This is a genomic window from Gilliamella sp. ESL0232 (assembly GCF_013346885.1).
Lineage (GTDB): Bacteria > Pseudomonadota > Gammaproteobacteria > Enterobacterales > Orbaceae > Gilliamella > Gilliamella bombi.
Map to the genome: position 1 here is coordinate 1 of NZ_JAAEDW010000004.1, position 222,038 is coordinate 222,038.

The following is a 222,038-nucleotide window of genomic DNA, read 5'->3' on the forward strand; positions in this document are numbered from 1 at the left end:
ATTTCAATTTTTTATAATTATTCACTTATTTTTCTAAAGCTGTGAAAGTATAGCCGTAAAAAAAATAGTTGGCTAGTTTTTTGGCGGACTTTTTTGTAAAGAAATGTAAATAAATTTAAAGAAACATTTAGCACGATCAATTGTCAATTTTTCAACAACATCAACATATTCACAACCACTGTAATAACGTTTACCAGAATAACCTTCAGCATATTTATTGGTGAGTTACATGTTAACTCCTAGTTATTAATTACAACAAGCCTTAAACTTACCGCACATCACAGTGTAAAAAACAACACTAGTTACCCTTACTTAATCAGCGATCAATTTCAATCTTTTTTTGAGTTATAAAAAATATTTATATATTGTTGAAAAGTAGTATTATGGATAAGATATGGAATACAAGACATATTGCTAAAATAATTAAAAATTTTATTTGGTTTATAATGCAACTTCATTTAGTCGTTAATACATTCGGTTCCGATTTACAACGTCGTTATGGCGAAAAAATCTATAAACTTACTTTACATGGTGGCTTTAGCTGTCCCAATCGAGATGGTACTATTGGTCAAGGTGGTTGTACTTTTTGTAATGTTGCCTCAATCATTGATGAATCTATTCAGGTTAAATCAATTTCTGAACAATTAACCTCGCAAGCCCAACAGATGAAAAAGTCTAAACGATACCTTGCTTATTTTCAAGCTTATACCAGCACCTACGCCGAGGTTGAAATTCTAAAAAGTATGTATGAAGAAGCCCTGAATAGTGCGGATATTGTTGGGCTTTGTGTTGGTACTCGCCCTGATTGTGTTCCTGATGAAGTACTTGATTTGCTTGCGAATTATCAATCCAATGGCTATGAAGTTTGGTTAGAACTTGGTTTACAAACTGCTCATAACAAAACCTTACACGATATTAATCGAGGGCATACTTTTGATGATTATTATCAAACCGTACAAAAGGCACGCAAGCTTGGCATTAAGGTCTGTACTCACTTAATTATTGGTTTACCGAAAGAAACCAAACAAGATAACTTTATAACCCTTAATCGTGTGCTCGACTGTGGTGTGGACGGTTTAAAATTACACCCTTTACATATTGTTGAAGGTAGTATTATGGCAAAAGCGTGGCGGGCTGGGCGGCTTCCAGTATTATCATTAGATGAATATGTCGATATTGCTGGCGATATCATTCGCCAAACTCCAGCCAATATTTTGTATCATCGCATATCAGCTAATGCCAGAAAACCAACTTTACTCGCCCCTGATTGGTGTGAAAACCATTGGCAATCGATGAATGCTGTTGATCACAATTTACGCCAGTTTGGTGCTCAAGGTAGTGCTATTGGTGATAGTTACTTTTTTAAATCATAAGTGGATTTAATGATTATGAAAAAGGACATCCTTTCATTTATCCACTTCGCCTTTTTATTAATAATTATTAATTTATTTTCAACCAATAAATATGAATGGATGATTTTTACAGGTGATCCAGACAACCTTTGCACGTTACCATTAGGTGGAAGAAATAGTGAAGACATTTTTCTTATCCTTACCATTCCCTTAATTTTGAGTTTATTTTTTATAAAAAATAGAAAAATAAGATATATCTATTTGTCCCTTGCTATTCTCTATTGTTTTTGGTCATTCTTTTTACGTTTTCAATGGTGCTAACAATTTCATTTAAAATTATTATAGTTTGAGAGATTATCAATAGCGTAACGCACCCACACTAAGAATAAAACCAAACTATAATGGTATAGACTCTTGAATTATTTTTACAAATGACAGTATGCTTATTCAACTGCCACTATGACCCAAATTTTACAGCAAATTTGGGTCTATAAAAATCAAACTTTGCACCCAAATAAATACTAAGTATATAATACGCCTTTCAAACTTGAGACAATCTGCATGCAACTGGCTTTTTGTATTTATAAATATTTTCCTTTTGGTGGTTTGCAACGTGATTTTTTGCAAATAGCCAAAGCTTGTCAAAATCGAGGACATAATGTTCGTGTTTATGTCATGGATTGGCAAGGCGATGTACCTTGTGGGTTTGACATTATTTGGGTACCTAAAAAGGGCTTATCCAACCATAGTCGTAATCAATCTTATTACTATTGGGTGAAGGATCATTTACAAGCAAATCCTGTTGATTGTGTAGTTGGCTTTAATAAAATGCCTGATTTGGATGTTTATTTTGCAGGTGATACTTGTTATGCCGAAAAGGTTTCACACAAGGGCTTTTTGTATAAATTGTCAAAACGCTGTAAGCACTATTTAGCTTTCGAAGATGCGGTATTTAATCAACATAGCCAAACCAAAGTTATGGTACTAACAAAACAGCAAATTAGTGATTTTGAGCACTATTATCATACTGATCCGTCTCGATTTTACCTTTTGCCACCCGGTATTGCGCAAGATCGCCAATACAATTATGAGTCGCTAGCTAAAGGTAAGCAATTTAGGCAAGCAAATCAAATTGATGAACATAATTTTGTGATTGTGCAAATTGGATCAGATTTTAAGCGTAAGGGAGTAGATCGTTCTTTAACCGCCATTGCCGCACTACCTTGCGATTTAAAACAAAAAGTGACTTTTTTAGTAGTGGGGCAGGATAATCCCGAAGCTTATCAAAAACTGGCTAAGCAACTCGGCATTGAGTATCAAGTACGTTTTTTTGCAGGCCGTAATGATATCCCTGACTTTTTATTTGCGGCAGATTTGCTATTGCACCCTGCAAGACAAGAAGCTGCTGGTATGGTGCTTATTGAAGGGTTAGCCGCTGGAGTGCCAGTGATTGTGTCAAGCACTTCGGGCTATGCTTATCATATTGATGATGCCAATGCTGGGGTGATCCTTGCCGAACCTTTTGTACAAGCAGATCTCAATCAAGCGTTGCAAAATGCCATAACAAACCACGATCAGTTATTAACATGGCACAACAATGCAATACATTATGGTAAAACGGCTGATTTATATCATTTAGCCCAGCGTGCCGCAGATATTATTTTAGGTTGTGATCATTATGAATGAGTTGAAGTTAAAATGCCCTTTTGATGCTTTGTGGAAAAATAAAGATCCGTTTGCGGAAGTTGAGTTAATATCAGGCAAAGTCTATCGAGCGGTTAAGCAACGTAAGACGTTGAATTTTGAGCTTGGTGATGAATCGTATTTTATTAAAATTCATCGTGGTACAACCATTAAAGAGATTGTGAAGAATCTTATTTCGTTACGTTTACCTGTTTTAGATGCTAAGCAAGAGTGGGATGCGATTGAGCGTTTGGAGCAAGTTGGCGTTAATACGATGGATGGGCGAGCATTTGGTCGTAAGGGGCTAAATCCGCTGACTCGTCATTCGTTTATTGTGACAAGAGATCTTAACCCGACTGTGAGTTTAGAAGATTTTACTAAGCCATGGTTAACTAATCCACCTAGCTATCATATAAAGCGTTGTTTAGTGATTTATTTGGCAAAAATGGTTGCCCAAATGCATGCGGCTGGGGTTAATCATCGTGATTGTTATTTGTGTCACTTTTTGCTTGATATTCCGCTTTTTGAAAATCATCAGCAAATAAAATTATCGGTGATTGATTTACACCGTGCTCAACTCCGTAAAACAGTTCCTGTTCGTTGGCGTGATAAAGATTTAATTGGGCTTTATTTTTCAGCCATGAATATTGGGCTAACTGATCGTGATATTTGGCGTTTTTTGAAAGTGTATTTTAATCAACCTTTAAAAACGATTTTGCGTAATGAAGCTAAGTTAATTGCTAGTACGCATCAAAAAGTTGAACGAATTCGTAAAAGGACAGAAAAGTATCATCTTTAACAATAAGGATACGCTATGTTTATTGAACAAATTGATATTTCCGGATTTAAAGGTATTAGTCAACTATCTTTAAAATTAAATGCAAGTTCTAGCGTACTAATGGGTGAAAATCGTTGGGGGCGGTCAAGTTTAATCAGCGCTTTGCAATTGTTATCACTAGATAACAAGTTTTATCAATTTGTCGATTCCGATTTTTATCATGATCAATACCAATGTTATGGCGATAATATTATTATTAAAATCACTTATTGCCAATCACACTTACATGAATTAAATAATCAAGATTATCAACCATTACGCTCAGTTTCGTATCAATCACACCAAGATAATCTGCATCGTATCACTTATCAAATTTCTGCCAATAAACAAAATAACCAAATTATAACACAACATAAATTGCTCAATGCACAAGGCAATCCCTTTAATATAGAAAACGAAAAATCATTAATTGCAACATTAATCAAACTAAATCCAGTAATGACACTTAAAAATGCAATTAATCCTGAGCAATTAACTGTTACTAACGAACCATTATCCGAACACTACATTAGCCAACTTTCAAACCAACTAAAAGCCCATTCAGCCGAATTAACCCAAGATGAATTAGCTCGAGGCCTACAAGCCGCACGCTCATTATTAGAGTATTATTTTGTCGATCAAGCACACCGCAATCATTACAAACAAAAAAATGCCAAAAGTACACCAAGATCAGAAGATTGGAATGTTTTGGAACAAATTAATGATGTATTGGATAATCTTGATAATGATTATTTACGAACGGTATTTTTAGGAATTTTCGGCTCTATTATTGATGCTAAAGGGAATTATTCACTTTCACAAAGTTCAATGCCTATTTTAATTTTAGAAGAGCCTGAAAGTTTGTTACATCCAATCATTTTATCAGTTGCATTTCGCTTACTAAAAAACTTCCCTACACAAAAAATTATCACGTCTAACTCAAGTGATCTGGTATCGTTATTTTCATTAGAAAACCTTTATCGTTTAATTCGTCTGCCAGATAAAATTATTGCCAAATACATTGAACCTAATTCATTAAGCGTTAGTGATAGTCGTCGTATTGCGTTTCATATTCTTTATCGCCGATCAAATGCCTTATTTGCACGATGTTGGTTGTTAGTCGAGGGCGAAACCGAAGTGTGGTTGTTACGTGAACTAGCAGAACAAAGTGGTTATCATCTGAGTTCAGAGGGCGTTCAGCTTATTGAGTTTGCTCAGTGTGGTTTAAAACCGCTTATAAAATATGCCAATAAAATGGGAATTCATTGGTATGTAATTACTGATGGGGATATGGCGGGTAAAAAATATGCCGATACAGTAAAATCGTTATGTGGTGAAGATAAAAACCCTAATGATTACTTAACGGTTTTACCTGCGCGAGACATTGAAAACTTTTTATTCAAACATGGTTTTAGTCATGTCTATAAACTTGCCGCTTATAATACAACACAGCATATTGATCTGCCTGTACATCAAATTATTCAAAAAGCAATTCATAAAAGTTCAAAACCTGATCTTGCGATTGCCATTTGTGATGATGCAAAATCACGTGGTATAAACGCTATACCGCGTTTGCTAATGGATACTTTTTCGAGAATTATTAGTTCATCTAAAGGGTTAGTTTAGATAATTACATTTTGAAAAATATTTAAAATCGCTATCAAGAAGATAAAACTATTCCGCCAATATAAATCGGCGGAATAAAATAAAAATTAATGCTATTTGGAGATTCGTTTATATTTAGCACGTTTAGGCTCTAATGCTTCAGCACCTAATGTGCGCTTTTTCCATTCTTCGTATTCGGTAAAGTTACCTTCAAAGAATTCAACATGTCCTTCGTCTTGATAATCCAAAATATGGGTCGCAATACGATCTAAAAACCAACGGTCATGCGAAATCACTAAAGCACAACCCGGAAACTCTAATAATGCGTTTTCAAGCGCACGTAGCGTTTCAACATCTAAATCATTGGTTGGTTCATCGAGTAGTAATACATTACCACCCACTTGCAATAATTTAGCTAAATGTACACGCCCACGTTCACCACCTGAAAGTTCACCTACACGCTTTTGCTGATCAACACCTTTAAAGTTAAAACGACCAACATAAGCACGACTTGGTATTTCAAAATTGCCAATACGCATAATATCTTGACCGTTTGAAATTTCGTCCCAAACTGTTTTTTTGTCGTCCATACTGTCACGGAACTGATCAACTGATGCAAGTTGCACTGTTTCACCCAAAGTAATCGTGCCTGAATCAGGTTGTTCTTTGCCTGATAGCATTCTAAATAGGGTTGATTTCCCTGCTCCATTTGGACCAATAATGCCAACAATTGCCCCTTTAGGAATACTAAAAGATAAGTTATCAATCAGCACACGATCGCCATACGATTTAGTTAGATTGCTTACTTCAATCACTTTATCGCCTAAACGTTGTCCAGCTGGAATAAAGAGCTCGTTAGTTTCGTTACGTTTTTGGTAATCGTTACTGTTGAGTTCTTCAAAGCGAGCTAGACGGGCTTTGCTTTTTGCTTGGCGACCTTTTGGATTTTGTCGTACCCACTCGAGTTCTTTTTCGATCGATTTACGACGTGCCGATTCGGTCGAGGCTTCTTGTGCTAAACGCTGATCTTTTTGTTCAAGCCAAGATGAATAGTTGCCTTCCCATGGAATACCTTCACCACGGTCAAGCTCTAAAATCCAACCAGCTACGTTGTCTAGAAAGTAGCGATCGTGAGTTACTGCAACAACCGTACCTTCGTAGTCATGTAAGAATCGTTCTAACCATGCTACCGATTCGGCATCTAAGTGGTTGGTCGGTTCATCCATTAATAACATATCAGGCTTTTCAAGTAATAATTGACAAATTGCTACTCGACGGCGTTCACCACCTGATAAATTTTCAATTTTCGCATCCCAATCAGGTAAACGTAGTGCGTCAGCGGCTCGCTCTAACTGGTTATCAAGATTATGAGCATCTTGCGATTGAATAATGGCTTCAAGCTCTGCTTGTTCTTTGGCTAATTTGTCAAAATCGGCATCAGGATCAGCATAAGCGGCATAGACTTCGTCTAATCGAGCTAGCGCTTTTTTCGCATCACCAACTGCTTGCTCTACAGCTTCGCGTACAGTTTGTTTAGGATCTAATTTCGGTTCTTGGGGTAAATAACCAATTTTAATATCAGGTTGTGGGCGTGCTTCGCCTTCAATTTCGGTATCAACACCCGCCATAATTCGTAGTAAAGTGGATTTACCCGCTCCATTTAAACCGAGTACACCAATTTTTGCACCTGGAAAAAAACTTAAAGAAATATCTTTTAAAATATAGCGTTTAGGGGGAACAATCTTCCCTACGCGATTCATGGTATAAACATATTGCGCCATAAAACATCATCCGTTAATTTTGTTTAAAAATAGCAAACCATATCAGTTGCTATATAATTGATGGCATATATTGTAATGATTCTGAGCATCGGGTCTAGGGTTATTTTTGAGAATATAGGTAAATCAATATTCGCTATACACAAAACTTAATGTAGGACTTGTATATGCATATTCATGCTTCGCCACAATGACCATAATGGTAACGGTGAAAAAATAGGAATAATTTCTAATCTAACGCCTACGCTTTTAAGAGGGTACACATACCGACACCATCTCTGGAAATCAAAAGATAGACATAACACCCTTATAGATAACCTTTAGCATGTAATAGAGATACCCAGAAATTTTTGTATCCCTCAACTCAATAATGTCATAGTCCAGTTGATCATTAAAAACCGTTTTCCCATTTATTAGTTAGCTATCAATTTAAAAATGACTTTTAAATTTGATAGCATTTATTTAACCTATAACGACTGATAAATATCCAAGACTAATATGATCAAAATAAAATGCGACGTTAAAGTAAAAAATAACTTTTATGTTAAGCTTTGTAAGACTTGCGCTAATTAATCTGGTTGTGGAAAAAATAAAGAAATAGATTTAATATCTATAAGAAAAAGGCTTTATAAAAAGCATAATCATTTTCAAATACTCGTAATAGACAACAACATTAGTTGCCCATTACGGTTTTAGTGATTATTTTATAGCACTATACTACTCACTATCCTTTAAGGTACTACACAGACTACCCTGTGGGTTGTGAACAATGAAATATTATTAATACGTCTGAACATCCTCAAATCTTGGAGTGACACACATAAACCAATAAGATAATCATCAATTAATGACTGGCTACAAAACAAACAGAGCAATAATCCTATTTTAAACATCGATTTGATTTATAAAGTTTTTATGGTAAATTTTCACCTCGACAAAATGTTTGAGAGGACTGACCACGATCGAGGCTATAGTGATCACCATTAATCCAACTGTTTAGAGGCGTTCCATCAACAGCAAAAGGCTTATCGGCTCGGTACATTTCAGATGTCCAAATATAACTCCCACCGTTATGATATCGGTAGACGCTTCCCCATTCTCCTAGAAATGTACCTAAATCACGGGAAGGTCTATATGTCCTTGGTGTAGGAAGTGTAGCAGTACCTTCTGGTAAATCAGCATCAAGTGAATTAATTAATTCATTCCTTCTATACATATATTTTTGTCGCCAAGATTTTCCTGTGTCAGAAAAATCATTAACTTGTTCTCGTGTTGTTGCTGGTATTGCATGACCATCAATAATTTTACGACATTCATCAAACGCCACGTACTCACGATCAAAGTTAATAAAACCGCTACTTTTATAATCCTTCCTATGATCAACAAGAATTGCCCATTTTTTAGGTATCGGAAGAGTCACTTTACCAATATTTTTCCAACTGTTACCGTTATCTTCTGTGTACTCCATATTAATGGTTAATGGAGTCTTCGGTTTAAGACGACTATTATAAACAACCTGACAACCTTTCCCCAATTCTTTATTTCCGTTTCCTGATAAAGTTACCCAATTATTGATATTGCTAGCATCAAGTCTACAACGGTATTTTGACTGTTCATTCCCTGAACCTATTAAGTCAAACTTAATCCCTTTGAAACCAGTGATAGGTCGAAATGACTCGGCTATAAATCCTACACGAAATCGATTAACCTCCTTATAACCAGCACCACTCCATAATGCCGAGTTATAGCCTTTAGGATATTTAGTTATATCACTAGCCTTTGAATAAACATCAAGACCATCTGGCCGAGCGTAGCACAATTTTGGACCACCTGAAAGCATAAATTGGTAAGTTATTTTGGGTTTGCTACCATAATAATTTTTATTGGGAATGCCATACTTAGTCGTTGCGGCGATATCTTGTGCACTCAACTCTAAAGTATAAGGCCCCCCACATAGTGTCAACTCCTGATGTAAATCACTCACAACTTGAGAACCATCTTTCCAAGTTGCAGTTAACGTACCACCGACGGTAAAATTATCAGTAATTGAAGCATCACCATCATCATCCGCCACTTGCAAGTTAGAAATTGTATGTGCTTGTCCATCAGCAGTAACCAAAGCAATAACATCTGAAAACTTTGTACCAAAAGGGACAGTTAACGGTTTTCCTCCATTCGAGATTGAACCATTAACTCCAATTTGTATTAGCTCGCCAGTGTTTTCTTGACTTGGCATCATAAAACCTAGCAACTCATCTAAATTTTTTAGTTTATTACCGACTTGATCATTCTGAGACGTTTTAAATTGTAGATAAGGCGCACTCCCTTCAATCACCTTTGTTGTGGTTGCGGATAAGGCAATAACATTACCCGATATCATTATACCCAACGTAGCAATTATAGTTCCATAAGCATAATGTTTGACATGTAAACTTGACGATATAATTCGTAAAATTTGGCCAAAAAACTTAGCTATTTTTAAAATAAACATTCGAGGTTGTTCAAAAGCTAACTTATTGCTTTTGTATATTTTATTATTCATAACTTCCATTTTTAATTACTTTTTCCTATAAAAAATCATTTGCATCCAAATCATAACTACTGATAAAACACAAATTTGATCATATTTATTATATTATGTTAATTTTATGTAAAAAATAACTTTTTTGTTAAGATTTGTAAACATGTGATTAAATGAGTCTGATTATTAAAAATAATATATAACTATATGAAAATTATATTAAATAATAAGAAATAGACTGATTTTATAGTTTTAAATATTAGGTACCAATTTTGTAAAAAATAATCATCAAATTATTCATCATTGCATGTTGATGGGAATCGTTAACCTTATATTTTTGATACTAAAAAGTGGGAACATACCATTACTGTAAACAATGCGAGTAAGTTCTATAATTAACTTACTCGTAATAACCCCTGTAACTTTAAAAGTTACAGAGTCAAACTATTTGCTGAACAAATAAAACAAATTTAACTACGGCTTGACACAAGCAGCTCTAAGTTTATTATTAGTTGATTTAGAATCATATAAATCTCCATCCCCCAAATCGACTCGAATTGGTTCTCCTTTGTATGTATCAATTGCCCAATACCAATCTTGAGGATGATTAGTTTCCCAGTCATCAAGACCTAAATAGTGATCAGGATTGTTAAATAAGGTTCCCCATTCATTAAATAACCCACCAATCCACTTGCCATTACTGCTACGATAACTCAATTGACGGCGATAATTATTGATATTTCTTCCAGGAATACCTCCTGTCCAAATATCATCATTATTTGCATTAGTATAATCTGCAACACTTGGCACTCGGTATCCAATTCGGTTACAGTAATTTTTTGCATCTTGCACAGATGCATTAATATTAGCCCCTTGGGCTATATACCATCTTTCAATTTTAAAGCTATACAAGACGTTACTTTTGGCTCTATCTGAATAAAGCTTAAACGTAGAAGGGCTAAAGTTTTTATTAGCACTACTGTTTACTGGTCCTTTTAGTACTATCTTTAAAGCTACATCTCGTGAGCCTTTTCCCCAACCTGGTGTTATTGCAGATGATAAAGCTAAACTAACTCCACTCCCTGATTCCGGGAATACTCTAGCGCCATTAGCTGAGATAATCTCTTCGGGCGTTACGTTTGCTAATAATAAATAAAAATAAACATTATTTGTTCCTGTCGATGGGAAATTACGTTGTGGATTGTTTATATCTTGTGGTACAAATCCTTTTCCTTTTACCCAATCAGGACCATCTAAATCTTTATATTCAGTATTATTACTGGAATCGTTTGATAAATTAGGTTGAGCATAACAAACCGATGGTGCACTTGGTTTAAAATAATATGAATGGGAACTCTGTTTATAAACAGTTTTATTCGGAATACCATAACGTGTCAACAACGTTAAAGATTCTCCTGTAGTAATAAATAATCGATATGGTGCTTTACAAGCATCCAACTTGTACGATGGATTTTTTTTTACTTCTGCTGTTATATTTTTGTTTGCATCGTACCATTCTAGAGATAACTTTCCATTTGCCAAAATATCACCATCACCATCATCATCTCCCCAATAATGATATGGGGCATCCATCAATTTTTGAATATCTATTTGTGGGTAAGTACTATTTCCATCTATTGGGACAAAAGTTTGAATATCACGAATAGATTCTGAATTTCCCGATAGTATGATTGGTTTTTGGCTACTTGATGTATCTTCTTGAGAGGTAATCAATCGACCATCAGATAATTTTATACTGAGTAAAGGTTCGGATGAATTTATATGGGTTCTACCTCCATCAAGAGTAATATAAGGACCACTTCCATGGATCTCTTTTGATGTAATCGCAGATAATGCAGTAGATTTAAAGGACACTATCAAACCTAATAATGCCAATATAATTCCAAACAAATAACGTCTGACAGTCAAGATAGGCATTACTAATGTCTTTTGGATATGCATCTTTGCCATTTTTATTAAAAAAATCGTTTTTGACCATAACGACAAACATGAAGAATTAATTGTAAGATGGGAATAACTAAAATTTAGTGATAAATGTTCAAAATGTGACAGTTTTGTAAAGCTGTGCTTTGTCCAGTTCATTATATTAATACCTTTTCCATATTTCAAGTTTTACTGCACTGTTTTTTATAAAAATTAATTACTTTTATTTTAAATATTTTCGTTGTTCATGCGAAAAAAGAGTTATCATTTTTACATAACTATAATGAACAACACCATTAAGAAAAGCTCGAAGGAATTACTCTTCATAGCTAAAAAAATCCTTAAAAACTCACAAGGCGGTTAATTTCGCTTTTTTATGTCTATTTATTACAGTTTTTCGCAAATTACTGTAAACAATGCGAGTAAGTTCTATAATTAACTTACTCGTAATAACCCCTGTAACTTTAAAAGTTACAGAGTCAAACTATTTGCTGAACAAATAAAACAAATTTAACTATGGCTTGACACAAGCAGCTCTAAGTTTATTATTAGTTGATTTAGAATCATATAAATCTCCATCCCCCAAATCGATTCGAATTGGTTCTCCTTTGTATGTATCAATTGCCCAATACCAATCTTGAGGATGACTAGTTTCCCAGTCATCAAGACCTAAATAGTGATTAGGATTGTTAAATAAGGTTCCCCATTCATTAAATAGCCCACCAATCCACTTGCCATTACCGCCGCGATAGCTTAATTGACGGCGATAACCATTGATATTTCTTCCAGGAATACCTCCTGTCCAAATATCATCATTATTTGCATTAGTATAATCTGCAACACTTGGCATTCGGTATCCAATTCGGTTACAGTAATTTTTTGCATCTTGCACAGATGCATTAATATTAGCCCCTTGGGCTATATACCATCTTTCAATTTTAAAGCTATACAAGACGTTACTTTTGGCTCTATCTGAATAAAGCTTAAATGTAGAGGGACTAAAGTTTTTATTAGCACTACTGTTTACTGGTCCTTTTAGTACTATCTTTAAAGCTACATCTCGTGAACCTCTTCCCCAACCTGGTGTTATTGCAGATGATAAAGCTAAACTAACTCCACTCCCTGATTCCGGAAATACTCTAGCGCCATTAGCTGAGATAATCTCTTCGGGCGTTACGTTTGCTAATAATAAATAAAAATAAACATTATTTGTTCCTGTCGATGGGAAATTACGTTGTGGATTGTTTATATCTTGTGGTACAAATCCTTTTCCTTTTACCCAATCAGGACCATCTAAATCTTTGTATTCAGTATTATTACTGGAATCGTTTGATAAATTAGGTTGAGCATAACAAACCAATGGCGCACTTGGTTCAAAATAATCAGGATTCGATATCCATATCCATAAATCAACTGAACCTGCATCTCCGTCTGTACCATATTTTAGACACGGGTTTTCGAACGACGGTAATATTATGGCATCACTACGATGATTTTTTACGCGACCATTTTTACTAGTTAATGCTTCTAAACTCCATGAATATGGCAATAATAACACGCCCAACACCAACAAGAGTTTTCGGGGTAATTTGAGAGATAATTTGGAAAATATAAATGAGTTTCGTGCAAAAACTCGGCGAAGAGGATTATTTAATAAATTTAAATCGTAGGTTTGCCAGTGCTTGTGCCTTGTGCCTTGTGCCAGAAATGATAATGCATTATTGTCTACCTGTCAAGTAATATTTTGTTTTATTTAGATTTTTTATAATTGTCTGCTTATTTAATAAGCTTGTTTTCCTATAACGGTAAAAGTATAGCCGTTTAAAAAATAGTTGGCTAGTTTTTTCGTGTTTTTTTGTAAAAAAATACAAATGAAATAGTCCTGTTTGGCGGCGACCCTAGTTCTGTCATTAGCGTATTTTGACACTGCAAAAAAACAAGCATATTGACCTTATAGTGGTGTGTTTTTTTGCTCTAAAATCGCTCAGGTAGACCATTGATTTTATTGGATTTTTTATTTTGTTTTTGGTTAAATCAATTGTCTATAGCGAGCTAAGATATTATGGTATCGTGATTTCAGACGTACTGTTTTTTGTAAATAAATTAATAATAGTGATCACGTCCGAAATCTGACCAACTAAAATAGACCATTACTTTCAACCACGATAGCGCAACCTATTAAAATAGCCAATCACAGTTATTTTGTTTTGTTTTTAGGTAAAGGTAAATATTTGGTGCCGACATGTAACATTTCGTCAGGATTTGTTTTGTTATATAATTTAGTTGCCGCCTTAATTTATCTTCAATGGATTTTTCAATTTTAACTAGGTGTTTAATACCATAACTAATCGTTTTATAACGTTTGTTCTTACTGGTTAAAGGCACAAACAAATTTAATCGGGCTTTTTTTAGCACGCTATAAATGGTCGGGCGACTGACCATAAAACGTTTAGCCAAATCAGTGATGGTTTTTTTTCTTTATGATATAAACGCCATATCTCTTGTCTGTGATAAGGCGTTAATTTTGTTTTACGTATATTCATTACCATATTTTCTCAGATTTACTGTAAATAATGCGAATAAATCCTACACATGAAGTATAAACAACTTAATGTTTTCCTACAATTAAACTTATCATAGTTCAAAAAATATCCTCTATATTTATCTTAATTCATACAGAGAATATTGCTCGTTATTTTATAAAAACGTAAAAAGTTGCTCTTTAGGTAAGCGTGATTTTGGTCGATGCGCATTGCCGTCATTTTCGGCTCGATAGCCTAATGTAGCAACAACAATACTTTTAAGTCCTTTGCTTTTGAGATCTAAAATCTCGTCCATTTTTTGGGTATCATATCCTTCAATTGCCGTTGAATCAATACCAATTGCTGCTGCTGCAAAAAGCAGTTGCCCCAATGCTAGATAAGCTTGTTTACTTTCCCAACATTGTTGCGATTCAATGGTTGCACTATTGAGCTTTACAAAGTGCCTACGACCTTGATCTTGTGCTTGTTTAAGATCGGCTGAAGGGTATCTACCGTCTTTATCTTCTTGATTGAGTAGATTAACTAAATGGGCGTCGTCTAATGGTGTTTTAATACAAAAGACAATCGTATGCGAAGCGCCAGTCACCCTTGGTTGATTAAATTCAAGTATAGCTGGTAAAATTTTATTCTTTACCTCGTTGTTCTCGATAACATAAAAATGCCATGGTTGTGAGTTAACTGATGATGGGCTGTTTCTTAAAACAGTTAATAATTGTTCAATCTTATCGGCAGGAATTTTTTTTGTTGGATCATAATGTTTGGTAGTGTAGCGTTTTTGAGAAATATCAACTATGTTCATTATTATGCCCTCGTGAGTTATTCTTTTCACCATTATAATTCGGTTCTATTATGTCTCAACTTATTATTTTAATAGATTTGTCAAATAGTAAAGCAATCTTTAATTAGTATTGAGTACTTTATTTTAATAAAAATAGAACATATTTAGATTGACTACAAATAATCATTGACACCACTGATATCATTTGGTAAAAATAACATCAGTTTTTGTCTGTATTAATTACAATTCAAATAGAGATTTTTTTATGTTTGTTAACTATTTATCACTCGACCTCAGCCTCCTCCTCGCATTAACTTGCGCGGATAGCTTGTGTGTGGAGTAAAAAGAAGTAGTTAAATAAACAACTCAACAAATTAACAAGAACCCGCGCTAAAGTGCGGGTTTTTTGTTTTTTTAACTTGAAATACCGAGATAGCGCTAAAATATATAAAAGGAAAAACAATGAGCGATCAAGTCATTATTTTTGATACAACGTTACGCGATGGTGAACAAGCATTACAAGCAAGTTTGAGCGTTAAAGAAAAGTTACAAATAGCGCTTGCTTTGGAGCGAATGCGGGTCGATGTGATGGAAGTTGGCTTTCCTGTTTCATCTCCCGGTGATTTTGAATCAGTTCAAACGATTGCTAAGACCATTAAAGATAGCTGTGTTTGTGCATTGTCTCGTTGTGTTGATAAAGATATTGATGTTGCTGCCGAGGCATTAAAAGTTGCAGATCAGTTTCGAATTCATACTTTTATGGCAACATCAACCTTACATGTTAAGGATAAATTAAAAATGACATTTGATGATGTCATTGAAAGAGCTGTGCACTGTATTAAACGTGCACGTAATTATACTAATGATGTGGAGTTTTCTTGTGAAGATGCAGGCCGTACCCCAATTGATAACTTATGTCGTATCGTTGAAGCAGCAATTAAAGCAGGGGCAAGAACGATCAATATTCCAGATACTGTCGGTTATACTGTCCCTTATCAATTTGGTGGCATTATTCGTACCCTATTTGAACGTGTCCCGAACATTGATCAAGCGATTATCTCTGTTCATTGTCATGATGACTTGGGCATGTCGGTGGCTAACTCGATTAGCGCGGTTCAAGAAGGTGCTCGGCAAATTGAAGGTGCGATGAATGGTTTAGGCGAACGTGCGGGTAATACCGCACTTGAAGAAGTTATTATGGCGATTAAAGTTCGTCAAAATATCTTAAATGTTCACACAAATATCAATCACCAAGAGATTTATCGTACCAGCCAAATTGTTAGCCAAATTACTAATATGCCAATTCCGGGTAATAAAGCAATTATTGGTAGTAACGCTTTTGCCCACTCCTCAGGAATTCATCAAGATGGGGTTTTAAAAAATCGTGAAACTTACGAAATTATGACCCCTGAATCAATCGGATTAAATCAAATCCAATTAAATTTAACCTCTCGTTCAGGACGAGCCGCCGTTAAACATCGTTTAGAAGAACTTGGTTATCACGATAAAGATTATAACGTAGATCAAGTCTATGAGGCATTTTTAGAATTAGCTGATAAAAAAGGCCAAGTATTCGATTATGATTTAGAGGCATTAATATTTATCAATCAATTAAAAGATGAAAAAGAACATTATGTTTTGGATTATTTTAATGTTCAATCAGGTTCGACGGTTGTTTCAACCGCTTCGGTTAGCTTGTTAATTGGTGATAAAAAGTATTCTGATGCAGCAACAGGTAATGGCCCCGTTGATGCTGTTTATCAAGCTATCAACCGTATTACTGGCGAGCCTATTTCGATTGTAAAATATCAGTTAGCTTCTAAAGGACAAGGTGAAAATGCTTTAGGACAAGTTGATATTGTTGCCGAATATAAAGGTCGTAAGTTCCATGGTGTTGGGCTTGCAACCGACATTGTTCACTCATCGGCTTTGGCTTTAATTAATGTATTGAACAATGTGTATAGAGCAAATCAAGTTGCACAAGAAAAACAAAAATTACATCATGACTAAAAAATAATTTGTTTTGCCGTTTAACAGCAAAACATGAAAATTAATTTAGATTGTAAAGGAATAAAAAATGTCACAAAACTACCATATTGCAGTACTTCCCGGCGACGGTATTGGCCCAGAAGTAATGAGACAAGCCTATAAAGTATTAGATGTTATCCGCCAAAAGTATCAACTTTCTATTACTACTAGTGAATATGATGTGGGCGGCGCAGCAATTGATATTCATGGTTGCCCATTACCTAATGAAACACTTGAAGGCTGTGAAAAAGCTGACGCTATTTTATTTGGTTCAGTGGGTGGTCCTAAATGGTCTAATTTGCCACCTGAAAAGCAACCTGAACGTGGTGCGTTATTGCCACTACGTAAACACTTCAAATTATTTGCTAATATGCGCCCTGCTCGTTTGTATCAAGGCTTAGAAGATCTTTGTCCATTACGCACCGATATTGCAGAGCGTGGATTTGATATTTTATGTATGCGAGAATTAACTGGCGGTATTTATTTTGGATTACCTAAAGGACGTGAAGGTAGTGGTGCTCAAGAAAAAGCATTTGATACTGAAGTTTATCATCGTTTTGAGATAGAGCGTATTGCAAAAATGGGGTTTGAAGCCGCACGTTTACGTCGCAAAAAAGTAACTTCAATTGATAAAGCCAACGTATTACAAACTTCAATTTTGTGGCGTGAGGTGGTTAATGAAGTAGCTAAAAACTATCCTGATATCGAACTTGAGCATATGTATATCGATAATGCCACAATGCAACTTGTTAAAGATCCGTCTCAATTCGATGTTATTTTATGCTCAAATTTATTTGGAGATATATTATCCGATGAATGTGCCATGATAACTGGTTCAATGGGGATGTTGCCTTCTGCTAGTCTTAATGAACAAGGCTTTGGCTTATATGAACCTGCTGGTGGTAGCGCACCTGACATTGCTGGTAAAAATATTGCTAATCCTGCAGCACAAATTTTGTCATTAGCTTTGTTAGTCCGTTATAGCTTTAAACGTGATGATATTGCCTCAGCTATCGAAACAGCAGTAAATAAAGCATTAGAGCAAGGCTATCGTACTATCGATCTTGCACAAAAAGAACAACCCGTTTCAACTGATGAAATGGGAGACATTATTTGTAAGCTTATTTAGTTGAATTAGCTATGTAAAATGTGTAGTAAAAAGATACTCAAGTATGCAAAATAAACTGCTACTTGTATCCTTTTTAATCCAATTAATTATAGGATTAGTAAATAATGTCAAAGTTTAAAACTAATACCAGTTGTAAAAAATAATAAGGAATCTGCAATGTCAAAAACACTGTATCAGAAATTATATGATGCACATGTCGTTTACGAAGCGCCAAACGAGACGCCTATTTTATATATCGATCGCCATTTAGTTCATGAAGTCACCTCTCCACAGGCCTTTGATGGCTTACGTGCAATGAATCGTAAAGTTCGCCAGCCCAATAAGACTTTTGCAACTATGGATCATAACACTTCAACCAAAAGTAATGATTTAAGTGCCTGTAGCGAAATGGCTCGCATTCAGTTAACCGAACTGGCAAAAAATGCCAAAGAGTTTGGTGTTTCGTTATATGATTTACAAAGCCCATTACGTGGTATTGTCCATGTAGTCGGCCCTGAGCAAGGTATGACTTTACCGGGTATGACTATTGTGTGTGGTGATTCGCACACTGCTACACATGGCGCATTTGGTGCATTAGCTTTTGGTATTGGTACTTCCGAAGTTGAGCATGTGTTAGCAACTCAAACCTTAAAACAAGGTCGTGCTAAAACCATGAAAATTGAAGTTAAAGGGCAAGTTGTTGACGGCATTACCGCTAAAGATATTATTTTAGCTATCATTGGCAAAACAACCAGTGCCGGCGGTACAGGTCATGTAGTTGAATTTTGTGGTGATGCGATTAAATCATTATCAATGGAAGGACGTATGACGTTGTGTAATATGGCAATTGAAATGGGAGCTAAAGCTGGCATAATTGCACCAGATGAAGTGACTTTTGAGTACTTAAAAGGTCGTCAATTTTCACCAAAAGGTGAAGACTTCGACAAAGCGGTTGCTTATTGGAAAACGCTAAAAACCGACGAAGGTGCACATTTTGATACAGTTGTGACGTTAGAAGGAAAAGATATCGCCCCACAGGTCACTTGGGGTACTAATCCTGGTCAAGTTACATCAATTGATGCAACAGTACCTAATCCTAATGATTTTGCTGATCCTATTGAAAAACACTCTGCTGAGCGTGCATTAGCTTATATGGGATTAACCGCTGGTACCAAAATGACTGATATTAAGATCAATAAAGTATTTATTGGTTCTTGTACAAACTCACGTATAGAAGATTTACGAGCTGCTGCCCAAATTGCTAAAGGCCGTAAAGTGGCTGAAGGTGTACAAGCATTAGTTGTACCCGGTTCAGGACCAGTGAAAGAACAAGCTGAAGCCGAAGGATTAGATAAGATTTTTATTGATGCAGGATTTGAATGGCGCTTACCGGGTTGCTCTATGTGTCTTGCAATGAACGATGATAAATTAGCACCGGGAGATCGCTGTGCATCAACTAGCAACCGTAATTTTGAAGGTCGCCAAGGACGTGATGCTAGAACACATTTAGTTAGTCCTGCTATGGCAGCAGCCGCAGCTATTACTGGTCATTTTACAGATATTCGCAAACCATTTTAAGGAGAGACTTGTCATGGCAAAATTTACAAAACATACTGGGCTAGTCGTTCCTTTGGATGCGGCTAATGTTGATACAGATGCAATCATTCCAAAACAGTTTTTACAGAAAGTAACACGCACTGGATTTGGTAAACATGCCTTTCATGAATGGCGCTTTTTAGATGATGCTGGCGAGCAGCCTAACCCTGAATTTGTCTTGAATAAACCCCGCTATAAAGGTGCTAGCATTTTATTAACACGTGAAAATTTTGGTTGCGGTTCTTCTCGTGAACATGCTCCATGGGCACTTGCTGATTATGGATTTAAAACCATTATTGGTTCAAGTTTTGCCGATATTTTTTATAATAACTCATTTAACAATCAGTTATTACTGGTTAATTTATCCGAAGAGGATATTGATGAGCTATTTAAAATTGTCGAAGCCAATGAAGGCATTGAATTTACCATCGATTTAGTTAATGAAGTGGTCATTGCCGGCGATAAGCAATATTCATTTAAAATTGATGCTTTTAAACGTCATTGCTTGTTAAATGGGTTAGATAATATTGGCTTAACCTTACAACATGAAGAAGCAATTAGCGACTTTGAACATAAAATCCCTTCATTTTTAGCTTAACTTTAACTTTTGGGCGCTTATTTGCGCCCAATAATGAGAATCGACAATGGCAACACATCATGACAATGTAAAACAGCAGTTTGGCGAGCAAGCCAATGCCTATTTAACTAGCAAAGTACATGCTCAAGGGCCTGATCTTGAATATTTATCTAATCTACTTATATCGCATTCCGAGGCAAATCTACTTGATATGGGATGTGGTGCAGGCCATGTCAGTTTTATTGCGGCAAAATATGTTAAACATGTTACAGCCTATGATCTTTCAAATGAAATGTTATCGGTTGTAGCGCAAACAGCAAAAGAGCGCAATTTACAAAATATAACCGTTAAGCAAGGTTATGCTGAATATCCCCCTTTTGCTGATAATCAATTTGATATTGTTGTCAGTCGTTATTCTGCTCATCATTGGCATGATGTAGGCAAAAGTATTCGGCAGCTCCATCGAATAACTAAAGCTGGCGGTAAATTAATTATTATGGATGTTGTATCACCAGGTCATCCTGTATTAGATATTTGGCTACAAACCGTTGAAGCCATGCGTGATACCTCACATGTTCGTGACTATACCCCCGGTGAGTGGTTAACCTTTTTAACTGAAGCGGGTTTCGTCATTAATAATATAACTCGTCATCGTTTAACACTCTCTTTTGATACATGGGTTAAACGAATGCGTACTCCTGAACAGTTGATTGAAGCGATACGAATTTACCAAGAAACAGCAGCCGACGATACAAAAAAATATTTTGAACTTCAAGTAGATGGTTCTTTTACTACGGATATGATGATTATTGAAACTGAAAAAGTTATCTAAAACGATCCGTTGTCATAAACAGCTTTACATTTAAAGCTGTTTTCGTTGACTTGATGGTGGAATTGATAAGGCTTCACGGTATTTTGCTACGGTGCGACGTGCAATAATAATACCTTGTTCTTCAAGCATCGAAACTAATTTACTATCACTTAATGGCTTTTTACTATTTTCTGCCGATATATATTTTTTAATTAATGCTTGGATAGCAGTAGATGAAACCTCACCGCCTGAATCATTATTGACATGACTTGAGAAAAAGAATTTAAGTTCATAAATTCCGCTTGGACAATGCAGATATTTTTGAGTTGTTACACGAGAAATGGTCGATTCATGCATATCAATTGCCGTTGCAACATCAGACAAAATCATTGGCTTCATGTATTCAGCACCGTGTTCAAAAAAGGCTTGTTGATGCTCAACAATAAATTGGCTGACTTTTAATAAGGTTTCGTTACGGTTTTCGATGCTTTTAATAAACCAATTAGCTTCTTGCAGATGAGATCTAATATATTGCCCATCACTTTCATTAGCTAATTTTACCATATCGGCGTATTGCTGGTTAATACGTAAAGATGGAACTGTATCGCTATTTAAATACACAACCCATTTTCCTTGTACCTTTTTTACCATGACATCAGGGATGACATAGTCTGGAGAAGCAGTATTAACCAAATCGCCGGGATAAGGTTGTAAACGTTGTATAAAATCAACAGCCTCTTTTAATTGTTCATCTGTTGTATTTAACACTTTTTTTAAGTTTCTATAATCACGTATGGCTAATAAGTCTAAATAATTATCAATAATTTGTTTAACTAATGGTGGAGTGTCTAAATGTTGAATTTGAATAGACAAGCACTCTTGCAACGATCTGGCACCGACACCGATAGGATCAAAATTCCATATTCGTTTCAATACTGCTTCAACTTCGGCAATTTCAATTTCATCATTACCTTGTTCTTCAAGTATTTCTTCTGTTGAAACTGTTAAATAGCCTCTCTCATCTATAGCTTCAATAATAGATACTGCTATCGCCCTATCTGTATCGCTAAAGGGTGTTAGTTCAAGTTGCCATTCCAGATAAGCATGTAATGTTTCGTGAGTTTCACCTTGATAGATAGGCAATTCATCATTACGATAATCTGAGTTAGTTCCAGATGGAGTTCCTGCACTATAAATATCATCTAAAGATGCATCCAATGGAATATCATCGGGAATCTCTTTGCTATCTAAAGCCTCACGCGTATCAATATTTTCTGTTTCATCGTTTTGTTTAACGTTCACTTCGTCATATTGATCATCAACTTCAAGTAATGGATTGTTTTCAAGCGCAGTTTGTATTTCTTGTTGGAGTTCTAAAGTTGACAACTGTAGTAATTTAATCGCCAATTGTAATTGTGGCGTCATGGATAATTGTTGAGAGACTTTCAGTTGTAAACTGGTTTTCATCATAATCTGAACTCGTTTCCTAAGTAAACGCGTTTTACATATTCGTTACTTAAGATGTCATTTGGTGAACCTTCAGCAATTAAATGTCCTTTATTAACAATATAAGCACGTTCGCAAACATCTAAAGTTTCACGTACATTGTGATCGGTTATTAATACTCCCAACCCTCGATCGCGTAGATGCTTAATAATATTTTTGATATCTATCACCGAAATTGGATCAACCCCAGCAAAGGGTTCATCAAGTAAAATAAATTTAGGATTAGCTGCTAACGCCCTTGCTATTTCTACTCGACGTCTTTCTCCACCTGATAGAGATTGTCCTATGCTGTCACGAATATGAGAAATATGGAACTCTTCAAGTAATTCTTCGGCACGATCGATTTTCTCATTTTTATCAATATCTTTGCGCGTTTCTAAAATTGCCATAATGTTATCTATAACAGACAATTTTCTAAAAATAGACGCTTCTTGTGGTAAATAGCCAATACCTTTTTGAGCTCGCTCATGTAAAGGTAAAATGCTGATATCATGATCATCAAGGTAAATTTTACCTGCATTTAATGTCACTATACCAACAACCATATAAAAAGTAGTGGTTTTACCCGCACCATTAGGGCCCAATAATCCAACAATTTCGCCAGAGTTGACGGTTAAACTCACATCTTCAACAACTCGTCTTTTTTTGTATACTTTGGCCAGATTTTCCGCTTTTAAAATTGACATTTATTTATTCATCCCTTTAACTTGGTTTGGGATAATAGTGCTTTTTACTCGCATATTCTTACCAGGATTGGCTAAAATTTGCTGTTTTTTAACATCGTATGTAATCAGATCACTAACAATATGATTGTCTTGTTGAAATAATTCAGCATGCCCTTGTAAAATAACATTATTTTGCTTCACATTGTAAATAACTTGAGAAGAATGACCCGTCACAACTTTATTGTTTTCTGGTAAAATTTGCTTATAATTCACAGGATTACCATAAGCTGTGATTTTTTGCTTATTTTTGTCTTGCGTGTCAGTGATAACGACTTTATCAGCTTTTATAGTTAATCCTTCTTGGACAATAACAACATTGCCAATAAATGTGATTGTATTATTTTCAATATCAATTTTTTGATTATCTGCATCTATCGTTATGGGTTTATTATCAGCGAACATTTTATGTTCTTCTTTAGAGTTTATAGATTGCGAAGTAAGTTCATTGGCGAAACTACTTAAAGAGATTGGTAGCAATAAAATTAATGAAAAAACAACCTGTTTTAGCGAACTCATGTTTTATTTTGCCTCTGTATTATAATATGTTTTTACATTTTCAAGTATATTAGCCGTTTTGGCATGTAAATCACCCGCTAAACCAATACCAGTTGAATAAAATCCCACCCCATTGATGATGACAGGATCTTTTGATTTGACTAGTTGTGAAGTTAAATCTATCACGGCATTATCAGTTTTTACTTGTTTCAATTGAGCTTCTTGTGTCAAATTATCTAATTGAACATCATCATAAAGGTAAAGAAGTTTATCTTTTGTCAACGTTGCTTTCTTTGCTTTAATATGCCATGTAGCTGAATGATTCTGTTCATAAAACGTAAAATTGGGCAAATCAAATTCAGTATTATTTGAGTCATCAAAATGCCTTACATTACTGGACTCAATTTTATAAATAAGATCCCCAGATAAGTCATAAATATCTGTTAACATTTTATCACTTTGATAAATCGGCTTATCTGATATATTTAGAGTGGATTGATTTACAACCTCATCTCCTTTTTGATAATTATAATAAACACCGATAACAACAATGAGAAGTAAAAAACAGATTAGATTTTTTTTATTCATAACATACGTTTTTCACATTAATTAGAAATTATTATTTCGAATGCCAAAATTTTAATTATTCTACTTTATTTTTTATTAAATTAATATCGAACATTAAAAGAAGTTAAATCGTTTTGTGGTAATAATTCAAAAATATTAAAATGTGAAATGCGTGAAGATGCAGGACCGCCATTTTCAATCCATTTTATTAATTTGCTTATTTGTAAACTATCACCTTGAGCTATAATCTCAACATCGCCATTATCTAAATTTTGAACATAACCAACTAAACCCAGTTTTTGGGCTTGCTGATAAGTAAAAAAACGAAATCCTACACCTTGCACGCGACCGCTAACATTTATCTTAACTTTCTTAATCATCTTGCGACCTCATTTTATTATAACCTGGATTCAAACATATTAATTTTAATGATGAAATACTAATTTAGGTTGAAAATACAGAACATAATTTTTTATCATGGTTAAATGTTAGATTCATTAATAATCTTGCAACTAGTAAGTTTTTTACTTATCGACTAAATTTTATTTTTCAATAAAATAAACAATAATAAATAATTAAAACAATGGAAATAAATATGTTATTAAAATATAAAAAAAAGCTTTTTTTACTTTGGCTATTATCAGTATTAAGCTACTATACACTTAATTCATGTGCTTTTGCTAATGTTGAAATTGATAAACAGAAAATTGGCAAAGTCGTTGATGAATTTAATGGTGTGAAAGTCTATTATAATGGTAGCATCAATAATGTAAGTGGAAGAAATATTGCTAAAGACGGCTATAACTTAGGTCTGAAATATCAATGTGTTGAATTCATCAAACGCTATTATTATCAACGCTTCAATCACAAAATGCCCAATAGCTATGGGCATGCAAAAGATTTCTTTGACCCTTCAATCATTGATGGAAAAATTAATCGTCAACGTAATTTATTACAGTTTCATAATGGTTCACCAACTAAACCAAAAGTTGAAGATATTATTATCCTTAATTGGTCAAATTATGGGCATGTTGCCATTATAAGTAAAGTAACCGACAACGAAATTGAAATTGTGCAACAAAACCCCGGACCAAATGCAAGCAGTAGAGCAACTTTTCCTTTAATCTTTAAAGATGGAAAATGGATAATAGAAGGTTTTGGCGTTTTAGGTTATTTACGTAAAAATAAATAATTGCCTGCACCAGAGTAAACTACAACAAAAAAACAAATGGCATAATTACAGAAAATATTCAAAATAATAATTCAGATCTTTAATTAAGATTAATCAACAAACCATTCATTCTTCTGTTTTGATACTATTTTTATAGTCTCCAAAATAGCCGATAGGTTTTCATGTTGAGCTATTGCAGAAAAATTTTGACAATCCCAACTTCGGCTAACGTAATAAGTAACACAAATGCTACCATACAAGTAGAGTTGTATGGCTTTGCGGGATTTATCACAGGAAAAAAGGAATTTTGTTAAAAAGTTTCAGGTAACACTATGTTTCAGTATAAAAAAGGAAATAAAAAGATAGCAAACTGGCAATCATATCTGTTTTTAACTGTATTAACGGTATAATAACTCTGGATATAACTGGAATTTGGCTGTTATAAATGCCAATGTTTTAAAAACAATATGCTATGTAATTAATGGACTCTATTTTGATATTATTAATAGATAATTATGATTCTTTTACCTTCAATATTCACAATTATTTGTGTCAAGTTGGCGCAGAAGTTAAAGTGATTAAAAATGACGAAATGACAATTGAACAAATAAAAGAGCTTAGCTTTTCTAAGATTATCATTTCGCCTGGTCCGGGATCCCCTGCCGATTCTGGAATATCACTTGCAACTATTGCCGAATTTAGTCATATTTGCCCAATATTGGGAGTTTGTTTAGGGCATCAAGCGATTGCTCAATATTATGGTTATAAGATCATCAAAGCACCAACACCTATGCATGGAAAAGTCGATGAAATAACGCACGATGGTCAAGGCGTGTTTAAAGGGATCAAAAGCCCTCTTTCGGTTGTTCGTTATCATTCATTAATTGCTTGTGATAAGCTTTTACCAAAAGACTCTCAATTAATCGTAACAGCAAGAAACAATCAAGGATTGATTATGGGACTACGTCACAAAAAGTTACCCATCGAGTCAGTCCAATTTCACCCTGAAGCAATTAAAACCGAATTTGGTTTACAAATGATTCATAATTTTGTCCATGAGCAATACTAAAATGAAAATTCATATCGACTTTGAAGGTCAACATAAATATTTTTGCAACCCTATCGCCATTTTAAAGTCTGATGATTATTCAACAATCAAACAACAATTTGATTCAATCGAAAAATTCACACAACAAGGCTATTATGCGGTTGGATATCTCGCTTATGAAAGCGCAATGGGGTTCAATAGTGAAAATAAAACAAAACAGAATTATGATTTGCCGCTATTGATATTTGGTATTTTTGATAAATTTTCTATCATTGAGCAAAAACATATAGAAATAAGTGATTACACTCCACCAACTTTTGATTTGATAAGCGATACATCAAGAGAGGAATATAATCAAAAAATTAACTTTATTCGATCTCAAATTGAATCAGGCAATACTTATCAAACCAACTATACAATTCAATTTACTACTCCATTTAATGAAAGTGCTATTAATTATTACCACTTTCTACAAAAGAACAATCAAGCCGACTATTGCGCTTATATTGAGTTTGACGATTATTGTATTTTATCAATTTCGCCAGAATTATTTTTTAAGTTAGAAAATAAAATTATTACAACAAAACCAATGAAAGGAACAACTGCGCGCGGTTTAAATAATCACCAAGATAAACAACAATTAGAATTATTATTCTCTGAAAAAAACCAAGCTGAAAATATGATGATTGTTGATTTATTACGTAATGATTTAAGTCGGGTTGCAAAGGCAGGATCAGTTACAGTTCCTAAATTATTTTCAGCCGAAAAATATCCAACCGTTTGGCAATTGACTTCTATGATTCAAGGTGAATTGAAAGAAAATGTTAATTTATATCATATTTTTCAAGCACTATTTCCTTGTGGATCAATAACTGGAGCGCCTAAAACCAGTACAATGCAAATTATTGCAGATATTGAAAACTCACCACGTGGAGTTTACTGCGGGACAATTGGTTATATTGAACCATATATGAACAAAGCTATATTCAATATCCCAATTCGGACTTTAACCATACACAATCAACAAATGCATTATGGTGTTGGCGGAGGGATCACTTGGGATTCAACCTCACAAGATGAATATAATGAGATTTTAGCTAAAACAGCAATTTTAACTCGCACCACATCTTCTCCCAAATATGTCATTGAATCATTATTGCTTGAAAAAGGGCAATTTTTCTTATTGGAAGAACATTTAAGCAGACTTTCTCAATCAGCTGATTATTTTGATTTTAACTATGATATCAATGCAATTAAGTTGCAACTTATTAAGTTAGCAAATGCAACTAATAAAAATATTGAAAATATTTATAAAATCAGAATTTTACTGCAAAAAAATGGGCTATATACCATTAGCGAGAATATAATTAACTCGCCAATGCAGATCAATGAAATCGAATTTGCAAAGCAGTACGTTCATAACCAAAACGTATATTTGTATCATAAAACGTCTAATCGGGAGCATTTTCCTAATTTAATTACAGGAAAAGAATATATTAATTTTAACCAACACAATGAAATAACTGAATTTGTTAATGGTAACCTCGCATTGCGGATTAATGATCAATGGATTACCCCTAAAAAAGAATCGGGGTTACTAGCTGGCACCATGAGGCAATTTTATTTAGATCACAATCAATTGTTAGAAAAAACGATTTTAAAAGATGACCTTTTAAAAGCCGATAAAATCGCATTTATCAATAGTGTTCGTAAATGGGTAGAAATTGATGACAAGATTTTTAGTCAGTTCAAACGATCATTAAGATCAATTACCGTTTAAATTCAAATATTCCGCCAACATTATGGCGGAATATTATTATGACATTAAAGTTTTATTGAGTTTACAAAGTCTAGTTCTTCATCCTGCCAACCTTTAGATAGCGCGTTAACTAAAGCATCATATCCATTACTTGCTAAAGGAACATGGCGTTCAAATGGTTTGCTTTCAATATTATTTTTACTATCAGTAACAACCCATCGTCCTTTAATCACCGCATCACCAGTATAGCTTCCATGAAACCCATCAATAAATAACTTTACCGTCAATGTTGGCGTTGTAATTGATCTGCTAGAGACTAAATAATTTGGTAACATGACCGTTAAATCTTGCGTCAATCGTTCTTGCAATTGCTGAGATAGTGTTGAAGCCCATAAATGATGCATTGCTGTTTCATATTTGATATTATCAGTTTGTAATACAATACCTGGTTTATTTAAAAAACTCACCACATCTACCGACTCAATCCAAATAAAATATTTGGTAGTTTTTATTTTTTGCAATACTGGACTTGGTAAATTACTAGTTAGTTGAAAATAGCTTTTACTTGGGTCGTTAGCTGAACAACCGACTAATATTGCAAGTAATGGCATAAATATGATTGTAAGTAGCTTTTTATATATTTTGTTCATCATTTTTTACCTTTTGCTTTAGGCTCTTGATCTTTCTTCGCTGGAGCAGAAAAAATCAGTGCATTGCTCTTATCATTGAGAGTATTAAGTAATGGCGTTAATTCATCCATCATCTGTTGCACTTTTTGTAAACTCTCTTTCATTTGGTTATTTAATTCAGAACCTGGTTGTAATTCTTTCATTGTTTCATTTAATGAACGTAATGTTTTTTGTAAATCCTTTGGTATATTTTGCATCTCTTTACTTGCCATAATACGATTTAACGATTTCATTAATCGTTCACTCGAAGCTAATGATTGATTGAACTGCGATAGAGTATTGTTAAGTGGCAAATTATTAAAATTATCAAGTAACTGCATAATTTTTGCCTGAATTTGCGCAATCCCTGTCGAAGTCGCCTCAATTGTATCGTAACCAAACTGCTTCGCTAGTTGTGGATCATACTTATTTTTTAATTCAGGATAAAAATCAAGATCTATATATAGCGCACCAGTAAACATATTTGAAGTTTTTAATGACGCTCTTAACCCATTTTTTTGTTCTTTCATTATCAAAGCGGCAATATCGATTTTCTCATCAACTAATTCAGATAAACGATCAGGCTCTATCCTAATTAATATCGGCACCCTTTTATTTAAAATTGATGATTTTTCTAACATTTCAGCGGTATAAAATGGTACTTTAGATACTGTTCCTAATCTAATACCATGATATTCAACTGGTACTCCCTCTGTTAACCCCGATATAGAATCAGAAAGCATAATAAGGAATTCTTTATATTCAGTATATTGCGAATCTTGGATAGATTTTTTATCTTCATATAATGTATAAACTGCATTTTGCTCAGCGGGTGCACCTAATTTGGATCCTTCGGGTAAATCAAAACTAATTCCTCCAGACATTAATACATCCAGAGAAGGGACATCTAGGCTTGCACCTCGAGATGAAAGAGTTAAATTGATACCTCCTTCTTTCCAAAATCGTACGTTTTGTGTTACTAACACATCATAAGGTTTAGTAATAAAAATTTGATATTTCATCTTACGCGATTCAACATCAAATTCCGAGGTCTCCACATTCCCTACACGATAACCATGAAACATGATAGCTGCCCCTCGAGGAATCACACCATTTTGCTCACTTTCTAATTTTAGACGAATACCTTTGATACTAGGATCAGACAACGGAGGCGCATCAGAAAGCACAAAAGGTTTATTTTGAAAACTATGATTATCGTTCCCTGCGGCTAATTCTATATAGACACCCGATAAAATAGTACCTAATCCCGTTACCCCATCACGACCAATTTCTGGCTTGACGACCCAAAAAATCGAATCATTTTTCAGCAATGGAGCCATATCGCTATAAACACGGCCTTTTATAACCACTTGCTGGTAGTCATCAGATAAAGTCACTTCATCGACTATACCCACATCAACACTGCGATTTTTAATTACCGTTTTGCCAGCAACAATGCCACTTGCGTCTTTTGCAAGTAATGTGAACGAGGTACCTCTATCAGCATAATGAGAGTAGATTATCCATAGACCAACAATTGCAGTGACAATGGGAATAATCCATATTGCTGAAATAGCTCTAATTTTAATTATTTTTGCCAATTTACTTGATGTTGCCATATTGTTCCTATTAATCTATTTTCTATTTTGCGGACGATCCCAAATTAAACGAGGATCAAATTTTTGTGATGCAATCATTGTGATAATAACGACAGTTGCAAAGAATGTAACGCCAATATCAGGATAAACACCCATCATTTGCTGATTTCTCACTAAAGAACAAACGACAGAAACAACAAATATATCTATCATTGACCATTTACCAATAAACTCAACTGCACTATATAATTTTTTCATTTTTAAACAATTATTCTTATTTTTTCGTTTTACTGCTAATGCAAAATAACAAAGCCAACTTAGTGAAATAATTTTTAAAATTGGTATAACAACACTAGCGAGAAAAATAACAAGAGCAACAGGTACATCACCTGCTTGCCACATATAAATAACTCCATCCATGATATTTGAAGTTGATGCAGCCCCCAAAACAACAGTTATCATAATTCCAAATAAATTAGCAGGAATGTAAAGAATTAATGAAGTAATTAATAAAGCTATAGTCCATTGTATTTTATCACGCTCCCTAATTTTACTTTTTTGTTTACATCGAGGGCATTTTTTATAATGTATGGGTAATATAGCCTGACAACAATTACATAATTTTAGATTTTGACTAATTCCTGTTTTTCCAACTTTCAATGAATTAACAGCAAAGTTATTACGATGAATTTCGTTCCAAATTACTTCAGGCGAGAAAATAACTAAAGATTTTATATAAAAAAAGACAAATAGACAAAACGCCCAAAACGTACCAGTGACCCCAATACTGCCATAACTCATTAATTTAACAAAACTGACCAAAACACCAGTAAGAAAGATTTCCGGCATACACCAATGTTGAAATTTTTCATAAACAATAAGTAGATCGCGTTTGCGATATTTTGTTAATTGAATTCTGGAGCAAAGCAGGACGATGATTAATAAATTGAATATAGGGAAAAGTAAAACAAATAAAATAAAAAGCGCTGAAACATAGCTATATTTATCAAAATAAAGGGTCTTAGGAATATCTAATACGCTAACGCCAATGTAATTTCCTACAATTCGGATATCAATAAAGACAAAGCCGCAGGCGACAATAATCATAATTAATGAACAAGCTGCATACATAGCAGCTCTAAATTTCATATTGCTACTATTTTTAGCTAATGTAGTATTACAGCGTGGACAAACAGCTTTGTGCCCTACTGTTATATCAGTTAATTCTATGACCAAATCACAGTGTGAGCATAAAACATAATGTTGTTTATCAATGGTCATTGTTTTCCTTTATTTCGAAATATATTTTAACCTAAATAAATATTTCAGAGTAATATAACATTTGAGTATGAAATTAATGAGTTATTATTAAATAGTTTCTTGAAGAACAAATATTTTAATGAATAAAAGTTGGTTATATTAGCTCCAAAGCTAATCATATCAAATGACATTTTTTTATGAAAGTATTACTAAATTAAATTAGTGGGTTTTGATTATTATCAAATATAATCTTTATAAAATGCGTTATTCTTTTCATTATACTAAAATAATCAATATTAATTTAGGTTTGATAAAAATTCACAGCTATAAAATTAACAAAATAATTCAATAAATTTAATCTTGAATATCAATATTTCATCACCATTTGTTAGTTTCAATTATTACATAAAACAAATCATCCATAAAATTTGTGTCTTAATTTCCATAGTTAACTAAATAATTGTTGAGAAAAAAACTTGATACTGTATAACAATACAGTATAATATTACCAATCCTAACTCATTGGAATTTTATAATATGAACGAAAACAAACAACGCGCACTTTCTGCTGCATTAAGTCAAATCGAAAAACAATTTGGTAAAGGTTCAATTATGCGTTTAGGGGACACCCAAACGTTAGATGTAGATGCTGTATCTACAGGTTCTTTAGGTCTTGATATTGCTCTAGGTATTGGCGGTTTACCAATGGGTCGAATTGTTGAAATTTTTGGGCCAGAATCATCTGGTAAAACAACACTTACCTTATCAGTCATAGCACAAGCTCAAAAAGAAGGTAAGACTTGTGCATTTATTGATGCTGAACATGCACTCGATCCAATTTATGCAGCTAAATTAGGCGTTCAAGTTGATGACTTATTAGTTTCTCAACCTGATACAGGAGAGCAAGCCCTTGAAATTTGCGACGCTTTGGTTCGTTCTGGTGCTGTTGATGTTATTATTGTTGACTCAGTCGCAGCATTAACTCCAAAAGCTGAAATTGAGGGTGAAATGGGCGATTCTCATATGGGATTACAAGCTCGCTTAATGTCACAAGCATTACGTAAACTAACTGCGAATATCAAAAATGCAAATTGTTTAGTTGTATTTATTAACCAAATTCGTATGAAAATTGGTGTTATGTTTGGTAGCCCAGAAACAACAACAGGCGGTAATGCACTAAAATTCTATGCTTCTGTTCGCCTTGATATTCGTCGCACAGGTTCTGTGAAAGAAGGCGAAGATATTATTGGTAGTGATACTCGAGTTAAAGTGGTTAAAAATAAAGTTGCAGCACCTTTTAGACAAGCAGAATTCCAGATTCTTTATGGTTGTGGTATTTCTAAAGAAGGCGAATTGATTGACTTAGGGGTTAAACATAAGTTAGTCGATAAAGCTGGTGCATGGTATAGCTACAACGGCGAAAAAGTTGGACAAGGTAAAGCTAACTCAATTAAGTTTTTGCAAGAACATCCTGAAATCGCAAAAGAGCTCGAAACAAAACTACGTGATTTATTACTAAATAGTCCAGCAGATTTTACAGCCCCTGAAGACGATATTTCATTAGAGAATGACAGCATTGAATAATGAAAAAAAACTCAATAAATCAATCCTAAATAAAGCTGTGCAATTACTTGCACAGCGCGATCACTCTTCGTATGAACTAAGCCAAAAAATGATATTCTTTTTTGCAAAGAAGCAACAAAATACAGAAGAAGAATATCATGACCAATTGACTAAACTAAAAATTGAAATACAAGATGTGATTGAACATTGTATTAATCAAAATTGGATAAATGACGCCCATTATATTGAAAATTATATTGTTATGCGTGCCAATAAAGGCTACGGAAAGTATAAAATTGCAATAGAACTTAAACAACGGGGTTTATCTGTTGACTTAAGCCGTCAGTTATTACAAGCCTCTAATATAAACTGGGGAAACCTTGCATATAAACAATTATTAAAAAAGTCAAAACAAATCAAACCCGAAAATAACAATAAAAAACAAAAAGTTACTCAGTTTTTAGTTGCTAGAGGTTATACACAAGATGATATTAAAGCTGCTTACGATTTATTGACTTAAATAATTATAATATCTAGAATACAAAACATATAATTTAAAGCCTATTACAAATAAAGCTCATTAATTCTTTTTTTATTTTATCCCTATTTACTTGTAATAAATATTAGTTAGCTCCACTCCAATTTAGGAAGATTTACTTTTCAACTTTAGTTGTAACGGGTATATTACTATGTTTAAAAATCTATCGTTTTATATGGAAGCATAAATGAAAAGTACTGCAGAAATTCGTCAAAATTTTCTTGACTTTTTCCGTGGCAAAGGACATGAAGTTGTCGCAAGTAGTTCCCTTGTTCCACACAATGATCCAACATTATTATTTACTAATGCTGGAATGAATCAATTTAAAGATGTATTCCTTGGTGTTGATAAGCGTTCTTACACTAGAGCAACAACATCGCAACGTTGCGTCCGTGCTGGTGGAAAACATAATGATTTAGATAATGTTGGTTATACTGCTCGACACCATACATTTTTTGAGATGTTAGGAAACTTTAGTTTTGGTGACTACTTTAAACATGATGCAATACATTTTGCATGGGAATTATTGACCAGCAAAGAGTGGTTTAACCTACCTAAAGAGAAGTTAACCGTTACCGTTTATGAGACAGATGACGAAGCATATGCAATATGGGAAAAAGAAATCGGCATCCCTAAAGAACGCATAATTCGTATTGGTGATAATAAAGGTGCTCCGTATGCCTCAGATAACTTTTGGCAGATGGGTGATACCGGTCCTTGTGGTCCTTGTACCGAAATTTTCTATGATCATGGTGATCACATTTGGGGAGGACCTCCTGGTAGCGCAGAAGAAGATGGTGACAGATTTATAGAAATTTGGAATATTGTCTTTATGCAATTTAATCGCCATCCCGATGGAACAATGGAACCATTACCTAAGCCATCTGTGGATACTGGTATGGGACTAGAACGTATTGCTGCAGTGCTACAACACGTCAACTCTAATTATGAAATAGATCTGTTTAAGAAATTAATTAATGATGCTGCTAACGTTATTCAGACTAAAGATTTAGAAAATAAATCGCTACGCGTTATTGCCGACCATATCCGCTCTTGTGCATTCCTAATTTCAGATGGAGTTTTACCTTCAAACGAAGGACGAGGCTATGTACTACGCCGCATTATTCGACGCGCAGTGCGTCATGGGCACATGCTAGGAGCAAAAGATATTTTCTTTTATAAATTAGTTAAACCATTAATTGATGTGATGGGAAGCGCAGCGGTTGAATTAGAAAATAATCGAAAACTAGTCGAAGATGCACTTAAAATTGAAGAAGAGCAATTTTTAAAGACTCTTGAACGAGGGTTATCTTTATTAGATCAGGAATTAGCCAAAATAACGGGGAAAGTTTTACCTGGAGATATCGCATTTAAACTTTATGATACTTATGGTTTTCCATTAGATCTAACGGCAGATGTGTGTCGTGAAAAAAACATTACTATCGATGAAGATGGCTTTAACCAATGCATGGAAGAGCAACGAAAGCGAGCTCGCGAATCAAGCTCATTTAATGTTGATTATAGTAATGTTATCAAGCTTGATGATAAAACTGAATTTTTAGGTTATCAAGCAACAGAATCATCAGGAAAAGTTATTGCTATATTTAAAAACGGCCAAAAAGTCGAAAATATTAACGCAGGTGATGAAGCTATTGTCGTTTTAGACAAAACACCATTTTATGGAGAGTCTGGTGGCCAAATTGGTGATAAAGGCTTACTAACTGCGGCTAATCTTGAATTTAGTGTTTTTGATAGCCAAAAATATGGTAAAAGTATTGGTCATTTTGGTCAAATTATAAAAGGCTCTTTAAAAGTTGGTGATAATGTCATTGCTGCTATTGATGTTGAGTTGCGTGAACGTATTCGACGTAATCACTCAGCTACGCATCTATTACAAGCGGCTTTACAACGTATTTTAGGCAACCATGTCCACCAAAAAGGGTCTCTAGTTAATGATAGCTATTTACGTTTTGACTTTTCACATAATCAAGCCATTACGCCAGAACAAATTATTGAAATAGAGAACTTAGTAAATCAACAGATTCGTCGTAATTTACCAGTTGATATTGAGCTAATGCCAATTGATAAAGCTAAAGATAAAGGCGCTATGGCTTTATTTGGTGAAAAATATGAAGATATCGTTAGAGTTCTAACAATGGGCGATTTTTCAATTGAACTTTGTGGTGGTACTCACGTAAATAGAACTGGTGATATTGGGTTATTTAAAATAATATCAGAATCAAGCATAGCTTCTGGTGTACGCCGTATTGAGGCAACTTCAGGGCAAAATGCAATGGATCTGATCCATAATGAATCTAATTTATTAACTCAAATTGGACAACTAACTAAAAGTGACAAATCGGCAGTTTTAGTGCGCATTGAGCAATTGATCGAGCAAACTAAACAGCTTGAAAGAACAATTGAACAACTAAAAGCACAGAAAGCTAGCCAAGAAAGTGCACAATTACTTAATCAATGTGAAAAAATCAATGATAAACATTTACTAATTGCTAAACTTGATAATGTTGAAGCAAAATTATTACGGACTATGATTGATGATCTGAAAAATCAATTAAAGACAGGTGTAATAATTTTAGCCGCTGTCAATGATGATAAGATCAATTTAGCTGCAGGTGTAACCAATGACTTAGTCAATATAGTTAAGGCAGGAGATTTGGTTTCCCAATTAGCATTAAAAGTAGGCGGTAAAGGGGGTGGGCGACCTGATTTCGCTCAAGCAGGTGGAATGGATCTCTCGGCATTACCAGAAGCGTTATCTTCTGTGAAAAAGGAAATCAGTAATAAATTACAAGCAAATTAGCCAGATAGGCTCAAAATATTTGTTAATTGAATATTAGAGTTTTCTGTAAAATCCCGTCTTATTGATGGGGGCTGATAAAGCTATATATTAAAATTGTTTGGATATATACTTAACTGATATTAGGAGATCTAATGTTAATTTTAACTAGGAGAGTAGGTGAAACACTAATAATTGGTGATGATGTAGTTATTACCATCTTGGGCGTGAAGGGAAATCAAGTCAGAGTAGGTATTAATGCACCTAAAGAAGTTTCTATTCATAGGGAAGAAATATATAACAAAATTCATCAACCACAAGAAGCAAATGATGAAATACCTAAGTCCATAGGGTAATATTGGGCAGGAAATAAACAACTAACACGCGTAAGCAAAAAAATGTTTGACTTATTTTTTGTAAAACGTAATATGTGCGCCACACATTATGATTTTGTTGTTAAAGCAAAATCATAATACATTGGTGAGATGGCCGAGAGGCTGAAGGCGCTCCCCTGCTAAGGGAGTATGCGGTCAAAAGCTGCATCGAGGGTTCGAATCCCTCTCTCACCGCCATTAAATAAATTAAAATATGCATCCGTAGCTCAGCTGGATAGAGTACCCGGCTACGAACCGGGCGGTCAGGGGTTCGAATCCCTTCGGATGCACCATTTTAAATAAATTCAAAACGCATCCGTAGCTCAGCTGGATAGAGTACCCGGCTACGAACCGGGCGGTCAGGGGTTCGAATCCCTTCGGATGCACCACTTTTTTAACGAACTTACACGCATCCGTAGCTCAGCTGGATAGAGCACTCGGCTTCGAACCGAGCGGTCAGGGGTTCGAATCCCTTCGGGTGCGCCATTAACCACTTTCGAACACTTTATCAGTTATAGCAATAATAAAAAAAATAAAAACTTATCTTATTATATCCAGATTCAAAAACAGCGAAGAACTACTCATCACACCACTTTGTACGTTTATTTGTATATTTTGGAAATTTTGATACCGCATAGTTAAAACTAATGTAGAAAATTACGCTGCTTGTTTTAGTGTTTTATACTCAATCGGTGTCATGTTATTTAATGCCTCATGTGGTCTTTCGGTATTATAAATCATTAACCATTCTTCAGTTATTCTCCTTGCTTGTGCTAAGTTGTTAAAAAGATATAAATCGAGTACTTCAGTACGATAGGTACGATTAAATCGTTCAATAAAGCCATTTTGATAAGGGCTACCGGGCTGGATATAATCAATGGTTATATCATGTGATTTAGCCCAGTTTATAAAGGTTTTTCCTGTAAATTCTGGTCCATTATCGACCCGTATTTTTAATGGATACCCTAGATATTCAGCCAGTTTGGTAATTCTTCCCGCTGGTAAGCTTACTGCAATATCAATCTCTAACGCCTCACGATTAAAGCCATCGATGACATTGAATGTCCTAAAGCGACGTTGATTACAGCTACTATCACTGATAAAAACCATTAATCAACATTCACCTTTTTTATTAGAAATATGATAACTTTTCTGGTGTTCGAAATAAAATACGCTTCTATGTTTTATTCTGAGGTTAAGCCTTAACTCACAATATACTCGATAAACACGTCTATTTATCCATTTATAATCAAGCTACCAATTTACAGAATCATTACAATCCGATACTGAAATATTAAAAATTTGATTAATATTTTCCATAATTCTTTATATTCAATTTGATTTTTTTGATAAAAATCGACGATATCATCTACTACATTTTTACCAAAACATAACTTATCTTTTTCTTATTCTTTAAATCAATTTTAATTGGTAGTATATTATGATCGGTTTTACAGATCGATTAAATAGCGCACGATAGCTAAAACCTATATTAATTGATGTTACTGATCGTTGAAATCTTTCAAATATTTTTAAAAAGTAATAAGTTATAGTAAATTTAAATAATGAAAGGAGTGTAAATAATGTGCAAAAATATCAAGCAAAAAATTTTAAGAATTAAAGAATTAAAATCAAAAACAGGGCTACTCACAAAAAAAGAAATATTTGAACTAAATAGCTTAATAAAAGAGCTTAAAGAATTGTTAAGGGTAAAATTACAAGAACAACAAGATATTGACTTCATTATTGATATTTATTAGTTTTTTTAGGAAACCTACTTACATCAACATCAACCAAAAACTAAAATACAATAAAACGAATAAAAAGGGGAACTAAAAACTCCCCCCTTTATTATAACTATCTTCTAAAAAGTAGAAAATTGTCTATAATAAAAGTAAAAGAGAATTTGAATATGAAAAAGGTGATAAGCACCAAATCGTACCGATATTAAAAAAGTTAAAGCACGTTTCTCAATTAAAGCGCTTTGCCTCAAATAAGATATGGGATATTCAACTTTTTATAAATGGAGGAAAAATACGATGATCTAGAAATTTCGGATATCAGATGTTTAAAAGAGTTAGAAGCGAAAAATCTCAAGCCTAAACGGATGTTTGCAAAATTACAGCTTCAAGAAGAAATCAGAACAAAAACGTGGACAAAATAGCTACAGCCTATTCAATCTATCTCAATTACCATGAGCTGTATATGTATATTGTGAGATTAATTCACTGTGCTTACTATTATCATCCTAAATAATCAAATAATCTGATGATTATATCGATATTAAGTAATTCGAAATTATATTATAACAACATCTTTATGCTTTTTATTTTCTTTTTATTCAAAGATAAACAGCCCTCTAGCCGATATTATGAAAAATATTTATTTGTATATGATTAATATATCAAAAAACAGCTTATCGTCTATCTATTTGAATAAATAATATTTTACTAGTTCCCTAAAGTTCTTCTGGTCGCCATTTCGGTTGAATCCCAATATAATTCTAGTATACTAAGCTAACAAATTTTAATATCGGTAAATTAATCTACTTTTTAATTTATATGTTCTGTTTTCTATAATAGAATAACGATAAAGTAGAAAGATATTCCCTAGTTAATAATGGACACTATTTATGTTGGACCCAAATTTACTCCGAAATGAATTGGATCTTGTCGCTAATAAATTAGCACGTCGAGGATTTAAATTAGATATTGATACGATTCGTCACTTAGAAGAAAAACGCAAAGTATTACAAGTTGAAACCGAGAACTTACAAGCCGAACGTAATGCTCGTTCAAAAGCAATTGGTGAAGCAAAAGCACGAGGCGAAGATATTACAGCTGTCCGTGAAGAAGTCAATAAACTTGGTGAAAAACTCAATAGCGCTAAAGCAGAGCTTGATATCCTACTAAGCAAAATTAAAGATATCGCTTCCACTATCCCAAATATTCCTGATGACTCTGTTCCTGATGGAAAAGATGAAAATGATAATGTTGAAATTTCACGCTTTGGCACACCAAGAAAATTTGATTTCCCAATTCAAGATCATGTTGCATTAGGAGAACGCTTTGGTGATCTTGACTTTGCAGCAGGGGTAAAACTCACAGGTGCACGTTTTGTGGTTATGAAATCACAAATCGCACGCTTACATCGTGCTATTACTCAATTCATGTTAGATTTACACACAGAACAGCATGGTTATGCCGAAATTTATGTACCGTATTTAGTCAATCAAGCAACACTTTTTGGAACAGGACAATTGCCAAAGTTTGCAGGTGACTTATTTCATACTAAACCGCTTGATGAAGAAGCTGAAAGCAGTAATTATGCATTAATTCCAACTGCCGAAGTGCCTGTAACTAATCTTGTGCGCGATGAAATCCTTGATGAAAGTGTATTACCATTAAAAATGACAGCACACACTCCTTGCTTTCGCTCTGAAGCAGGATCTTACGGTAAAGATACTCGCGGCTTAATCCGTATGCATCAATTTGATAAAGTAGAATTGGTTCAAATTGTTAAGCCTGAAGAATCGATGAAGGCATTAGAAGAGTTAACTGCTCACGCAGAAAAAGTATTGCAATTAATTGAATTACCATATCGAAAAATTGTGTTATGTACTGGAGATATGGGCTTTGGCTCTTGTAAAACCTATGACCTTGAAGTATGGGTACCAGCTCAAAATACATACCGAGAAATTTCTTCTTGCTCAAATATGTGGGATTTCCAAGCTCGCCGAATGCAAGCTCGTTATCGTAATAAAGCTGATAATAAAACATATTTAGTACATACACTAAATGGTTCTGGTCTAGCTGTTGGACGTACACTTGTTGCTATTATGGAAAACTATCAACAAGCAGATGGTTCAATTAAAGTTCCATCCGTTTTAGTGCCTTATATGAATGGTGTTGAGTTTATTAAATAACTTACATTATCTTAGAGAATAGCGCTATCTATTAGCGCTATTTTTTTATTAATAAAGGTGAAAAAAATGATAAAAGGTGTAGCGCTTTCAATACTGGCATCATGTCTATTTGGGTTACTGTATTACTACCCAGTTTTGTTACACTCCTTATCTGTTGTTGATATTTTTTGTTGGCGATTACTAACTTCATTTCCTGCAATAGTTATATTAATCATTGCTGGAAAACAGTGGTCAGTTATAACTGCACTTTTTAGACGAATAAAACAACAACCACTTTTTTTATTGGGGTTATTATTTTCTTCTGTTTTGCTCACAATACAGATGATGATTTTTATTTGGGCACCACTTAACGGACATGGGTTATCAGCATCGCTAGGTTATTTTTTATTGCCACTAGCAATGGTGATTTCTGGGCAAATTTTTTATAAAGAAAAGCTCAGCTTCTTGCAAAAAATAGCTGTTGCACTTGCAGTATTAGGCGTTGCCATTGAAATTTACATCACTGGTGCTTTCTCATGGGAAACCGCTGTTATTGCTTTGGGGTATCCAATCTACTTTATGACAAGGCGCAAATTGCGAATAGATGGCATTGTGGGCACGTTTTCTGACTTTTTCTTTATCTTCCTAGGGTGCCTTATATATTGTGCCTTAAATTATCGTTTAGACAAAATAATTAGTGATCTTTCTCATTTCCCGATTTACATACCAACCTTGGGGATCATCACGGCTATTGCTTTTGCAATCTATTTTGTTGCAAGTCGCTTACTGCCCATGGGATTATTTGGTTTATTAGGATATGTAGAGCCAGTACTACTAACAGTTATTTCTATACTGTTTTTGCATGAGAAAGTTTCATCAGAACATATTGTATCATATGGATTTATTTGGTTATCTGTCTGCATTCTAGCTTTTGAGGGTGGGATTTTTGTTATACGTGCAATAAAACGAAAAAGATTACAATAGATACAAAAGAGGCACAATTGAATGCGCCTCTTATCAAACAATCTATCAACTATTTACTAAATGTAACATAATGACCATAGCTTTCTAAAATACCTTGGATCCTATCAAGGGTTTCTCTTGGTGGAGCCTCAACGCCTTCCAACTTATATTTATCACCAATCGTATCCCATTTATAAGCACCTAGTTTATGATAAGCAAGTAATTCTACACGCTCAATATTATCCATCCCCTCAATAAATTTACCAAGCAGATGTGCTGAATTATCATCATCAGTCCACCCAGGAACAACAACATAACGTATCCAAGTTCGCTTATTAATTTTTTGCAAATATTTAGCAAACTCAAGAACTCGTTTATTTGGTACTCCAACTAATTTTTGATGAATTTCATCATTAACTTGCTTTAAATCAAGCATGACCAAATCTGTTACTTCTAAAAGTTCATCAACAACATGGTCGAGCTGCCTTGCATAACCATTAGTATCCAAACAAGTACTAATGCCTTCTTGATGACAAGCTCTAAACCATTGAGTAACAAACTCAGCTTGTAACGTAGCCTCACCGCCCGAAGCTGTCACACCACCACCATTAGGCATAATAAAACTTTTGTAAGAAACAATTTCTTTCATAAGCTCATCAACGGTGACCTCTCGGCCAGCTTTTAAATCCCATGTATCACGATTATGGCAATACAAGCAACGCATTAAGCAACCTTGAAAAAAAACAATAAAACGAATCCCTGGACCATCAACAGTACCAAAGGATTCAAAAGAGTGGATACGGCCTTTAATAGGCGAATTAGTTGTCATAATAATATTTTGTTGTTCCATAGATAATCTCGAATCATTGCTCATATGACTTTTTAATAATTTTAACTCCACTACCGTCAAACTTAAACCAATAGTATTAATCGTCACGAATTATATTTTGATTAATTATACTGGATAAATATCAACAATATTAAATTATTATCATCGTATTAATATTTAATTTAAAGATGGCAAAAATAATATTTGCACTGATAAAAAAATAGCGCCTTTAAAGACGCTATTTCGATTAAGTTAACAATTAACTAAATTACATTTTTTGTGTAAATGTACGGTTAATTACGTCATTTTGTTGTTCTTTAGTTAATGAGTTGAAACGCACCGCATATCCAGAAACACGAATAGTTAATTGTGGATATTTTTCAGGATGTTCCATCGCATCTAATAATGTATCACGATTTAATACATTAACATTTAGATGTTGACCACCTTCTACTGTAGCTTCGTGATGGAAATAACCATCCATTAAACCAGCTAAGTTGCGTTTACGCACATCATCATCTTTACCTAATGCATTTGGAACGATAGAGAAAGTATAAGAAATACCATCTTTAGCATAAGCAAATGGAAGTTTAGCAACAGATGTTAATGAAGCTACCGCACCTTTTTGGTCACGACCGTGCATTGGGTTGGCACCTGGTCCAAATGGCGCACCAGCACGACGTCCGTCTGGAGTATTACCTGTTTTCTTACCATAAACAACGTTTGATGTAATGGTTAATACAGATTGTGTAGGTGTTGCATTACGATAAGTTTTAAGTTTTTGAATTTTCTTCATAAAACGTTCAACTAAATCAACAGCGATATCATCAACTCGTGGATCGTTATTACCAAATTGTGGATATTCACCTTCAATTTCAAAGTCAGTAGCTAAACCATCTTCATCACGAATTGCTTTTACTTTTGCATACTTAATCGCAGAAAGAGAGTCAGCTGCAACTGAAAGACCAGCAATACCACATGCCATAGTACGAATAACATCACGATCATGAAGCGCCATTAATGATGCTTCATAGCTGTATTTATCGTGCATATAGTGAATAGCATTTAATGCAGTTACGTATTGTTTTGCTAACCAATCCATAAAGTGGTCTAAACGAGCAAACACTGTATCAAAATCTAAATATTCATCAGTGATTGGAGCCTCTTTAGGACCAACTTGCATTTTTAATTTTTCATCCACACCGCCGTTGATTGCGTATAGTAGAGTTTTAGCAAGGTTTGCACGCGCACCAAAGAATTGCATTTGTTTACCAACAATCATTGGGCTTACACAACATGCAATAGCATAGTCATCATTGTTAAAGTCAGGACGCATTAAATCATCATTTTCATATTGTAATGATGATGTATCGATAGATACTTTTGATGCGAACTCTTTAAATCCACTTGGTAATTTTTCAGACCAAAGGATTGTCATATTAGGTTCTGGAGATGGACCCATTGTATATAAAGTATTTAAGAAACGGAAAGAAGTCTTAGTAACTAATGTACGACCGTCAACACCCATACCAGCGATAGATTCAGTTGCCCAAATTGGATCACCAGAGAATAATTCATCATATTCTGGCGTACGTAAGAAACGAACCATACGTAACTTCATAACAAAATGGTCAACAATTTCTTGAGCATCTTTTTCTGTAATTAAACCAGCTTCAAGATCGCGTTGGAAGTAAATATCAAAGAAAGTCGAAGTACGACCTAATGACATTGCAGCACCATTTTGTGATTTAACCGCAGCTAAATAACCAAAATATGTCCATTGAACTGCTTCTTGTGCAGTTTTTGCTGGGGCAGAAATATCGAAGCCGTATTTAGCTGCCATTTCTTTAATTTGGCCAAGTGCACGATGTTGTTCAGCAATTTCTTCACGACGTTGCATAATCATTGGAAGATCAACACCGTTTTCGAAATCAGCTTGTAGTGAATTGAATTGTGCAAATTTATCTTGCATTAAGTAGTCGATACCGTAGAGCGCAACACGACGGTAGTCACCAATAATACGACCACGGCCATAAGCATCAGGAAGACCTGTAATAACACCTGATTTACGACAACGAAGAATATCTGGAGTATAAATATCGAAAACACCTTGGTTATGAGTTTTACGATATTCAGTAAAGATTTTTTTGACTAAAGGATCAAGCGTTCTGTTATAAGCTTTACATGAATTCTCGATCATTTTGATACCACCAAACGGAATAATTGCACGTTTTAATGGTTTTTCAGTTTGTAAGCCAACAATTTTTTCTAAATCTTTTTCAATATAACCTGCATCATGAGCAGTAATTGTCGAAATAACACTTGTATCAAAATCCACAGGGGCATGGGTAGCATTTTCAATTTTAATGCCTTCCATTACTTTATCCCATAACTTAGTTGTGGCTTCAGTTGCGCCAGCTAAGAAAGACTCATCGCCCTCATATGGCGTGTAGTTTTTTTGAATAAAATCGCGGACATTAACATTATTTTGCCAATCACCATCTTTAAATCCTTTCCAAGCTGCTGCTTGTACTTCGTTTAAATTACTCATAATTTTCACCTCAGGTTTACAAAAATAACTATTTACCCTATTACATATGAGGGTAAATATTATAAAATCAATGTGGCTTACGTAAATATAAAGCCCAATAAGGTAGCGCTACAACTAAACCACCTAAAATATTCCCAATTGTAACTGGAATTAAATTTTTAAATACAAAATGCGATACAGTTAACTCTTTAAATGCGTCTGCCGACACACCAACTGCTTGCCAAAACTCAGGGGACGCAAAGTTCTTAATCACAATACCCATAGGAATCATAAACATATTTGCAATACTATGCTCAAAACCGCTGGCAACAAACATTGCAACAGGTAAAACCATAATTAGCATTTTATCAAGTAAGCTACGACCAGCGTAACTCAACCAGGCGGCCAAACAGACCATTAGATTAGCTAAAAAGCCAAGACATACTGCCTCAATAAAGGTGTGATGTAATTTATGATCAGCGGTTTGTAAAATATTTAGTCCCCACAAACCATTGGCTACCATATACTGACCTGAAAACCAAATAACTGTAACAAACAGTATAGCACCAATAAAGTTACCAACATAGACCAAAATCCAATTACGAATCATTTTAGTCCAGCCAATTTTATGGGTCATTTTAGGTAAAATGGTCAATACGGTTGAAGTAAATAAGTCAGAACCACAACAAACAACAAGCATAAGTCCTAAAGAGAAACAAATACCGCCGACTAATTTTGCCAAACCAAAAGCAACGGTTGCTGTTCCGGTTGTTACGGTAATATAAAATACAAAAGCGATAGAGATATAAACACCAGCAAGCATTGCGGATAAAATCGTACTACATGGGTGTTTGTTTACTTTGTAATTGCCAAGATCTTCAGCAATTTGGGTCATTTGTGCGGGAGAATATGAATCCACAAGTTTATTGGTACTCAAACTAACATCCTCAAAAAAACTAGGGTTTTATGAGACACATAGTATACTCAAAATTTGAAGCAGATCACGTTTTTTTTATTAAAAAACTTTAAAACCACAAAAATCCCTCATTATTAAAGAGGTTACTTATAGTAAAAATAGTGAATTAAAATTTTTAGGAAGATTTATACCTAGTGGGGAGCTAATCTTATTTAGAATCAACCTATCGGACGTGATTAAAATTAGCCATATTAACTTTGCCGTGCTATAAGCGTATTTTTTGCTCTAAAATCAGTCAGGTAGACTATTGATTTTATTTGATTTTTTATTTTTCAATGAAATCAAACACTTATAGAATAGTTTTTTTATTACACTGGATTCGGCTTTTTAAGAAAAGCGCTTTTGTTATTTAATAATAGCTATTTAATAATAACTTGTTAATAACAAAAGCGCAAACTTTTAATTTGTATCGATCAGAGCACTATTTTGGCTTTCAGTCATTAAAGCGCAAAGCTCGCAGGCTTTTGCTGCTCAATACCTAAAGCCTCAGAGGCTTGGTTATTTGTTATATTATCCTTTATTTGCACCATAAACTATTCCTGAGCCTAAGGATTAAGAAATAAACACTAAAATCTAAGGTGTGGTGCAAACAGCATAATACCCGAAGGTAGCACCCATGTGATTGCTATTGATGTAGCCAGTGTCCGAGTAGACATAGAACTGACGGTTAGGTATGGCGTTGATCGTCCAATAACCATAGTGGGAGTGAGTACTGTAAGCGAAATCCGCATTAGCGTAATGGGACATGTAGCCCCACTCCGTGAAAAATCCAGCTCCAATTCGACGCTGGTAATAATTTTCAGATGACGACGGCGTGGCACTAGAAATAGGAAAACTAGCTGTTCTGACTGCATTGGTTAAATCTCTTACCTGCGTAAGACGATACCCCAAACGACTACACCATGTTGTTTGAGCTGGGGCTGTATCATATTTACCTCCTCGGTTAACAAACCACTGCTTTAACTTAAATCCATATTTTACTACCTCATCACCAGTATTAATATCTCTACCCACTAACTCAAACGTCTGTGGTAACTGTGGCTTAGCAATTGGGTTAGGATGAGGATTGTACCATTGATTTCTTGCCTCTGGACCTGTTAGCTTAACACGAGCGACAACTTGTCCCTTATCTTCATCAGGGATCCACTTATCATTAGCTACAACATTTGTCACTGTCGCAGTGATGCCCCCCAAAGTAATGGGTTCCCATGTCAATTCCTTTATATCTACTCCACTTATGAGTAAATCAAAATATAAATTATGCCCACCCGTGGTCGGAAAATTAAGACTGTATGATTCAGGATGAATTGATTCAAAATCAATTGATTGTACTAAAAAGCCCTTATCGGGATTCCATATGTCAGCTGGACCCGCTCTTTCTTCATCACCCAAAAGTAGATTTGGCCTTACATAATTGATAACTGGCGACGGTAGCATTATTGCATCACTACGATTACCTGTTCGAGATTTTTTGCCATTCGCCTGAACATTCCATGACGATGACAATAATAACAGTGCTAATACTAGCAAAGCTGTTTTAGGTGATTTGAGCGGTAATTTCGATAATTCGTTGAGAAATAATTTGGAAGGTATAAATGAGCTTAGTGTAAAAACACGTCGAATAAGATTATTTAATAAATTTAAGACATAGGTTTGCCAGTGCTGGTGTCTGGTGTCTGGTGTCTAAAATGATAATGCATTATGGTTTACCTGTCAAGTAATTATTTGTTTTATTTGGATTTTTATTATTTTCCGATTATTTAAAAAGCTTGCTTTCCTATAGCGGTTAAAGTATAACCATTTAAAAAATTGTTGGCTAGTTTTTTGGCGGATTTTTTTGTAAAGAAATGTAAAGATGAAAATCATTCACTTTATAGATAAGTAAATTTTTAATTAAAATAATTCTTTAAAAACTGTTAGAGTGTTTTACCCACAATCGCTTAGACTTTTGTTTATTACCTTTTGTTAGTTAGCTATTGTTTGTTAGCTTCTGAATCGCTAGATGTTGACTGATTATGTTGTGTTATCTTTAAACAACCATTAAATCCATTTTGCTTTATCATTCGTTTATGAGCTGGTAAATGATATATTTCCTCATCATTACTTATGAATGATGAGGAAATATTTATTTTTTATAACTTATTTATTATCTAAGATTCTATTGACTTTTATTAGATAATTACGTGACTCTTGCGAAACGTGAGAAGTGACAAGTTTTCGATAAACCTGTTGTGGTGTCATTGAGTTTATGATGTTGATAGCTTCATTGCGATCGTTAGAAAACGTACGCAACACACTTCCTACTCCTCCATTATAAGATGTGATCACGGCGTATCTTAACGAAATTGGGTTATTAATGCCTGCTAAGTATTTCGTTTTTAATAAAGATAAATAAGCTGTACCTATATCAACATTATTACGCGGATCGAGTAAGAATTTTCGACTTGGTTCACCCGATTTGCCTTGTAATTTGAAAATATCACGCCCAGCGGTGTGTTGTTGTACTTGCATTAGTCCAAGCGCATCAGTACGGCTGACAGCATATGGGTTAAATGCAGATTCAACTTCCATAATGGCTAAGATCAAGCGTTCATCAATAAAATAACGATTAGAAGCTTCAGCTACTATTGGTAAGAATTTTCTGGCACGTTGATTTATGTGGTTAGGAACAAGTTTAATTTCAACATAAGTAATTTTATAAGAACCAGACCAGCGAGTTTTTATATTATTGCTAAGCAGATAATCAGCAAAACTATTGGCTCTGCCACTCCAACGAATCGGTTGATGCTCTTGATCTAATACCTGATTGTATAGAAATGGTTCTTGAGATAAGTCTTGACTGATTTTGTCATGTCGTATAATGTCAACTGGCTCTGACATAAGTAATGTCGAAACTATCGCTTCTTTTAGGTTTTCTATTGGTGATTCTGCCATCGTTTCAATAGTAATCACACCAGAAACAAAGTTAATATGGACACGCGTTTTTAAATTATCTTCATATTGAACATAATCTTTAGGCCCTGCAATAAGGACTTCTTTCGGACCCCAAATTTCTTCAATGTTATTAGCATATTGACTAATTAAGATATTAAAAGCATTAGTATCTTTAACATAATTGTTTTCATTTTTTTTTGAATTCGTACTAGGACAACCTGTTAGAAGAGTTACAGAAATAATTAACGCGATGATTTTTTTATTTTTTTTCATTTTACATCTCAATTTTGCGGTTTATATCCATCAATAACAACTTCTTCGCCTTCAAATAGAAATTTGATCATTTCAGCTTCAATTTTTTTTCGGTGTTCTAGATTCATCATATTGAGTTTATGTTCGTTAATGAGCATTGTTTGTTTTTTGAGCCATTCTTGCCATGCCTGTTTGGATATTTCGTTAAAAATACGTTTTCCAATCTCCCCTGGATAAAGTTGAAAATCTAATCCCTCTGCTTCTTTTTTTAAATAATGGCAATAAACGACACGGCTCATTTTTATCTCTTTTAAGTACACTTAACGAATAGTGGCTAATTATACCTGAAAATAATTATAGATAAGAAGAAAATTATTATATTAATTTTAAATTGAATTCACCTTTAATGAGTGAATATTAATTTAAAATATTTGAATAATTATTTACTTTACACCGCAATTAGTTTGATTAAAATGATAGGAACTAGTTAATAAAATAAATAAGGATTAAACAATGCAGCCAAAAATCACACGTGAACTTTTTGATAAAGTTATTTTACCTATTTATGCACCAGCAAAATTTATCCCCGTAAAGGGTAAAGGGAGTCGTGTTTGGGATCAAAATGGTGAAGAATATATTGATTTTGCAGGTGGCATCGCTGTAAATGCGCTTGGGCATTGTCATCCAAGATTAGTTAAAGCATTACATGAACAAAGTGAAAAGTTATGGCATGTAAGTAATGTTTTTACTAATGAGCCGGCTTTAAATCTTGCTCAAAAACTTATCGATAATACGTTTGCTGAACGTGTTTTTTTTGCAAATTCTGGTGCCGAAGCTAATGAAGCTGCGTTTAAATTAGCTCGTCATTACGCAATACATAAATACAATCCTTATAAGACTAAAATTATTGCTTTTTATCAATCTTTTCATGGGCGTACATTTTTTACCGTCTCTGTTGGTGGTCAGGCTAAGTATTCGGATGGTTTTGGTCCAAAACCAGCTGATATTATTCATGTTCCTTTTAATGATCTTGATGCAGTTAAAGCCGTAATGGATGATCATACTTGTGCGGTTGTACTAGAGCCTGTGCAAGGTGAAGGTGGATTAACTTCAGCCACACCCGAATTTTTACAAGGTTTGCGTGAGCTATGTGATGAATATAAAGCGTTACTGGTGTTCGATGAAGTGCAATGTGGAATGGGTCGAACAGGCAGTTTATTTACTTATCAACAATATGATGTAAAGCCAGATATTTTAACCTCAGCTAAAGCACTGGGCGGTGGATTTCCTATTAGTGCTATGTTAACAACAGACGAAATTGCTTCAGTTATGCATCCCGGTGTACATGGTACAACTTATGGTGGTAACCCTTTAGCTTGTGCTGTGGGTTGCGAGGCTTTTGATATTATTAATTCTCCTGAAATACTTGAAGGTGTGCAAAAACGACGTGCTGTATTTATTGAGCAATTAGAAAAAATTAATGATAAATTTAAATTATTCCGAGAGTATCGTGGGAAAGGGTTGTTGTTAGGTGCAGAGTTACAACCAAAATTTCACAATAAAGCTCGTGATTTTTTGAACGTAGCAACTGAATTTAAAGTAATGATTTTAAATGCTGGATCTAATGTTTTGCGCTTTACCCCATCACTAATTATTTCTGAAGATGAAATTAAAGAAGGTATGACTCGATTTGCGAAAGCTGTGGAAAAAGTTGTCAATTCTTAAGTTTTTCTATACAGTAACGGCATTTTAGTCAATTAAATGCCGTTGCATTTAAAGGATACTTATTTATGACCAATATTCACCCATTAAATTATGCTAAAACTCATTTTATTTTGAGTGCACCTGATATTTCTCATCTACCTGTTGATAGTGGTGTTGAAATTGCTTTTGCTGGTCGTTCTAACGCTGGTAAATCAAGCGCACTTAATACATTAACCAATCAAAAAGGGCTTGCTAGAACGAGTAAAACGCCAGGTCGAACCCAACTTATTAATCTTTTCGAAGTTGAAGAAAATTGCCGTTTAGTAGATTTACCCGGTTATGGCTATGCTCAAGTGCCAGAGGCGATAAAGCGTAAATGGCAAAAAGCATTAGGCGAATATCTGCAAAAACGTGAAAGTTTAAAAGGTTTGGTTGTATTGATGGATATTAGACATCCGTTAAAAGATTTAGATCAACAGATGATTGAGTGGGCGGTTTCTGTTGATATCCCTATTATGTTACTGCTTACTAAAGCTGATAAATTAGCTTCTGGCGCTCAAAAAAAACAAGTTAATATGGTGAAAGAAGCCATTTTACCTTTTCAAGGAGATATTACTGTTGCTCCTTTTTCATCACCTAAGCGTATTGGACTTGAAGCTCTAAAACAAAAATTAGATGAATGGTTTAGTTTGCAATAAAGGATCATTCAATGAATAGTTCAACATTTTCGTTTCAATCTTTATCACCAGATTTAATTATTGATAGCCTATCTTCAATAGGATTGAGTATAGATTCTGGTTTGACTGTGTTAAATAGTTATGAAAATCGTGTTTATCAATTTCAAGATGAAGATCATAAACGTTATGTGGTTAAGTTTTATCGACCAAATCGTTGGGATCGTCAGCAAATTCTTGAAGAACATCAGTTTACTAAGCAATTAGCTGATGCTGAGGTTCCCGTTATTACGCCATTAACATTTAATAATACGACACTACACGAATATCAAGGTTATCTGTTTACGTTGTTTGCTAGTGTTGTAGGACGACAATATGAGATGGATAATATCGAGCAAATGGAATCTGTGGGTATGTTGCTTGGTCGTATCCATCAAATTGGTGCTAAGCAGACATTTTTACATCGTCCAACTATTGGATTAGAAGAGTATCTTTATCGGCCACAAGATATCTTGCTATCTAGCGCTTATATTTCTAAGAAAGTTCAAACTGACCTTAAAGATATTTTAGCCCAGTTAATAAAAACTGTTGAACAGCATTGGCATAACGATTGGCAGCCTATTCGATTACATGCCGATTGCCATGCGGGTAATATCTTATGGCGCGATAATGCAATGTTTGTTGATTTTGATGATTCTCGTAATGGCCCTGCAATTCAAGATCTGTGGATGTTACTGCATGGTGATCGTCAACAGCAACGTTTACAGTTGGATTTATTGATTGAAATGTATCAGGAGTTTTGTGAGTTTGATCATCATCAATTAAAGCTTATCGAACCTTTAAGAGCGATGAGAATGGTTCATCATTTAGCATGGATTTTAGAGCGTTGGCAAGATCCTGCTTTTCCTATCGCCTTTCCATGGATTACTGATGAGGATTTTTGGCGTCAACAATTAGCTGAGTTTAATAAGCAAATTGATGCAATTAAAGCTCCTGCAATACAGTTAATGCCAATGATGTGAATATAAAGCGTATTAATTGAGTAGTTTTAATAATTCGTTTAAATTAGGTTGGTTTGTGACTAACTTCTCTTTTTTTTGTTTAGAAAGCTGTTTTATTCGGTACTCAAGCCTAAGTGCCATCGATCTGTCACCGATGTAGATTTGGTACACGATAGTCAAATCTTTTTGCCCCTTTAGATGCTTTGCACCTTTGTTGGTTTGATGTTGGTGAAGCCTTCTTTCCACATTTGTTGTAATACCAGTATAGAGTGATTTTTTTGCTGTTCTAATAATATATAAAAACCATTCGGATGCGCTATTAGACATAACTAACCAATAATATAAATTCAATTATTTAACCATAATATCATTTTAATGGCATAGCAAATATTCATCACTTTTTAATTAATACTATTCATACTACTAGTTAAACGTTACTGTTTCATTTACTTTAACGCAGATAATGTTTAAGATAAGTCAATTTTTTTGATGTATTCTGGGATAATAAAATTTGAATAACTTTGCAAAAATTATTGAAGTTCAACGTGGCGATATGAAGTTCGCCTATGTGCAAAATGACGAAATCAATTATTTAGAACTTTTTGACCAATTTTTGGCAGAAGAAGGACATCATGAATTACTCGATCCTAGCGATAAATTAGAGCGATATACTTATTTAATCGATCATGATGAATCAAAATTTATTTTTAAAATTGATGGCGGTGTTGAGCACCGTTTAGAGCGTCGTTTAATCGCCAAAATTACAGGCGACTTTTATTTCAATTTAATTCGTAAACTCGCCAAAATATCACTTGATAATGCCGATATTGCTTATGAACTGTATTTGGTTGCTTTCGATCAAAAAACTAAACGCCATTATATGATTTTTAACTTTATCGAAGGGCGCTCTTTAAAGTGGGAAGAAATGAAAGAGTATGGCGAGCAAGTTAAAAACTGTATTGAAAAACTGCACAGTTATAATTTAGTATCTAATGATATTCATGGCGGAAATTTTATCTTAACGCCTGAAGGAAAAATCAAGGCCATCGATTTAACGAACTCAGGATTTATTTGGCTAACTAAAGCCAATGACGCAATCGAGTTGAAAGAACGCTTTGATATCAAAATCAAGGTTCCTTTTTTTGCAATGGCAATTAAAAAGTTTACTCATGGGTTTAAACGATTGTCTCGGAAGATCCGAGGGAAAGAAGATTAATTATTCTACCATTGTGAGAGTTTGTTGATCCTGTAAAGATTCGAGTGATTATTATTCAGTATAATCGTAATTTTTTAATTAGTGATATCGTGAATTAGTTTCGTTATCACGTATATCACTAAAAAATATCTCGATTAGTTAGAGGAAATTGACGAGCTTAAAAGCCATTTAACTTGTATCTGACATAAAATACATTTATTATAACTAGAGTAAAAACCTCTTTATTATCACAGAATTTAATATTCTGAAAAAGTATGTATTTTTTATTAATAATCTATAATAGAAATAAAAAATGTTTAAGTGGGTAGCTACCTTTTAGGCCATGCCTACTTTAGTATGCCCACCACCATTGGTATGGTAATTTTGACTTTTTTCTTTATGTCTATGATCCATTTCGGCGCACTTGATTTATAACGATGAATAAGGAAATATCATGAAAACACTAGATCCCAGCATTTACCCTTGGATTGACGCAGCAAAACAGGCGGTTAAACGAGAAAAAATCAAGTTTTGCCACTACTTCAGCTCAATTAAAGAAACAGGCGACCAAGCCGCTTATGATGCCGCTTATCCTCTCTATATAAAGGCTCTACAAGATTTATATGAAGTTGGAATTATCCCCCCAAGTACAGCAGATATAGACGAACTCAAAGCCATTGCGGCTGGTAATTTTCACCCGAAATTTAATGAAGTATTTCCTGATGTAGTATTTTCAGAAGATGATTGACTATTTATTTTATGGCTAATAAATTTATTCTTCCCAAAGATAAGCATGACAGAATTTTCGAGAATGCAATCAAAAATGAATATCTGAGATTTGTTAAACCTTCAAATAACCCTGAAGTAATTTTACTCGGCAGGCAGGTCGGCTCAGGCAAATCAACAGTAAGAAATGAATACGCCAAAAACAATTTCTTGGTTATTGATACCGATGCTTATAAATAAACTAATTTTACATGGTTATTTCATCTAGTGATAAACTAAAGCTTGGAACAAAAACGTCTAAGAAGTAATTCATTTCAGGGCTGTTACGTTCAGATAAAGTCTTTTTTAAACGTTGTTCTGCTAATTTAAACTCATTATTGCCCGCACTGAGCTCTTCAATCGTTTTAAGGTAAGCGCATAATGCATCAGCTTGTTTTACAATACTTTTCTCGGTTTCGTCATAAAAATCATCATCAATTAATTTTCTAAAATCATCTTGTAATTCTTTAGGAAGCATATTGATAAGTTTATGCTGTGCTATTTTTTCAATCTTTTTATATTCAACCGTTATTTGTGGATTGTAATACTTTGTTGGTGTTGGTAGATCGCCTGTTATTACTTCTGAAACGTCGTGGTACATTGCCAGCAATGCAATTCTTTCTGGATTAACATTTCCATTAAATTTCTTGTTTTTAATTATTGCTAAGGCATGTGCAACAAAAGCAACCTGTAAACTATGCTCTGATACATTTTCAGTTCTTACATTACGCATTAAAGGCCAACGATTAATTAGTTTTAATCGGGATAAATGAGCAAAAAAATGACTGTTATTCATATTACTATCTCTTTAATATAAAATAAAAACGCTCCTATTAAAAACAGGAGCGTCTATAATATAAAATGTTACTTATTATTTTACGCGAGAATAAGCTGTTGGGTACCCAATGCAAGTGGTACAGTTTGCTCTTCTGTAAATGTGATATATTCCCATGCATTTTGTTTTGCTAGCAATGCTTGCAATAATTGATTATTCAATGCATGACCTGATTTATAACAAACAACTTCACCAATCATATTGTGACCGCTCATATATAAATCACCGATAGTATCAAGCATTTTGTGACGCACAAACTCATCTTCAAAACGCAAACCATCTTCATTTAGCACTTTATAATCATCAACAACAATTGCACAATCTAAACTACCACCTAGGCATAAACCTTTAGATTGTAATGCTTCAATATCACGCATAAAACCAAATGTTCTAGCACGGCTGATTTGACGAATAAACGATTCAGACGAAAAATCTAGTTGATAACGTTGTGAACTATTGTCGATAGCCGGATGTTGAAAATCAATAGTGAAATCCAGTTTAAAGCCACTATAAGGCCTTACTTCAGCCCATTTATCACCATTTTCAACTCGAACTGTTTCTTTTACACACAAAAACTTTTTAAGTGCGTTTTGTTCAGCAATACCAGCATCAAGCAATAAATAAACAAATGGACTTGCACTACCATCCATAATTGGTATTTCAGGGGCATTAACTTCAATAATAATATTATCAATGCCTAGCCCTGCTAATGCAGCATTAATATGCTCAACAGTAGAAATACGAACATTATCTTCATTTATCAAACAAGTACAAAGCATTGTATCACGCACAGATTTTGCATCCACAGGGAAATCTACATATGGATTTAAATCAGTACGACGGTAAATTATACCTGTATTTTCAGGCGCAGGACGTAATGTCAAGGTAACTTTTTTGCCAGTATGTAAACCAACACCAGTTGCTTGAATAGTCTTTTTTAATGTTCTTTGTTTCACTTTGCACCTACTTTTTTATTTGTCCTTACCGATTTTGACAATAAAAAATCAAATAAGTTCAACTTTACTTTAATTTGCTTGCTTCCGTATGAAAGCAGGAATATCTAAAATCTCACGATTATCAAGAGGAGAAGCTATTGGCTCATTAACAACCTTAGCTAATTTATCTTCTTGTTGTCCTAAAGGACTACTTCGGCTAAATAGCTCATTGTGTGAAACTGGTTTAGGCATTTTAACTTCTGGACGTTTATCCATACCAATACCAGTTGCAACCACTGTTACTCGAATTTCATCAGATATATCTGGATCAAAAGTTGAACCAACAACAACCGTAGCATTATCAGAAGCAAATGCTTTAACTGTGTTACCGACTGTTTCAAATTCTTCTAAACCAATATCAAATCCAGATGTTACGTTAACTAATACGCCTCGAGCTCCAGATAAATCAATATCTTCAAGTAATGGGCTAGAAATTGCCATTTCTGCGGCTTCTTCAGCTCGATTATCACCACTAGCTCGACCAGACCCCATCATAGCATATCCCATTTCAGACATCACTGTTCTAACATCAGCAAAATCGACATTGATAAGACCAGGTTTAGTAATCAGCTCAGCGATCCCTTGTACTGCACCCTTTAAAACACCATTAGCTGCAGCAAAAGCATCAAGTAATTTAACACCACGACCTAATACTTTTAATAATTTATCATTCGGAATAGTAATTAGTGAATCAACATGTTTTGCCAACTCAGAAATACCTTGCTCAGCAAAAGCCATACGCTTTTTACCTTCAAAACCAAAAGGTTTAGTAACAACTGCAACTGTTAGAATTCCTAATTCTTTTGCTATTTCTGCAACAACAGGAGCTGCACCCGTTCCAGTGCCACCACCCATTCCTGCTGCGATAAAAACCATGTCAGCTCCTTCGATAGCACTACGAATGACATCTCGATCTTCCTCAGCTGAATTTCTACCGACTTCTGGATTAGCACCTGCACCAAGCCCTTTAGTAACATTAGTCCCGATTTGGATAGTTTGACCTACCTTAATTCTTTTTAAGGCTTGCGCATCTGTATTTGCTGCAAAAAATTCAACGCCTTCAATATGTTCAGCAATCATATGCTCGACAGCATTACCGCCGCCACCACCTACACCAATAACTTTAATGACTGCTGCTGGTTCATCATCTGCAACCATAGGTTCAAACATAACTTATCTCCAAATTTACGATCTGCGAACATTGTACAGATAATCATCTACAATGTCCACGAAGTTCTTGAAATATATTAGCTAAAATTCTTTTTTAAACCATCCGGTTAATCGTTTAGCTATCCCTTTTAATGATGATTTATTATTATCTTTTCCATCATCATTTAATAAACTTTGTTTTCCATAATGCAATAACCCTATAGCTGTTGAACAATAAGGTTTTTGAACATAGTCGGTTAATCCAGATATATTTAATGGCTGACCAATACGCACTTGATTTTGAAAAATTTTTTCAGCGCACTCTACCATTCCTTTTATTTGCGACGCACCACCAGTTAAAACAATACCTGCTGCTAATTGATATTTGATATTCTGTTTTTTAAGTTCTTCTTGTAATACAAGTAACTCTTTTTGTACCAACGAAAGAAGTTCTGAATAGCGCGGTTCAATTACATCTGCAAGCGTTTGTCGTTGCAATGAACGTGATGGTCTTCCACCTACGCTTGGAACATCAATAACCTCATCTTTACCAATTAATGAGCCTACAGCGCATCCATAACGAATCTTAATATTTTCAGCATCCATTGGCGGAGCGCCAAATGCATATGCGATATCGCTAGTAACAACATTCCCAGCATAAGGGATTACAACTGAATGACGTAACGCACCTCCTGTATAGACCGTTACATCCATTGTACCGCCGCCCATATCAATTACGCAAACACCAAGTTCTTTTTCATCATCCGTTAAAACTGCATAGCTAGAGGCCAATCCAGAAAAAATAAGTTGATCCACTTTCAAACCGCAACGTTCTACTGCTTTCACAATATTTCTAGCCATATCATTGTGACAAGTAATTAAGTGAACTTTGGCTTTCATTCTTACTCCAGATAAGCCAATAGGATTTTTAATACCTTCTTGCAAATCGATAGAATATTCTTGTGCAATGACATGCAAAATACGGTGCTCATCTAAAATTCTGACTGATTTTGCTGTATGAACAACATTGTCAACATCTTCTGCGGTTACTTCTTCATCCTCTATTGGCACCATGCCTATCTCATTTTGACAACGAATATGTTTACCTGAAAGGCTTAAATATACTGAAGATATTTGACAATCAGCCATTAATTCAGCTTGGTCAACCGCTCTTTGGATTGATTTTACGACAGACTCAAGATCGTTCACACCACCTTTATCAACCCCTTTTGATGGACAATGCCCTACACCGATGATGTTAACAATACCATCGGGAAGAACTTCACCAACAAGAGCAAGTACTTTGGATGTACCAACCTCTAATCCAACAACCAATTTTTTTTCTGTTGCTTTCATACTTCAGCCTTAATTTATTCCTTACTGCACCATTTTTTCTCTTTGCACTGAAATGCCATTTTCATAACGTAAATCAGCGACCATTATTTTTTCATTTTCTGGCATTCTTGACTGAATTTCCGGAAATAACTTGATAAATTGCTGATATCTTTGTTCAATATTTTCACTACCTAATAGTAATTTTATTTCCTGATTTTCTTGGCAAAAACCTGATACACACTGTTTTACCGTCAATTGCCACGCGTTACGTTCATCAGTTATTGCTGTTTTAATATGTAATGCCAACTGATTATTAGCTAATTTTTTAGAAAGATTCTCTAATTTATAATAAGTTTCTAACGCCAATTTTGCTTTACCCTCTGGACCATATAACTTTGGTAGTTTTAAGTTGCTTATACGGTCAAGTGGTACACTAAATACATTGCCACTTTTATCAAGTAAAAATAAGTCATTCCAATAAAGCACTGGCTTATATTCTTCCACATAGACAATTAACCTATCTGGCCACTGTTTACGTACACTGGTTTGCTTCACCCACGGAAATCGCATTACTTCTTGTTGAATATCATTAACATCTTGTCCTATATAGGTATTAGGCAACCCTAGTCCTAAAATAGCTTCCCGAAGATCATCCTCAGTTGTATAGGTATGCTCTCCACTCAATGTTAATTGAGACAATACCATTTGTTCGGGATCATCCATCCAATTTTTAAAACTTTGAACGACCCAAATACTAATACAAATAATCGCAATAAAGAACAAAAATCCTATTAATTGCTCTGTATTACGAAAAATAAGCAGCTTTCTTTTGTTTTTATCGTCCCTTCTATGCGCTGCTTGCCGAACTTGTTTCATAAAATAAGGCCAATTATAAAGTTGCCAAATTCAAAATTTTAGCAACAAGCTCATTAAATGACCATCCATGTTCTTTTGCCGCCATTGGTACCAAACTATGGTCTGTCATACCTGGAGCGGTATTAACTTCAAGTAAAAAAGGTTTTTGATTAGCATTAAACATGATATCAACTCTTCCCCACCCTCGACATCCTACTGCTTTATAAGCATCTAACGCTAATTTACGAATTTCTTGTTCTTGTTCATCAGATAAACCGCTTGGACAAAAATACTGAGTGGTATCAGATAAATATTTCGCATCATAATCATAAAATTTAGTTGCGGGTTTAATATGGATTGAAGGTAAGACCTCGTCACCAACAATTGCTACCGTAAATTCTGGACCTGCTAAAAATGACTCAACCATCACTACACTATCATATTTGAAAGCTGCGCTAATAGCTGCTTCCAATTCAGATGCTTCATTAACTCTAGCCATTCCCACACTTGATCCTTCATGACTTGGTTTAACAAACAACGGTAAACCAAGCTGTTTAACTATAGCACCAGTATCAATTGATTGTGATTTTTCAACCATAACATATTCAGCAACAGGTAAATTGAGTGATTTCCACACTAACTTAGTTTTCAGTTTATCCATTGTTAAGGCTGATGATAAAACATCACTACCGGTATAAGGAATATTTTGATAAGTCAAAATCGCTTGAACAATACCATCTTCCCCACCACGTCCGTGTAAAATAATAAAAGCTTTTGTATAACCTTCTTCTTTTAAATTAGTAATAGAATGATATTTAGTATCAATAAGATGCGCATCGATACCATTTGCCAACAATCCTGCATGTACAGCCTTACCTGACTTAAGTGACACTTCCCGTTCAGCTGAAGTACCACCATACAATACAGCAACTTTATCTACCATTTTATAAAACCTCTTCTGATGATAATTTAGTTTTGGCTAATTGGCGTGCTATACGACCAACACTACCTGCACCTTGTGTAATTAATAAATCACCACTTTGTAAAACTTCTTGCATTATTTCGGGTAGCAAATCTAAATCCGAAACATAAATTGGGTCAACTTTGCCACGATTGCGGATAGAACGGCATAACGAACGGCTATCTGCACCCGCAATAGGTTGCTCTCCTGCGGAATAGACATCTAACATAACAAGTGCATCGACTTGAGAAAGCACTTGTGCGAAATCGTCAAATAAATCCCGAGTACGCGTGTATCGATGTGGTTGGAATAACATAACCAATCTTCGTTCAGGCCAGCCGTTTCTTGCTGCTTGAATTGTTGCATTAACCTCGCTAGGATGATGACCATAATCATCAACCATCATTATATCGCCACCATCAACATGCGGGAATATACCTAATAAATCAAAACGCCGACTAGTACCAGCAAATTTAGCTAATGCATTTATAATTGATTCATCATCAATACCATCTTCTGTTGCTGCAATTATCGCAGCCGCCGAGTTTAAAGCATTATGTTTACCAGGTGCATTTAACTCAATCTGCAAAGCCTTGCGATCAGGACGACAAACCGTGTAATAGCTTACACCTCGTTCTTGACGATAATTTTTAATGACAACATCAGCTTCTTCGCTAAATCCATAAGTGATAATTTTACGTCCCACAATCGGTAGTAATTCTCGATTAATAGGATCGTCGTAGCACATAATAGCTAAACCATAAAATGGAAGGTTATGTAAAAATGAAATAAATGTTTGTTTTAGATTATCAACACTACCTTGATAAGTGTCCATATGGTCAGGCTCTATATTTGTTACAATAGATACCATCGGTTGCAAATGAAGAAATGAAGCATCACTTTCATCAGCCTCAGCAATAAAATAACGGCTACTACCTAATTGAGCATGTGTTCCTGCCGCCTTAACTAAACCACCATTAACAAAAGTTGGATCGAGTTTCGCCTCAGCATAAATAGAGGTAACCATAGCGGTAGTTGTAGTTTTACCATGAGTACCAGCAATTGCTATACCATATCGAAAGCGCATTAATTCAGCTAACATTTCAGCACGTTGAATAACAGGTATACGTGCCGCACGAGCGGCAATTACTTCAATGTTATCTTGCGAAATAGCTGAGGATATAACAACAACGCTAGAATTAATTACATTTTCAGCCGCATGGCCAATAACAATTTTTGCCCCTAATGTTTCTAGATGTTGAGTAACCGCATTTTCAGCAATATCTGATCCACTAATTTGGTATCCTTCATTAGCGAGAACTTCAGCAATTCCCCCCATACCAGCACCACCAATACCCACAAAGTGAATATGTTTAACTCGCTTCATTTCAGGAATAATTGCTCTTAACTTCGCTAATTCCTTTGTATTCACTATTTAACTCCTACATTATTTTACAGTTCACAGTACATATCATCATTGAGCATATCTATCATCGTTATTTTTTATTGCTCAAATGAATCATTGACTCAAACATATATCTAACCTGAAACATTTTGACAAAAATATTACATAAATTTATGTCAGAAAAGTATTATTTTATCACCGAATAAAGGGCTTCTGCTACTTTTTCTGTGGAATTCACAATAGATAAACTTTTAGCTTTTATTGCCATTTCAATTAATTTGTCACGGTTCAAATTACATAACAAATTGGATAGCGATTCAACACTGAAATCAGGTTGTTCTATAATACTAGCAGCACCTATATCTGCTAGTGATTTTGCATTCCAAAATTGCTGACGATCTTTATGCATAAATGGAATAAAAATAGCACCAATACCAACTATTTCAATTTCACTGACGGTTAATGCTCCGCTACGACAAATTACAATATCTGCCCAATTGTATGCATCTGCAACATCTTGGATAAATTCAGTCACTTTGTTATTGGTCATATCGCAATTTTGGTATGACTGAATTACGGAATTCAACATTCCTTTACCTGTTTGATGCCATACTATATATTTATCGGATAATTTTGTTATCACTTTAGGCACAATATCATTAATAACTTTAGCTCCTTGGCTGCCTCCCATGACTAATACTCTAATTGGCCCATCACGATCTTTAAATCTTTCTTCAGGTTTTGCTACAGTTAAAAGATCACTACGAACAGGATTGCCAACTACTTCAGCCTTAGGAAAAGCAGTAGGGAATGCTTGTAAAACTTTAACCGCTATCTTAGCTAGATATTTGTTGGTTAAACCTGCTATACCATTTTGTTCATGTACTACAACCGGTATGCCAAGTGTTTTTGCTGCTATTCCCCCTGGGCCTGAAACATATCCTCCCATACCTAGAACAACATCAGGGCGATAAGTTTTTAAAATTTTTCTAGCTTGTAAAACTGCTTTTAAAATTTTATAAGGTGCTTTTAATAATGCCATAACACCTTTGCCTCGTAGCCCTGATATTTCGATAAAATCAATATCAATACCATTTTCAGGAACTAAGTGTGCTTCCATTCGATCGGCAGTTCCTAACCATCTTACCTGCCAGCCTTGCTTCATTAAATATTGCGCCACAGCAATACCTGGAAAAACATGCCCCCCAGTTCCTCCTGCCATAACTAATAATTTTTTCATTATTTTATTAACCTTATTCTTGCTTGGGCTTGTTGTTGTCTAAATTCAAAATCAATTCGGAGTAATATTGCTGTTGCAATACTCATCACAATAAGACTTGATCCACCATAACTAATAAATGGTAGTGTTAATCCTTTAGTAGGCAACATTCCAGATGTAACACCCACATTTACAAATGTTTGAAAACCAAACCATATCCCAATTTCACAAGCTAAATAACCAGAGAACAATGAACTTTCATTCAGTGCTCGATAACCAATTGCAAGCGCCTTAAATGTTAGAAAGAAAAGTAATGACAATAAAGCAACTACGCCTATATATCCATACTCTTCTGATATAATTGAGAAAATGAAATCAGTATGACATTCTGGCAAATAACCTAATTTCAGTACAGAATTTCCCATACCTTGTCCAGTAACGCCTCCATTACCAATTGCCATTAATGAGGCAACTAATTGATAACCTGAACCTGTAGCATCTTGCCAAGGGTCAAGAAAGGTTAACAGTCGTGTTAAGCGGTAAGACTCATATAAAATCAAACAAATTACTGCGCCAACTCCCGTTAGCAAAATAGCAATAAATTGCCACAATTGCGCACCTGCAATAAATAAAATGCCAATAGTGACCATAAATAAAACAATAACAGTACCTAAATCTGGTTGTTTAAGTAACAAAATAGAAAGTATAGTCATAACAACCATTGGTTTAAAAAACCCCCAAAAGCCACTTTGTACTTCTTCAGATTTACGTGATAAATAACCAGCTAAGAATAAAAATAGCGCTAATTTTGAAAGTTCTGCAGGTTGAAAATTGAATACTCCTAGAGGTATCCAACGAGATGCTCCATTAATCGAAGAACCAATACCTAACACAACGATTAACATAATAATAGCAATAATAAGTAAAACAGAAGCAAACTGTTGCCAACGTTGCATTGGAATATAAAACGTAATAAACATTAAAAATAATGATAGTCCTAACTGAATAAGTTCTCGTTGTGTATAAAAGAAAGGATCGCTTTCATTAAATGCCATTGAAGAAGATGTCACCATGATCAAACCGAAGATCATTAAACCTAACACAGTCCAAAGTAGCTGGTTGTCAAATGGTATGTGGGGATTAACCTGTTTTTTTAACCAAAAGAGTGTCATTTTGTACTCCTTTGAGTATATTGTTCAGCAAGTTGTGCAAACTGTTTTCCGCGTTCAATATAATTCTTAAACTGATCTAAGCTTGCGCATGCTGGAGAAAGCAAGACCACATCATTTGGTTCAACTTTTTGAGCAATAACTTGCATTGCATCTGACAATGTTTCAGTTACAGTTGTTATATGAGGTGCTAGCTTAGCAAGGATAAAACGATCACGCCCAAAACAAAAAATTTCTAGATTTCTGTTTTCAAAAAAAGGAATCAATGGCGAAAAATCCGCTGATTTTCCATCCCCACCTAATAATAAAAATAATTTCCCTTTGCAAACTACGCTATTTAATGCTGCTTCTGTACTACCTACATTAGTTGCTTTGGAATCATTAATCCACTTCACACCATTTTTTTCCAACACTAACTCAAAACGATGTGCTAGACCATGAAATGAAATAATTGTTGCTATACTTGATTCCCGTGAAATTTTCAGTTTATCAACTATAGCTAAAGCCGCTAACGCATTAAGATAATTATGGCATCCCGCCAGTTTCATTATTTTAGTCGCTACTACTGGCTGCTCTTGTGCAATCAAATGTTCAAAGTGGAAATCCAAATGATAATCCCCTTTATTTACACCAAATGAAACGCAGTTTTTTTGTTGGTCAGTCGGAATGGTTAACTTATCATCATGGTTAATTACACAATACTTGGCATTATGATAAATACGTTGCTTGGCCTCAACATATTGCATTAATCCAAGAGGATAACGATCCATATGATCTTCTGAAATATTTAAGATTGTTGCAACTGTAGCTTTTAAACTCTGAGTTGTTTCTAGCTGAAAGCTAGACAGTTCAAGAACATATACATCGTAATGTTGATTCAATAACGATAATGCTGGCTGCCCAATATTACCACCAATAGCGACTTTAATACCTGCCGACTTAATAATTTCACCAACTAATGTTGTTACTGTAGTTTTACCATTTGCACCTGTAATGGCTACAATTTGTTTACTGTTTTGTTGATTCAATTCACGGCAAAATAGTTCAATATCGCCAATAATTTCAATACCTTTTTTAGCTGCCTGTTGTAGTTCAGGTGTTGATAAAGCAATTCCTGGACTGACTATTATTAAATCAGCATCAAGCAACCAATCAACATTTAATTCCCCTAAATGGCAAGCAACACGTTTGTCTAATTGTTCCATCCCTGATGGCGACTTACGAGTATCAATAACTTTAGGTATAACATTTTGAGCAAGAAAATAGTCTACACAAGAAAGTCCTGTGACACCTAAACCAATAATAACGACATTTTTTCCTTGATAGCTAACCATGATTTGATCCTAATATCTTTTATTAACGTAATTTCAAAGTTAATAAACCTATTACAACTAACATCAATGAAATTATCCAAAACCGCACAATAACACGCGGTTCTGGCCAACCCTTTAATTCATAGTGATGATGAATTGGTGCCATACGGAAAATTCTTTTACCTCGTAATTTAAATGATCCTACTTGTAAAATTACGGATAAAGTTTCAATAACAAAAATTCCCCCCATAATCAGTAATAAAAATTCTTGTCGTAATAAAACAGCAATAATTCCAAACACGCCACCTAAAGCTAGCGATCCAACATCTCCCATAAAAACCATCGCCGGATATGTGTTAAACCATAAAAAACCAAGTCCAGCTCCAATAATTGCAGTACAAACAATCATCAACTCTCCGCTGAATTTAATATAAGGAATATTCAAATAAGCAGCAAAATTGACATTCCCTGTAGCCCATGCTACAAGCGTAAAACCAGCGGCTACAAAAACAGTTGGCATAATTGCTAATCCATCAAGTCCATCTGTTAAATTAACGGCATTACCAGCCCCAACTATAACTACATAAGTTAATAAAATAAACCATAGTCCCAATTGAGGCATCACATCTTTAAAAAATGGCACAACAAGTACTGTTACCGTGCTATCTTTACCATAAACATAAAGACCAAAAGCAACAATTAATGCAATAACCGATTGCCAAAAGTATTTCCATCTAGCAATTAATCCAGCACTATTTTTACGAATTACTTTTAAATAATCATCAGCAAAGCCAACAATGCCATAACCAATTAAAACAAACAAAGTTACCCAAACATAAGGATTGCGTAAATCTGCCCATAGCAATACCGATAAGGAAATTGAGGCTAAAATTAGCGTCCCCCCCATAGTCGGTGTTCCTTTTTTACTTAAATGAGACTCAGGCCCATCATGGCGAATGACTTGACCAATCTGTAATTTTTGCAGCCAGTCAATGACTTTTTGCCCCAAAAATAATGAAATTGCTAGCGAGGTTAATAAACCTAAAATAGCTCTTACTGTTAAATAAGAGATAACATTAAAAAAGGTAAAATGTTTAACTAAATATTCCGATATCCAAAGCAACATAATCTTAATCCTGACTCATTTTGAGTTGTTCAATTTGAATTTTTTCGATAACTTCTTCCATTTTTGCACTACGCGAACCTTTAACTAACATTGTTAAATTTGGTTGTTGGCGTAACAGCATTAATAGATAATTCACTGCATCTTGTTTATTATTGAAATGGTGACCCACACCACTAAACTGGCTAATAAATTGACTTAATTTGCCTACACTTACTACACAATCAATTTTTTCATCATGAGCAAGCTCACCTATTTGGCAATGATATTTTTCAGCTTCTGGCCCTAGCTCACCCATATCACCGACAACTAAAATCCGATAACCGGGCTGTTTTGCCAAAACTTTGACAGCCGCTGACATCGATCCAACATTAGCATTATAAGTATCATCCCAAATTAATTGGGTTTGATTTAATTTTATTGGAAATAACCGGCCTTTTACAGGCGTTAAAGAGGCTAAGCCATGTTGAATCTGATTCAAAGTCGCTCCGACAGAAAGTGCTAAAGCTGATGCCGCGATCGCATTTGAAATATTATGTTTCCCAACTAGCGATAACATAATCTCACATTCACCTTTAGGTGTATGTAATGTAAATGTTGTATTTTTTTCGTGTTGAATATTACTAGCATAAAATTGAGCAGAAGGGTTCGTTAACGAAAAAGTCCAAACTGTTTTGTTTACTAACTGAGTAAACCATTTATCAGAACAACTATCTAAATTAATAATAGCAATACCACCATCAAGCAATCCTTGAAAGATTTCGCCTTTAGCTTTTGCTACACCTTCAAGTGTTCCAAAACCTTCTATATGTGCTTCTGCAATATTATTGATTAAAGCGCTTTGTGGTTTGACAATATTCGTAGTATAGGCTATTTCACCGATATGATTAGCGCCTAATTCTATAACTGCAAACTGGTCTTGTTTAGTTAAACGTAACAGTGTTAATGGCACCCCAATATCATTATTGAAATTGCCTTGTGTATAAAGGGTCTGTCCACAGTGTAGTAATATTGCCGCAGTCATTTCTTTAACTGACGTTTTACCTGATGAACCTGTAAGTGCAACAATTTTAGCTGTACTTTGCTGCCGGATAAAATTAGCGATTACCCCTAAAGCCAAGCGAGTATCCTTAACAACAATCTGTGGTATGGTCTTATCAAGTTTATGATCGACGATCACGGCTATAGCACCATCTTTAATAGATTGTTCAGCAAAAGCATGTCCATCAAAATTATTTCCAACAAGTGCGATGAATAGCGATTGTTTTATTATTTTTCGTGAATCAGTGCAAATTGTATCAATCACAGCACTTTCGTCTTGAATGTAATAAGATTCACCATTAACTATTTTTTTTATTTGCTCAATTTCTAATGGAATCATGATTGATTCTCTACTCCTAGAAGTTTTTTCACTGTTTCTTGATCTGAATAGTGATATTTGGTATTACCAATTATTTGATAGTCCTCATGCCCTTTACCTGCAATTAAAATGACATCATTAGGCTTAGCCTGCTTTAATGTTTGCGTAATAGCCTGCACTCTATTGGTAATTATGAGTACATTATCAGTGTGATGTAAACCTTGTTGAATATCATGAATAATCTTCATTTCATCTTCAGTGCGTGGATTATCATTAGTTAAAACAATTTTATCGGCAAATTGTTCTGCGATTTCAGCCATTAAAGGTCTTTTTCCAGTATCCCTATCGCCACCACATCCAAAAATCACCCATAAAGAACCTTTACAATGAATTCGACTAGCTTGCAAAGCTTTCTGTAACGCATCTGGAGTATGAGCATAATCAACAATAACCGTTGGGCTATTTTTTACATGTAAAACCTCCATTCGCCCACAGATTGGAGTCAAAAAAGAAGCCATATTAACAACAGCAAAAAATGGGTAGTTCAATGTTAAAAGTGTAGCTATGGCTAATAACAAATTAGAAACATTAAATTCACCTAGCAATCGGCTAATAATAATGGCATTTCCCCAACTTGATTCCATATGAATTTGGGCACCTTTATCATGATATTCGATCATTGATACACCAACATAAGGTATATTTAACGCCTTGAGTCGACGTAATGATTTTGTTTGACATGATACAGCTGTCACTTGTGGAAGTTTTTCAATCCATCTTTTACCATATTTGTCATCATAATTAATAATTGATTTACCCGCAGCTAAAACTTGTTTGTCTTTTTCATCAGGACTAAATAACGACCATTTTGCTTTTGCATATCTACTCATTGTCTTATGATAATCTAGATGATCTCGACTTAAATTGGTAAATACAGTAGCAGCGCAATTTAGCCCTTTAACCCGGTCCATAGCAAGCCCATGTGAAGAAATTTCCATCGTTACAACTTTGACCTGTTTCTCTACAAATTCGGCTAATAAGGTTTGCACATCTACTGCTGATAACGTTGTATTAACTGATGGCTCAAGTTCATTATAAATTCCATTACCAATAGTTCCCATTAATGCTGTTTTTTCATTCAATAATGTTAAACATTGGGCAATAAGCTGACTAACAGTTGTTTTCCCATTGGTTCCTGTCACACCAATAACAGATAATTTTTTTGATGGAGAATGATAAAACTCATTAGCAATCAAGGATAGACGCTGTGAAAGTTGGAAAACACTAATTTGTGGAATTATCGATTTATTTTCATGCCTAATATAGTCAATTTTTAAGTCATTTGATTTTCTACTTGCTTCTACTAAGATAACAACTGCACCCATTGAAATAGCTTGTGGAATAAATGTTCGTCCATCAACTGTATGACCTTTGATTGCGATAAACACATCATTTTTTTCCACTTTACGACTATCTATACGCAAATGATTAAGTGGAAAATCATCTAGTTTTAAATTACATCTTCCACCTAATAATTCAAATAATGTTTTAAACGAGTTTGTTGCTAACATTTTCACCTACTAATATATAATCATTTGCCCATCAACTTGACGATCAGGCTTTACATTCATCGTTCTAAGCACACCGCCCATAATGCGACTGAAAACAGGTGCAGAAACCGAACCACCATAATATTGCCCCGCTTTAGGGTTATCAATAACAACAACAAGTGAATACTTTGGTGCTGTTGCTGGAGCGATACCTGCGGTATAAGCTAAATATTGATTAACATACCGTCCACCAGATAATTTTTTCGCTGTTCCTGTTTTAACTCCAACACTATAACCAGGAACCGATGCTTTAGTTCCTCCACCAGTAACAGCTACAGCCTCCATTAATTGAACAACTGTTTTAGCATCTTTTTCAGAAACTACACGTTTACCCTTAACAGGTTCTGTGACTTTTAAAATTGATACAGGTCGGTAAATTCCATAACTACCGATAGTTGCATAAGCTCTTGCTAGCTGTAATGGGGTAACAGTTAATCCATATCCAAACGCAAATGTTGCTCGCTCAATATCAGCCCATTTTCTGGTTCTATCGGCTGCAATTGAACCACTAACTTCACCACCTAAGCCTAATTCCGTTGGTTGACCTAATCCAAATCGACTATAGAATTCTACAAGATCATCCTGTTGCATTTGTAAAGCTAGCTTACTTACTCCAACATTACTTGATTTTTCTAAGATACCTGCCAAATTAAGCGTTTTTTGATATGACACATCTTTAATTTCATAACGATTAACATAAAAAGGTCTAGTATCGATAATAGTATTTAAGTTAGCAATTTTCTTTTCTAAGGCAGCCATTACAACTAGCGGTTTAACCGTAGAGCCTGGTTCAAACGCATCAGTAACAGCTCTATTTCTCAATAAATTATAATCAATTGATGAGCGATTATTTGGATTATAAGATGGGCTGGTTGCCATCGCTAAAATCTCACCACTATGCACATCAACCAATACAGCTGTTCCACTGTCTGCTTTGTTAAATTGAACCGCTTGACTAAGTTCGCTATAAACTAGTGATTGTAAACGCTCATCTATACTTAATATTAAATCTGATGCTGTTTCTGTTTCTGTCCGTTCTAATTCTTCAATAACACGACCTACTCGATCACGTCTTACAACTCTTTGCCCCGATTCACCTATTAACCATTTATTAAAGCTTTTTTCAATACCTTCAGAACCTTTCTCAGCACCATTTGCATCAATATCTGTTAAACCAATTAATTGAGCTATATTTTCTGCCGCAGGGTAATAACGTTTAGATGTTTTAGCAAACGATATCCCCGGTAACTTTAGTTTTTTTAAATAGTCAGATATTGTTGGCGTTACTTGCTTAGACAAATAAACAAATCTCATTGATGGATTGTTTAATTTTTGCTTTAGCGTTGACATTGGAATATTCAACGTTTGTGCTAATCCTTGCCATCTAATATCATCAGCTTTAACACCACCTTTTTGCACAACAATTTTAGGATCTGCCCAAACATCAAACATCGGTACACTTACTGCTAACGCACGCCCATTACGATCGGTGATCATGGCTCTTGGTGCATCAATTTCTTGGTGACGAAGTGAGCGCTTATTACCTTCAGCAATCAGTTTATCTGGTTCAATAATTTGCAATAATGCCATTCGAGCCATAAGACAAATAATCGCTAAAATAATAAGTCCATATATAATATAAAAACGATTCGGTGTAAAAAACTGTCTTTTACCATTTAACCTATTATTTTTATTTGTTTTTGCAACCTTTTTAGTTTTAGTTTTAGTTTTAGTTTTATTTTTTTTATATTTAGTGGCAGGTTTCATTATTTACTCTTTATTACAATGACTGTTTCATTTTGCTGTGTCACATAAGACATACCTAATTGATTTTTAGCTTTCTCTTCGACACGTTTTGGATCAGCAAGTACATTTTCTTCAATAACTAAATTCCGCCATTCGCTTTCTAACACATCTTGTTCTAATAAAAGTTGCTCACGTTCAAATAACTGTTTACGAATTTGTTGCGTTGTTATTAATACTGCACCAGCAGAAATAATAATCATCACAAGTAATAACAATGAAATTTTTTGATGCCTAAATAAATCCCCAATAATTACACCAAACAAGCTTTTACTCGGTCTTTTTTGAAAATTTTTATCAATATAAGTTTTATCTAGAAAAAAATCATTGTCTTGGTTATTCATTTTTCCTTTCTGCTACCCTTAATATTGCGCTTCGGGAGCGCGGGTTATTATTAATTTCAATAGTATTTGGTTTAATTTTGCCAAGTGATTTTAATTTAGCACTACCAAATTGTTTAATTTGTTGTTCAGTTAATGGTAATCGTGTTGGTAAATCTGGACCTTTACTCTGTTTACTAATAAATTGTTTTACAATCCTATCTTCTAAAGAATGAAAGCTAATAACCGCTAATCTTCCTTGATTGGCAAGCACTGATAAACAACTATTTAGCACTTGCTCGACTTCTTCCAATTCACTATTAATATAAATACGAATAGCCTGAAAACTACGTGTAGCTGGATGCTTATTTTTATCCTTTCTTGGTGTAGCTTTTTCAATTAAATTAGCCAACTCTAAGGTACGAGTAATCGGAGAAATTTTATTCTGCTCGACAATCGATCGAGCAATACGTTTGGCAAATTTCTCTTCACCAAATGCCTTTAACACCCATGAAATATCGTCTTCATCACTGCTAAGTAACCATTCACTTGCAGTTAAACCTTTACTATTATTCATACGCATATCAAGAGGTCCATCACGCATAAAAGAGAATCCCCTGTCAGGATCATCAAGTTGTGGTGATGAAACACCTAGATCTAATAAGACACCATCAATTTCACCCAATAATTCTAACTCTTCAATATATTGATATAAATTTGAAAACTCACCACGAATAAAAGTAAATCGAGGATCTATTATCTGTAACGCAGATTGCTCTGCACGCTCATCACGATCAATAGCAATCAATCGTCCTTGTGCTCCTAGTTGTTCAAGTATTAAACGAGAATGGCCTCCTCGTCCAAAGGTACCATCAACATAAATGCCATCTTTTTTTATATTTAATGCATTTACAGCTTCGTTTAATAAAACCGTCGTATGTTGATAATCCATCAATCTTTACTCTTATTAAATAGTTAAACTTTTCAAATTATCTGATAAGTTTTCAATATCGCTTGATAATGCGGTAATATCATCATTAATTTGTTGATACCAACTTGCCTCATCCCAAATTTCAAATTTATTAGATTGACCAACAAACATTATATTTTTTTCTAATTTTGCATAAGTACGCAATGTAGGTGACAATAAAATTCGTCCAGAATTATCCATTAGGCACTCAGTTGCATACCCCAATAACAATCTTTTTATTCTACGTTCAGTTTCAACAATGGTTGATAATGTTGCAAGTTGCTGTTCAATACATTTCCATTCGGACATTGAATAAAGTGTCAAGCATGGGTCGTATAAACCAATTGTGCAAACCATACCTTCAGATAAAGATTCACGGTAGCGAGTAGGAATAGCTAACCGTCCTTTATTATCTAAACTAATTGAAATTGCACCACTAAACATAAAAGTATTTTTCTTTATAATTTATTTAAATTTTAATTAATAAAAATCAACATGTTAATAAAAACACCCATTTTTACCACTTAACCCCACTTTTTACCACAAAATTTAATAAATTAATAGGTATTTGAATAATTAATTTATAAATGATTTAAAAGCATCTTCTAGGTTTTTATGTAGAAAATAAATTGCTGGTATAAGAAAATTAAGGAGGGGGGATTTGCCGACGTAAGTCGGCAAAAAAATGAGGAAAATTTAAGATACGGTCCAAAACCCAGTTATATTAACTTTATCCTGCTGCAAAACAGCACGAATAGGCATTTGATTAACATCATTATTTTTTTCGGCTTGTTCTAATACACACAATTTGCTTTCACCAACTAAATGTAGGTAGATATTTTTGCTATTTAAAATAGCTGGCAATGTTAATGTAATACGATCTAGTGGTGCTGTTAATGGTGTCATACCAACAACTTTCCGTCCAGATTTCATATCTAAACCGTTAGCCAAATTAGCTGCGCCTGGGAATAATGAGGCAGTATGCCCATCTTCTCCCATACCTAAAACAATTACATCAAATGGCATCGGAACTTTATCTAAAAGTTTATCTGTAACTTCTGCACCATCAAATGGATTATTACAACTGTTTTTTAAACCAACAAAATTAGCCAATTTAGCATTATTTTGTAATAGATAAGTGTTCACTAACTTTTCGTTACTAGCATCATCAGTATCATTAACCCATCTATCATCTACCAACGTAATAAAAACTCGGCTCCATTCTATATTTTGTTTACTTAGTGAAACAAATAATGGAATAGGTGTTTTACCACCAGAAACCGCAATTGAAGCATGTCCTTTTTGTACAATGGCCTGTTTTAATTCATTGACGATATGTGAGGTTAAATCTTCGATCAATAATTGACTATTTTGATATTTATTTAACGTAAACATAGTTATTTTTCCTTTATTCAAATTCGTGCCATGAATGCCCATCTTTAGTGATTAAGGCAACGGATGCGACTGGTCCCCAAGTTCCGGCTTGGTAGGTTTTTGGGGCATCATTTTCTGATTCCCATGCACTAATAATTGAATCAACCCATTTCCATGCAGCTTCAACTTCATCACGATGAACAAATAATGCTTGGCGACCACGCATAACTTCAAGTAATAAACGCTCATAAGCATCAGCACTTTGTTGGTGAAAAGTTTCGCTGAAACTTAAGTCAAGTTTAGTGGTTTGTAAATTATGATTACTATCCAACCCTGGTACTTTATTTAGGATTTCAATATCCATACCTTCATCAGGTTGTAAACGAATCGTCAATTTATTTTGTGGCAATTCTGGATAAAATTCACTAAATAAATTAAGCGGTAATGGTTTGAAATAAACTACAACTTCAGAACATTTACTTGGTAAGCGCTTACCAGTGCGTAAATAAAAAGGAACACCTGCCCAGCGCCAGTTATCAATATCAACTCGAATTGCAACAAATGTTTCGGTATTACTTTTTGGGTTTGCGCCATCTTCTTCTAAATATCCCGGCACATTAACACCATTAACAAAACCTGCTGTATATTGCCCTCGAACTACTTTTTCACGAATATTGGATTTGTTAATTGGTCTAAGCGCATTAAGTACAGCTATCTTTTCATTACGCAAACTATCATCTTCAAGATTAGCAGGTGGGGACATGGCAATCATGGTTAATATTTGTAATAAATGGTTTTGTACCATATCACGCATTTGACCGGCTTTATCAAAATATCCCCAACGGCCTTCAATACCTACTTGTTCAGCTACCGTAATTTCAACATGATCAATTGAATTACGATCCCAAAATGACGCAAACACTGTATTAGCAAATCGTAAGGCTAATAGGTTTAATACTGATTCTTTACCTAAGTAATGATCAATACGATAAACTTGCGACTCACTAAAGAATTTAGCCACCGAATCATTGATTTCACGAGATGACTTGAGATCTGTTCCAAGTGGTTTTTCCATCACAATGCGGTTTTGCGATTGATTTAATCCTGCAGCAGCTAAACCTTGACAAATAGTCCCAAAAGCACCCGGGTGCATTGCAAAATAGAAAATAGCTGGATGATTCAAATCAAGTTTATTTTTCAATCCTTCAAAACCAGCACTATCATTAACATCTAGCTTATGAAAGTCCAATCGTTGGCTAAATCGTTGCCAAATATTATCGTCTAACGGTTCTGGCATAAACGAGATTAGTGCTTCTTTTGCTACCTCACAATAAGCGGCATGATCCCAATCAGCGCGCCCTACGCCTAAAATCTTTGTTTGTTCAGGTAGCTTTCCGTACTTTTCTAATTGATATAAAGACGGTAATAATTTACGTCTTGTCAAATCCCCTTTAGCACCAAAAATAACTAAATCGCAAGCTGGGATATCAGACATGGTTTTCTCCTACGATGGTATAATGTAATTATTCTATTATGTTGAATGGTTGGTGTACACCCGATTAATAGGATAAATCATAGTAATAGGCATTATCCTTTGTTTACTCTAAAACAAAAAGGCCACCTCTGGGTGACCTTTTGCTTGAAACAAGTTATTGGGTAATTTCCCAATAAGCAAATTATGCTCGTACAAAATCCATATGAACTAATTTTGGTTTAAATGCATGACGTTGTACTGCTTGCACTTTTACTTTAACTGCTTTTCCGTCAACTTCAATAGTTAACACTTCAGAATAAAATTCTGGTTTTTCTTGCATATTAAAAACTTGGTTGTGATCAAGCACAACAGAGATTGCAGGTTCAGTTCCACCATAAATAATGGCTGGGAATTTACCAGCGTGACGCAGGCGGCGGCTCGCACCCTTACCATGCTCTTTTCTAACTTCAGCTTTGAATGTAAACATATTAATTTCTCTTAATTATTTAAAATAGAAACCAATTACAGGCGACCCAGTAATTGGCTATCAAACTAGTACTTTAAAAAGCGTTGGAGATTATAAAGTGTTATCCCTCTAAACGCAATCAATTAATCATATTACAAATCAGTAAAATATTGATTACGTATATGGAATATTATATGCACACTTAGATCAATTCTATTTTAAAACCATAAGTTGATTTTTTATTCGGTAATAACTTTAATGGTTTTGTGATACAACCTGCTTCGACACAAACCATAGATTTATACTCACCATCACCAAAATCTCCCATTGATTTAGCTTTATTTATCCATGGATTCCAAGTAACAACATCACTTACATTAGTATTGGTTAATTGAATTGTTCGAGTGCCATCAGTAACAGTGATTTGATTACTTGCATTGGTATAAATACGATCGACCTCTTGATTAAATGTCAATTGGCCTACAGTCGCTGGTTTGTTTTCAGCAGCAAGTCGTTCTTGATAAGCTTCACCTAAACCTTTGACTACAACACTATCAATATTATCAACTCCAAAATAAGTATGTAGAGCACTAGTTACATCAAAGTCTGCTGAGCAGCTTAAAGAAACTTCACAAGTTTTACCTAGATGAAGATTTAATGATACCGAGAAAGGTTTGCTACAATAAGATTCTGTCTGCGGATTATTAGTGAGCGATAAAACAAGGGTAACGCCTTGCTCGTCCTCTTTACATGAATCTAATGTCCATTCGACAATGCGTGCAAAACCATGAGAAGGATTGCCTAACTGACCAAACCAAGGCCAACAAACAGGCACTCCACCTCGAATAGCTACACCTTTTTTAAAATTTGTTTTGTTACTCAGCCAAACAACTGGTGTTTGTTCAGTAGATGGTTGCCAAAATAATAAGTGTGCACCTTGTAATGCAACAGCAGCACAACAAGTGCTATGATTAATAACTAAAATTGGCAGTTCACCATAAATTGATTGTTTAATTGATGGGCTTAAGGATACACCTGATAAGCTACTCTCTAAAATCTCTTTATATATACTCATATTTACTCCTAAATAATAAATTTAACAACTTATTGATAATTGTATACTTCTTAAGTTAATAATAAAAACATAATAGATGCAAAAGCATTTTTTAAAGAATTGGAGTAAAATAAAGCACTATAAATAGTGAAACAACACTCTAATTGTTTTTGTCAAAAAGTTTCAGGTAACACTACGTTTATGTATAAAATCCCATTAAGTTTATATATCCATATGCCATGGTGCGTACAAAAATGTCCCTATTGCGATTTTAATTCACATACCATAAAAAAAACGCCAAATTATGAATCTTATGTAGAGCATTTGCTTAAAGACCTACAAAACGATACTATTTTCTGTTCAAACCGCTCAATTCATTCAATCTTTATTGGTGGAGGTACACCTAGTCTATTTTCAGCCGAGTTGATTGATAAATTATTATCAAATATAAATAAGATCATCCCTATACATAAGGATGCTGAAATCACCATTGAAGCTAACCCAAATTCTGTTGATATAGAAAGATTTAATGGCTATCAGCAAGCGGGTATAAACCGAATATCAATTGGCGTGCAAAGTTTTCAGACCGATAAACTTGTTAAATTAGGACGGGTACACGATCCCAAAGAAGCAATCACAGCCGGAAAACTTGCCAAAACATTAGATTTAAGAAGTTTTAATTTAGATTTAATGCATGGTTTGCCAAATCAAAGTATTGATGATGCTCTATATGACCTAAAACAAGCCATTGCTATTGCACCACCGCATTTATCTTGGTATCAATTAACGATTGAGCCAAATACGCTATTTGGTTCAAAACCACCTGTTTTACCTGATGATGATAAACTTTGGGAAATTTATCAACAAGGTAATCAATTATTAACTAAAAGTGGTTACCAACAATATGAAACCTCTGCTTATGCTAAAGAAGGATTACAATGCCAACATAATTTAAATTATTGGCGATTTGGAGACTATTTAGGCATTGGATGTGGCGCTCATGGTAAATTAACGCAACCTGATGGGAAAATTATTCGTACTATAAAAACTCGTCACCCAAAAGGGTATTTAGAGGGACGTTATTTAGATAAATATTATACAGTTCCAAAAGAGGAATTGCCTTTTGAATTTTTTATGAATCGTTTTAGACTTTTTGAACCAACACCTAAACATGAATTTGAACAACGGACTTATTTACCTTTACACTCAGTTGAAAAACAAATAGCGATTGCCATTGAAAAGAACTATTTAATTGAGGATAAACAAAACTGGCTGGTAACTGATCATGGCAAGTTATTCTTGAATTCGTTATTAGAGATGTTTTTATAGATAACATTTTGAAATACCTATATTTATCTAAAAAAACTTATCCTTTACGTTTATTTAACATGATAGATACGAACTATTTAATCAATTATTCACATATCTTTACAGACTTTCTTCAAAAAAAAGTACATACTATGTCTCGACAATGCATTATTTCATTGTTTTCCTATTCCTTATGTTTTCCCAATAACTTTTGTTATTGGGTTTTTTTTGCCTATAATTCCGATAATCACATTAATTTTAATAACTATTCAATTGAAGTATGAAAAAGGAAATGTTTTAGTTCAGCTAATGTAGAAGTTCCTTCCATCGGACCCTTTTTAGATACGGCTAAAGCACCACTAGCATTAGCATATTGCAAAGCTTGTTCAACAGAGTAACCTGCTAACATTAAACTGACAAATGTTGCTCCGAAACAATCTCCCGCACCGGTTGGATCTATCGAGATGACCTTGTATCCATCAACATGAAGTTTTTGTAAATGACCTTGTTCATCAAGTCCATAATATTTAGCTCCTTTAGCCCCCCCTTTTACCACAATATGTTTAATACCTTTTTTAAGCAACTTAAACATGGTTTGTTGTTCATTTTCATTATTGTTAATAAAATAGCTAACTTCGCTTTCACTAGGTAAAAATATATCGGTATACTCCATAATATAATCGAAAGATTGTTCCATTTCTGGTATATCAAACATTTCTTTGCGTAGATTAGGATCAAATGAAATTGTACCACCTTTACTTTTGATGATATCCAATGCTTTTCTCATAGCATCAATCACACGAAATGAATAAAGCGATGACCCCATTACATGCAAATGAGTACAATCTCTTAATAAGTTTTCATTAATATGGTTAAACGAAAGTAAACCACATGCACTATTTGGAATGTTAAAAATAAAATCTCTTTCATTAGAACCTTTATAAGTAACAAATGCACTACCTGTATTGGCCTTATTATGTGGAGTAATACCATCAATGATGACACCATCACTTTTAAGGCGATGGATGCACATTTTTCCAAAAATATCTTTTCCTACACAACTAAAAAAAACAACAGGAAAACCTAATTTTGCAACTTGATCTGCAAATATTGCAGGGGCGCCACTAACAAAAGGACCGATAAACTCCCCAGCTTGATCGAAACGCTGATTTTGTTCTTTTGCTAAAAACTCAACTAGCAGTTCGCCTATCGTGCAGATTTTAAAACGCATATTATGTCTCCAATTTGTTTTGATAAGTTACACAATATTTATTTGAAATAAGCTGCTCAAAATTAGCATCTAATAATTGTTGATGATACTCGGTTACAGCAGATCTTGATAACATCACCATATCAATATCAACTAAAGTTCCAATACTATTATCATTATTATGAATAATACGTTGCGGTAATATGCCAATTGTATGTGCTGCTTTTTTCATTATTTGTTGATAAATTCTAACCTGTTCTAAACTTTCAATAATCAATTGATTATCAGTATTGATTGAACTTAATTCGATAACAAAATGCGATATAGAAAATTGGTTCAAAATAAAATTGATCATTTTGTTATCTAACAAAAGATTCCCTTCCAGTATGGCTCCACCAACAAGCACTACTTCAGCATCGGTAAACTCTTTCGCTAATTGTGCATTGCTAATGTCATTCATAATAAGTATTAATGATTTTTTGCAATGTAAAAACGGAATCAACTTTCTTATCAAATTTCCATGGCTTAAAAACAATATATCGCCATCACTAATATAACTTAAACAGGTTTTAACTAATTCAATATCACAACTATTACTTTGTATATAACTTGGTGTATTAACACTTAGCTGATTAAACACACCTTCAGGGGTAACATAAATTGCACCACCAAAAGAACGCTTTAAATATCCTTGCTGCTCTAAATAAGTTAAATCTTGACGAATAGTCACATTTGAGACCTGAAGCAATTCAGATAATTCATCAACTTTAACTTCACCTTGCTTACGAACAATTTCTGCAATTTGTAATCGTCGTTTTAATAAACCTGAAGATGCTCTAGCCAATTTTATTTCCTACGCCATAGATAAAAATTAAGGATAGTGATAATAGAATTAATCATATATTAGGTCAACATCAAACTATGATTAGAATTTTATCTTATAAATCATACCATTAATAATTAGCATTTTTTATCCCACAGCGTTTTACATATACATGTTAACTATCAAAACGAAAATTTATCAATCTTTTTTATTTCGTTTTAAAAGTAATGTTAATTTTTGTGATCTAACTCACGCGATTATTACTAGCTTAACTTTCGTTTTGAAATCATAATTAATGAAAATAATTTTCAAAACAAAAGTTATTAACATAATACAAAGTGAATTAGATTATTAAGGAGAAGTTATATGACTATTATTTCAAGTAACAACATGCTAAAAAAGGCTCAAAAAGAACATTATGCTGTGCCTGCCTTTAATATCCATAACTTAGAAACTATGCAGGTCGTTGTTGAAACAGCAACAGAATTACAATCGCCCGTTATTTTGGCTGGTACACCTGGTACATACAGTTATGCAGAAACAGAAAATATACTTGCTATAGCAAATGCTTTATCAAAAAAGCATAACATTCCATTAGCTGTCCATTTAGATCATCACGAAGAATATAACGATATCACCAGTAAAATTAATGCAGGAGTAAGATCGGTCATGATTGATGGCTCCCATTTTCCATATGAAGAAAATATCGCCATTGTCAAACAAGTAGTTGAATATGCTCACCGTTACGATGTTAGTGTTGAAGCTGAATTAGGTCGCCTTGGTGGCGTTGAAGATGATTTAATCGTTAATGATAAAGATGCTTTATATACTAATCCAAAACAAGCTTTAGATTTTATTGAAAAAACAGGAATTGACTCCCTCGCTATCGCCATTGGTACAGCACATGGTCTTTATAAATCAGAGCCAAAACTGGATTTTGATCGTTTATCAGAAATTCGCTCAATGGTTGATATTCCTCTCGTACTACATGGCGCTTCGGGTGTTCCAGAGAAAGACGTGCGTGAGTGTATTAAGCGTGGAATTTGTAAAGTAAATGTTGCGACAGAATTAAAAATTGCATTTTCAGATGCATTAAAACAATACTTTATTGAACATCCCGATGCCAATGATCCCCGCCATTATATGAAACCTGCAAAAGCAGCAATGAAAGACATTGTCAAAAAAATTATTACAACATGTGGATGTGCAGGCAAATTATAGAGGCCAAGATGATGATCTATACATTAACACTTAACACTGCAATCGATATGAATATTCATTGTCAAGGGCTTACCCCTAATGCAGTTAATCGAACCTCTCATACTGAATATAGCCCGAATGGCAAAGGAGTCAATGTTTCAATCGTATTGCATAAATTTGATAGCCCTACTTGTGCATTAGGATTCTTTGGTGGATTTTCTGGTAAATATATTATTGATGAACTAACGAAAATACAGGTCAAGACAAAACCCTGTTTTATTGATGATATCACGCGTATTAATGTTTTTATCAGTGATAATGAAAACGAATATAAATTAGTCAGTAAAGGTCCGTTTATACCTAATGATAAAAAAACAGAAATGCTAACTATTATTGAATCACTGGTTAACAATAGTTATTTAGTCATCAGTGGTAGCTTGCCAAATAATATTGAATCTGAATATTACGAGGCTATTTTAAATTTATGCAACAAAAAAAATATTCAAGTTATCCTTGATATTAGTCACCCCAAATTAGGTGATTTACTCTCCTATAAACCACTATTAATTAAACCTAATGATGATGAAGTAAAAGAGATTTTTGGCTTTGAAACGAAAACAAAATCACAAGTCATTGCTGCACTAGAAAATATTCATGCGCAAGGAGCGAGAAATATTTTATTAACCATGGGAGCTAAAGGGCTTTACTTTTCTAATGGGACAAATATTTGGTTTTGCAATGCTGTAAAAATCAAATTAATTAGCTCGGCTTGTGCCGGTGATGCGTCACTAGCAGCTTTTCTTAGTGAATGGCTACCTGAACAACAACATATTGAAAAAGCCATAAAAAAGGCATCAGCAACAGGCGCTAACGTTGCAGAATCAGACGGATTAGGTTTACTAAATAAAATCAATATTTATATGGATCAACTTGAAGTTACCCTAATCAAGTAAAGGAGATTGTTATGAAAAAAATATTAGCCGTTACAGGCTGCCCAACCGGTATCGCACATACTTATATGGCTGAAGAGGCCTTAAAATCAGCGGCCCAAAAGGCTGGAGCCGAAATAAAAGTGGAAACCAATGGTGCTGGTGGTATTGATAACGCCATTACTGATGCTGATATTGTCAATGCAATTGGCGTTATTATTGCAGCAGATAAAGATGTCAATCCAGATCGCTTTAATGGTTTACCCGTGCTTGAAGTACCGGTTAAAGACGGTATACATAAGGCTGCAGCACTAATCGAAAAAATTATGTCAGGTACAGTTCCTGTTCGTAAAGGCGCACAAAATAGCACTAATAACACAGTTTCATCAAGCCAAGTAGAAGTAAAAGAATCGATTGGACGCCAAATCTATAAGCACTTAATGAGTGGTGTGTCAAACATGCTACCATTTGTTGTCGCTGGTGGAGTACTAATTGCTTTATCATTTTTATGGGGAATCTATTCAGCCGACCCTAATAATGCCCAATATAATGAATTTGCTGCATTGTTAATGAAAATAGGTGGGCAAGCATTTGGCATAATGGTACCAATCTTTACTGGGTTTATTGCCTATTCAATAGGTGGAAAACCTGGTATGGTGGCTGGTTTTGTTGGTGGCTTAATTGCCAACATTACCGGTGCAGGATTCTTAGGCGGAATTATAGCTGGCTTTGCAGCAGGCTATTTAATGCTTTATGTCAAAAAAATGTTAGATGGATTACCCCGTTCATTTGAAGGACTTAAATCGATTTTTATTATGCCATTAATTGGTGTATTTGTTATCGGTGCAGGTATGTTTTTACTTGGTGGTCCAATTGCAAGTATTAATAATGGAATGAAATCTTTCCTTGAATCATTACAATCTGCAAATCCTGTTTTACTCGGTATTGTTATTGGAGCAATGTGTTCGTTTGACTTTGGTGGTCCTGTTAATAAAGCAGCGTATGTTACTGGCACTATGTTGTTAGGTGAAGGAAATTTCTATTTCATGGCAGGTGTGTCTGCTGCTTGTATAGTACCACCCTTTGTTATTGCATTCTCTACCACTATTTTCCGCAGCAAAGCTTTCACAGAAGAAGAACGTGCTGCTGGACTTGTTAACTATGTTTTAGGTTCGACACATATTACAGAAGGTGCAATCCCATTTGCGGCTAAGGATCCTTTGCGAGTAATTCCAATTATGATGTTATCTTCTGCAATTGCATCAGTATTGACATTCATATGTCAAATTCAAGTTCCAGCGCCACATGGAGGATTTTTAGTTCTGCCATTAGTTAATAAACCATTTTTATGGGTAGTCTGTATCTTCGTAGGAGCACTAGTTGGCGCTATTTTATTAGGTTTAGTACGTATTCATCAAAATCGACAATTAGTTGCCAAAAAATCAGTTTAATCAATCAAGAAATATACCGATTTATTTCGGTATATTCATTTTAGTAAGGAATAGAAATGAGCACATTAAATTTGACAGTACATGATATTTCAATCGTAACTGGATCCTATTCTAAAAAAGAAGCAATTAAAGATGTATCAGAAAAGATGATCCAAGCTAAGTTAGTCAAAGATGACTATACCCAAGCAATGTTTGATCGTGATAAACAAATTTCGACTTTTTTAGGTAACGGAATCGCCATTCCACACGGCACAACGGAAAAACGTGATAGTGTTATCCAAACTGGAATCAAAATCATATATTATCCTGAAGGAATCAATTGGGACGAAGATAATAATATAGCTTATGTTGTCATTGGTATTGCTGCAAAAACCAATGAACATTTAGATATTTTACGTCAACTAACCCGAGCAGTGATTGCTGAAGATACGCTAACACGAATTCACGCAGTTAAAACTCCGGAGGATTTATTAGCAATTCTTCAAGGTAATTAAAAGATCTTGAGTTTGTAATAAAAAGAAAAGGCATAAAAATGTTGTTATGATATAATCTCGATAAAATCTATTAATAACAAAGCATTATGCCTATAAAATATTAATAGGCGCCTACTTAAAAAAGCTACAAAAATACATTATTTTAAAAGCATATTTAATATAACGTAATGGGAATAATATTGCCTTTTCAGAATCAGAACGACAGCAGTTGATGGAGCTTAAATTCGTGGATGCCAAAATTATTGAAAGACTTGAAGATATGCACTTCGATTCTTTCGATAAATTGCGTAATGCTAGTTTAGATGAAATTCTTAACAAAAGTACGTTATTATCAGGTTCAACTTGTTGGAAAAACAGTCATCAAGCAAAAACGGTAATAAATCATATTTTGAGTTTAGCCAACAATACGTAATATTTCTTTTATGAGTGGTAAGTACATCCAACTTTTCAATTGAACAATGATAATCGTTTTTTTGATTTCTTATCTATTTTCAAGATATTTATACTGAAACGTATAGTTACCTGAAACTTTTTCACAAAAAGATAGCTGTCAATATATCCCAATTTATGTAAGGCATAGTTAATCATATTGAAAAATATAAAATGTATAATTGATTCAATATAGCTTGTTTAATCTAAAAATAACGGTATGCTTTTCGCTAACATTATCATTTTATATAAACTTTATTAATTAGTTTTTGCTCATTTAGTTGAAGTTTGGCAAAATAGACACCCTAGCTAGGCGATGATGATTGTCTTAAATGATTTGAATTTGTTAATAATAAATAAAAAGTAATATAAACATGTTATTGTTAAATAAAAGCAGGAACGGAATTAGGATGATTAGTCGAATTAAACAACCTACAAAAATATTATTCATCTTGAGTTGCCTAAGTGGTATAGCCATTTGTTCTGCACCTGCTTTTGCCGATGAAGAACAACAAATTTTACCGCAAACAATTTCACCTCAAACTGAGGAAGAAATCGATGTTAATATTCCTGTTCAATCATCTCAGGATAAACAAATTGATATCGTTATTCCTACTGAAAAACGTGAGGTAATTTACCACAAAACCATCTTTTCACTTTCAGGTCAACCAAAGTATCATGTTGACTTTCAACATGTTGATTATGTAAATCCTAATGCACCTAAAGGTGGAGTAATTAAACTGGCTGAAGTTGGCTCTTTTGATAATTTGAATCGCTATGCTAGCCGTGGAGCACCTGAGCGAAATTCGGGAGCGTTATATGACACGCTTTTTACCAATACGGCTGATGATATTACTAGTTTTTATCCACTTATTGCGACATCAATAACTTATTCTGATAGTTATCGTTGGGCTGAGGTTACTATTAATTCCAACGCTCGTTTTCAAGATGAGAAACCAATAACAGCCCATGATGTTGAGTTTACCTTTCACAAATTTATGACCGAAGGCGTGCCTCAGTATCGTGTTTATAATAAAGGCATTACAGTTAAGGCAATAGATGATCACCATGTGCGTGTTGATATTCCCGATTCCGATCGGGAAAAACTCTTTTCATTCGTTGGTAGTATGCGAGTTATGCCGAAACATTTTTGGAAAGATCATGATCTTTCTGAACCACTAACTACACCACCAGTTGGTAGTGGTCCATACTACATTAGCGAATATAAATTAGGGCAATATGTTGTTTATCGACGTAATCCGAATTATTGGGCACGTAATTTACCTATTAATAAAGGCTTAGATAATTTTGACGAAAAACGTATTGATTATTATATGGATGATAACGTTTCGCTAGAAGCCTTTAAAGCTGGCGAATATGATTTGCGTGCTGAAGATCAACCTAAAAACTGGTTTACTCAATATCAAGGTAGATATTTTGATTCTAACCATATTATTAAACAAGAAAAACCAGTTCAAACAGCTACCGACACTAGATGGCTTGCGTTTAATTTACAAAAAGATCTATTTAAAGATATTAAAGTTCGTGAAGCCATTACCTTGGCATTTGATTTTGAATGGCTAAATCATGCCTTTTATTATGACAGTTACAAAAGACCTTATAGTTTTTTTGAAAATACCATTTATGCCGCAATCGGCACACCTAGTGAGCAAGAATTAAAATGGCTTAATGCTTATAAAGATATTATTCCAAAGCGTGCTTTCGGCAATGCCTATTATGTGCCAAAAAGTGATGGTCAGGGTTTTAATCGTGATAATTTATTAAAGGCAGCAGAATTATTAAAACAAGCGGGCTGGGAAGTTAAAGACGGTAAGCTGATTAACACTAAAACACAGCAACCATTTGAATTTGAACTGATCAGTTACCTCGGTAGTGATATTAAATATGCCATTCCCTTTCAACAAAATTTAGCACGTTTGGGGATCACCATGAATATTACCTTGCTAGATTCAGCACAACAATTACGACGTGTTCGTGAACGTGATTATGATATGGTTGCACGTGATTATTATGCCGTAAATTACCCAAGCTCTAATTTGCTAGTGCTTTGGGGAAGCGAGTATCTTAACTCATCATGGAATGCTTCGGGTTTGCATAATAAGGCTATTGATGCCATTATTGCTGAAATCACCAAACATGTGGATAATCAAGAAGAGTTAGTCCCGCTAGGACGAGCGCTTGATCGGATTTTAACGCAAGAATATCCAATGATTCCAATGTGGTATAACAGTAAAACGTATTATGCATACTGGAATAAATTTGGGCAACCAGCTATACAACCTACTTATGCAATCGGAGTTGATAGTTGGTGGTATGATGCAAACAAAGCAGCTAGCCTACCTAAAAATCGGAAACATTAATATGATCAATTACCTTATTCGTCGACTGTTGCTGATTATTCCAACATTGTTTGTGATTTTAACTATCAACTTTTTTATTGTACAAGTTGCGCCAGGTGGACCCGTTGATCAGGCGCTTGCTATGATTGAAAACGGACCGCAAGCAGGGCAAGGGCTATTGCCTGGGAGTGGTGGCTCATCTACGCCAGTGCAGCAATATAAAAATGAATCAAATTATCGCGGTTCACGCGGTCTTGATCCCCAAGTTGTCGCAATGATAGAAAAGCAGTACGGCTTTGATAAACCGATATTTGAACGTTATATCGAAACACTAAAGAAATATATATTATTTGATTTTGGTAATAGTTTTTTTAAAAGTGAATCGGTACTAGGTTTAATTGCCAAAAGTTTACCTGTTTCAATTTCATTAGGATTATGGAGTACTTTGATTGTTTATCTAATTTCAATCCCGTTAGGCATTCGCAAAGCAGTGAAGGATGGCTCTGCATTTGATTTTTGGTCAAGTACCTTAATTATTATTGGCTATGCGATACCTGCTTTTTTATTGGCAGTTTTATTTATTGTATTATTTGCTGGCGGTAGTTATTGGGATATTTTTCCTCTACGTGGGCTAATATCGAACCATTTTGATCAACTCGATTTTTGGGGCAAAATAAAAGACTACGCATGGCATATCTGTTTACCCACTATTGCAATGGTCATTGGCGGTTTTGCATCACTCACCATGCTAACTAAAAATTCATTTTTAGATGAAATCCGCAAACAATATGTAATAACCGCACGTGCTAAAGGATTAAGTGAAAGAAAAATTTTATATAAACATGTTTTTCGCAATGCAACATTACTGATTGTATCGGGCTTTCCTGCAGCTTTTGTTGGTATTTTATTTACTGGTTCATTATTGATTGAAATTATCTTTTCGCTTAATGGACTTGGGCTATTGGGATATGAGGCAATTATACAACGTGATTACCCTGTGATTTTTGGTTCATTGTATATTTTTACATTAATCAGCCTTATTACTAAATTATTATCTGATTTATCTTATATGATGATTGACCCACGTATTGACTTTGAGGCTCGCAACTAATGACCACCCATTACTCTATTAATCAACAGCGTTGGCAACGATTTAAACAGAATCGTCGTGGTTATTATTCACTTTGGTTATTTATGATCTGTTTTGTGATTAGCTTATTTGCTGATTTTATTGTTAACGATAGACCAATTTTTATTAAATATCAGGATAATTACTATTCGCCGATTTTTCATTTTTATCCAGAAACGGAATTTGGTGGACAATTAGCCACGCAAACCAACTTTCTTGATCCTGCTGTACAAAATAAAATAGAAGCTAATGGCTGGATTTTATGGGCGCCATTTCGTTATAGCTACAATACATTAATTTATGATACATCAAACGCGTTTCCAACGCCGCCTTCGGCATCACATTGGTTAGGCACCACCGATGCAGGTTTCGATGTATTAGCCAATATTTTATATGGTTTTCGCATATCTATGTTTTTTGCGATTTTCTTGACGATTTTCACTTCAATTATTGGTGTCATTTTTGGGGCTATACAAGGCTATTATGGAGGTAAAATTGATCTAATCGGTCAACGTTTCATAGAAATATGGAGTGGGTTACCAGAGCTATTTGTTATTATTCTGTTAGCCAGTATTTTACCGCTTAATTTTTGGTGGTTATTAGGTATTACCGTATTATTTGGTTGGATGGCTTTAGTAGGTGTTGTGCGTACTGAATTTTTGCGTACTCGCAATTTTGATTATATTCGTGCAGCTAAAGCAATGGGAGTTAGTGATACTAAAATTATGTTTCGTCATATCTTGCCTAATGCCATGGTGGCAACATTAACCTTTTTACCTTTTATACTTTGTGGCTCGATAACAACACTAACAGCGCTAGATTTTTTAGGTTTTGGTTTACCGATTGATTCGCCATCACTAGGACGATTATTACTACAAGGTAAAAACAATCTACAAGCTCCTTGGCTTGGCATCAGTTCATTTTTAGTTATTGCAACTTTACTGTCACTGCTTATTTTTATTGGTGAAGCAGTAAGAGATGCATTTGATCCAAACAAAGGAGTGTATTAATGAGTTCTCCTTTATTATCCATTCAGGATTTAAGTGTTGCATTTAAACGTGGTACGCATTTACTATCGCAAGTAGTAAGTAATGTTAGTTTTGATATTAATGAGCAAGAAACACTTGCTTTAGTGGGAGAGTCAGGCTCAGGGAAAAGCATTACCGCATTATCAATTTTACGACTACTACGTAAAGAACAAGTGGTATACCCTACTGGTGATATTTTGTTTGAAGGAAAATCATTATTACATGCGCCAGATAAAGAACTTCGTAAAGTTCGTGGCAATGAAATTAGCATGATCTTCCAAGAACCGATGGTGTCATTAAATCCTCTACATACAGTTGAAAAGCAACTTTATGAAGTGCTTGCATTACATCGAGGAATGAAGCGTAATCAAGCTCGTGGCGAAATTTTACAATACCTTGATCGTGTAGGCATTAAGGAACCAAAAAGTAAATTATCAGCTTATCCTCATCAACTATCTGGTGGCGAAAGGCAGCGAGTAATGATTGCTATGGCAATATTAACGCATCCAAAGTTACTTATTGCTGACGAACCGACAACAGCACTAGATGTATCTGTACAGGCACAAATTATTCAGTTACTAAAAGAGTTAAAGAAAGAACTCAATATGAGTATGCTTTTTATTTCGCATAACCTTGGTATTGTTAAAAAGCTTGCTGATAAAGTGGCTGTTATGCAACAGGGCCAAATTATTGAATACAATAATAAACAGCGTGTCTTTTTACGTCCACAGCATGAATATACTCAAACACTATTGAATTCAGAGCCAAAAGGTGAACCTGTACCATTGCCCGATTCACCTGGAATATTACTTAATGTTAATCACCTTAATGTTGAAGTCATTACCAAAAAACGTTTATTTAGCAGCCAAAAGAAGAAAATTATCAACAATATTGGGTTTGCTGTACACCAAGGTGAAACGGTTGGCATTGTAGGTGAGTCAGGATCGGGTAAAAGCACTACAGCACTAGCTATTTTACGATTGATTAAATCACAGGGCAAAATTGTATTTGACAGCCATCCGATACAAAATTTGACTGGTAAAAAATTATTACCATTTCGAAGCCGTATCCAAGTAGTATTTCAAGATCCGTTCTCTTCGCTTAATCCTCGCCTCAATGTTGAGCAAATTATTAGTGAAGGATTAATGACTCATAAAAAATTAAACAAAGTTCAGCGTGAACAAGCAGTAATCGATATTATGCAAGAAGTTGGGCTTGATCCAGATATGCGTTATCGCTATCCGATCGAGTTTTCTGGAGGGCAACGTCAACGAATAGCTATTGCTAGAGCTTTAATTTTACAGCCTGAATTATTGATTTTAGACGAACCTACTTCATCGTTGGATCATACTATTCAAAAACAAATTATTAATTTACTGAAATCATTGCAAGAAAAGCATCAGCTTAGTTATTTGTTTATTAGCCATGATTTAGCGTTGGTTTACACTATGTGTCACCAAGTGGTTGTTATGAAAGATGGTAGTATTATTGAGCAAGGCTCACGTGAGAAGATCTTCTATTCTCCTGAAGATGAATATACAAAAGCATTACTTTCATTTTTAGATAAGCCACCTCGAAAGAAAAGTAACACTATGATACATAAAGATAAAATTGACAAAACAGAGCAATTTACTCATAAGGATGAATCTCAACAAGATCTACAGCGAGATAAGAAAAAAGATAGAGAGGTCAGTTGGGAAGATGCCTTGTTAATGCGTAGAAAATAAATATGCAACGCAATAATTTAACAATGGTTTATAATATAAACCATTGTTAATAAGTCAATATATCAATCTATTTAGCAGGTTTATTATGCAAAAACGAATACTACCTTTTTTATTAACCCCTTGCTTATCAATAATTCCAATAAATGCCATGGCGATAACCTGTAGTGATAATCCTATTCAGAATATAGTTGAGGCAAATAACTATATCTTTCAAATCCTCGATTATATTGACTCACCAGTAAGAAATATTAAACAAGAGATTCGGACTTCAACTACCAAATTGGGAGCGGATGCTAACAGCTCTACAGCTAAGCACGAACTAGAATATGCTTCTAACGGACTTATCACACAAAGCCATTATGATCTTTATTCAGATAAAAATACCCGTATTTACTCGGAACACCTACAGAAAAATAAATCTGGTTGGGAAAATATCATTGAAGATGTAGAAGATAAAACTAACAGCATTATCCAATTTAATACCGATGAACAAGGCAAAATTGTCGTATCACAGCAAACTAAAAAAGCTACCGATTTTGTCTTTTTTGAAACAGATAATTATGTATACGACAGTAATAATTGTCTTATCAATAAAAATGTACAATGGCAGCTTAAAGAAACTGATGAGAATGGTAACTATACAGGTAAAGAACAAAAAGGGGGTTCAATTTATACATTTGGATATCAAGAGCAACAGCTAGCCAAAGTGTTGTATCAATTTAGTAATAATATGAAAAATGAGAGTGATTTTTCGTATCAATATGATAATGGTCATCATCGATTAACAACCATTGAAGCTACTTATATGTCATCAGGCAAAGAAGCGGCTCATTATGTAACTAATTTTTCAACCTTTAATGAAAAAAACGATTGGCTAACAGCAATTAAAATTAAAAATAATAACGGTGGTAAACAGACAACTATTACCCGCGAACTTACTTATTATTAGTCTTTAAAATACACAAAACGTGATTTGATTGATAACGTTTTGTGTATTTTTGCCGTTGTTCTTACAATTCAAAAAAATATCTCTTACATTCGAATAAACAATATATAAATAGCATGTAATGTCCATGCTAATGCTAATCCAAACGTCAGTAATTTTTCACGTTTAGGATAGATTTTACGCTCGTGTAAAATGGATAAAATTTGTTGTAATCCACACCAGATAGGTAATGAAATCATCAAAAATAAAAAAACTTTACCAATTTCTTTATTGGCTATTTTAAGAATATAAGAACGTGTTATTGCATCGCCAAAAGGAATAATAAATGCCAAAATGACAAGCACAACTGGTAAAAAAATTGCAGCCCATGTACCGCCTAAAGCAAATAATCCTTTTATGACTTTTCCATCAGTATTTTTAACTTGAATTTGTTGATTTTTCATTAATTCAATACCACTCACTTCAATACAAATAAAAATAAAAAAATCGAAACAGTTAGCATCACCATCCACAGTCCCGCAATCAGTAATAATGCGTTAGATTTTTTATTAAATATTGTGCAAGGTAAAGCTTTGGGTATTAAATTAAACCAAACTATTGAATGGTAAACACTAATAAATAATGCAATACAATTAAGCACCACAATAAAAGGGCTACGCAAAAAGAAGATAAAACGGTAAAACTCATCTTGTCCAACAGTGTTAGTGTACATACATATTACGCCATACATTAAAACTAAACTTACCCAAATCATCGAAAAAGGAACTAATTTATGCATAATTGAAATTATAAAAGAGCGTTTTACATCGGTTTGAGTCGTATCAAGGCAATTATTGGTATTTTGTTGATTCATAAATCTCTCTTGGTAGCATTGTGTTTTATGCTAGTAATAGTTTGGTAGTTTTTTACTTGGTTATTACAAGTGTTAATCTGCTTTATCTTGCTAACTTATAACAATTCATAATATAACCTTTCAATACAGCAATACTATAAAAAAGTACGTCTAATTTTAGTGAGTAGTCATGCTTGGATAAAAAAGAAAGCCCAATATAAAGTAAGTATCAGAATTATCATTGCTATATTACTTATATTTTTAATAATGCATAGCAAGGTAAATCCATCTAACTAAGGCGATCGAAAATATAAATATAATAAACCTAGTGGAGCAAGTAACCAAGCAAAACCAAAACACAGCGCCATTGTCCATATTTTTACTATTAAGAACAATTCTGTTCGTACAATAAATAAATTATCCCCAACTATGTAATTCACAACACCTTCATAAACAAATCTAGAATATGGATATAATCCCCATTGTATTAAAATACATACACCTAAATATATACTTTCAGGATTTTTAAACTTAAATATGATTAAACAAAAAAGCGGTACAACAAATATTAAACAAAATAGATATTGTCGTATCAAATAACCTAGAGTTAATGCCCCAAATGTTTTTTTTAGAAAATTAGCCATAAAACCCATTCTTAATATTTATCTTTTATTGTACTTTGATTTAAGAGATCATTTTTATAATTTTTAAATTCCAGAATCATACAAACCAGCCATATTTTTATAAATTAAAAATAATAATATTATATCGTTTTTGAATAATGCTTTAATTTGCTTCGGGTTTATTTTAACAAGGTATTTTTATAATGCAAATTAATGAAATTATAAAAGGGCCTTTACATCGGTTTTAGTGGTATCAAGGCAATTATTGTTACTTTATTGTCATAAGTGTTAATTTGCTCTATGTCGTTATTCTAAAAGCAAATCATAAAGAGTTTTAATATATCATATGCTAAACAAAAGTACGCCAAAAACAACATTAATGTGATCTCTGTTTTATTGATATATAGGATCTTTATTAACACAAATGAAAACAATAAAATCAATTATATATCCAAATTTTTATCAATTATTTGTAAAAAAGAATTGAGCTATTCACACTTCATGATTGAAATAATCCTCTAAAAACATCATAAGATGTTTCACCTGAAATTGCTTTATATAATTTAACCGTATTATCAAATTAATATTAACAATTAATTGTTTTTATTTATTAAGCTATTTTTTCCTGATTGAGAAAAATAACGCATATGATTCATTGCTTCTTGAATATATTGATAATTTGGCACTTCATCAACTTCACGATTATGTAAATCCATATAATGACTAATACCTAATCGATTAACAAGATAAATATTATCAGATGTTCTCACCGCATAAGAACTATAATTAGACATCAAAAGCCAGTTACGGTCAGTTATAGGATTAAATAAATCATAACCTGTCGAATAATCACTTATATCATTTTTCACATATAAATAATGTTTCATTAGGGTTGGAACGACATCTTCATGGCTTGTTATTTTTGTACTATTATTTTTAAGGCTCTCTAATTCTTTACCACCAATAATAATAAAAGGCACCTTTGTTTGTGCATCTGTGTAATTACCATTATGCCCCCAAAATCCTAATTTATTATCATTCATCTCTTGAGCATGATCACCTGTAATAATCAATATTGTATTATCTAACGAACCTGATTCTACAAGCTCATCATAAATATTTTGTAGTAAATAATCATCATAATAAACACTTTGCTTGTAACGATTAAAAATAGGCAAAGGATCGGTGTCATTACTCAATGTCATATAATTAAGATCACCAACAGGTTTGAATTTCACCGAAAAATCGTCAGGAAAGTCATAAGCATGAGGAGCATCATAAAATAAAAAAGAAAATGTCGGTCTAGATGTATCTCGTAGTTTATACCATGCAAGCCAATCATCAGTAATTTGTTTATCTCGATTAGATGCCGAACCATCTTTACTACTAATTCTTAAATTTTTAATGGTAACAAAGGCTGTTCGATCAAATTCTGGAGCAGTCACTTTAGCTGACGTAAAAATCCCAATATTATAGTTTTCTTTCTGTAGTGTTGTGATAAAGAGTGAAGGAACACTATTTCGTAAAAATGAATCCCAATAAGTACCAGGAATACCATAAAACAAACCAAAAATACCTGTACGTGTTGCATTACCAGTTGAATAATGGTTATCAAAAATGACCCCATTATTCTGCTTAACAAAACGAAATGTATTAGGCGAAATTTCTTCACTAAACGTATCATATCGCCAAGAATCCAAAACAATAAACATGATATTTTTAGTTTTTTTATTTTCTGGATTAATCACCAAAGGATTTTTCGGGTAATCAACACTAGCATTACTATTATCTTTGTTATACACGACTTTTCGTTGCCCTTTTTCGTCAAAAAAATTCATGATTTTTTTCGACGTAAATGGTCGATAAAGTGGAATATATTCTTTCACTACCATAAGAGGCGAATAAGCATAATAAAATGCAATCATGTGCACAACATGACTAATTAAAAATGAACTAAAAAGAAATATTGTTGATAATAAAACAATTCTTGAATTTTTATGCAATGAAGTTAATTTGTTATTGAGCAAGTAAAGAATAAAATGCTCGGTGCAAAATACAACAACAATAAGCGTAAACATTAAAAAATAGGTAATTATCGAAAAATCGACAACCTGTCCAGACAAAACCATGGATAAGACAGATTGATTTACGTGAAATCGATACTGTTGAAATACAATAGTATCGATATATAATCCAATTTGAATAAAGCTAAATATTGCAGCTAAAATAATATTGCGAATAGCTTGTTTAAACCATAAAAGAGGTATACAAACAACCAAAAGTAATAAATAAGCCGAGAAAAAATGCCCCAATACAGCAAATATTGAAAATGCCACACTCGGCCAATTAAATGATGCCTCGGGGACAAGAAAAAAACGAATTGATAGTATTGAGGAAATAAATAGATTAATTAAGGCAAAATAGTATAATTTTTTCATAGTGTTAAGTAAGTTATTAATTCATTATAATAAGAATTTTACTGTATTTTATATTGAAACATAGTCTTTCCTGAAACTTTTTAACAAACTAGCACTAAAAAAATACGATTCTAATAAAATTTTAATAAAAAAGGCTCAATTTAGAGCCCTATTAGTTGAATGAAATACAGTTATCGACGATCTGCAAAAATTCTTAACAACATAATGAATAAGTTAATAAAATCAAGATAAAGGGTTAGTGCACCTAAAATAACAAATCGCCTAAACATATTAGGATCATCCTGCGATAATTGATCGCCTAACTCTTTCAGTTTTTGTGTATCATAAGCTGTTAATCCAGCAAAAACAAATACACCAATATACGTAATAGCCCACATTAATGGCTGGCTTTGCATGAAGATATTAACGAGAGAAGCAATTACAACACCTACTAATCCCATAAATAAAAAGCGTCCAAAACCAGACAAATCACGTTTAGTGGTATAACCATAAAGAGCCAAAGCTGCAAACATTCCAGCAGTAATAAAAAATACACTTGCTATTGATGATGAAGTATAAACAATAAAATAAATCGAAAATGTGCAACCATTTAAAACCGAATAAAGCATGAATAATGTTGTCGCAACAGCTCCAGAGAGACGATTAATCAATCCAGAAATGGCAAAAACTAAAGCAAATTCAGCAATAAGCAATACCCACATACCTTGATATAAAACGTTCAAAAGCTCATAGTTATTGGATGCAAACCAAGCAACCAGAGCTGTTAATAGTAATCCGACGGTCATCCAACCATAAACATGACTCATGTATGTTTGCACGCGATTACTAGATTGTTCAATAATCGAACCATTAGGTGAATAATTTCTCATTAATTACCTCTCGTTAAAAAAGAATGACATAACTTAATATCATTATATACTAAATAAATACTAATACCATTTTCTCAAAGCTTCTTTATCTGTTTTTTTAGCTTTTACCCAAATTTCGCCTTGGGGCGTTCGTTCTTTTTTCCAAAAAGGCGCTTCGTTCTTTAATACATCCATAATGAACTCTACTGCTGCAAACGCATCTGAACGATGCGCGCTACTTGCTCCCACAAAGACAATCTTTTCATTTGCGCTAATTTCACCTACTCGATGAATTACCGCAACTCGACTTAATTGCCACCGCTCTCTAGCTTGGGCTATGATATTAGCCAAGACCTTCTCTGTCATTCCTGCATAATGTTCTAAAAATAAGCTTATCGTTTGTTTTTCATTACTACGAACTTTGCCCATAAAAGAGACAACAGCACCATCTTGTGGTAATTGTGAAAGCCAATCGTTTAACTTATTAATATCAATCGGCTGCTCACTAACCTTGATAAGATCCATAATATTATCCACCTGTTACAGGAGGAAAGAAAGCGATTTCATCGCCTTCTTTCACAATATAATCAAAATCAACCAACGTTTGATTTACAGCGCATAAAACAGAGTTTTCCTTAAATGCCAAAAACCATTGTTCACCACGTTCACTTAACTGATCGATAAGATAGGAAACTGGAAGTTGATTAGCATCTAACATAACACTCTCAGTCCCAACTAATTCTCTAATTTGAGCGAAAAAAATAACTTTATTCATTTTCTATCTATTAAACCTTTTGAGCAATAAACTCCCCTGACCTACCACCACTTTTCGTCAACAATCTTACTTGAGAAATCACCATATCTTTTTGAACCGCTTTGCACATGTCGTAAATGGTTAATGCTGCAATAGATGCGGCAACCATTGCTTCCATTTCAACTCCTGTTTGCCCATTCAATCGACAAAACGATTGAACTCGGACACAATTTTTTATTTGATCTACTTCAATGTTGATTTCAATTTTACTCAAAAAAAGTGGATGACAAAGCGGAATAAGCTCCCAAGTCTTTTTAGCAGCTTGAATCCCTGCAATTCTTGCTGTTGCAAAAACATCGCCTTTATGATGTTTACCCTCAATAATCATCTTCAATGTTTCAGCATTCATTAAGACTAATGACTCAGCTCTTGCTTCGCGTGTTGTTATTAGTTTTTCTGAGACATCAACCATACAGGCTTCACCTCGCTGATTAATGTGCGAAAATGATTCACTCATCCTTTAATCCCTACTATTTTATTAATTATCAATTTTTACCAAGATAGCAAATTTTATTAATAGTTACTACTAATCCTTTTAAGGTTATTAATGTAATAAATCTAGATGAATAAAAACTAGATTGTTTTTATAACTTTTGCGGGTTATGTAAAAACTGCGTACAATATAGCTTTATATAAATTATAATATCTGTGATTTTTTAATGCTTATCGCTCATATAGCCTTACCTGTACCACTTTACCAAATATTTGATTATCAATTAACTAAACCAGCTCAAGTTGGAATGCGGGTTAAAGTTCCTTTTGGTAAACGTGACGCAATAGGAATTATTGTTAGTATTGACGAAAAAACCGAATTTGATATTGAAAGCTTAAAAACGATTACAACTGTTATTGATACTGAACCTGTTTTTACACCTTCTATTTGGCGGTTGTTAAACTGGGCTGCTAGTTATTACCATTATCCTATTGGCGAAGTTCTTTTTCATTCTATACCTGTTTTATTACGACAAGGGCGAAAAGCAATCAAGGAAGACACCAAACGATGGCAATTAACTCAATTGGGTAAAAATATTGATTTAAAATCATTATCACGGACTCCGAAACAAAAATTATTATTATCATCATTCAGAAATAATACCCCTTCTGAAAATGAAGTAAGTAGTACTATCTATCAAGAATTACAGAAAAAAAATCTTATAGAACAAGTAAACTGCCAATCCGATAATATTCAATGGCAAACCAATTTTTCAACAAATACTAGTTCAATTCAGCTAAATAAAGAACAGACCTATGCTATAGAAACAATCAACAACAAAAATCATCAATTTGAAGTATTTTTATTAGAAGGAGTGACTGGATCGGGTAAAACAGAAGTATATTTAAATATACTATCTAATATATTAGCTACAGGTAAGCAAGCATTAGTACTAGTTCCAGAAATTGGGTTAACACCACAAACAATTGGACGTTTCAAAAAACGCTTTAATGCGCCAATTGATATTTTGCACTCAGGATTAACGGATAAACAAAGACTCACTGTTTGGCTAAGAAGTAAACATGGTGAAAATGCTATTGTTGTTGGCACTCGCTCATCACTTTTTACTCCTTTTAAAGACTTAGGAATGATTATTATTGATGAAGAGCATGATAGTTCCTATAAACAACAAGAAGGTTGGCGTTATAATGCCCGAGATTTAGCAATTATTCGAGCAAAATTTAACAATGTTCCAATTGTTTTAGGCTCCGCAACACCGTCGCTTGAAACACTCAATAATGTACAAAATCACAAATACCATTTATTACAATTAACCGAAAGAGCCGGTAATGCAATGCTAGCCAAACAGTCAATTTTGGATCTGCGTGGGTTAGTACTTACTGCAGGTTTATCTCAACCATTAATTGAACAAATAAAAAAACATTTATCTAATAATAATCAGGTAATGCTATTTTTAAATCGCCGAGGCTTTTCACCATTGTTAATATGCCATGACTGTGGATGGATTGCTGAATGTCCTCGCTGTGATAGACCTTATACACTACATCAAAAACAACACAAACTTATATGTCATTATTGTGATACACCGAGGACGATTCCTAAACAATGCCCAAAATGTGGATCAACTCATTTAATGCCTATTGGATTTGGAACAGAACAACTTGAACAACAACTTGAAATCCTCTTTCCTAATATTAAAATTAGCCGCATTGATCGAGACACAGTGAATAAAAAAGGCGCATTAGATAACTATTTACAAAGTATTCAACAAGGTGGCGCACACATTTTAGTTGGCACGCAAATTTTAGCTAAAGGGCATCATTTCCCGGATGTAACTTTAGTTGGAATTGTCGATGTTGATGGGGCATTATTCTCAAGTGATTTTAGGGCAACTGAGCGATTTGCACAAATTTATACTCAAGTATCAGGAAGAGCAGGTCGTGAAACTAAAGCTGGACAAGTTATTTTACAAACATATCATCCAGATCACCCTTTACTCAATATTTTACTAACTCAAGGTTATGAAAAATTTGCTAAATTAACGTTACAAGAACGGCAACATACACAATTACCTCCGTTTAGTTACCAAACATTAATTCGTGCAGCTGATCGTAACAATCATTACGCTCCAGCATTCTTACAACATGTGCATGATTGGCTAAAAGAACATAGTAATAATACTTTATGGCAGTTGGGGCCAATGCCTGCAAGTCAACCGAAAAAAGCAGGATATCATCGTTGGCAATTACTACTTCAACATACAAGTAGACAACAATTACAGAAAATTTTGGATCAACTATTAATCGTAATAGGAAAATGGAGTGAAACATCAAAAGTAAGATGGAGTATTGATGTCGATCCCATTGATAATTAAAGTGATATTATCTCCACCAATACTAATTAGTGGAGATAATAAATTATAATATTATTTTACCAGCATTTTTATCCAATGTTGCCTGTCCAATACCTGAAACTTCCTTTAGCTGCTCAACTGAAACAAAAGGACCAAACTTTTCTCGGTATTCTATTATCTTCTGAGCTTTACTTGCCCCAATCCCAGTTAATACTTTTGATAATTCTTCTGCTGTTGCAGTATTGATATTTACTTGAGCAACTTGTTTTTGTTCTTGTTTAACGGAAGTTGGTGTTTCTGGAACCGAATTAGCAAAGCTTATGTTCGAAAAAATAAAACTTGATAATATAATACATAATAGTGAAAATACTTTCATTTGATTAACCTCATAAAATAGTTACGCAATTAAATTTGCTTTATAACTATCTCACTTCATCAAATAAAAAAATTTCATTAATAATAAAAATGAGAAAAGCCACCTAAGTGACTTTTCATTTTTTCAATTATTTCTACTATTTTGGGAGTTAAATCACAAATTGGAATCAGGCATAATTTCTATCTTAGCCTTAGAGCGTATGTCAGCAGCAAGATAATAATGCATATTATTAATAAATAAAGGTAATAACTCAGAAGAAATATCTTCATATTCTTTTGGGGTATCTACCTTAGTTAGCGCAACAATATAAGCATTTTTATCATCTAAAAATTCCACACCATAAACAGTCTTCCCAGATACTGAAGGATTTAAATTAAAGACCATATTAACAACTTTTTGATCAAGTTCTGTTGAATTTCGATTCAAAACATATTTTTTTGCAAATTGGACATTTTTGGCTTTTCCAGTTTCGTTAAGTTGAGTCAATATATTATCAACACTAGATCTAAACTGGCTTTGAGCCTTTTCTGTAAAAAGTTTTTTATGAATATCATCTTTAACCTCATCAAATGGAGCTATACCTTCAGGGCGATAATCAACTGTTTGTACAACAAAATCAAACTTCCCAAAACTCCTATCTACAGGTATTAAATCAGAAATTTTATCCGTTGCCTTACCATCGACTATCATTTCTTCACTAAAAATCACATCCCTAACCTCAGGATGAGCAGCAAGTGAAAACTTATCGTTGAAAGATATCCAATTTGAGGTCTTTACTTCAAATCCAAGTTTGTTAGCAAGCTCTTCAATACTTTTAGGAGAATCATGTAATGCAGTTTTAATTTTATTCTCTTCATTTTCTAAAGCTTTTTGTATTTTTTGTTCAGTGAGTTTTGGCTTGATTTGGTATTTAGCATAATCGAAATCCATAACTTTTTTAGGTTGTATACCATCTAATTTCACTATTGCGTAACCACTATCAACGGCTATTGGCGATGAGATTTTCCCTACTTTCTTTAATTGAGCATCTTTAAAAACTTGAGGTAATGAATCATCATCAGCAAACCAGCCTAATGAACCATTTTTGCCATAAGGTGAAATATCATGATTCTGATTAACAGTTTTAGCAATAGTATCAAAATCAGCTCCAGACGAAAGATCCTTTGCAATTTCATTAGCTTGTTCTTTATTAGTCACAAAAATTACACTATAAGCTCTCTTAGCTGGATATGAATAAGTTTTAATATTTTTATCATACTCATTTTTAATTTCTTTTTCAGTAACGCTAATTGTTTTTCTCAAAGATTCGTCAGAAGTCATAATATATTTAACTTTTACACGCTCATTTTTAAAAAAATCTTTTGAATGTTCGTTATAATATTTTTGTTCATCATCTAACGTAATATTCGACTCATCAATATCACTTACAGAAGCATTAACAGAAGTAGCATATACACTTCTAGTTTGATTTTTAAGAGAAGCTATTTCAGAATCAATTGGCAGAATAAAATTACTATTTATTATAGCATTAACAGTCTGTTGTTGCTGTAATACAGTTCTTATAATTTCAGCATAACTATCTGGAGTAAAATTATTTTCAGCTAGAAGGTTTAAATATGTCTGATTATCAAATTTACCATCTTTAAAAAACTCTTTTTGTTTTTTGATAAACTTTTTGATTTGATCATTACTAATAGCTACACCAACTTTTTCTGAAAATTTATAAGCTAAATAATTATCAATTTGATAAGATAAAACATTACGGCGTAATTTTTTGATAAAAGAACTATCGCCTCCAGCATTCGCTGTTACTGCTCTAGCTTGAGCTTCGAATTCGGCCCGACTAATACCTTCACCATCAACTTTTGCGATATATTTCTGTTGATCTTGAACACTTACACTGCCACCAAAGCCTAGAAATCCGACGCCAGTGAAAATAAAACATAAAATAATTATTGCAAAAATAATCTTAACAACAATATTATTTGCTGCTGTTCGGATTGTCTCCATCATTTATTGCGATTCTCCATACCAAATGTTGAATTGTAAAAGTATAGCATATTTAACTAAATTGGCTATTGTCCGAATATTATGTACTACAAAAAAAAGATCAACATAGAGTTGATCTTTTATTAAATTAATAAATAACTAGTTTAATATAGCAGGACTATCAACGCTATTTTTTAATTTCTTAATAGTTTTTCTAGTTATTGGTACTGACTCTACACCAAATGGATTATTCTGCAATGCAATTGTAAGCACATCATCAATCCATTTTACTGGATGTATATCAACTTCAGATTTTACATTATCAGGAATATCTTCCAAGTCTTTAACATTATCCATTGGAATCAATACAGTTTTAATTCCTCCTCGGTGTGCAGCTAATAATTTTTCTTTTAATCCGCCGATAGGTAAAACTTCACCACGTAATGTTATTTCGCCAGTCATAGCAACATCAGAACGAACTGGATTACCCGTTAATGTTGAAATTAGTGAAGTACACATTGCGATACCTGCACTCGGTCCATCTTTTGGCGTTGCTCCATCAGGCACATGTACATGGATATCGCGTTTTTCATAAAAATCACTATTAATACCCAATTTTTCTGCACGAGATCGAACAACTGTTAATGCCGTTTGAATCGATTCTTGCATAACATCACCTAATGAACCAGTGTAAGTCAATTTTCCTTTACCTAGTACACTTACTGATTCAATAGTAAGTAAGTCTCCACCAACTTCTGTCCACGCAAGACCAATAACTTGCCCAATACGGTTTTCATTATCTGCCTTACCGTAATCAAAACGCTGTATTCCCAAGAAATCTTTTAAGTTATCTTGTGTTACCGTTACTTTTTTCAATTTGCTATTTAATGCTAATTGCTTAACAACTTTACGACAAATTTTTGCAATCTCTCTTTCTAGATTTCGAACTCCAGCTTCCCGTGTATAATAACGAATGATTCCAATAATAGCTGAGTCATCAATACTAATTTCTTTTGATTTCAAACCATTATTTTCTATCTGCTTAGCAATTAAGTGTTGTTTTGCTATATTCAATTTCTCATCTTCTGTATAGCCAGAAAGACGAATAACTTCCATCCTATCCAATAATGGCGCAGGAATATTCATAGAGTTAGCCGTTGCAACAAACATCACATCAGATAAATCGTAGTCAACTTCTAAATAATGGTCACTAAAAGCATTATTTTGTTCAGGATCAAGCACTTCCAATAATGCAGATGCAGGGTCGCCACGCATATCCGATGCCATCTTATCTATCTCATCTAATAAAAATAACGGATTCTTAACCCCCACTTTTACCATACGTTGAATTAATTTACCTGGCATTGAACCTATATATGTACGCCTATGTCCACGTATCTCAGCTTCGTCACGTACACCACCAAGCGCCATTCGTATATACTGACGCCCTGTCGCTTTAGCAATTGATTGTCCAAGTGAGGTCTTCCCCACACCAGGAGGACCAACTAAACATAAAATTGGACCTTTAACTTTATTAACACGCCCTTGAACTGCTAAATATTCTAAAATTCTATCTTTTACACGTTCAAGTCCATAATGATCTTTATCTAAAACTTTTTGTGCAGCTTCAATATCTTTTTTAACGTTACTACGCTTATACCAAGGAACTTGAAGCATCCAATCAATATATCCCCGAACAACCGTTGCCTCAGCAGACATCGCTGGCATCATTTTAAGTTTATTAAGCTCAGCTAATGCTTTGTCTGTAGCTTCTTTTGGCATTTTAGCTTTAGTAATTTTTTCTTTTAATTCTTCATATTCATCAGGTTTATTATCTATATCGCCTAACTCTTTACGAATCGCCTTAATTTGCTCATTGAGGTAATACTCCCTTTGAGCCTTTTCCATTTGTTGTTTAACTCGGTGTCGAATATTTTTTTCAACTTGTAGTAAATCAATTTCTGATTCCATCAATGAAATAAGCAATTCAAAACGCTTTATAAGATTAGCGGTTTCTAAAATCTCTTGTTTTTGTTCAACTTTCAAAAATAAAGTTGCAGCAATAGAGTCGGCTAAACGTGAAGGTTCCTTCAAAAAATGTATAGAATCAACAATTTCCTGAGTTATTTTTTTGTTTAGTTTTGAGTATTCATCAAAGTTAGATAAAGTCAAGCGTATCATGGCTTCACTTATATCCGCGGCTTTTTTTACTTCACTTAATGGTTTGACTTTTGCAATAAAATATTCATTGTCGTTGTTCTCAACAATGTCATTCATTTTAGCTCTTGCAATACCTTCAACAAGAACTTTTACTGTTCCATCTGGCAATTGAAGTAATTGTAAAACATTAGCCACAGTTCCGACATCATATAAATCATCTATATCAGGATCATCTTGAGAAGGATTTTTTTGGGTTACAAGAAAGACTTGCTTATCCATTTCCATTGCACCTTCTAAGCAACGTATTGATTTACTTCTACCAACAAAGAGAGGAATTACCATATGTGGAAATACAACAACATCACGCAATGGTAAAATAGGCATAATCATTTGTTTAGTTCGTTTTATTTTCATTTTATTCTCTCTAGTAGTACAAATCTATTAGATAGATATTGGGTTCATTTTTAGATATTCAAGCCTATCTTTTTTGTTTTAACATACATTAATTCTAGAACATCTTGACAGTATTTACTGAAATTTTGCTTTAATATTAATTTGAGGTATAGCTCTTGCCATCATATTTATGATGGCAAATATATATTTCAAGCCGAGATTTCAGCATCTTCACGATGGATTAATTTCGGTGCTAGAGATTGTTCAACGGTGTCTTTTTCAACAATTACTTTGTTAATAGTATTCATTGATGGTAAGTCATACATTATATCTAATAATATATTTTCAACAATTGAACGCAAACCTCTCGCTCCTGTTTTTCTTTGCATCGCTTTTATAGCGATAGCATCCAAGGCTTCTCTCGTAAACTCAAGCTCAACACCATCTAACTCAAACAAAGTTTGAAATTGTTTAGTTAAAGCGTTTTTAGGTTCCGTTAGAATATTAATTAAGGCATTTTTATCTAATTCGGATAATGTTCCTATAACAGGTAATCTTCCGATAAACTCAGGAATTAAACCAAACTTAACTAAGTCTTCTGCTTCAATTTTTGCTAATAGCTCCGACTCAGAAAGTTTATTTTTAGTGCTTGTTACCTCAGCACCAAAACCTATTCCTGTATTAATTGATACACGATTCTCAATGACTTTATCCAAACCACTAAATGCACCACCACAAATAAATAGAATTTTTGAAGTATCTACTTGCAAAAACTCCTGCTGAGGATGTTTACGTCCACCTTTTGGCGGAACAGAAGCGATAGTGCCTTCAATAATTTTCAATAAAGCCTGTTGAACTCCCTCACCAGAAACATCTCTAGTAATAGATGGGTTATCCGATTTTCGTGAAATTTTATCGATTTCATCAACGTAAATAATCCCCCTCTGAGCTTTTTCAACATCATAATCACAATTCTGTAATAATTTTTGAATAATATTTTCTACATCTTCACCAACATAACCAGCTTCAGTTAGTGTTGTTGCATCAGCCATAGCAAAAGGTACATCTAAAAAACGAGCTAATGTTTCAGCTAATAATGTTTTACCGCTACCAGTAGGTCCTATAAGCAAAATATTACTTTTGCCTAATTCAACATCACTACGACTAGCATGGTTACGTAAGCGCTTATAATGATTATAAACAGCAACAGATAAAACTTTTTTAGCTCTTTCTTGACCAATTACGTATTCATCAAGATGCTCTCTAATTTCGTGTGGTGTTGGTAATGGTTTACTAATAAACTCTTCATGAGAAAGAAAACTTTTTTTCTCTTCTTTTAAAATATCATTACATAATCCTATACATTCATTACAAATATAAATAGATGATGGACCAGCAATAAGTTTACGGACTTCATGCTCACTTTTACCACAAAAAGTACAATAGAGTAATTTTTCTGAACTTTCTTTATTCACGTTTATCACCTACCCAACATTAAGATCGTTTACTATATATGGCATCAACTAAACCATATTCAACTGCTTTATCGGCAGACATAAAATTATCACGGTCGGTATCTTTTTCAATCACACTAATATCTTGACCTGTGTGCATTGCTAAAATATTATTTAGCCGGTTTTTTACCTGTAAAATCTCTTGTGCATGTATTTGGATATCAGAAGCCTGTCCTTGAAAACCACCTAATGGTTGGTGAATCATGACACGTGCATTTGGTAAGCAATAACGTTTACCTTTAGCTCCAGCTGTTAAAAGCAATGACCCCATTGAACAAGCTTGTCCCAAACAAATTGTACTAACATCTGGTTTTATAAATTGCATTGTATCATAAATAGCCATGCCAGCTGTAACAACCCCACCAGGTGAATTGATATACAAATAGATATCTTTATCAGGATTCTCTGCTTCTAGAAATAACATTTGAGCAATAATAAGGTTTGCCATATTATCTTCAACTTGACCCGTCAAAAATATAACTCGCTCTTTTAATAACCGTGAGTAAATATCATAAGCTCGTTCACCCCGAGAGCTTTGTTCAACTACCATTGGAATAACACCCATATATGATTCAAAAGGCATTTTTATCTCCTAATTAACAAAATAGCCCAAACAGATAATACATATTTGGGCTTAAAAGTGAGCGTTTTTAAATTAAATGAAAAAGCTAATAGATTAAGCTATCTGCTGATTCATTAATTCAGAAAATGAATAATTCTTTTCTGTTACTTTCGCACTAGCTAATAACAGATCTACAACTTGATCTTCTAATGCAACAGCTCGAATATTCTCCATCGCTTTTTTATCTTTATGATAATATTCTGAAACTTCTTTTGGATCTTCATATGCAGTCGCAATTTCATCAATTAATGCTTGAACACGCGATTCGTCTGCAGTTAATTTATTACTTTCAATTATTTCACTAAATAATAAGCCTGTAGCAACACGTTTTTTAGCCTCAGCTTCAAATAGTTCTTTCGGTAATTCCATACCTTGTTTGACATTACCGCCAAAGCGAGATAAGGCTTGTTGACGTAACACATCAATTTCACGATCGATTAATGCCACAGGTACATCAATCTCATTATTTTTAACTAAACCATCAATAGCTTGTGTTTTAACTTTGTTACGAATTGTTGCGTTGAGTTCTCTTGTCATATTTTTACGAACTTCAGCTCTCAAACTTTCAACGGTACCATCTACAATACCAAAGCGTTTAACAACGTCTTCGGTAAGTTCAGGTAATTCAAGTTCTTCAACCTTTTTAAGTGTAGATGCAAATACAGCAGGTTTACCTTTTAGGTTTTCAGCATGATAGTCCTCAGGGAAAGTCACATTAATATCAAACTTATCACCTACTTTATGACCAATAATTGCATCTTCAAAACCTGGAATCATACGACCTTGCCCTAACACTAAAGCAAAATCATTAGCCTTACCACCTTCAAACTCGGCACCATCAACTTGACCGACAAAATCCAAAGTAACACGATATTGCTCTTCAGCCGCTTTTTCAACTTCTTTCCAAGCACCTTGTTGTTTGCGTAATGTTTCAATCATTGTTTCAACATCTGCATCAGCAACTTCTGCAACTGGTTTTTCAACTTCAATTTTATCTAAATTTTCAACTTTTATTTCTGGGTAAACTTCAAATTCAACAGTAAATGTATAATCTTCACCATTTTTATATTCTTGTGGAGTATAAGTCGGAGCTCCAGCTGGATTTAATTTTTCTTGAATAATAGCGTCAACAAAATTCCGTTGCATCAAATCGCCTAAAGCATCTTGTAAAATAGAAGCACCATAACGTTGTTCAACAATTTTTAAAGGCACTTTTCCTTTACGAAAACCATCAATGCGTACTTTTTTTGCTGTATTAATAAGCTCTTTATCAACCGCTTTTTTAATATCTTCAGCTTTAATTGTAATAGATAAACGTCGACCTAATCCTTGTGTTGTTTCTACCGAAACTTGCATGTTTATACCTCGAAATTATTGAATATTATTTGCTCATAATTATATAAAAACGATAATTGAGCTAAAAAATTAAAAAATAGGCATGCATTATACCGACCGCAATCGTCTACGTCGAGACATTTAATAGTTTCTTCTCAAGCGCTTTCAAGCGTTTATTCATTTCGTCAATATGTAAAACTAATGATGCCGTTTTTCGCCATACTTTGTTTTCTTGCAATGGAATACCTGATGAATAAACACCTGGCTGTGTAATTGGGCGCATTACCATACCCATACCTGTTACTGTAACTTGGTCACATATTTCCATATGTCCATTAATAACACTTGCACCACCAATCAAACAATGTCGACCAATAGTTAAACTTCCAGCCATAATAACGCCACCAGCAACGGCCGTATGATCTCCAATTACATCGTTATGAGCAATCTGACATTGATTGTCAATAATAACACCATTACCAATAATAGTATCATCAAGAGCACCGCGATCAATTGTCGTTGAGGCACCAATTTCAACGTTATTGCCAATGACAACACGCCCTAATTGAGGAATTTTAACCCACTTCCCTTTATCATTAGCATAACCAAATCCATCTGCACCAATTACAGTCCCAGATTGAATCAGGCAATTTTCTCCAATAATACAATTATGATAAATAGAAACATTAGCCCATAATTTTGTACCTGCACCTATTGTTGTATTTTTTCCAACAAAACACCCTGCACCAATGATACAATCGTCTCCTAATATCACACCGCTTTCGATAACAGCGTTAGCGCCAATAGAAACATTACTACCTAATTGAGCAGTCGAATCAATCACTGCTGATGTAGCTATATCCTTAGCTGGAGCTGGAGTAGTATCTAGGTATTGTGCTAATTTTGCATATGCAAGGTATGGATCTTTTACAATAAGGGCTGCACCATTCCAATGCTCAAGACCCTCTTCTGTCATTACCACAGCAGAAGCTTTGCATTCTAATAAATTCTTTTGTAATTTCTTATCAGATAAAAATGTAATTTGACCTGATATAGCACTATTCATTGATGCTATACCAGTGATGGCTAAATCACCATCACCATATAACCTAGCATCAAGTTGCTTAGCTAATTGCTCTAAACGAAAGGAAAACATTATTTTTTAACCTTTTCCAACACTTTGTCTGAAATGTCAACCGCATCTGAAGCTGATAAGGTGGCTTCTGCTTTTAAAATAATATCGTATTTTTCTTTTGCGACTATATCTTTAATAGCTTCTTGGATTTTAATTAATAATTTCTCTGCTTCTTCTGTTTCACGCTTACGATAATCTGCAGAAAAAGCCTTAGCTTTATTTTCAAAATCAGAAATTGTTTTATTTAATTTCGTTTTTTCAGATGAAGACAATGTTAAACCATCTTTTTTTAATCGTGCAGCAGCTTCATTTGCTTTCTTTTCTTCAGCTTGTAATGATTTAGCTCTTGCTTCAAATTCACTATCCAATGCTTTACCAACCGATTCGCGTTGCGGCATACGTTGTAATACTGACATAACATCGACTACACCAATTTTTACTTCAGCATTTACAAAGCTTGCAAAAAGTAATGCCGTACTAACACTAAGAAAATATATAATTTTTTTCACTTTAATCACCTATTTGTTTTCTATTTTATAACATGGAATTACCATGTAGAACCTATATTAAATTGAAACTGTTGAGTTGAATCACCATCATATTTCTTAAACGGTTGAGCATAAGAAAAGACTAAAGGACCTAATGGAGACATCCATTGCACAGCAAGCCCAGCAGACATCCTAATATCCGATGGGGAACTATAATCAGGGATATTTTTTCCTTTTAAATTCCATTCAGTATCCCATACAGTACCTGCATCGAAAAATAGTGATGTTCTAATATTATCAGCATATTTTTCGCTAGCAAATGGCGTTGGAAGTATTAGCTCTGTACTTGCAAAAGCTATAGCATTACCACCTACAGCATCTTTTGATTTTGTACATCCAGATGTATTATCTAAGCTATCGCAAACTCCACTTTTATTAAGATATACCGCTTTAGGACCTACAGTATTTGATTTAAACCCACGTAGCACAGAGGCACCACCAGCATAGAAGTTTTCATAAAAAGGTAACTCTTTTCCACCTAAACCGCCACCATAGCCTAATCGAGCACGAGTTAAAAAGATCCAGTTATGGTCATTGTCAATAGGATAATAGTAAGACGCATCTGAGACTAGTTTATAGAACCTATTTTCAAATAATGGTGCTGTAACTTTAGCATTAGCTGTTATTTTAAGTCCATCAGTAGGGAAAAATCCACGATCTAAAGAGTTATATGTCCAATAAGCATTTAACAATAAATCATTAGTATCAAATGAAATAGAACTTTTATTGTTCACTTTTTCACCCATAGAGTTGAAATAACGCCACATTCCATATTGCGCTTGCATACCAGATAACTTATGGTTAGCAAATTCAGAACCAAAACGAACAAAATTATTTTCACTAATTGGGAATCCTAAATTAGCTGATGCGCCCCAAGTCTTACTTGAATATTCTGATTCATCATCTTTATCGTCATTTTTATAGGTATTATAATAAATACTACCCCCTAAACTTACACCATCAACAGTAAAATAAGGATCAACGATAGAAATAGATGCAGTTTTATCTGTATCAGTTGTGTTAACATCAAATGAGACACTGTTACCTGTTCCCAACCAGTTATCTTGAGAAATACCGGCATTGAAACTAACACCACTATCAGAACCAACACCAATACCAAATTTGATACTACCGGTATTACGTTCAGCAACTTTATAAATAATATCAACTTGATCATCAATACCAGGCACACGTTCAGTATTAGCTTCAACAGTATCAAAAAATCCAAGTCGGTTTAAACGTTCTTTACCTAATTCAACTAATCCATTACTTAACCAAGCCCCCTCCATTTGTCGAAGCTCACGGCGAATTACACTTTCGCTGGTTACAGTATTGCCAACTATTTTAATTTTACGAACATAAAAACGTTCACCCACATCAACAAGAACAACTAATTTAACCGTATGTGCGACATCATCCATTTCAGGCTGAATTGATACTCTAGGGTACGCATAACCGAAATTAGCAAGTAGACGCTTAACGCCATCTTCAATTTCAGTAATTTTTTTACCATTATAAAGTTCACCAACTTTTACTTTTTCATTAGCAATTTTGGAAATCTCGCCTTTATGGCCAGCAAAATTACCCATAAATTCAAGTTGAGATAACTTATACTGTTCACCTTCATGAATATTAACTGTAACGTATATGCCTTTTTTGTCTGGCGTTAAACTAACTTGCGTTGACTCAATGTTAAAACGAGCATAACCACGATTTAAATAAAAACTTTGTAATTCATCTAAATCTGCTGCCAATTTTTGTTTTTGATATTTGCGATCTCCAAACATATTCCACCAAGGTACTTCATCACGCAAAGTAAAACGCGAAATAAGTTCTTCAGATGAAAAAGCTTTAGCACCAACAATATTAATCTGATCAATTAGTGCCGATTTACCTTCAGCTACAACTAATTTTAAATCAACACGATTACGTGACAACGGAGTTACAACAGCTTTGATTTGAGCATTATATTTACCAACACTATAGTAAAAATCTTCTAAGCCTTTTTCTATACCAGAAAGCATAGTACGATCTAATGCTTCACCTTCACGAATACCTGAACTATCTAGGTTTTTTTTCAGCATCTCATCTTTAACAGACTTATTACCAGAAAAAGTTATGCTAGCAATAGTAGGGCGTTCTTGAACATGAACAATTAACCTATCACCATCACGAGAAACGGTAATATTATCAAAGTTTCCACTAGAATATAGTGATTTAATGATACGGCCTAAATCAGCTTCATTAACATAATCACCGACTTGAATAGGCATTTCAAGTAATGCTGCTCCAACAGTAACACGTTGCAAACCTTCAAATTTGATGTCTTTTACTACAAAATCATCAACACAAAATGCATTGGAACTATATACTGCTGTAGTACTAAACAACAAAGATGCTATAAGTAATTTATTTATTTTCATCGTAAATGTTTATAACCTCATCCCATCACAATCGTAAAATATCATTAAATAGTGCAATTCCCATTATTACCATCAATAAAAAAAAGCCAATACGAGAAAATCGTTCTTGTACTTCATTTGATAAGGCTTTACCTTTTATCTTTTCAAATAATAAAAAAACAAGGTGCCCGCCATCTAACATAGGTAATGGAACAAGATTGATAACGCCCAAACTTATACTAATAAAAGCTAGAAAATATAAGTAAGAGGTAAAACCATAACTTGCTGTTTGCCCTGCGCTTTTTGCTATTGTTATTGGTCCAGACAAATGTTTTAGACCAATAACACCTGTTACTAATTGATAAAGCGAACGAATCGTTAACTTCGTGGTTAACACTGTTTGCGCCATACCTTTATTAAAACTTTCTAAAAAACCATACTGCATAATTCTTGCATCAGACTTGGGATACAAACCAGCGACACCTTTTCCATCTATTCCAATAGTTGGCACGAGTTTAAGATAAATATCTATATTTCCTCGATTAACCTTTAACATCATTGCTTGAGCTGTTTTAATTGTATTGGAAAAATCATTCCAATCAACGTATGAGTGATCATTATAACCAATAATTTTATCCCCAACACGCAGACCTGCTTTCTCAGCAGCCGAACCCGATACAATTTTACTCACAATTGGATAAACTTTCACCTTCTCAGGAACAAAACCAAATGCGGTAATTGTCGAATCCTTTTCTATATCAAAATGCCAATTACTGATATCTACATTTTTTTTAACTTCTTTCTGGTTATCATCACCAAAGCTATCGATATAAGAAAAAGACACATTAGCTTTTCCCATTGCCGCAATTAAGGCTAAATTTACGTCATTCCATGTTTCTACTTTTATATTATCAATAGTTTTCAATTCTGCACCAGCTGGTATTATTACTGTAGAAGCTGGTGTATTAGGTATAACTTCTTTTATTTTAACAGGATAAACAACTACACCCATCAAAAAAATGATCCAATAGATAATTAAGGCTAATATAAAATTAGCAAATGGACCAGCAAAAATAATTGCAGTTCTTTGCCAAATTTTTTTTCTATCAAATGCAAAGTTTTCGTTATCGCTTGATAATGTTGTTGCTCTACCGTCGAGCATTTTAACATAACCACCAAGCGGAATCATAGCAATTACCAATTCGGTTCCGCTTAAAAATTTATGAGACCATATTTTTTTACCAAAACCAATTGAGAAACATTCAACTTGAACCTTGCACAAACGAGCAACACAAAAATGTCCAAACTCATGAATAGTAACTAATATACTCATGGTAATAACAAACAATAACAGCGACCACAACAAAATCTATTACCTTTTATAATAAGTAAAAAGCTAATGTAGCAAAAACAGGAACGGCAGCAGTTAAGCTATCAATGCGATCTAAAATTCCACCATGACCAGGAATTAAGTGACCACTATCTTTAATATTTGCTTCACGCTTAAACATACTTTCAGTTAAATCACCTAAAACCGAAACTAAAATCGCTAACAAAGAGCTAATAAAAAATGTACTGAAAGTCATGTCAAACATGTTAAGTATGTAAGCAATTAAACTAATTGCAATTGCTACACTAATACCGCCTATGAATCCTTCTATAGTTTTACCCGGGGATACTTTTGCCGCTAATTTTCGTTTACCAAATGATCGCCCAACAAAATAAGCTCCAGTATCTGTCGCCCATACTAGCACAAAGACGTAAAGCAACCAAATTGCACCCGTATAAGAATTAGAATTGTAGTTAATTGCTCTTAATTCGACCATACTAATAAAGAACGGTGCTAGCGTAAAAAAAGCAAATAGTAACTTTATAAAGATTGAATTACACCAATACTTTGTCGTGGTTGGATAGCTACTTACTAAAAACAAAGCAGTTAACCACCATATGATTGATAAAAATAAAATTATACTATATAAATTCATTTTAAATTCAATAGAATCCGGAACCAAATAAAGTATGCCCAATAAAATAACTGTTGAAAAAGAAAAAATTAATTTTAAATATTTTTTTCTAATATGAAGAAACTGAGTCCACTCCCATGCGGCTAATCCACAAACCAGAATAATAGTGAAAGAAAACACGGGTAATGGAACAAAAAAAAGAACTGCTACCACAAGCGGAATAAGCACAATTGCAGCAAGTATGCGATGGATTAACATGAATGCTCCTTATTATGAATACCACCAAAGCGTCGTTCTCTGGCATTAAATGCATTGATTGCTTCATCGAATAAAGATTGATTAAAATCAGGCCATAAGGTATTGGTAAAATAGAGTTCAGAATAAGCAATTTGCCATAACAAAAAATTACTAATTCGATATTCTCCGCCAGTACGAATAACTAAATCCACTTCAGGAAATTCGCTCATACACATTGTTGAGCCAAAACGATCCTCAGTAATATCATCTAAACTGATTTCTCCGTTAGTAACTTGCATAGCAATTTTTTTTGCTGACTGCAAAATATCCCAACGTCCGCCATAGTTAGCTGCAATATTTAGTACTAGTCCAGAATTGTTTTTCGTTAAATTTTGCGCATGAATAATCATATTTTGTAAATGTTCACTAAAGCGAGAAATATCACCAATAATATTCAAACGAACATTATTTTTATTTAAACTTTTTATCTCACGATTTAATGCATAAATAAAAAGGGAAATTAGGGCAGAAACTTCATTGTGTGGACGTTTCCAATTTTCACTACTAAAAGCATATAAAGTAAGGACTTTTATCTTTATTTTTGCCGCATAAGCTACAATTTTTCGAACTGCTTTCAAGCCTGCTCGATGACCAATAACTCGTAACTGATTATGTTGCTGTGCCCAGCGACCATTACCATCCATAATTATAGCCACATGACTAGGAATAGATCTTTCTTGTGTCATGCAATATCTCATATTGTCGCAATCATTATATTAATTATATTATTTTGTCCAATTAACGCGTACCATAAACTACAATTGTTTTACCATGTGCAGAAATCAAATGTTGATCTTCAAGCATTTTTAAAATTCGACCAACTGTTTCACGCGAACAGCCAACAATTTGACCTATTTCTTGACGCGTAATTTTGATTTGCATACCATCAGGGTGTGTCATTGCATCGGGTTGTTTAGCAAGATTTAGAAGTGTTTGTGCTATACGCCCTGCAACATCTAAAAATGCTAAATTACTAACTTTTTCAGATGTTACTTGTAATCGGCTAGCCATTTGACTGGCAAGACGCATTAAAATATCAGGATTAACTTGAACAAGTTGCTTAAATTTTTTGTATGAAATTTCGGCTACTTCACAACTTGTTTTAGCTTTAACCCAAGCGCTTCGCTCTGTGTCTTCTTCAAAAAGACCTAATTCGCCTAAAAACTGATTTTGATTTAAGTAAGACAAAATCATTTCGTTGCCTTCATCATCTTTAATCAATACCGCAACAGAGCCTTTCAAAATATAATAGAGAGTTTCTGCTTTTTCGCCTTGATGTATAAGGGTACTCTTAGCTGGATATTTATGAATATGGCAATGAGATAAAAACCATTCTAACGTTGTATCCGACTGTTGTTTACCAATCATTAATCCTACCTCTCCATTTTATTTACAACACTAACACTATAACAAAGTTACGCACTAAATCATATACAAACAATCATTTTAACTGCTATTTAATTAGTTTAATATCAATTGTTTCATGTAATTGAGACCAAAAAAGTGCTGCCGAACCATTCTCTAATTGAAGTTTAACATCATTAACTTTTTCTTGGAGTGATTTTTCTTGTAAACCGTAGTCAGTGCCTTCACGTAATACAAAATATTCAATTAGGTTATTTAATGTTTGTGGATCAAGATTTTGCCAAGGAATAATCATATTTGATGATAGTAAATTAGATTTCTAGTTATTTTATAACAACATTTAAATAATATAAAGCATCACTAAGTTATGCGTATATTAAATAAAAAACCACTCCAAAGAGTGGTTTTTTACACTTATAAATATAATCAAATTTAAAATTAGTTAGTTGTAACTTTAAGGTGATAACCTTGACCACCAGCATAGTAGTTCGGGTTCGGGGTACCTTTATTGTACATGGTATCACTATTAGTCGTAGCTAAGGTAATAGTATCACCACTTGCTATTTCTTCTGTATTTGCTGACTTGCCTTTATATTCACCATCTAGAGTCCAGACAAAATTATAACCAGTTAATTCAACTGCACCACTATCCATTACACCATTTGTAAGATCGCTATCAATCCACACGATAGCTTGGAATGTCTGACCATATTTAGGTTCAGGAGCTGAACTTAACTTATAGTTAACATCTTTGTTTGGAGTACCATCATCTTTGACTAGGAAAATACCAATTTCAGCATCATCAGTTATAATTGGACCATTACCAATACCTGTATTATCACCACCTGGACCATGGGGATTATTTACCTGATTATCATCAGAAATTGGATTATCTGAATCAGTTGGATTACTTGGAGGGTTTTCTGGGTTATTAGGATCTACTGGAGCAGTATTAGGAGTACCTGTTGCCCAAATATCATTTACTTCTAACCATTTATTGGTATAAGGAATACCAAAGTCAGTTCTTTCTAAAAGTTTAAAACCAATTTTTTCTGCGCCTGCGAAATCACTAGTTATTTTAAAAGATATACGAGCTATTGCATCACTATGGTCTTCAGTCGCCTGAACACTCATAGCCTCCCAACCATTAGTTTTTTTTGCAAAAACTTTTAATGTGTCTTTGATTTTTCCAGTATCATTATCGCCATCTGCATCTTCTAGATTAAATTTAATAACGACATAGTCACCTACTTTAGCTACTCGATTACCGATTGGTGTACTACCATCTTCATTTTGAGATACAACAACAGTCAAAGTATGTTCTGCTTTTGTACCATTTACAGCTTTCAATATTGGTGCATTACCATTAATCACCTTATTAGTAGTTGCATCTAAAGCAAATGCACTGCTTGCTGCATAACCAGCTAAAAATAAGCCTAATGCAACTTTTTTAATTGTAAAATTTTTCATGTTTAACTTCCTATTTTTCTCTATAAATTAACATGTTGTATTTATATAAATACACCATTTTGTTGGTGTTCCCTTCTTGATTATCGACTTACGTCGATAATCTAAACTTTTATCTATTATAAAACGGTCACTTGCAATTTAAATCCTTGATCGCCAGCACACGCAGGGGTAGAAACATGCTGTGATGTTAAATCTAAATTCTCTGGAGCTGTCTCACCAGACGCTGGTATACTTGTGCCAGATGAAGCATAACTATAATTGTTAGCCGTTTTACCTCTTATTATATAGTGAGCATCTCGTCCCAAAGCAACGTTAAACCACGGTCCATTAGGATGATTCCTAGCGTCATTTGGTAATAAAGTCTCATTATTAGGACAAGCACTTGCATTTGAACCTACCAATGACCAAATTACATACGGTTCAACAATTTGGGTACCATTTTCAGATGTAAATGCTTTAACAAGGTATTCATTACCAACACGCCATTCGTTTGGCCCAGCAGGGTCAAATTCAAGTACAGAACCTGAGCTCTTAGCAACTAATGTTCCAGATTTATTCCAAACCTCTATATACCCCGATCTACCACCAGAAAAATCAACAGAGGCTCTATTGAATGACGAACCAAAACCATACTGATCTAACGAAATTGAAAAATCAATCAGTCCTTCAATATTTGAAGCTACATCTATTGCATAACTATCACCAATTACTTCTAAACCAGCCGCAGTTGAAGCACGAGATGATACTTTTTGACCTTTTGCTACTTTTTCAAATGATTTTACAATAACACAAGGTTTCTGCTCTGGACATTCATTTACATTACCTGATGTACCATTGATTAAAGCAATTTTTTCGCCATTACTGGTTGCAGTCCACAATCCGACAAATTCGTTAAATGTTACTGGTATACTATCCATTAGTTCACTATCACTAAAACCATCTACATCTTGAAAAGAGTTGATTGAACCATTATTTACCTTCGGTTTAACGAGAGTTGCTAACACGGTCAAACTACTTGAGCCATTTGCAGGCTGAGTCGCCAACGTTGTTTTGTTACCTGAACTATCTACTGCCCATACACCAATTTTACGCATTGCTGGGTCTGGTAACACTTCAAAACTTACAGCATTAGATGTTGCAGATTTTCCTCGGCTATCAGTGACTGATACTGATAAAGAATATTTGCCATTTGTACTAACTGGGCGACGCTGACCATCTTGATCAACATAACTAGGAGCAACAATTTGCCAATTATTCACATCGGCTGGTGGATTAAGCCATGAAGAAGCGGTACATTCACCTGTAGCAATACATAAAAAACCACCTCCAGCGTCAATTTCAAGCATATCACCAGACCATACTAAACTTGATAAGTTCTTAGCATTGTGAACACTGATATTTAGCGGATAGGCTTGTCCTTCGATTAACTGAGTTTGCTCAAGCCCTAAATCGACCGATATTTTCTTTTCTTTATATTCAAGAACGATATAGTTATTACGATCAACTAAATCATAACGGCTACCTTTTAAAGAACGAGCAGATTGAACCATATCTGGATCTAACTGATCTTTTAACGGTGTACCTATACGATAGTTCATTGTAAGTTCAGCTTTAGTTGCCTTTTTATTGTCTTGACCTCGTTTATGCTCAGCCTTAATAGTGAAAAGTGGAACTGGTGTATAATCAAGACCGACAGTAATTGCTCGCGGGTCTTTTTGTAAATTATCTTTACCAAATAAAGCAACTTTATCACCATAGTATTGTTCATACATCAGTGATCCGCCCAAATGTGGATATTGTGGTAAATATCCTTGGAATCGAACATCAAAGCCTCTTGCTGCTCGTTCTAAATAATCATCAAAATCTTTAGAATCTTTCCAGTCTGATAACGGATGATAATAGTTAGCAGCAAATTTCATATAATCAGTCCAAGCTTCGGCACCAATACCTAAACGATTGTGTGCACGCTGGAAATCATGGTCAAAAAATACGTTATAACCAAGTAACCATTTTTTATCAGCAACATCCCAACGTTGACCAATACCAAAGTTACCTATTCGACGGTTGTGTTCATATTCCTGAAATGATATTTGGCTAAATATTAATGTATCTTCTGTGTCATACCATGGGCTAAATAACTTCAAATTGACATTGTTAAATTCGCCTTTATCACTTAAATCAAATTGTAACTGAGCAGTACCAAAACGACCTAAAAAATCCTGTACAGCATTACGTACTGGATCAACAACTTGGTTTTTAACCCCATTTCGTACATAACTTTCTGCGTAATCTTTACCCTTGTTTTTTAAATGTTGGGATAGACCACCATTGTCTGGCGAAGTTATTTGTTTCCAGTCTTGGCTAGCTAAAGTTTGTAATGTTGAAGCTATTTGAGTTGATAGTGCGTCTTTATCCTTTTTTACATCGTAATTATCATCTGATCCTAATTGAGGCAAATTGGCGTGTTCATCTTTTTTATCATCGTTTAATTTAATTGCAGGTAACAATGGTGAATTCTCTGGCAGAACGATACGCTCACCGATCTCAACAACATCTTTTTTATCAAAACGCCCCGCATTCATTGCACGTAATTCTGAAATAGAGATGCTACTTAAAAGTGCAATTTGATAAAGACTACGTTGCTGATTGTTAAGCATCTCACGAGCTTTCGTACCATCTTTTAACTCAATTATTTTATTACTATCTATAGGACCTTGCGACACTTGAGTTTCAGAAGCAAAAGCAGATTGCCATCCTAATGTAGCTATTACAAATGCAGAGATAATCGTTAAATTAAGATTCTTTCTCATCTTAATATTCCTTATATTTCACCGATAAAGCGCATAATATGAAATCTATTGCCAATATCAATTTCTAATTTTAAATAGCAATATAATTATTTCTTATTAACTTTTACTATTTAGATTTTTACAACTATTTTTTAATTTTTGCAATTCTATTACAAAAATGTCATTTATCAAAATAATTTATTACTTTTTTGTTATGTTTTTTGTTGAGTTTTTTATATATTTTTTATTTATCATTATTATTCAATTTATTAAGTAAAGATTTATTAAGATTTGTAAAGTTTTGTAAATTTAATAGTGGATGTAGATCTAGTTGAGTAGTGAGGAATTGCTATTTCTTTTGATATTAAAGAATTTATTGTAGGTAACTAGCTAAATAAATTATAAAATTATTCTCTAAATAAAAAAAGACCTAATTGATAATTTTAGGCCTTTATATTGTATTTTATATTTTCACAATTTATTAACCTTCATTATAAATCTCTAGGTTTTCTGATTCTTTAATGTCTGAAGATTTTTTAGTTTCATTTCTTTTCTGTTCTAATAATGATAAATAGCTATCATCAATTCCTTCAGTAACATATTTTCCATCAAAAACAGAACACTCTAAATGATGAATGTTGGAGTTTTGTTCTGTAATTGAATTAATTAAATCAGATAAATCTTGAAATATAACCTTATCAGCACCGATATTTTTTGCTATTTCATCAACTGTTCGGTTATAAGCAATAAGTTCACGGGCAACCGGCATATCTATCCCATAAACATTTGGATGCCTGATTTCTGGCGCAGCAGACGCTAAATAGACTTTTTTAGCTCCAACAGAACGTACCATTTCGAGAATTTCTTTTGAGGTTGTTCCTCGTACAATCGAATCATCAACTAATAAGACATTTTTACCTTCAAATTCAATACGGTTAGCATTGAGTTTTCGTCTTACAGACAATTTACGTGCGCTTTGCCCTGGCATAATAAAGGTGCGTCCAACATAGCGATTTTTAACAAACCCTTGCCGGTAAGGTTTATTTAAAATACGTGCAATTTCAAGAGCGGCATCACAAGATGTTTCGGGAATAGGGATGACTACATCAATATCAACATCTTTCCATTCTCTTGCTATTTTAGCCCCCAATTTTTGCCCCATTTGAATACGTGATTGATAAACTGAGACACCATTCATTAAAGAATCAGGTCTTGCAAAATAAACATATTCAAAAATACATGGATAATATTGAGGGTTATCCGAACATTGCTGAGAATATAATTGTCCATCTTGAGTAATATAAATTGCCTCACCTGGTTCGACATCACGTATAAACTCAAAATCGAGAATATCTAATGCTACACTTTCAGAGGCAACCATGTACTCAATTTTCTGATTCTCAAGTACCCGTTTACCAATAACTAATGGCCGTATTCCATAAGGATCACGAAAAGCAACAAGACCATGCCCAATAATCATTGCAACACAGGCATATGCGCCTTTAATTATGTTATGAACATTATGTATTGCTGTAAAAATATTGTCGGCAGTTAGTGGATAGGTGGGAAATTTGTCAAGTTCATTAGCAAGAATATTGAGTAGCACCTCTGAGTCGGAATTGGTATTAATATGACGCCTTGCAAGTTCGAACACTTTATTACGCAACTGATCAGTATTGGTTAAATTTCCATTATGAGCAAGCGCAATACCATAAGGTGAATTGACATAAAAAGGTTGCGCTTCGGATGGGCTTGAGCTACCTGCGGTAGGATAACGAATATGTCCTATGCCCAAATTACCTTGCAACCGTTGCATATGATGCTCTTGAAACACATCTTTGACTAAACCATTCGCTTTGCGTAAACGAAATCGATTTTGATTATCGATAGTCACAATACCTGCTGCATCTTGCCCTCGATGTTGCAAAACAGTCAATGCATCATAAATAGATTGATTAACAGAACTATTCCCAACAATACCAACAACACCACACATACTATGGTTACCCCAAATTTATTGTATTAAAAACGAAGAAGACTGTTGTATAAAATCAAAAAACCAGCGAATAATAAAACTAAAATGCGGGATTAGCTGAGATTGAATCCAGTAAGGTGATTGTGATAACGGCGTAAAAGTATCAACTAAAAAAAGAATAGCTGCAACAACTAAAACGCCTCGTAATACACCAAAACAGATACCTAATAAACGATCAGTACCAGATAATCCCGTTTTTTTTAATAATTGTCCAATAACATAAGACACAATCGAACAAACCAATAAGGTAGCAATAAATAAAATAACAATTGCTACAGCAATACGTATAACATCACTATCAAAATAAGTTAAATAATCAGTAATATAAATATAAAATTGACTGGAAATAAAAAAAGCTAATATCCAGCTAACTAATGATAACGCTTCTCGAACAAAACCTCGAACAACGCTAATTAATGCAGAAAAAGCAATTACACCAATAATCGTAAAATCAGCCCAGTTCATCATAATAACTCACAACTTTTTATTAATAATAATTATTCTTTACAACTTAAAAACAAGTAGCACAACGGTCAATTAGTAATAATAATACCTTCTAATTTTGTTAGGTTATTTAAATTAATAATGACTTGTTCAGCTTGCTCTTTTTTAGCATAAGGGCCAACCTGTAACTTAATTAACTGATTAGGTTCTGGGTTATCAGGTATTGTTCTAACGCTATAATTATTTAATCGTAATAATGCAATTAACTCTTCTATTTTTTGTTTATTTTTTAAAGCCGTAAGTTGGATCATATAAGGTTTAGATTCTTGCTGTGACATTGAAGGTTGAATTATATTTGTTGAATCGTCAGTATCATCAACAATATCAGATGAAGCTGATGAATTTAGATCTTGATCTGAGCCAGATAGGTAAGGAACATCTGATATATTATGGGTAAAATTGTCATCAACATCATCAGATGGTACTACCACTTGATTTTGCTGCGTAACCACTTCAGGTTGCAAAATTGGTGTTGTTGTCGTTCGTAAGTTAGGTTTATCCGTTATAATCCACGGGACTATTGCTGCAATAATAAGTAGTAATGTAGCAAAACCTACAAGGCAATTTCTTACTCTATTGGGATTATTTTCTTGATTGTCTACCATGACTAATTCCACTTAATGCTCAATTTCAGTTAACACATCCGATACAGTATGAAATGAGCCACATACCACGATGATATCATCTTCTTTAGCATCTTGCATTGCCTTTTGATAGGCTTTAGATACAGTATCAAATGCTGATACATTAAACTCACCTTCATTAAATAAGTGCTGTTTTAATACTTCAGCACTACAACCTCGTTCACCATAAAGTGAAGCACAATACCATCTATCACCTTTTAAGATGGATAAGGTACTTTTAATATCTTTATCCTTAAGCATACCAACAACAAATCTAACTTTGCCTACTTGCAAATATTCTGCTTTTAGTTTTTCTAATTGTTGTGTTAAATAAGCTGCTGCATGTGGGTTATGTGCTACATCAAGAATAACCAGTGGCGATGTTTGAATAATTTGAAAACGCCCGATTAAATTTGATTTTGCCAATCCTTTAGTTATTTCATCTTGTGTTATTTTAAGTGATGAATAACTTATAGCTGCAATTGCAGTTGCTGCATTAGCTAAAGGAACATTGGCAATAGGTAAATTTTTATACTGTCTTATTGCCGATTCAAATGACCATAAATCTTTATTAAGTTGTTGGTAACGCCAATCACAATTTACCCTATAAATAGAGCAATTCACAGATTTAGCCACATTTAAAATAGATGCTGGTACATCTGGCTCACCAACAATAGCAATACTTTTAGGTTTAAAAATGCCTGCTTTTTCACGTCCGATACTTTCACGGGTATCACCTAAATAATCAACATGATCAATACCAATAGTTGTAATAACTGCCACATCAGCATCAACGATATTAGTTGCATCAAGTCGCCCACCAAGACCAACTTCTAATATAACTACATCTAATTTTGCTTGTTTAAATTGATAAAGTGCAGCAAGTGTTGCATATTCAAAATAGGTAAGCGATATATCACCTCTGGCTTGTTCTATTTCTACAAAGGCTTTTACGGTTTGTTGTTCACTTGATTCTTGATTATTAATACGTACCCGTTCAGTAAAACGTAATAAATGGGGAGAGCTATAAACACCAACTTTTAAATTCGCTTCAAGTAATATCATTTCAAGCGTTCGACAAGTTGTTCCTTTGCCATTAGTGCCAGCAACGGTAAAAATATAAGGCGCTGGTTGTAATAAATCTAGGCGCTGAGCTACAGCTTTTACTCGTTCTAAACCTAAGTCAATAGTTATAGGATGTAGTTGTTCTAAATAATAAAGCCATGTCTTTAGATCTGACATGGCATTCAGTTGGTTATTTGTCATACTCAATTAAGCTGTCTCGTTAAGAGTAACTTCATTAAACGGATCAGGTAGTTTCATTAATTTTGTTACTAAACTGGCAATTTTAGAACGCATATCTTTGCGATGAATGATCATATCAATTGCCCCTTTTTCAAGTAAAAATTCACTACGTTGAAAACCTTCTGGTAATGTTTCACGAACAGTTTGTTGAATCACTCGAGGACCAGCAAAACCAATTAGTGCTTTAGGTTCAGCAATATTAATGTCACCCAACATTGCCAGACTTGCCGATACACCTCCCATGGTAGGGTCGGTCATTACTGAAATATATGGTAAACCTTCATCTTGCATTTTAGCAAGAATAGCGCTCGTCTTTGCCATTTGCATTAATGAGAATAGCGCCTCTTGCATTCGTGCACCACCACTTGTTGAAAAGCAAATTAAAGGGCATTTATCCTCAATGGCCTGCTCTGCGGCGCGAGTGAATAATGCACCAACAACAGAAGACATTGAACCACCAATGAAAGCAAATTCAAAACAAGCAACAACTACTGGTACGCCAAGCAATGTTCCCTTCATGACAACCATTGCTTCTTTTTCGTGAGTTTCTTTTTGAGCTGCTGTTAATCGATCTTTATATTTTTTAGTATCTTTAAATTTTAAGATATCTTTAGGCATAAGATCTGCACCAATTTCGATATCCGAACCTTCGTCTAAAAAACGATATAAACGCACTCGGGCAGGGATATGCATATGGTGATCACATTTTGGACAGACCTCTAAATTAAGATCGAGTTCAGCTTGATAAATGACTTGATCACAGTTAGTGCATTTTGTCCAAACGCCACCAGGAATATTCGCCTTTTTATGATCTGACGATATATTATTTTTACTAAGAATTTTTTCAATCCAGCTCATTATGATTCTCTCATTCTGGCACTTTTTACAAATTTGAAGGTATTGTACAATACTTTGCACTAATTCTTAATAGCTGTTTTTATTTTTATGTTATTTTGCAAATAACCTTATAAAATAAAAAAATATTTTGATAAAGATTTAGAAATAAAATCTGCTTAAAATCGAATTTAAAATAGCTAACACTCAACAGATAACTAATCTACTGAAATATCATTTTGTTTAAAAATATAATTAATATGATCTTAAAAAATTATTGGTATATAATTGGTAAAAGTTTATTTTCCATTTTTTGAAATAAGGGGTTATAGATGGACAAGGAAAAAACAACCGCACCATCGTTTCAAGATGTATTAGAATACATTCGTTTATCACGCCGTTTGAATAAATTAAAACGTGAAATATCAGATAACGAAAAGAAAATTCGTGACAACCAAAAAAGAGTACTGCTACTTGAAAACTTGAGCGAATATATTAAACCAGATATGACTTATGAAGAGCTTCAAGCAATTATTGCGAACATGAAAAGCGATTACGATGATCGTGTTGATGATTACATTATTAAAAATGCTGAAATTTCAAAAGAACGTCGAGAGATCAGTAAAAAAATGCGTAGTTATCGTTCTAATTAAAATCTATTGTGCTGTAATTAGCGTCCATTTTTATTGTGGGCGCTAATTTTATAAACTAAATCAGCCACCTGCTAGCTTTACTTTAAATCCTTTATCTTCTAGCAATGACTTTAATAAATCACGTTTATCACCTTGTATTTCAATAACATCATCTTTAACTGCTCCCCCACAACCACAACGTTTTTTTAATTCTGCTGCTAACTGTAATAATTGAGTATGATCGATATCAAATCCAGTAATAACACAAACACCTTTACCTTTACGGCCTGATGTTTGTCGTTGAATTCGAATAATACCATCCCCCTTAGGGCGTGAGATAAGTGTTTGGGTCGGTTTAATTCGACCTTTATCGGTCGAGTAAACAATTGAATTATCAGACATAATAATATTATTAACTCTTACTTGTATCTAGTGTTGCTAAAATTGTTTGTAAAGCTTTAGCAGGATCTTCTGCTTGGGTAATTGGGCGTCCAATGACTAAATAATCAGAACCTGCAGCTTGAGCTCGCTGAGGTGTCATAATACGCCTTTGGTCATCAGAATTAGTACCCACTGGTCTAATACCTGGTGTCACCAATTTAAAATCACTACCCAAACGGGTTTTAAAACTTTGTACTTCTTTCGCTGAACATACTACACCATCAAGCCCGCAGTTTTTAGCAAGTATTGCTAATCTGGTTGCTTGCTCTAAAGGTGATACGTTAATACCAATTTCTTGTAGATCTGCTAACTCCATGCTAGTTAATACTGTTACTGCAATCAAAATAGGGGCATCTTTACCATATGAATAAAGCGCATCTTTAGCAGCTGTCAACATGCGTGAACCACCGCTAGCATGAACATTGGTCATCCACACACCAAGGTCAGCAGTTGCAGCAATTGCTTTTGCGACAGTATTTGGAATATCATGGAATTTAAGATCTAAAAAAACATCAAAACCTTTTTTCATAATTTGCTTGATAAAGTCAGGTCCTGCATGTGTAAAAAGCTCTTTACCAATTTTAATGCGACAATCTTTGGGATCTACACGATCAATAAAATTCCATGCCGATTTAACATCTGGAAAATCAACTGCAACAATAATTGGTGATGCCATAACTCATTTATTCCTTCTAATCAAAATTCTTAGCTATTCTTTCTAACAAATTCATTCAAATCAGCATAAAAAATACGAGCGCTTTCTTTATAACCTCGTAAAGTTTGATGCACTAAATCTGGGCGTGCTAACCCCCGTTTTCGCCACTGCTTAATAGAATACTTTCCCCCCATTGCCACTTGCCAATCCCAAAATAATGTTTTTTCAGATTTAGCAACTTGTTTTTGAATATCCATTATCTTTGCAAAAGACTTAGGCATATTTGTTTCATTTGCCATAGTATCAGGCGGTGTCATTATCAAGATCGTAGCATTGGGTAATGTTTTACGAATCAGTCTAATATTATTCACTAAATTTTTTCGATATTGATTAGCATCTAATGCTCCATCAAAACTTTCATTTGTCCCGTATTCTAAAATAATTAAATCACTTTGTGATATAGACAGTTCTTTAAACCAATCTTTCCCCCACTTTTGCCAAATTGTCTGTTTAGCTCCATTAGTGGCAATAGATGAAACAATAACACCTGGTTGTTGATAACGAGTCAACCAAATTCCACCAAGCTCTATATCTTTTTGACCTTTTATAACCAATGGCATTTTAGAAACAACCGAAGCTGTTTGCCAAGTATTTGATTTTGGAGTATTGCTTAAATTAATTTTATGATTATTAGCATCATAAAGCGCTAATGAATTTGTGTTATTTTTAAGTGCTTTAAAGGTTAACTTAACTTGCCAATCTTTATTATTAGAGCCTCTTGGTGTAATTCGGATAGTGGCTAAATCTTTATTTGGTTTAGCAATAAAACCACCCATAGGAAAATCTAAGTTACTTAAAGTTCGGCTACTTAGCACATTCCAATTTTTAGAACTCCACGTAACAGCTGCATGGCTTTGTCCTTTTATAGCTACAGGCGTTATCCAGCCAATACCAGCATTACCATACTTTTGTTGCATTAATGTTCTTAACTCACCAGTAAAAAAATCAGCGGCTGAATGCGAATCACCAAATTGAGTAATATTGACCACTTGATCCGTTTTTTTATTATCCTCTAACGATTTTAAACGCATTGCAAATTGTTTAGCATTAGGATCACCAAAATCAACAATAGTAGATACCGTGGTGGTTTTACTTTCAGCTACACTACAACCAACGGTAATTGTTACTGCAATTACGGTTATAATATACTTTAAAGATTTAATCATTAAAGGTATCCTCTAATTCTTTATAAATTATTTGTTCCATAATCGCTTTTGCCAAAATTTTTTGGCCAGTTGGTGTAAAATGTACCCCATCATCAACTCTTACTTTAATTTTGGCTTTATCGGTTTCTATGAAATTACTGAACTTTTCGTATGTGCAACCCAATAATTCGTTTGTTGTTAAGAAATGTTGTTGAGTTTTTTCTATTTCAGATTTATATAAATTATTTAGATAAACCATTCCATTATTTAATTTGTGTTTACGCATACAAGGCGCAGCAAGCCAAAGTACTTGAACATCATTTTCTATAGCACTATTTAAAATAGATGCAATACGCAAACGGTAGTGCTCTTCCCATAATTCAGATTTAAATTTAGCGTATTTGGCATAACCTTTAACAGGAAAATCCCAAGGATCATTAGCACCAAGAAAAACGACCAATAATTTTATTGAAGGATCAGCAATTAAATTATCATTAATTGTTTTTGGCCAATCGAAGGCACTTGGATAAGCAAGTCCTGTACTTTGTTTGCTCAAATCAATACTTTCTATTTTATACTGCTTAAACAACATTTTTTTTACATATGGTGCAACGCCTTGCATTAAAGAGTCACCTGCAAAAAATACCTTATCATTACTTGTTAGAACAATCGGTAGTGGTTCATGGATTGATTCAATATCCTTATGAACTTCATCATTCCTATCTTGAAGTACAGATACTATTTCTTGCTTATTTTGATTAGTAGTATCAGAATATATCTCTAAATTGTAATCCGCACCAGTATCTTCACTTTTTAGATTTTTGTCTGTAACTACTTCTTCGATTTTTTTATTTTGTTTTATCTCATCAAACTCATCCGTTGCTAACTTGGATGTTTTATTTTCAGTAACGGGTAAAGCAACATCAATCGGTTGAGTAAGTGAAGTTGATGCTTGTGTGATTATATGTTCTTGATCATTTTGCTCATCAATGTAGTTTTTTTCAATATCTTGTGATGAAATTTCTTGGGAAGCAATCGTATTACCATCAAATAAATCAGTATGGTATGCTTGCTGGCAATAAATCAATATAGATTTATAATAAATCGCAATTAATGCAATAGCAGTAACAGACATTATAACTAATATATAACGAGCTGATAAAGGGCTGCCAGTAAAAACGAGAGGTGTGTTTGTTTTTTTGTGAAGATTTTTTTTAATTACACTTTTATTCAGCGATTTATGACGTTGCCGTTTCAAACTAGATTTTGGTTTTTTATTATTTTTTGAGAACGATTTTTTATATATCATCATAATTAAATTAATATAATTAAAAATTAGCGTAAATAAAGTTTGGCATACCTGATGGTGCAATATAAATAACCAACCACAGAATTAAAATAAAAATCAATGGTAAATATAAATGCGGTATTTTGGTTAACTGCATAATAAACCAATCAGTAAAAGTTTTACACATCGGGTAGGCAAAGTAAATGAAACAAATCACTAAAAATGCCCCTGCATGATGTGGTTCTATCAAGAAGTTATGCATTAATGCTGTCATATAATCTACTGAATCAGGTAAACTGTCACTATTAAAAAATAACCATGTGAAACAGACATAATGCCATGTTAATAACCGTGCTATCCATGGTGAACGTGTAGCTATCCAATCTTGCCCAAAATAACGATCGCCAATGTTGAGTGCCACAATACCAATGCCGTGACATGCCCCCCAAATAATAAAATTAATGCCAGCGCCATGCCATAATCCAGATAGTAACATTGCCAACATGACATTGATTTGAGTCCGAATAAAACCTCGACGACTTCCTCCTAAAGGAATATAAATATAATCGCGAATCCAACGAGATAAGCTAATATGCCAACGTGCCCAAAAATCTCTCAAATTTAATGCTAAATAAGGGAAATTAAAGTTAATTGGTAAACGAAATCCTAGCAATAAGGCAATACCTGTAACTAAATCAGTATACCCTGAAAAATTTAAATAAATTTGCATTGCATAAGAATAAAGACCTACTAGTAAATCAATTACACTAAATTCTAACGGGTTAGCAAATATTGGTTTAACCCAATATTCATTGATTAAACCACCTAAACAGTAAACCTTGATTACGGCCAAGATAAGCAACGTAAATGCACGAAATGGCTCTAAAATTTTACGAGGCTGACTGATGCTAATTTGAGGTAAAAATTCTTTAGCTCGGTTAATAGGACCGGCAATAATACTTGGAAAAAAAGACAAAAACAAGGCAAAATCCCAAAAGTTAGCGACGGGTAACTCTTTCTTTTTTACCGAAACTAAATAACTTACCGAATGGAAAGTATAAAATGAGATGCCTATTGGAATTAGTACGGTTATAACAGGTAGTAAAACTGGTAAATTTAATAAATTAAGTAGATCCTGCAACTCATAACGAAAAAAATCAAAATATTTAAACAACGCCAGATTAATTATTGATAAGCATAATCCTAAAATTAACCATCGTTTTGAGTGACGATCAGATGTAGCAATCAGTACTGAGAACAAATAGATTGCACATGTATAAATAAAAAGGATAAGCGAAAATTGCCAGCTATAACTGCCAACAATAAGATAACTTGCTACTAAAAGTAGAATATTTTGTATTTTGGGTGATAAGTGACATCCCCAATACAAGGCAAAGAAAGCGATAAAGAGTAAACCAAACTCTATAGATAAATAACTCACTGCAATCCTTATTACTTAACAGTATACTTTACTGAAAATTTTTGACTAAACCCTTTATAAAATACTTTACTTTTTGCTAGCTAATCAATTCGGATTGAGCAAGTACATTATAAACAATCAATTCTTTATTCAATCCAGTAACAGTTAATAACTGATTTCTTGCCTGCAACCATAAATTATAGAGCTCAGAAATTTTTTCATTGCTTTTAGTGGCGAGCAGTCGAACCAATGGGACTTGATCACGATTAACAATAAAACGCCCCACTTTTTGCTTCGCTTTAAGCGCATCACTTAATAAAGCACAAAACCAAATAACTCTTTCAATAAATTCTTCATGATCAAAGGTTTTAGCTAGTTGCCAATAATTGTTTTGTGGTACAACTTCTAACAAATGATCACAAAATGCTTTTCGTTGTTGCCACTTTTCAGGTACCAATAGTGCAAGTGCTTTTAGAGGTGCATTTTCGCTCAATAATAATGCTGAAGCAAGCTCATTATCGCTGTATTGCTGATTGCGTTGACTTTTTAACCATTCAATGGATTGTTCCAATTTAGGAATAGGTAAAAAATAAGAAAAACAGCGACTGTGAATTGTTGGAAGCAATTTGCTGTTATGTTCATCACTTAAAATAAAATATGTGTTTTCTGGTGGTTCTTCTAACGTTTTTAACAATGCATTGGCGGCAGCTTCGGTCATTAAAACTGCGTTTTTTATCCAAATAACTTTATTTCCACCTTGCTGAGATTTTTCGTAAACTTTGTTTGATATTTTACGGATTTGATCAATACCTATTGACTGTTTAGATTGTTCATTGGTTATTACATAATAATCAGGGTGATGGTGAGACAAAAATAATTGGCAACTATGGCAGTTTAAGCACGGCTCCAATTGCTGTGAGGATTGGCATAATAAACGGCTTGCAATCTTTGAAACAAACTCATCTTCACCACTACCTTGGACATAATTAATTAATAAAGCATGATGAGCCCGTTTGTGCATAATTCCAGAAGCTAATTGCTGATACGGCAAAGAAAGCCAAGGGTAGTCATTTAAGATCATTCAATATCAACCTGTTTAGTTAACCATGCAGTTAAAATTTGTTCAATTTGCCCATTCACATTGTCGATTGATTTTCCTGCATCAACTGTAATGATGGTTTTATCTTGTTTAGCAAGTTCTAAATAACTTTGACGAGTTCGTTCAAAAAACGGCAATGACTGTTGCTCGATGCGATCGAGTTTACCTCGAGATCTTGCTCGCATTAATCCTATTTGAGGATCAATATCCAAATATAAAGTAAGATCAGGTTTAAAATCACCTAACACTTGTTCTTTCAATGTCATCATAAAAACTTTATCTAACTGGCGCCCACCTCCTTGATAAGCTTGCGTTGATAAGTCATGACGATCACCAATAACCCATCTACCTGCATGAAGTGCTGGTTTAATTACATTATCGATCAGCTGAATACGTGCGGCATATAACATCAATAATTCGGCTTTATCAGTCAAAAGCTCATTATCTAAACCATTTTTAATAATATTGCGTAATGCCTCAGCAATCGCTGTTCCACCTGGCTCTCGAGTAAACTGCAAATCGCCAATATTGTGTCGATTTAAAATACGAGCAACGATATCAATAGCGGTGGTCTTACCTGCCCCTTCAAGCCCTTCGACGACAATAAATTTGCCGGTCATACTAAATTCCTAATCTATTTATAATAAGCTTGTGTTTAATATTGCGCTATTGTACGCTATTTTTACTGATTATTTTAGTTTGAATTATTAATACTTTTTTCAATTTTACAATTAATACCTTCATTATTAAATTTTAAATATTTTTTTAATGTTAATGAAGCAATAAGATGAACAGCAAAAATCATTCAGGTAGGGTATTGATTTTATTCAATTTTATCAATAGCAACTAAACTTCTACCAGCTAGTGAAATACAAGGGAGATAAATAAGATATATATTTAATTGTAGGAATTATTTGCGCTTTTTGTGGCTATTTGACAATAGTCTTACTGGATATAAAACACTAAAACAAGCAACAAATTTTAACCTAAGTTGTAAACTAACTATAAGGTATTTACATAACTATTCACTTTTGGGGTTATATTTTGTAAAAAATATTCAGGATTTTATACTGTTTTATGATTAATTGAAAATTCACAGTATTTCATTTGTTAGATTTTGTAATAGGCATCTTATCAATCAAAAATATACTAAACCAACTTGCCTTCAAATGAATTAGAAGGCAAAAAACGTATATATCCTTTAATCAAGATACCATATAATAAGCAAATATTTAATAATTTGAAAGAGATAAAACCAGATTTTAAGCAACTGCCTATAAGTAGTTTAGAAGATTATTTTAATCGTGCAGTAAAACAACTCACGTTTTTCCTCAAATTATAAATTAGAGTGAGAAAGAAATTATTATCTGCCACAACAGTGGCAGATAATAAGCAAAAGTATATTAACGAACATCAGCACAATTTAAGCAATAAATATAGCGATTTTGTGGATCATTAAACTTATTCCATAAAGAAACATGCTGTTGAAGTTGTTTTGCTGCAGGAAGTTGTTCAAAAAATATTTCTGCCGTTGATTTAGGTAACATGGCTATCATATCTGAATAAAATGCATTAAACCAATTTCCTTTTGGCTTTTGCCAGTCAATTTCATAATCAGTTAAATTAGCTAATGTTGCAGCTGTTTCAATGGCATCATCAAAGTCACCTAATTTATCAACAAGTCCAATCTTACTTGCTTCTGAACCTAACCAAACTTGTCCTTGTCCAATTTTATCGACTTGCTCGGTTGTCATATTTCGTGCTTTTGCTACTAACGAAATAAATGTTTGATAGCCATTATCAATATTTAATTGAATTAGTTGGTTCATTTCGGTTGGTAGATCTTGCGCAAAATTATTACTTGCTAATGGAGAGGTAGTTACACCATCGCTATAAACACCAATATGAGATAAAGATTTTTCGAATGTTGGAATAATACCGAAGATACCAATAGAGCCAGTAATTGTATTTGGGCTTGCAACTATGTAATCCGATGCAGTTGATATCCAGTATCCACCCGATGCAGCCATTCCTCCCATAGAGATAACAACAGGAATCTGGTAATCACGTAATACTTCTAATTCACTACGAATTGCTTCTGACGCATCTACACTTCCTCCTGGGCTATTTACTCGTAATACTATTGCTTGTGTGTTATGTTTATTTAAGTTTTTACGGATATTTCTCAATTGTTCAACAATGTCTTGACTACCAGCAATATTACTACTATTTTCACCATCCGTAATAGTGCCATTTACAAATACAACCGCAATTAGTGGTTTGTTGCTTCCGTTATCACTATCTAAATTTGTATCTTTTGACTTAAGTTGATAATCATAAATACTGATTTGATGTTGCTTATTAAGCTCAGATTCAAATTGATAGTTAGATGCAATTTCATCGACCAATCCATTAGACATAGCATATTGAGCCATATTACCATTAGCCTCTTTTAAATTGGTCAACATAGCCTCTGGAGTTGGAACCAATTGGGTATCGGCCTTTTTCCGTTGTGTTGAAATGTCTTGAAGATAATTGTTCCACATAAGTGTTAACCAACGTGTCGTATTGCTTTTTGCTTCTTCTGACATATCATCACGAATAAATGGTTCGATGGCTGACTTATAAGTTCCTACTCTAAAAACATGTGTGTTAATTTTTAAATTATCAAGCAAAGTTTTATAGTATAGATTGTTGGCCGCTAGACCATATACATTAACTGAGCCAAGTGGTGTTAAATATATTTTATCAGCATAGCTGGCTAAATAATATTGGCTTTGATTGAAGTTAGAACCATAAGCATAAATTGGTTTATTCGCCTTACTAAATTTGGTTAAATATTTACCAATATACTGTAGCGAACTCACATCAGCACCGACAAAATGATCTAATTTAAGAACCATGCTTGTAATCTTTGGATCTGCTGTGGCTTGAGCTATTTTTTGAGTTAATTCAAATAAACTATTTTCACGAGAAGTATTTACTTTCTTACCGTAGATTTTGCTTTGTAAAGCATAAATTTCATCACCGTATAATGTATTGTCAACAATTACTCCTTCAATATCCAACACCAATGCTCCATATTGTGGAATAATTTCTTGTTTTTGTGTTTCTTGGACTAATGCGATGACGCTAAAGATTAAAATAATAATAATTAGAAATATTAGATTAAGAAATATTTCTCTTATTAAGTTAATCACTTTCCATATTGATTTAATGACAGATAAAGCAGACATAATAAATGATCCTTTCATAGATAGTTTATCTAATTTTTTACTTCAATATTTTTCTTTTTAAAGTATTTTTTATCTTCAAATCTTAAGCACGTTAATTTTCCACCCCAACAACATCCTGTATCGAGTGCATAAACATTATCTGGTGTACCTTTTCCATTTAATGCAGCCCAGTGGCCAAAGGCAACTGCATACTCGTTTGGAATTTTGCTTGGTAATAAAAACCAAGGTTTAAGTTTCGAAGGTGCTTGCTCAGGTGATTTTTTGTAATAAAAATCTAATCGACCATCTTCATAACAAAAACGCATACGAGTTAATGCATTAGCAATATAACGCAATCTATCTAATCCTTGTAGTTCAGGAAACCATTCATCCGGAAAGTTGCCATACATTTTATCAAGGAATAGGATATAGGAATCACTAGATAGCATAACATTCAGATCATAAGCACATTTTTTTAGTGTTTCGATATCCCATTGTGGTGAAATACCAGCGTGGGTCATAATTAACTTTAATGATTCGTCAATTTGGACCAATGGCTGTCTACGCAGCCATTCCATTAATTCACCAAAATCTGGTGCACGAATAATTTCATCAAGATTATCCTTCTTTTTAGAAGGGGTAACATTGGCATAAATTGATAATAAATGTAGGTCATGATTACCTAATACCAATCGAATTTGGTTAGCATTATGTTTAACAAATCTTAGAACTTCTAATGATTTTGGACCTCTAGCAACTAGATCACCTGTTAACCATAAAATATCCGATGATGAGAATTTCACTTTTTCAAGTAAGCGCATAAACTCATCATAACAACCATGAATATCACCAATAAGTAAGTTTGCCATTCCTGTTAACTCCATGAATTTGCAAGTTGACAGTATTGCTGTACTGTTAAGTTTTCGGCACGTAAATTAGGATCAATATTTAATTCAGTTAATTGTTCAACAGTAAACAAGTTACTTAAACTGTTACGGATAGTTTTACGTCGTTGGTTAAATGCCTCTGTAGTTACGCGAGAAAGTATTTTTATATCATTAACAAGATAAGGCTTTTCTTTATAAGGTATTAATTTAACAACAGCAGAGTCAACTTTTGGAGCAGGTTTAAATGATGTTGGTGGTACTTCAAGAACAGGAATAATCTGACAATAATATTGAGCCATAACGCTCAATCTACCATAATGTTTACTGTTAGGCGATGCAACTAAGCGAGTTACTACTTCTTTTTGTAGCATAAAATGCATGTCAGTGATGATATTTGTATGTTCAAATAAATGAAACATTAACGGTGTCGAGATATTATAAGGTAAGTTACCAAATACTCTTAATGGTTTACCTAATTGATCGGCTAACTGATTAAAGTCAAAGGTCAGGGCATCTTGTTCAATAACCGTTAATTTATTATTTAAAAATGGATTTTCAATTAATCTATTAGCTAGATCTCTATCTATCTCTATAACTGTCAAATGATCAATATGTTTACTGATAGGTATTGTTAATGCCGCAAGCCCAGGACCGATTTCGACTAGTGCTTGATCTTTTTTAGGTTGTATAGCTGAAACAATACTTTCGATAATGTAATCATCATGTAAAAAATTTTGCCCGAATCTTTTACGGGCAAAATGCCCTTGGTGAACACGGTTATTCATGTTTATCTTCACCTGTGATTTTAATATAAGCGTCACCTTTTATTTCTTGAATCCATACTTGGGCTTCTTCAGAAAATTTACGATTAAAAATAAGTCGATAAGCTTGATCTTTATTCATTGCATTTGTTCCATCAGCTTTTCTTTTATCAATTAATTGGATTAAGTGCCAACCGTAGGCTGATTTTATTGGTTGGCTAATTTCTCCTTTTTTTAACTGAATCAGAGCAGTCCTAAAGCTATTATCATAAATTTCAGGACGATTCCAACCTAAGTTGCCCCCTTTACTTGCCGAGCCTGTATCTTCAGAGTTAGCTTTAGCTGCTGCTTCAAAAGTTGTGGCTCCACTAGTAATTGATTTACGGATATCACTTAGCTTTTGTTTTGCAATTTGGTCGGTGACTAATACATTTGTTTTAATCAGTATATGGCGCGCATTTACCTCTTCAATTGTGAAGGTTCTTGGTGCTTCTGAACGAGTATCATCAACTTTTAGAATATGTAGACCAACCCCAGAACGGATAGGTCCAATAATACTACCTTTTGTAGCTCGTACTAATCGCTCTTCAAAGATAGTAGGTAATTCATTAAGTTTACGCCACCCCATACTACCACCTTTTAATGCAAAATCATCGTTTGAATATGAAGTGGCTAATTTAGCAAAACTTTCCCCTTTTTGAGCTCGATTAATGATATCTCGTGCTTTATTTGTTGCATTATCAATTTGTTGTTTTGATGCTTTTTCTGGAACAGAAATCAAAATATGGCTTATTTTTACATCAATATTATTGGCTGGTTGACGAGCAATATTTTTTGCTAAATTTTCTATTTCTTTTTCTGAAATTCTGACTCTTGATCTAACTTCATGCATTCGAGTCTTATCTATTAGCATATCATTGTGAATTCTTTCACGATAGGCACCATAACTTATTCTCATCATCGAAAGTCTACTTCTAAGTTGGTCTACACTCATACCATTTTCTGCTGCAATTCTATTAATAGCATCAGTTACCTCGTCATCACTAACTGTAATTTTAGCTTTAGCTGCTTTTTGTAAAATTAAATTTTCAATAATTAAACGTTCAATAATTTGTTGCCTAAGTATTTTATCATTAGGTAGATTTTTAGGATCTGAGCTAGCTTTAATCGTTTTTAACATATCATTAACATCACTTTCTAAAATGACATTGTTATTAACAACCGCAGCAACTTGTTCTACAACTTTCGGAGCTGCATTAGCAGATAACGGAGTTATAATTCCTAAAGTTATGCTTAGATTTAATGCTATTAATAGTTTTAATAATTTCATATTCACTTAACTCATTTTGTTTTTCAGCATAGACAGCTAGTAATAAATTTATTGGTAATCTTATAGTTACAAAAATATTTTATTCAAATGCTGTATTATACGGTAGTTTACCGAAATTAAGCATTTTAGCTTTGGTATCTCGGTTGCTACCCAATCCTTTTAATTCGAAGTTAATCGATAGTTTATTTTCATATTTACTTTTGCGAGAAGTATTATCCCAGTCCGTCAATTTTCTACCATATTGTACTGTTGTTCCCCAACAACAATCACTATAATTCAATCCGATAGAACCATCTGTAGTTTGTTCTAATTTAACGTCATAATAATATGAACCAACAGCATTGAATGTTTGCGATAATGGCCAAGCGGTCATCATTCCTGCCTGTGAAATATCTTGTCTATAGCCTCTATAAAATGGATTCTTATCGACAGTATCAATATAGTTACGGTTTGCATATCGGTATGATAATTGGATTAACTTATCGCCAGTTGGCCGGTATTCAAATATTGCATTGGCTAATGATATTGTATCAATTCGAGTATCATACTGAACGCCACTTCTAAAGATTATATCATTACTTATACGCCAAAAGTTATCCGATGCCCAAGTAATACTGCCTGTATCGGAGTTTTCATCTAAATCATTATTGTGTTCACTCGTTTTTGATTTGGTGAAATAAGTAATTTGCCCAATAGATAAGTTAAATTTTTCAACCTTGTTATTATCATAAAATCGAGTTGTTACACCAGTTGATATTTTATTGGTTGAAGCAATCCTATCTAAACCACTATATGGTTGATCTCTAAATAGACCAATATAATCTGACTGTAATATAGTGGAATCATAGTCGCTAATATTAGATTGGTTCCGATAGGGAATATAGATATATTTTACTCTAGGCTCTAAGGTTTGCGTATAGCCATTAATAAATGGAACATCACGCTCGAAGATGACTTTACCATCAATGCTAAACTTAGGCAAAAAGCGATTTACCTTTTTATCTAAATATTTATATTGTTCAATATTTTTATTGATATTATCTTGATTATAATGAGTTGCCATAATCCCAGTTTCAGTGGTTAATAATGACCAAGAATTGGATAAAGTATAATTAAGCGTTGGTTCAAAATGTGCTCGCCATGCTTTAGGTTTACTTTTTCCAGACGTCAAGAAGCGAGATACTTGAGAGAATACTCTAAATTTGAATGGCCCCAAATCATTATTATAATAATTCATATCCAATTGTGGTTGAGTTTGATAAAGCGAATTTTTTAATTCTGAATGGAATGGTTGAAAGTGTCGATAGCCTAACATAATATCCCAACTTTCATCATTATAAGCAATTTTATAATACTGCGTTAAATATCCTGCAGTTTGGGAGGCGTATTTAGAACTTAAGTTTGTAAGATACTGATTGTCACTAACTCGAGTTGTATCTGCATAAAAGCGCCAATTATAGTTAATTAATTCATCATTTTTCCAATGAAATAACCAACGGTGACGATTGTCGTCATAATTGTTACCATTAAAACGATTGTCTCTATCTTCATTATATTTAGTATCGTGTTGAAGCCAGTCAAATGCAAGTGTACCTAAACCTATTTCGTTTAAATAACGAAATTCTGTTTGCAATTGTAGACCTCGTTTTTCTAATACTCTTGGGGTAAAGGTTGCATCATAATTTGGTGCAATATTCCAATAAACAGGTATTGAAAAATCAATGCCATCGATACTGTCATAGCCGAAATTAGGAATTAATAATCCTGAACGGCGTTTATTACCAGTTGGTAATTGTAAATAAGGCGAGTATAGAACAGGCACTTTACCAATACTAAATACAGCGTTCCAGACCTCTAGAAATTGCTCCTCGTTGTCATGAATAACGGTCGTTCCTTTAATATCCCATGTGCTGTCATTAATAGGACAAGATGTAAAACTACCTTTTTTTAAAATAACATAACGATTTTTTTCAAGTTGCATTTTATCTGCATTACCGCGACCAAGCCTATTGACAAGATGATACTCACTTGGGATCATATCTGCATCATTGTTATTTAGATTCATTGATGCTTTATCGCCTTTCATTTTTATTAAATTATCTTGATAAGTAATATCACCTTCTAATGTTACTATTCTATTATTACTATCTTGAGTATCAACTGTTACTTTGTCTGCTTGAACCGTTCGGTTGCCTTGTTCTATTAATACTTCACCTTTATATATAGCAATATTAGGGTAGATTGCTTCAAGTTGATTAGCTTCAGCATTTACGGGTAAAGTATCTATATCTCCATTAACTAAAGGGCGATCAAACTTAGGAACGTCTATAAGGCATTGAGGATTATTGCTTACAACGGTTTTAGGTAAATCTAAAGCATAACTAGAGCTATTATACAAAAAAAGAGTAACGGCTATAGCAATAAGAGAAGGCGTTAAATTTTTCATCAATGATTCTAAAGCTATTTTTGATTATTTTAATTGCAGCATTATAGCGGTTATTTATAAAAGTGCGAATTAAAAATTAACGTTTCCCTATGCGTTTATTTATTTTATTAAGCTGTTTTACCATTGCTATTCTTTTTTCGGCTGTAGTATTTTGAAACTCATCCCACCACCTAGCTAACTGCAAGAGCTCTCCTTTTTCGATTGAGGCTCGCATTTCTAAAAGGTCATAAGCAGCTCTAAACTTAGGATGTTCTAAAATGGCAAACGCTCGTTTACCATTCCGTTTCTTCATTCGTAGCTGTAAACGCCAAATATCACCCATGATGCTCGTTAAGCGTCTAGGTATAGCAATACTTTTACATTGTTCACTTAGTACTTCGTTAATTGCCATCGAAAACGAATCATGAAATGGCAAACCACTTTCGATACACGTTGCTTGTGTTTGTTCAATTATTGGATACCAGAAAAAAACTGCAAACAAAAATGCTGGATTAATTCGCTTATTGTTGGCAATGCGATAATCAGTATTTTTTAAAACTTGTTCGATGATTTTCTCTAAATAACTGTTTGGATTGTTAGCAAATAGATGCTCAATAACAGGAAATAGTTGTTCAAAAAGGCCATACTCTCTTAGTAACTTATAAGTTTTGTAACCATTCCCAGTTTGTAATAATTTAATGGACTCATCAAAAAGTCGTGCTGAAGGTACATTTCTTAATAATGATGCAAGCTGTTTAATTGGCTTAGCAGTAGCTAGTTCAATTTTCATATTCAGTTTTGCGGCAAAACGGACTGTCCTTAGCATTCTAACAGGATCTTCTCGATAACGTGTTTGCGGATCACCAATTAATCGAATAATGCCTTTTTGTAAATCTTCTAATCCTCCGCAATAATCACGTAAAGTAAAATCATTTACATTATAGTAAAGTGCATTCATAGTGAAATCCCGACGGATAGCATCTTGCTCAATGGTTCCGTAGACATTATCACGTAATAGCATACCTGACTGCGAACGTTTAGATATATTGGTTTGTCCTTTTTGAGAATCGTGCTCACCGCGGAATGTTGCAACTTCAATAATTTCTTTCCCAAATATAATATGAGCAAGACGAAATCGTCTTCCTATTAAGCGACAGTTACGGAAAATTTTCTGAATTTGTTCTGGCGTAGCATTCGTTGTGATATCAAAATCCTTTGGTGTTTTACCTAAGATAAGATCTCTGATACATCCCCCGACTAGATAAGCTTCGTACCCTTGTTTATTTAATCGATAAAGGACTTTTAATGCATTTTCACTAATCTCTTTACGAGATATATTATGTTCATTACGAGGAATGGACACATAGCTAGCTTTTTGTTCGTCTTCATTGTGAAAAAACTTTCGATAAAAGCGTGAAACTTGTTTAAAAATGGTGCACCTCAAAAAGTTTTTTTGCTTCATAATAATATAGCGCGCAATTATATAGTAATTGCTAATAAGTTTCCATTTTTCTTGGAATTGGTATTTTTTCGTTCAATAAAATTGTATTTTTTTAGATGACTTAAATATTCTATTTGATTTTTTAAACATAATTATCAACAATAGTGTCTCGTATAGTAATATTAACAACATCTAATAAAAAAAATAAACTTTGTTTTACTCTGATTAGTGTATTTAATTAGCTAATTAAGATGGAATAAAACTGTACTCAGAACTTCTTTTTACTTATTTGTATCACAAAATATAATTAATAACGCTTTATAATTTGATAAATTATAAAGCGCTTTTGATGTTATTTGTTATAACTATTAAATAATAGAAGTTATTTGAGTATATACCATTAACTGATAACCTATTGGGGACATTATGAACATTCGTGATTTGGAATATTTTGTTTCGTTAGCTGAATTTCGCCATTTCCGTAAAGCTGCTGATGCTTGCAATGTGAGTCAACCAACTCTCAGTGGTCAAATTAGAAAATTAGAAGATGAATTAGGCGTAATGTTATTAGAGCGCACAAGTCGCAAAGTACTATTTACTCAAACTGGTATGATGCTAGTTGAACAAGCCAAAGAGATTTTGCGTAATATCCAAATTTTAAAAGAAATGGCTAGCCGTCAAGGCGAAGAAATGTCTGGACCAATGCATGTAGGCCTGATCCCTACTATAGCACCTTATCTTTTACCTCATGTCATTACAGTTTTACATGACTTTTTTCCTCAGTTGGAACTTTACTTGCACGAAGCACAAACCGCCAATATTGTTGCTCAACTCGAAAGCGGCAAGCTTGATTGCGCAATCATTGCACAAGTCAAAGAAACATCACAATTTATTGAACTACCTTTATTTGATGAACCCATGTTTTTAACTGTTCCTGCTACTGATGAATTAGCTAGCAAAAATACAGTTAAACTTTCTAGCTTAAAAGGTAAAAAATTCTTAATGTTAGAAGATGGTCACTGTTTACGAGATCATGCAATGGGATACTGTTTTCAAGTTGGAGTTGATGAAGATAAACAATTTAAAGCTACTAGTCTTGAAACGCTTCGGAGTATGATTTCTGCTAGTCGCGGTATTACTTTATTTCCTGAACTTGCTATACCTAACGAGCGAATTCGTGATAATATTTGCTATATTCCTTGTACTGATCCTGTACCTGTACGCAGCATTGCTCTTATTTATCGTCCTGGTTCACCATTACGTTCCCGTTATGAAACAATAGCTAAAACAATCCGAGAGCATATGCCCAAAGTATTTGCTGAGAAAGAACGATTATTAAACAAATCAATTTAGAGATAGGTAGTAAATCGAAAATATTATAACTGAGCTATCAAATGAAAAATATCAAGACCGGTGGTGTTCGTGCTCAACAAAAAGAAAGAACTCGCCGTACTTTAATTGAAACAGCATTTAATCAACTTAATGCTGAGCAAGGTTTTACAAGTTTAAGTTTGCGAGAAGTAGCGCGTGAAGCTGGAATCGCTGCTACTTCATTTTATCGTCATTTTCGTGATATGGATGAGTTGGGTTTAGCCATGGTTGATGAAAGCGGTTTAACGCTTCGTCAATTATTGCGACAAGCACGTAAGCGTATTGAAAAAGGTGGTAGTGTATTACGGACATCGGTGACCACATTTATTGAATTTATTGATAAGAATCCGAAGGTCTTTTTATTACTTCTTCGTGAAAAAGCGGGGACGTCAGCCGCTTTTCGATCTGCTATTGCCCGTGAAATTCAACACTTTATTGTCGAACTTGTGGATTATCTTGATAATGCTAACCAAATGCCTCACCATTATAATGAAGCTCAAGCAGAAGCGATGGTCACTATTGCATTTAATGCTGGTGCAGAAGCGATTGATTTTGATTTGGTGCAGCGTGAAAAATTAATTGAAGATCTCATTTTTCAACTACGAATGGTATCTCGTGGAGCTTATTATCTATACCATAAAGAACAAATCAAAAAAGATAGTCATTAATCGATATGCCTCATCTCAAAACCCTAATTTGGTTGTAATATTAAAGTTTCATGCTGTTTAGCAATTAATTATTTTCAATAAGAATATCTACTAATTACTGATTTTTACTATTACTATTTATTGTGTTTTTGTTATTCATACTGTAGCATTAAAAAAAAAAGAGAAACATTGTTAAATAGAAATTAATTTCATGACTAAACTATACTTTTTGCTTTATTCGCTTATTTTGTCCTTTCCCTTTTTCAACTATGCTTATTCAAATGTGGGATTTAAGGAAATCTATTATAGCAAAGAAGACAGTAGACCTTTAAATATTGCAATATGGTATCCGACAGATGCTCAACAAAGAGCAGTAGCTATTGGCGATAATGCCGTTTTTTACGGTTCTAAAGTCATTCCTAATGCAGCATCTATTTCAAATTATCGTAAACATCCTTTGATTGTTATTTCGCATGGTTATGGAGGAAATTGGCAAAGTTTAAATTGGCTTGCTTATGAACTGGCAGATAGGGGATATATTGTTGCTGCACCAAATCATCCGGGAACTACTTATTTTAATAAAGATATTACTCAATCTACTAAATTGTGGTTACGTCCTCAAGATCTAAGTAAAACTATTGATGCGTTACAAATAGATGAGTTTTTGGCAAACTATATTGATATGAATAAAATTTCATCTATTGGACATTCCCTTGGCGGTTGGACAGTAGCTGCACTTGCTGGAGCAAGGTTTGATACAGATCTTTTTAAACAAGATTGCACTATACATTCACATTTAAAAGCTTGCCAGTTAGTAAATGAACTTGGACTGGATAACCCACAATTAAATAAAAACATGTCAGATCAGAGAATAAAGTCATTTATTTCTTTAGATGCTGGATTAGTTAGAGGATTTACTGCAGATAGTTTGAAAAATATTGCTTTTCCTTCTTTAATCATTGGCGCTGGTATTGATGTTGGTGATATGAATGTAGAACTAGAATCTGGTTATTTACAACAGTTTCTTTCAAAATCATTATCAACTTATATTGTTATCCCTGATGCAACGCATTTTAGTTTCATGCAAATTTGTAAATCAGATGCTATAGATATTTTAGAGCAAGAGGCTAAAGGAGAAGCAATCATTTGTAAAGATGGTGGGAATCGCACAAGGACAGAGATACACCGTGAAATAACGGATCAAATAATCGATTTTTTAGCTAAGGTGAATTTAAATTAAGTGCCTATTTTAGAAATATACTGCGGCAAAAGCCGCAGTAATACTTTTAGTGATACTTAAAGGTTTTGTAGTACTTTTTCAACACTGTCTTTAGCATCACCAAATAGCATATAGCTATTTTCTTTAAAGAATAGTGGATTTTGTACACCTGCATAACCAGTATTCATTGAGCGTTTAGAAATAACAACCGTTTTTGCTTTCCAAACTTCAAGAACAGGCATGCCTGCTATTGGGCTATTTGGATCTTCTTCTGCCGCTGGGTTGACTGTATCGTTAGCTCCAATTACCCAAACCACATCAGTATCAGGGAAGTCATCGTTGATTTCATCCATTTCTAATACAATATCATAAGGGACTTTTGCTTCGGCTAATAATACATTCATATGCCCAGGTAAACGTCCTGCTACTGGGTGAATACCAAAACGAACTTCTATACCCATACCACGTAGTCTTTCAGTAATATTACTTACTGCACCTTGAGCTTGAGCAACTGCCATACCATACCCAGGGACAATAATAACTGAGCGAGCTTCTTTTAAAGTTTGTGCAACTTCAGCTGGTTGCATTTCACGGTATTCACCTTGTTCTTCATCCGATGAACTAGCTGCGCTACCATCGCTACCGAAACCGCCAGCAATAACACTAATAAATGAGCGGTTCATCGCTTTACACATAATATATGAAAGAATTGCGCCTGATGAACCAACTAATGCGCCTGTTACAATTAATAGATCATTGCCTAACATAAAGCCTGCTGCTGCTGCTGCCCAACCTGAATAAGAATTTAGCATTGAAATAACAACAGGCATGTCAGCACCACCAATTGAAGCAACAAGATGGAAACCAAACACGAATGCAATAATTGCCATGATCAACAAACTAATTGTTGCACCAGCGCCACTTTTTACTTCAACAAAAGTAAACATTAAAATGATAGAAACAACAATTGCTGCTAGATTCCAATAATGTTTATTTGGAATTGATAATGGTTTTGAGCTAATGCGTCCATTTAATTTACCAAATGCGACAACAGAGCCGGAGAAGGTTACTGCGCCGATAAAGACACCAACAAAAATCTCTACTAAATGTACAGTTAACTCACCACCTTGAAAATTTTGAATGTGTGGTTCTAAATAACTGTTTAAGCCAACTAGAACAGCAGCCATTCCAACAAAGCTATGAAGTAGTGCAACAAGCTCTGGCATTTGAGTCATTTCAACTTTTTTAGCCAAATATAAACCAATTACAGCACCAATAATCATTGCAATAACTATCCAGTGTAATCCGCCTTTAATACTTGCAACTGCTGCAATAAGTGCGATTACCATACCAATCATACCGTAAATATTACCAGATTTGGCAGATTCTTGGTTGGAAAGACCTCGTAAACTAAAGATAAAAAGTAATGCAGCAATAACATAGGCTGCTTGAATGATTCCATTACTCATAATGTATGCTCTCCTTTACTTGCCACGTTGGAACATTTTCAGCATTCTTTGAGTAACAAAGAATCCACCAAAAATATTGATACTAGCAATCAAAATAGCAACAAAAGCAATTGCCGTAGTTAAGCCATTATCATCACTGACTTGTAATATTGCTCCGACCAATATAATTCCAGAAATTGCATTAGTTACCGACATTAGTGGTGTATGCAAAGAATGTGTAACATTCCATACAACGTAGTAACCAACAACGCAAGATAATGCAAATACAGTAAAATGCCCTAAAAAGCTTTCAGGAACGGAGTTTGCAAGCCAGAAGAAAGCAATGAGAACTAAAGCTAAAATACCATATTTTTTGCGAGGATCCATTGGCTTTGGTTCTGGTTTAACAATTGGCTCTGCTGCTTTTTTCTGAGGTTGAGCAGATACTTGAATCGGTGGTGCTGGCCAAGTGATTTCTTTATCTTTAACCACAGTTACACCACGAATTACAACATCTTCAAAATTGATATCAATATTACCGTCTTTTTCTTTAGCAAGCAGTTTTAATAGGTTAACAATGTTAGTACCATAAAGCTGTGATGCTTGTGCTGGCATACGATTAGCTAAATCAGTATAACCAACAATTTTAACATTGTTATCTGTTTCGAAAATTTCACCTGGTTTAGTTAATTCACAGTTACCACCAGTTAACGCAGCCAAATCAACAATAACACTACCCGGTTTCATTGATTCAACCATTTCTTTCGAAATGAGTTTTGGAGCTGGTTTACCTGGAATTAGTGCAGTTGTTATGATGATATCAACATCTTTGGCTTGCTCTGCAAACAGTGCCATTTCAGCTTCAATAAAGGCCGCTGACATTTGTTTAGCATAACCGTCACCAGAACCTGCTTCTTCTTCAAAATCTAACTCTAAAAAGTCAGCTCCCATGCTATTAATTTGTTCGGCAACTTCAGGGCGGGTGTCAAAAGCACGAACAATTGCCCCCAGACTCACCGCTGCGCCAATGGCTGCAAGGCCTGCAACACCTGCTCCAATAACTAATATTTTAGCTGGCGGTACTTTACCAGCAGCAGTAACTTGCCCTGTAAAGAATCGACCAAATTGATTTGCTGCTTCAATAACTGAACGATAACCAGCAATATTAGACATTGAGCTTAATGCATCTAGAGATTGTGCACGTGAAATACGTGGTACACAATCCATAGCCATTACAGTAATATTTTTGGTGGCTAATTTTTCTAATAGCTCTTTATGTTGAGCTGGATAAATATAGCTAATAAGGGTTGAACCCTCTTTCATTAAAGAAATTTCATCATCGCTTGGCGCATGAAACTTCAAAATTAAATCATTTTGCCAAACATCTTGTGTGTTTTGAATTGTGGCTCCAGCATCAATAAAAGCTTGGTCTTCATAATGAGCTGCATGTCCAGCGCCTTGTTCTACGGAAACTGTAAAGCCCAGTTTTAACAGTTGTCCAACAGTCAAAGGAGTTGCTGCAACTCTAGCTTCATTGGCTAACCGTTCTTTAGGTATACCGATATGCATTTCGTTACGTCCTTATGTTAGTTTATTGTATGTAAGTTGATTTTAGCATAAATAGGGTTATGTGCGAGTAGGGAATCTATTTTTTATTCAAGAAATAAGATTTTTAAATTATCTGAGTAATATTTATTAATTAATATTATTATAAGGCTATATCGAAATAGCTATAATTTAAATAAAACAGTTTTAATGCTTTCATTGAATTCCATTACAAATTTACTCTATATTGTTATATAATTGGCGTTATTTTTGTGTCTACCTTGAAGTGTAAACTTTAAGGCATGATTCGATTTTGTTCTCCTTGAATTAAGGATTTTTTATGATTGATTTTTCCCAATCAGTGCCAGAACTGGTCTCTTGGGCAAAAAAGAATGATTTTTCGATCGCTTTGCCTGTGGAAAGGTTAGCTTTTTTATTAGCTATTGCCGTATTAAATAGCGAACGTTTTGACGGTGAAATGACGGAATCTGAATTAATTGATGCTTTTAGGCATGTTTCACAAATTTTCGAGCAGAGTGAAGACACTATTACATTGCGAGCCAATAATGCTATCAATGATTTGGTACGCCAACGCTTAATCACACGTTTTGCAAGTGAAATGACAGACGGTTTCTCGATTTATCGTTTAACTCCGTTAGGTATAGGTATTTCTGATTATTATATTCGCCAACGTGAATTCTCAACGCTGCGTTTATCCATTCAGTTATCTATTGTTGCGCAAGAGTTAAAACGAGCTGCAGATGCAGCCATCGAAGGTGGTGATGATTTACATTGGCATCGAAATGTCTTTGCTCCATTAAAATATTCAGTCGCTGAAATTTTTGATAGTATCGATATCACACAACGAGTGATGGATGAACAACAAGCTGATGTTAAACAAAATATTTCTGCCCTATTAAGTCAAGATTGGCAAGCAGCAATTAGCAGTTGTGAAGGGTTGCTGACTGAAACATCACAAACATTGCGGGAGTTACAAGATACTTTGGCTGCTGCAGGTGATAAATTACAAGCCAGTTTACTTTTAATACAAGATGCGACGCTTGATAATCCAGAACTCGATAAAATCAACAATGTAGTTATGGATCTGCAAGGTAAACTAGATCGCATTATTGGTTGGGGGCAAAAAGCGATTGACCTTTGGATCGGTTATGATCGCCATGTTCATAAATTTATTCGCACTGCTATTGATTTAGATAAAAATCGTGTGTTTTCACAACGCTTACGAAAATCGATTCAAGGATACTTTGATTTGCCTTGGTCACTCACTTTTGCTAATGCCGATCGCTTACTAGATATGCGTGATGAAGAATTGGCTTTACATGATGCTGAAGTAACTGGGGAATTACCGTCGGAACTTGAATTTGAAATGATTGAAGAGATTCAAGAACATATTATTGCTCATATTGAACAAAATTTAATGGTATTTAAGCAAGAAAATAAACCACTTGATATGGGCGCTACCATTCATAGCTATTTGGCTCAGTTCCCGCGCGAACAACATTTTGATATAGCAAGATTATTTATTGATCAAGCCATTCGTCTCGGTATTGCTGAAGATGATTGGCTTGGAATTCCTGCCGAATGGAAACCTATTAACGATTATGGAGCTAAGGTACAAGCACATGTCATCAACAGATACTAACGATTTCGAAACACAACAAACTGCACATCATCTTGATGAAGTTATGGGGCGCATAGTCGCTAGTTCTCAGGCTTCTATTGATAAATATATGCCCGTTAAGTTGGCCCAAGCAATTGCTAATCCGATCTTTCCAGAACTGGATAGTTTATTACGCTCTGGCCGTCATATTGGTATTGATGAACTTGATCATCATGCTTTTCTAATGGATTTCCAACTTGAGCTTGAACAATTTTATCAACGTTATAATGTTGAGCTAATCCGTGCACCTGAAGGATTTTTCTATCTTCGTCCTCGCTCAACAACATTAATACCTCGTTCAGTATTATCGGAGCTTGATATGCTTGTTGGCAAAGTACTTTGTTATTTGTATTTAAGTCCCGAGAGATTAGCGCATGAGGGGATTTTTACCTTACAAGAATTGTTTGATGAACTGGTTTCATTAGCAGATGAAAGTAAGTTACTCAAATTAGTAAACCAACGTTCAACAGGTTCAGATTTAGATCGCCAAAAACTATTTGATAAAGTGAAAACAGCGTTAAATCGCCTACGCCGGCTAGGCATGATTTTTTTTATTGTTGGTAATGACAGTAGCCGTTTTCGCATTAACGAATCAATTTTCCGTTTTGGTGCGGATGTACGAAGTAGTGATGACGCACAAGAAGCTCAATTACGCCTAATTCGAGATGGCGAAGCAATTAAAATCGAATCAGCACTTATTTTAGATGATAATAATGAAGAACAAGATGAAGATGTTAATGAGGAGACTGAATAATCATGATTGGACACGGTAAATTTCACTCATTAACGCTAATTAACTGGAATGGTTTTTTTGCACGAACTTTTGAGCTTGACCAATTAGTTACGACATTATCTGGTGGTAATGGTGCTGGTAAATCAACTACCATGGCGGCATTTGTAACTGCATTAATACCTGACTTAACTTTATTACACTTTAGAAATACAACCGAAGCTGGAGCCACATCAGGCTCACGAGATAAAGGCTTGCATGGTAAATTAAAACCAGGCGTCTGTTATTCTATGTTGGACGTAATTAACTCACGGAATCAAAGAATTATTTGTGGTGTACGTTTGCAACAAGTAGCAGGGCGAGACAAAAAAGTCGATATCAAGCCTTTTTTATTGCAAGGATTATCTATCAGTGTAAGCCCAACAGAGTTGGTTACGGAGCGTTTAAATGATAAACAAGCGCGAATTTTATCGTTACCAGAGTTAAAAGATAAAGCCGAATCAATGGAAGGCATTATCTTTAAACAATTTAACTCAATTACTGATTATCATTCGGTTATGTTTGATTTTGGTATTTTACCGAAACGCTTGCGCTCTCCATCCGATAGAAGTAAATATTACCGTTTGATTGAGGCCTCACTTTATGGTGGTATCTCAAGTGCTATTACTCGTTCTCTACGTGATTATTTATTACCAGAAAATAGTGGTGTGCGAAAAGCTTTCCAAGATATGGAAGCCGCATTACGCGAGAATCGGATGACGTTAGAAGCTATTCGAGTAACTCAATCAGATCGTGACTTATTTAAACACTTAATTACTGAGTCAACTAATTATGTGGCAGCTGATTATATGCGCCATAATAATGAACGCCGAGTTCATATAGAATCAGTACTTGGCCTGCGTCGTGACATGTTTAAAACGCAAGAGCTGCTTATAAGCAATCAATACCGCCAAGTTGAAATGGCAAAAGAACTTAAAGAATATCAAAATGCGCAAAATGATTTGGAAACCGACTTACAGGCAGCTAATGATCACCTCAATTTAGCGCAAACTGCATTACGTCAACAGGAAAAAATCGATCGTTATCAAGCAGATTTAGATGATTTAAACTTAAAGTTAGAAGAACAAAACGAAGTGGTACTTGAAGCGAATGAACAGTACCAAAACTATCGTGAGCAAGTAGAACAAACAGAACAAGAAGTTGACGAAATCAAGACTCAATTAGCTGATTATCAACAGGCTCTTGATGTTCAACAAACACGTGCAATTCAATACCAACAGGCCTTACAGGCGTTAAAAAATGCTCAGTCATTATGCCAGTTACAAAAATTAGGTATTAGTAATATTGAAAATCACTATGAATTGTTTGAAGAAAAGCAAAAAGAGATCACGGAACAAGTTCTTGAACTTGAGCAAAAATTAAGTGTATCTGATGCGGCAATTAATCAGTTTGACCGTGCTTATCAATTAGTGATTAAATTAGTCGGCGATGTTACCCGAAGTGACGCTTTTGCGGCAGCTAAAGAAGCATTAAGACAATGGCCATCACAATGTTACCAAGCAGAACAAGCCGAGCATTTACAGCTACAACTAGATGAGCTAGAACAACGATTTTTTGAACAAAAAGAAGCAGAATCGTTATTAACACAATTTTGTAAACGTATTGAACGCCAAGTTAATTACGATGAACTAGATGATTTAAAACAAGAAATTGAATTGCAATTAGACGAAACAGCCGAACGAGCTAATGAATCTAGCGAAAAACGTATCGAATTTAGGCAAGAGCTTGAACAAATTCAATCAAAAATAGCTGATTATCGTCAAAAAGCTCCATTATGGTTGAAAGCACAAGATGCATTAATCGCTTTACAAGAACAAACTAGCGAACATTTTAATAACAGTCAAGATGTCACTCAACATATGCAAAAACTGCTAGAAAAAGAGCGAATACTTGTTACTGAGCGAGACCAAATTAGTTTTAGACGCAACCAATTAGATGTTCAAATTGAGCAACTAAATCAACCTAGTGGTGTCGATGATGGACGTTTGTCTTCGTTAGCAGAACGATTTAATGGTGTATTACTTTCTGAAATTTATGAAGATGTAACAATTGATGATGCACCTTACTTTTCTGCATTATATGGTCCATCAAGACAAGCTATTGTTGTACCAGATTTATCATTAGTTAAACAGCAATTAGAAAACCTTACCGCAAGTGATGAAGATTACCCTGAAGATATCTATTTTATCGAAGGTGATCCTTCATCATTTGATGATAGTGTTTTTGATTGTGAGGAGATGAATAAAGCGGTACTTGTCAAAACGGGTGATCGTCAATGGCGATTCTCAAGCTTCCCTAAAGTACCACTATTTGGTCGTGCTGCTCGTGAGATTCACCTTGAAAAATTATCTGCCGAACGTGATGAATTACATGAACGCTATGCAACTATCTCATTTGATTTACAAAAATTACAACGAATTGAACAAAATGTTGGGCAATTTATTGGTCAACATTTAGGAGTTGCTTTTGATATCGATCCTGAAGCTGAAGCGCAAAAATTAACGACAAGACGCACTGAAATTGAACGACAATTATCGTCTCAGGAAAGTATTGATAAACAAAATCAGCAAAAAGTTACTAATTGCAAAGAACAATTAGCAACCATAAATCGCTTGATTGCGCAAATGCATTTATTGGCTGATGATGATCTGGCCGATAGGGTTGACGATTTACGTGAACAAGTTGCACAAGCACAAGAATCTGCGCAATATGTTAGCCGTAATCGTAATACAGTTTCTGAGCTTGAACCAATTTTAGCTGTTTTACAAAGTGATCCTGAACAAAATGAGGCTTTACGAGAACAATACAATACAGTTAAAGCACAACAACAGACTATCCGCCAACAAGTTTTTGCCTTAACTGAAGTAATGCAACGTCGTGCACACTTTAGCTATGAAGACTCGGCAGGTATGCTAAATGAAAATAGTGATTTAAATGAAAAATTACGTTCTCGCTTAGAAGTCGTCGAAGTTCAAAGAACTGAAGCGCGCAGTCAGATGCAACAGTATCAAGACAAATACAATCAATATAACCAAACGCTAGCTTCGCTTAAAAGTGCATTTGAAACTAAGCGCGATATGTTGCATGAGCTACAAAAAGAAATTGAACAAATTGGGGTAAAAGCCGATGCGATCACTGAAGAACGTGCTCGATTACGTCGTGATGAAATCCATCAAAAATTAAATAATAATCGTCAACATTGTACATCGCTTGAAAAGCAACTCATTATGTGCGAAAGCGAAATGACACAATTGCAAAAACGACTAACTCAAACACTGCGAGATTATAAGCAACTACGCGAACAAGTAGTGCAAGCCAAAGCGGGTTGGTGTTTAGTCTTAAGGCTTGTTAAAGAAAATAGTGTTGAACGGCGTTTACATCGACGTGAACTTGCCTATTTAAGTGCGGATGAATTGCGCTCAATGTCAGATAAAGCATTAGGTTCCTTACGTTTAGCTGTTAATGACAATGAACATTTACGGGATGTATTAAGACTATCAGAAGATCCAAAACGCCCAGAACGTAAAATCCAATTCTATATCGCTGTTTACGCACATTTGCGTGAACGAATTCGCCAAGATATTGTTAAAACTGACGATCCAATTGAAGCCATTGAACAGATGGAAATTGAATTGTCACGCTTAACAGAAGAACTCACTTCGCGTGAACAGCAACTGGCAATTAGCTCGAAGAGTGTATCGAATATTATTCGTAAGACCATACAGCGCGAACAAAATCGTATTCGTATGCTTAACCAAGGATTACAAGCAGTGGCATTTGGTCAAGTTAATGGCGTGCGTTTAAATGTCAATGTTCGCGAAGCTCATTCAACTCTTTTAGCTGCACTTGCCGATGAGCAAAATGAACATCAAGATCTATTTAGTAATAATCGTATTACCTTCTCGGAAGCGTTAGCTAAACTCTATCAACGTTTAAATCCACATATTGATATGGGACAACGAACTGCTCAAAATATTGGTGAAGAACTGCTAGATTATCGAAATTATCTTGAAATGGATGTTGAGGTGAATCGAGGTGCAGATGGTTGGTTACGTGCTGAAAGCGGTGCATTATCGACGGGTGAGGCAATTGGTACAGGTATGTCAATTTTACTTATGGTGATTCAAAGTTGGGAAGAAGAATCCAAGCGACTTCGGAATAAAGATATTTTGCCATGTCGTCTACTATTCTTAGATGAAGCAGCTCGACTAGATGCCAAATCAATTGCAACACTATTTGAACTTTGTGAACGATTAGAAATGCAATTAATCATTGCTGCTCCAGAAAACATCAGTCCTGAAAAAGGAACAACCTATAAACTAGTACGTAAAGTTATTAATAACCAAGAACATGTGCATGTAGTTGGTTTGAAAGGCTTTGCTTAATTCCTGCTTTGCCGACATTGTCGGCAAAACCTTACAATTTTTGTAAAAAAGTTTCAGGTAACTATACGTTTCAGTATAAATATCTTGAAAATAGATTAAAAATCAAAAAATTGACTATCATTATTCAATTGAAAAGTTGGATGTACTCGTTGCTCATAAAAAGGGATATTACGTATTGTTGACTAAACTCAAAATATTACTTATTGCCGTTCTTGCTTGATGACTGTTTTTCCAACAAGTTGAACCTGTTAATAATGCACCTTCGTTAAGGATTTCATCTAAACTAGCATTACGCAATTTATCGAAAGAATCGAACTTCATATCTTCAAGCCTTTCAATAATTTTGGTACCCACAAATTTAAGCTCCATCAACTGCTGTCGTTCTGTTTCTGTAAAGGCCATATTATTCTCCTTACATTATATTGAATATAATTTTAAACTGATGCATTTAGCTTTTTCCACTTTCTTATTTTTGCTCTAAACGATTTAAAAGGCGCCACAGAATTGATATGGATAAATCGAGCAACAGTCCAAGATTCAGGATAAGGTTTAGTCCAATTACGGCTATCTTTTATAAACAAAGTGTCTTCGTTCAAAGATTGAATCCAATCATTCCAAATGGTGATTTGCTGATTAAATGCTTGAATTAATGCCTGTAATGATAGGTATTGATATGTTTTATAAAATTGCCGATACAAATTACCCAATTGATTCCATTTGTATCCAGGGGCCGGTAATTCAGGTGTTTGACCAGCAAGCTCATCATCATCCCAAGATTTCACCAAATTAAGCCAACCGAGTTGATAAGCAATCATTTGTGCAGGAGTACGATCAACGCCCTCTACCAAAGAGTCTTTTTGTGATTCAGATAAAACTATAAACTCATCAATAAATAGCTTGGCCGTTTTGTTTATTTCATCTAATAACTGCTGTTTAGTTGCATAAGCCATGTCACCTACTTCTTATGAGATCATTCATATCTTTAAAGATAACATAAAATCAATATCTTATCTAAATATTTTTAATGAAATCTCTGTTTTTATTTTCTTTGTTTTTGAAATATTTCAATTCTTCATCGATAAAATATCGTACTAGATTTGCATATAGATCTTTGATGATTTCGCCATTAAGTCCTAATTCATTCGACCATTGTTTTCGTTGCTCTAGCATACTGTCAAAACGTTCTTTGGCTTGTACGTCAGTGGTATTTTTCTTGAACTTACTGGCAGCTTTGACGTATTCAAAGCGTGTAGCAAGCAATTTAATTATGGAATGGTCAATCTGATCTATTTCGGCACGAATGTGGTTCATATTCTCACATTTGTTTGGCGCTTGGGTAGGTTTATAAGTCACGATTTTATACCTTTTGTTTATTTAACTTTTTATATCCTATCACTATTAGATTATGCACAAAAGTATCACTTAGTAGATGTCATCATTGCACTATATTTATATATACAAAATTGATTGTGCACTTTTAATAGAATTGAGTTTAATATTTGGAGATATTCAATAATTAATTGATTTTTTTTTATTTATTAAATCAATTTCGTTTTTCATTGATAACCACTGAATAACACAATAATATAACTAAAAATTTTGGTCATGCATCTGCTAACAAATACTTCGAGAATTTTATATACTTTAAGTGGGTTTTAAAGAATCTTGCAGAATATTGATTGGTGGAGCCAAGGGGGATCGAACCCCTGACCTCAACGCTGCCAGCGTTGCGCTCTCCCAGCTGAGCTATGGCCCCAAATAGAAAGGGATAAAACTGTGGCTAATAATATGCAACTAAACGATAAGTGTCAATTAGTTTGGTACTATTTGTTTGAAAAACAGTCTAATAAAACTCTGCCAATTAATGGCAGAGTTCACATAATTAACGCAATATTGAAGGTTGATCTGCACCTTCAGCTTCAATTTTTGGTGGCATAAAGTGTTCACGTTTTACGCCTAATTTGAGTGACATGTACGCAGCCACATAAATTGATGAGATTGTACCAAGCACAATACCAACGCCTAATGTTTCAGAGAAACCTTTTAACATTGAACCGCCAAAGATATACAAAATGATGACTACTGCAAGGGTTGTCCCTGACGTCATCAAAGTACGGTGCAATGTTTGTGTTAACGAGATGTTGATAACATCGTAAGGATCTGCTCGTCGAATCTTTCTGAAATTCTCACGAATTCGGTCGAAAACTACAATGGTATCATTGAGCGAATAACCAATTATTGATAACATTGCAGCAATGATAGTTAAATCTAGTTCTCGTTCAAATAACGATAGATAACCTGCGGTGATGATAACATCATGCGCTAAGGCAACAACGGCACCAGTACCAAATCGCCATTCAAAACGAAAGGCAATATAGATTAAAATACACACTAATGCGGCGCAGATTGCCAAAATACCATCTTGGGCAAGTTCAGAGCCTACTGTTGGTCCTACAAATTCAATACGTTTGATTTGAGCATCGGCATCAATATCTTTATGTATTAAATTGGAAATTTTTGTACCTAGTGCATTATCAATAGCAGATGACGTACTGCCATCTTCTTGTTTAGCTGAAGGTAATCGAATAATGATATCTTTACTGCTACCATAATATTGTACTATCGGCTCATGATAGCCAGCGTCGCGTAAACTGTTACGAAGGTCATCAAGGTTAACCACTTTTGTTACTGTGAGTTCTACTGTCGTACCGCCAGTGAAGTCTTGTCCTAGATTAAATCCTTTAACAAAAATAACCACAAACGATGCAACTACCAATAACATTGAAATAACAAAAGCAATAAAGCCAAATTTTAAAAAGTCGAGGACTCTGCGACCATGATTTAAATCTATAACATCATGATTTTCTTTTTTATTAATAACCACAATAAACCTCTAAATTGATAACTTATTAACACGGCGTCCGCCATAAATAAGATTGGCTAATGCGCGAGTACCAACAATCGATGTAAACATTGATGTTACAATACCGATGCCTAATGTAATGGCAAAGCCTTTAATTGAGCCTGTACCAACAGCATAAAGAATAACAGCTGTAATTAATGTTGTTAGGTTGGCGTCAAAAATACTGCTCCAAGCACCAGCATACCCTTCATTAATTGCATGCTGAACACTGCGTCCATTGCTAAGTTCTTCTTTTATTCTTTCATTAATCAGTACGTTGGCATCAACAGCCATGCCAACGGTTAACACAATACCCGCAATACCTGGCATGCTTAGCGTTGCCCCAGGAAGTAAAGACATTGCACCAACAATTAAAATTAAGTTAGCAACTAACGCAAGGCTAGCAAATACGCCAAACAGACGATACATCACTAACATAAAGATGACTGAAATCGCTAAACCCCATGCGCAAGATTCTAACCCTTGAGTTATATTTTCTTGCCCCATTGATGGTCCAACAGTGCGCTCTTCAATGATTTGAATCGGAGCAATTAAAGCTCCTGCACGTAATAATAATGATAAATTTTTAGCTTCATCAATATTACCAATACCCGTTACCTGAAAACGGTCACTGAAAATACCTTGAATCGTTGCTACATTGATAACACGCTCTTGTTTTTCAAGAATTGGTTTATCGTTTTCATCACGTTTACCAGTGTCTTTGTATTCAACAAACAATGTTGCCATCGCTTTATGAAGATTTTTTTGGGTAAAATCAAACATTCTTTTACCCCCCGAGCCATCAAGAGTAATTGCAACTTCGGGTTGGCCATATTGATTAGTACGATATGAAGAATCAGTTATATGATCCCCTGTTAATACAATACGCTTATAAAGTAGTACTGGGCGGCCGTTCTCCATATATTTAATTTCTGAGCCATAAGGAACACGCATATCACCCTTTAAGATAGCTGGCAAGTTAGGAGAGCTTTCTTCATTAACTTGTCTAAATTCAAGTGTTGCTGTTGCTCCCAAAATGCGTTTAGCTAATGCTGTGTCTTGTATACCAGGTAATTCAACAACTATACGATCTGCTCCTTGGCGTTGAACAATTGGTTCAGCTACACCCAACTGATTAACACGATTTCGTAAAATTGTAGTGTTTTGTTGTACAGCATCATTTTTTGCTTGTTGTAACCGTTGCTCACTGACATTAATTACAATAGTATTATCACTTTGAGAAACAACTTTGAAATCTTGTATACTGTTGATCTTAGTGATAGCTTTATTGCGATCTTCAGTATTATCAAATTGTATTAAAATTTGCTGATTACTATCTTTACTGATCGTTTTATAATTTAGTTTGCTATTAGTAAATTCGGCTTTTATGTTTTCAATGGATTGTTCAGTGAGTTTACTTAATGCGGTTGTCATATCGACTTCCATTAAAAAGTGAACACCACCGCGTAAATCGAGACCAAGCTTCATTGGTTCAGCACCTAACACCGTAAGCCAAGTTGGTGTTGCTGATGCTAAATTTAATGCAACGATATACTGCTCACCTAATGCTTCGGATATAATTTCTTTTGCTTTAAGCTGTGTATCGTTATCACCAAGACGAATTAAAATAGACTTATTTTCATAAACTATTGATTTTGGTTCGATATGATTATCAGTTAAAAGTTTTTTGATTTTATCTTGCGTAGCAACGTTAATTTCAGCAGTATCTGATCCTGAAATTTGTATAGCAGGATCTTCACCATAAATATTTGGAAGTGCATAAAGAAGGCCGAGGCAAATTACGACGACCAACATAATGTACTTCCACAAAGGATAACGGTTTAACACGACATATTCTCTTGTGGTATTAGGTAATTAATACAATGAACAATAATAGCGAATAAATACTATTTCTATTATAGTGATTTCATTGTCCCTTTTGGTAAGACTGATGTAATAAAGTCACGTTTGATCACAACTTCAGTCGTATCATTTAATTCTAACGCAATGTAACCATTTTCGTTAACTTTTGATACGCGACCAATAAGTCCACCGTTAGTTAATACTTCATCACCTTTTGAAATTGATGCCATTAAATCACGATGAGCTTTGGCACGTTTTTGCTGAGGTCGCATAATCATAAAGTAGAAAAATAGCCCAAAAACTACTAACATGATTAGTAAAAAATAAGGATTGCTTTCAGTGGCTTGCCCATCAGTAGCATAAGCATTAGAGATTAAAAAGTCCATATTGGTCCTCTTGATTAAAATAAATTTTAAAGGTCGGAATTATAACATAATAAATTAAGCTATTATTAACTATTTCTTGTCAAAAAGTTTCAGGTAACTATGCGTTCTAGTATAAAAACAAAGCATTCAATACTACCTAGGTTGATATAATTCCACCAATAAAACGATGTGGCAGATAAATGTTAATTAGGTTGCCAAATATTGCGCCATACTGACTAAATTAAATAGCCATTTAGGGTATATTCCACAAAGCATCGTCAATAAAGCACATAACACAATGATTAATTCACTTATTCTAATATCAGTCCATTTTAATTTAATTGAAGATTTGCTTGATATTAGATCATCACGACAAACAGGTCTTATATAAAGGTTTATAATTAAGCGAGCATAGAAGTAAAGACCTAATGCACTGCCAATAACAACGGCAGCGACTAACCACCATAATTCGGCGGTTACACCTAATAACACTAATAAAAATCGCCCAACAAATCCCGCAGTTAAGGGAGTTCCTGCTAAAGATAAAAGTCCAACTCCCATGGCTAATGCTAGGATTGGCCTTCGCCAAAATAGTCCTGATAGGTCAATTTCGTTTTCATGATCTTGAAGTTCATCAGAGTGTGAATCTAAACTGATCGCGCCTAAAATACAGATATTAGCTAAAATATAGCCAATTAGATAAACACCAATAGTTTCTAATGCTAATACTTGATATTGCACAGCTATTAAAGCCGTTAATAAATAACCAAAATGTGCTATTGATGAATAAGCTAATAGTCGCTTTAAACTACTTTGCATTAGCGCCAATAAGTTGCCCCACAAAATAGAGCAAAACGCCATAATAACTAAAATAATACGAATAGTTTCATTGTTAACAATAGGTGCCAATAAAAATAGTCTTGCTATAGCACAAAAAATTGCAACTTTTCCGACTGTTGATAATAATAAGGCGACTATTGTTGGTGCACCTTGATAAACATCTGGTAACCAAAGTTGAAATGGTACAAGAGATAATTTAAAACCAATGCCGACTAGCATTAAGCATACACCTATCAATAATAATAAACTTGGATAAGACATTGTTGAGAGTTGATAACTTAAACCACTAAAAGTAAGTTCTCCAGTAGTTGCATAATAAAAAGCAATCCCCATTAATAAAAACACGCTGGCGATAGCAGATAAAATCATGTATTTAACTGCTGCTTCCAACGAATGAGTCTGCGTATATTGATAACCAATTAATCCAACAAATGGAATAGATAACAGTTCGATCCCAATAAAAAATGCAATTAAATGGCTTGAGTAAACAAGTGTTACACCACCTAATGCCATGAAAAGTAAAATTAAATAAAATAATCCATGATGATTCTGTTCTTGTTTAAACCAGCGATAAGCAAAACATGCAACGGAAATAGATATCATTAAAATCAAACTGGTGTAAAGTAGCCCATAGCCATCACAAGTAAATAGAGCTGTGATATGGTGTGCTTTCCACTCATCTGTTGACTCGTCATCAATATTCGAATTATTCACAACATTAGAATTAATATCGATATTTTTATTGTCAATGCTATTATTTTCGGTATTACTATCAATATTTATAGTTTCATCTTCATTAGATGATTCGGTCGTTCCTGTAGACACCGTATCAATTGCAATAGTTTCTTCACTCGATCGGATTTGTTCTTTAGCTGGCTCTGAAATCGATGCTGATATTTGCATATTATCACTGCTGATATCAGTAATAGCTTGAGTACTAAAAGAAATTTTATATCCAACCATCACAGAGCAAATTAAAGCACAGGTTAATCCGCATACCGTTAAAATAGCACATCCTTTGGTACTTAGCTTAAAAGCAAATAGTAAAGATAAAAAAACGATGATGGCTAGGCTTAATACAAAAATGGGGGATAAAGCTATCATAGTTTATTACTCCCCTACCCGCTCTATGGTTATGTATTGCTGTGTTTGATTCACGACAGAATAAGACATATCTAAAACTACTTGAGGATATAAACCGATAAAAATAAGTACACTTAAAATACTTGATAATAATAAAAGATCTTTCTTACTAAGCCGGCATTTTGTTGCAGCTCCTTTATCAACTACACCATAAAAAATTGGCTGTATACGTACAATAAATGAAATGGACAGTAATAATAAACCAATTACTAGTAAAATTGTATAATAGGAAAAAGCATTATAACTACCAAGCAACATCATATAATTCCCAATAAAATTAGCCGTACCAGGAATGCCTAACACTGCCAATATAAAAAACAAAGTAAAAGAAGATAAATAAGGCACTCTTTCTTTAAGCCCAACAAATTGATTTATATTTCGCGTTGAATAACATTCAACTAATAATCCACTAATTATAAACATGCCGACGATTGCCAAATTGATGGCTATCATTTGAATAACCACACCTTGATAAGCAAGAACAGAACCACTATAGATTATTGCAGTTACAAATCCCATTAAAGCAATATGAATATAAGCTATTAGCTTTTTAATATCAGTTTGGTTAAAAGCAAGTAAAGCAGCATAAACAACCGTAAGTAGTGCAAATGCTAACATTAACGGCATAATAATGATTGATGCATTAGGAAATAATGGTATAACAAAACGCAATAAGCCAAATGCAGCTGTGTTAAGTAATAATCCACTAATCATCATTGAGCCAGTTGTTGAAGATTCAATATGGGCGTCAATAAACCAACCATGAAATGGAACAAATGGTATACGAACGATAAAAGCAGCTAAAAATCCTAGCATAATTAAAAATTCAGTATAACTTGAAATTGGCGTTTTGGTTAATTCTTGATAATCAAACGTCCAATGTCCTGTTAAATTCCAGTTAATCAAAGCTAATGAAACTATCGAAATTAGCATAAGTAAACTGCTCACTTGAGTATAAATCAGGAATTTACTTGCACCATTAAAACGCAATTGCGAACTTGAATCTCGTCGTCCCCATAAGGAGATTAAAAAATAGATGGGGATTGCTACAGCTTCCCAAAAGAAAAACATTAAAAATAAGTCAGTGATTACAAATAACATCATGATTGCCGATGTCATAAATAATAGACATAAGTAAAATAGACCAAGATTGTTTAAGCTTTCTTTACTAGAATAGATAATAGTCAATAATACAATAAATAAGGTTGAGGTAATAACAACCATAGATAAACCATCTAAGACAAGATGAAAACGAATTCCTAATAGAGGGATCCATTCTAGATTAACTTCTTTTACCCAATTTCCCCCTTGATTTAATATATTTATAGCATCTATCCATAATAATATCGACATCAATAATGTAAGAAAAATAGTAATAAAAGCTACAATTATTGGTAATTTTGACCAACGCATTTGTACATTGGCTGAAACAACGCCTCTTTGTAAACATACATGGCATAACCAACCAATAAATCCGCCTATTATAGGTAAAAAAACGAGCCATAATAACATGAATGATTACACCTTTATTAAATAAAAATCAGTAGCATTAATATGAAAATACTACCTATAACCATCGAAACCATATACCACCGAATTTGCCCATTTTCTAGATCAACGGTGAACGCGTTTACTTTTCTGATTCCCCTCATTATCCAATTATCCCAAAAAGCTAGTGGATCTTTTTTCAAAAAACGGGCTAAATAGACATAAGGTTTAACAAATAAAGTATGCAATAAATAATCATAATGCCAATCACTATTACATAAACGTAAAAGGAATTTAACCATTGGCGTATTTAGAATTTCTTGTACTTCGCTATTTGGATGAGCATATAAAATATAAGCAATCAAAAAACTCAATCCAGTTACAGCTACTAGAAGTAGTTGAAAAGGTAACTGCCCATTAGTATCTAACTCAGCTATCGGAATAATACCTTGAGTTGGTAATGGGAAGTAGATAAATAAAGCTGTAGTAAATATTAATAAGATGAAAATTGGTAAATAACTTAACCACTTGGTTTTAGTAAAATCATACTGTTTTTGTTTACGATAAAAAACCATTGAAATTAAGCGCCAAATACCTAAACTAGAAAGTAAAATACCAAACAAACCAATGGTTCCTAATATCAATTTATCTTGAGTCATTAAACCCAATATGATATCGCCTTTAATATAAAATGATGATGAAACCCAAGGCATAGCACTAAGTGATAGCATGATTAACAAAAATATCGCATATAACATCGGAAACGTTTTAAGTAAACCACCTAGTTTACTGATATCTCGTTCACCTTGACATTTCTTAATTAAAATAGATGAAGCTAAAATTAGCAATGTGCTTGTTACGACATAATTAATTAAGCAATTAAGAGATAAACTCCAACTTTTTGTTGAAAAAGCATAAAATAAATAGCTAATTTGCGTTAAATTAATATATGTAACAATTCGTTTAATATCATACTGCACTAATGCAATGGTGCTAGCAAATAATATAGTCAATGATGAAATCATTGCTATAATAGCAAGAACATCGCTCGACATCATAAACAAATCACTAAGTCTTAAAACTAAATATACACCAGCTAAAATTACTGTTGAAGATTGCAATAAAGCCATCGCAGGCATTGGAGCTAATGTTGTTTCAGCAAACCATGAATGCATAGGAAATAGTGCCGACTTGCCCATTGCCCCAAGGAATAGCATTAGAGTAATCCAAAATATGATATCAGAATCAACAGCCAAATTATCATGTGCTTGCGTCAAAACGTCACGGATATTTAATGTTTCTAGAGTTTGATACAGTAAAAATATACCAATAATTAGAAAAATATCAGTTAAATGCATAATCACAAATGCTCTAACTGCAGCATAACCATTACGAGGCTGTTTATAGTAAATACCAATGAGCAAGTATGCACTTATACTCAAACCTTCCCAACCCATTAGCATAACAAACAAATTATTGACCAATATTATAGTTAATATGCTAGCAATTAATAAATTACTGTAAGCATAAAAGGTGTAAATATCTTTTTTTGAAGTTAAATCACAAGCTGCAAAAAGATAGACCCAAAAACCAAAAAATGAAATCAACGCTAAAAAGGTTAATGATAATCCATCCAAGGTTAAGGAAATAGGTACTGAAAAGTCACCTACCGAAAACCAATTCCACAGTGGTCGAGTATAAACTAAGGTCATATCAGGTACTGTATTTGAACTAAAATCGATACAAGAAAATACAGTAATTAATGCTATTATCAGCATAGTAGTAATACCAATAATTATCACATTAATTGATCTGATATGTCTTCCCAAGCTCACCAATACTAAAAAAGAAAATAAGGGAACAATAATAGTTAAATAAAGTAAATTCATCCTTTCATTTCACTCAATGAGTCAATATTAAATGTTTTTCGACGGTAAAATAGTTTTATCATCAATGCAAGACCGACACAAACTTCGGCTAAGGCAGTTATTACTGCTAATATAGCAAGTACTTGCCCATCAGATTGTTGCCAATAGCTACTTGCTGCAAACAACGCAACTATAACCCCATTATTCATAATAATAAGGCTAAGTAATAAAAAATAGAAATGGCGTCGAATCATTATTCCTAACAAACCAATCACAAATAAAATAGAAGCAAGAATAAGACTATGTATGAGTGGAATCATATTATTTCTCCAACATAAGCCGATGCATAAAATGATAAGCAATCACAACTGCGCCCAATAGTAAAAACAGTGCCAATTCAGCTATCAAAATGTATGCATATTTAGACATTTCATGCATTAATTCATGAGACTCTTTCAGTTCTGAATAGTCAGTACTTACTACACTATAAATTAGGGCGACTAATAATACAAATGCTAAGACAAGTGGACCTAACCAGATTTTAGGACTAATTCCTTGCTTGTGGTTTTCAACATTATCATCTTTAATTTTCAAAATTGAAGCGACAAGTAAAAAAAGAGTTACCGATCCACCAATAAACAGTAAAATATATAAAATAGCTGAATAATATGTATTAAGTAGAATAAATATTAATGCTGAAGCAAAAAGTGAAATAACAAGATATAAAATTGCTTTATCAACACGTAAACTACTAATTACTTTTATACTAGCAACGACAGCAATAATCGACGCGATATAAAAAACAGCAATCATTAAATAATCCAATGTGTATTCATAATATAGCTAGTATATACCCAAATGATATCAAGATACAGTTTACCACTGTATTCATAAAAAATAATCCTGTTAAATAAGTTTTCTAATGAATATTTCTAATATCGAATAAACATTCGAAGTCTAATTTTTCATGATAGATATAATTAAAACAACTAAAACAAATAAAAACCATAAAATTTTATTATTTAAATTCAAAATCAAATTGTAATAAAGTATAACTTATGCACATTAATCAACATTATACCTATCCCATTAAATTGTCATTTTGATTCATACAGCTTAAAGGTGCTTAGGCATAATAAAATCGAAGACGAGAAAATCATGAATAACCAATACTCATCAATGAGAAGTAATGTCAATATGTTAGGTACTTTACTAGGGAACGCAATCAAACGAGCTACCGGTAATGAAACATTTGATTTAGTTGAAATGGTAAGACAATTATCAAAATCAGCTCAACAAGGAGATACTCAAGCTCATAATGAGTTACTTAAATTAATTGAAAACCTTAATGATGACGATTTATTACATGTTGCACGGGCATTCAATCAGTTTTTGAATTTGGTCAATACAGCCGCTGAGTATTATGGTATTTCACCCCATGGGGAAGCTTCTAGTAGTCCTAAAAAAATGACCGAATTATTTAGCACACTAAAAAACCTTAATTTCTCAAATCAAACTATTACAAAAGCAATTAATGATTTGTCAATTGAATTAGTGTTAACCGCACATCCGACCGAAATTAATCGCCGAACGATGATTAATACTTATACTGCTATAAATAACTGTCTATCACAACTGGACCATGATGATTTAGCTGACTACGAAATTGAGCGTATTATGCGACGTTTGAAGCAGTTAGTTTGTCAGGCTTGGTATACTGACGAAATACGTAAAAAACGACCTACTCCAATTGATGAAGCAAAATGGGGATTCTCAGTCATTGAAGATAGTCTATGGAATGGGGTACCTCTATTCTTACGTGAACTTAATGATCAGTTAGTTGATGCGTTTGATGAACAATTATCCGTTGATAATGTCCCTATTAAATTTACCTCATGGATGGGGGGTGATCGTGATGGTAACCCAAATGTCACAGCAAAAGTAACTGAAAAAGTCATGTTACAAGCCAGATTAAAGGCAATTGAGTTATTTTTAGCAGATATTCAAATACTTGTTCGTGAACTTTCAATGACGGAATGCAGTAATTCGGTCATTGAACTGTTAGATGAAAAAAACAAAAACGTTTCAGAGCCATATCGAGCTGTAATGAAGCAGTTACGAACACGTTTAATCAAAACTCACAACTATATTGAAGCTTTATTGAATAATGAACCTATATTAGCGCCTTGCGATATTTTGATTAAAAATGAGCAGTTGTGGAATCCGCTTTATGTATGTTATGAATCGTTAATTGACAATGGAATGTCAACAATTGCTCATGGACCATTGTTAGATACACTGCGTCGTATAAAAAGCTTTGGGTTACAATTAGTCAGATTAGATATCCGTCAAGACAGTTCAGTACATACAGAAGCGCTCGACGCATTAACCAAAGAACTTAACTTAGGTAGCTATGCTCAATGGTCTGAAGAAGAAAAACAAGCATTTTTATTAACAGAGTTAAAATCAAATCGACCGTTATTACCTTACAGTTGGCAACCAGATCAAATGGTTCAAGAAGTATTAGACACTTGTCGTGTAATAAAAAAAGCGGGCGAAGAATCAATTGCTTCTTATGTAATTTCAATGGCTAAAGCACCTTCTGATATTTTAGCGGTTTATCTATTATTAAAAATCGTTGACTGCCAAAAATTCATTCCCATAGTACCGTTATTTGAAACTCTAGAAGACTTAAATAATGCTAAATCAGTCATGCAAAAACTATTGGATATCCCTTGGTATTACAATAAAATTCAAGGTAAACAGATGGTAATGATAGGTTATTCTGATTCGGCTAAAGATGCTGGCACTCTTGCCGCGTCTTGGGCACAATATCGGTCACAAGAGGAATTAGTTAACTTATTTGAAAAATATAATATTAATTTGGTGTTATTCCATGGACGAGGAGGATCAATTGGTCGAGGGGGCGCACCAGCTCATGCCGCACTACTTTCGCAACCACCAGGATCATTAAAAGGAGGACTTAGAGTTACTGAACAAGGAGAAATGATCCGCTTTAAACTCGGCCTGCCAGAGGTTGCTCTCAGTAGTCTTATGCTTTATACCTCAGCTATTTTACAAGCCAACTTATTACCACCTCCAGAACCTAAACAGGAATGGCGCAGTATCATGGACGAAATGTCAGAAATTTCATGTAATTGTTATCGTAGTTATGTACGAGAACGTTCTGAATTTATTGATTATTTTAGAGCAGTAACACCAGAGGTTGAATTAGCCAGATTACCACTAGGCTCAAGGCCACAAAAGCGCCGAATAGGTGGAGGGATTGAAAGTTTACGAGCTATTCCTTGGATTTTTGCTTGGACACAAAACCGTTTAATGGTGCCATCTTGGCTCGGTGCAGGTAGTGCACTAAGAGCTATTATTGGAGAAGGCAGACAAAACATTCTTAAAGAGATGTACCACAATTGGCCTTTCTTTAATGCCCGATTAGGTATGCTTGAAATGGTTTACGCAAAATCTGCGCCAAATATTCACCAATATTACGAACAACGTTTAGTCGATCCTGCATTATGGCCATTAGGTGAAGAATTAAGAAATTTGCTAACCCAAGATATCAATACAGTATTAACTATTACTGATGATATTAGCCTAATGGCTGATTTACCTTGGATAGCGCAGTCGGTGGCCTTACGTAATACTTATATTGAGCCATTAAACTTGTTACAAGTAGAGTTACTGAGTCGTTCACGAAAAAACAACGATAATGATAATAATAATGAAAACATCATAGTTGAACAAGGGCTAATGATCACCATCTCAGGAATCGCAGCGGGTATGAGAAACTCTGGATAAATTAAAAAAGGCTAATGCCTTTTTTAATTTTCTGGTAATAATTGTTCTAAATAAGCTTTAGCGTCTTGATCTCCTTGCTCACTAGCTTTAGTAAACCAATAAATAGCACGCTCTTGATCTTTATCCGTACCTTCACCTTCTAGATATTTAACACCTAAATTATATTGAGCATCAACACTGCCCTGCTCTGCAGCTTTTAGATACCATTCAACGGCTTTTTCCTCGTCTTTAGGCACTCCTCCACCTACATCATACATCACACCAATATTATATTGAGCATCAGCGTTACCAGCTTCAGCGGCTTTAGTGAACCAATATGCCGCTTGCGTATTGTCCGGTTTAGTTCCTGTACCTGTTACATACATAATTGCTAAATTGTACATCGCTAATACATGGCCATGCTCTGCCGCTTGTGTATAAAAATAGCTAGCTGCCACATAATCTTGGGTTAAACCATCGCCATTTTCAGACATTAATCCCAAATAATATTGCGCTTCTGGAATATTATCTTTAGCTGCTTTACTAAACCAATCAGCAGCCGTCATGCGATCTTCTTTTACACCATCACCAAAAAAATACATAATACCAAGATTTAGATAAGCGTCATAAATACCTTCATTACCAGCCTGTGTAAAATAATCAATCGCAGTCAGTATGTTTTTTTCTACTCCATTGCCTTCTTTGTACATTAAAGCTAAATTATATTTAGCTAATGCATAATTTTGATCTGCCGCTAATTTAAAATATTTAAATGCTTCATTTAAATCAGGTTTAGTACCTAAACCACTTTGGTACATAAATGCTAAATTATTTTGTGCTTTGGCAAGCCCTTGTTCAGCCGCTTTTTTATACCAGAAAAAAGCTCGAACATCACTAACCTCGACACCTAATCCTTGTTTATAAATATTTCCTAATGAGTACTGAGCTTCTGAGTTCCCTTTTTCTGCAGACAAACGTAAAGAAGGGAGCAATGAATCTGACGCTTTAAGCTTTAGTTGAGTATCATCTGATTGCGTCTTATAATTTGTAGCCATTGCACTATAAGAAATAGATAACAATAGTACTAACAATATTTGAATTTTTTTCATATTTTTTAATTATTATAGCAATTTTAATAATTATACATAAATGCAATATAAGGGAATAGTTTTTGTTTAATTCTTATTTGGGCTATTTTATTTATACAATTAATATTGATTAAAGATAATTCTATAAACCTAACTCATCCCAAATTTCGTCAATATGGGCAATGACTTTTGGATCTTTCTTAATTATCTTTCCCCATTCACGATTTGTTTCACCTGTCCATTTATTGGTAGCATCTAAACCCATTTTAGAGCCTAATCCTGATACAGGTGAAGCAAAGTCCAAATAATCGATCGGTGTATTATCAATAAAAGTCGTATCCCGATGAGGATCCATACGTGTCGAAATAGCCCACATTACATCTTTCCAGTCACGTGCATTAATATCATCATCACAGACAATTACAAATTTGGTATACATAAATTGCCTTAAATACGACCAAACTCCCATCATAACTCGTTTAGCATGACCTGGATATTGCTTTTTAATAGTAACAATCGCAATACGGTATGAACATCCTTCTGGCGGTAAATAAAAATCAACAATTTCAGGAAACTGCTTTTGTAAAATTGGAATAAAAACTTCATTCAAAGCAAGTCCCATGATTGCGGGTTCATCTGGTGGTCTACCTGTATAAGTTGAGTGATAAATCGCATCTTTCCGGCGAGTTAAGTGCGTTACGGTAAATACGGAAAATTGCTCAACTTCATTATAATAACCTGTGTGATCACCATACGGACCTTCTGATGCTAACTCATTAGGATCAATATAACCTTCAAGAATTATCTCTGCACTAGCTGGAACTTCTAAATCATTCGATAACGATTTGACTACCTCTGTTCGGCTACCACGTAATAATCCAGAAAAAGCATATTCAGGTAGAGTATCTGGCACTGGTGTCACTGCACCTAAAATGGTGGCTGGATCAGCTCCAATAGCAATACTAACTGGAAATCTTTCGTTTGGGTGTGCTTGTTGCCATTCGGCAAAATCAAGTGCACCACCACGATGTGACAGCCAACGCATGATCAATTTATTTTTTCCTAAAAGTTGCAAGCGATAAATGCCCACATTTTGTCGATCTTTATAAGGACCTTTAGTAATAGTCAGTCCCCAAGATAACAGAGGTGCTACATCTTCGGGCCAGCAATGCATAATAGGTAAACGAGTCAAATCCACCTCATCATCCTTAAAAATCACCTCTTGGCATGGTGCTGAAGAACGATGTTTGACTGGCATATTTAGTACTTGTTTATACTTAGGTAACACATTAAAAAATTGCCGTATGCCCTTAGGCGGTTCGGGTTCACGTAAAAATGCCAATAACTCACCAATTTCACGCAAAGCTGAAGTATCTTCACGCCCCATTCCCATTGCAACACGTTTAGCGGTGCCAAACAAATTACATAAAACAGGCATATCATAACCAATCGGATTTTCGAATAATAAAGCAGGGCCTCCATTACGTAAAACACGATCAGCAATTTCGGTCATTTCGAGATAAGGATTAACAGGAAAAGTAATTTTTTTTAATTCACCTTGTTGTTCAAGATAATCTAAAAAATCTCTAAAATTTGAAAAATTCATTTATTACTACTCCCTGTTACTTAATAGTCTTGAGTTAACCAAATCCTAAAATCATTTTTAATACTTAATACTAATGTAGCTTTGATATTTAACTAATCTGCATCAAAGTTTTCACTATATATAGGTACTTGTTTATTTTGATTACACTCAACAATTTTAGGTAATAAGGCATCAAATTGTTTTTTATCGATTTCAATAAATTTATCTTGATCAACTTGATAAAATAAAAATTGTTCAGATTGATCATCAAATAGAAACGAGGCTATCCAGTCATTTCGATCATCACTATTTTCATTAGCAAATATCTGAATAACACTATTTTCACGTTTTTCAGGTTGATCATGTAATTTATAATCAATTATCTTCTCTGATATTTTAACGTCATACTCATCGAAAATAGTATAATCATTTTGATTAGGTTGGCACTTTTTTATATTTATATCGGCATTACAAGTTGGTACAAAAAAACATAAGCAGGACAACGCAACGGCATATAGGCTTAATTTCATTTTCAAACCTCTTAATTAGATTTAATCAAATTGTGAATATTACCAATAGCTTCACTGTTATTTGGAGATAAAGTAAGATTGATTGCTTCATCAATTGTTAACCATTGATAATCTAAATGCTCAGTAAGTACTGGTATTATCTCATTAATAATAGGCAGATAAAACCAATGTTCTTTATTTAGCTTAACTTCTGGTGCATATTTATGTCTAAATTGCGGGAAAATCTCAAATTCAACGGAATACTTTGCATCAATTAACTCAAGATTTTGCCCTATAATATCAATGCCTGTTTCTTCAAAAACCTCACGAATTGCTGTTTCTCGTGGTAGCTCATTATTTTCCATACTACCTGTTACTGATTGCCAAAAACAAGGGTCGTCTTGGCGCTGTAACATAAGGCAACGGTTTGTTGTCTGGCAGAAAATCACCACCAGAACAGATTCAGGTTTTTTGAATTTTCGCATCAAATATCACTATCTTTTACTTACTTCAATACCAAGTTCAGTCAATGCTGCAATATTGGCTGGGCTTGGAGCATCAGTAAGTAAACAAGTTGCTGCTGTAGTTTTAGGAAACGCTATCACATCGCGAATATTATCCGTTCCAGTTAATAACATACTTAATCGATCTAATCCAAATGCCAATCCTGCATGAGGAGGTGTACCATATTTTAATGCATCAAGTAAAAAGCCAAATTTCTCACGTTGATCATGTTCATTAATACCTAAAATTGAAAAGACGGCTTGTTGCATTTCGCTACGGTGAATACGAACTGATCCACCACCAACCTCATAACCATTGATTACCATATCATAAGCATTTGCAACAGCATTTTCAGGATTATTCAGAAGTTCTTCTGGTGTATAATCTTTTGGTGACGTAAATGGATGATGCATAGCACTTAAACCTTCATCTGTTTCTTCAAACATCGGGAAATCAATAACCCAAAGTACCGCCCATTTACTTTCATCGGTTAAACCTAAATCTTTACCAACTTTTAAACGTAATGCCCCTAACGCATCACTCACTACTTTATAGCTATCGGCACCAAATAATAAAATATCACCATCTTTAGCATTGGCACGATTAAGCAGTGCTTCCATTTGCAATTCATTAAAGAATTTAGCAACTGGGCTTTGTACACCTTCTAACCCTTTGCAACGTTCATTAACTTTAATCCAAGCCATACCTTTTGCGCCGTAAACTGAAATGAATTGCGTATATTCATCAAGTTGTTTACGTGTTAATTGTGCACCGTTTGGAATACAAAGCAATGCAACGCGTCCTTTCGGATCGTTAGCTGGTGTTGAAAACACTTTAAAATCAACATCTTTAACCAAATCAGCCACATCAATAATTTCAAGCGGATTACGCAGATCAGGCTTATCACTTCCAAAGCGACGCATCGCTTCAGCAAAAGTCATAATAGGAAACTTACCTAAATCCACATTTTTAACATGTAACCAAAGCTCACGAATCATCTTCTCCATAACATCACGCACTTGCTCTGCTGTCATAAATGAAGTTTCAACATCGATTTGCGTAAACTCAGGTTGACGATCGGCTCTTAAATCTTCATCACGAAAACATTTTACAATTTGATAATAACGGTCGAATCCTGACATCATTAGCAATTGTTTAAATAATTGTGGCGATTGTGGCAGCGCATAAAACTCACCTTTATGGATTCGACTTGGAACCAAGTAATCTCTTGCGCCCTCTGGAGTTGCTTTGGTTAACATTGGCGTTTCGATATCTAAAAAACCATGTTCGTTCATAAACGAACGAACAAATGCGGTAATTTTAGCTCGCGTTTTAAAGATCGTTGCCATTTCAGGGCGACGCAAGTCAATATAACGATATTTTAGACGTTGCTCTTCACTGTTGTTTTGATTGAAATCAAGAGGCAATACATCGCTACGGTTAAATATTTTCAATTCAGTTGCCAAAATTTCAACCTCTCCGGTTGCCATATCTTTATTGATTTGACCTTCCGGACGAGCTCTTACTTTGCCTTTAATTTGGATACAAAATTCATTACGAAGTTCACCAGCAAGTTGATATGCTTGTTGATAATCAGGATCAAAAAAAACTTGTACAATACCTTCACGATCACGCATATCGATAAAAATCATACCGCCTAAGTCTCGGCGTTTATTGACCCAACCACATAATGTTACTTCTTGATTAATATAACTTGCATTGAGTTGTCCGCAATAAATTGTTCTCATTAAAATATCCTGTGTACTATTAGCAATAATGATAATTATTATAGAGCAATTTATCAGGGTATAAAGACCATGATTTAAAATAATTTTCATTTAATTTATTTATAGTTAGTTTTTAATAATAAATTTACTTTATAAAAGTTTTTATAAAATAAATTAAATTCAAAAAGATACCAATTAGATCTTAATTTTATAAAAAACATATTCAAATTACTTATTGAAAATAACTTGTCATATCAAATATTTATTAATAAGCTTTAATATTATTTAATAGCCTATTTACTTGATATGAAAGCGTTAATTTCAATTGATTATACAAATGATTTTGTTGCTGATAATGGAGCTTTAACTACAGGCCTAGCTGGTCAAAAAATTGAAGCGGAAATGCTAAACGTAGCAGAATCATTTATAAAAAATAATAATTTTGTCGTTTTTGCTATCGATTCTCATGACCCTTCTGATAGATTTCACCCTGAATATTCTCTTTTTCCGCCTCATAATATAATTGGTACTTTAGGACAACAATTATTTGGTAGTTTAGATAACCTTTATCAAAAATATAAAAATACTAATCATATCTATTGGATAAATAAGCGCCACTATTCAGCTTTTTGTGGGACAGATCTTGATTTACGATTACGCGAAAGATGCATCAGTGAAATCCATTTGACAGGAGTTTGTACTGATATTTGCATATTGCACACAGCAGTAGATGCCTATAATTTAGGGTATAAAATATTTATTCATAAAAAGGCAGTAGCCAGCTTTGATCCAATCGGTCATCAATGGGCTTTAAATCATTTTAAAAATACATTAGGGGCAACGATACTTTAAAAATATTTTAAATAAATTAAGGAGTAATAATGAAAGTTTTACGAGATTATAAAGTGCATTTACTTGCACTAGTCGTTGTTTTGGCATGTGAGTTTATCGGTAAGCAGTCTATTTGGATTATCGCTGTGTATCCGATGTTATACGCCATGATCATCGGTGGAGTAATAAGTGTTCCCAAATTAAAAATATTAAAACTAAAAAATATGAATAATGCCAGCGCCATCATGATTGTAACTTTGATGTTACTTATTGCCAAGCTTGGCGTTTCTGTCGGTCCTAAGATTGATATGATTCTAAAAGATGCTAAGTTAGCATTAATTTTTCAGGAATTAGGTCATTTTGCTGGTACGATTTTATTGGGTTTGCCACTAGCAATGATATTAGGCATGAAACGTGAAGCTGTAGGTGCAACTTATTCTGTTGCTCGCGAACCGAATATAGCAATTGTTGCAGATAAATATGGATTGGACTCCGCTGAAGGTCGAGGCGTTATGGCGATGTATGTTTGTGGCACACTTTATGGTGCTATTTGGATGAGTATACTAGCAAGCGTGATGGCAAAACTAGATATTCTCCATCCTTATGCTTTAGCCATGGGAGCTGGGGTTGGAAGTGGTAGTATGATGGCGGCATCACTTGCTCCAATAAGTGACCTTTATCCAGAAATGGCTAGTGAAATCAAAGCCTATGCAACAACAGCAAACTTAATGTCGAGTGTTGTTGGTATTTATATTTATACATTATTTTCACTACCGTTTGCCTCTTTCTTATATAACATCTTTTCCCGTTTACGACGTAATAAAGAAGGAGCGCTATAATGAAAAGTTTAGAAACAATATTTTTACTGATCTTAGTTGCCATTATTATGGCTGCTGGTAATACAGTAGGTTACAAAATTGATTTTATGCTGTCATTAGAAGCGTTATCAATTTTAGTTGTTATATCAATTGTTGGTTATTTTGTTGGCAAAATTCCAGTATTAAACAAATTTCCAGTTATTTTATGGGTATCAGTTGTAGCCGCAGTGGCTTCATCACCTATTTTCCCTTTTCATGAACAAGTTGTTTCACTTACTGACAAGGTTTCTTTATTGGCGGTTTGTACCCCAGTGCTTGCTTATGCTGGATTGGCTATTGGTAAAGATTTAGCATTATTTAAAAGTATCTCATGGCGAATTATTCCTGTTTCATTAGCGGTATTTTCAGGCACTTTTATTTTGGCAGCAATCATTGCTCAAATCACCTTGCATTGGGAAGGTGTTATCTAATTTGCACTAGGATTTAATTTATGACAAAAGAAGAACTTAAAAAAAAGGTTTGTAGTGCAATTGCAAACCGTAAAGCCGATATTAAGGCGATTGCTGAATCAATTTGGGTAGAACCTGAACTTGGTTATAAAGAACACAAAACAGCTCAAAAAGTTGAGCAAACTTTTGAAAAACTAGGTATTCCATTTAAAAATAAATTAGCAATAACAGGAGTAAAAGGTCGCCTAAAAGGAGGAAAAGGTAGTAAATATAGTATTGCCGTTATCGGCGAGCTTGATGCTATTATTTGTGCAGATCACCCTGCTGCTGACGAAACATCTGGTGCTGCGCACTGCTGTGGACATAATGCTCAAATTGCAAATATGATGGCAGTAACGATGGGATTAATTGATTCAGGGGCTATGCAATTTTTAGCTGGCGATGTCGTACCATTTGCTGTTCCAGCTGAAGAATATGTTGAAATCACTTATCGAAATCGCTTAATAGAAGAAGGTAAAATCAAATATATTGGTGGCAAACCAGAGTTAATTTCACGTGGCGAGTTTGACGATATTGATATGGCATTACAAATACATTTAACTAGTGTACCTAATGAACGTCAAAATGGTTTTATCGAAATATCAACAACTAGCAATGGTTTTATCGGTAAATTAATTAAATACAAAGGCGAAGCATCACACGCGGCTGCTGCACCACACGCAGGTGTCAACGCCTTAAATGCCGCAATGATGGGAATGATGGGGGTGCATGCTATTCGTGAAACATTTCAAGAAAAAGACTACATTAGATTCCATCCAATTATTACCCAAGGTGGTGATTTAGTTAATGTAGTTCCAAGCGATGTCAGAATAGAAAGCTATGTGCGCGCAGGCAATGTGCCTGCCATGATTGATGCCAATGAACGAATAAATCAAGCATTAAAAGCTGGAGCAATGGCTGTTGGGGCAACGTGTGAAATTAAAGATCTACCAGGTTATTTGCCTTTGCAAAACAATCCAACACTTAATGACTTTTTACAAAGTAATGCACAAGATCTAATTGGTGCTGATAATGTTTGGATTGCGCCTCATATGACAGGTAGTACGGATACTGGAGATTTATCTCACATTATGCCTGTTAGCCACCCATGGATTGGTTCAGTTCGAGGTGTTTTACATGGTAAAGATTATACGGTATTTGATGAAGAAATGGCTTACATCCGTCCTGCACAAATGATGGCATGTACAATTATTGATTTACTTTATGATGATGCCAAACCTGCACAGAAACTGATGTCAGAATATAAACCACTAATGACCAAAGAGGAATATTTAACCTTTCTATCTGGCTTTGACAAATAATCTTAATAGCTTGGCACATTGTTGTGCCAAGTTTCTGTTATAATGCTTCTTCATAATTAACCACAATAATAATCGCACAATATGCTAGAACTTACTGATCAAGAATTGTTTCGTTATGATAGACAAATCACATTGCGTGATTTTGATATTGATAAACAGCAAATATTGAAAAACAGTTCAGCACTGATCATTGGTTTAGGCGGACTTGGTTGCGCTGCATCACTCTATTTAGCGGCATCAGGTTTAGGCAAATTAACGTTAGTTGATTTTGACACCATATCAAAATCCAACTTAAATCGACAAATCTTATATACCGAAAGCTTTATTAATCAATACAAAGTCGAGGTGGCAAAAGAGGCCTTAACCAATATAAATGCCAATACGTTAATTGAAACAGTAAATCAGCGACTTGATGATAATAAGCTTATTTCACTTATTAAACAACATGATATTGTCATAGACTGTACGGATAACCTAGTGACACGAGAGCAAATTAACCGCTGTTGCTTTCAAGTAAAAAAAACGTTAGTTTCTGGAGCGGCAATCCGTATGGAGGGGTTATTAAGTGTATTTACATACCAACCTAATGAACCCTGTTATCACTGTTTAAGTCGCTTATTTGGTAAAGATCAACTCACTTGTGTTGAGACCGGCGTCATGGCTCCGCTTGTTGGAATGTTTGGTTCCATGCAAGCCTTAGAAGCGATAAAAGTGTTAACTCAATATGGAAAACCATTAATTGGTCGTGTATTAATGACTGATACAATGACAATGGAGTTTAGCCAAGTTAAATTTACCAAACAACCTAATTGTCCCGTTTGTGGTAATGGTAATACCAATCAGGTTTCTCAATGAAAATTAATCGAATTATTTTAGCTCCTATGGAGGGAGTACTGGATTATCAAGTCAGGCAACTTTTAACTGAAATTAACCAATTTGATTATTGTGTTACAGAATTTATCAGAGTGACCCATCACAAATTATCAAATAGGACTTTCTATCGCCTATGTCCTGAACTTTACAATAATGGAAAAACCGAATCTGACACGCCAGTTCGTGTCCAAATTTTAGGACAGTCACCAGAGTGGATGGCTGAAAATGCTATTAAAGCTATCGAATTAGGTTCTTATGGTATAGATATCAATTTTGGTTGCCCAGCCAAAACTGTAGTTGGCAGCCACGGTGGCGCTTATTTATTACAATATCCAGAGCAGATATTTAATATTGTCAGCCAGGTACGACAAGCTATAGGTACAACAAATAAATTATCAGTCAAAATTCGCTTAGGTTGGGATAATAAATCGCATTGTCACGAAATTGCCAACGCAATTGAACTTGCCGGAGCCAACGAAATAGCAATTCACGGAAGGACCAAAGAAGACGGCTATAAATCCGAAAAAATAGATTGGCAAACAATAGGCCAAATCAAACAGCACTTAAAAATTCCTGTTATTGCTAATGGTGAAATTTTCTCTATTGCAGATGCAAAAAATTGCATAAGCCAAAGCCAAACTAATGACATTATGCTAGGGCGCGGTATTTTAACTATTCCAAACCTAGCTAATATGATACGAACTGAGCAATCAGCATTAAATTGGCAACAAGTGATGGAAATTTTAATTCACTATGCAACATCATCTATTGATAGTGCTAAACCGCTTTATCACTCTGCTCGCATCAAACAATGGCTTGCTTACTTAAAACGGCACTATGTTCAAGCGTCAGAAGTCTTACAAAACATTAGAACACTCAAATCACAACAAGAAATTTGTCAATTTTTAACAAATGACAATAAAAATAATACATAAATGTCGTGGCTATTTATCCAACAACTAAATAAGGTACATTACATATTACCAATAAAATATAATCTATTTAGCTGATATTAAAAGATTAATTAATGTTAATCAGAAAAGGTTATATGTGGTTCTACTTTTCCATAAAAAACGTTCAGGTAGAGCATTGATTTTATTTAATTTTTTTATTTTAAAGAAAAATCAATCATTTATTCAATATTAGACAGAGCCTGATTAGGCATTTCACAAGTATTGATAAAAAGTATAATATATAGCACTATTTAAATTATCGAAATATCAATTCAACCATAAAGATAACATCATGCAAAAGTTTAATGTCAAAACCTTTCAGGGGTTAATTCTTACGTTACAAGACTACTGGGCTAATCAGGGATGCACTGTGATTCAGCCTTTGGATATGGAAGTCGGTGCGGGAACGTCTCACCCGATGACTTGCCTACGAGCGCTTGGGCCAGAACCTATTAATGCAGCTTATGTTCAACCATCTCGCCGCCCAACCGATGGCCGCTATGGTGAGAATCCAAACAGGCTTCAGCATTATTATCAATTTCAAGTTATCTTAAAACCTTCTCCTGATAATATTCAAGAGCTTTATTTAGGTTCGTTAAAACAATTAGGTCTTGATCCAACTGTTAATGATATCCGTTTTGTTGAAGATAATTGGGAAAACCCAACCCTTGGTGCTTGGGGGCTTGGATGGGAAGTTTGGTTAAATGGTATGGAAGTAACCCAATTTACTTACTTTCAACAAGTTGGTGGGCTTGAATGTAAACCAGTTACTGGTGAAATCACTTATGGACTTGAACGCTTAGCAATGTATATTCAAGGCGTGGATAGTGTTTATGATTTGGTTTGGAGTGATGGAGCATTTGGTAAAACAACCTATGGTGATGTGTTCCATCAAAACGAAGTTGAGCAGTCCACTTATAATTTTGAATACGCCAATGTTGAATTTTTATTTTATTGTTTTGAACAACACGAAAAAGAAGCCAAGTTTTTGCTTGAGTTAGAAAAACCACTACCACTACCTGCTTATGAACGCATCTTAAAAGCGGCCCACTGTTTTAATTTACTTGATGCTCGTAAAGCGATTTCAGTAACTGAGCGACAACGTTATATTTTGCGCATCAGAACATTAACCAAAATGGTGGCGGAAGCCTATTACGCATCTCGCGAAGCACTTGGCTTCCCTATGTGCCAAAATTCACAATCTAACGAAAGTGCATCAAAGTAGGAATTAGAAGATTATGCAAAAAACATTTTTAGTGGAAATTGGTACCGAAGAGTTACCACCCAAATCACTCCGCACGTTAGCAGAAAGCTTTGCGGCTAATTTTATACAACAGCTTGATAATGCCAATTTGGAACATGGTGAAGTGCTTTGGTATGCATCGCCTCGCCGTTTAGCATTAAAAGTTTTAAATTTGAATGATACGCAACCCGATAGCCAAATAGTTAAACGTGGTCCTGCGGTCAGCGCAGCCTTTGATGCCAATGGAAATGCAACTAAAGCTGCTGAGGGTTGGGCTCGTGGTTGTGGTATTACAGTTGATCAGGCTGAGCGTATACAAACTGATAAAGGTGAATGGCTTTCTTATACTCAAAATCAAAAAGGTCAGCCAGTTGTTAATTTGTTATGTGATATGGTTAAAACCGCATTAAGCAAATTACCTATCCCTAAACCAATGCGTTGGGCGGCTCGCCAAGTTGAATTTATTCGTCCATGTCATACTGTTACCATGTTGTATGGTGATGAGCTTGTGCCTGGTACGATTTTAGAGATTAAATCAGATCGTATTATTCGTGGCCATCGTTTTATGGGTGAACAAGAGTTCACTATTGATAATGCAGACCAGTATCCTGAAATTTTGGAACAACGTGGTAAGGTAATTGCTGACTACGATAAACGTAAATCTATTATTAAACAACAAGCTGAAGAAGAAGCTGCAAAATTAAATGGTAAAGCAGATTTAACAGATAATTTGCTTGAAGAAGTTTCCTCTCTAGTTGAATGGCCTGTTGTGTTAACTGCTAAATTTGAGGAGCGATTTTTAGAGGTTCCTGCTGAATCATTGGTTTATACCATGAAAGGCGATCAAAAATACTTTCCTGTTTATGATAAACAAGGCAAATTATTACCAAACTTTATTTTTGTGGCTAATATTGAGTCAAAAGATCCACAAGTTGTAATTTCGGGTAATGAGAAAGTGGTTCGCCCTCGCCTTGCCGATGCTGAATTCTTTTATCAAACTGATTTAAAACAACGTTTAGAAGACCGTTTGCCTCGTCTTGAAACAGTTTTATTTCAACAACAGCTTGGAACAGTTAAGGATAAAGCAATTCGCATTGAATCGTTATCTGGCTTTATTGCCGATAAAATTGGGGCTGATGTTGAGCAAGCCAAACGAGCGGGCAAATTAACAAAATGCGATTTAGTGACTAATACTGTTTTTGAATTCCCTGAAACACAAGGTATTATGGGACGTTATTTGGCCCTTAAAGATGGCGAAAGTATTGAAGTTGCAACCGCCATTGAAGAACAATATAAACCGCGTTTTGCTGGTGATGAATTACCAAGTACTGCTGTTTCTTGTTCAGTTTCTATCGCTGAAAAATTGGATACTTTAGCTGGCATTTTTGGTATTGGTCAGCATCCTAAGGGTGATAAAGATCCTTTTGCATTGCGTCGCGCTGCTATTGGTGTTTTACGTATTATTGTTGAAAAGGCACTGCCTTTAGATCTAGTCGAATTAGCCAATTATGCCGCATCATTATATGGCGATAAGCTTAATAATAAAAACGTAGTTGACGATATTGTTAATTTTATGCAGGGTCGTTTCCGAGCTTGGTATCAAGAACAAGGCTTTGCAATTGATACGATTCAAGCAGTTTTAGCACTTAATCCAACTAAACCCGCTGATTTTGATGCACGCGTTAAGGCAGTCACTCACTTTAGAACCTTGCCCGAAGCCTCGTCATTAGCCGAAGCTAATAAGCGTGTGTCAAATATTTTATCTAAAATTGAGGTTACTATTCCTGAGCAGATCAATGCAGCCTTGCTAGAGACAGGCGCAGAAGGTGAATTAGCTAAAAAATTGGCAATTTTAACCGATAAACTTTCACCGTATTTTAGTGAAAGCCGTTATCAAGATGCGTTAATTGAATTATCGTCATTAAAAGAGACGGTAAATACATTTTTTGATTCAGTCATGGTTATGGTTGACAATGAAGTTATTAGACTTAATCGATTAGCGCTTTTGAAAAAGCTACAAAATTTATTCTTAAAAGTTGCGGATATTTCATTATTGCAAGCTTAATTTACGAATTTAATCATTCAAAAATAATAGTGGTAACTAAATCAGTTACCACATATAAGGAACTTACATAGAAATGCAAAAAAAAATCTCTTTTTCTTTAATTTTTATACAAACATGCAATTTTATTCGTAATCGCATTACGCAATTTGTTCTTGTTAGTCTAACGCTAGCTTTAATTCATGCGTTTTTTAATTCTTTCTTTGACAAACAAAATCTAGCTGAACAAATCTATTTTTCACAAAATTTAACTAACTATGTTTTATTCGTGATGTTGACATTACTAATTAGCATTATTTTAAAAGCAATTAGTATAGCAACTATTTCTAACCTTTATATCAGCGATAAACTTAATTTAAATCTATTACTATCTAAAGCGTTATCAAATACATTAAAAATTATTCTTTTTTATCTTATCATTGGAGTCTTTATATTTTTAGTCTCATTTATGTTATCTATAGTACTTATTAGTTTAAATTTGCTTTTACCTAAAGAACTTATTTTTATATTAATTTTTTTAGTACTACTGATTCCAATTCTAATTTTAATTATCTTTTGTAACTTCTTTTTTGCTTCGCTGGTTGAACCTGGTCAAAACAATATTCTTGACTCACTTTCATTAAGCATTCAGTCATCAAAAACCCAGTGGCGCTCAGCTATTTTGATGGTATTAATCTTCCTTGCATTTGTGATGGTTTTTACTCAATTAGCTATTGCGTTCGATAGTGACAATTTTGTCCTTGATACCATCTTCTCTTTCTGTAGTATCTTTTTTGATATTTTTGTTACTAGCTTTTTCTATCGTCTTTATACGCTAGCAAATAGTGCCTCTAACTCAGCAGCACCGTCTACTAGCAATGATGATAAAAATAAAGAAGACCACTAATTAATTCTTTAATTGTTATTCATTTCCTTACCAACTCTATTTTGGTAAGGATATCGCTTACCATATACTATTTTGATTTAACTAAATCTATTGGATAAAAGCTATGACTCCAGCAATTGATTTACTTAAAAAGCTAAAAATCAAATTTAATATCCACCAATATAAACACGATCCCAACCAAACTAACTACGGGCAAGAAGCGGTTAATAAACTTGATCCCAGTTTGAATGTTACAGCTACACAGGTATTTAAAACTTTGATTGTAAGTTTAAACGGTAATAATAAGACGTTAGCGGTTTGTGTATTGCCCGTCGATAGACATTTGGATCTTAAAAAAGTCGCAAAAGCACTAAAATGTAAAAAAATAGATTTAGCTGATCCTAATTTAGCTCAAAAGGTAACAGGTTATTTGGTGGGAGGAATTAGTCCATTCGGTCAAAAACAACAACTACCCACACTCATTGATTTAAGTGCAAGTGAGCACACAACAATGTTTATATCAGGCGGGCGAAGAGGATTAGAAATTGAAATTGCGCCTCAAGATTTGATTGATATATTACAAGCGAAATGGGTTGAAATAACCACTTAAAATTATTAGTAATATAATTTTAATTTGGTTCTAATACTACTTATAAACAAGAAAAAGCGAAAGCAATTTGCCTTAAAATAATGTATTTTTATTGAGTTGATAAGGTCATAAGACTATACCCTATGACCTAATACTTCTATCAATCAAGTTGACAGTAAGAAAAAGCAACTTATTTGATTGCTTCTTTTAAAGTTTTACCTGATACGAATGCTGGTACTTTACTTGCTGCAATTTTAATTTCTTTACCAGTTTTTGGATTACGACCAGTACGAGCTTTACGAGAATTAACTTTAAATGTACCAAAACCAACTAATTGAACTGGCTCACCAGCTTTCAATGATTCAGTAATAGCGGCTAATGTAGCTTCCAACGCCGTTTTTGCAGCTACTTTGGTAATATCAGCTTTGCTAGCAATAGCGTCGACAAGTTCTGTTTTATTCATGGGTATATCCTTACATATTATTTTATTGTTAAAGTTAACATTATAAACGAAGCTAAAACTTAATATTTTAGCGTCGTTACTGTAAACGTTGCTTAGATTACATTGCTGTTAAATGTAGTCTATATTTGTCCAATATTAAAGAAAAATTTAATAAAAATTTTAAAAATTACACTTTAAACGCCTTGATAGCTCAAAAAAACACCAATATTACTAGTTCCCGCTGCTCGAATTTCATCTTTCAAGCCTTTTATCAACTCATTCATTTCATTATTTTCTTCGCGTAGCAATCGAAATATTTCCCACTGCAAATCGAATTCATCTATAACACTAGGCAAAGTTTGTTGTTCATCTTCTGAAAGATTAACATTTGTTTTGGTCATTTCAAATTCAGCAACTGTAGTTGCTGATATACTACTGACTTTAGCTGTATGTTCAGCGATTTCACCACTCAAGTAAGAGTGTAAGACCTCACCAAGTGCATGACAAGCATCGATGGCTGGATAAACCATATAAGGACTATCATCAGTTACAGTTGGAATAATGAGTTCTAATTTCTCAAGCTGTAAATCAAAATTGATTTTTACATCTTCAACTAATAGTGATTCCCAAACTAAATCCAGTATTTTTTTATAATTTTTAGCATCATCTTCATGATGTTGTTGATGACAATAAAAAACAAAGTTGGGATACATTCGTTCACATAAGCAGACCATAAATAGACGTTGTTTCCATTGTGGTAACTTTTCTAGCCTTAATTGAACAGGATTTTTAATCATGATGAAACCTTTTTGATAGTCGATGTACCGCTTCAATCAAATACTGTACATTCTCTACAGGGATATCTTGGTGAATACCATGCCCTAAATTAAAAACATGCCCATTGTGATAGCCATATTCATTAAGAACGGCCTCTACGTTGGATTCAATTGTTTGCTTTCCTGCATATAAAACGGAAGGATCTAAATTCCCTTGTACTGCTATTTTCCCTTTTTGAGTAATCTGGCTTAAATTTACAGTCCAATCCACTCCCACCGCATCACAACCTGTATTAATAATACGATCAAGCCATATTCCTCCTCCTTTAGTAAATAAAGTAACAGGAATGTACGAGGTTATATCTTGACTTTTTTTACCTTGTTTTAATTGCGATAAGATCTGTTGCATATAGTCAAGTGAAAATGTTTGATAGCTTTGATGACTTAATACGCCGCCCCAAGTATCAAAAATCATAATCGATTGTGCTCCCGCTTGAATTTGTGCATTTAAATATAATGCGATACTGTTTGCTAGTTTTTCAAGTAGTTGATGCAACGCTTTGGGCTCACTATAAAGCATCTTTTTAATTTTGGTGAATGCTTTGCTACTGCCCCCTTCAATCATGTAGGTGGCTAGTGTCCATGGGCTTCCCGAAAAACCAATTAGTGGAACTTTACCATTGAGTTCTTTTTTTGTTAATCGAATCGCATCCATCACATATTTAAGTGATTGCTCTGGATCTGGGATGGGTAATTGTTCAATATCTGATATGCAAGATATCGATTTTTTAAATTTAGGTCCTTCACCCGATTCAAAATATAAGCCAAGCCCCATAGCATCAGGGATTGTTAAAATATCAGAGAAAATAATAGCAGCATCAAGCTCAAATCGTTGTAATGGTTGTAAGGTGACCTCACAAGCTAATTCTGGCGTTTGACACATCGTCATAAAATCACCCGCTTTTGATCTTAATTGACGATACTCAGGTAAATAACGACCAGCCTGTCGCATCATCCAAACTGGTGTATAGTCTACAGGCAAACATTGTAAAGCTCGTAAATAACGATCATTTTTTAATTGGCTCATATCTTCAGCTCTTTAAATATAGACTTTATTTTGTTAAAAAGTTTCAGGTAAGTATTTGTTTCAGTATAAAAATCACTTAATTTATCTATTATTTGTGATCTAAATCCTGAGGCTATGATAATGTTTGTTGTGCATAACGAATCAAGGTTTCAGAGATATTTTGCATTACACTACTTTCAGGAGCAAAACGATGCCAATATAGCATACGTCTTTGATATAACCCATCAGTTAAATTAATTAATTCACCATTTTTTAATTCTTGCTCAACTTGCAACTTTGGTAACATACAGCAGGCCGAACCTTGTTTAGCTAATTGCACAAAAGCTTCAGATGAACTAGTGATATGGCAAATTACACTACCTGGCGTAAGGTTAAAGTTTTCTTGTAAGAAGGCCTGATGCATATCATCTAAATGATCGAATGCAACAGCAGGCGCTTTTAATAAAGATGATCGAGTTACCCCAGTTGGAAAGTACTTTTTAGCAAAATCAGGTGAAGCCACAAAAATATAGTCTAAAGCACCTAATAAATCAGACAAGCAACCTGGTAAAGGATTAGCTTGAATGCTAATCGCACCAACTACTGTCCCTAAACGCAATAATTCTAACGTATGTTCTTCATCTTTGACTTGAATATCAAAACGTAAGATATTTTTATCTAAAACTGGTTTTAACGCAGGTAAAAACCAAGTTGCTAAAGAATCAGCATTAATCGCAATAGATAACGACAACGGTGTGGCATTTTGCTCGTTATCACCTAACCATTGCTGTTCTAATAATTCAACTTGATGTAATAAGCCAAGCAGGTGCTCACCTTGTTTGGTTGCTTTCGGAGGAATGGTCCTAACTAGCAGTTGTTGACCAAAAAAGCTTTCTAATTGTTTGATACGTTGCGAAACCGCAGGTTGTGTAATACACAATTTATCAGCAGCTCTTTCAAATCCTCGTTCCTTTATCACCGCATCTAATGCTTGTAACGCTCTATAATCTGGACGCTTCATAATCTCTTTATTAATGATTTGATCATTGCTCAAATATTTAATCTACTTTAATATCGTAATAAGTTTTAAACCTATCACAAAGTTGATTTAATTCTTAAAATCCTAATGATTTTTGCTTTCTAATTGGGTACTATGCCATATCTTCAACAATTTTGCTTTCAAAATTTTATTTTTTTTAAGAAAAATTATCCTCAAAATAGGGGTGATATTATGACACAAGACGAATTAAAAAAGGCCGTAGGCTGGTCAGCCTTAAAATTTATCAAACCTGATTCTTTTATTGGTGTAGGAACAGGCTCTACTGCATCCCATTTTATTGATGCATTAGCTACAATAAAAGATCAAATCAAAGGTACTGTATCTAGTTCGGAAGCATCCACCCAAAAATTAAAAAGCTATGGTATTCCTGTTCTCGATTGTAATGAAGTCGATTATTTGGATGTCTATGTCGATGGTGCAGATGAAATTAATCACCAGTTGCAAATGATTAAAGGAGGTGGCGCAGCTTTAACACGCGAAAAAATTGTTTCAGCCATAGCTAAACAATTTATTTGTATTGTTGATGAATCAAAAGTTGTTGATGTATTAGGTAAATTCCCATTACCGGTTGAAGTAATCCCAATGGCTCGTTCATATGTTGCTCGTGAGTTATATAAGCTGGGCGGTAAACCAATATATCGTCAAGGCGTTATAACTGACAATGGTAATGTGATTTTAGATATTCATGATCTTGTCATTACCAAACCAATGGAGCTTGAAAACCGAATTAATAGCATTGCAGGTGTGGTTACTGTTGGATTATTTGCCAATAAAGGCGCTGATATTGCGCTTGTTGGATGCAGTACGGGTGTAAAAGAGCTGAGATAAAATCATTTACTACAATAAAGTTAATAATGGTATTTAATTATAAGTACCAATTTGTATGCTGAAGGAAAGAGAGGAAATAATGGTTATTCAAACTTTAACCAAAGATGAAAATAAGTTTTTATTACTTGAGGGAGTTCATCCTAGCGCAATTGAAATATTAAAATCCGCCGGCTTTACCAATATTGAATATCATAAAAGCGCATTATCGCCTGAAGAACTTAAGCAAGCTCTGAAAGATGTCCGGTTTATTGGGATCCGGTCAAGAACACAATTAACTAAGGACATTATCGATTCTGCACCTAAACTTGCTGGCATTGGCTGTTTTTGTATAGGTACCAACCAAGTTGATCTTGATGCAGCGACAGTAAAAGGGATTCCTGTTTTTAATGCACCATTTTCAAATACGCGATCTGTAGCAGAACTAGTATTAGCCGAAGCAATATTATTACTTCGTCGAGTACCAGATGCAAATGCTAAAGCACACCGAGGAAAATGGAATAAGATTGCGACAGGTTCACACGAAGCTCGTGGTAAAAATTTGGGTATTATTGGTTATGGGCATATTGGTAGCCAACTAAGTATTTTGGCTGAATCGTTAGGGATGAATGTTTATTTTTATGATATTGAAACAAAACTACCTTTAGGTAATGCTAAACAAGTTTCAACAATGAAAGAATTACTAGCAATAAGCGATATTGTTTCAATGCATGTGCCAGAAAATCCAACAACCATCAAAATGATTAGTGATAACGAAATTGATGCAATGAAACAAGACGCAATTTTAATCAATGCTTCACGCGGTAAAGTTATCGATCTTGAGGCTTTAACTAAAGCTTTGAAAGCCAAAAAACTCAGTGGGGCAGCTATTGATGTTTTTCCAACAGAACCTGCTAGTAACAACGACCCTTTTGAATCTCCATTATGTCAATTTGATAATGTAATTATTACTCCGCATATCGGTGGTTCAACTAGCGAAGCACAAGAAAATATTGGGATTGAGGTCGCAAGTAAACTAGCTAAATATTCTGATACTGGTGCAACACTTTCAGCAGTTAATTTTCCTGAAGCCTCTTTACCTATTCCAGCTAAAGGCTCTAGTCGTTTTATTAATATTCATCGTAACCAACCTGGTGTTCTAACTGCTATCAATACGTTATTCGCTGAACAAGGGCTTAATATTTCAGCACAATATTTACAAACTGATCCTCAGATTGGTTATGTTGTTATTGATATCGATAGAGTTAAACAAAGTAAGGCTGAAGAGTTGTTATCTAAACTGAAAAACGTGCCAGGAACAATTCGTGCTAGATTGTTATTTTAAGGTGATAAGTCGGTACGCTTGTTAGCCACTCAGCTTTAGCGGGTTTTTAATTTTGAGTAAATTAAATTTGTTTTGTTAATAATTTGCATCACTCAAATAGATTCCCGCTAATGCAACATTTAAACAATGCTATTTTTTATTCTTTATCAATTACGTCTACTTTAATGACTTTGATGCCTCGTTGTATGAGTGCTTCATAATATTTGTCATCTAATTTATTGTCGGTGATGATGGTATCAACAGCATTTAAGTCACACACAACATTAGGACTACGCCTGCCAAACTTGGTTGAGTCAGCTAATAATATTAATTTTGCCGCAGCTTTACTCATGGCAACACTGCCGTGATAGCTTTCATTAAATGTTGTCACGCCCCCTACTAAATCAATCCCATCGGCCCCCATAAATAGTTTATCAAAAGTGTAAGATTCAAATATGGCCGCAGTTGATGCACTGTTACTGTGAAAAGAGGCCGATTTACGGCGAAAAGTGCCACCTGATAAGATAATAGTATGATCATTATTATGTGCAACAAGTTCATTTACAATGTGTAAGCTGTTAGTCATAATAGTCAAATTATTGAAACTTGTCAGTATAGGAATCATCTGAGCAACAGTACTTCCAGAGTCAAAAATAATTGAGTCACCTTCGTGGATCAATTTAACTGCTTCGCATGCAATTGATTTTTTAGATGCAATGTTAATATAAGTTTTATGATCAATAGCTCTATCACCAATTTCACGGTTTAACATGGCGCCGCCGTAAGTACGTAAAACTAGACCACTTTGGCTGAGTTGAGTGAGATCTTTACGAATTGTAGTTCCAGTCGTTTTGAAATACTCAACTAATTCATCAATACTAACTTGCCCATTATTTTGCAAGTATTCTAAAATAGCTGTTTGTCGTTGCCTTACTTTCATATTATGATTCCATCATTATTAGTATATAGGAAATTTTATTTTGCAAACCATTATACTTTATAATGAAAGAAATTACTTTTCAAAATAAAAGATAATTATTAATTTTTTGCTGTTAAGGCAACAATCAACGCACTTTGTGATATTACGTCGTTTGGAAATATTTTTTCAGGGATTATTTCTGATACAGATAAGCCATGGAGCTGGGAAATAGATTTAGGCAATGCAAATACCGTGATCCCTTTCATTATAATAGAATCAATCACAACTTTATTTTCATCTAATGAAATTGCGATTAATACTCTTGGTCTAAATCGTTTACTTTTACTACGACCAACACCTAAGTAGCAACCTTTTTTTAAAGCTAGAAACGCTTTATTGAAACGACGAATTTGAAACCAACTAAAAATAATTTGAATACACCAAGCAATAAGCGCTATAGCAATTAGAGTAGTCGTCATATTTAATATTTTTCCATTTTTTAAGCTAGAATAAAAAGTGCGATAAGTTTAAATTAACTTTCGCACTTTATTTTAACTAGAACATCACTTGTCCACCAGTAATGTTGATTGATTGCCCTGTGCAATATGATGCTTTATCACTTGCATAAAATAGCAATACGTCAAGTACATCTTGATAATCACAACCTCGTTTTAAGGGAACTTTATCAATATAAACTTGTTCCACTTGGTTTTCAGGAATACCTAATTTTTTAGCATACTGTGGTATTAACGATTGGAACATAGGGGATTTTAATAAGTTACCTAACATTAATGAGTTTACAGTAATACCACAATCAGCAAGATCTAGGGCAAGTGATTGTGTTAACCCTACCCCACCAAATTTGGCTGCGCTGTATCCTGAATTATGTTTGCTACCCACTTTTCCAGATTTCGAATTGATTTGGATAATACGACCAGCGGTATTATGTTTTACCATTAATTTTGCAAATTCACGCGCACATAAGAAATAACCAGTTAAGTTGACATCAACCGATAATTGAAAATCACTTAATGCAAAACTGGTAATTGGAGCTGCACGTGCAATTCCTGCACTGTAGACTAATAAGTCAGCATGTTTAAATGTAGCTTCAACGTCTTGTGCTAACTTGATGACACTATCTTCTTTGGTTGCATCAACAACAAAGCCTTTTGCCGTGCTAGCGCCATGTTTTTGATTTATTTCATCTGCAACTTTGTTTGCATTAGCGGCATTCAAATCTGCAACGGCAACTTTGTATCCAGCATCAGCGATACCTTTACATAAGAATTCACCAAGAGTTTGTCCGCCACCTATAACAACTGCTACTTGTTTCATTTTTTATGTTCCTTAATCATTTACAATTCTAATTTCATCACCCACAAAAAGCTGACTTGGAGTTTCGCCTTCTATATGAATGGTTCCTGGTAATTCGGCTTGATTATTACTATCAAATTTTAATGTGATATGACCTAATTCACGGAAATTAACACTAGCAACATCACCCACCGCGGTAATTTTGTAACTCTGTTTACCTAGATAAATGGTCTGCCCAACTTGTAAATCTTGTTTTAAATCATCATGACTATGCACAAAACAATAATCCGCTAAATCTGCTGGTGCTCCAGTTTTAAACAGGATTAACATACCATCAGTTAATGCATCTTGAGCAAACTCACCAATTTGACTAATTTTTGATTGATAGATAATATTTGACATCATTAACCTTCTTATTTCTTGCTTTCACTTAATCCAAGCTTTTTATTTTTAACGTTAGTTTAAAATGGGATGGAACCATCCCATTTTTTAGACAATCTATTGATAGATAAATAACGATACCGCCCATGCAACTAATACTGTTGGCGCACCGGTTAAAAAGCGGCTAACTAACACCGATGGTACCCCTACTCGAACTGTATCTTGTTTAGCTTCAGCAAGTGATAAACCAACCGGAATAAAGTCGCATGCTGCTTGTGCATTAATGGCAAACAATGCTGGCAATGCTAAATGCGGTGGAATATTACCAAGTCCAATTTGAACACCAACTAATGTCCCAATAACTTGAGCAATAACCGCACCAGGACCTAAGAATGGGGAAAGTAATGGAAATGAACAAATTAAGGCTAAAATAACCAATCCAAGCGGATTGTTTGCCAGTGGTACTAGCCCATGCGCAATAAAGTTACCCAATCCAGATGCAATGATGATACCAATTAGTGCCGATACAAACGCCATAAAAGGAAGTATTGTTTTCAGTACAGTGTCAATTGTATCTCGGCCAGCTTGGAAGAAGACAGCAACGCCAGAACCCATACCGATACCAATTCTTGCTAACAAACCATCGCTTTGTTCAGTAATTTTTTTGCTGCTGTCATAATCTTTAAATTCAGACGATTTATCGTTTGTTGCTGGTTCGCTTACAACATCGCCTTCTTTTTCTATTAGTTTGATATTGTGAGGTTTTACCGCAGAAACATAAATATCTTCAACAATATATTGAGCCAGAGGGCCTGATTTACCTGTGGCATGAATATTGATAGTTGGTATACGATTTTTTGGATAAATTCCACAACGTAATGTTCCTCCACAATCAATCACAGCAACGCCAATTTCATCTTTAGGCGGCTCACCATCTTTAAAACCATCAATAGCTTCCCAACCTGTTAGATCAACTAAAGTGTCAACTATGGCTGGACGAGTACCTGCTGCAATATAAACAATTTTTTTACCAGCAATAACTGGAAGTTCCAAAGGTCCACCCCAACCTGCTTCGCCTTTTTCAATGTGGATAAATTTTGCCATTTTTTATATTCCTTATTTTTATTATAGATGAACTTTTCTTTCTAACTTGATGCCCATTTTTCTTTCAAAAATGGCAGTACAAAAGTCAGTAATCCACCCCCTAAAGAAGTTAGTACCTAAACCAACAAGGAAATAACTCACAGCAAGAGGACCTAAAGGTAAATTTAGGGTAGTTAAACCAGCAGCTATTCCCAAATAAACAAAAAGTTCACCAGGGTTAACGTGTGGAAAGAGTCCATTCATTGAATGGCAACTATAAGATGAAGCTGCATAATAACTCGGTTTGTAAAACTCTGGCATAAAACGACCTAGGCTTAATGTCATTGGATTACAAAATACGAAAGTTCCGATAAGTGGTAATAATAGATATCGAGAAACAGGATTGCCCGCACAAGCTTGCGCTAAACGTTCAATACGTTCTTGCCCAATAAATTTAATCACTGCGTTCATCACAACGAGTAATGAAATTAATAATGGTAATATACTTGTTACCATACCCACAAATACCTTGCCGCCTTCTTGGAATAAACCAATAAACCATTCGGCACCAAATGAAATAGCATCAATCATATTGTCTCCTATTGAGTTAAATTTCGCATTAATGCTATCAACTTTGAAATATAAAAACTTTTAACTAAATCACATTTTGAAATATTTTCTTTTATTTTGAAATATATTGTTTCAGATAAATAAAAATAAGAAAGAAGAAAGAAATAAAAAAACCATAGGTTACTGAAATAGCAATGATAGTAAAAAATTAACGTTTTTTATTGGACATTAACATTAAGTTGGCGTAATTTTGTCAATACGGGTATTTATTATTCAATTTAAAGGAGAATATATCATGGCTAAAAGTACGGCTTCTGCTAAAAAACTACAACAATCAGCTATTTTGTTTCCTACTGATTTAGGACAAAAGGCATCAAAAGATATTTCTGGAGCAATGAATTCTGTTTTAGCAGATGTATTTGCTTTATATTTAAAAACTAAAAACTTTCATTGGCATGTTAGTGGCCCTCATTTCCGTGATTACCACTTAATGCTAGATGATCAAGGTGAAGAGCTATTTGCAATGACAGATCCGATTGCGGAACGTGTCCGTAAGTTAGGTGGCACAACTCTACGCTCAATTGGTCACATTGCTAAATTACAGAGTATTTCTGATAATGATGCAGATTTCGTTGAACCATCAGATATGCTTGCCGAGCTATGCCAAGATAATGTAAAACTAACAGAACGTATGCGTGTTGCACATGATATTTGTGATAAATACAATGATACCGCTACTGCCAGTTTAATTGAAGAGTGGATCGATCAAACAGAACAACGTGCATGGTTCTTATTTGAAGCAGGCCGAAAAGTCGACTCATCAGGACATTAACAAATACTATTAATTTAAGAGGTGTTAAAAATACCTCTTATAAAAAAGTGGAGATTTAAGATGAGTAAAAAAATTGCTGTACTGGTAGGAAGTTTGCGCAAAGACTCTTATAACTTAAAAGTAGCAAAAGTTTTTCAAAAAATTGCACCACCATCACTTTCATTACAAATTATTCAAATTGGCGATTTACCTTTATATAATGAAGATATTGATAATGATACCCCTCCTGCCTCTTATACTCGTTTCCGCAAAGAAGTAGCCGATTGTCAGGGTGTTATTTTTGTGACACCAGAATATAATCGTGGAGTTCCTGCTGTTATCAAAAATGCAATAGATATTGGTTCTCGTCCTTATGGTAAGAGCATTTGGTCTAAAAAAGCCGCTGCAATTGTTTCCGTTTCACAAGGTGCAATTGGTGGGTTTGGCGCTAACCATCAACTTCGTCAATCATTAGTATTTCTTGATATGCCGACATTACAACAGCCTGAAGCTTATATTGGTAATGTAGCTTCTGCTTTTGATGAAAGTGGTAATATTACTGAAAAAAGTAAAGAATTCTTAATCCTTATTATTAATAGCTATGCAAGTTGGGTTGAAAAGTTAAGCTAATAACTCTTTATTTTAAGATTCACAGTCAATATAATTGACTGTGTTTTCTTAACAAGTAAGTTAACTATTTTTGCCATGCCTATATTTTTTCCTAATAGTGAACAAGAATTATTGCAACGAGCTCAGTTAGCAGCAGGTTTTACTTTTGGCGAGATAGCACAATACTTAAACATACCTATACCGAATAATCTAAATAAACAAAAGGGTTGGGTAGGCAATCTTATTGAAACTTTTTTAGGAGCAAATGCTGGTAGTAAAGCTGAGCAAGATTTTGCTAATCTTGGTATAGAGCTTAAAACTATTCCTGTTGATAAACACGGTAAACCACTTGAAACAACCTTCGTTAGTGTCACACCGTTAATGGCTAATCATGGTGTTATTTGGGAGACAAGCCATGTTAGATATAAACTTGCAAAAGTGCTTTGGATTCCGATAGAAGGTGAAAGAACTATTCCTCTCGCAGATAGAAAAGTTGGAAAACCTATTATGTGGACACCAACTAAAGAACAAGAGCAACAGCTCAAACAAGACTGGGAAGAGTTAATGGATATGATAGCACTAGGGCATGTTGAAAAAATTACTGCTCGATATGGTACTTATTTACAAATTAGGCCTAAAGCAGCCAATGGGCAAGCTCTTACGGAAGCAATTGGTGAAAATGGTGATATTATTTTAACTCGACCACGTGGGTTTTACTTAAAAAAAACATTTACAATGCAAATTTTACAAGCTTAAATTTGTTAATCGCTTTGATCATAACCAAAACATATTAATTATATATTTTTTTATACCAAATCTTCTTTAAATATTAAAATTCTTGACAATAGTTCACAATTCCTTTTAAAAATAAAGAACATCTTTCCGCTTATTTTCACAAAAAATCCAATCTACATCACTATTATTCACATTAGTGATTTACTTTGAGAATATGTGAATGTAAATTTAAACTCAAATAAACATTTGTGACTAATAAAGAGAATTTGTGAGAGGTGTTAAATGAATATTATTTTGGCTGGACACGGAAAAATTGCATATGAAATGAAAAATAGCATTGAGATGATTGCAGGACAATACCCTAATTTACATACTATAACTTTTGAACCAGGGGATAGTATTGATAGTCTAAAAGGCAAATATCTAAAAATTATTAACCAATCAGAATCGAAACAGTTCATCATCATCACTGATATATTTTCAGGTAGCCCTTATAACGCAGCCACCATTCTAGCAATGCAATTAGGTAATATCGAAGTAATTACTGGATTATCTCTACCTCTTTGCTTAGAGCTATTAAATCTTGATTTCTCTGTTATCAATATTGAAAACGTATTTGAACAATTAAACGAAACTAAGTTAAATTTTATTAAATCTTTCAAATTGTTATATAAAAATGAACCTACAAGGGAGGAATTATAAATGATCATAAATTTAGTTCGTATTGATGATAGATTGATTCATGGTCAAGTTACTACCGTTTGGACAAAAGAAGCCAAGGCTGAAAGAATTATCATCGTCAGTGATGAAGTTGCTAATGATGAAATACGTTCAACACTAGTTAAACAAGCGGCTCCACCAGGAATTAAAGTTTCAGTGATAAGTATTAATAAGGCCGCAGCAGTCTACAAAAATCCTAAATACGAAAATGACACTGTTTTTTATCTTTTTACAAACCCAACCGATGTTTTACGATTAGTCAATGCAGGTGTCCCCATTAAAGAGGTTAATATTGGAGGAATGTCGTTTAAAGAGGGAAAAAAACAAATTACCAAAGCCGTTTCTGTTGATGAAAATGATATATCTTCATTTAAAAAATTGCATGAGATGGGCATCAACTTATGTTTAAAAGTTGTTATTACCGATCCTGATATTGATTTTATTAAAATGCTTTAGCAGGGTTATCCGTACTAACATAATAATTAGCAGGAGGGAAACATGGATATTTCAATACTTCAAATCATGTTCATTTTTATTTTCTCGTGCATAGCAGGGATGGGAAGTGTACTTGATGAATTTCAAACACATCGTCCATTAATTGCATGTACCGTAGTAGGCTTAATATTAGGTGATGTAAAAACAGGTATCATTTTAGGCGGTACACTTGAACTCATAGCATTGGGTTGGATGAATATAGGGGCAGCCCAATCTCCAGATTCAGCATTGGCTAGTGTAATTTCAACTATATTAGTTGTTATCGGAAGGCAAGATATCCAAACAGGAATAGCTATAGCTCTTCCTGTTGCAGCAGCAGGACAAATATTAACTGTTTTTGCAAGAACTATTACAGTTATATTTCAGCATGAAGCCGATAAAGCAGCAGAAAAGGTTCAATTTCGGAAAATCGAGTTACTTCATTTTAGTGCGCTTTTTGTGCAAGCATTAAGAGTATCTATCCCAGCTACGCTTGTTGCAATTTACGTTGACGCAAACACCGTACAATCTTTATTAAATATGTTACCAGATATTGTCACTGGTGGTCTTTCAGTAGCTGGTGGATTTATCGTTGTAGTTGGTTATGCAATGGTATTAAACATGATGATTGTTAAATATTTAGCACCATTTTTCTATTTGGGTTTTGTCTTAGGTGGATATTTAAATTTTAGTTTACTTTCATTTGGTATTTTAGGAGTTATTTTTGCCATTATTTATGTTCAATTAAATCCAAAGTTTAATGTAATAAAAAACAATGACAAATTTATAAATTCGACAGCAAATACCAATCAAATAATCACTGATGATGAGTTAGATGATTAATTATAGGAATTTTATTATGAAAGAGATGTTAAAAACCGTTCAGAAAAAAGATGTGATTAGCACATTTATTCGTTCTAATTTTCAACAAGCTTCTTTTAATTATGAACGTATCCATGCACTTGCTTTTTGTGTAGATATGATTCCAACAATTAGACGAGTATATCATACAAAAGATGAACAACGCCAAGCATTAAAAAGACATTTATCCTTTTTCAACACAACCCCTGCAATGTGTGGCCCTGTGCTTGGTGTCACCATAGCGATGGAAGAAGCAAAAGCAAATGGCGCACCAATTAATGATGGAACAATTAATAGCCTCAAAATTGGATTAATGGGTCCTTTAGCTGGAGTAGGCGATCCTCTTGTATGGGGAACATTGCGCCCTATCACTGCGGCACTTGGTGCATCTTTAGCTCTCACAGGTAATATTGCAGGTCCATTATTATTTTTTATTTTGTTTAATTTAGTCAGACTTGCCATGAAATGGTATGGTTTAACCTATGGATTATCAAAAGGAATAGGTATTGTTAAAGATCTTTCGGGTATTATCTTGCCTAAACTGACAGAAGGTGCTTCCATTCTTGGTTTATTTATTATGGGAGTATTGGTGACAAAATGGACCTCAATAAATGTACCTTTAGTGGTATCTAAAACTACCGATACAAATGGTAATGAAATCATTATGACAGTACAAGGTATACTCAACGATCTCGTACCTGGTTTACTCCCGCTAGCTTTAACATTGTTAATGATGAAATTACTCAGAAAAAAGGTCAGCCCAATTATCTTAATTTTTGCTTTATTTGCTGTAGGTATTATTGGTTATGGGTTAGGTATTCTCGCTTAAAACGCAAACAAAAAACATTAAAACAATTTGTTATAAATATTTCTTCTTACAACTATCAGTATAACTGGGTAAGCAATATTGAGTATAAATTTGTATCAAATTTAATTTATTAAAGAGGAATATATGAAAACTCAAGCCGTTAGATTATATGGGAAAAATGATCTTCAATTAGAATCTTTTGAACTTCCACCAATCACTGACGATGAAGTGTTGGTATCTGTTATTGTTGACAGTATGTGCATGTCTTCACTAAAACTAGTAAATCAAGGAGAAAACCATAAAAAAACACCACCAGATTTAAAAAACAATCCAATCATTATTGGGCATGAGTGTTGCGGTGATATTTTGCAAGTAGGTAAAAATTGGCAATATAAATTTAAAGAAGGTCAAAAATATGTCATACAAGCTAATTTACAGCTAGCTAATAGCCCTTATTGTGTTGGTTACTCTTATTCGAATACAGGTGGATGTGCAACCTACATGATAGTTAATCACGACGTATTAAAGCAAGATTGTTTAATTCCTTATGATGGAAAAACTTATTTTGAAGGAGCTTTAATCGAACCTTTATCCTGTATCATTGGTGCTTTTAATGCTAACTATCATTTAAAACCAAATAGTTATGATCATATTATGGGGATAAAACCTAATGGAGAATTGCTCATATTAGGGGGAACAGGTCCTATGGGGATGCTTGCAATAGACTATGCTTTAAATGGGCCAATCAAACCGAATAAAGTGGTTGTCACAGGGCGAAATAAAGAAAAAATAGCACATCTGAAAACATTATACCAATCACGCAATGGAGTTGAACTTGAATTTGTTGATATATCTGATAATAAAGATCAATTGTCTCTATTGAAAAGCAAAGCTTCAAAAAATAGTTTTGATGATATCTTTATTTTTTTACCATCAAAAGAGTTAATTCATTTAGCATCACAATTATTGGCATTTGACGGTTGTCTAAATTTCTTTGCAGGCCCCCAAGATAAAAATTTTGAAGCAGAAATTAATTTTTATAATGTACATTATAATTTTACACATATTGTAGGAACATCAGGAGGAAATACTGATGACATGCGCTTAGCTGTTAAACTAATTGAGTCAGGCAAGGTTGATGTTGCTAAGATTGTTTCACATATAATGGGAATTGATCAAGCCTGCGAAATAACTCAATTACAAGATAAAATTAAAGGTGGAAAAAAACTAGTCTACACTCACAAACGGTTTGGACTTAAAAGTTTAGAATCTCTAACAGATAGTGCTGATGATGTAGCATTAAAGAAAATATTAAATAAAAGTCATGGTATTTGGTCAAAAGAAGCCGAAGATTTAGTATTAAATGATTTTCCTGATATTGAGTCTTAATTTTGATATACTTTAACGACATCAAGATGCCATAATAAGAGCTATTATCAATGGCATCTTGATATTCTTAAAAACAAATAGTAATTTTTAATAACAATGACTGATAAAATAAAATAGCCATGATCAATAATAACGTTGGTAACTACGATTTTGAGCAACACAAATTATTAATAAAAATAGCTCAACTCTATTATGAAGAAAATAAAACTCAATCTGAAATAGCTAAAATCGTCAATATACACAGATCAAGCATTAGTCGAATGCTAAAAGTTATACGTGAACTAGGCATTGTTTCTATCTCAATTAATTATGATTTACTGCCCAATATTGCATTAGAAGAAAAAATTCTTAATAAATTTAATTTAAAACAAGTTATTGTTGTACCTGTTAATCAAAATATCGATAATGACAGCAAGAATCAAATTGTCTGCAATGTCGCTGCAAATGTATTAATTAAGAATATTCATGATGACGATATCATTGGTATTTCATGGGGGCGCACAATTAATTATATTGTTAGTAGTTTAAAAAATGATAATACTCAGTTTAATAATACAATTATCGTACCGATGATTGGTGGGCCATCAGGAAAAATTGAAACAAAATATCATGTTAATAATATTGCATATAAACTTTCCAATAAATTAAACAGTCAAGCTATACTTATTGATTACCCTGCTATTGTTGATACTGAACAATTGAAATTAGAAATTGAAAAAACTCAACATATGAAAGAATTAAAGGATTGGTGGAGTAAGATTACCGTAGCGCTTTTTAGCATCGGTTGCCCTGCTATCTCCAAAAGTTCTATATGGTACGGTTTTTATGGAGAATTATTTCAAGCAATTGCTAATAAAAAAATTGTAGGTGATATTCTATCTCGCTTTTTCGATAATAAAGGAACAGAATTAAAAACACCATTTTGTAATCAAATTATTGGAGTAACTTTAGATAATCTAAAAAAAATTCCACTAAAAATATGTGCAAGTGGTGACTCCGAAAAAATCAATAGTTTAAAAGCAGCATTAAATGCAAATTATATTGATATATTAGTAATTAGTGATGAAATGGCCACTCAATTAATTAACTAATTTTTTCAACTAAAAGATTAGCAAATAATATTCGTTACTAGAAAACAATATTACCATCTATAAGACTTAATCTTATAAAAATCTAAAGAATATCAAGCATTAAAATTTTAGAATTCCTTTGATAATTATAAAGTTTTTTCTTTTTAATCGGTAAATCATCAACTTCTGCAGGGTTAAAACCTTTTTCTCTAAACCAATGAATACTACGTGTAGTTAAAACAAATATTTTTTCGAGCCCTAACTGGATTGCTTTTTCTGTTAACTTTTCAATTAAGTCATCTCCTCGAGATGAATTGCGATAATCAGGATGAATAGCTACACAGGCCATTTCTCCCATTTTTTCTTCAGGATATGGATAAAGTGCTGCACAACCAATTGTCATATTATCACGTTCAATAATGGTAAATTTATCTATCTCCATTTCTAACTGCTCACGTGAACGTTTAACCAAAATACCTTGTTCTTCAAGTGGACGTATGAGTTCTAGAATTCCTCCAATATCGTTAATAGTTGCTAAACGCACTTGTTCAGAATGTTCCATCGCTACTTGTGTTCCAATCCCATCACGCGAAAATAATTCTTGTAAAATTGAGCCATCAACCAAATAACTTACCAAATGGCTTCGTCTGACCCCACTACGGCATGCTTTAGATGCTGCACGTAAAAAACGTGCTTCACTAGATAAAGGTTTACCTTGCTGCTCTTTTTTGTTGACATAATTATCCGCATCAACAGGATAAAGGTCGGTAATAACACGCCCCTTTTCATCTAGTACTCCTTGTTCTGCGCAAAAACTGATTAATTTATCCGCTTTTAAGCGAATAGCAACTTCGGTTGCAACATCCTCAGATGCTAAATTGAAACTTTCACCAGTAACCGAAACGCCAACAGGGCCTAGTAACACAATTGATCCACGATCTAGTTGTTCAGCTATAGCCTCGTTGTTTATACGACGGATTTTACCTGTATGACAATAATCAATCCCATTATCTACCCCTAAAGGTTGTGCAATCACAAAATTACCACTTACAACACTGATATGAGCTCCTTGTAATGGAGTATTATTTAAACTCATTGATAAACTTGCGGTAATATTGAGTTGTAATGAACCTGTAACTTGTTTAATGATGTCTAGTGTTGTTGCATCGGTAATACGCGTATTTTTATAATATTTAGGTGTGATATTATGATTTTTTAAAGATTCATCAATCTGATTGCGAGCACCATTAACAATAACAAGTTTAATACCAAGACTATAAAGTAAACCAATATCACTGATAATACTCGAATAATTATTACTTTTTAACACTGCGCCTGTGAGCAAAATTACAAATGTTTTACCATGATGTGCATTAATATAAGGTACTGAATGTCTTAAGCCATCAACTAACTCAGTTGTACGTTCTTTCATTTTCACAACCACCTCAAACTGAATACTTATTCACTTTTTGTGTATTTTTATTTATTTTTGGTTTTATGGCAAGCAATATTTCAAGAATCTAATAAAAATCTTAAAATTTGCTATTAATAAAAGTTAATGGCTTAAGCTTAATGATTTTTGATTAAGTAATAATGGATTAACAAAATATTGAATTGTTAAATACGAAAATAAATTAAAATTTTTATGAGATGTTAATATCGAAAAAAAGCATGCCATATTGGCATGCCCTCTAACATTATTATTCTTAAAATATATAAAATTATATTTTTGTTATATCAACTACCTTTTTAAAACGATAAAAGATAATTGAGCCAAGTATTACACTTGACATCGCAATAAAAAAGTCAATTAATATGGCATAACTTACATTGAACATAGCTAATTTTGGTACTATAAGCGGAATGATAACAAACGATAGACCGCTAAAAGTATACATACAACCTACAGCAAGACCTTTTCGTGTTGGGAACATTTGTTGCATAACAACCAAAGTTAATTGAAGTACCCCCCCTGCCGCAGTTAATCCCATTCCTATTGCGACGATAACACACATTGCAGGTGAAACATTAAAATAAAAAATGATTAATACCAACGCAGATAAGGCAGGCAAAATAATGATGCAAAAGATAGGTTTTAATAGATGTTTGACTACAAAAGCCGTAACAAATACAGAAATAATTGAGGCAGTACTATAATAACTAATCAGTTGATTAGCATCAGGTTCGCTCATATTAACAGCTCTGATAGCGATAGTTGGCAACCACTGCAAGACAATAACGAATGTTGCTGTTGTTGTAAATCCCATAATAATTAATAAAATACCTTCAAATCCAAAATTAGGTTTTCCAATAAAATAACTTTGTGAGCATTCATTACTTTTAATGGAGGTATCTATATGTGGAAACTGCTTAGGAAGTAAAAATAGTGTATTAACTATTAGATAAGCAACAAAACCAAAAAAAATCCAACCATACCATATTTGGTATTGATGGCAAAAAACAACAATAAATGGAAGAACAAGAGATCCCATTGAAATGAAAGCCTTGATCAATACGCTAGCTGTACCACATGAGTTTGGAAAACATTCTGTTAATGCTGGCATTGAACCAGTATCTAAAAAAGAATTTCCAGCCCCAATAGCAATAGCTAAACAAAAAGCAATATTTATATTAGTACAAAAAGGCATTCCTAGAAAAAAAATAGCATAGCAAGCCATACCTAGACAAATAAATAGTTTGCGACCAAATTTATCTGACAATACACCACCAACAAACATTAATAATATTTTTCCAATTCCTATACCCGAAGCAATTTTACCAATGCCGATTAGATCAATATTAAGTTGTTTCGATATATCATATGAAAATTGCATGATCACAATTAATGCAATACTTTGTATTATATAATTTGCATATATAGATCCTGCAATTCCATAAGAATTGACCTTTCGATTATCCACTTGTCATACTCCATATGTAAAACATAAAATTATAATTCTATTCAATATACAAGTATCAATATTAATCAGAAAGATAGTAAGTATAAATTTGTTACTTAGCTTTTATTTGGTTCTAAAAAACAATAAAGTTTTATTCAAAATTAAACTTATATAGAATCTTGGTTAAATTTTAAAAATTTATTTTTTTCTATTATTAATAAAAATACCTCTTTTTAAGCGGCCTTTTTATTAAAAGAAGTTAAATTAGTTTCGAAGCATTTCAAAAATTTTTGCAAGAATCAAACTTTCATCTTGATCAACATTGATCACATGATGTGCAGCATCATGATATAAAGGTAATCTTTCAGCCAATACCTTTTCCATTTCATCATAAATAGATAGGCCAGTTAGTGATGGTCGTTGAGCAATGTTAGGATCTTTCATTAAACGCGCAGCTAGTGTTGCCGCAGGTGCAGATAAAAAGATAACTGTGCCATTTTGTTTCATAAAATTCCGATTATGCTCGGCTAATACCATGCCGCCACCAGTTGCAATGACACAATTAGGTTTAGTTGTATCAATCAACACCTGGCTCTCTCTTGCTCTAAATCCTTCCCAACCTTCTTTTTCAACAATTTCGGCTACCGTCTTTTGAGTAGTTTCGAGTAAATATCTATCGGTATCAATGAAAGAAAACGATAGCTTATTTGCTAACATCTTTCCCATCGTTGTTTTACCTGCAGCCCGTGCACCAACTAAAAAAATTGTTTTATTCATATTGGGTTTTATCTTTTCAGATTTATAGAATATATTAACCATGCTAGTGATTCGCTCTTATTTTTGCAACAAATTTTTTACATATTATATAAAAAATATATAAATATATATTTTTTATATAATTAAAAATAACCTATATAGCATATATCCGTAATGAAATGTTTACAATATTATAAGGAAGCTTTTAAAACCTAAAAGTCATCTTAATAAAGTTAATTAACATAACTTTTCTAAACCACGGAAATAGAGCTCTGTTGCAATCGATTGATGTAATCGCCATTGAATCACATCAAGATCTAAATTTACCTTTTTGAACTCTTCGTATGTCATAAAATAACGGATTGTATTACTACCAATACGATCATTAATACTATTTATAATAATATTTATTTTTTCGTTTCTGATTTTTTTTAGTTCTTGCATTGCTTTTCCGACAAACTCTGGGATCGGCTTTGTACCATTTTCCCAATCATGCCATGTATTAATATCTGTTTTGCCAATATATTCACTAGCTTCTGATACTTTTAGCATAAGAAAACGACGATACGCTTGCAATTCTAAGTTAGTCATAAATGCTCCTTATTATAATGCGCTTGAACTATCCAATTAATATATTAACTTTGCCTATGCCAACGTAATATAGTTGGCAATAGCAGCTAATTATATAAACAGTAGAAAATACGATTAATTCCAATTTAACTAGATATGTTTGCCTGTTTGGTAATTAATGTTTAGCTAAAGCATCAATTACAGCTTGTTTTGCTCGTTCAGAAAGATCTTTTCCTGTCCAAATCTTAAATTGAGCATTTGCTTGACCAATAAACATTTCACGCCCTGAAATAGATTGCCAGCCAGCTTTTTCTGCTTCTTGTCTAAAACAAGTATTATATGGAGTATAAACAATATCGTAAGCCACTCCTTTACCTTTAAACCAAGCTTGTTTATAAGGTGTTTGATTCTCAAATTTACCCGTCATACCTAATGGTGTTGAATTAATAACAATTTGAGCTTCAACTTTGCTACGGTCTTCCCATGAAATAGTTTTAAGGTTGAATTCACTAGCTAATGCCTGAGGTAAATCATCAGCAATATCCGTTACTGTAATATCGGTATAACCAAGTTCCTGTAATCCCACTACAGCTGCTCGTGCAGCACCTCCTGCACCAAGTAATAACACTTTTTTGAATTCTGCTGGCAGTTTTTTATTTTGAAGTGGCTCCATGAATCCAATAATATCTGTATTATCCCCACAAAGTTTATCCCCTTCCCAATACACCAAATTCGCCGCACCTGCTTTTTTTACATGATCCGTCACTTCATCTAAATAAGGGATGATAGTCTGTTTATGTGGAATAGTGACACATAATCCACGGATATTTAGTAATCTTACTGATTTAAAAAGTGTCGGTATCTCTTCTGGTGGAGTAGGAAAAGGAACTAAAACTGCTGGGATCCCATAATCTTGAAATGACGTAGTATGAATAAGTGGACTCATACTGTGCCCTAAAGGATAACCGATAATGCCATATATACTATACGGCGTGAACTGGTTCATATAATCTCCTTATAAATTGGAAAATTAACACGATATAAATAAAAATCTTAATCAAGCTTATTAAAACATATTTATTATTAAATTAAATCATTTTTTCTAAAATGATGTTAAAGACAGTATATTGTTTTATAATGAATTGTTCGTTATAAGAAAAAAGCAAGTGCTATTACAAAAAATTTTTACAAAAATTTTATCTATCAGATTGATTCAAAATGGTTTTAGGAATTTTTTTTAACTAATAAAATAAATATTATATGAGTTATGCCATTGTAAACTAATTTTATGCATAGGTAAGATAATACTTGAGAATTTGCGCATAACAGCGTATACTTCGCTACCTCATTATTATGGGTGTAGTGTGAGAGGTTAAACTGCTTCTCAGATAGAACTGCAGTAAACTAAAAGCCTGACGAGGTCAATTCCATTAACATATTACGCCCAGGGCTTAAGCATAGAAATTTCGGAGAATTATTGACATGTCACGAGTATGCCAAGTAACAGGAAAAGGTCCTTTAGTAGGAAATAATCGTTCTCATGCGATGAATGCTACTAAACGTCGTTTTCTACCAAACCTTCAAACTCACCGTTTCTGGGTTGAGAGCGAAAAACGTTTTGTAAAATTGCGTGTATCTGCTAAAGGTATGCGTACTATCGATAAAAAGGGTATTGATGCAGTTTTAGCTGAACTTCGTGCCCGTGGTGAAAAGTACTAATAAGGAAACCATATCATGGCTAAAGGTGTACGCGAAAAAATCAGATTAGTTTCTTCTGCTGGTACAGGTCATTTTTATACCACTAGCAAAAATAAAAGAACTATGCCTGAAAAAATGGAGATCAAAAAATACGATCCTGTAGTTCGTCAGCATGTTATTTATAAAGAAGCTAAAATTAAATAGTTATCTAATAAATACTGAAAAACCCAGCAAATGCTGGGTTTTTTTATATCGATTTGTAGACAAAATTATCGCTATTTTCAATAAAACAACATTAATCTATGGAAAATAACGAGTTGTTTATACTTCATAGTTAAATAATCTCTAAAAAATTAAGGTGTCTTCTAGAATTTACTTAAGCTTTGGTTTTCTATTTTTTGAATCGATAAATACTATATCAGGGTATGTAATTAATGAAATACCTAATTATGAAAAAAGAGAGCATTGCGAAGTTGATTTCTTTCTGATTAGTGGTCACCGATGGTGAAAGAGTTGAATTTGACATGACAAAATATTTCTTATTCTTATCAATAATTAAATGGATATACTTTGCATAAAACTACCTGATAAACAGGTAGTTTTTTGGGGATAAATTAATCTACATAATTATTTAATCATTTTAAATATTGTTGTTCATAAGCTCTTGCTTTTTTGTCGTCAAAAGTATGTTCCCAACGCGCAATAACAATTGCTGCTAGTGCATTACCAACCACATTAACTACTGTTCTGCCCATATCTAAAATACGTTCTACCCCCATAATATAACCAATCCCTTCAAGAGGAATACCGACACTACCTAGGGTTGCCGATAAAACAAGAATTGACGCACCAGGTACACCTGCAATCCCTTTAGATGCAATCATTAAAGTGATGACAATAATAACCTGATCCAAAATAGTTAAATCTATGTGGAATAACTGTGCTAAAAAGATAACAGTAATACTTTGATAGAGTGTTGAACCATCAAGATTAAATGAATAGCCTGTAGGTATAACAAAGCTAGTTATCGATTTTGGTGCTCCATAAGCTTCCATCTTTTCAATTATTTTAGGCAATGCAGCTTCAGAACTTGCGGTTGAAAATGCAATCACTAATTCTTCTTTCAAGATTTTTAATAATGTAAAAATATTAAATTTACAAATTTTACAAACCAGCCCTAATACCACTAACGTAAAAATAATCATTGCCGAATAGACGGTTAAAATTAATTTAAGTAGTGGAAGTAAAGATTCAAATCCATATTTAGCAACCGTTACCGTGATAAGAGCAAATACACCAATAGGTGCATAACGCATTATCATATTAGTTACTTTAAACATAGTATCTGAAATTACTTTTAAAAATAAAAGAAAAGGTTCACGTTGTTTATCTGGCAAAGACATTAAGCCTAGACCAAAAAAGACACAAAAGAAAATCACAGGTAAAACAGCACCGTCCGTCATAGCTTTAAAGATATTAGCAGGAATCATATCTAATATCATAACAATTAAACCATGAGGTTTACCGCTTAATTCTTCAGCTGCTTGGGTATACTTACTAATGTCTGTCGTTGCAAGTGTTGAGGAGTCAATTCCCGAGCCAGGTGAAAAAATATTTCCCCAAGAAAGACCTAATAAAATAGCAATAGTTGTAATAATTTCAAAATAGAGAATTGTTTTAAAACCTAAGGTCCCTAACCGTTTTGAACCACCAAGACCTGCAATACCTAGAGTTAAAGTACTCAGTATAATTGGCAACACAATCATTTTAATTAACCGAATGAAGATATCGCCTGCAGGCTGAAATATATTTACTATTGAAAATTGATAATATGAATGCAAAGGGTGGTTTGTAGCAGAGAGCTCAAATAAATAAGCACCTACGGCAATTCCTAAAATCAAAGCAATCAAAATTTGCCATGCAAGATTTGTTAATATTTTTTTTATTAAAAATGACATCTAATACTATTCCTTTTTACGATTCTTTAAAATAAAAAAGGATTAGCAAAACTAATCCTTTTAGATTATTAAATAATTAATCCTCGGACACTTGAAGTGAATCGTGCCGTTCATTATTTTCCGATACCTCCGATCCACTTGCGTCATCTTCTGTTTCGGCTATTCGTTGTAATCCCACAACTTTTTCGTTGTCAGCTGTTCGAATAAGCATGACACCTTGAGTGTTACGACCAACAATACTTACCTCTGAAACACGAGTACGAACAAGCGTTCCTGCATCTGTGATTAGCATGATTTGATCGGTTTCATCAACTTGAACTGCGCCAACAACAGTACCATTTCGCTCACTAACTTTGATAGAAATAACACCTTTAGTTGCTCTTGATTTGGTTGGATATAGTTCTTGCTGTGTGCGTTTACCATATCCATTTTGAGTTGCAGTTAAAATTGCGCCACTACCTCTAGGTACAATTAACGAAACCACTTTATCATCGCTATCAAGTTTTATGCCACGTACACCTGCGGCCGTTCTGCCCATACAACGAACTTTATTGGCTGGGAAACGAACAACTTTACCATTAGCAGAAAATAACATAATATCTTCAGTCGTTGAGATTTCACCAATCAGGTTATCATCTTCTGAGTCAATATCTTCAACAATGGCATCATCATTAAGTTCTTCATCATCTACAATAGCTGATGGATCATTGCTAGTTAAATCGACGCCAATTAATTCATCATCATCACGTAAATTAATCGCAATAATACCGCCACTTCGTGGACGACTAAATTCAATTAAAGATGTTTTCTTAACTGTACCTTGTGCTGTAGCCATAAATACACAATGTTCATCATCAAATTCTCGAACAGGTAAGATTGCTGTGATTCGTTCGTTTTCTTCAAGAGGTAACAAATTAATAATTGGACGACCTCGAGAACCACGGCTGGCTTCAGGCAGTTGGTAAACTTTCATCCAATATAATCGACCACGGCTTGAGAAGCAAAGAATCGTATCATGGGTATTGGCAATTAATAGTTTTTCGACAAAGTCTTCTTCTTTAATTTTAGTGGCAGATTTACCTTTACCACCTCGACGTTGAGCTTCATAATCTGAAAGTGGTTGATATTTTACATAACCTTGATGGGAAAGAGTAACGACCACATCTTCTTGAGCAATAAGATCTTCAATATTAATATCTGCACTGCTCGCTGTAATTTCTGTTCTTCTAGCATCTTGGAATTGGTCTCGAACGCTTTCTAATTCTTCACGAATCACTTCCATTAAACGTTCTGAGCTAGCTAAAATATGTAATAACTCACCAATTTGAACCAATAATTCTTTGTATTCATCAAGAATTTTTTCATGTTCAAGGCCGGTTAAGCGGTGTAAGCGGAGATCTAAAATCGCTTGAGCCTGTGCTTCTGATAAATAATAATGTCCATCATGAATACCAAACTCTGGTGCTAAATCTTCTGGTCTAGCTGCATCATTACCTGCTTTTTCTAGCATAGCAGCAACATTTCCAAGTTGCCAAGCTTGGTTCAATAATTTAGTTTTTGCTTCACTCGGTGTTGCAGCAGCACGAATAAGCTCAATGATAGGATCAATATTGGCAAGTGCGATTGCTAAACCTTCTAATACATGAGCACGTTCGCGTGCTTTGCGTAATTCATAAATGGTTCGACGAGTTACAACTTCTCGTCTATGAAGCACAAAAGCCTCAATCATTTCGCGTAAATTTAGGAGTTTTGGTTGGCCTTTATGTAAAGCCACCATATTGATACCAAATGAAACTTGTAATTGAGTCAAAGAGAAAAGGTTATTTAATACAACTTCACCAACAGCATCACGTTTGATTTCAATAACTATGCGCATACCGTCTTTATCTGATTCATCACGTAATGCCGAAATACCTTCTATTTTTTTATCTTTAACTAATTCTGCAATTTTTTCGATCAGTTTTTTCTTATTAACCTGATACGGAATCTCATTAACAATAATGGTTTCACGTCCACTATGATCATCAACTTCTATGGTAGCTTTAGAGCGAATATAGATAATACCACGACCTGTGCGATACGCATTTTCAATACCTTTTCGACCATTAATTAATGCTGCTGTTGGAAAATCCGGCCCATGGATATACTCCATTAAACCATCGACTGAAATATTTTCGTCTTCAATAAAAGCCAAGCAACCATTGATAACTTCAGAGAGATTATGAGGAGGAATGTTAGTCGCCATACCAACAGCAATCCCTGATGCGCCATTAATTAATAAGTTAGGAATTCGTGTTGGTAACACATCTGGGATCATTTCTGAACCATCGTAATTAGGTGAAAAATCAACTGTCTCTTTATCTAGATCAGTTAATAATGCTCCCGCAAACTTTTGCATACGAATTTCAGTATAACGCATCGCAGCAGCTGAATCGCCATCAACAGAACCAAAGTTACCTTGACCATCAACCAACATATAACGTAATGAGAATGGTTGAGCCATACGTACAATTGTGTCATAAACTGCTGAATCACCATGTGGATGATATTTACCGATTACATCCCCAACAACACGAGCAGACTTCCTATAAGGTTTATTCCAATCATATCCAGCTTCATGCATAGCAAATAAAACGCGCCGGTGAACAGGTTTCAAACCGTCACGGACATCAGGTAAGGCACGCCCAACAATGACAGACATTGCATAGTCAAGATAAGAAGATTTTAATTCATCTTCTATATTAACGGGGGTTATTTCTTTGGCTAGTTCGGTCATAACACCATGTACTCTTATTAATTTAAGTCATCAAAATAGTTCACAATTATAGCATAAAATCACTATTAATGCAGAATTAAACCGTCTTTATTTCAGCTTATTTACTGTGAATAAATAGTCTATTCTCGATTAATTGGCACAAGCAATTTAGAATCATAGCGTGCATTTCGTATGCCATCACTTTTTTGTAAGACGGAATTCTAATTTCAATATCGTTCTGGCCTAATAAGCCAATAACTTCACCACCATCAAAAGCAGTTAATGCGACAATTTTCATATCTTTAATTACCGCTTCTTGAACTGCACGAATGATAGATCTGCTATTCCCTTGGCAAGTTGCTATTATTAAAACATCACTTTGTTGCCCTAATGCTTGAATTTGACGAGCATAAATCTCCTCATGATTAGCTATAGCACTTAATAAAACATTGTCTGATACTAAAGCCATTGCAGGAATACTTGGTCTTTCAATATTAATACTGGTGATTAAACGTGAAGTAAAGCTTTGTACATTAGCTGCTGATGAACCATTACCACAACTCATAATTTTGTTGCCATTAAGTAAACTATCGACAATAATATTCGCTGCCTTTTCAATAGAATAGCCAAGTGATTCTGCCATCACGATTTGAGTTTGAATACTTTCAGTGAAGTAATTTTTAATTAAATCTTGCACACTTTTCACCTAAAATTAAAATGCATTAATAATCCATTTTTTGCTGTTACCTGTAATAGCAAAAATATCAAACCTAAATTCTGTATCTTCAATATTTAAATTTTGCGCCATCATCCATTGTTGGGCAGCCTGCCTGATTTTATTTTGTTTATTTAGTGTAACTGTCATCTCCGCATCACCAAAGTTAGCATTTTTTCGATAACGTACTTCAATAAAAACAAGACATTTATTATCAAGCATAATTAAATCCAGCTCTCCAAAGCGAAATTGGCTATTATGTGCAAGAAGTATAAGCCCTTGCTTAAGTAAATATTTGCAAGCTATATTTTCATAATGCTCGCCAATTTGTTTTTTATTCGCTTTTTGAATCAGATTTATCTTCACCATAAATATATTGCTGCCAGGAGAGTGCACGTGTCACTTCGCATTGATCACTTGTTGATAATTTACCTGTCATACCATCTAAAAAATTAGGTTGATATGAATTAAGTTGATTAAAACGATTTGTTAGTCTCCACGCATCAATGCCCATTGCATACAGGCGAATTAATGAATAATCTTTCTGAATGTTGCTAGGTATATTTGTATTTACCTTATCCATTTGATTTATAACCATAGGGATATCTGCATATTCAGTTTTATTCATATCATAATTAAAGTCATTAGAAGCATTAGCTACATGACTTTTAGAACTTGAATAAAGTGTAACCGCAGATGAATTTCCAATAGTTTTATTTGCACCCATATCAAGCATTGGCTTTATCAACGTCAATTCATCATATGAAGAATAAACATAAATAGCATCAAATCCAGCAGATACCATTCCCCCTGATAGCGTTTCATCTATCAAAATAGGATTGCCAGCAAGACTAATCCCTATGTTACGATTCATATTGGCGCTTAGTGTTTGAGTGTTACCAAAATATTGTACGTAAGCTTGTGAACTATTTGCTGACAATTGTGACCACTGTGCAGCAAAACTTTGTGCAACACGTTTACCCAAATCATTTTGAGGGACTAACAGTAATGGTTTTATTTTATTTTGAGAATAAATATGGTCTGCCGCATCTTTTGCTTCATCTTCAGGAGATAAAGCAAAATAACAAATTTTATTTGCAGACGCAGTAGTGTTATCAACCTTATTCAAGGCTAAGACAGGAATAGCTGGCTCTAGTGATTTTAATTCAATAACTTCTTTCTTTAATAAAGGACCTACAATTAACTCAACATTTTGTTCCTGTGCTTGCTGGATTAAAGTATTCATTGGCGCACTAGTTGTATCAAGTATAATCACATTTTGTTGTGGTTCTTGAGGAAAAAACTTAATTCCATCCATGTAACCTTGACGAATTGTTTCACCAAATATACGTGAAGAGCTATTTAATGGTAACAATAATGCAACTTTTTTTGCATTAGCATCAACAGCAAGTGTTTGTTCTCCAGTTAATATCGAGATAATCTCTTTTGCGGGATGATCTGGATATTGTATAGCCCAATTGTTAATAGCTTGTTTTAATAGCTGTTTTTGATTTTCGGATTTTGTGGCAATAATTTCTGGTGTATCATCATCTTGTGGAGTGGATGCTTTACTCGCATTTTGGTAAGCATAAGCTAAATCAACCCAACCTTGTAATATAGTTTCATTTTCATCAACTAAAATTTTGCGGATTTTACCAGATTTTAATTTACGGAAAAAATTCCATGTATTATTTAATAATTGCCTTTTTTCTGTTTCTGATACATATTTTTCTAATTGAAGATAATCGTGGGCTTGAGCATTAATATCTTTACCATTTATATCTAAACCCAATTTAATAATGTAATAACGATACAGTTGTGAATTAGACAAATTTTCAATAGTGAATTGATTCAGATCAAATGATTTCCTTTTTTTTACAGCAATTTGCCCCTCTGATAATAACTTTTCTTTTTGTTGCTCATCATTAAGTTTGGGTGGTAAATTTGATAATAATGTAGTTGCTTGTGAAAATTTATTTTCTTTTATTAGTGCACGAATAGCTAATAATTGCCAATTAACTTTATCTATTCCAGAACTATTATCTGCTTGTGAAAGATAATAACTAGAATTTTTGTTATCATCAAAGTTAAGAGATTTCTCTGAATTTCCTAAAGTACAACATACCAAAAATGTAAATAATGGTATTATCAATATAGCATAAAAGTAACGTTTCAAGTTCATACCTACTCTCTTATAATTTTGTTATCCCCAAATTCGTTGTACATGAACCGTAATTTCTTCTCGATCATGATAAAGCTGTTTTGCTTGAATTTGTACGTTGATTTTTTTATTATTTAACTCTTTATTTAACGAATATAGATTTTGTTTTACTTCTTCATAACGTTTTTTCATTGGTAATTTGAGGTTAAAAATAGCCTCTCTACACCAACCATTAATTAACCATTTGGCTATTAATTCTGTTACTTTAGCTGGTTTCTCAACCATATCACAAACCAACCAATAAATATTATGCTTTTTAGGTATAAATTTAAAGCCATCTTCCCGATAATGTTTAACTTGTCCAGTTTCCATCAATTTTTCATCCATAGGTCCATTATCAATGGCATAAACCATCATACTTCTTTTAACCAGTTGATAAGTCCAACCTCCAGGACAAGCACCCAAATCAACAGCGTTTAAACCACCTTTTAATCGCTCCTCCCACTCATCATAAGGAATAAAAATATGGAAGGCTTCTTCTAATTTTAATGTAGAACGGCTTGGCGCATCAGAGGGAAATTTTAATCTTGGAATTCCCATATAAAAAGGCGAATTATTTTGACTTAGTGAATAACCAACATAACAACTGGTATTACTGATAAAAAATAAGTGGACAACGGGTCTTGATGGATTCTCAATTTTTAATAAAATACGTTTACTTCTTAATGCTTGACGAAAGGGCACGGTAAATTTACGACAAAAGCCAGAAAGCGCTTTACCTTCATTTGTATCAGCAACTTCAACACGTAGATCTCCAGCTTTGTCAATACATCCAGATAATGCATCAATGATTGGAGAAATACGGTTATCTGTAGGTAAATCAACTAATAGATCACCTGCTACAAACATTTGCCTTGCAAAAATTAGTGTTCGAAAATCTAAATTTTTTATTAATAATTGTGCATCATCATATTGATAGCATTCAAAAACAACATAACCACTGTTTTCTTTAACTTTAGCAAAGCCATATACTTCTTTCTGAGCAGCTTTATCTGTAATTTCGTTAGCACACTCTTTTTCAAATCCACAACGGCAATAGAGAATAATTTTGTTTAGTTTTTGCATATTGTAATTTTTTGCTCTTTCAACAGAAGCTATAAAAAATATTCATATTAATCAGATTGAACATTATCAGTATATAAAGGTGCATCACCTTTTGGACGAGTTTTAAATCTTCGATGTAACCACATATATTGCTCAGGTGCTTTTAGAATTTCTTGTTCAATCGCTTTGTTCATAAAAGTAGCAGCAAGTACATCATCATCAATTGGATAATCTTCAAGCTCTGATGTTACATAAACAGTGTAACGACCATCTTTCTCACGCTTAGGAGTAAATGGTATAATAGCTGGCTGAGCTAATTTCACTAATATACGCGTGCCTACAGTTGTTGCAGCTTTTTTTACTGAAAATAGAGGCGCAAATACACTATTTTTAGGACCATAATCATGATCTGGTGCATACCAAAGTAATTCACCATTTTTTAGTGCGCGGATCATTCCCTTAGTATTATGCCGATCCAGCATATATTTATTTGATTTGAGTCTTCCTTTAAGCTGAACATAATCCATCACAGGATTATCATTTGGACGGTACACTCCGACTCCAGGATGGTTCATTCCTAAGATACGTGCGCCTAACTCTAATGTTAAAAAATGAATACCAATGAGTAAAACACCTTGACCTGATTGTTGAACTTTTGTGATATGAAAATCGTCTACAATAGAAACTTTTTTAGCAAGCCGTTTATCAGACCAAAACCATGCCATACCAGTTTCAAAAATGGCTAAACCTGTTGAAATAAAATTCTCACGCAACATCTGATCACGTTCAGATTGTGTTTTTTCAGGAAAACAGAGTTTAAGATTTTGCCTAGCCGTTTCTTTACGTTTGCCGATTAATTTCATCGAAAGCAATCCTAACCCTTTTCCCAATTGATAAATGATTGGATATGGCAATAAAACGATTAAATATAAAATACCAATACCAAGCCACGTTAACCAATAACGAGGATGTAATAAACTTTTAGTAAAAATAGGGCGAATTTCTTGATTTTGACTCATATTAAGATCAAATTATTATTAATAATACAGTTGCTTATTATATCTTATTTTTCGGGAGCATAAAATAAACAAAGTCTAAGGACGTTATATCATTATTCTGTGACTAAATTTGTTATCAGTTTATATTTAAGTAGCTCACAGTTAAAACTATTAGCTATTCTTAAAATTATCTATTTTTATACTGAAACACATAGTTACCTGAAACTTTTTAACAAAAATTAAACAGCAACAGGCGCTTTGATTGCTGGATACGGTTCATAACCAACAATTTCAAAATCCTCAAATTCATAATCAAAAATTGTTGGAGGTTTACGTTTAATAACTAATTTTGGCAATATTCTTGGTTCACGACATAGTTGCAAATGAGCTTGTTCTATATGATTAGAATAAAGATGTGTATCACCACCAGTCCACACAAAATCACCTACTTGTAATTCGCATTGCTGTGCAATCATGTGTACCAACAAAGAATAGCTGGCTATATTAAATGGTAATCCTAAAAATACATCACAAGAACGTTGATAAAGTTGACAAGATAGTTTGCCATTTGCGACATAAAATTGGAAAAAAGCATGACATGGTGCTAATGCCATTTGATCTAATTCTCCAACATTCCAAGCAGAAACAATCATACGTCTAGAGTCAGGATCATTTTTAATTTGATCAATTAGTTGTGAAATCTGATCTACCTTGCGACCATCAGCCGCTTCCCATGCTCGCCATTGTTTACCATAAACAGGACCTAAGTCACCATTTTCATCAGCCCATTCATTCCAAATAGTTACCTTATTGTCCTGAAGATACTTAACATTTGTATCCCCCTTCAAAAACCAAAGCAATTCATGAATAATTGAACGTAAATGACACTTTTTAGTCGTAACAAGAGGAAAACCTTCTTGTAAATTAAACCGCATTTGATGCCCAAAAATAGATAGTGTTCCAATACCTGTTCGATCTGATTTAGGTGTACCTTCATCTAAAATTTTTTGCATTAACGTTAAATATTGTTTCATTGTGTTTTTGCCTTATTATTAAATCTATATGCAAATAAAAGAATAAAAATACCACCAATAATCATTGGTAAACATAATATTTGTCCCATACTGATAATATTTAAAAATAAGCCTAACTGCTCATCTGGTTGTCTAAAAAATTCTATAACAAATCTAAATAAACCATAGCAAAATAAAAATAAGCCAGATACAGAGCCTGTAGGTCTTGGTTTTCGAATAAAAATATTTAAAATAATAAACAGTACTATTCCCTCAAACACCATTTCATAAAGCTGTGAAGGATGCCTTGGTAAAATACCATTTAATTGGGAATAAAGTGAAAACCACTCTGGATGAGACTGAACAAACATAAAATCGGCATGTGATGATGTTGGAAATAACATACCAATCGATGAATCAGTTACTCTCCCCCAAAGTTCTCCATTAATAAAATTACCAAATCGCCCAAACATCAAACCAATCGGGACAAGAGGGGCAACAAAATCACCGACTTGCATAAAAGTTTTCTTTGTTCCCTTTGCAAAAAGGGCAATAACGCAAATCGCACCAATTAAACCACCATGAAAAGACATACCGCCTTCCCAGACTTTAAATAAAATTATAGGATCTTTGATAAAAGCTTCTAAATTATAGAAGAAGACATAGCCTAAACGGCCTCCAATAAAAAGACCTAAAAACCCCCAAAATAATAAATTTTCAACCTGCTGTGACGTCCATTGACTATTTGGCTTATTTGCACGGCGCTTAGCCAAATAAAGTGCACCCAGCACTCCAAATAAATACATTGCACCATACCAATGAAGTGATACCGGACCAATGGAAAAGGCTATTGGATCGAAATTAGGGAATTGTAAATATTGATTCATTTTTTATTACGCTTTTTGTTTTTCCGTTTATTAGCAAAGAAATTAAATCGTTTCTTTTTAGAAATATTAGTTACTGATGTCTCTATTTCAGACTGTATAGCAAACACAGATAAAGAAAATTCCTTCATTGCCTTTCTATAGACATCTCGTTTAAATGCAATCACCTGTCGAATGGGATACCAATAACTAACCCATTTCCAATCATCAAATTCAGGTGCTGAGGATGTATTGAGATTAATGACTGATACATCAGATATTAATTCTAATAAAAACCATTTTTGTTTTTGCCCAATACAAACTGGCTGATTTTCCCAACGGATCATCCTTTTGGGTAACTTATATCGTAACCAACCATTAGTAACGGATAAAATCTTCACATCTTTTGATGATAAACCAACTTCTTCGTTTAATTCGCGAAACATTGCCTGCTCAGGCGTTTCGCTTTGTTTTATTCCGCCCTGAGGAAATTGCCAAGAATTTTGCCCATACCGACGAGCCCAAAGTACTTGACCATACCTGTTACAAATAACTATTCCTACATTCGGACGGTAGCCATCATTATCGATCACTGACTACCTCAAAAAAATTTTCCTTGTATAGCTGAATTGTTTCATACATACAGCAAGAAATAAATAGAAAATAATTACAAAGTGACAAATACCTTCTTTTTTTGACTGTTTTTTATACTAATTAATATTTGTTACTGCATTAATTAATTTTCAATAATCAAAATGATATTTAATAAATATTCCAAAAAGCAAAAAGCCCAGCATGACTGCTGGGCTCTCTATATTTAAAAGTCTGGCGGCACCCTACTCTCACATGGGTAATACCCACACTACCATCGGCACTACGGCGTTTCACTTCTGAGTTCGGCATGGGGTCAGGTGGGACCACCGCGCTATTACCGCCAGACAT

At 34.0% G+C, this 222,038-nt stretch carries 198 protein-coding genes, 5 tRNA genes, 1 rRNA gene and 2 pseudogenes; 73 read left to right on the forward strand and 133 right to left on the reverse strand.

Annotation, left to right across the window (positions count from 1 at the left end; all coding sequences use genetic code 11):
* Positions 1 to 93 precede the first annotated feature (93 nt).
* Positions 94 to 225, reverse strand: a pseudogene (glyA, locus tag GYW75_RS12550) (serine hydroxymethyltransferase); the annotation flags it as partial.
* Positions 226 to 446: 221 nt separating this feature from the next.
* Between glyA and GYW75_RS05430 the strand changes: the two are divergent.
* From GYW75_RS05430 to GYW75_RS05450, 5 genes are all read left to right on the forward strand, one after another.
* Positions 447 to 1,373, forward strand: coding sequence for a TIGR01212 family radical SAM protein (locus GYW75_RS05430; protein WP_065590061.1), 927 nt, complete (start codon positions 447 to 449; stop codon positions 1,371 to 1,373).
* A 15-nt stretch (positions 1,374 to 1,388) separates the two neighbouring features.
* Positions 1,389 to 1,673, forward strand: a complete 285-nt coding sequence (locus GYW75_RS12765; protein WP_174798711.1) for a DUF2645 family protein — start codon at positions 1,389 to 1,391, stop codon at positions 1,671 to 1,673.
* 240 nt (positions 1,674 to 1,913) lie between these two features.
* A complete protein-coding gene (locus GYW75_RS05440; protein ID WP_085165075.1) occupies positions 1,914 to 3,038 on the forward strand; it encodes a glycosyltransferase family 4 protein in 1,125 nt (374 codons plus the stop codon).
* Positions 3,031 to 3,834: a lipopolysaccharide core heptose(I) kinase RfaP gene (gene rfaP, locus GYW75_RS05445; protein WP_174798712.1), complete on the forward strand. Its 804-nt coding sequence runs from the start codon at positions 3,031 to 3,033 to the stop codon at positions 3,832 to 3,834. Before GYW75_RS05440 ends, rfaP begins: the two co-directional genes overlap by 8 nt.
* A gap of 15 nt (positions 3,835 to 3,849) precedes the next feature.
* Entirely contained in the window at positions 3,850 to 5,478 is a 1,629-nt protein-coding gene (locus tag GYW75_RS05450; protein WP_174798713.1) for a DUF2813 domain-containing protein, read from the forward strand.
* Positions 5,479 to 5,570: 92 nt separating this feature from the next.
* Here the strand turns inward: GYW75_RS05450 and ettA are convergent, their stop codons facing one another.
* The 6 genes from ettA to nfsB all read right to left on the reverse strand — a co-directional run bounded on the left by ettA (position 5,571) and on the right by nfsB (position 15,042).
* Positions 5,571 to 7,238, reverse strand: a complete 1,668-nt coding sequence (gene ettA, locus GYW75_RS05455) for an energy-dependent translational throttle protein EttA (protein WP_065635906.1) — start codon at positions 7,236 to 7,238, stop codon at positions 5,571 to 5,573.
* A 910-nt stretch (positions 7,239 to 8,148) separates the two neighbouring features.
* Positions 8,149 to 9,777, reverse strand: a complete 1,629-nt coding sequence (locus GYW75_RS05460) for a hypothetical protein (RefSeq protein ID WP_174798714.1) — start codon at positions 9,775 to 9,777, stop codon at positions 8,149 to 8,151.
* 453 nt (positions 9,778 to 10,230) lie between these two features.
* Complete coding sequence (locus GYW75_RS05465; protein ID WP_238786409.1) at positions 10,231 to 11,727, reverse strand: hypothetical protein; 1,497 nt, start codon at positions 11,725 to 11,727, stop codon at positions 10,231 to 10,233.
* A 487-nt stretch (positions 11,728 to 12,214) separates the two neighbouring features.
* Positions 12,215 to 13,258 carry a hypothetical protein gene (locus GYW75_RS05470; RefSeq protein ID WP_174798716.1) on the reverse strand — a complete coding sequence of 348 codons (1,044 nt, stop codon included), beginning with the start codon at positions 13,256 to 13,258 and terminating at the stop codon, positions 12,215 to 12,217.
* Positions 13,259 to 13,878: 620 nt separating this feature from the next.
* A complete protein-coding gene (locus tag GYW75_RS12470; protein WP_238786410.1) occupies positions 13,879 to 14,142 on the reverse strand; it encodes a hypothetical protein in 264 nt (87 codons plus the stop codon).
* Between the two features lie 255 nt (positions 14,143 to 14,397).
* Positions 14,398 to 15,042, reverse strand: coding sequence for an oxygen-insensitive NAD(P)H nitroreductase (nfsB, locus tag GYW75_RS05475; protein WP_174798717.1), 645 nt, complete (start codon positions 15,040 to 15,042; stop codon positions 14,398 to 14,400).
* 441 nt (positions 15,043 to 15,483) lie between these two features.
* On the opposite strand from nfsB, the gene leuA reads away from it, so the two are divergent.
* From leuA to GYW75_RS05500, 5 genes are all read left to right on the forward strand, one after another.
* Complete coding sequence (gene leuA / locus GYW75_RS05480) at positions 15,484 to 17,031, forward strand: 2-isopropylmalate synthase (protein ID WP_174798718.1); 1,548 nt, start codon at positions 15,484 to 15,486, stop codon at positions 17,029 to 17,031.
* A 67-nt stretch (positions 17,032 to 17,098) separates the two neighbouring features.
* On the forward strand, positions 17,099 to 18,178 hold the full coding sequence (gene leuB / locus GYW75_RS05485; RefSeq protein ID WP_065561213.1) for a 3-isopropylmalate dehydrogenase: 1,080 nt from the start codon (positions 17,099 to 17,101) through the stop codon (positions 18,176 to 18,178).
* 156 nt (positions 18,179 to 18,334) lie between these two features.
* A complete protein-coding gene (leuC, locus tag GYW75_RS05490) occupies positions 18,335 to 19,735 on the forward strand; it encodes a 3-isopropylmalate dehydratase large subunit (protein ID WP_174798719.1) in 1,401 nt (466 codons plus the stop codon).
* 13 nt (positions 19,736 to 19,748) lie between these two features.
* Positions 19,749 to 20,351: a 3-isopropylmalate dehydratase small subunit gene (gene leuD, locus GYW75_RS05495; protein ID WP_065610387.1), complete on the forward strand. Its 603-nt coding sequence runs from the start codon at positions 19,749 to 19,751 to the stop codon at positions 20,349 to 20,351.
* 46 nt (positions 20,352 to 20,397) lie between these two features.
* Positions 20,398 to 21,162: a class I SAM-dependent methyltransferase gene (locus tag GYW75_RS05500; RefSeq protein WP_174798720.1), complete on the forward strand. Its 765-nt coding sequence runs from the start codon at positions 20,398 to 20,400 to the stop codon at positions 21,160 to 21,162.
* Positions 21,163 to 21,192: 30 nt separating this feature from the next.
* On the opposite strand, the gene GYW75_RS05505 is transcribed toward GYW75_RS05500, so the two are convergent.
* From GYW75_RS05505 to yccX, 5 genes are all read right to left on the reverse strand, one after another.
* Positions 21,193 to 22,608, reverse strand: a complete 1,416-nt coding sequence (locus GYW75_RS05505; RefSeq protein WP_065561222.1) for an RNA polymerase factor sigma-54 — start codon at positions 22,606 to 22,608, stop codon at positions 21,193 to 21,195.
* A complete protein-coding gene (gene lptB / locus GYW75_RS05510) occupies positions 22,608 to 23,333 on the reverse strand; it encodes an LPS export ABC transporter ATP-binding protein (RefSeq protein WP_034913235.1) in 726 nt (241 codons plus the stop codon). Before lptB ends, GYW75_RS05505 begins: the two co-directional genes overlap by 1 nt.
* A complete protein-coding gene (gene lptA / locus GYW75_RS05515) occupies positions 23,334 to 23,888 on the reverse strand; it encodes a lipopolysaccharide transport periplasmic protein LptA (RefSeq protein ID WP_174798721.1) in 555 nt (184 codons plus the stop codon). It lies immediately after the preceding gene.
* A 3-nt stretch (positions 23,889 to 23,891) separates the two neighbouring features.
* Positions 23,892 to 24,455, reverse strand: a complete 564-nt coding sequence (gene lptC, locus GYW75_RS05520) for an LPS export ABC transporter periplasmic protein LptC (RefSeq protein ID WP_034913230.1) — start codon at positions 24,453 to 24,455, stop codon at positions 23,892 to 23,894.
* Between the two features lie 80 nt (positions 24,456 to 24,535).
* Positions 24,536 to 24,814, reverse strand: a complete 279-nt coding sequence (gene yccX, locus GYW75_RS05525) for an acylphosphatase (RefSeq protein ID WP_174798722.1) — start codon at positions 24,812 to 24,814, stop codon at positions 24,536 to 24,538.
* 215 nt (positions 24,815 to 25,029) lie between these two features.
* Between yccX and GYW75_RS05530 the strand changes: the two genes are divergently transcribed.
* The 3 genes from GYW75_RS05530 to pabB all read left to right on the forward strand — a co-directional run bounded on the left by GYW75_RS05530 (position 25,030) and on the right by pabB (position 28,433).
* Positions 25,030 to 25,626 carry a CHAP domain-containing protein gene (locus GYW75_RS05530; protein ID WP_174798723.1) on the forward strand — a complete coding sequence of 199 codons (597 nt, stop codon included), beginning with the start codon at positions 25,030 to 25,032 and terminating at the stop codon, positions 25,624 to 25,626.
* Between the two features lie 472 nt (positions 25,627 to 26,098).
* The gene (locus GYW75_RS05535; protein ID WP_085164940.1) at positions 26,099 to 26,674 is read left to right on the forward strand and encodes an anthranilate synthase component II; all 576 of its coding nucleotides are present in this window, start codon (positions 26,099 to 26,101) and stop codon (positions 26,672 to 26,674) included.
* 1 nt (position 26,675) lies between these two features.
* The gene (gene pabB, locus GYW75_RS05540) at positions 26,676 to 28,433 is read left to right on the forward strand and encodes an aminodeoxychorismate synthase component I (protein WP_167370067.1); all 1,758 of its coding nucleotides are present in this window, start codon (positions 26,676 to 26,678) and stop codon (positions 28,431 to 28,433) included.
* A 44-nt stretch (positions 28,434 to 28,477) separates the two neighbouring features.
* On the opposite strand, the gene GYW75_RS05545 is transcribed toward pabB, so the two are convergent.
* Genes GYW75_RS05545 through GYW75_RS05555 form a run of 3 tightly spaced genes read right to left on the reverse strand, consistent with a single transcriptional unit; the run spans position 28,478 to position 31,959 of the window.
* Positions 28,478 to 29,065, reverse strand: a complete 588-nt coding sequence (locus GYW75_RS05545; RefSeq protein ID WP_174798724.1) for a PqiC family protein — start codon at positions 29,063 to 29,065, stop codon at positions 28,478 to 28,480.
* Entirely contained in the window at positions 29,062 to 30,699 is a 1,638-nt protein-coding gene (gene pqiB / locus GYW75_RS05550; RefSeq protein ID WP_085164896.1) for an intermembrane transport protein PqiB, read from the reverse strand. Before pqiB ends, GYW75_RS05545 begins: the two co-directional genes overlap by 4 nt.
* 15 nt (positions 30,700 to 30,714) lie before the next feature.
* Positions 30,715 to 31,959, reverse strand: a complete 1,245-nt coding sequence (locus GYW75_RS05555; RefSeq protein ID WP_085164898.1) for a PqiA/YebS family transporter subunit — start codon at positions 31,957 to 31,959, stop codon at positions 30,715 to 30,717.
* Positions 31,960 to 32,475: 516 nt separating this feature from the next.
* Between GYW75_RS05555 and recA the strand changes: the two genes are divergently transcribed.
* The 8 genes from recA (at position 32,476) to GYW75_RS05595 (ending at position 37,696) form a co-directional block, all read left to right on the forward strand.
* Positions 32,476 to 33,522 (forward strand): recombinase RecA, encoded by a 1,047-nt coding sequence (gene recA / locus GYW75_RS05560; RefSeq protein ID WP_065574897.1) that lies wholly within the window; start codon positions 32,476 to 32,478, stop codon positions 33,520 to 33,522.
* On the forward strand, positions 33,506 to 34,021 hold the full coding sequence (locus GYW75_RS05565; RefSeq protein WP_085164900.1) for a regulatory protein RecX: 516 nt from the start codon (positions 33,506 to 33,508) through the stop codon (positions 34,019 to 34,021). Before recA ends, GYW75_RS05565 begins: the two co-directional genes overlap by 17 nt.
* Positions 34,022 to 34,226: 205 nt before the next feature.
* Complete coding sequence (gene alaS / locus GYW75_RS05570; protein WP_085164902.1) at positions 34,227 to 36,860, forward strand: alanine--tRNA ligase; 2,634 nt, start codon at positions 34,227 to 34,229, stop codon at positions 36,858 to 36,860.
* A gap of 131 nt (positions 36,861 to 36,991) precedes the next feature.
* The gene (gene csrA, locus GYW75_RS05575) at positions 36,992 to 37,192 is read left to right on the forward strand and encodes a carbon storage regulator CsrA (RefSeq protein ID WP_034913196.1); all 201 of its coding nucleotides are present in this window, start codon (positions 36,992 to 36,994) and stop codon (positions 37,190 to 37,192) included.
* Between the two features lie 123 nt (positions 37,193 to 37,315).
* A tRNA-Ser gene (locus tag GYW75_RS05580) sits at positions 37,316 to 37,408 on the forward strand.
* Positions 37,409 to 37,426: 18 nt separating this feature from the next.
* Positions 37,427 to 37,503 (forward strand) — tRNA-Arg (locus GYW75_RS05585).
* Positions 37,504 to 37,522: 19 nt separating this feature from the next.
* Positions 37,523 to 37,599 (forward strand) — tRNA-Arg (locus GYW75_RS05590).
* Between the two features lie 20 nt (positions 37,600 to 37,619).
* A tRNA-Arg gene (locus tag GYW75_RS05595) sits at positions 37,620 to 37,696 on the forward strand.
* Positions 37,697 to 37,867: 171 nt separating this feature from the next.
* Here the strand turns inward: GYW75_RS05595 and GYW75_RS05600 are convergent.
* Positions 37,868 to 38,320 (reverse strand): integrase core domain-containing protein, encoded by a 453-nt coding sequence (locus tag GYW75_RS05600; protein WP_174798725.1) that lies wholly within the window; start codon positions 38,318 to 38,320, stop codon positions 37,868 to 37,870.
* Positions 38,321 to 38,793: 473 nt separating this feature from the next.
* Here GYW75_RS05600 and GYW75_RS05605 point away from each other — a divergent pair, with 473 nt between their 5' ends.
* The 3 genes from GYW75_RS05605 to rarD all read left to right on the forward strand — a co-directional run bounded on the left by GYW75_RS05605 (position 38,794) and on the right by rarD (position 42,098).
* Positions 38,794 to 38,970 carry a hypothetical protein gene (locus tag GYW75_RS05605; protein WP_155266131.1) on the forward strand — a complete coding sequence of 59 codons (177 nt, stop codon included), beginning with the start codon at positions 38,794 to 38,796 and terminating at the stop codon, positions 38,968 to 38,970.
* Positions 38,971 to 39,842: 872 nt separating this feature from the next.
* Positions 39,843 to 41,135 (forward strand): serine--tRNA ligase, encoded by a 1,293-nt coding sequence (gene serS, locus GYW75_RS05610; RefSeq protein WP_174798726.1) that lies wholly within the window; start codon positions 39,843 to 39,845, stop codon positions 41,133 to 41,135.
* A gap of 66 nt (positions 41,136 to 41,201) precedes the next feature.
* Positions 41,202 to 42,098: an EamA family transporter RarD gene (gene rarD / locus GYW75_RS05615; RefSeq protein WP_065589601.1), complete on the forward strand. Its 897-nt coding sequence runs from the start codon at positions 41,202 to 41,204 to the stop codon at positions 42,096 to 42,098.
* A gap of 49 nt (positions 42,099 to 42,147) precedes the next feature.
* Here the strand turns inward: rarD and pflA are convergent, their stop codons facing one another.
* From pflA to GYW75_RS05645, 6 genes are all read right to left on the reverse strand, one after another.
* On the reverse strand, positions 42,148 to 42,927 hold the full coding sequence (pflA, locus tag GYW75_RS05620; protein WP_218055817.1) for a pyruvate formate lyase 1-activating protein: 780 nt from the start codon (positions 42,925 to 42,927) through the stop codon (positions 42,148 to 42,150).
* A gap of 247 nt (positions 42,928 to 43,174) precedes the next feature.
* Positions 43,175 to 45,457, reverse strand: a complete 2,283-nt coding sequence (gene pflB / locus GYW75_RS05625; protein ID WP_085164906.1) for a formate C-acetyltransferase — start codon at positions 45,455 to 45,457, stop codon at positions 43,175 to 43,177.
* 67 nt (positions 45,458 to 45,524) lie between these two features.
* Positions 45,525 to 46,373 carry a formate transporter FocA gene (focA, locus tag GYW75_RS05630; protein WP_238786411.1) on the reverse strand — a complete coding sequence of 283 codons (849 nt, stop codon included), beginning with the start codon at positions 46,371 to 46,373 and terminating at the stop codon, positions 45,525 to 45,527.
* Positions 46,374 to 46,985: 612 nt separating this feature from the next.
* Positions 46,986 to 47,942: a hypothetical protein gene (locus GYW75_RS05635; RefSeq protein WP_238786412.1), complete on the reverse strand. Its 957-nt coding sequence runs from the start codon at positions 47,940 to 47,942 to the stop codon at positions 46,986 to 46,988.
* Between the two features lie 609 nt (positions 47,943 to 48,551).
* Complete coding sequence (mltC, locus tag GYW75_RS05640) at positions 48,552 to 49,619, reverse strand: membrane-bound lytic murein transglycosylase MltC (RefSeq protein ID WP_034914627.1); 1,068 nt, start codon at positions 49,617 to 49,619, stop codon at positions 48,552 to 48,554.
* Between the two features lie 8 nt (positions 49,620 to 49,627).
* Positions 49,628 to 49,897, reverse strand: a complete 270-nt coding sequence (locus tag GYW75_RS05645; RefSeq protein WP_034914624.1) for an oxidative damage protection protein — start codon at positions 49,895 to 49,897, stop codon at positions 49,628 to 49,630.
* A 214-nt stretch (positions 49,898 to 50,111) separates the two neighbouring features.
* Here GYW75_RS05645 and argD point away from each other — a divergent pair, with 214 nt between their 5' ends.
* From argD to GYW75_RS05660, 3 genes are all read left to right on the forward strand, one after another.
* Positions 50,112 to 51,323 carry a bifunctional acetylornithine/succinyldiaminopimelate transaminase gene (gene argD / locus GYW75_RS05650; protein WP_174798728.1) on the forward strand — a complete coding sequence of 404 codons (1,212 nt, stop codon included), beginning with the start codon at positions 50,112 to 50,114 and terminating at the stop codon, positions 51,321 to 51,323.
* A 65-nt stretch (positions 51,324 to 51,388) separates the two neighbouring features.
* Positions 51,389 to 52,000, forward strand: coding sequence for a ribosome biogenesis GTP-binding protein YihA/YsxC (gene yihA, locus GYW75_RS05655; RefSeq protein ID WP_065590380.1), 612 nt, complete (start codon positions 51,389 to 51,391; stop codon positions 51,998 to 52,000).
* 11 nt (positions 52,001 to 52,011) lie between these two features.
* Complete coding sequence (locus tag GYW75_RS05660) at positions 52,012 to 52,998, forward strand: serine/threonine protein kinase (RefSeq protein WP_174798729.1); 987 nt, start codon at positions 52,012 to 52,014, stop codon at positions 52,996 to 52,998.
* Between the two features lie 12 nt (positions 52,999 to 53,010).
* Here GYW75_RS05660 and GYW75_RS05665 read toward each other — a convergent pair whose 3' ends face one another.
* The gene (locus tag GYW75_RS05665; RefSeq protein ID WP_065574493.1) at positions 53,011 to 53,304 is read right to left on the reverse strand and encodes a GIY-YIG nuclease family protein; all 294 of its coding nucleotides are present in this window, start codon (positions 53,302 to 53,304) and stop codon (positions 53,011 to 53,013) included.
* A 184-nt stretch (positions 53,305 to 53,488) separates the two neighbouring features.
* Between GYW75_RS05665 and GYW75_RS05670 the strand changes: the two genes are divergently transcribed.
* The 3 genes from GYW75_RS05670 to GYW75_RS05680 all read left to right on the forward strand — a co-directional run bounded on the left by GYW75_RS05670 (position 53,489) and on the right by GYW75_RS05680 (position 55,138).
* Positions 53,489 to 54,193: a lipopolysaccharide core heptose(II) kinase RfaY gene (locus tag GYW75_RS05670; protein ID WP_085164915.1), complete on the forward strand. Its 705-nt coding sequence runs from the start codon at positions 53,489 to 53,491 to the stop codon at positions 54,191 to 54,193.
* A gap of 433 nt (positions 54,194 to 54,626) precedes the next feature.
* Positions 54,627 to 54,920: a hypothetical protein gene (locus tag GYW75_RS05675; RefSeq protein WP_085164917.1), complete on the forward strand. Its 294-nt coding sequence runs from the start codon at positions 54,627 to 54,629 to the stop codon at positions 54,918 to 54,920.
* A gap of 11 nt (positions 54,921 to 54,931) precedes the next feature.
* Positions 54,932 to 55,138, forward strand: coding sequence for a zeta toxin family protein (locus GYW75_RS05680; RefSeq protein ID WP_238786413.1), 207 nt, complete (start codon positions 54,932 to 54,934; stop codon positions 55,136 to 55,138).
* A gap of 7 nt (positions 55,139 to 55,145) precedes the next feature.
* Here the strand turns inward: GYW75_RS05680 and yfbR are convergent, their stop codons facing one another.
* The 21 genes from yfbR to GYW75_RS05785 all read right to left on the reverse strand — a co-directional run bounded on the left by yfbR (position 55,146) and on the right by GYW75_RS05785 (position 77,748).
* Positions 55,146 to 55,733 (reverse strand): 5'-deoxynucleotidase, encoded by a 588-nt coding sequence (yfbR, locus tag GYW75_RS05685; protein ID WP_174798731.1) that lies wholly within the window; start codon positions 55,731 to 55,733, stop codon positions 55,146 to 55,148.
* A gap of 80 nt (positions 55,734 to 55,813) precedes the next feature.
* Positions 55,814 to 56,728 (reverse strand): UDP-3-O-acyl-N-acetylglucosamine deacetylase, encoded by a 915-nt coding sequence (lpxC, locus tag GYW75_RS05690; protein WP_174798732.1) that lies wholly within the window; start codon positions 56,726 to 56,728, stop codon positions 55,814 to 55,816.
* A 69-nt stretch (positions 56,729 to 56,797) separates the two neighbouring features.
* On the reverse strand, positions 56,798 to 57,937 hold the full coding sequence (gene ftsZ, locus GYW75_RS05695; RefSeq protein ID WP_174798733.1) for a cell division protein FtsZ: 1,140 nt from the start codon (positions 57,935 to 57,937) through the stop codon (positions 56,798 to 56,800).
* Between the two features lie 81 nt (positions 57,938 to 58,018).
* The gene (gene ftsA / locus GYW75_RS05700) at positions 58,019 to 59,272 is read right to left on the reverse strand and encodes a cell division protein FtsA (protein ID WP_174798734.1); all 1,254 of its coding nucleotides are present in this window, start codon (positions 59,270 to 59,272) and stop codon (positions 58,019 to 58,021) included.
* A 21-nt stretch (positions 59,273 to 59,293) separates the two neighbouring features.
* Positions 59,294 to 60,127, reverse strand: coding sequence for an FtsQ-type POTRA domain-containing protein (locus GYW75_RS05705; RefSeq protein ID WP_174798735.1), 834 nt, complete (start codon positions 60,125 to 60,127; stop codon positions 59,294 to 59,296).
* A gap of 13 nt (positions 60,128 to 60,140) precedes the next feature.
* The gene (locus tag GYW75_RS05710; RefSeq protein WP_174798736.1) at positions 60,141 to 61,049 is read right to left on the reverse strand and encodes a D-alanine--D-alanine ligase; all 909 of its coding nucleotides are present in this window, start codon (positions 61,047 to 61,049) and stop codon (positions 60,141 to 60,143) included.
* A gap of 1 nt (position 61,050) precedes the next feature.
* A complete protein-coding gene (gene murC / locus GYW75_RS05715) occupies positions 61,051 to 62,499 on the reverse strand; it encodes a UDP-N-acetylmuramate--L-alanine ligase (RefSeq protein WP_174798737.1) in 1,449 nt (482 codons plus the stop codon).
* A 160-nt stretch (positions 62,500 to 62,659) separates the two neighbouring features.
* Positions 62,660 to 63,712 carry an undecaprenyldiphospho-muramoylpentapeptide beta-N-acetylglucosaminyltransferase gene (gene murG / locus GYW75_RS05720; RefSeq protein WP_065590392.1) on the reverse strand — a complete coding sequence of 351 codons (1,053 nt, stop codon included), beginning with the start codon at positions 63,710 to 63,712 and terminating at the stop codon, positions 62,660 to 62,662.
* Positions 63,712 to 64,863 carry a cell division protein FtsW gene (ftsW, locus tag GYW75_RS05725; RefSeq protein ID WP_081298061.1) on the reverse strand — a complete coding sequence of 384 codons (1,152 nt, stop codon included), beginning with the start codon at positions 64,861 to 64,863 and terminating at the stop codon, positions 63,712 to 63,714. The genes murG and ftsW overlap by 1 nt, the downstream gene beginning before the upstream one ends.
* On the reverse strand, positions 64,860 to 66,194 hold the full coding sequence (murD, locus tag GYW75_RS05730; protein WP_065590393.1) for a UDP-N-acetylmuramoyl-L-alanine--D-glutamate ligase: 1,335 nt from the start codon (positions 66,192 to 66,194) through the stop codon (positions 64,860 to 64,862). The genes ftsW and murD overlap by 4 nt, the downstream gene beginning before the upstream one ends.
* A gap of 22 nt (positions 66,195 to 66,216) precedes the next feature.
* On the reverse strand, positions 66,217 to 67,299 hold the full coding sequence (mraY, locus tag GYW75_RS05735; protein WP_065560405.1) for a phospho-N-acetylmuramoyl-pentapeptide-transferase: 1,083 nt from the start codon (positions 67,297 to 67,299) through the stop codon (positions 66,217 to 66,219).
* A 4-nt stretch (positions 67,300 to 67,303) separates the two neighbouring features.
* The gene (gene murF / locus GYW75_RS05740; protein WP_174798738.1) at positions 67,304 to 68,677 is read right to left on the reverse strand and encodes a UDP-N-acetylmuramoyl-tripeptide--D-alanyl-D-alanine ligase; all 1,374 of its coding nucleotides are present in this window, start codon (positions 68,675 to 68,677) and stop codon (positions 67,304 to 67,306) included.
* Positions 68,674 to 70,227 carry a UDP-N-acetylmuramoyl-L-alanyl-D-glutamate--2,6-diaminopimelate ligase gene (gene murE, locus GYW75_RS05745; protein ID WP_174798739.1) on the reverse strand — a complete coding sequence of 518 codons (1,554 nt, stop codon included), beginning with the start codon at positions 70,225 to 70,227 and terminating at the stop codon, positions 68,674 to 68,676. Before murE ends, murF begins: the two co-directional genes overlap by 4 nt.
* 9 nt (positions 70,228 to 70,236) lie before the next feature.
* Positions 70,237 to 72,033, reverse strand: a complete 1,797-nt coding sequence (ftsI, locus tag GYW75_RS05750) for a peptidoglycan glycosyltransferase FtsI (RefSeq protein ID WP_174798740.1) — start codon at positions 72,031 to 72,033, stop codon at positions 70,237 to 70,239.
* Positions 72,033 to 72,413: a cell division protein FtsL gene (gene ftsL / locus GYW75_RS05755; RefSeq protein ID WP_085164936.1), complete on the reverse strand. Its 381-nt coding sequence runs from the start codon at positions 72,411 to 72,413 to the stop codon at positions 72,033 to 72,035. The genes ftsI and ftsL overlap by 1 nt, the downstream gene beginning before the upstream one ends.
* Positions 72,406 to 73,341 carry a 16S rRNA (cytosine(1402)-N(4))-methyltransferase RsmH gene (gene rsmH / locus GYW75_RS05760; RefSeq protein WP_174798741.1) on the reverse strand — a complete coding sequence of 312 codons (936 nt, stop codon included), beginning with the start codon at positions 73,339 to 73,341 and terminating at the stop codon, positions 72,406 to 72,408. The genes ftsL and rsmH overlap by 8 nt, the downstream gene beginning before the upstream one ends.
* Positions 73,342 to 73,356: 15 nt before the next feature.
* The gene (gene mraZ / locus GYW75_RS05765) at positions 73,357 to 73,803 is read right to left on the reverse strand and encodes a division/cell wall cluster transcriptional repressor MraZ (protein ID WP_065590397.1); all 447 of its coding nucleotides are present in this window, start codon (positions 73,801 to 73,803) and stop codon (positions 73,357 to 73,359) included.
* Positions 73,804 to 74,055: 252 nt separating this feature from the next.
* Positions 74,056 to 74,754 (reverse strand): 6-phosphogluconolactonase, encoded by a 699-nt coding sequence (gene pgl, locus GYW75_RS05770; RefSeq protein WP_174798742.1) that lies wholly within the window; start codon positions 74,752 to 74,754, stop codon positions 74,056 to 74,058.
* A gap of 13 nt (positions 74,755 to 74,767) precedes the next feature.
* On the reverse strand, positions 74,768 to 76,228 hold the full coding sequence (gene zwf / locus GYW75_RS05775; RefSeq protein ID WP_065590363.1) for a glucose-6-phosphate dehydrogenase: 1,461 nt from the start codon (positions 76,226 to 76,228) through the stop codon (positions 74,768 to 74,770).
* 181 nt (positions 76,229 to 76,409) lie between these two features.
* Positions 76,410 to 76,694 (reverse strand): 50S ribosomal protein L25, encoded by a 285-nt coding sequence (rplY, locus tag GYW75_RS05780; RefSeq protein WP_065560399.1) that lies wholly within the window; start codon positions 76,692 to 76,694, stop codon positions 76,410 to 76,412.
* A gap of 181 nt (positions 76,695 to 76,875) precedes the next feature.
* Positions 76,876 to 77,748, reverse strand: coding sequence for a D-hexose-6-phosphate mutarotase (locus GYW75_RS05785; RefSeq protein WP_174798743.1), 873 nt, complete (start codon positions 77,746 to 77,748; stop codon positions 76,876 to 76,878).
* Between the two features lie 180 nt (positions 77,749 to 77,928).
* Between GYW75_RS05785 and hemW the strand changes: the two genes are divergently transcribed.
* Complete coding sequence (gene hemW, locus GYW75_RS05790; protein ID WP_174798744.1) at positions 77,929 to 79,056, forward strand: radical SAM family heme chaperone HemW; 1,128 nt, start codon at positions 77,929 to 77,931, stop codon at positions 79,054 to 79,056.
* 244 nt (positions 79,057 to 79,300) lie between these two features.
* On the opposite strand, the gene GYW75_RS05795 is transcribed toward hemW, so the two are convergent.
* Complete coding sequence (locus GYW75_RS05795) at positions 79,301 to 80,266, reverse strand: sugar kinase (RefSeq protein ID WP_174798745.1); 966 nt, start codon at positions 80,264 to 80,266, stop codon at positions 79,301 to 79,303.
* A 1-nt stretch (position 80,267) separates the two neighbouring features.
* Positions 80,268 to 81,089, reverse strand: coding sequence for a DeoR/GlpR family DNA-binding transcription regulator (locus tag GYW75_RS05800; protein WP_085165617.1), 822 nt, complete (start codon positions 81,087 to 81,089; stop codon positions 80,268 to 80,270).
* 345 nt (positions 81,090 to 81,434) lie between these two features.
* On the opposite strand from GYW75_RS05800, the gene GYW75_RS05805 reads away from it, so the two are divergent.
* From GYW75_RS05805 to GYW75_RS05850, 10 genes and pseudogenes are all read left to right on the forward strand, one after another.
* Complete coding sequence (locus GYW75_RS05805; RefSeq protein ID WP_174798746.1) at positions 81,435 to 82,289, forward strand: tagatose bisphosphate family class II aldolase; 855 nt, start codon at positions 81,435 to 81,437, stop codon at positions 82,287 to 82,289.
* 11 nt (positions 82,290 to 82,300) lie between these two features.
* Entirely contained in the window at positions 82,301 to 83,221 is a 921-nt protein-coding gene (gene pfkB / locus GYW75_RS05810; protein ID WP_174798817.1) for a 1-phosphofructokinase, read from the forward strand.
* Between the two features lie 11 nt (positions 83,222 to 83,232).
* A complete protein-coding gene (locus tag GYW75_RS05815) occupies positions 83,233 to 84,648 on the forward strand; it encodes a PTS fructose transporter subunit IIC (RefSeq protein ID WP_174798747.1) in 1,416 nt (471 codons plus the stop codon).
* Positions 84,649 to 84,704: 56 nt separating this feature from the next.
* Positions 84,705 to 85,142, forward strand: coding sequence for a PTS sugar transporter subunit IIA (locus GYW75_RS05820; RefSeq protein ID WP_174798748.1), 438 nt, complete (start codon positions 84,705 to 84,707; stop codon positions 85,140 to 85,142).
* 226 nt (positions 85,143 to 85,368) lie between these two features.
* Complete coding sequence (locus GYW75_RS05825) at positions 85,369 to 85,554, forward strand: hypothetical protein (RefSeq protein WP_208610474.1); 186 nt, start codon at positions 85,369 to 85,371, stop codon at positions 85,552 to 85,554.
* Positions 85,555 to 85,981: 427 nt separating this feature from the next.
* Complete coding sequence (locus tag GYW75_RS05830) at positions 85,982 to 87,952, forward strand: extracellular solute-binding protein (RefSeq protein ID WP_174798749.1); 1,971 nt, start codon at positions 85,982 to 85,984, stop codon at positions 87,950 to 87,952.
* A gap of 1 nt (position 87,953) precedes the next feature.
* Positions 87,954 to 89,042: a microcin C ABC transporter permease YejB gene (locus GYW75_RS05835; protein ID WP_034910220.1), complete on the forward strand. Its 1,089-nt coding sequence runs from the start codon at positions 87,954 to 87,956 to the stop codon at positions 89,040 to 89,042.
* The gene (locus GYW75_RS05840) at positions 89,042 to 90,070 is read left to right on the forward strand and encodes an ABC transporter permease (RefSeq protein WP_174798750.1); all 1,029 of its coding nucleotides are present in this window, start codon (positions 89,042 to 89,044) and stop codon (positions 90,068 to 90,070) included. Before GYW75_RS05835 ends, GYW75_RS05840 begins: the two co-directional genes overlap by 1 nt.
* Positions 90,070 to 91,653 (forward strand): annotated as a pseudogene (gene yejF / locus GYW75_RS05845) (microcin C ABC transporter ATP-binding protein YejF); the annotation flags it as partial. The gene GYW75_RS05840 and the pseudogene yejF, both read left to right, overlap by 1 nt.
* Positions 91,654 to 91,900: 247 nt before the next feature.
* Positions 91,901 to 92,764, forward strand: coding sequence for a hypothetical protein (locus GYW75_RS05850; RefSeq protein ID WP_174798752.1), 864 nt, complete (start codon positions 91,901 to 91,903; stop codon positions 92,762 to 92,764).
* Between the two features lie 83 nt (positions 92,765 to 92,847).
* On the opposite strand, the gene frdD is transcribed toward GYW75_RS05850, so the two are convergent.
* The 8 genes from frdD to moaC all read right to left on the reverse strand — a co-directional run bounded on the left by frdD (position 92,848) and on the right by moaC (position 98,773).
* Positions 92,848 to 93,204 carry a fumarate reductase subunit FrdD gene (gene frdD / locus GYW75_RS05855; RefSeq protein ID WP_065560802.1) on the reverse strand — a complete coding sequence of 119 codons (357 nt, stop codon included), beginning with the start codon at positions 93,202 to 93,204 and terminating at the stop codon, positions 92,848 to 92,850.
* 14 nt (positions 93,205 to 93,218) lie between these two features.
* Positions 93,219 to 93,614 (reverse strand): hypothetical protein, encoded by a 396-nt coding sequence (locus GYW75_RS05860; protein WP_051634141.1) that lies wholly within the window; start codon positions 93,612 to 93,614, stop codon positions 93,219 to 93,221.
* A 272-nt stretch (positions 93,615 to 93,886) separates the two neighbouring features.
* On the reverse strand, positions 93,887 to 94,237 hold the full coding sequence (locus GYW75_RS05865) for a hypothetical protein (RefSeq protein ID WP_065590373.1): 351 nt from the start codon (positions 94,235 to 94,237) through the stop codon (positions 93,887 to 93,889).
* Between the two features lie 572 nt (positions 94,238 to 94,809).
* Positions 94,810 to 96,654, reverse strand: coding sequence for a sulfatase-like hydrolase/transferase (locus GYW75_RS05870; RefSeq protein WP_174798753.1), 1,845 nt, complete (start codon positions 96,652 to 96,654; stop codon positions 94,810 to 94,812).
* 170 nt (positions 96,655 to 96,824) lie between these two features.
* On the reverse strand, positions 96,825 to 97,523 hold the full coding sequence (locus GYW75_RS05875) for a Bax inhibitor-1/YccA family protein (protein WP_174798754.1): 699 nt from the start codon (positions 97,521 to 97,523) through the stop codon (positions 96,825 to 96,827).
* A 60-nt stretch (positions 97,524 to 97,583) separates the two neighbouring features.
* Positions 97,584 to 98,027, reverse strand: a complete 444-nt coding sequence (moaE, locus tag GYW75_RS05880; protein WP_194240434.1) for a molybdopterin synthase catalytic subunit MoaE — start codon at positions 98,025 to 98,027, stop codon at positions 97,584 to 97,586.
* Positions 98,028 to 98,031: 4 nt separating this feature from the next.
* A complete protein-coding gene (moaD, locus tag GYW75_RS05885) occupies positions 98,032 to 98,277 on the reverse strand; it encodes a molybdopterin synthase sulfur carrier subunit (protein ID WP_065590347.1) in 246 nt (81 codons plus the stop codon).
* A 10-nt stretch (positions 98,278 to 98,287) separates the two neighbouring features.
* Positions 98,288 to 98,773, reverse strand: a complete 486-nt coding sequence (moaC, locus tag GYW75_RS05890) for a cyclic pyranopterin monophosphate synthase MoaC (RefSeq protein ID WP_174798755.1) — start codon at positions 98,771 to 98,773, stop codon at positions 98,288 to 98,290.
* 202 nt (positions 98,774 to 98,975) lie between these two features.
* Between moaC and priA the strand changes: the two genes are divergently transcribed.
* Positions 98,976 to 101,144 (forward strand): primosomal protein N', encoded by a 2,169-nt coding sequence (priA, locus tag GYW75_RS05895; RefSeq protein WP_174798756.1) that lies wholly within the window; start codon positions 98,976 to 98,978, stop codon positions 101,142 to 101,144.
* A 43-nt stretch (positions 101,145 to 101,187) separates the two neighbouring features.
* On the opposite strand, the gene GYW75_RS05900 is transcribed toward priA, so the two are convergent.
* From GYW75_RS05900 to accD, 21 genes are all read right to left on the reverse strand, one after another.
* Positions 101,188 to 101,499, reverse strand: coding sequence for a ComEA family DNA-binding protein (locus tag GYW75_RS05900; RefSeq protein WP_065590344.1), 312 nt, complete (start codon positions 101,497 to 101,499; stop codon positions 101,188 to 101,190).
* Positions 101,500 to 101,652: 153 nt separating this feature from the next.
* Positions 101,653 to 103,512, reverse strand: a complete 1,860-nt coding sequence (locus tag GYW75_RS05905) for a SurA N-terminal domain-containing protein (protein ID WP_174798757.1) — start codon at positions 103,510 to 103,512, stop codon at positions 101,653 to 101,655.
* Positions 103,513 to 103,647: 135 nt separating this feature from the next.
* Positions 103,648 to 106,062, reverse strand: a complete 2,415-nt coding sequence (lon, locus tag GYW75_RS05910; RefSeq protein WP_174798758.1) for an endopeptidase La — start codon at positions 106,060 to 106,062, stop codon at positions 103,648 to 103,650.
* Between the two features lie 188 nt (positions 106,063 to 106,250).
* Positions 106,251 to 107,525 (reverse strand): ATP-dependent protease ATP-binding subunit ClpX, encoded by a 1,275-nt coding sequence (gene clpX, locus GYW75_RS05915; RefSeq protein ID WP_065590341.1) that lies wholly within the window; start codon positions 107,523 to 107,525, stop codon positions 106,251 to 106,253.
* A 10-nt stretch (positions 107,526 to 107,535) separates the two neighbouring features.
* A complete protein-coding gene (gene clpP / locus GYW75_RS05920) occupies positions 107,536 to 108,138 on the reverse strand; it encodes an ATP-dependent Clp endopeptidase proteolytic subunit ClpP (RefSeq protein WP_065590340.1) in 603 nt (200 codons plus the stop codon).
* Positions 108,139 to 108,231: 93 nt separating this feature from the next.
* Positions 108,232 to 109,533, reverse strand: coding sequence for a trigger factor (gene tig / locus GYW75_RS05925; protein WP_174798759.1), 1,302 nt, complete (start codon positions 109,531 to 109,533; stop codon positions 108,232 to 108,234).
* Between the two features lie 106 nt (positions 109,534 to 109,639).
* On the reverse strand, positions 109,640 to 110,668 hold the full coding sequence (lpxD, locus tag GYW75_RS05930; protein ID WP_174798760.1) for a UDP-3-O-(3-hydroxymyristoyl)glucosamine N-acyltransferase: 1,029 nt from the start codon (positions 110,666 to 110,668) through the stop codon (positions 109,640 to 109,642).
* Positions 110,668 to 111,156 (reverse strand): OmpH family outer membrane protein, encoded by a 489-nt coding sequence (locus tag GYW75_RS05935; RefSeq protein ID WP_065590337.1) that lies wholly within the window; start codon positions 111,154 to 111,156, stop codon positions 110,668 to 110,670. Before GYW75_RS05935 ends, lpxD begins: the two co-directional genes overlap by 1 nt.
* 38 nt (positions 111,157 to 111,194) lie before the next feature.
* Complete coding sequence (bamA, locus tag GYW75_RS05940; RefSeq protein WP_174798761.1) at positions 111,195 to 113,618, reverse strand: outer membrane protein assembly factor BamA; 2,424 nt, start codon at positions 113,616 to 113,618, stop codon at positions 111,195 to 111,197.
* A 25-nt stretch (positions 113,619 to 113,643) separates the two neighbouring features.
* Complete coding sequence (rseP, locus tag GYW75_RS05945) at positions 113,644 to 114,963, reverse strand: RIP metalloprotease RseP (RefSeq protein WP_342366989.1); 1,320 nt, start codon at positions 114,961 to 114,963, stop codon at positions 113,644 to 113,646.
* 13 nt (positions 114,964 to 114,976) lie between these two features.
* The gene (locus GYW75_RS05950) at positions 114,977 to 115,819 is read right to left on the reverse strand and encodes a CDP-archaeol synthase (RefSeq protein WP_065590335.1); all 843 of its coding nucleotides are present in this window, start codon (positions 115,817 to 115,819) and stop codon (positions 114,977 to 114,979) included.
* Complete coding sequence (locus GYW75_RS05955) at positions 115,813 to 116,544, reverse strand: isoprenyl transferase (protein ID WP_218059337.1); 732 nt, start codon at positions 116,542 to 116,544, stop codon at positions 115,813 to 115,815. The genes GYW75_RS05950 and GYW75_RS05955 overlap by 7 nt, the downstream gene beginning before the upstream one ends.
* Before the next feature lie 52 nt (positions 116,545 to 116,596).
* On the reverse strand, positions 116,597 to 117,226 hold the full coding sequence (gene crp / locus GYW75_RS05960; RefSeq protein ID WP_034910269.1) for a cAMP-activated global transcriptional regulator CRP: 630 nt from the start codon (positions 117,224 to 117,226) through the stop codon (positions 116,597 to 116,599).
* A gap of 85 nt (positions 117,227 to 117,311) precedes the next feature.
* Entirely contained in the window at positions 117,312 to 117,518 is a 207-nt protein-coding gene (locus GYW75_RS05965; protein ID WP_065575078.1) for a YheU family protein, read from the reverse strand.
* Positions 117,519 to 117,661: 143 nt separating this feature from the next.
* Positions 117,662 to 118,693 (reverse strand): hypothetical protein, encoded by a 1,032-nt coding sequence (locus GYW75_RS05970; protein WP_174798763.1) that lies wholly within the window; start codon positions 118,691 to 118,693, stop codon positions 117,662 to 117,664.
* A gap of 116 nt (positions 118,694 to 118,809) precedes the next feature.
* Positions 118,810 to 121,503 (reverse strand): inverse autotransporter beta domain-containing protein, encoded by a 2,694-nt coding sequence (locus GYW75_RS05975; RefSeq protein WP_174798764.1) that lies wholly within the window; start codon positions 121,501 to 121,503, stop codon positions 118,810 to 118,812.
* Between the two features lie 460 nt (positions 121,504 to 121,963).
* Complete coding sequence (gene purF / locus GYW75_RS05980) at positions 121,964 to 123,478, reverse strand: amidophosphoribosyltransferase (protein ID WP_065590331.1); 1,515 nt, start codon at positions 123,476 to 123,478, stop codon at positions 121,964 to 121,966.
* 18 nt (positions 123,479 to 123,496) lie between these two features.
* The gene (locus tag GYW75_RS05985; RefSeq protein ID WP_085165571.1) at positions 123,497 to 123,982 is read right to left on the reverse strand and encodes a CvpA family protein; all 486 of its coding nucleotides are present in this window, start codon (positions 123,980 to 123,982) and stop codon (positions 123,497 to 123,499) included.
* A gap of 68 nt (positions 123,983 to 124,050) precedes the next feature.
* Positions 124,051 to 124,626, reverse strand: a complete 576-nt coding sequence (locus GYW75_RS05990) for an SPOR domain-containing protein (protein ID WP_174798765.1) — start codon at positions 124,624 to 124,626, stop codon at positions 124,051 to 124,053.
* A gap of 12 nt (positions 124,627 to 124,638) precedes the next feature.
* Positions 124,639 to 125,910, reverse strand: coding sequence for a bifunctional tetrahydrofolate synthase/dihydrofolate synthase (gene folC, locus GYW75_RS05995; protein ID WP_065590329.1), 1,272 nt, complete (start codon positions 125,908 to 125,910; stop codon positions 124,639 to 124,641).
* A 6-nt stretch (positions 125,911 to 125,916) separates the two neighbouring features.
* Positions 125,917 to 126,807, reverse strand: a complete 891-nt coding sequence (gene accD / locus GYW75_RS06000; RefSeq protein ID WP_065590328.1) for an acetyl-CoA carboxylase, carboxyltransferase subunit beta — start codon at positions 126,805 to 126,807, stop codon at positions 125,917 to 125,919.
* Between the two features lie 308 nt (positions 126,808 to 127,115).
* Here accD and tmaR point away from each other — a divergent pair, with 308 nt between their 5' ends.
* Positions 127,116 to 127,436: a PTS system regulator TmaR gene (tmaR, locus tag GYW75_RS06005; protein ID WP_085165540.1), complete on the forward strand. Its 321-nt coding sequence runs from the start codon at positions 127,116 to 127,118 to the stop codon at positions 127,434 to 127,436.
* Positions 127,437 to 127,496: 60 nt separating this feature from the next.
* Here tmaR and yciH read toward each other — a convergent pair whose 3' ends face one another.
* The 13 genes from yciH to pcnB all read right to left on the reverse strand — a co-directional run bounded on the left by yciH (position 127,497) and on the right by pcnB (position 143,603).
* Complete coding sequence (gene yciH, locus GYW75_RS06010; RefSeq protein ID WP_174798766.1) at positions 127,497 to 127,817, reverse strand: stress response translation initiation inhibitor YciH; 321 nt, start codon at positions 127,815 to 127,817, stop codon at positions 127,497 to 127,499.
* Between the two features lie 10 nt (positions 127,818 to 127,827).
* Positions 127,828 to 128,532, reverse strand: a complete 705-nt coding sequence (gene pyrF / locus GYW75_RS06015) for an orotidine-5'-phosphate decarboxylase (protein ID WP_174798767.1) — start codon at positions 128,530 to 128,532, stop codon at positions 127,828 to 127,830.
* Between the two features lie 29 nt (positions 128,533 to 128,561).
* Entirely contained in the window at positions 128,562 to 129,737 is a 1,176-nt protein-coding gene (locus GYW75_RS06020; RefSeq protein ID WP_174798768.1) for a GDSL-type esterase/lipase family protein, read from the reverse strand.
* On the reverse strand, positions 129,730 to 131,028 hold the full coding sequence (locus GYW75_RS06025) for an SGNH/GDSL hydrolase family protein (RefSeq protein ID WP_174798769.1): 1,299 nt from the start codon (positions 131,026 to 131,028) through the stop codon (positions 129,730 to 129,732). The genes GYW75_RS06020 and GYW75_RS06025 overlap by 8 nt, the downstream gene beginning before the upstream one ends.
* A gap of 16 nt (positions 131,029 to 131,044) precedes the next feature.
* A complete protein-coding gene (locus GYW75_RS06030; protein ID WP_174798770.1) occupies positions 131,045 to 132,445 on the reverse strand; it encodes an MBOAT family O-acyltransferase in 1,401 nt (466 codons plus the stop codon).
* A gap of 76 nt (positions 132,446 to 132,521) precedes the next feature.
* On the reverse strand, positions 132,522 to 133,505 hold the full coding sequence (holB, locus tag GYW75_RS06035; protein WP_174798771.1) for a DNA polymerase III subunit delta': 984 nt from the start codon (positions 133,503 to 133,505) through the stop codon (positions 132,522 to 132,524).
* The gene (tmk, locus tag GYW75_RS06040) at positions 133,502 to 134,143 is read right to left on the reverse strand and encodes a dTMP kinase (protein WP_034910296.1); all 642 of its coding nucleotides are present in this window, start codon (positions 134,141 to 134,143) and stop codon (positions 133,502 to 133,504) included. The genes holB and tmk overlap by 4 nt, the downstream gene beginning before the upstream one ends.
* A 783-nt stretch (positions 134,144 to 134,926) precedes the next feature.
* Positions 134,927 to 136,759 carry a signal peptide peptidase SppA gene (sppA, locus tag GYW75_RS06045; RefSeq protein WP_174798772.1) on the reverse strand — a complete coding sequence of 611 codons (1,833 nt, stop codon included), beginning with the start codon at positions 136,757 to 136,759 and terminating at the stop codon, positions 134,927 to 134,929.
* 29 nt (positions 136,760 to 136,788) lie between these two features.
* Positions 136,789 to 137,607: a bis(5'-nucleosyl)-tetraphosphatase (symmetrical) ApaH gene (gene apaH / locus GYW75_RS06050; RefSeq protein ID WP_174798773.1), complete on the reverse strand. Its 819-nt coding sequence runs from the start codon at positions 137,605 to 137,607 to the stop codon at positions 136,789 to 136,791.
* A 5-nt stretch (positions 137,608 to 137,612) separates the two neighbouring features.
* Positions 137,613 to 138,410 (reverse strand): 16S rRNA (adenine(1518)-N(6)/adenine(1519)-N(6))-dimethyltransferase RsmA, encoded by a 798-nt coding sequence (gene rsmA, locus GYW75_RS06055; RefSeq protein WP_174798774.1) that lies wholly within the window; start codon positions 138,408 to 138,410, stop codon positions 137,613 to 137,615.
* Positions 138,403 to 139,716 (reverse strand): peptidylprolyl isomerase SurA, encoded by a 1,314-nt coding sequence (gene surA, locus GYW75_RS06060; RefSeq protein WP_174798775.1) that lies wholly within the window; start codon positions 139,714 to 139,716, stop codon positions 138,403 to 138,405. Before surA ends, rsmA begins: the two co-directional genes overlap by 8 nt.
* A 79-nt stretch (positions 139,717 to 139,795) precedes the next feature.
* Complete coding sequence (gene lptD / locus GYW75_RS06065; protein ID WP_174798776.1) at positions 139,796 to 142,162, reverse strand: LPS assembly protein LptD; 2,367 nt, start codon at positions 142,160 to 142,162, stop codon at positions 139,796 to 139,798.
* Positions 142,163 to 142,238: 76 nt separating this feature from the next.
* Positions 142,239 to 143,603, reverse strand: a complete 1,365-nt coding sequence (pcnB, locus tag GYW75_RS06070) for a polynucleotide adenylyltransferase PcnB (RefSeq protein ID WP_174798777.1) — start codon at positions 143,601 to 143,603, stop codon at positions 142,239 to 142,241.
* A 405-nt stretch (positions 143,604 to 144,008) separates the two neighbouring features.
* Between pcnB and oxyR the strand changes: the two genes are divergently transcribed.
* From oxyR to GYW75_RS06085, 3 genes are all read left to right on the forward strand, one after another.
* Positions 144,009 to 144,935 (forward strand): DNA-binding transcriptional regulator OxyR, encoded by a 927-nt coding sequence (oxyR, locus tag GYW75_RS06075; protein ID WP_174798778.1) that lies wholly within the window; start codon positions 144,009 to 144,011, stop codon positions 144,933 to 144,935.
* 41 nt (positions 144,936 to 144,976) lie between these two features.
* Complete coding sequence (gene fabR / locus GYW75_RS06080; protein ID WP_065626638.1) at positions 144,977 to 145,621, forward strand: HTH-type transcriptional repressor FabR; 645 nt, start codon at positions 144,977 to 144,979, stop codon at positions 145,619 to 145,621.
* Positions 145,622 to 145,811: 190 nt separating this feature from the next.
* Positions 145,812 to 146,840, forward strand: a complete 1,029-nt coding sequence (locus tag GYW75_RS06085) for an alpha/beta hydrolase family protein (protein WP_174798779.1) — start codon at positions 145,812 to 145,814, stop codon at positions 146,838 to 146,840.
* A gap of 56 nt (positions 146,841 to 146,896) precedes the next feature.
* Here GYW75_RS06085 and pntB read toward each other — a convergent pair whose 3' ends face one another.
* Positions 146,897 to 148,288, reverse strand: a complete 1,392-nt coding sequence (gene pntB / locus GYW75_RS06090; protein ID WP_174798780.1) for a Re/Si-specific NAD(P)(+) transhydrogenase subunit beta — start codon at positions 148,286 to 148,288, stop codon at positions 146,897 to 146,899.
* Positions 148,289 to 148,303: 15 nt separating this feature from the next.
* Positions 148,304 to 149,836 carry a Re/Si-specific NAD(P)(+) transhydrogenase subunit alpha gene (pntA, locus tag GYW75_RS06095; RefSeq protein WP_065610228.1) on the reverse strand — a complete coding sequence of 511 codons (1,533 nt, stop codon included), beginning with the start codon at positions 149,834 to 149,836 and terminating at the stop codon, positions 148,304 to 148,306.
* A gap of 316 nt (positions 149,837 to 150,152) precedes the next feature.
* On the opposite strand from pntA, the gene mukF reads away from it, so the two are divergent.
* From mukF to mukB, 3 genes are read left to right on the forward strand one after another with little or no spacing between them, the layout of a single operon-like run.
* Positions 150,153 to 151,475 carry a chromosome partition protein MukF gene (mukF, locus tag GYW75_RS06100; protein WP_065590313.1) on the forward strand — a complete coding sequence of 441 codons (1,323 nt, stop codon included), beginning with the start codon at positions 150,153 to 150,155 and terminating at the stop codon, positions 151,473 to 151,475.
* 43 nt (positions 151,476 to 151,518) lie between these two features.
* Entirely contained in the window at positions 151,519 to 152,247 is a 729-nt protein-coding gene (gene mukE, locus GYW75_RS06105) for a chromosome partition protein MukE (RefSeq protein WP_081299322.1), read from the forward strand.
* 2 nt (positions 152,248 to 152,249) lie between these two features.
* Positions 152,250 to 156,668 carry a chromosome partition protein MukB gene (gene mukB / locus GYW75_RS06110; protein ID WP_174798781.1) on the forward strand — a complete coding sequence of 1,473 codons (4,419 nt, stop codon included), beginning with the start codon at positions 152,250 to 152,252 and terminating at the stop codon, positions 156,666 to 156,668.
* 168 nt (positions 156,669 to 156,836) lie between these two features.
* Here the strand turns inward: mukB and GYW75_RS06115 are convergent, their stop codons facing one another.
* The 12 genes from GYW75_RS06115 to GYW75_RS06170 all read right to left on the reverse strand — a co-directional run bounded on the left by GYW75_RS06115 (position 156,837) and on the right by GYW75_RS06170 (position 167,950).
* On the reverse strand, positions 156,837 to 157,070 hold the full coding sequence (locus GYW75_RS06115) for a Pathogenicity locus (RefSeq protein ID WP_085165567.1): 234 nt from the start codon (positions 157,068 to 157,070) through the stop codon (positions 156,837 to 156,839).
* A 32-nt stretch (positions 157,071 to 157,102) separates the two neighbouring features.
* The gene (locus GYW75_RS06120) at positions 157,103 to 157,618 is read right to left on the reverse strand and encodes a ClbS/DfsB family four-helix bundle protein (protein ID WP_174798782.1); all 516 of its coding nucleotides are present in this window, start codon (positions 157,616 to 157,618) and stop codon (positions 157,103 to 157,105) included.
* 61 nt (positions 157,619 to 157,679) lie between these two features.
* Positions 157,680 to 158,021 carry a chorismate mutase gene (locus GYW75_RS06125; protein ID WP_202983932.1) on the reverse strand — a complete coding sequence of 114 codons (342 nt, stop codon included), beginning with the start codon at positions 158,019 to 158,021 and terminating at the stop codon, positions 157,680 to 157,682.
* A gap of 327 nt (positions 158,022 to 158,348) precedes the next feature.
* A tRNA-Ala gene (locus GYW75_RS06130) sits at positions 158,349 to 158,424 on the reverse strand.
* A 126-nt stretch (positions 158,425 to 158,550) separates the two neighbouring features.
* A complete protein-coding gene (secF, locus tag GYW75_RS06135; protein ID WP_174798820.1) occupies positions 158,551 to 159,546 on the reverse strand; it encodes a protein translocase subunit SecF in 996 nt (331 codons plus the stop codon).
* 15 nt (positions 159,547 to 159,561) lie between these two features.
* Positions 159,562 to 161,418, reverse strand: coding sequence for a protein translocase subunit SecD (secD, locus tag GYW75_RS06140; protein WP_174798783.1), 1,857 nt, complete (start codon positions 161,416 to 161,418; stop codon positions 159,562 to 159,564).
* Between the two features lie 68 nt (positions 161,419 to 161,486).
* Positions 161,487 to 161,819 (reverse strand): preprotein translocase subunit YajC, encoded by a 333-nt coding sequence (gene yajC, locus GYW75_RS06145; protein WP_085165105.1) that lies wholly within the window; start codon positions 161,817 to 161,819, stop codon positions 161,487 to 161,489.
* A gap of 186 nt (positions 161,820 to 162,005) precedes the next feature.
* A complete protein-coding gene (locus GYW75_RS06150) occupies positions 162,006 to 163,742 on the reverse strand; it encodes an NADH-quinone oxidoreductase subunit N (RefSeq protein WP_174798784.1) in 1,737 nt (578 codons plus the stop codon).
* Between the two features lie 6 nt (positions 163,743 to 163,748).
* Positions 163,749 to 165,293, reverse strand: coding sequence for a complex I subunit 4 family protein (locus GYW75_RS06155; RefSeq protein WP_174798785.1), 1,545 nt, complete (start codon positions 165,291 to 165,293; stop codon positions 163,749 to 163,751).
* A 17-nt stretch (positions 165,294 to 165,310) separates the two neighbouring features.
* The gene (locus GYW75_RS06160; RefSeq protein ID WP_174798786.1) at positions 165,311 to 167,047 is read right to left on the reverse strand and encodes an NADH-quinone oxidoreductase subunit 5 family protein; all 1,737 of its coding nucleotides are present in this window, start codon (positions 167,045 to 167,047) and stop codon (positions 165,311 to 165,313) included.
* A gap of 107 nt (positions 167,048 to 167,154) precedes the next feature.
* Entirely contained in the window at positions 167,155 to 167,457 is a 303-nt protein-coding gene (nuoK, locus tag GYW75_RS06165) for an NADH-quinone oxidoreductase subunit NuoK (RefSeq protein ID WP_034912410.1), read from the reverse strand.
* A gap of 1 nt (position 167,458) precedes the next feature.
* Positions 167,459 to 167,950: an NADH-quinone oxidoreductase subunit J family protein gene (locus GYW75_RS06170; protein WP_034912407.1), complete on the reverse strand. Its 492-nt coding sequence runs from the start codon at positions 167,948 to 167,950 to the stop codon at positions 167,459 to 167,461.
* Between the two features lie 345 nt (positions 167,951 to 168,295).
* Here GYW75_RS06170 and ppc point away from each other — a divergent pair, with 345 nt between their 5' ends.
* On the forward strand, positions 168,296 to 170,953 hold the full coding sequence (gene ppc / locus GYW75_RS06175) for a phosphoenolpyruvate carboxylase (protein WP_174798787.1): 2,658 nt from the start codon (positions 168,296 to 168,298) through the stop codon (positions 170,951 to 170,953).
* Positions 170,954 to 170,976: 23 nt separating this feature from the next.
* Here ppc and GYW75_RS06180 read toward each other — a convergent pair whose 3' ends face one another.
* From GYW75_RS06180 to aspS, 5 genes are all read right to left on the reverse strand, one after another.
* Positions 170,977 to 172,041, reverse strand: coding sequence for an SEL1-like repeat protein (locus GYW75_RS06180; RefSeq protein ID WP_174798788.1), 1,065 nt, complete (start codon positions 172,039 to 172,041; stop codon positions 170,977 to 170,979).
* Between the two features lie 121 nt (positions 172,042 to 172,162).
* Positions 172,163 to 173,626, reverse strand: coding sequence for a 4-hydroxy-3-polyprenylbenzoate decarboxylase (gene ubiD / locus GYW75_RS06185; RefSeq protein ID WP_085165137.1), 1,464 nt, complete (start codon positions 173,624 to 173,626; stop codon positions 172,163 to 172,165).
* 92 nt (positions 173,627 to 173,718) lie between these two features.
* Positions 173,719 to 174,135: a hypothetical protein gene (locus tag GYW75_RS06190; RefSeq protein WP_174798789.1), complete on the reverse strand. Its 417-nt coding sequence runs from the start codon at positions 174,133 to 174,135 to the stop codon at positions 173,719 to 173,721.
* An 11-nt stretch (positions 174,136 to 174,146) separates the two neighbouring features.
* Positions 174,147 to 174,599: a dihydroneopterin triphosphate diphosphatase gene (gene nudB / locus GYW75_RS06195; protein ID WP_174798790.1), complete on the reverse strand. Its 453-nt coding sequence runs from the start codon at positions 174,597 to 174,599 to the stop codon at positions 174,147 to 174,149.
* Positions 174,600 to 174,608: 9 nt separating this feature from the next.
* Positions 174,609 to 176,366, reverse strand: coding sequence for an aspartate--tRNA ligase (gene aspS, locus GYW75_RS06200; RefSeq protein WP_174798791.1), 1,758 nt, complete (start codon positions 176,364 to 176,366; stop codon positions 174,609 to 174,611).
* 285 nt (positions 176,367 to 176,651) lie between these two features.
* Here aspS and GYW75_RS06205 point away from each other — a divergent pair, with 285 nt between their 5' ends.
* From GYW75_RS06205 to ybaK, 10 genes are all read left to right on the forward strand, one after another.
* Positions 176,652 to 177,197, forward strand: a complete 546-nt coding sequence (locus tag GYW75_RS06205) for a cysteine hydrolase family protein (protein WP_174798792.1) — start codon at positions 176,652 to 176,654, stop codon at positions 177,195 to 177,197.
* Between the two features lie 29 nt (positions 177,198 to 177,226).
* A complete protein-coding gene (locus GYW75_RS06210; protein ID WP_174798793.1) occupies positions 177,227 to 178,015 on the forward strand; it encodes a DUF3100 domain-containing protein in 789 nt (262 codons plus the stop codon).
* Positions 178,015 to 178,464 (forward strand): hypothetical protein, encoded by a 450-nt coding sequence (locus GYW75_RS06215; protein ID WP_065560819.1) that lies wholly within the window; start codon positions 178,015 to 178,017, stop codon positions 178,462 to 178,464. The genes GYW75_RS06210 and GYW75_RS06215 overlap by 1 nt, the downstream gene beginning before the upstream one ends.
* Before the next feature lie 20 nt (positions 178,465 to 178,484).
* Positions 178,485 to 179,804, forward strand: coding sequence for an amidohydrolase (locus tag GYW75_RS06220; protein WP_174798794.1), 1,320 nt, complete (start codon positions 178,485 to 178,487; stop codon positions 179,802 to 179,804).
* 81 nt (positions 179,805 to 179,885) lie between these two features.
* Positions 179,886 to 180,659: a molybdopterin-synthase adenylyltransferase MoeB gene (locus GYW75_RS06225; protein WP_174798795.1), complete on the forward strand. Its 774-nt coding sequence runs from the start codon at positions 179,886 to 179,888 to the stop codon at positions 180,657 to 180,659.
* Complete coding sequence (dusC, locus tag GYW75_RS06230; protein WP_174798796.1) at positions 180,656 to 181,612, forward strand: tRNA dihydrouridine(16) synthase DusC; 957 nt, start codon at positions 180,656 to 180,658, stop codon at positions 181,610 to 181,612. The genes GYW75_RS06225 and dusC overlap by 4 nt, the downstream gene beginning before the upstream one ends.
* A 310-nt stretch (positions 181,613 to 181,922) precedes the next feature.
* Entirely contained in the window at positions 181,923 to 182,855 is a 933-nt protein-coding gene (gene glyQ, locus GYW75_RS06235) for a glycine--tRNA ligase subunit alpha (RefSeq protein WP_034912362.1), read from the forward strand.
* Between the two features lie 10 nt (positions 182,856 to 182,865).
* Positions 182,866 to 184,938, forward strand: a complete 2,073-nt coding sequence (gene glyS, locus GYW75_RS06240; RefSeq protein ID WP_085165161.1) for a glycine--tRNA ligase subunit beta — start codon at positions 182,866 to 182,868, stop codon at positions 184,936 to 184,938.
* A 73-nt stretch (positions 184,939 to 185,011) separates the two neighbouring features.
* Complete coding sequence (locus GYW75_RS06245; RefSeq protein ID WP_085165163.1) at positions 185,012 to 185,821, forward strand: hypothetical protein; 810 nt, start codon at positions 185,012 to 185,014, stop codon at positions 185,819 to 185,821.
* Between the two features lie 103 nt (positions 185,822 to 185,924).
* Complete coding sequence (gene ybaK, locus GYW75_RS06250) at positions 185,925 to 186,410, forward strand: Cys-tRNA(Pro) deacylase (RefSeq protein ID WP_174798797.1); 486 nt, start codon at positions 185,925 to 185,927, stop codon at positions 186,408 to 186,410.
* 169 nt (positions 186,411 to 186,579) lie between these two features.
* On the opposite strand, the gene GYW75_RS06255 is transcribed toward ybaK, so the two are convergent.
* The 4 genes from GYW75_RS06255 to GYW75_RS06270 form a co-directional block, all read right to left on the reverse strand.
* Entirely contained in the window at positions 186,580 to 186,852 is a 273-nt protein-coding gene (locus GYW75_RS06255; RefSeq protein ID WP_034912351.1) for an HU family DNA-binding protein, read from the reverse strand.
* Positions 186,853 to 187,025: 173 nt separating this feature from the next.
* On the reverse strand, positions 187,026 to 187,628 hold the full coding sequence (locus GYW75_RS06260; RefSeq protein WP_174798798.1) for a YjaG family protein: 603 nt from the start codon (positions 187,626 to 187,628) through the stop codon (positions 187,026 to 187,028).
* A complete protein-coding gene (gene hemE, locus GYW75_RS06265; protein ID WP_174798799.1) occupies positions 187,621 to 188,694 on the reverse strand; it encodes a uroporphyrinogen decarboxylase in 1,074 nt (357 codons plus the stop codon). The genes GYW75_RS06260 and hemE overlap by 8 nt, the downstream gene beginning before the upstream one ends.
* Positions 188,695 to 188,806: 112 nt before the next feature.
* Positions 188,807 to 189,694: a LysR family transcriptional regulator ArgP gene (locus tag GYW75_RS06270; protein WP_065590287.1), complete on the reverse strand. Its 888-nt coding sequence runs from the start codon at positions 189,692 to 189,694 to the stop codon at positions 188,807 to 188,809.
* A 210-nt stretch (positions 189,695 to 189,904) separates the two neighbouring features.
* Between GYW75_RS06270 and rpiA the strand changes: the two genes are divergently transcribed.
* Positions 189,905 to 190,561, forward strand: coding sequence for a ribose-5-phosphate isomerase RpiA (rpiA, locus tag GYW75_RS06275; protein WP_174798800.1), 657 nt, complete (start codon positions 189,905 to 189,907; stop codon positions 190,559 to 190,561).
* A gap of 79 nt (positions 190,562 to 190,640) precedes the next feature.
* Positions 190,641 to 191,882, forward strand: coding sequence for a phosphoglycerate dehydrogenase (gene serA / locus GYW75_RS06280; RefSeq protein WP_174798801.1), 1,242 nt, complete (start codon positions 190,641 to 190,643; stop codon positions 191,880 to 191,882).
* A gap of 136 nt (positions 191,883 to 192,018) precedes the next feature.
* Here the strand turns inward: serA and srlR are convergent, their stop codons facing one another.
* The 6 genes from srlR to srlA form a co-directional block, all read right to left on the reverse strand.
* Entirely contained in the window at positions 192,019 to 192,801 is a 783-nt protein-coding gene (srlR, locus tag GYW75_RS06285) for a glucitol operon DNA-binding transcriptional repressor SrlR (protein WP_065590284.1), read from the reverse strand.
* A gap of 98 nt (positions 192,802 to 192,899) precedes the next feature.
* On the reverse strand, positions 192,900 to 193,259 hold the full coding sequence (gutM, locus tag GYW75_RS06290) for a transcriptional regulator GutM (RefSeq protein ID WP_174798802.1): 360 nt from the start codon (positions 193,257 to 193,259) through the stop codon (positions 192,900 to 192,902).
* Positions 193,260 to 193,335: 76 nt separating this feature from the next.
* Positions 193,336 to 194,115, reverse strand: coding sequence for a sorbitol-6-phosphate dehydrogenase (gene srlD, locus GYW75_RS06295; protein ID WP_174798803.1), 780 nt, complete (start codon positions 194,113 to 194,115; stop codon positions 193,336 to 193,338).
* A gap of 12 nt (positions 194,116 to 194,127) precedes the next feature.
* The gene (locus tag GYW75_RS06300; RefSeq protein ID WP_065590281.1) at positions 194,128 to 194,496 is read right to left on the reverse strand and encodes a PTS glucitol/sorbitol transporter subunit IIA; all 369 of its coding nucleotides are present in this window, start codon (positions 194,494 to 194,496) and stop codon (positions 194,128 to 194,130) included.
* A gap of 96 nt (positions 194,497 to 194,592) precedes the next feature.
* The gene (srlE, locus tag GYW75_RS06305; RefSeq protein ID WP_174798804.1) at positions 194,593 to 195,579 is read right to left on the reverse strand and encodes a PTS glucitol/sorbitol transporter subunit IIB; all 987 of its coding nucleotides are present in this window, start codon (positions 195,577 to 195,579) and stop codon (positions 194,593 to 194,595) included.
* Between the two features lie 21 nt (positions 195,580 to 195,600).
* Positions 195,601 to 196,149, reverse strand: coding sequence for a PTS glucitol/sorbitol transporter subunit IIC (srlA, locus tag GYW75_RS06310; protein ID WP_034913455.1), 549 nt, complete (start codon positions 196,147 to 196,149; stop codon positions 195,601 to 195,603).
* Positions 196,150 to 196,423: 274 nt separating this feature from the next.
* On the opposite strand from srlA, the gene GYW75_RS06315 reads away from it, so the two are divergent.
* The 9 genes from GYW75_RS06315 (at position 196,424) to GYW75_RS06355 (ending at position 203,626) form a co-directional block, all read left to right on the forward strand.
* A complete protein-coding gene (locus GYW75_RS06315; RefSeq protein ID WP_034913453.1) occupies positions 196,424 to 196,960 on the forward strand; it encodes a Dps family protein in 537 nt (178 codons plus the stop codon).
* A 60-nt stretch (positions 196,961 to 197,020) separates the two neighbouring features.
* The gene (locus tag GYW75_RS06320; RefSeq protein WP_085165180.1) at positions 197,021 to 197,569 is read left to right on the forward strand and encodes an NADPH-dependent FMN reductase; all 549 of its coding nucleotides are present in this window, start codon (positions 197,021 to 197,023) and stop codon (positions 197,567 to 197,569) included.
* A 75-nt stretch (positions 197,570 to 197,644) separates the two neighbouring features.
* Complete coding sequence (gene mutH, locus GYW75_RS06325; protein ID WP_174798805.1) at positions 197,645 to 198,304, forward strand: DNA mismatch repair endonuclease MutH; 660 nt, start codon at positions 197,645 to 197,647, stop codon at positions 198,302 to 198,304.
* 261 nt (positions 198,305 to 198,565) lie between these two features.
* On the forward strand, positions 198,566 to 198,985 hold the full coding sequence (locus GYW75_RS06330; RefSeq protein WP_174798806.1) for a PTS sugar transporter subunit IIA: 420 nt from the start codon (positions 198,566 to 198,568) through the stop codon (positions 198,983 to 198,985).
* Positions 198,986 to 199,459, forward strand: a complete 474-nt coding sequence (locus GYW75_RS06335; protein ID WP_174798807.1) for a mannose/fructose/sorbose PTS transporter subunit IIB — start codon at positions 198,986 to 198,988, stop codon at positions 199,457 to 199,459.
* 42 nt (positions 199,460 to 199,501) lie between these two features.
* Positions 199,502 to 200,320, forward strand: coding sequence for a PTS mannose/fructose/sorbose transporter subunit IIC (locus GYW75_RS06340; RefSeq protein ID WP_174798808.1), 819 nt, complete (start codon positions 199,502 to 199,504; stop codon positions 200,318 to 200,320).
* A 16-nt stretch (positions 200,321 to 200,336) separates the two neighbouring features.
* The gene (locus tag GYW75_RS06345; RefSeq protein ID WP_174798809.1) at positions 200,337 to 201,167 is read left to right on the forward strand and encodes a mannose/fructose/sorbose PTS transporter subunit IID; all 831 of its coding nucleotides are present in this window, start codon (positions 200,337 to 200,339) and stop codon (positions 201,165 to 201,167) included.
* Positions 201,168 to 201,290: 123 nt separating this feature from the next.
* Positions 201,291 to 202,535 (forward strand): zinc-binding dehydrogenase, encoded by a 1,245-nt coding sequence (locus GYW75_RS06350; protein WP_174798810.1) that lies wholly within the window; start codon positions 201,291 to 201,293, stop codon positions 202,533 to 202,535.
* Between the two features lie 119 nt (positions 202,536 to 202,654).
* Positions 202,655 to 203,626, forward strand: coding sequence for a sugar-binding transcriptional regulator (locus tag GYW75_RS06355; RefSeq protein ID WP_065605625.1), 972 nt, complete (start codon positions 202,655 to 202,657; stop codon positions 203,624 to 203,626).
* An 82-nt stretch (positions 203,627 to 203,708) separates the two neighbouring features.
* Here GYW75_RS06355 and argA read toward each other — a convergent pair whose 3' ends face one another.
* The 5 genes from argA to aroE all read right to left on the reverse strand — a co-directional run bounded on the left by argA (position 203,709) and on the right by aroE (position 208,837).
* Entirely contained in the window at positions 203,709 to 205,037 is a 1,329-nt protein-coding gene (gene argA / locus GYW75_RS06360) for an amino-acid N-acetyltransferase (RefSeq protein ID WP_174798811.1), read from the reverse strand.
* A 289-nt stretch (positions 205,038 to 205,326) separates the two neighbouring features.
* Positions 205,327 to 206,526 carry an MFS transporter gene (locus tag GYW75_RS06365; protein ID WP_065561259.1) on the reverse strand — a complete coding sequence of 400 codons (1,200 nt, stop codon included), beginning with the start codon at positions 206,524 to 206,526 and terminating at the stop codon, positions 205,327 to 205,329.
* Positions 206,527 to 206,769: 243 nt separating this feature from the next.
* Entirely contained in the window at positions 206,770 to 207,282 is a 513-nt protein-coding gene (gene aroL / locus GYW75_RS06370) for a shikimate kinase AroL (protein WP_034913435.1), read from the reverse strand.
* Positions 207,283 to 207,498: 216 nt separating this feature from the next.
* Positions 207,499 to 207,852, reverse strand: coding sequence for an Aca2/YdiL-like domain-containing protein (locus GYW75_RS06375; protein WP_034913431.1), 354 nt, complete (start codon positions 207,850 to 207,852; stop codon positions 207,499 to 207,501).
* A 154-nt stretch (positions 207,853 to 208,006) separates the two neighbouring features.
* Entirely contained in the window at positions 208,007 to 208,837 is an 831-nt protein-coding gene (gene aroE / locus GYW75_RS06380; protein WP_085165191.1) for a shikimate dehydrogenase, read from the reverse strand.
* A 476-nt stretch (positions 208,838 to 209,313) separates the two neighbouring features.
* Between aroE and rpmB the strand changes: the two genes are divergently transcribed.
* Both rpmB and rpmG read left to right on the forward strand, forming a co-directional pair.
* Entirely contained in the window at positions 209,314 to 209,550 is a 237-nt protein-coding gene (gene rpmB / locus GYW75_RS06385; protein WP_174798812.1) for a 50S ribosomal protein L28, read from the forward strand.
* Between the two features lie 15 nt (positions 209,551 to 209,565).
* A complete protein-coding gene (gene rpmG, locus GYW75_RS06390) occupies positions 209,566 to 209,733 on the forward strand; it encodes a 50S ribosomal protein L33 (protein WP_025314526.1) in 168 nt (55 codons plus the stop codon).
* A gap of 431 nt (positions 209,734 to 210,164) precedes the next feature.
* Here rpmG and gltP read toward each other — a convergent pair whose 3' ends face one another.
* From gltP to rrf, 11 genes are all read right to left on the reverse strand, one after another.
* Positions 210,165 to 211,475 carry a glutamate/aspartate:proton symporter GltP gene (gene gltP, locus GYW75_RS06395; RefSeq protein WP_174798821.1) on the reverse strand — a complete coding sequence of 437 codons (1,311 nt, stop codon included), beginning with the start codon at positions 211,473 to 211,475 and terminating at the stop codon, positions 210,165 to 210,167.
* 88 nt (positions 211,476 to 211,563) lie between these two features.
* Positions 211,564 to 214,263, reverse strand: coding sequence for a DNA topoisomerase (ATP-hydrolyzing) subunit A (gene gyrA, locus GYW75_RS06400; protein ID WP_174798813.1), 2,700 nt, complete (start codon positions 214,261 to 214,263; stop codon positions 211,564 to 211,566).
* 97 nt (positions 214,264 to 214,360) lie between these two features.
* Positions 214,361 to 214,939, reverse strand: a complete 579-nt coding sequence (locus GYW75_RS06405) for an SIS domain-containing protein (RefSeq protein ID WP_065590272.1) — start codon at positions 214,937 to 214,939, stop codon at positions 214,361 to 214,363.
* A 15-nt stretch (positions 214,940 to 214,954) separates the two neighbouring features.
* Positions 214,955 to 215,326, reverse strand: coding sequence for a YraN family protein (locus GYW75_RS06410; protein ID WP_065590271.1), 372 nt, complete (start codon positions 215,324 to 215,326; stop codon positions 214,955 to 214,957).
* Positions 215,292 to 217,139 (reverse strand): penicillin-binding protein activator, encoded by a 1,848-nt coding sequence (locus tag GYW75_RS06415; RefSeq protein ID WP_065639545.1) that lies wholly within the window; start codon positions 217,137 to 217,139, stop codon positions 215,292 to 215,294. The genes GYW75_RS06410 and GYW75_RS06415 overlap by 35 nt, the downstream gene beginning before the upstream one ends.
* Before the next feature lie 21 nt (positions 217,140 to 217,160).
* Positions 217,161 to 218,243, reverse strand: a complete 1,083-nt coding sequence (rlmM, locus tag GYW75_RS06420; RefSeq protein ID WP_174798814.1) for a 23S rRNA (cytidine(2498)-2'-O)-methyltransferase RlmM — start codon at positions 218,241 to 218,243, stop codon at positions 217,161 to 217,163.
* A 47-nt stretch (positions 218,244 to 218,290) separates the two neighbouring features.
* Positions 218,291 to 219,241 (reverse strand): LpxL/LpxP family Kdo(2)-lipid IV(A) lauroyl/palmitoleoyl acyltransferase, encoded by a 951-nt coding sequence (lpxL, locus tag GYW75_RS06425; RefSeq protein ID WP_065590268.1) that lies wholly within the window; start codon positions 219,239 to 219,241, stop codon positions 218,291 to 218,293.
* 218 nt (positions 219,242 to 219,459) lie between these two features.
* Positions 219,460 to 220,254 carry a thymidylate synthase gene (gene thyA, locus GYW75_RS06430; protein ID WP_174798815.1) on the reverse strand — a complete coding sequence of 265 codons (795 nt, stop codon included), beginning with the start codon at positions 220,252 to 220,254 and terminating at the stop codon, positions 219,460 to 219,462.
* Positions 220,251 to 221,120: a prolipoprotein diacylglyceryl transferase gene (gene lgt, locus GYW75_RS06435; RefSeq protein WP_065575365.1), complete on the reverse strand. Its 870-nt coding sequence runs from the start codon at positions 221,118 to 221,120 to the stop codon at positions 220,251 to 220,253. Before lgt ends, thyA begins: the two co-directional genes overlap by 4 nt.
* The gene (gene rppH / locus GYW75_RS06440; protein ID WP_065590265.1) at positions 221,117 to 221,689 is read right to left on the reverse strand and encodes an RNA pyrophosphohydrolase; all 573 of its coding nucleotides are present in this window, start codon (positions 221,687 to 221,689) and stop codon (positions 221,117 to 221,119) included. The genes lgt and rppH overlap by 4 nt, the downstream gene beginning before the upstream one ends.
* Before the next feature lie 230 nt (positions 221,690 to 221,919).
* Positions 221,920 to 222,035 (reverse strand): 5S ribosomal RNA (gene rrf / locus GYW75_RS06445).
* Positions 222,036 to 222,038: the final 3 nt, after the last annotated feature.

Coding starts and splice junctions, on each gene's coding strand:
- moaE (WP_194240434.1), bottom strand. CDS start 98,027: ATGGATCTTATCAAGGTTAGTGAGCAGCCGATTGATATTAATAAGTTA.
- GYW75_RS06180 (WP_174798788.1), bottom strand. CDS start 172,041: ATGAAAAAAATTCAAATATTGTTAGTACTATTGTTATCTATTTCTTAT.
- GYW75_RS05545 (WP_174798724.1), bottom strand. CDS start 29,065: ATGATGAACAAAATATATAAAAAGCTACTTACAATCATATTTATGCCA.
- mraZ (WP_065590397.1), bottom strand. CDS start 73,803: ATGTTTAGTGGTGCAATTTCAATTAGTTTAGATAATAAAGGACGGTTA.
- rpmG (WP_025314526.1), top strand. CDS start 209,566: ATGGCTAAAGGTGTACGCGAAAAAATCAGATTAGTTTCTTCTGCTGGT.
- GYW75_RS05955 (WP_218059337.1), bottom strand. CDS start 116,544: ATGACACAAGAAAGATCTATTCCTAGTCATGTGGCTATAATTATGGAT.
- ftsA (WP_174798734.1), bottom strand. CDS start 59,272: ATGAAAGCAACAGAAAAAAAATTGGTTGTTGGATTAGAGGTTGGTACA.
- serA (WP_174798801.1), top strand. CDS start 190,641: ATGGTTATTCAAACTTTAACCAAAGATGAAAATAAGTTTTTATTACTT.
- pntA (WP_065610228.1), bottom strand. CDS start 149,836: ATGCATATCGGTATACCTAAAGAACGGTTAGCCAATGAAGCTAGAGTT.
- GYW75_RS06225 (WP_174798795.1), top strand. CDS start 179,886: ATGCTAGAACTTACTGATCAAGAATTGTTTCGTTATGATAGACAAATC.
- murE (WP_174798739.1), bottom strand. CDS start 70,227: ATGTTAGCAACAAACTCGTTTAAAACATTATTTGAATTATTAGGTGGA.
- GYW75_RS05950 (WP_065590335.1), bottom strand. CDS start 115,819: ATGTTAATCCATCGCATACTTGCTGCAATTGTGCTTATTCCGCTTGTG.
- pgl (WP_174798742.1), bottom strand. CDS start 74,754: ATGTTTACGTTAAATAAATATCAAAATAGTCAATTATTGATCGAAGAT.
- GYW75_RS06205 (WP_174798792.1), top strand. CDS start 176,652: ATGAAAGCGTTAATTTCAATTGATTATACAAATGATTTTGTTGCTGAT.
- srlR (WP_065590284.1), bottom strand. CDS start 192,801: ATGAAAGTAAGGCAACGACAAACAGCTATTTTAGAATACTTGCAAAAT.
- GYW75_RS06355 (WP_065605625.1), top strand. CDS start 202,655: ATGATCAATAATAACGTTGGTAACTACGATTTTGAGCAACACAAATTA.
- rsmH (WP_174798741.1), bottom strand. CDS start 73,341: ATGGATTATCAACATACGACGGTTTTATTAAACGAAGCTGTAAATGCA.
- lpxD (WP_174798760.1), bottom strand. CDS start 110,668: ATGTTTTCCTTTCGTTTAGAGCAATTAGCTAAGCAACTTGATGCTAGG.
- thyA (WP_174798815.1), bottom strand. CDS start 220,254: ATGAAACAATATTTAACGTTAATGCAAAAAATTTTAGATGAAGGTACA.
- leuB (WP_065561213.1), top strand. CDS start 17,099: ATGTCACAAAACTACCATATTGCAGTACTTCCCGGCGACGGTATTGGC.
- hemW (WP_174798744.1), top strand. CDS start 77,929: ATGTATAAAATCCCATTAAGTTTATATATCCATATGCCATGGTGCGTA.
- rfaP (WP_174798712.1), top strand. CDS start 3,031: ATGAATGAGTTGAAGTTAAAATGCCCTTTTGATGCTTTGTGGAAAAAT.
- pntB (WP_174798780.1), bottom strand. CDS start 148,288: ATGAGTAATGGAATCATTCAAGCAGCCTATGTTATTGCTGCATTACTT.
- yfbR (WP_174798731.1), bottom strand. CDS start 55,733: ATGAATAACAGTCATTTTTTTGCTCATTTATCCCGATTAAAACTAATT.
- GYW75_RS06155 (WP_174798785.1), bottom strand. CDS start 165,293: ATGTTATTATGGCTCGTTTTTTTACCTATAATAGGCGGATTTATTGGT.
- tig (WP_174798759.1), bottom strand. CDS start 109,533: ATGCAAGTTTCGGTAGAAACAACACAAGGATTAGGTCGACGTTTATCT.
- GYW75_RS05830 (WP_174798749.1), top strand. CDS start 85,982: ATGATTAGTCGAATTAAACAACCTACAAAAATATTATTCATCTTGAGT.
- GYW75_RS06260 (WP_174798798.1), bottom strand. CDS start 187,628: ATGATTAAAAATCCTGTTCAATTAAGGCTAGAAAAGTTACCACAATGG.
- GYW75_RS06320 (WP_085165180.1), top strand. CDS start 197,021: ATGAGTAAAAAAATTGCTGTACTGGTAGGAAGTTTGCGCAAAGACTCT.
- mltC (WP_034914627.1), bottom strand. CDS start 49,619: ATGAAAAAAAATAAAAAAATCATCGCGTTAATTATTTCTGTAACTCTT.
- surA (WP_174798775.1), bottom strand. CDS start 139,716: ATGAAATTATTAAAACTATTAATAGCATTAAATCTAAGCATAACTTTA.
- GYW75_RS05465 (WP_238786409.1), bottom strand. CDS start 11,727: ATGGCAAAGATGCATATCCAAAAGACATTAGTAATGCCTATCTTGACT.
- tmaR (WP_085165540.1), top strand. CDS start 127,116: ATGGACAAGGAAAAAACAACCGCACCATCGTTTCAAGATGTATTAGAA.
- GYW75_RS06255 (WP_034912351.1), bottom strand. CDS start 186,852: ATGAATAAAACAGAACTTGTCGACGCTATTGCTAGCAAAGCTGATATT.
- apaH (WP_174798773.1), bottom strand. CDS start 137,607: ATGGCAAACTTACTTATTGGTGATATTCATGGTTGTTATGATGAGTTT.
- GYW75_RS05985 (WP_085165571.1), bottom strand. CDS start 123,982: ATGAACTGGGCTGATTTTACGATTATTGGTGTAATTGCTTTTTCTGCA.
- GYW75_RS06340 (WP_174798808.1), top strand. CDS start 199,502: ATGGATATTTCAATACTTCAAATCATGTTCATTTTTATTTTCTCGTGC.
- aroE (WP_085165191.1), bottom strand. CDS start 208,837: ATGAACCAGTTCACGCCGTATAGTATATATGGCATTATCGGTTATCCT.
- GYW75_RS05680 (WP_238786413.1), top strand. CDS start 54,932: ATGGCTAATAAATTTATTCTTCCCAAAGATAAGCATGACAGAATTTTC.
- GYW75_RS06120 (WP_174798782.1), bottom strand. CDS start 157,618: ATGGCTTATGCAACTAAACAGCAGTTATTAGATGAAATAAACAAAACG.
- gyrA (WP_174798813.1), bottom strand. CDS start 214,263: ATGACCGAACTAGCCAAAGAAATAACCCCCGTTAATATAGAAGATGAA.
- sppA (WP_174798772.1), bottom strand. CDS start 136,759: ATGTCTGCTTTATCTGTCATTAAATCAATATGGAAAGTGATTAACTTA.
- pfkB (WP_174798817.1), top strand. CDS start 82,301: ATGATCTATACATTAACACTTAACACTGCAATCGATATGAATATTCAT.
- purF (WP_065590331.1), bottom strand. CDS start 123,478: ATGTGTGGTGTTGTTGGTATTGTTGGGAATAGTTCTGTTAATCAATCT.
- pyrF (WP_174798767.1), bottom strand. CDS start 128,532: ATGGCATCACCAATTATTGTTGCAGTTGATTTTCCAGATGTTAAATCG.
- mukB (WP_174798781.1), top strand. CDS start 152,250: ATGATTGGACACGGTAAATTTCACTCATTAACGCTAATTAACTGGAAT.
- GYW75_RS06150 (WP_174798784.1), bottom strand. CDS start 163,742: ATGATAGCTTTATCCCCCATTTTTGTATTAAGCCTAGCCATCATCGTT.
- GYW75_RS05850 (WP_174798752.1), top strand. CDS start 91,901: ATGCAAAAACGAATACTACCTTTTTTATTAACCCCTTGCTTATCAATA.
- GYW75_RS06085 (WP_174798779.1), top strand. CDS start 145,812: ATGACTAAACTATACTTTTTGCTTTATTCGCTTATTTTGTCCTTTCCC.
- yciH (WP_174798766.1), bottom strand. CDS start 127,817: ATGTCTGATAATTCAATTGTTTACTCGACCGATAAAGGTCGAATTAAA.
- glyQ (WP_034912362.1), top strand. CDS start 181,923: ATGCAAAAGTTTAATGTCAAAACCTTTCAGGGGTTAATTCTTACGTTA.
- GYW75_RS05705 (WP_174798735.1), bottom strand. CDS start 60,127: ATGAAACAAGTTCGGCAAGCAGCGCATAGAAGGGACGATAAAAACAAA.
- GYW75_RS05860 (WP_051634141.1), bottom strand. CDS start 93,614: ATGAATCAACAAAATACCAATAATTGCCTTGATACGACTCAAACCGAT.
- recA (WP_065574897.1), top strand. CDS start 32,476: ATGAACGAAAACAAACAACGCGCACTTTCTGCTGCATTAAGTCAAATC.
- ftsW (WP_081298061.1), bottom strand. CDS start 64,863: ATGACACTCTTTTGGTTAAAAAAACAGGTTAATCCCCACATACCATTT.
- yajC (WP_085165105.1), bottom strand. CDS start 161,819: ATGGACTTTTTAATCTCTAATGCTTATGCTACTGATGGGCAAGCCACT.
- GYW75_RS05990 (WP_174798765.1), bottom strand. CDS start 124,626: ATGGTAGACAATCAAGAAAATAATCCCAATAGAGTAAGAAATTGCCTT.
- GYW75_RS05430 (WP_065590061.1), top strand. CDS start 447: ATGCAACTTCATTTAGTCGTTAATACATTCGGTTCCGATTTACAACGT.
- murG (WP_065590392.1), bottom strand. CDS start 63,712: ATGAAAAAATTATTAGTTATGGCAGGAGGAACTGGGGGGCATGTTTTT.
- rarD (WP_065589601.1), top strand. CDS start 41,202: ATGATAAAAGGTGTAGCGCTTTCAATACTGGCATCATGTCTATTTGGG.
- GYW75_RS05870 (WP_174798753.1), bottom strand. CDS start 96,654: ATGAAAAAATTATACTATTTTGCCTTAATTAATCTATTTATTTCCTCA.
- ppc (WP_174798787.1), top strand. CDS start 168,296: ATGAATAACCAATACTCATCAATGAGAAGTAATGTCAATATGTTAGGT.
- leuC (WP_174798719.1), top strand. CDS start 18,335: ATGTCAAAAACACTGTATCAGAAATTATATGATGCACATGTCGTTTAC.
- GYW75_RS05865 (WP_065590373.1), bottom strand. CDS start 94,237: ATGGCTAATTTTCTAAAAAAAACATTTGGGGCATTAACTCTAGGTTAT.
- GYW75_RS05645 (WP_034914624.1), bottom strand. CDS start 49,897: ATGAGCCGTGTCGTTTATTGCCATTATTTAAAAAAAGAAGCAGAGGGA.
- gutM (WP_174798802.1), bottom strand. CDS start 193,259: ATGACGACTACTCTAATTGCTATAGCGCTTATTGCTTGGTGTATTCAA.
- zwf (WP_065590363.1), bottom strand. CDS start 76,228: ATGTCTGATATCCCAGCTTGCGATTTAGTTATTTTTGGTGCTAAAGGG.
- oxyR (WP_174798778.1), top strand. CDS start 144,009: ATGAACATTCGTGATTTGGAATATTTTGTTTCGTTAGCTGAATTTCGC.
- GYW75_RS06270 (WP_065590287.1), bottom strand. CDS start 189,694: ATGAAGCGTCCAGATTATAGAGCGTTACAAGCATTAGATGCGGTGATA.
- aroL (WP_034913435.1), bottom strand. CDS start 207,282: ATGAATAAAACAATTTTTTTAGTTGGTGCACGGGCTGCAGGTAAAACA.
- GYW75_RS05665 (WP_065574493.1), bottom strand. CDS start 53,304: ATGTCTAATAGCGCATCCGAATGGTTTTTATATATTATTAGAACAGCA.
- GYW75_RS06245 (WP_085165163.1), top strand. CDS start 185,012: ATGCAAAAAAAAATCTCTTTTTCTTTAATTTTTATACAAACATGCAAT.
- hemE (WP_174798799.1), bottom strand. CDS start 188,694: ATGAGCCAATTAAAAAATGATCGTTATTTACGAGCTTTACAATGTTTG.
- GYW75_RS05900 (WP_065590344.1), bottom strand. CDS start 101,499: ATGAAAGTATTTTCACTATTATGTATTATATTATCAAGTTTTATTTTT.
- ftsI (WP_174798740.1), bottom strand. CDS start 72,033: ATGAAACCTGCCACTAAATATAAAAAAAATAAAACTAAAACTAAAACT.
- mutH (WP_174798805.1), top strand. CDS start 197,645: ATGCCTATATTTTTTCCTAATAGTGAACAAGAATTATTGCAACGAGCT.
- GYW75_RS06210 (WP_174798793.1), top strand. CDS start 177,227: ATGAAAGTTTTACGAGATTATAAAGTGCATTTACTTGCACTAGTCGTT.
- nudB (WP_174798790.1), bottom strand. CDS start 174,599: ATGCGAAAATTCAAAAAACCTGAATCTGTTCTGGTGGTGATTTTCTGC.
- GYW75_RS05555 (WP_085164898.1), bottom strand. CDS start 31,959: ATGACCATTGATAAACAACATTATGTTTTATGCTCACACTGTGATTTG.
- GYW75_RS05460 (WP_174798714.1), bottom strand. CDS start 9,777: ATGAATAATAAAATATACAAAAGCAATAAGTTAGCTTTTGAACAACCT.
- lptA (WP_174798721.1), bottom strand. CDS start 23,888: ATGAGTTCGCTAAAACAGGTTGTTTTTTCATTAATTTTATTGCTACCA.
- GYW75_RS06160 (WP_174798786.1), bottom strand. CDS start 167,047: ATGCTGATAATAGCATTAATTACTGTATTTTCTTGTATCGATTTTAGT.
- aspS (WP_174798791.1), bottom strand. CDS start 176,366: ATGAGAACAATTTATTGCGGACAACTCAATGCAAGTTATATTAATCAA.
- lgt (WP_065575365.1), bottom strand. CDS start 221,120: ATGAATCAATATTTACAATTCCCTAATTTCGATCCAATAGCCTTTTCC.
- GYW75_RS05505 (WP_065561222.1), bottom strand. CDS start 22,608: ATGAAAACCAGTTTACAACTGAAAGTCTCTCAACAATTATCCATGACG.
- GYW75_RS06330 (WP_174798806.1), top strand. CDS start 198,566: ATGAATATTATTTTGGCTGGACACGGAAAAATTGCATATGAAATGAAA.
- mraY (WP_065560405.1), bottom strand. CDS start 67,299: ATGTTGCTTTGGATATCGGAATATTTAGTTAAACATTTTACCTTTTTT.
- rpmB (WP_174798812.1), top strand. CDS start 209,314: ATGTCACGAGTATGCCAAGTAACAGGAAAAGGTCCTTTAGTAGGAAAT.
- yihA (WP_065590380.1), top strand. CDS start 51,389: ATGACCAATATTCACCCATTAAATTATGCTAAAACTCATTTTATTTTG.
- GYW75_RS05835 (WP_034910220.1), top strand. CDS start 87,954: ATGATCAATTACCTTATTCGTCGACTGTTGCTGATTATTCCAACATTG.
- pqiB (WP_085164896.1), bottom strand. CDS start 30,699: ATGGCAACATCAAGTAAATTGGCAAAAATAATTAAAATTAGAGCTATT.
- GYW75_RS06345 (WP_174798809.1), top strand. CDS start 200,337: ATGAAAGAGATGTTAAAAACCGTTCAGAAAAAAGATGTGATTAGCACA.
- moaD (WP_065590347.1), bottom strand. CDS start 98,277: ATGAATAAAGTTATTTTTTTCGCTCAAATTAGAGAATTAGTTGGGACT.
- GYW75_RS05600 (WP_174798725.1), bottom strand. CDS start 38,320: ATGGTTTTTATCAGTGATAGTAGCTGTAATCAACGTCGCTTTAGGACA.
- GYW75_RS06410 (WP_065590271.1), bottom strand. CDS start 215,326: ATGGTGAAGATAAATCTGATTCAAAAAGCGAATAAAAAACAAATTGGC.
- rlmM (WP_174798814.1), bottom strand. CDS start 218,243: ATGCAAAAACTAAACAAAATTATTCTCTATTGCCGTTGTGGATTTGAA.
- GYW75_RS05875 (WP_174798754.1), bottom strand. CDS start 97,523: ATGAGAAATTATTCACCTAATGGTTCGATTATTGAACAATCTAGTAAT.
- GYW75_RS05500 (WP_174798720.1), top strand. CDS start 20,398: ATGGCAACACATCATGACAATGTAAAACAGCAGTTTGGCGAGCAAGCC.
- leuD (WP_065610387.1), top strand. CDS start 19,749: ATGGCAAAATTTACAAAACATACTGGGCTAGTCGTTCCTTTGGATGCG.
- dusC (WP_174798796.1), top strand. CDS start 180,656: ATGAAAATTAATCGAATTATTTTAGCTCCTATGGAGGGAGTACTGGAT.
- GYW75_RS06375 (WP_034913431.1), bottom strand. CDS start 207,852: ATGACTAACTTAGAATTGCAAGCGTATCGTCGTTTTCTTATGCTAAAA.
- GYW75_RS05565 (WP_085164900.1), top strand. CDS start 33,506: ATGACAGCATTGAATAATGAAAAAAAACTCAATAAATCAATCCTAAAT.
- ettA (WP_065635906.1), bottom strand. CDS start 7,238: ATGGCGCAATATGTTTATACCATGAATCGCGTAGGGAAGATTGTTCCC.
- GYW75_RS06170 (WP_034912407.1), bottom strand. CDS start 167,950: ATGATTGCTGTTTTTTATATCGCGTCGATTATTGCTGTCGTTGCTAGT.
- rplY (WP_065560399.1), bottom strand. CDS start 76,694: ATGTTTACATTCAAAGCTGAAGTTAGAAAAGAGCATGGTAAGGGTGCG.
- pflB (WP_085164906.1), bottom strand. CDS start 45,457: ATGAGTAATTTAAACGAAGTACAAGCAGCAGCTTGGAAAGGATTTAAA.
- GYW75_RS05710 (WP_174798736.1), bottom strand. CDS start 61,049: ATGGTAGATAAAGTTGCTGTATTGTATGGTGGTACTTCAGCTGAACGG.
- GYW75_RS05450 (WP_174798713.1), top strand. CDS start 3,850: ATGTTTATTGAACAAATTGATATTTCCGGATTTAAAGGTATTAGTCAA.
- bamA (WP_174798761.1), bottom strand. CDS start 113,618: ATGAAAATAAATAAATTACTTATAGCATCTTTGTTGTTTAGTACTACA.
- GYW75_RS05660 (WP_174798729.1), top strand. CDS start 52,012: ATGAATAGTTCAACATTTTCGTTTCAATCTTTATCACCAGATTTAATT.
- pflA (WP_218055817.1), bottom strand. CDS start 42,927: ATGGAACAACAAAATATTATTATGACAACTAATTCGCCTATTAAAGGC.
- rsmA (WP_174798774.1), bottom strand. CDS start 138,410: ATGAATAACCGTGTTCACCAAGGGCATTTTGCCCGTAAAAGATTCGGG.
- GYW75_RS05815 (WP_174798747.1), top strand. CDS start 83,233: ATGAAAAAAATATTAGCCGTTACAGGCTGCCCAACCGGTATCGCACAT.
- GYW75_RS05605 (WP_155266131.1), top strand. CDS start 38,794: ATGTGCAAAAATATCAAGCAAAAAATTTTAAGAATTAAAGAATTAAAA.
- GYW75_RS05970 (WP_174798763.1), bottom strand. CDS start 118,693: ATGAAAAATTTTACAATTAAAAAAGTTGCATTAGGCTTATTTTTAGCT.
- murF (WP_174798738.1), bottom strand. CDS start 68,677: ATGATTCCATTAGAAATTGAGCAAATAAAAAAAATAGTTAATGGTGAA.
- leuA (WP_174798718.1), top strand. CDS start 15,484: ATGAGCGATCAAGTCATTATTTTTGATACAACGTTACGCGATGGTGAA.
- pcnB (WP_174798777.1), bottom strand. CDS start 143,603: ATGAAGCAAAAAAACTTTTTGAGGTGCACCATTTTTAAACAAGTTTCA.
- lon (WP_174798758.1), bottom strand. CDS start 106,062: ATGAAAATAAAACGAACTAAACAAATGATTATGCCTATTTTACCATTG.
- GYW75_RS06025 (WP_174798769.1), bottom strand. CDS start 131,028: ATGATGATATATAAAAAATCGTTCTCAAAAAATAATAAAAAACCAAAA.
- GYW75_RS05530 (WP_174798723.1), top strand. CDS start 25,030: ATGTTATTAAAATATAAAAAAAAGCTTTTTTTACTTTGGCTATTATCA.
- clpP (WP_065590340.1), bottom strand. CDS start 108,138: ATGCCTTTTGAATCATATATGGGTGTTATTCCAATGGTAGTTGAACAA.
- yccX (WP_174798722.1), bottom strand. CDS start 24,814: ATGATTAAGAAAGTTAAGATAAATGTTAGCGGTCGCGTGCAAGGTGTA.
- GYW75_RS05805 (WP_174798746.1), top strand. CDS start 81,435: ATGACTATTATTTCAAGTAACAACATGCTAAAAAAGGCTCAAAAAGAA.
- rpiA (WP_174798800.1), top strand. CDS start 189,905: ATGACACAAGACGAATTAAAAAAGGCCGTAGGCTGGTCAGCCTTAAAA.
- pabB (WP_167370067.1), top strand. CDS start 26,676: ATGAAAATTCATATCGACTTTGAAGGTCAACATAAATATTTTTGCAAC.
- GYW75_RS06220 (WP_174798794.1), top strand. CDS start 178,485: ATGACAAAAGAAGAACTTAAAAAAAAGGTTTGTAGTGCAATTGCAAAC.
- GYW75_RS12470 (WP_238786410.1), bottom strand. CDS start 14,142: ATGGTCAGTCGCCCGACCATTTATAGCGTGCTAAAAAAAGCCCGATTA.
- priA (WP_174798756.1), top strand. CDS start 98,976: ATGCTTATCGCTCATATAGCCTTACCTGTACCACTTTACCAAATATTT.
- tmk (WP_034910296.1), bottom strand. CDS start 134,143: ATGACCGGCAAATTTATTGTCGTCGAAGGGCTTGAAGGGGCAGGTAAG.
- GYW75_RS05675 (WP_085164917.1), top strand. CDS start 54,627: ATGAAAACACTAGATCCCAGCATTTACCCTTGGATTGACGCAGCAAAA.
- GYW75_RS06300 (WP_065590281.1), bottom strand. CDS start 194,496: ATGTCAAATATTATCTATCAATCAAAAATTAGTCAAATTGGTGAGTTT.
- srlE (WP_174798804.1), bottom strand. CDS start 195,579: ATGGCAAAATTTATCCACATTGAAAAAGGCGAAGCAGGTTGGGGTGGA.
- csrA (WP_034913196.1), top strand. CDS start 36,992: ATGTTAATTTTAACTAGGAGAGTAGGTGAAACACTAATAATTGGTGAT.
- serS (WP_174798726.1), top strand. CDS start 39,843: ATGTTGGACCCAAATTTACTCCGAAATGAATTGGATCTTGTCGCTAAT.
- GYW75_RS05975 (WP_174798764.1), bottom strand. CDS start 121,503: ATGAGAAAGAATCTTAATTTAACGATTATCTCTGCATTTGTAATAGCT.
- GYW75_RS06315 (WP_034913453.1), top strand. CDS start 196,424: ATGGCTAAAAGTACGGCTTCTGCTAAAAAACTACAACAATCAGCTATT.
- GYW75_RS06020 (WP_174798768.1), bottom strand. CDS start 129,737: ATGATTAAATCTTTAAAGTATATTATAACCGTAATTGCAGTAACAATT.
- GYW75_RS06215 (WP_065560819.1), top strand. CDS start 178,015: ATGAAAAGTTTAGAAACAATATTTTTACTGATCTTAGTTGCCATTATT.
- argD (WP_174798728.1), top strand. CDS start 50,112: ATGCAGCCAAAAATCACACGTGAACTTTTTGATAAAGTTATTTTACCT.
- GYW75_RS06335 (WP_174798807.1), top strand. CDS start 198,986: ATGATCATAAATTTAGTTCGTATTGATGATAGATTGATTCATGGTCAA.
- mukF (WP_065590313.1), top strand. CDS start 150,153: ATGATTGATTTTTCCCAATCAGTGCCAGAACTGGTCTCTTGGGCAAAA.
- fabR (WP_065626638.1), top strand. CDS start 144,977: ATGAAAAATATCAAGACCGGTGGTGTTCGTGCTCAACAAAAAGAAAGA.
- GYW75_RS06115 (WP_085165567.1), bottom strand. CDS start 157,070: ATGGCCTTTACAGAAACAGAACGACAGCAGTTGATGGAGCTTAAATTT.
- GYW75_RS05795 (WP_174798745.1), bottom strand. CDS start 80,266: ATGCGTTTTAAAATCTGCACGATAGGCGAACTGCTAGTTGAGTTTTTA.
- ubiD (WP_085165137.1), bottom strand. CDS start 173,626: ATGAATTTTTCAAATTTTAGAGATTTTTTAGATTATCTTGAACAACAA.
- GYW75_RS06350 (WP_174798810.1), top strand. CDS start 201,291: ATGAAAACTCAAGCCGTTAGATTATATGGGAAAAATGATCTTCAATTA.
- lptD (WP_174798776.1), bottom strand. CDS start 142,162: ATGAAAAATTTAACGCCTTCTCTTATTGCTATAGCCGTTACTCTTTTT.
- srlD (WP_174798803.1), bottom strand. CDS start 194,115: ATGAAACAAGTAGCAGTTGTTATAGGTGGCGGACAAACTCTTGGTGAA.
- mukE (WP_081299322.1), top strand. CDS start 151,519: ATGGGGCGCATAGTCGCTAGTTCTCAGGCTTCTATTGATAAATATATG.
- GYW75_RS06190 (WP_174798789.1), bottom strand. CDS start 174,135: ATGAAATTAAGCCTATATGCCGTTGCGTTGTCCTGCTTATGTTTTTTT.
- srlA (WP_034913455.1), bottom strand. CDS start 196,149: ATGATTGATGCTATTTCATTTGGTGCCGAATGGTTTATTGGTTTATTC.
- ybaK (WP_174798797.1), top strand. CDS start 185,925: ATGACTCCAGCAATTGATTTACTTAAAAAGCTAAAAATCAAATTTAAT.
- lptB (WP_034913235.1), bottom strand. CDS start 23,333: ATGTCAATTTTAAAAGCGGAAAATCTGGCCAAAGTATACAAAAAAAGA.
- crp (WP_034910269.1), bottom strand. CDS start 117,226: ATGATTGGTAAACAACAGTCGGATACAACGTTAGAATGGTTTTTATCT.
- holB (WP_174798771.1), bottom strand. CDS start 133,505: ATGATCTTAAATGACTACCCTTGGCTTTCTTTGCCGTATCAGCAATTA.
- alaS (WP_085164902.1), top strand. CDS start 34,227: ATGAAAAGTACTGCAGAAATTCGTCAAAATTTTCTTGACTTTTTCCGT.
- lpxL (WP_065590268.1), bottom strand. CDS start 219,241: ATGAGTCAAAATCAAGAAATTCGCCCTATTTTTACTAAAAGTTTATTA.
- folC (WP_065590329.1), bottom strand. CDS start 125,910: ATGACAAATAACCAACTGAATGCCATGTCAGATCTAAAGACATGGCTT.
- GYW75_RS12765 (WP_174798711.1), top strand. CDS start 1,389: ATGAAAAAGGACATCCTTTCATTTATCCACTTCGCCTTTTTATTAATA.
- accD (WP_065590328.1), bottom strand. CDS start 126,807: ATGAGCTGGATTGAAAAAATTCTTAGTAAAAATAATATATCGTCAGAT.
- GYW75_RS05840 (WP_174798750.1), top strand. CDS start 89,042: ATGACCACCCATTACTCTATTAATCAACAGCGTTGGCAACGATTTAAA.
- nfsB (WP_174798717.1), bottom strand. CDS start 15,042: ATGAACATAGTTGATATTTCTCAAAAACGCTACACTACCAAACATTAT.
- moaC (WP_174798755.1), bottom strand. CDS start 98,773: ATGAGTGAATCATTTTCGCACATTAATCAGCGAGGTGAAGCCTGTATG.
- GYW75_RS06415 (WP_065639545.1), bottom strand. CDS start 217,139: ATGAACTTGAAACGTTACTTTTATGCTATATTGATAATACCATTATTT.
- nuoK (WP_034912410.1), bottom strand. CDS start 167,457: ATGATTCCACTCATACATAGTCTTATTCTTGCTTCTATTTTATTTGTG.
- GYW75_RS05785 (WP_174798743.1), bottom strand. CDS start 77,748: ATGAGTATATATAAAGAGATTTTAGAGAGTAGCTTATCAGGTGTATCC.
- murD (WP_065590393.1), bottom strand. CDS start 66,194: ATGGTTAGCTATCAAGGAAAAAATGTCGTTATTATTGGTTTAGGTGTC.
- GYW75_RS05440 (WP_085165075.1), top strand. CDS start 1,914: ATGCAACTGGCTTTTTGTATTTATAAATATTTTCCTTTTGGTGGTTTG.
- GYW75_RS05965 (WP_065575078.1), bottom strand. CDS start 117,518: ATGATTATTCCTTGGCAAAATCTTGATCCACAAACATTAAATAACCTA.
- GYW75_RS05905 (WP_174798757.1), bottom strand. CDS start 103,512: ATGATGGAGACAATCCGAACAGCAGCAAATAATATTGTTGTTAAGATT.
- lptC (WP_034913230.1), bottom strand. CDS start 24,455: ATGAATAAAAAAAATCTAATCTGTTTTTTACTTCTCATTGTTGTTATC.
- argA (WP_174798811.1), bottom strand. CDS start 205,037: ATGAAAGAACGTACAACTGAGTTAGTTGATGGCTTAAGACATTCAGTA.
- GYW75_RS05820 (WP_174798748.1), top strand. CDS start 84,705: ATGAGCACATTAAATTTGACAGTACATGATATTTCAATCGTAACTGGA.
- ftsL (WP_085164936.1), bottom strand. CDS start 72,413: ATGAATAACCAAGACAATGATTTTTTTCTAGATAAAACTTATATTGAT.
- ftsZ (WP_174798733.1), bottom strand. CDS start 57,937: ATGTTTGAACCTATGGTTGCAGATGATGAACCAGCAGCAGTCATTAAA.
- frdD (WP_065560802.1), bottom strand. CDS start 93,204: ATGAAAAATCAACAAATTCAAGTTAAAAATACTGATGGAAAAGTCATA.